Origin of the sequence: Phaeocystidibacter marisrubri (genome assembly GCF_008933165.1) — a bacterium.
Lineage (GTDB): Bacteria > Bacteroidota > Bacteroidia > Flavobacteriales > Schleiferiaceae > Phaeocystidibacter > Phaeocystidibacter marisrubri.
In genome coordinates this window covers 1,264,680-1,495,365 of sequence record NZ_WBVQ01000001.1, presented here as the reverse complement: position 1 = coordinate 1,495,365, position 230,686 = coordinate 1,264,680, and the positions used below count along the sequence as shown (strand labels likewise).

The following is a 230,686-nucleotide window of genomic DNA, read 5'->3' as shown; positions in this document are numbered from 1 at the left end:
CTTTATGCTCTTTTATTGCACTCCAGATAAACAAGATAAGGTGCGTTCTGCGTTACAGAAAGTACGTCCCTTCCATTTCAAGTTTGAAAGAGAAGGCAGCAAATTGATACACTATGGCGACCAATAAGCATATCAGCAGTTACATTGAAACCGTAAAGGCCACTCTCGACAATCTTGATGCGCAAGCATTGGATCAATTGATTGAAGCCTTTGCCACCACTTACGAAGCAGGCGGCAACATCTACACCATGGGCAACGGCGGATCGGGTGCTTCGGCATCTCACGCAGCCGGCGACTTCCTCAAGGGAGCTAGCTACGGCCTAGACAAGCGTTTCAAAATGATCTGCTTGAACGACAACCTGCCCAGCATGATGGCCATTGCTAACGACATTGGTTGGTCCGACATCTTTATTGAGCCCCTCAAGAACTTCTTAGGTCCAAACGACCTCGTTATCGGCATCAGCGGAAGCGGCAACTCTTCCAACGTTGTCAAAGCCCTAGAATACGCCAAAGAACGCGGCGTTACCACCGTAGCTATGACCGGCTTTAAAGGTGGTAAAATTGGCCAAATCGCCGACCTACACGTTCACGCACCAGTCATGGACATGGAAGTTACCGAAGACATTCACATGGTCATCTTCAACATTGTAAAGAAAGCGATGATGGAGCGATACTTGGGCGAGAACCCGAGTATGGGTGGGACGTATGATTCGAGAGTAAGCTAGAATACTGGTAGTCTGGTATACTAGAGTACTAGCGTACTGTTAGCATATAATGGAAAAGCCCTCGATTTTGGTCGGGGGCTTTTTTGTTGTGGGGAACGGTTAGTATATGAAAAGTAGGCGATTACGAAGTACTAAACTTTCGGTTAAGCACAAAGTCTGATACGAGCCAAAAGTCTTCATATTCTTGCTGTTCCGCCTATTTTTTATATACATTGTTATGCCTTCGCCTTTTATTTTAGTGGGTTATAAAAATTTTTTTGTTCTGAGTTTGACTTGAGACCATATAGCGTATTCATGAAGAGTGATAAAGTATGTCAATAAATATTCAATCAAAAGGTAAATTATCAAAGAGACTTTCTTCTATTTCCATAGTTTCTATCATCTCACTTTCGATAAGAAACAAATCATTCAACGCTCTGGTAATGGCCACGTATTTAAGATTTACTTCTTGTGTTTTTTCCCAGTCCTTTTGTTGAATTCTGAAGTAAGGCAGTTCGTCATAGTTAATTATAAAGACTCTTTCATTTTCAAGACCTTTGGCTCTATGAATGGTTGAAAGTTTTATTGGATTTGCACTATCAGAGATGTATTCTTTAATGACTTTCAATATGTCATTCATTGTTTCGCACTGTGACTTCCACTGGATATATTTTTTAGATAGAAATGTTAGCTTGGTGTTTAAATAGTCATGCTCTGTTTCGATATATATTTTTCTTTCCGTGCTGTCCATGATTCGTTGAGCATTCTTCTCAATTATATAGTTCCATCTTCTTGTTACAGATTGTTTCAGCTGTTCAAAACCATTAGGAAGAGTACTAATGACTATGTTCAGTTCTTCTACTTTGAAGATGTTTTTAATTTCATTGATAATCTCAGTGACTTCATCCTGATGGATTTGAACTTTGATGTTTTTGTCAATGAAACTAAAAACCAGAATAATGATTGGAGATCGAAGTCGAGAAATAATTAAATCACCAGGCTTGGCTAATTTTACTACGTCTTCAAAGTGAATGGATGTGACAGTGCCTTCTTCTTGTTTTGATCCAGAAATGTCTGTCCGTATGGTTTTTGCCAATTCGATTACTTTCTTTGGACAACGAAAGCACGTTGTAAGTGGTAGTTGTTTCGCTTTTGTAAAATCTTTTACCCTTTGAAAAGATTCAATATCTGCGCCAGTAAACCCATAAATGGATTGACTTGGATCACCTACAGCTAATATTCTTCCTTCTCTATGGCCGTATTTAGCAGCTACTGCAAATTGTGATTTGGATAGGTCTTGGCATTCGTCGATAAATAGGAACTCAAATTTATTATTCGGCTGTAACTTCCATTCATATGGTAAGTAGAGCATGTCTGTGAAGTCAATTATCATACTCCTTTCTGATAGTGAATTCCCTGCTTGAAGAACAATCCTATGAGCTTCAAAGTAACATTGAATCTCAAGATTAAAGTTTTCCTTCGTGAGTTCTATTTCGTTGAAAATACCAAAGTGAGTAACAAGGCTAATAAATTCAGAAAGATTGTCTTTTGAAAGGGTTGATCGATACTTCTGATTTATTTCTATCAACCTCGTATTAATGCTATAGATTAGGTTGTTAGCTGCAAAATTTTTCTTGTCATCAAATTCGTCAAATTCAATATCATTTATTTCTAAAAGTTTCTTGTAGATTGGTTCAAGCTGATCTATGATTTCGGGCGATTTTAGAATATCACGATACTTTGATTGAATGAGTTTAATAGGTTGACCCGTATTGTTATTGTCTTGTATTATCTGCCTTCCAAGAGCATGAATGGTTTTGACTGTAACCTCATTTAATCCTAAGTTGTGAAATTTTTGAGCGATGTCATTCGAAATGCTATTGTTGAAAGCACAAAAAAGTATTTTCCTCTTGTCCTTCACGAACTTAGCACATTCCATGATTGTCGTTGTTTTCCCCGCTCCAGCAACGGCATCAATTATTCCATGGCCAGATTGATTTTCAACGAAATCAAAAATGTTCTTTTGTTCAGTTGTGAATTGCATTTGACTATTTATTTGAATGTGGTTGGAGTTTTACGATGAAAAATGTGTCTCAAAGAGCATATGAAACATTTATTGTTTAGACACGGTGACTGTTTTTGGACTTTTAAAAGTAGTTTTAGAGAGCGGTTAGTTAGTCCATACTGATTAGGTCTAGAGACAAAAATGTGCAATACGTAAAACCGCGTATAAGGGAACAGTCCTTGAAAATAATTAGAAGTTTATATTATGACGTGTTGGTAAGTGGATTAGGTAGATGTGAGTATTTCTATTTAAAATCGTCCTTATACTTTTTGTAGTTGTCGTTGTCTTTCCAAAACGAATAGCATTCTTTCATGCGTTCCAATTCAAAATCTTTATCTGATTTTAACTCGTCCCATTGCTTTCCGTAGATTTCGCTACAGAGCTTATAAAAACCATCGCCTTGTTCTCTGTCTTTGGATTTATGGATGATCAAGGCGCTCAACAAGGGTCTTCCGTTGTTGTACTCATACATGGAGATTTCGCCTAATATTTCTCCGATATATTTTCTGTGATGTTCGTTTTTGAAGTTCAGCCCTAACATTAGTTGTTCGTTGAGTTGGGAATAACTCCACGGTGTCTTATTTCTGGCCAGCTCAATGAGCTTACTCCGGATATCTTTTTCCATCAGTTACAATTTTTCTAAACCTGTAAGCCAGGTTTGTAGTTCGTCCAGTATGCGTGCGTCTCTATTTTGTCGTCTTGTTGGATCTGATTTATCAATTTCCTCAACATTGATGAAAACATGCAGCCAACCATTAGAGCGACCATACTGAGATGTTAAGTGTCTTCGACCCTTTCCGCGAGTTCTACAGGAACAAATAATAATATCCGGGGATTCTAGTTCTCCGGTAGTAGTCTTGAGGTTGTCGACCTTTTTTACTTGGTATTCATCGTCACCTGATGAGTTTATTCCAATAGTCAGGTTGTTTATGGTCAATACACCGAATGTGTCTTTCTCAAGATTGTTGGGGTCGTAGCCAACCGTGTTAGGACAACCGTAATTAGTAATGATCCAGTCAACTGTTTGATTGATCTTGGTTGTTTTCCCAGTGTTTGATATTCCTTTAAGTATGAATATTTTTTTCATTCGTTGTTGCCTTGGTATTGATGTCTAATATTTAAGAATTGGAAAAGCCACGCGATATCTGAAATAATGTCTAGATATCTTGAGAATCTCTCCCATCCAATAAGTCGTAGTGTTGTCTTCGAGAGCGGTTAGTTAGTCCCTACAAGTTAGGGAACTAGAGAAAGGCGCGCAATACGTATAACTACGTATACACCGTATGGAAGAATTACAGGTTCAGAATTCTGTGGTCGGGGGGGAGGGAAAGTACTAGGAGATTACCACCAATTTTATGAATATCGGGTTTGTTCGCTAGGGGAGTCCGTTTTTACGTCAGGGATGTATCACTCACACATCTGATGTGTTGGCTATTTTCTTATTGGATGAGTCGCCATGTTTGATGATCCTTTGTCTTGTATTGAACAATTCCTCTTTTGGGTGTCCAAATCAATTGAATGACGTCCGTTGGATCTAGTCCTGTGCAATTGTGCTGAATGAGAAAGTGGTCTCCGTGGTTTTCATCCTTTTTTAAGGAATCCATGGGTGGAAGCATTCCATGAGATCCATTAAACTGAATTTCAAATCTAGCGGGTTTATTGACGTCCCACTTTGTTGCAGTTAAGAAGCTTCTGTCTTGGCTATAAACGTCACCTTGTGGTCCACCAAAGCTTACAAGTCTTGGTTTTCCTGGAGGAATGGTTTGGTATTCAATCCAGCAAGACTGAGGGTTTCCTGAGTACCCTTCACTCAGTCCATTATATCTGATGTCTTTGCTTACAATGGTAATAGAGTCATAGTCTCCTACGTCACTTTTAAAGATCAATGTATCACCCACATGGTAAGTATGGATCGTGAGCAAGTCTTGGTCGTCAAAAGCTTTGACGGCAGGACTAAGCCGTGAAAATGCTCGTGATGAAGAATAGGATTATGAGTCTTTTCATTGGATGAAATATCAAACGGTTCGATTGTGAATCATGTAACTGTCGATTGAGCACTACACTCGATATGCCTGTTATGACGCGGATTTGTGTCTGCTTCGCCAATTCAGCTTTCACCTTGTAAGCGGTGACTTTCTAATTTTTCAATCGTACGTATAATACGTTCACCAAACTGCTTTATTTCTCCTGTGGTACCATCAAGTCCATATTCCATTTCATAGATGATTGGCTCTGAGTTTGGTTTGTCAAGTGTGAATTCAAAATACAATCCACATCCATCATTGCAATCTGGACATCCAAAAACGTTTCTTGTGCTGTCCGATTTTAGAATAGATTCTGGAATGCTATTGATCAATTCAAATCCGATTTTTTGTGATTCTCGCGACATTTCAGTCTCACATCTTAATCCTCCATCTTTGAAGTATGAATCGGTTGTATCTGTCCAAAATGTTGTGGCATTTCCAATGAGATAATGGGAGTACATTCTAGTACATTCTTCGATACAATGGCCACAAAAGGAACCATAGGTGACATTAATTATTCTAGGTCGTATGTCGACGGTTCTTGCCGCTGAATCCTTGTATAAAGTATCCGCCATTTCAAGATTTGAAGAGTCATTATCCGTTTTACCAGAATTACAACTTAACGAAATTGTTAGTAAACAAAGAGTCAGTAATGGATTGATCATTTTCATTCCCGCTTGCAGTTTAGTTATGCTTGGTGCTAAAGTTCTAATCAGTAGCGATTTATCTCACGCGGACTGTAGCCATAGCCTAGTGCTCTAATAGTGAAATGTAGGATAAAGTATTGATATGACGGGCTATTTGGTGCTTCAAGTCATTTGTTCGCTGAATCCCTTTTTTACGTGTACTTCTTGTAAGGCGAAGTCATTTGTTTTTAAGAAGTGTTATCGTCAGCTTATTGTACTGCTGTTCGATTTGGACTTGTTGCCCTTCTATGAATCCCAACTCTTCCAACCATCTTCCTTCAAGTCTAATTTGAGGCACAGTTGAATTGTGCAATCTTCTGGGGCGATATTTACTGTGTATTTTCAATTTTCTGTATCGGTTCATTTGTTATATAGTTACATGACGAATCTATAAAAAGAAATCGATCTGTCAAACTTTAGTATGACAAGATTGTCGTATAATAAGATGACATTTATGTTGTGACTAAAGAAGAGCTTAAAAAGAAAATCGGTCAGCGTATTGTCGAGCTAAGAACCAAGAAGGGGTGGAGTCAATCTGACCTTGCTAGGGCTTGCAATAAAGACAGGCAAGCCGTGGAGAAATTAGAGAATGGAAAGGTAAATCCTACTCTTTATTCTCTTTTGGAGGTTTCTGAGGCTTTGGAGGTCTCATTGCCAAGCCTTGTCAAATTTTAAGTTGAGATCCTTTCATTGCCATATCATATAGCTCATGAGCTACATTAATGCTGCCCTGATCACCACGTTCGAACGCCATCTTTTTGTGCTCTCGTGAGTCTGCATTGAAGGAAGAGGTGAGAGGTGTGAGATGAGAACTGAGAAAGGATAGTTTTGGATTTGGCGGTTTGATCGAGTCTAGGCTTTCATTTATCTGTTGGAAGTTTCTGTTTTCATCGACATCGCTCACATAGTACTTCGCTCCAAGCTCTTCTCGCGCATTGTAGTCTAATACTTCATGTAAGATTCGAAATTCTCAATATAATCATCCAAGTTTTCGTTGAGCATTTTTCTGTATTCGTCTACAAAGTACTGCAACGTCTCTTCTTTCGCTGACTTCATTTCCTCCGCATTACTCCATCCGCAAGCGCTAACCCAAGCATTATATCTAGCAACGCTATACATCATTGAAGCACTGACCCTGCCTCGTGTTTCATATTTTAACTGCTCGTTTGATAGATTGATGTGGTCATCCACGCGGTTAAAGAAGTTATCGTCAAGTTCTCCGTTTCGTAATTTCTGACTCATTTTAATGATGTTTTAAAATATCTATAAGTCGGTCATTGTTGGCGTACGTTATTTCTTTCTTTTTCTTCTGTTTCTTCGTCTCGGTTAATTCCATTATTTATCTCAAACACTCTGAAGTGGTCTAAACAGAAATCGGGGTCTTTAAGGTCCTCTTTAGTTGCTATTTGACAGTGTGTGTTGAATCCGCCAATTTCGAGGTATCCGTCATTATCTACATCACCGAAAATCTCTTTTGTCAATGGCTCGGTTTGTCCAACGAGTTCAACCTTCTGTCCGGTTCGTTTTAGAATGTAGAAGTAGTTCGGTTCTGGTCGGTTGTTAGCGGTAATCAAATAGAATGATGCCGAATCTGTTATGAAGACATAATCTGGGGTGAGTTCAAAGTTTTGTCCTTCTAGCTCAAGAGTTCTTGATTGAATCGTCACTTGGCTACTATCTGCTAGCTTTGCTTCAAAACGTTGATAGAGTCCAAGGTCATATGGGTCTGTCAAGTTAGAAAAAATGAATTTCAGGTCATCAATTGAGTACTCAATAGAAGGAGGTGGTTGTTCCATTGATGGATCTCCTTCCCGTATTACATCATCCAATTTGTCCGAAGTTTCCTTGTCGGGTTTTTGTTGCTGTCCGCAATGGGTCAAAGTAAGTAGAAATAGTACTTGGAGGAGTCTTTTCATAGGAATGTGTACCATTGGTTTGAGAAAGGCTATGTAGCGGTTTTGATGCCGTGTTACTGTTGATCCTCCAAGATCACATTGGCAACAGAGTGAAGACCTTGTTGGTAGCCTTTACCCGCCATAAGCTTTATGCTGTATCGTGTTTAGTTTTATTAATTTTTCTTCGTAATAATTCTTGATAATCTGATTTCCTAACTCATTCAGTGGAAGTATTCTAACCATGACACAATTTTTAGAATCCCCCCGACTTTCATTTATCTGTTAGATCAAAAGCGTTCAATTATAATTTGTCCCTTTCCCTGATTGCCTCTCGATTTACTGGAGAGCAGGGTTCAAAATTCACAATGTTCAGTTCATCGTCTATCAACCACACCTTAAATACATTGTGTGGATTGTCCGAGTTGGCAACCTCGATAAAGTAAATGGACTTTCCATCTATTTTCCATTGATAAATTAGCTCGATGATATCATTGTCCTCATTGCTTCTAATGGTATTCTTGGAAAACATATCTGGGTGAAAGATGAATTTGAACTGGTAGTAGGTATTTGCTGAAAGAATGGCATGAATGGAGTCTTGTTGAGCTGTGGTGCGCGGAATCTCACCAGAGATCATCCACTGGATCAAGGCATTTGCTGAGTCATCAGGTAAACGGCTATACTTCTCCAAATAAAAGAGGGAGTCGTTGTTTTTGTAAAAGGTATTTTGAGAAAGCTTGTAAAGAGTGAATATTCCGTTTTGGTTGACATTGCTTATATACAAGTCACCTCCGAGCTCTCCTAGCGCGTTGTACTCTATTATTTTTGAAGTGTCTGCATAAAGCTTATGAGTAGATACTGTATAGAGAATAGTGTCCCCGTGTCTTTCTTTACAAACCAAGGTTGAGTCGCAATTGAATCTCAGATCCTCTAGTCCAGAATTGGATAAGTCGTAGAATTGAATTCCTTTCTTGTGAAGCCAATTCTTGAACGTCTGTTGCTGCTCTCTTTTTTGCGCTTCACGAAAGGCAACTATACTGTCTCGTTTTACGGGATCCCAAAAGTCATGAAAGAATTTAAGTTGCTTCTCGAGATCGATGTCATGATCATTCAGTCTTCTGTGATAACTGGTATTAATGATAGAGGTCATGTCTTCGGGATGGTAGATGCCCAAGTTGTTGAAGTATAAAGATAAACGAGAACCTCCCCATAGCCTCCAGTTGTTCCGCATCCATGTTCCTGTTGAAAGATGCGCTTGGACTCTGAACTCTAATTCTGATAGGCTCTTTACATAAGACTTTATGGAGTCGTTCCAAAAACCATCCATTTGAAGGAAACAATCCTCAAGATCTTCAGGGATGTACACACCATTTAAGGTGTCGGTAATCAACCGTATGTCAACCGAATCGGCATGAATCGGTTTCATTGACTCTTGTCCAAAAGAATTCTGGTAAGCGCCAGTGCTAAATAGTGTAATAAGCAGAAAATGTACAAAGGGCCGCATGTGTGATTTGAAATTGAATCCTATTGGATATACGCAATTTAAGGTGTAGAAGTGAGGGAGGGCGAACACGGGGGGCGGGTAGCGAGATCTATGTTTTAGGTTCATTGCACGTGACTCTATGGAAGATCATTGAGTCATATGTCGCTGTAAGTGAATGAACCATCGCATAGTTGAGATAGATCAGAATAGCTATTAGAACGACCCATTTGAAATTTGCTACCAAACTTTTACTCTTTTTCTACCGCGCGAATCCTTTCGCGTGGTCATGGAAGTATGTTTTGGGTTTTAGATGTTTAAGGGGGGAGATGTTTGAGGTGTTTTAGATGTTTTAGATGTTTATGGGGGATAGCTGGGCGGTAGAAATGATTATTCAATCGCTCATCATCTGCCACCCGTCATCCGAGAACCACGCGAACGGATTCGCGCGGTAGGGGGGGGCTCCGTCTTCAGCCACCCGACATCCATCATCCATCCCCCGTCCTCCGTCACCCGTCACCCGTCATCCGAGAACTATGCGAAAGGATTCCTGCAGTAGAATCAAATGCCGGTAGCCAAGCTCCAGACTCCAAAAGCCATGCGCCTACAGCCTAATCCCTATCTTGCAGCATGACTAAAGCGGAACAGGTTCTCAACTGGTATATGGAGCTGGATATAAATGTTCAGTTGCCGGAGGATATCAAAGTGTTAAATCCCTATCGAGATATGAGCGCAACCACAAAGGATGCGTTGGTGGAGTTTTATGCGCGATTTTATGGGGATGATAAGCCGAGAAAGTTACTGATGGGAATCAATCCCGGGAGATTGGGTGCAGGGTTGACGGGTATTCCATTTACGGATACAGCAGCACTGCGATCTGTGGGAATTGAAATGCCGGAAGTGAATACAACGGAGACTTCAGCTGAGTTTGTCTGGAAACTTGTGGAGGCTTACGGAGGACCAGAACGCTTCTTTGGCGATTGGTTTATCGGTGCGGTTTCACCCTTGGGTTTTATTCGATTGAACGATAAAGGCAATTGGGTGAACTTCAATTATTATGATGATGCTGAGGTTTTCGAAATGCTCAAACCCTTTATCCTTGATCAATTGAAATTGCAAATCGAAATCGCTGGAAATGCAACCGATGCCTATCTCTTAGGAACGGGACAAAATGCCAAAGCCATGAAGACAATCAACGACGAGTACGGCCTGTTCAAATCAATCACCGCGTTGGAACATCCACGGTTCGTGATGCAATACCGTCGTAAGCGCCTTGATGAATACTTGGATAAATTCATTTCTATCCTTCGCTAACCCCCATAAAAAAGGACAACCGAAGTTGTCCCTTGCATTCATAGCGCACTGTGCTTTGTCATAAAGTTTGGTAAGTCAGCCCAATTCTATTTCTCAGTCAGTGTTTACTGAATGTATGGAAAAAAGTGCGAAGAACCAAGTGGTGAGATTGAGGGAGGGAGTTTTGGATGTTTAAGGGGTTTAAGGAGTTTTAGATGTTTGAGGAGTTTAAGATGTTTTAGGGGTTTTAGGGAGACAACAGTCGGTAGAAATGTTCTTCAGTCGCTCATCCTCCGTCTTCAGCCACCCGTCATCCATCATCCATCACCTGCCATCCACCATCTTCAAAGACCACGCGAAAGGATTCGCGCGGTAGAAGCGGGTTTGAGAGGTTTAAGGTGTTTGAGGAGTTTGAGGGGGTTTAGATGTTTAAGGAGTTTTAGATGTTTAAGGAGTTTTAGATGTTTTTGGGGGACAACAGGCGGTAGAAATGTTCTTCAGTCGCTCATCCTCCGTCTTCCGTCTTCAGCCACCCGTCACCCGTCATCCATCACCCGTCATCCGTCATCCATCACCTTCAAAGACCACGCGAAAGGATTCGCGCGGTAGAAGTGGGTTTGAGAGGTTTAAGGTGTTTGAGGTGTTTGAGGAGTTTGAGGAGTTTTAGATGTTTTAGGGGTTTTAGGGAGACAACAGGCGGTAGAAATGTTCTTCAGTCGCTCATCCTCCGTCTTCAGTCACCCGACACCCGTCACCCATCATCCATCACCTACCATCCGCCACCTTCAAAGACCACGCGAAAGGATTCGCGCGGTAGGGCCTGACGTCCAATGCTGAACATCTAAGCCTTCATTTTCTTGATGATTCCCATCAACATAGGTGGTGTGAGTAATGTGGTGAGAATGACAACCATAATAATAACGGCAAAGAGGTGATCGTCGAGGACGCCGGTGGTTTTGCCGATGGAGGCGAAGATCAATCCCACTTCTCCACGAGGTACGAGTCCAACTCCAATGAGCCATTTGTTTTGTCCTTTTTCGGTGAAGAATCCAGCGGCTACTTTACCGATTATGGCCACGGCTGTCATGGCTAAACCGAGGAGAATGACGTCTGTGTTCATGAAGGACATGATGTCTACTTGAAAGCCCATCATCACAAAGAATACGGGAGCAAAGAGTTCTTCGATTGGGCTCACAAGGTCTTCTATGCTTTGATGATCCAGTTTGATGTTATTGAAGTATTTTTCTTGAATGACCATGCCCGCAGCAAAGGCACCAACAATGGTGGCCAAGCCTATGGCATCTGCAGACCAAGCCAGGAAGAAGAGTAGTGATATAGGGAAGAAGAGGAAGGTACGCTCACGTGCAATAATGGCGAATTTGTTAATAACCCATTGAATGGCGTACTTCTCGAAAAGGAAGATGGCAATCAAGAAGCCTACGGCTTTACCCAGAATGATCAATATGTTGGTTACATCTAACCCGCCACTGGAAATGAGACCAGTTACAATCGCCAAGAGTATTAGACCAAGAATATCATCAATGACGGCAGCTCCCAATACGAGTTTGGATTCTTTTAGGTGTAGGGCATTTGCGTCTTTAAAGACCCGAGCTGTAATGCCAATGCTGGTGGCCCCTAATGTGGCTCCAATGAAGATGGCCGTGTTGGTGTCCATGTCGGCAAACAGGAGCTTGGAGACCAGAAACCCAAGGGCGAAGGGCAGGATTACCCCCATGATGGCCAGTATAAAGGCGGGTCTACCCATGCCCACCATTTCGGTGGTTTTTATCTCCAGTCCAACCATGAATAAGAGTAGTATGACTCCCATTGAGGAGAAGAGCAAGGTATATCTCGCGTGCATATCGATGTTTCGATAGTCACTTTGCAGGAGGACTTCGGTGAGTTGAGCCTCCATCTCTGGACGAAGATGAGCTTCCTCCAATCCGATGTGAACGGCCTCTTCCCAAGTTACATCAGCTGTGTGGGCATGAAGTACGTGTTCAATTTCAGAATTGTGCCGAATGGCAATGGCCACAGCATCGCCCATTTGGTACAGAGCGGCACCCACCACCATACCGATAATTAACTCGCCCAAGACAGGTGGTTGGTTGAGTTTTCTTGCCAGGTAGGCCCCTAGTGCAGCGCCAACGAGTAAGAAGAAAATAGCTAAGAAATCTGATGCGTAAGGGTCGCCATGTGAACCGAGCACGGTTAGAGGAGACAGCAGTAGTACGGGGAGTAGTTTGAATCTGTCCATAACAAAGACTTTAGTTGCCTTTTTTAAACCAAATGAAGGTAGGACAGAAGCCTATGCTGACACATGACAGATGTCACGTCAAAGCAAAAAAAATCCCGTCGCACAACGGTGGACGGGATCTCTTTATTCGAGTCGTTCGATTACATGGCAGCGTCAAGCTTGCCAGCAAGAACGTGCTTAGGAGCAACGCCTACTTGCTTGTCCACAATCTCACCATTCTTGAATACAAGAAGAGTAGGGATATTGCGGATACCGAATTGCATAGCGATTGCTTGGTGATCGTCTACGTTGAGTTTTCCGATAACGGCTTTGCCTTCGTATTCGCCAGAAAGTTCTTCAACTACTGGACCTACCATGCGGCAAGGACCACACCATTCAGCCCAAAAGTCTACCAATACAGGCTTGTCTGATTTCAATACAGTTGCTTCGAAGTTTTCGGCAGTGAGTTCTAGAGCCATTTTTTCTTTACTTATGTTGACCTTTCAGTTTATTTCTGTGGGCAAGTTAAGCCTTTTCGGCTTTTTGCTTCACGAGATTGTAGACGAAATTATGAACGATAACTTACACCACCTCATAATCCTTATCAAATCGAGTGATGTGCGTATTCAACGGAATTATAAGTGCTTGATTTATGAGGTTTTCAACATGCCGCTGAGGTCGCTTTGTCCGGTTTCTTCCAGCCATTTGGCGTAAACCTTTTTTCCACTTCTGGAACTCCGGATGGCCCATTGCAATTTGGAGGTGTAAATCTGTTCTTCGGTGAGGGGAGTTACGCGATTGTTCTCTTCCATCTTCCAACGCAAATGTGAAAAGACAATTCCGATGGATACGGTGAGGTTATAACTCTCCACAAACCCATACATAGGGATTTGTACAAAGGCATCTGCTTCTTCTTCCACTACATCGCTGATACCGTCCCATTCATTTCCAAATACAATGGCCAACGGGGTTGCTGTATCTAAGTCTTTGAGATCAACTCCGTCTTTGTGTAAATGGGTGGCAACAATCTTGTAACCTCGCTGCTTTAATCCCCGAAGCGTACTGCGCATGTCGTTCGATTTGCGAAGGTCGAGCCATTTGTCGGACCCTTTAGAGATGGAGGTGTTTAGCGATACATTTCGGTCGTTTTCTACGAGGTGTACTTCGTGAAAGCCCAATGCATCTAGTGTCCGTATGGCGGCCGAAGCATTTTGCTCCTTCACCGTGTCTTCTAAGATGGGGATGGCTCTACACGTCCTTCTATTCAATACTTCGTCAAAGCGTTCCATCCGTGCGTCGGTAAGGAAACGCGACATGTAGACGAAGTGTTTTTTGAGGTTCTCGATCATTGGGGTCCTTTGGTACTAGGCATTCCGTACTCAGCCCGTGAAAATACATGCTTTTTACGAATTGCAGTTTAGAACGGGAATGAAGGATTGGGATAGTTTCACATCCTCTTCTTAGCGCAATACCATCACCTCATTTGTTTCCTCAATGTAAGTGCGTTCTCCGTACAGTTCGTAGGTCATCCGCATGTGGGCGATAAAAACACCTTCGTGAACGCTGGAGCTAGGCATCCATCCCTCGTCTGGGTTGGTCGTTTCAAAGTGCAAATTGCCCAATCGATCATAGATTTCCAATTTGTACTCTATCGCATCACATTCAAAGATGGGCTTCCATTCATCGTTCTTTCCATCGCCATTTGGCGTGAAGGCATTGGCACAATACACGTTGCATTTGGTACAGTTGACCAATTGTACATCTACTGGGTCAATTCGGTAACAAGGTCCGTCTGGATAGCCGTAATAGTATTGCCCAGGTTGGGTAATGGTTCGGGTTGTTTCGGTACTGCCGTCATCCCACATTCCACCCAAACCGCTAGGAACGGACAAGGTGATTTCTCCATCTGGACAAAGTTCTGCAACTGGGTCAAGCACGGCATCATCAACGGCTACTACACTGATATCGTCGATGAGGTAATAACCATTATCCGGCGTAGCCGAAGCAAAGTCTTCTGCATCTATTTCTGCATCGGGACGAAAGGTTCCCAAGGTGAGATAGCGCTCTGTTCCCGTTGCGCGGTAGTACAAACACACCAAAGTCCAGTCGTTCATATTGTCAATGACGTCTTCGGGATAGATGCTGTTGTCGTCTAAGATTGCCCAAGTGGCATCCGAATATTCCAATCCTCGTTTGGTGGAGTGGAAGAGTACACCAGGTCCGTTGATGAAAGCATCTGTATTGATGGTGGTTACAATCACCGGATGGACGTAGTATGAAACTCTGTAGAGTTGTCCTTCGGTGAGTGTGTTTACTAGCTCACCTGTGGCATACTCTCGGTTAAAGCGACCCGAATTAAAGGTTCCATATACATAGAGTCCAATGTTTCCATTTCCGGTTCGCGGCGGAATGTTATTGTTTGTGGTAGGACTTCCGGGTGAGGTGCAAGGACCGTAATGATCGGGAGTCCCGTAAACGTCATCCCATGGTCCCACATTTTGGTACAGCGTGGTTCCCGTAGCTGGACAATCGGACGGTTCAAAGCCCGGATTGCGCACGAGGTTTTGACCTATGAGAATGGAAGAAAAAAAGACAGATAGTAAGGTGAGCGTGTTCCGCATTAATTAATCTCAGTTTTACTTCAAGAGTACAATTTCGGTACTTTTCTCTACACGAGTTCGTTCGCCGTAAAGATCATATATCAATTGAATTCGCGCTACATAAGTCCCAAGTCCGCTATTGCCAATCGGATTCCAACCTTCATTTGGGTCGTTAGACTTAAAAACGACATTGCCCATTCGATCGACTATTAATAGTTGATATTCCAGCGCTTCACAGGCAAATTGCGGCTTCCAAATGTCATTCATACCATCGCCATTAGGACTAAAAGCGTTGGGAAGGTAGATGTGGCACTCTTCACAATTCACGAGATTCACTACCGTGACATCGGTTTGATAGCAGGCTCCATCGTAATATGAAAACGTATACGTGCCAGGCGAGGTTACCGCACGGGTTGAACCTGTAGATCCATCATCCCAAATACCAGGGCGCTTGTCGTAGGTCTCTAGCGTGATCTCATCATCAGGACAAATCTTCGCTGATTCTGGAAGAGCCGGAGGAAGAGGCGTGTGTGGGATAATCACTAAATCATCAATGCTGTAATAGGACCATCTCCAAACGGTTTCTGTAGGAGGAGAGCTGGGGTTGAGGTAACTTGTTTCTGTGTTGGCATTGGATCTAAAGTTACCCAAGATGATAAATTTCTCATTTCCCTTGGCGGTATATTGCATACATACCTGTGTCCAGTTGGTGTAATCGGTTATGGGGTCTGGTGGATAAAGGGCATCGTTAGATTCCAAAACGTTTAATTCATTGGGGGCGATGCTAGAAGTGTCATAAAGGAAAAGTACTCCCGGAGCATTGGTGCCGCGTTCCATGTTGCCTTGTCGGTACACCGCTTTCACCCAATAGGAAATCTGATAGGTGATGCCACGAGTTAATGTTTGGGTGAGGGGAGAGATGGGATAACCTCTCGATTCGTGCGCATCGTCAGTAGATGCGGGCCATCCGTAAACCGGGAACCCCAGGGCGCCATCGCCTGTTCGCGGCTGTAAACCTAAGCTGTTCGTTTCGCTGGAACAAGGGCTAAAGTTGGTGATTAGCATTTCTTGCCAATAGCCGAATTTCTCATTTACATCCCAAGGAGGACTTATGTCGTTCAGGTCCCAAGCAGGTAAATTGCAATCATCCGGTTCAAAACCGCCGTTGGGGACTAAGTTTTGACCGAACACTCCAAGGGGGAGGAAAAAAATGAGTAGGAGCCTTTTCACGATTTGAGTTCTTGTTCTATTCAAAAGTACGCACATGCATACCCCTGCGGTTGCCTCATTGAGTGAGAGTGCTCAATACCAAAAGAGCGGCGGGTTTAATTGTATAAAAGATACTTGGAACGAATCGCTCTGAAGGCATCGAGATCAGGTTGCCAAGAGGCGCGTATTTGTTCTTCTGTCATTCCCGCTTCAATTTGCTTTTGGAGTTCATCCGTTCCTGCTAATTTACTGAAGAATGGCGTAAAGAAGGGCCCTTCACTTTGATCGTAGTTGTTATAGGCTTCAATCAACCAAAAAAGATAGATGCCACCATGACTGCGCAGGTAATTGGAACCGAAAGATTGTACGTTCACACCGTAGCAGACTTCATTCTCAAATTTGGGATGAGGTGCCGCAGGAACAGATTTAGGGGTGAATGATTCACTTTGATCAGGAAACCAAGGTGCTCCAATCCATTGGAATGGCTCGTCGGTTCCTCTTCCAATGCTTACGGGTGTCCCTTCAAACAAACAGAGGCTTGGGTAAAGTGCAATGCTTGCATCGTTTGGCAAGTTTGGAGAAGGGGTAATGGGTAGAGAATAGGTGTCGTCGTGCTCGTAAAACAAACAAGGGGAAACGAGCAGGGAAAGCTTCTCCGCATTTTCAATCCAGCCTTCTCCTTTCACCATTTTAGCGTACTCGCCAACAGTCATTCCATGAGCAATGGGAACAGGGTGTAGACCTACAAAACTGGAAAATTCACTTTTTAGCACAGGGCCGTCAACGAAGTTTCCATTGGGATTGGGGCGGTCGAGAACCAAAAAGGTGACCCCTGCTTCGGCACAGGCTTCCATCACGTAAGTCATGGTAGAAATGTAGGTATAGAAACGAACGCCCACATCTTGAATGTCAAAAATGACAAGGTCTACATCTACCACCTCTTCCAGAGTAGGTTTCTTGTGATTTCCATATAGACTTACGATGGGAATCCCTGTTTTGCTATCCACATCACTACTCACGTGTTCACCCGCAGCATGATCGCCACGAAACCCGTGCTCTGGCGCAAAGACGCGTTTTACGGTAACGCCATTAGCCACCAATCGGTCTACCAAATGCATGTCCTTAGACATAGAAGTAGGGTTAGCAACAACCGCTACCGTTTTATTCCGCACTTGTCCCAACCAAGCCCCGGGGATGTCGGCCGCCGGTGTAGGTTCTTGCTGTGCAAATCCAAGAAAACAGAAGATCGTAGTAAAAACGATGGTAGCTAGGGTTCGCATTTGTATATCTTTAGCGTCGAAATTTAGATTCATGCGCTGGGAGTGGTTTGTTGCCAAAAGATTGGTTCGTTCAGAAAAAGCCGGTAAAGCTGTTACTGGGCCGGTGATCACGGTATCCATAACGGCAATTGCCTTGGGAATGGTATTGATGATTTTGGCCGTTGCAACGGGTATCGGTCTTCAAGAACGAATCAAAGATAAAATTATAGGCTTCTCTGGACATATTCAGATACAACCCTATGATGCGAATTTATCTTACGAAGACAAGCCCATCAACACTCACATCGAATTTTATCCCGATATCACGGAATTATCTGGATTTACTCATATTCAACGAACCGCCCAGAAAGCGGGAATTTTAGTAGCTGATGATGATTTTGAGGGGGTAGCTCTGAAAGGAGTAGGGCCTGAATACAACTGGGATTTCTTTCGGGATGCTCTTGAAGAGGGCGTCATTCCGTCTTATCGCGACTTCCACGAAAGTGATTCTATTTTGATTTCAAGATCTACAGCGAATCGTCTAAAAATTCAAACTGGAGACGAGGTTGAAGTTTACTTCATTCGCGAAGCTCCTAAACCTCCACTTACTCGATATCTTATTGTCTCAGGTATTTACAATACTGGGTTGGAAGAATTCGATCGACTCTATGTTATTTCAGATCTGGATTTAATTCGGGGTTTGAATGATTGGAAAGACGATGAAGCGGGAAGGTTTGAAGTTTTTATAGATGACTTCGACCAACTGGATGAACGAACGGCACAGCTGCATCAAAGCATTCCATTCAATATGGATGCAACCTCGGTAAGGCGTGAAAATTCACAGATGTTCCAGTGGTTGGCATTGTTCGATATCAACATATACTTGATTATCGGAATTATGCTCGTGGTGGCCAGCATCAATATGATTAGTGCTTTACTCATTCTCATTCTAGAGCGAGTTCGCACCATTGGAATTCTCAAATCGATTGGTGGAAACGATAGAGACATCCGCAGAATTTTCTTGTTTCAGAGCATGTACTTGATTTTACGCGGACTCTTTTTGGGAAATGTGATAGGCATCGGCATCTGCCTAGCTCAACAATATTGGGGGTTTGTAGAACTTGATCCGGCGACATACTACGTCAATGTAGCTCCTGTACTCTTGGATTGGGGATACATACTTCTGTTGAATTTAGGAACGTTTGTCGTTTGCCTTTTAGCCATGTTGGCACCGAGTTACATGGTAATGAGAATTCGTCCGGCCAAGGCCCTTCGGTTTGATTAAGAAAATAGAATTGCGACATTTCAGGAATGGCTGAACATGTAGACTTACATAGTATACGCGACTTTGAACGACTCGACTTCTTGGCTCGACAAGTGGTGGAGGGGTTTATCACAGGACTTCATCAGAGTCCCTATCATGGTTTCTCTGTTGAATTTGCCGAGCATCGCCTTTACAATACCGGCGAATCTACCCGTCACATCGATTGGAAACTCTTTGCACGAACGGATAAAATGTTCGTGAAGCGCTACGAGGAAGAAACCAATTTGCGTTGTCAGATTGTACTGGATACTTCCGGATCTATGTTCTTTCCAGAAGAGGGCGCAATGGGGTTCAAAGATCCCAACAAGATGGCCTTTTCGGTATACGGTGCTGCCGCACTGATGAATTTATTAAGACGGCAGAGAGATGCCGTTGGTCTCACCACCATAAATGACGAGATAGAGATTCATACACAAGCCAAGACCAATAGAGCGCATCACCACATGCTGCTCACACAATTGGCGGGAGTGCTGCGAGGTGGAAACGAGAAGAAGAGTACAGCATTGGCACCGCAGCTCCATTTATTGGCAGAGCGACTTCATCGAAGATCGTTAGTGATTATCTTCTCTGACTTTTTAGAGCGCGCAAGCAGTGAAGGCGACGAGCTAATGGAAGCCCTACAACATTTGAGATACAACAAGCACGAAGTGATACTACTTCACGTAGAAGACGGCGTGTTAGAACGTGAATTTAGCTTCGGAAACAAGCCGTACAAGTTCGTCGATTTGGAAACAGGGGAGGAAGTCAAGCTACATCCTGAGTCCATTCGAGAAACCTATGTGGAAAAGCGAAGTGCCCTTATACAGGAAATAAAGACCCAATGTGGGCTCTTTAAAATCGATTGGGTAGAGGCAAATATTCGAGAAGGATACAATGCGGTTTTGCTTCCTTACTTATTGAAGCGCAGAAAGTTGTATTGAAATCGCTGGAAGCCCCTATTGGCGCGGCTTAAAGAAATTTCAATTTTTTATTGTCTGACACTTGACACGAATGAAAACCGTTGTATATTTGCCCCGCATTACAGCAATGTAATCACAGATCCTAATTGGTGCGGTAGTTCAGTTGGTTAGAATATCGGCCTGTCACGCCGGGGGTCGCGGGTTCGAGTCCCGTCCGCACCGCTAAAAGGGAAGCATTTTGCTTCCCTTTTTTCTTTTTCAAAAGAGAGAATCTGGACTAGAGAATGGAAAGGGAAGTAGAAACGCTCTCTTTTTTCACAAATCACTTGGAGAGTTCAAATGCAATCGTATATTTGCCCCCCTCGTTGCGCAAGTAGCGAGTGAATTACAACACTGGTGCGGTAGTTCAGTTGGTTAGAATATCGGCCTGTCACGCCGGGGGTCGCGGGTTCGAGTCCCGTCCGCACCGCAAAAAGGGAAGCAAAATGCTTCCCTTTTTTTGTTTCCACCTATTCCATTCTCGGATCTTCCAAATTGATAAAGTTTCGACATCAGATCGTCCTCAAAAGTGCTCCATGAGGTCGAGTAGTCTTACAGCACAAGTTGTTCAGCTTCTACTACGAGATTCGTTGAAAAAGTTAGTCAAGAACTGCTCTTTAGCAATTTAATATCTTGAACAAATAGTGAATTCATTAAGATGATTCTAGTCTAAGGTTTATTCTTTGTGCGAAGCCTTGTACATCTCCAACTGCTCTTTTAGCGTATTGCGATAATCTGTAAACATCTCTATGTCTACTGCCTTATCATTGCTCAGGGTGATGGGGTTTTCGTCTAAGAATTGATAAAGCTCCGGATACTTTTCTTCGATTTCTAGTGTGATGGAGTTGATCTCTTGGAGTATCTGTGTAATGCGCTTCATGGTTTTCTTTTGAAGGTACAAAAACCGATGCGCATGACATAGTATTTAGATTCTTAATGATTTTATTTTCAGAAAATATTGAAAATTAGAAAAACACTTTTATCTTTGTGTCATGGAATTTCAGCAAGCCAAAGAAAGATTTATTCAGACCTGGGGAACTTTAGGGTCGCAGTGGGGCATTAACCGCACTATGGCGCAAGTTCATGCGCTTTTGTTGATCAGTCCAAGTCCGCTCTCTACCGATGAGGTAATGGAAGAGCTAGGAATTTCAAGAGGGAATGCCAATATGAACCTTCGGGGATTGGTGGACTGGGGCCTCGTGTACAGAGATATCTTGAAAGGAGATAGAAAGGACTATTTCCGAGCAGAGAAAGATTTGTGGATTGTGGCGAAGCGCATCGCCGATGAACGCAAACGAAGAGAATTGGATACGGTGAAAGACCAGTTGATGTTGCTGAAAGGAGTGGAAGGTGATACGCCAGAAGTGACGGAGTTTAAAAAGGTCATTACGGATATCGACAAAGTGACGAGTGAAGCGGTTCAAGTTCTGGGAATGCTAACCTCCGCAGCCGATAATTTCCTAGTCAAGGCCATTCGCAAGTTGAGAGTTTAAGGAGTGCTTCACTCCTCTTTTTTGAGTTCAAAGTTTCAAAAAATATTGAAAGTTATGAATCCTGTGAGTTCAGTCAAACGTAAAAGTGCCCTCATTCTCTTTCAGTACCTACTGATTGCAGGAATGATTGTGAGTGCAGTTGGAAGCAGTATTGGCTACATTTCTTTCTACGTTTTTGTCACCTGTTTATTGGTCTTTGGCTATGTGCAGGTTCTCGATGCTTTGTGGGTAAGAGTAGTATATCAGGTTGATATAGGACAAACGCGAGATCGTTATGAAAATGTTCTGGGAATCATAGGGATGTATTATGTAGTTGGGAGAATTGTGGATCTCTTTGTATCTGATGGGATGAACCGACGAATGGATATGGATGTCATGAATTTCGTCTTCTGGGTCTACATCATCACAATGGTGCTTCCTTTGGCGATTCGTTTGATTCAAAATAGGGGGGAATGGCTCCCATGGGTCGTCTATACTTCCACGCTGTTGGCACTCTTCGTCACTACTTTGTTGGTCAATGAACGTTGGTTGATAGACTTGCTCTTTTATCCCTTCTTTATTTTACCGTTCATCGGATTTTTTGCAGGAATGTTCAGCTTGATTTTACAGAATTCGGAACTATCCATTTTTCGAAGAATGAAGAATCACTCTCCTCTAATTTAAAACCTACTCGTATGAAATGGATTATAGCCGGTGGATCGGGATACATAGGTAAAGCGGTGTCCACTTACTTATCGCACTTGGGCTTTCAAGTGGTTATTCTTTCACGTTCAAATAGCGAGGATTACGAGAACGTTTCCTACCACAAATGGTCAGGTGCAGATCACCAGGAGATTATCTCCGTGCTAGAGGGAGCAGATGTTGTGCTGAACCTTGCGGGTGAGTCGGTGGATGCTCGATATACCCCAAGTGTAAAGGAGCGCCTGTACGATTCGCGCCTTATTCCCACACAAACACTTGGAAAAGCGATGACGCATTGTGTTCAACCTCCTCGTACCTGGCTTCAGATGAGCACAGCTACTATTTACGCAGATTCCATGGGAGAGCCTTGGGATGAGTATGGCGACTTGGGCAGTGGGTTTTCTGTAGACCTCGCTGCCAAATGGGAACGAACCTTTGTCGATCACTTGCCAGCTGAAACAAGAGGCGTTCTCCTCCGAACATCCATAGTACTGGGAAGAGATGGAGGGGCTTATCCTCAATTTAGAACCTTGGCTCGCTTCGGCATTCGTGGATTTGGAAGCAGGAATGTGAAGTTTTCATGGATTCACGAATATGACTTGAAGCGTGTGCTTGTATATCTCGCTAAAACAGAAGACTGTAAAGGGGTGTACAATCTGGCAGCCGAACCTTGCACAATTCGTGAATTCTTGTCGAATTCTGCTTCTCGTCAAGCGTCGTATCCACTTGTCAATCTCCCCGAGTGGATGATTGAAATCGGTGCGTTCTTCCTTCGAACGGAATCTGAGTTATTGCTTAAGAGCAGAAATGTACGCTCCAGCCGACTCGCCGACGAAAAGTTTGAGTTCCGGTACCCCGTGTATGAAGCGGCGTTGAAGGAACTGGAAGAACGTCCAGATAAATCAGGAGAGATGCGAACCAAGTACGATTGGCAATTGTAGCCTTATTCCACAACGTCTACGCCTTTCCAAAAGGCCACATAGTCCTTGATCTCTTTGGCGGCGTCTTTAGGTGAATCGTAATACCACGCAGCATCGGCGTTGGTTTCACCTTCAACCACTACATCGTAGTAGCTGGCTGTGCCTTTCCACGGACAAGTAGAATGGGTGTCGGACGACTTGAAGTGTTCGGACTTAATCGAATTAGGCGGGAAGTAATGGTTGTTCTCAATGATGATGGTATCATCGCTTTCAGCGAGTACCGTACCCTTCCAAATTGCTTTCATAACTCTTGTTTTAGGAGTGATTAGTAGGCTTCCAGAGCGTATCTACAAAGTAGTGTTTACAGTCAAAGAAATGATCGACCACTTCAAATCCGGTCTCATTGGCCAGTTGTTGTAAGTCGTCTAATCCGAACTTTCTGGAAATTTCCGTGTGTACTTCTTCCCAAGCCTTAAAGTGATACACTTCATCTATGGCCTTCATGTGAACGGTTTGCTTCACACGGGAGACCAGATAGCTTCGAGCTTCACCTGTTTCGGGATTGTATGTAGGCCAATGCATCCAGTTCGCTTCGTTGAAATCAGCGTCTAGTTCACGATTAATTCTGCGGAGTAGATTGAAGTTAAACTCTTTGGTGATGCCGTGTGCGTCATTATATGCACTTAGAATAATTGAGGGATCTTTCTTTAAATCAGCCCCCATTAAAAGTTGATCTTCTCCGCGCATTCCCGCTCGCAACTTCTGAAGGAATTCTATGGACTTTTTATAGGAGTAATTTCCAATGGTGCTTCCAAGAAACAAGAAGACATTTCTGCCTTCAAACTTGCCAATTTTGTTGTTGAGGAGTTCGAAATAATCGCCAGCAAGTAACTCAACTTGGATGTTGGGCAGTTCTTCTCTTAGCTTCTCTTCGAGTTCATTGAGGATGTCTGGAGAGATGTCTACCGGACAATAGGTGAAATCTACTCCAGCTTTCTGAAAGTGGTCGAGCAACACCCTGGTTTTACTGCCATCTCCCGCTCCAAGTTCAATCAAATTGAAGGGCCTTTTGTGGGGAGCAATGGCATCTAAAATTGCACTCGCTTGATGGTTGAAAATTTCAAATTCACAATCCGTTAAGTAGTATTCGGGCATGGACATAATAGACTGGAACAGCTTATCGCCGTCGGAATCATAGAAGTACTTAGACGGAAGTGTCTTTGGAGTAGAAGTAAGTCCCTGATGGATATCTTTCGCAAATCCGTTCAGAGCTGTGGTCTTATTCATAATTTTTGCGTTTCATCTTTCACCAATCTCATCCCGCTAAATTGCCATTGAAGATGGGGGTGAAAGAAGTTTCTGTAGGTGTGTCGGCTGTGATTAGGTGATGTTGCTATGGAAGCTCCTCTCAATACCATTTGATTGATCATGAACTTCCCGTTGTATTCTCCAATGGCGCCCTCTGGTTTTTGATATCCGGGATAGGGTAGATAAGCACTATTGGTCCATTCCCAAACGTCTCCCCAACTGAAATGTTCGCTTGCCACTTCCCATTCCGCTTCGGTAGGTAGTCGGCCTCCGCGCCAAGCTGCATAAGCCGCAGCTTCGTAGTAGTTGACGTGTTGGAGTATAGCATTGGGATCTACCGGCTCAAGTCCGCGCAAGGTGAAGTGCATATACGCATCGCCTTGCTTCTCCCAGTAGAGAGGTAGTTGTGCGTTCTCTCTATTCACCCATGCCCAACCTTCATCGTGCCAATGTTGGAACTGGGAATAACCGCCCGATTCAATGAATTCGATGAATTCACCATTAGTGATGGGTGAGCTAGAAATGGAGTATTTGTGAAGGTAGACGGTGTGTCTCTTACATTCATTGTCAAAGGCAAATCCATCTTCGTCATGTCCAATCTGATAGGTTCCTTCGGGGATGGAAATCCACTCTTTCGATTCACTGGGCAGAGCTCGAGCATCTTGGATGAGTGGCTCTGCGCTATACACGGGGTGAAACGGTTGTGAATAGAGGCTGTATTTGATATCGGTTAACAACAACTCTTGGTGCTGTTGTTCGTGATTAAGACCGATTTCCACAAGTCCAGAGATGACATCTGAAGGTGTTTTTAATAACTCCGACATATGTTCATCTACGTACTCGCGGTATGCGTAGATTTTTTCGGTGGTAGGGCGAGTGAGTAAACCTCGTTTGTCCCGCTCTTGTCGTTCCCCCATGCTCTGGTAGTAGCTGTTGAAATAGAAGGGGAACCGCTCGTCAAACACTACATATCCTTCCACATACTTGTTCAGGATGAAGCTTTCGAAGAACCAGGTGGTGTGTGCCAGGTGCCATTTAGGCGGACTCACATCCATTATGGGTTGCATGAGGTGGTCTTCAATGCTTAGGGGTTTGCAAATAGCAAGTGTCCTATCGCGAATAGAAAAATAGCGCTCGCGTAAACTCATAAACTCTCAGACGTATGAGGGTTAAAAAACTTTCTCGTATAGAACTTCAGGATGTTTTTCCCAATGTTCATGAGGTACTTCCATCAAGTTAAACACATTTTCTCGAATGGTGTTTGCGATGGTTCCGGTTGGAAGGTCATTGCAATCCAATCCGAAGGGATCTTCAATCTCTTCACCCATCATCTCTACTCCGATAAAAGCAAAGAAGACGAACATCACTGCGGGAATGGTCCAAAAGCCCAAAGTACTGAGTAGGGCAAAGGGGAGAAGCAAGCCGTATGCGGTGATGAATACTTTAAGGTAAACGTTGTAGCTAAAAGGAATAGGCGTTTTCTTGATTCTTTCACATGCACCGAGAATATCGAGTAAGGCTTTGTGCATTTGATGAATGTTCAGGAGGTCTTCTCCTGTAATTCGACCGTCTTTATACGATTCATGAATGGTGGCATAAATCTCTTTTGAGATCTCGTTGGGAATGTGTTGAACAGATTGATAACGAGCTATTTCAACGTCGTTGAGTCCTTTCAAATCCTCAGTTTTGGTTCCTTCTCGCAAGTGTTCAACAAAGGCCAAACAGAAATTCCCGATGTCGCGGGCAAGGCGCATTTTCGTCGGACGATCATCTGAAGGAAGATGCACATAACAGTAGAGGGCAAGGTTTCTGCAATTGTTCACCAAAGCCCCCCATTGTTTACGTCCTTCCCACCATCGGTCGTAGGCTGAATTGGTTCGGAATACCAGGAGGATGGAAAGGACAATCCCGAGTAGGGAAAACACCCCGCCAACATCGCGCAAATTGAGTTCGTGCACATAGGTATGTACGAGGACTACAACAGTGGTGAATGCTCCAATCATCAAGACGGCTCGCATCACTTTGATCATGGTCCAACTCTTCGCTAGATGCCCTATGTCTTTAAACCAGTGCTTGTTGGTTTTATAAATAATCATATTTCACTTAAATATCGGTGAACAAAACTTACAGCCATGGCTCCTTCGCCAACGGCAGAAGCGACTCGATTCATGGCACCACTTCTCACATCACCAGCGGCAAAGATGCCAGGAATACTGGTTTCTAGGGGATAAGGATCGCGCCTTAAGTCCCAATTCTGAATAAATTCTGGGGCATTGAGTAAATCCACTCCAGTACAGATGAATCCCTTCTCATCACGCAGTATGGGGGCTGTAATCCACTCGGTGTAAGGTTTGGCTCCAATGAAAATGAATAGTGCCTTCGCGTTGTATTCTCTTTGTTCACCTGTATGAATATTCTCAAAAATAAGGGAGCGGAGTTGTTGGTCTCCTTTTGCCTCCACGAGTTGATGAGATCCAATTAATTCGATGTTTTCTATGGAGTTAATTTGATCGATGAGATAGCTACTCATGCTAGAGCTCAAGTCGTTTTTACGGACAACAATGTGGACTTTCTTGGCAAATCGACTGAGGTATACGGCTCCCTGCCCCGCTGAATTTCCTCCACCAATTACAAAGACATCAGCATCCGCACAAGTGGCTGCCTCTGTGGTAGCTGCGCCGTAGTATACTCCTGCACCTGTTAATTTCACCACGCCTGGGGTATCCAACTGACGATAGGAAACACCGGTAGTTATAATGATGGATCTGGCGTAAATGTCATTTCCATTGGCCAATTTCAGCGTTTTCAATGGAGTACCTGGAATGATGTGTTCAACTTCAGCAGGTGATAGGAATTCAACCCCAAATCGCGTGGCCTGAGTGATGGCTCTTCTGGACAAATCTTGACCGGAAAGGCCCTTGGGAAAGCCGAGATAGTTTTCTATTCTGGAGCTCGTTCCGGCTTGTCCACCAGGTGCATGTCGTTCAATTAACAAGGTTTCCAATCCTTCGGATCCACCGTAAACACCTGCGGCCAAACCCGCTGGACCAGCTCCAATAATGGCCAAGTCGTAAATCTCACTCGAGGCACTGGAATGTAGACCGATTTTGTCGGCAATGTGCTGTACTTCAGGATTGGTGATGTAACTACCATCCTCAAAGAATACATGTGGCCCTTGTGGGTCGAGTTTGTTGATTTCCAACAATTCAATGGCCGCATCACTTCGAATATCCATCCACGAATACGGAAAGAGGTTGGAACTCAAGAAGTCTTTAATTGTGTGGGATTTAGGGTGATGATTGGACCCGATAACCCGCAGACCTTGGTGACGTTCAACCCGGGCCGATTGCCAGTCGTCGAGCAAGTCATCTAAAATGGGATACAGTCGCTCTTCAGGTGGGTCCCACGGTTTTAGCAAGTAGTAATCGATCTCTGCTTCATTGATGGATCGAATGGCTGCTTCCGTATCGGAATAGGCGGTGAGTAATACTCTCCTTGCTTTTGGGAAGAACTTTCTGGCTTTTGCGAGAAAATCGACGCCCAACATTTCAGGCATGCGTTGGTCACTGAGGAAGAGTGCAATTTCAACACCGCTGTTCTTCAGTTCCTGAAGGGCTTCCATCGATTCGGAAATGGACGTTGAACTCAATACTTTGTAATCGGATTTATACCGATTTCTCAAGTCTCGATGAATAGCTCGACTCACCTGTGGGTCATCGTCAACGGCAAATATATAAGGTAGTTTGGTGTTCATTCTTTAGTGAAGGTGATACGAAATGTTGTGTTTCCCGGCTGAGATTCTACACGGATTTGGGCGTGGTGACGTTCGATGATTTTACGCGTGATGTCCAGTCCTAGTCCGGTTCCTTTTCCCTGAGGTTTTGTGGTGTAGAAGGGTTCGTAAATATGCTTCATCACATCTTCGGGAATTCCCGGTCCTGTGTCGCTTACGGACACTTTGATGAGATGGTCATCCTGCTGGGTTTGAATGCGTAAATAACCTCCATTTATCTCCATGGCATCCAGTGCATTGTCAATCAAATTGGTCCATACTTGATTGAGTTCCCCTGGTAGGCCTTGGATGGGAGGGAGGTTTTCATCGAGCTTGGCATCTACTGTTACTCGGTTCTTTCTGCATTTATGAGCCATCAGTGTCAGGGTAGATTGAATACCCGCATTGATATCTACGGGCTGTCGATCAAGATCTCTATCCATGTGAGAATACCGCTTGATACTTCCCACAAGATCACCGATTCGCTTGGAAGCGTTTTCGATTTCAGAGACCATTCTTACCACTTGAAGCTGGTCGTTTAACCAGTGCAGCGTGTAACGAATGTTATTTGCTCCAGTCAAGTTATAGAGTTCCTCCATTTCTGAAGTAGTGAACCCAAATTCTACAAGGTGTTCAGCGTATTCGAAACCGTTTTCTTCACCGTGCGCCTCCAGCCAGTCTGCCATGTCTTCTTCCAACTCGTTGCGCTGCATCATGGCTAGTGATGGACTGGGTTGAGCGAGCTTGGATTGCAGGATATCCTGAATGGCGTCAATTTTATCATCGGATAGTTCAACCCGCATGAGCTTCTTGAAAACTTGTGGCGACTTGAGCAGGTGTTTCGATAATTCAGAGGCGCTGCGTGTCATCGCAGATGCGGGATTGTTCAATTCGTGCGCCAATCCTGCACTGAGCTTTCCCAATGCCAGCAACTTTTCGTTTTGCGTTTGGAGCTGCGTGTAGTTTCGGACCCGAGAAGTCATGTGTTGCACAAGGGCTCGTGTGAGTTCGTAATGCTCTTGGATCATCGTTGGGAAATGGTCGATGTGTAAACGGAAAAATCGCGCTTTATCGCTCACTACTTCTCCCGTGGCACCACCTACTTTCATTCGGGAGTAGGGCAATTGGCTTGTGAGCGTGGTAGGTCCCATTTCCGTGAGAAACTGTTTGCCTCTCTCTAGAGCGCGGAAAACATCAACGGTTCCTTCAATAATGATATGCATGTAGTTGGCCGGAGCGTCCTTTTCAAAAAGGTGCTCGCCTTTAGAAAGCTCGTATACTTCGCCTGCTTCATACATCCATGTAAGGGATGATTCAGGGACGTCGATAAAAGGAGAGAGGTTTTGGATAAAGAGGAAATCAGAGTCGCTCATTCAATGTGGGTTGAACCCTTGAATATAGGATTTCCAAGGCCAAAAAAAAAGGTGAGCCATGGCCCACCTTTAGGATTGTATTCGACTTAGAACTCGAATATGAGTCCAATGCTTGGAACCACCGTTCCTTGTGCATTTGGAAGTGCTTTGAGTAAATATTTACTGTTGTCATTTGGATCGATCACTGGATCTCCATTGGCATCTACCTCAGGAGTTAGGTACGGCTGACCATCTATAGAACTGCCTAGAGCATTTTGAATATCGATGTAAACGTCCAAGTTGAATCGTTGTAAATACCACTTCTTGTCCACGCGAATGTTCAAGCGATTAAAGCTGCTGAGACGTAGAGTGTTCAATCGACTATAATCTGGAACGGCTCTACCTAAGTTGTCCCAGTTCTGACGATTGGCAGATGTTGCGATGTCGTAAGGTGTATATGGGGTTCCTCCTAAGAATTGATATTGAATACCCAATTCCCAGTTGTTTGCGAATTTCTTCCCAGCAGTGATGGAAGCTAAGAACCTATTGTCCCAGCTCGCAGGTACCAAAATCTCATTTCGATCTTCAAATTCAGAGCGAACAAAGGTGAAGGCAGCAATACCAAACCATCCTTTGTAGAGTTTTTGTTGCCATGTGATTTCCATACCATAGGCTCTACCGTCGTTTGTACTGGTAGCTGGACGGTTGCCTACTACACCGAAATCTCCACCAAGGTTGGCCAAGGAAATGGAATCAGGATACAAGAAAGGATATTGACTGTATTGTTTGTAGAAACCTTCTACGCTCAATTTTGCGTTGAAAGTGAAGGTTCTGCTCACGCCGAGGACATAGTGTGTTGCGCGAATGTACTTGATATCCGTATTGACCAAGTTGCCTGTGGTGTCTCGGTAGCCGATGGTCGTGTAGGGAGGTAGTTGATAGTAAATACCCCAGTTGGCATCAATGGACCATTCGTCGTTGATCGCATAACTCACCGCAATTCGAGGAGAAAGTTGATCGAGTGGGTTGTTCATGCTCGAAGAGAAGGTATTCGCATCTGTTCTCAATCCGAAGCTAAGCGATAAGCGTTCGTTGAGAAGACGCTTTGCGTAGTTGGCAAAGATGGAATACTTGTATAGTCGGATGTCCGAATCGTACTGAAGTTCGAAGTTTGGAATTTGTCGGTCTAGGGTAGAAGTGTTGTACTTCGCCTCTTCAAAGCCGACACCAAAAGTTCCTTGCCAGGTTGCCTTCTTGTAAATCTGCTCAATGCGGAGTTTGTTTTCAATCTCCTGACTCTGATAATCGAGCAGTTGTCGCTTTGCTTCATCGTTGTCTTCGTACTTGTATGCTGTGTTGTTGAGCATAAATCGACTCAAAACCACATTGGTAAAACCATTTTCTTGAAAGTAAGTATACTTGGCGCCGATGGAGTAATTCCACTGTTCGTTTACTGGAAGTGAGTTGAGTAAGTATCGCTGCTCCTCTGTTTCATTCGCATCCAAGTTTAGTTTGAATCGGTCGATGGCACCTAGACCCAAGATGGTCAACTGTTGATTGTCGGCCAACTGTGACTTGATTTTGAACTGGAAGTCATTGTACGTAGGCAAGAATGGCAATTCCAATACACTAAACAGGAACTGTAAGTACGATTGACGCGCACTCACCAAGAAGGTGGTTTTTTCTGAAATCGGTCCTTCTAGCGTTAGACCTACTTCACTTGCTCCTACTTGGAAAATACCACCCACACGGTCACGTCGTCCGTCTTTTAGGTTGATTTCCATCACGGAACTCAAGGCATTTCCTCTGTCTGAAGGAAAGGCACTGGTGTAAAAATCCACATCTCGAATGAAGTTCACATTGATCATGCCCACTGGACCTCCACTGGATCCTTGTGTGGCGAAGTGATTGATGGCCGGAATTTCAATTCCATCCAAATAGAAGCGGTTTTCATTTGGACCACCCCCTCGGATAATGAGGTCGTTTCGGAAGGCTACGCTAGAAGCTACACCTGGTAAACTTTGAATGACTCTCGAAATATCCTGATTGCCACCCGGATTTCGTTGAATTTCATTAATTCCTAGTTTTTGTAGAGAAACCGGGGCTTCTGCATCCTTTGCGAAGACGTTTTGCGCACTGACGGTCACTTCTTCAAGCTCTTCGTTAGAAGGCGACATCGCGAAGTTGATTTCTGCGGGTTTCGCATTGGTTACTTGAACTTCGTACTCGGTTTGCGTTCGGTATCCCAAAATGCTCACTGTGATGTTGTACAATCCAGGTTGTAGTCCATTCAGTGTGTACAGCCCGTCAAAATCCGTAATGGTAGCCACGTCACTGCCTTCCACTTTAATGGCGGCCGAAGGCAAGGGATCGTTGTTTCCCGCATCGTAAACCCTACCGGTAATAACACCTTGAGCGAAGGATAACGTGGTGATTAAAAAGGCAATAAGTGTTGTTGCTTGTTTCATCTTTGGTAGTATTCGGGCATGAATTCGCGACAAATATATTATAGATTCGCGATAATATTTATAAATTTGCAATGAATTCGTAATAACTACATGGTCGATAAAAAGTTCAAGCTTCTTGAAAAATTACTTCCTCACATCGAAAAGTATGTGGAGAGTGGAGGTGAGGCCGATCCGATTCGCTTTGCGAACTGGGTAAAAGGCGATGAGCTCGACGTGGACATTCCCAAAAGTGAGGAGTCCTCCGTATTTGATCCAGCGAGTTTTATGAAGAAGACACAACCCAAAGCCGCATTCAGTTTCTATCTGACTCGACTAAACAAATACGCCAAGTATTATTTGAAGGAGGCTTTTGCCGGAACACCGATCAAATCAGCTGATGACTTTGCCTATGTAGCCTCATTGGCCTATGCGAAGGAATTGTCGAAGTCGGATTTAATTCGAATGAACGTGGGTGAGACAAGTGGGGGGATGGATATCATCAAGCGTCTTGAAAAGGACGGTATGATTGAGAGTTTCCAGGCGGAGAGCGATAAGCGATCCAAACACGTTCGACTCACTCCTGGTGGTCAGGGAATCTTCTTTTCCGTTCTTCCCAACTTAGCTAGAGTGGGAGAGATCGTTCGCGCTCATTTGGGAGATGAAGATGTGGCCAAGCTCGTTGAAGTCTTAAGTGCTTTGGATTCCTTCCACAAGAACATCTATGATTGTGAAAAGGAATACAACCTCGATGTGATAGAACGGGAATACTTGAAATAAAAAATCCCTTCCGATGAATTCGAAAGGGATTTTTGGGAGATTGAATTCTGTGCTTAGTCTTCCAAACCTTCGATAAAAGCTTGAATCATACCTGCGTAGTTGAATTCAGATTCTTCTTTCTCTGCTTCTTCCAGACCCATTTCCAAAGCTTCTTCTGCCTCGTCTTTAGCATCATCTTTTTCGCCATTCTCAGCGAGGATGGTTGCATAAAGGAAGTGTGAATACCAGTTGTCTTCGTTGAGTTCCAACGATTTCTCCATGTACTTCTGTGCTTGTGGAAGGTCGATTTTGTTGGTCAAGTAATAGTTTGCTGCGTTGCGGTATACTCTCCAGTCTTGAGGGTTTTCCTCTAGAGCTTTGGTAATGTTCGCCATGGCTTGCTCACTTGTTTTTACGCGAATTGGCAAGCTCGCAGAAGTATGAGCCCATGCAAAAACGATGTCGGCTGAGTTGTCTGTGATGTTCTCTACCGTGATGCTGAAATTCTCTTTGGCATCTGTCTTTTGCGTTTCAACGGTAATACGAGCTACGTCATTTGCTTCATCGTATCCGTCAATTCCCCAAAGTTCAGTTTCGCTGTTGAGGATAACCACCCATTCACCTTCATTTGGAATAGTGAAAATGGAATATGTTCCCTTCTCAATGCTGTTATCACCAATGATAACATCTGTGCTGAATGAGATGCTTGTGGCTTTGTTCGCCCCCGTTCTCCATAGTTTTCCGAATGGAACGAGTTCTCCAAAAATCTCTCTACCTCTTACAGCTGGACGTGAGTATTCAACTTTTACATCAGTAAGACCAACGCGCTGTTGGGTGGTTGCCGCTGGTGAGCGCTGAGGAAGATCTTGAGCCAATGCACCTACTCCAATGAATAGCGAAAGGGCTAAAGTGAGTACTTTTTTCATGTGTGTGTATTTTCGAATTTGAGCTGTAAGGTATAAAGAAGGCACCAATCTAAATTGATGTTGAAACAACTTTATGGTTAATACTTCCAGCTCGTTTGATTGTCAATGAGTTGAAAGTTGGTGCATTCTGCTTCCAGTTTCCATAACATCCACTCTTGATCGGGAAGTCCTTCATTCGATTCACTGGGTATGTAGATGTAATGGAAGCACGGCAAAGTATATTCTTCTGCCATTACTTTGAACACGTACATCTGAACCGGACCTAGAGGTGTTTCCATTTCTCTAGGCTGGGAACCTGCTTCGAGTTCAGCATGACCAGAAGAGTATTCTTCTTTGGTATTGATCTCAAAGGCAATGTCGGTTGCTCCAGTACGCATCAAACGCGTGGTTGCTATGCCACCTTCGTCTTTGTAACGAATGGATTTTCCCACTTCAAAACCTTCAAGGAAGCTTACCTCAGAGCCAGTGGATACGTCTATATGTCTAATGGGAACGATGATATCCCCATTTTTCATAATCTCAAATTGCCGCTTAGATTCCGTGTGTCGGCCACCGGGAAAATCGTCGGTTTCAGTCACTTCTACCAAGTTGTCATCTAACCAATTGTGTGTTTCAGAATGGCAAAGCTCACCATCACAATCAGACGATTGGGTAATGGTCATCATATCTACAATATCTCCCTTGTAAAAGGTGACAAGCAATTGGTCCATCGATACATTGGTGTGGTAATCCAGTACGGTGGTGAAAACTTCATCGCGGCAGTACCATGCTCTATTGACATTGAAATCCCCTGTAAGGAAGTATGCTAGTTCACTGTTTTTAGATAAGATGCGCTCTTTCCAGAATTGCGGGAGTTTACCTTCATTATCGGAAAGTGTAATCAAGAAATCCAATGCAGTACTGTCTACTTCTCTTTCTTCGGAAGTGACATCGCCCTGGGTTTTGACTTTCGTTTTGGGGTCGGTAGAAGCTTCTGTTGTACTGCTTTTAGCAGGAGCCGACGAAGTGGTGGCGGGTTCTTCTGGAGAAGAGGAACACGCCACTAGGGTGAGAGCAAGGAAAAAGGATGCGATGTGCTTCATGCTCCAAAAATACGGGGAAAGTGGATGGGCTACAAGAGTGAATTTGAGGGGAAAAGAAAAAGGCCGACAAATCGTCGGCCTTTGCAGTTATATGGAATGTGACAATTAGAGATTGTCTACGCTTCTTTGGATGAAGTTAGTTAGTGCTTCACCATGAAGAAGGTTTTGTTGAAGCATCGCAAGGTCTGTAGCATTGCGAATCAAAGTACCTCTTTCGTCTCCTTCCGTATCTAGAATGCGGCTGGCAAGCGGGTGATTGGTGTTGACAATCAACTCGTAGGTTTCCGGCAAATCGCCCATAAACATTCCGCCTCCACCTGTGGCTTGCATTTCCTTCATTCTTCGCATGAATTCAGGAACGGTGATCGTAAGCGGAAGCTCGGAACTGTCCATGTTTTCTAGACGAACATTGAACTTCGCTTTGTTCACGTTCTCTTCCATGGCTGATTTCAAATCTTCCAACTGCTTCTCGCTAAGAACAGAAACATTGTTCTCTTCCTTTTCGATCAACTTGTCGATGGTATCCGCATCCACACGAGCAAACTTCAATTTTTCGTATGAAGATTCAAGTTTTTGAATGTAGTGCGAAGTGAGCGGGCTATCCAATACCACTACATCATACCCTTTCGCTTGCGCTTTGGCGATGAAGCCGTGTTGAGCTTCTGGGTTAGCTGTGTAAAGAATGACAGTTTCTCCATTCTTGTTCACTTGGTTTTCACCCACTTTTTCGATGTACTCATCAATGGTGAATTTCTCTTCTTTGGTGTTCACCATCAAAGCGAATTTCTTAGCACGGTCGAAGAATTTTTCTTCGCTGAGCATACCGTATTCGATAATCACCTTGATGTCGTTCCACTTCTGAGCAAAATCTTCTCGGTCGGCTTTAAAGAGCTCCTCGAGTTTATCTGCTACTTTTTTGGTGATGTGTGAACTGATCTTGCGAACGTTATGATCATTCTGGAGGTAAGAGCGGCTCACATTCAATGGAATGTCTTTGCTGTCAATAACCCCATGTAACAAAGTCAAGAAATCTGGAACAATTCCCTCCACATGGTCGGTTACGAAAACCTGACTTTGGTACAATTGGATCTTGTTCTTTTGAATTTCCATGTTCGGCTTGATACTAGGGAAGAAGAGCACCCCAGTAAGGTCGAATGGATAGTCCACATTCAAGTGGATGTGGAAGAGCGGCTGCTCAAAAGACATCGGATAGAGTTCGCGGTAGAACTGTGCGTAGTCTTCGTCTTTTAAATCGGCTGGTGATTTGGTCCAAGCGGGCTCCGTATTGTTTACAATGTGTGGAACGGTAACCTTGGTTTCTACAGCGTCATCGCCTTCACCTTCTTTTACCGTTTCCTCACGTGTTCCAAATTGAACCGGAACTTGCATGAACTTCGCGTACTTGTCGAGCAATTCGCCAATGCGAGATTCCTTCAAGAATTCTTCGCTGTCTTCAGCAATATTGAGGATGATTTCTGTTCCTCTCTCCGCCTTTTCAACGGTGTCAAGGGTGAATTCAGGATTTCCTTCACAGGTCCAGTGAACGGCTTCGTTGGCTTCCGCTTTGTAGCTGCGAGTGATGATTTCTACTTTGGAAGAAACCATGAATGCCGAATAGAATCCTAAACCGAAGTGACCGATGATGTCGGCTCCATCTAGTTTTCCCTCATATTTCTTTAGGAAGTCTTCTGCTCCTGAAAAGGCGAGTTGGTTGATGTACTGGTCTACTTCTTCAGCAGTCATACCCACACCTTTATCAATGATGCGCAACTGCTTGTTCTCTTCGTCAATCTCAATCTGAATGGTAAGGTCACCCAATTCTCCTTGGGCTTCTCCCATCCGGCTGAGTTGCTTCAATTTCGTAGTTGCATCTACAGCGTTTGAAATGAGTTCACGAAGAAATATCTCGTGATCGCTGTAGAGGAACTTCTTGATAATCGGGAAGATATTGTCCGCGGTGACGTTGATCTTGCCGGTGCTCATGGTATGTGTATTTAATTGTAAACAATATTTTTCCGACCTTGAATCGGCTGTTCGTCGATGAACAATCGATGTGCCACTACCCTAATACCCTCGGAATGCTGTCAGAATGTCGTCAGAGGCCTGACAGTGTCTGACAAATAGGAAAATGTTTTCTTTGTCCTTAAACCCAGACAATAAATACCATGAGTTATACATCTCGAATCACAGGAATGGGATATTACGTTCCTGAGAATGTGGTCACTAATAATGATCTGTCAAAAATGATGGACACAAGTGACGAATGGATACAGGAAAGAACCGGTATTGTGGAACGCCGATGGGTGGTTCCAGGTGACGGAAATACAACTTCCACCATGGGAGTAAAGGCCGCTAAAATGGCTATCGAAAATGCGGGAATTACAAAAGATGATATTGACTTCATCGTATTCGCAACTTTGAGTCCAGATTACTATTTCCCTGGACCGGGGGTGCAAGTTCAGCGTGACCTAGGTATTAAAGAAGTAGGCGCGCTTGATGTGAGAAATCAGTGTTCGGGTTTTGTATATGCTCTCAGTGTAGCGGATCAGTATGTAAAGTCGGGCATGTATAAGAACGTATTGGTTATTGGATCTGAACTACATAGTGGTGGTTTAGATAAGACCACACGTGGACGAGGTGTTACGGTGATTTTTGGTGATGGAGCAGGTGCTGCTATTGTAAGCCGATCGAATGATGAGAAGAGAGGGATTCTCAGTACCCATCTCCATAGTCAAGGTGAACACGCCGAGGAACTGGCCTTAATTGGTCCTGCTACCACACATTGGGTAGACAAGTTGATTGAGGAAAACGATCCTGAAAATACCTCGTACTATCCATACATGAATGGCAATTTTGTGTTCAAGCACGCGGTAACGCGCTTTGAAGAAGTGATTATGGAAGCGCTTGAGGCCAATTCACTTAAACCGGAAAATATCGATCTATTGGTTCCTCACCAGGCGAATCTTCGCATTAGTCAGTTTATTATGAAGAAGATGCAACTGGATCCATCGCGAGTGTATAACAACATTATGCGTTATGGAAATACAACGGCGGCTTCTATTCCAATAGCCTTTACGGAGGCCATCAACGAAGGAAAGGTAAAAGAGGGTGACCTCGTTTGTTTGGCAGCCTTTGGGTCTGGATTTACTTGGGCCTCTGCTTTGATGCGTTGGTAAGTATAAATAACTATAGAACATTCATCCCCAGCTATTAACGAGTTGGGGATTTTTTGTTAGAAGTGAATGAGCAGAATAAAGTCTCAAATCTAATCGCTTAACTTTGAGTGATTCACCCAAAAGGAACGTAGAAAGAATGACAGACAAATTGAGGTATATCGCGGTGTACTCATTGCCAGCACTTACGGCTTTGTCTTTTACTTCGGAAGGCGTTCTCACTCTCGTTCCCGTTTTGTACATCTTCTTGATGTTACCCATTTTGGAGCTCTTTCTCAAGCCAAATACACGTAACGATTCGAAGGAAGTTGCTGCGATTAAGGCCAAAGATGCTTGGTATGACTTCTTGTTAGTGTTGGCTGTTCCCGTTCAATACGGATTTGGTCTCTGGTTTCTCTTCGTGATGCGTGAACCCGCTTTAGAAACGACTACGCTCATTGGAAGAATTTCTGCTTATGGCTTGATGTGTGGAGTGTTTGGGATTAACGTCGCACATGAATTGGGACACCATCCCAATCGGTTTCATCAGTTTTTGAGCAAGGCACTCTTGCTCACATCACTGTACACACATTTCTACATTGAGCATAATCGTGGACATCATAGGAATGTGGCTACACACAACGATCCAAGTACGGCGCGCTTAAATGAACCTGTGTATTTCTTTTGGTTTCGGTCGAGTTTTCAATCGTGGGTAGGGGCGTGGAAATTGGAATTTAATCGCATGAAACGCAAGAAGCGGGCGCCTTGGTCACTTCACAACGAAATGGTTCGCTTCACACTCCTTCAACTGGGGTTTGTCGGCTTGATCTACTCTATTTTTGGTGGGTCAGCAACGCTCTACTACATCCTTTCTGCCGTGATTGGTTTCCTTTTGTTAGAAACGGTGAATTACATTGAGCATTACGGCTTGGTAAGAGAGAAGGTTTCTGAATTTAGATACGAGAATGCTGGCCCTGAACACAGCTGGAATTCCAGTCACCCATTGGGTAGAGTGATGTTGTTCGAATTGAGCCGTCACAGTGATCATCATTATCAACCTGCAAAAAAGTATCCCACCTTAAACCACTGGGATGGGGCTCCGCAAATGCCAACAGGATATCCCGGTATGATGATTCTCGCCTTGATTTCTCCACTGTGGTTTGCGGTGATGAACAAGCGTGTTGCGCATTATCGATTGCAATCCGACTTGAATAAAACCACAGGTATAGAGTTGAATTGAGCTATTCGAAGTGGTAGTTGAATTGAAGGAAGGAATCGATGACGTAATCGGGACCATTGGGATGTAGAAATCCTTTGGGGATGGAGAAGACCAATTGCATTTTGTTAAAACTTACGCCAACATTAAATCTAATATCTCCATACGAAGTACTTCCATAGCGCTCCATTGCATGGGCTACAAAAGGGACATATTGATAATATCCAACTCCCACATCGAGGAACGCAAGGTGTAGATAACCTCTTACATTGGGAATGAGAGAATGTGCCACGTCATTAGAAAGATAGTCGAGATTCCCTGAAAGGGTCACGCCCAAAATATTCCAGCGACTCTGATTGAAGCTGTAACGATAGTAGTATCCAATGCGGGCTCCAATATGGGTGTTGGAGAAATCCTCTTCTTGTGGGAAGATGTTGAGTCCGGTTACTAATCCGTGCTTGGTTGCCCAGTAATAGGGAAGTTGATTCGATGTAGATTCCGTTTGGGCAGATAGCCCAATAGACAGAATCCACGCTAGGAGAATGGTGATTCTTTTTAGCATGGTTTATTGTGTTTGGTATTTCAAATATAGAAATTCCTAAACACCTCTCTAATTTTGGTAATGAGTTCGAGTTATCTCTTACGTTGCATGACTTGCTCAATGACCCTTTCTTCAATTTCAAAAGGTCTACGGTGATTTAAGCCAAGAACGTGAACGGCATTCATCATGGAAGGCTTATCGCCGGGTTCGGGCACTCCTAGATCACGAGCGCTTTGAACCAGAACTTCCTGCGGAATCAATCCGATGAGTTCAGAGCCCAGAACTTTGATTCCGAGATCTTTGGCCTCTTTTTTAACGGCTGCAAATACTCGGCCTGGACTCGTTTTACGGGTATTCACGATGTTACAGCTCACTTGTGCGTTTCCGTATTCAGGAATGAGCCAACCAATTGCTTTTACCCCCGTGAGCAATCCAGGAACGCGTTCACGACTCCCATCGTTGTGGAAGATCGTTTTGCCCCTTTCACGAATGGTTTCAGCGATGCGTTGTGCAACATCGGTGTCGTCGGTGTCCAAATCGATGTTATAAGCCACGAGGAAATAGCGCGCTCCAATAACGGTTACACCGCTTCGTTTCCACATCGAGGTTGAGAAGGTGCCGAAATCAGGAGCCCAATCGGGATCAATCACTTTTTTGCTCAGGGCTTCGTATTCACCTGCTCTTAGGGTGGCTAGGTTCTTTCTACTCTCGCGTGTGGCGCTAGCTTCGTAGAACCAGCCTGGAATCCCCAATTCTTCACCTATACGATAGCCCAACTGATGGGCATATTCAGAGGTTTCTTCAAGAGAAATATTGCTCAATGGAACAAGGGGACAAACATCCACAGCAGCTTGTCGAGGATGCGTACCGCTTTGGGTCTGCATGTCGATGGTTCGCGCACAGATTTCATACATCCTGAAAGCCGCTTCAATGACGGCTAGAGGAGGTCCCACAAAGGTAAACACCGTGCGATTCGCTCCCTCTCCTGGATCGGTGTGAAGAAGATGCACGTCCTCCACCGATCGAATTGCCGATGCGATCTGTTCAATTACCATCGGGTTTCTGCCTTCGCTTATGTTAGGCACACATTCAATAAGTGGAGTTTTCATCGTGTTAATCTATGTTTCGCTTTGCTTTAATACCATCTGCCACTAGCGACGCAATGGTTTTACTGAGTTCAGGAAGAAGTCGGTCTTCTGCAAGTCCAGCTGAGCCTTCGCAAATGTGCAGGTAAACCGATTCGGGCCTGCTCGCTGCGAGGTGCACATAATGTCTGGCTTGTTCCAACGAGAACCCAGTAGGGGTAGATGCACTTACCGGAATTCTCGGAATGGCGTCAAGGTCGAGTTCAATACCAAAAGGACCTTCTGAAACGAAGTCAAGGGAGTCTACAACGGCTTGTTCAAAGGTTTGAATTCGTCGTACGGCAATGTCTTCAAAAGTGCTGTATCTCAAATCGGGATCGTGACGAAGTTCGTCGACCATAGAGCGAGAGTTGTATCCTTCATGAAGTCCAACAACGGCATAGCGATCCAATCCACCTTCTTCGTGTGCATAGCGGAAACCATTGCCGCTATGTCTACCTTCCATATTGCGGTAGTCCGCATGCGGGTCTAGGTTGATGCAACTCAACACGGAGTCGTGCACATCGCACCAAGACACCAAGTTTGGATAACTGTTATTGTGTCCACCGCCAATGATGATGGGGAAGATATCAGCCTTGTAAATCTGGGCAAGAATGGTTCGGAGACGATCGTCTACTTGCGAGGTAAGCTCGCGAAGTTTTGCAATCCCTTCTGGTGTGGAGGCATCAGCTTTATCCGCTTCATTCATTAGGTCGTCCACATCCAATGCACCGAGCAGAAGCATTTCTGCACCCGATAAGTAATAGTTGTCTTGCAGGTTGCAAATTCCTCGCAGGGCGGGCTCCCAGGTTTTGGAAGCGCCTGGCCGACCAAGATTGGCGCGCACGCCAATATCCTCAGGAACAAAGATCAAGGCAAATTTCACATTGCAATCGCGAAGCGCGTCTACAAGATCTCCTTCGTGGTCGAGTAGTGCAATGGTTTGTCCGATCTTGTGCTCTCCTTCTCGAATAGAGGTGTGGGATTCAACAAATGGACGATCAAATATGTGAAGCAAGTTTTGCATTATACCTGGAATACATCAAAGATGTCGGTAATCTTCTTGTGTTCGTTAGCGTTCATCACCAACACAGGAATACCGTTGTCGTTCGTAATTAAGTTTTGATCAAAGTTCTTTCCGAAGACGTTAAGGAATCCGGTCTCTTTGTGATTCACTACGGCGATCATATCTGCTGAAACGAGATCGGCATACTCCAAAATTTCTTTGTCGAAGCTGTTCTTTCCTTCCGCGTGAATAGTGGTGTAATGAATGTTGTGATCGTCTAAGTAACGATGTGCGAATTTCTCGTTGCGATAGGTGTTATTTCGGCTAAATTCATCGGTGTGGTGTGCCACAAATAGGTGAATCTTCGCATCAAAAAGTCGTGCCGATTGAAGCGCTAAACTCAAGATGTGTTTGTCTTCGCTGGCCAAGTCGACAGGAACAACAATGGTTTCGATTTTTGGTCGCGGTGGTTGCTCTTGCGTAATGAGGAAAGGAGCGCTTGCTGAGGTCACAATGCGAAGGGCATGCGATCCGAAGAGGTATTGAAGTCCTTTCAATCCAGAGGTACCCATCACCACCATATACACTTCAAGGAGTTCGGCAGCTTTTGCGATATCTTCAAAGAGATTCCCAGGAATAACAAAGGTTTTGATGGAAATATCCGTTTCGAACTGAGCGAGGAACTTTTCCATTTCACGCTCTCCTTTCTGCTTGTATTCTTCGTCGTCTACTACATGAAGAAGTACAACGCCACAGTTAAATGCTGGTGCTAAACCCAGTGCATAATTAACGGCATTCACGGAGATTTGAGAGAAGTCAACCGGGACTAATAAGCGATGATCCATTTTTTTCAAGGTTCGAGATGTGTGTATTTATTTCCATTAATTAGAACTCTGCTCAAGCTGTTCCTTCCGAAGTGATATGGAATATGCCCCAAACTATCCATGGGTTCTGAAACGAGCAAGTTCGCAGTTTTCCCCACCGCTATACTACCCAATTCGTCGTTCAACTCCAAGGCGTAGGCTGCATTGTGAGTGAGTGCTGCCAGTGCTTCTGTAGGTGTGAGTTTCATTTGAATACAGGCTAAACTCCAAACAAAGAGGAGGTTACCTGAAGGGGTGCTGCCAGGGTTGTAATCTGTAGCCAAAGCAAGAGGGAGGTTCGAATCTATGATTTTTCTAGCAGGAGTGTATGGTATTCCGAGGAAGAAGCTGCAGGAAGGAAGCGCAACTGGCATGCAATCGGAGTTTGCCAATGCTTTAAAATCACCTTCATCCATCACTTCCAAGTGATCCACAGAAATGGCCTTGTTTTCTACACAGGTTTGGATACCTCCAATGGCGTTAAACTGGTTGACGTGAACTTTGGGACGTAGTCCAGCGGCCATTCCAGCTTTGAGAATTCGATCGGTTTGTTCAACGGTGAAATATCCCTTTTCACAGAATACATCAATGTAGTCGGCCAAGCGTTCTTCCACTACTTTTGGAAGCATTTCATCAATAACCAAGTCTACATATCCATCGGGGTTTTCTTTGTACTCTGGTGGAATAGCATGTGCACCCAAAAAGGTGATTTTAACGGGAATTGGAGCTCTTCGCTTGATACGTTTAGCCACTCGAAGCATCTTCAATTCAGCTTCCGTTGAAAGTCCATAGCCACTCTTGATTTCAATGGCAGTGGTTCCGGTTTGAATCATTTCATGCAAGCGAGCCATGGCGTCATCGTACAATTGCTCCTCTGGCATTTCTGCCAATTTCGCAGCACTGTTTAATATTCCTCCACCTCTCGCTGCAATTTCCTCGTAGGTCAAACCGTGAATTCTATCTTCAAATTCACGTGCTCTCGGCTCTGCAAAGATCAGGTGGGTGTGTGAGTCCACAAGACCAGGCATTACCCATTGTCCTGTGCAATCGAGGTACTCTGTGGTTCCAGAAATGTCAGATCCGTGTAGATCCGTCATCGGCCCAAATCGAACAATTTTGCCGTCTTCAATTTCAAGAAAGGCGTCGTCTATGCTCGTCAAGTCGTTCATTGCCTTTCCCTTGAGGTAGGGAACAGGTTGATTCTCAACGTGGACGAGCTTTTTGATGTTTGTTAGGAGTCGTTTCATGGTACAACGAAGGTACGGAAAAGCGAGATGGAATGGGCAATCTGAAGGCGTCCAAAACAAGCCTGTGCGTCATCTCTTACAAACGGAGATGAGTACAGGTGAACGATTTGCATTTCCCGAGTTTCGCCCTTGTATGCGTGCATTTATCGCCTATTTTTGAGGGATGTCAGGAAATACTTTTGGAAAATTACTTCGACTCACCACCTTTGGTGAATCGCACGGAACTGCAATTGGCGGTATCCTTGAAGGATTCCCAGCTGGCGTTTCCATAGATACAGAGGCGGTTCAAAGGGCCTTGGATAGAAGAAAGCCCGGACAATCAGCCTTAACGACAGAAAGGAAGGAGAGTGACACTCTTCAAATTCTTTCCGGTGTGTTTGAAGGTGTGACCCTCGGAACTCCCATTGGGTTTATCATTCCCAACACCAATCAGAACAGCAAAGACTATTCTGCATTGAAGGATGTTTATCGTCCCTCCCATGCCGATTATACATGGGAAACCAAGTACGGCATGCGCGATCACCGAGGAGGTGGGCGGAGCAGTGCACGCGAGACTGCATCAAGAGTGGCGGGTGGTGCAATGGCTGCCCATTTGATACCCGACATTCGCGTGACCGCATTTGTACGCAGCGTTGGTCCCATCACTTTCCATACTCCTTATTCCGAATTGGATTTAACACAGATTGATTCCAATCCCATTCGTTGTCCCGATCCCAAAGCAGCGGCGGCCATGGAAGAGTATGTCTTAAAGTTGAAGGAGGATGGGGATTCCGCTGGAGGAATCATTGAATGTGTGATTACTGGTGTTCCTGCGGGGTGGGGTGAACCGGTGTTCGACAAGTTGCACGCAGCCTTGGGTTCGGCCATGTTGTCCATAAATGCCGTTAAGGGATTTGAATATGGATCGGGCTTTGCCGGAACAGAGCTGAAGGGCTCTGAACACAACGATTCCTTTATATCGGTTGGAAAAACGGCCACCAATCACTCCGGTGGAATTCAAGGTGGAATCTCCAATGGAGAAGATATCTATTTCCGTGTGGCATTCAAGCCCATCGCTTCCATAAAATCAAAGCAACAAACAGTAGATAAGAAAGGGGAGAAGGTTGAGCTTCAAATTGAAGGACGACACGATCCCACTGTACTACCCCGTGCCATTCCCATTGTTGAAGCTATGGCTCAACTGACTTTGGCCGACTTTATGCTACGCGCTAAAGTGAATCAAATCTAATCTCGATTGATGAAAAAATTACCCCTTCATATTCAGATTGTTATTGCCCTTATTCTAGGGATTGCTTGGGCTGTCGCGTCCAGCTTGTTCGGTTGGACTTCCTTCACTATGGATTGGATTAAGCCCTTTGGAGATATCTTTATAAAGGTGCTTAAAATGATCGCGGTTCCACTGGTTTTATTCAGTGTGATTACCGGAATAAACAGCCTTGGTGGCGGTGCTGCTCTGGGTCGTTTGGGAGCGAAAACGCTGGGCTTTTATTTGGTAACCACAGTGTTTGCCATTACCGTGGGATTGTTTCTCGTGAACACCATTCGCCCAGGAGATTGGGTGGGAAAGGACAACCAGATTGTCAACCGCATGAAGTATGAACTTTGGGCGGAAGAGAACCATGTGGTGATTAAGGACGATCAACACTTTCTAACCGATCCATCCTATGGCGATTACTTAGACAGCGCTCAAGTAGCTTTGCAATCGGAAGTGTCGACTATTTCTACGGATGAGAAACTTCAAAGTGCATTTGAAGCGGCTCAACAGCAAAAGGACAAAGGCCCATTGGATTTTCTGACGAGTATGGTTCCCGACAATCTCTTCGGAGCCTTAGTTGAACCAGAAATGCTGCAGGTTATTTTCTTTGCCATATTGTTTGGATTGGTGATGATTTCACTGCCAAAGGATAAGACAACCACCATGTATGGCTTTGTAGATAGCGCGAATGAGATCTTTATCAAAATGGTGGATTTGGTCATGAAGTTCGCACCGTTCTTCGTTTTCTGCTTGATGGCGGGAGCCATGGCAAAGCTGGCTGGAGATGACCTAGGAGCCATGCTCAATACTTTCAAAGCGCTTGGTATTTATAGCCTTACCGTGGTTGTCGGTTTGATTTTCATGGCATTTGTGATTTATCCATGTGTCATTGCGTATCGAATCCAGAAGGTGAGTAATATGAGTTTTGGCAAGTCGTACACCTACTTCATGAAGGGAATTCGACCAGCACAATTGCTTGCCTTTTCAACCAGTTCATCTGCTGCTACATTACCGGTTACCATTGAATGTGTGAACGACAATATTGGAGTTGAGGAGGAAATATCAAGTTTCGTTCTGCCTATTGGCGCGACCGTAAATATGGATGGAACCAGCTTGTATCAAGCCGTAGCAGTGGTTTTCCTCGCGCAGTTCCACATGATAGATTTGGATTTTGCCCAGCAGATGACTATTGTATTAACAGCCACGCTCGCTTCCATTGGTAGTGCAGCGGTTCCCAGCGCTGGATTGATTATGCTGATTCTCGTTCTCACCTCTGTTGGATTAAATCCAGCTTGGATTGCTATCATCTTCCCAATCGACCGTATTTTAGATATGTGTAGGACGGTGGTGAATGTGACAGGTGATGCAACCGTTTCAACTTTAGTGGCTCAAACAGAAAACAAACTTTCTATCGTTGATAGAGAGGAATAACTTCAAAATACCCATTGTATGAAAAAGATATTGAGATTCTTCTTCATCTTAATCCTCCTCCTCCTAGCGGCAGTTTTCTTGCTTCCTATCATCTTTAAGGATCAAATTTTTGATATGGTGAATGAGGAGAGTAATAATCACATCAAGGGTGAAGTGGTTATTGAAGATATGAGTCTCAGTCTTTTTAGCGATTTCCCGAATTTAACGCTAGGCCTAGATGGTTTAGATGTGATCGGAGAGGGAGATTTTGCGGACATGTCATTGGTGAAGGCCGGGAATATTTCGGTTGAAATCGATCTGTTTTCAGCCATTTCAGGAACACAATTGGAAATAGAAAGCATCGTGATTTCTGATGCTGATTTGTACGTGCTGATTCTACCAGATGGAACGGCGAACTATGATATCGCAAGAGAATCTACTGATTCAACTGCTGTTGAAGAAGAGTCAGGAGAAGCTTCGGCCGCCTATTCTCTTTCCCTTAAAGAATTCCGCCTTGACCATGTGAACTTGGTTTACGATGATCGCCAGGGCGATATGTATGCAAAAATTGACGATTTGAATCACCGCTTGTCAGGCGACTTCTCTGAAGATGTGGTGGACATGACCACACGCACAACCATTGAAAGTTTGGATGTTGCCATGGGTAGTGCATCTTACTTGCGTCAGACAAAAGTTGAAGCCAATGTGAACATGAACTTCGTCACTGAGTCGGGCGTGCTAACATTGGAAGACAATTCTGTTGTATTAAATGGACTTACGCTTAATGCAGAGGGCAGTGTAAAGATGGGAGATCAAATGGATCTCGATTTGAAGTTCAATGCCCCAAGTACTTCGTTCGCCGAGGTTCTCTCACTGATTCCAGAAATCTTCTACCGCGATTTTGAAGACATTCAGACCAGCGGGACTTTTGCGCTTAATGGCTTTGTGAAAGGTACACTCGACGAAAGTGACGTCCTTCCTGCACTTGGTTTAAACTTATCCGTAGCCAATGCTAGCTTTAAGTATCCCGACTTACCAGCGGGTGCAGAAAAACTGAATGTGGAAGTCCACATCTCTAAGCCTGTAGGCACGGCCGATGCCACCGTGATTGACATTCCAAAGATGAGCGGCCTATTGGCGAATCAGCCTGTGGATGCCCGTTTACACTTGGAACACCCGATATCCGATCCTGAAATTGACATGTATGTTTTGGCCGATTTGGATTTGGTGAAAGTGGAGCAAATGGTTCCGCAAGAAGATTTGACCTACCGTGGCCGAGTAGTAACCGATCTGGCTGTTAAAGGCAAGATGTCGGATTTCGAAAAACAGAATTTATCGGCGGTTGAAGTCGGTGGAAATGTGGCGCTTTCGAAGTTTTCAGCTACCACTTCTTCATTCGGCCTACCGGTTGAAATCGATACGGTTTCCATGGCATGGGAGCCTGAATTGGTTCGCATTCCTGTAATGTCTGGTAAGATGGGTAAGAGCGACTTCAACGGTTCGGGTACTTTGGATAACATTATGAGCTATGTTCTCACCGATACCACTTTGCGTGGACGCTTTAGAGTGAATAGCACGTTGTTGGATTTGAACGAACTTGCCGCCGCAGCGCCAGCTTCAGAGGCTCCGGTGGCGGATTCAGCCTCCTCGGAACCGATGGAAGTGGTTCGAATTCCGACCAATATAGATATGGATATTCGCGCTGAGGTTGCAGAGATTCTATACGACGATATGGTGTTACACGAAACACGGGGTCAATTGACCGTGGTTGAGGGTGTTGCTTCCTTGATTGGTTTCAAGATGGAAACACTGGGAGGCGAAATTGCCATGGATGGTACCTACGATTCTCGTCCTCTTCAACCTGAAGTTCTCTTCGGAATGAATTTGAAGGAACTGAACGTAGCTGAAGCAGCAAGCACCATCAGCATGCTGAAAACCTATGCTCCAATTCTCGAGAAAGCCACGGGTAACTTATCTACTTCATTTGATATGAATGCGTTCTTGGGATCGGACATGACACCGGATCTTTCCACGGTTAGCGCGTCTGGTATTCTCAAGACCATTGGCTTAAAGGTTGAGCCGGATGTGATGCAAAAAATCGCATCTAAACTCAACAATGACGAGTATGGAAGAATTTTACTAGGCAACAGCAATATCTCTTTCCAAGTGGAGAACGGTCGGTTGAGCGTACAGCCATTTGATGTCAAGATTGGAGGTCAATCGGCTACCATCTCGGGTTCAAACGGATTAGACCAATCATTGAATTACACCATTGACACGAAGTTGCCGATCAATTCTATCAAAGTTCCTCAAGAAGTAGCGGCTTTGGGAATTACGGGAGATATAGACGTGCAGTTGGAAATTGGAGGAACCGTTACAAGTCCGACCATCTCCACCAATTTTGGCAGCATCACACAAGGCATTCAGAATCAGGTTCAGCAAATCATTCAGAGCTCCATTGATTCCGCAAAAGGTGCGGCCATCGACCGAGTGAATGAAGAAGCTGAAAAGATCATGGCTGCAGCAAGAGAGCAAGCTCAGAAAGTAAAAGATGAAGCTAAGCGTCAAGCCGATAGAATTCGTTCAGAAGCGCGAAATACAGCACAACAGATAAAGGATGAAGCCAAGCGTCAGGGAGATAAACTCATTGAAGAAGCAGGCGGAAACCCACTCAAGAAAGCTGCGGCTGAAACGGCTGCTAGGAGATTAAATAGCGAAGCAGAGACTCGAGCGAATCAATTGATTCAAGAGGCTGATGCTCGTGCGAAGAAATTAGAAGATGAAGCTCAACAGCGCGCAGATCGCATTATTGCGGAAGCTGAAGCCAGAGCGAAAATTGACAATTGATGCCCACTTTGTATAAGTGCTTTGTAGCACTCTTCTTTAGTATTGGAATTTCCACTGCAAGTGTTCAAGCCCAACAATTACCTCCAGTAGAGTTAGGAGAGTGTGAGGGGTATGGCATTGATGGGGACCAACAGATTCAGAAAACACTGCGTGCCATTCGCAATGAGGATCTTGCGTTGGCTGAGATTTACGCCAAGAATATTCTGGAGGCCGATGCAAAGAATCCACACGGACTTTACTTGATGGGGGAGATCGCACTACGCAAGCGAAATCCACGTGCCACCGAGGCCTTCTTTATACAGTGTCTGGATGTTTGTCCAGATTACAAAGCCGAGCTCCAATATATCATTGGTTTGTTTTTGATCAATTCTGACCAAGCCGAAAGAAAGCGTAAAGGTCAGGAATGGTTAGAGCTATATCTCGAGAATCCTATGCGACATGGTGGCTACGATGATGAAGCGGAGGACTTGTTGGAGAAATCGCGAATTGTAGAGCGACTGATTGCCAACCCCGTTCCATTTGACCCACATGTAGTGCGGGGAGTGAGCACTCGAGCCGATGAGTATTTGGCGATCATTTCTCCCGATGGAGAATTGTGCTTTTACACCCGTAGACAAATGAAGAAGCCTCGTTTGGGAGGGCCAGGCGATCGTGCTCAGCTGGTTGAAGAATTCACCCTATCCACCAATACGGGGAATGGATTTGATGCAGGAGAAGTTCTTCCAGAGCCTTTCAACTCCAACGTCAATGAAGGAGCACCAACCATTACGGCCAACAACCGCTTGCTCGTATTCGCATCTTGCAAAATGGAAGGCGATTATCAGAATTGCGACTTGTACTACACCGTGAAGTCGGGCGATTCTTGGAGCCCCATACGCAGTTTGGGCGATAACGTGAATTCACCAACGTCTTGGGAGAGTCAGCCTAGTTTATCCGCCAACGGTGACCGTCTGTATTTCGCTTCCAATCGGGAAGGAGGACAAGGTGGTTTGGATATCTATGTCACCAGACGACGTCCTGATGGCACATGGACCGATCCAAAGAACCTTGGACCAACCATCAATACTGCTGGAAACGAGAAATCACCTTTCATTCATTCCGATTCTCGAACGCTATACTTTGCGAGTGATGGTCATCCGGGTATGGGGGGCTATGATATTTTCTACGCCCATCAAGGCGATGACTTGGAGTACCACGAGCCTGTGAATATCGGTTATCCCATCAATAAGGAATCTGATCAACTAGGACTCTTTGTGAACTTAGCGGGTACAACGGCCTACTTCAACAGCAATGAGTTACGAGGTCCAGGGGGATGGGACTTGTACAGTTTTGAATTGCATCAAGCAGCAAGACCCGAAGAAGTGGTCTTGGTTCGAGGAACTTTGAAGAATGAATACGATGAGCCCGTTACCGATGCGGATATCACGGTTAAAAACTTGGCCACCCAAGAAGAGCAGAGAATTGACGTCGACAACTTGACCGGAGAATATGCTGCTGTAGTAAAGGCCGATGAACCGACCATCGTAAAAGTTGAAATGCAGGGAGCGGCCTTCAGTGCGAGAGTCATCAACAGCGAAACACCTAATGAATCTGGCGTAGTAGAAGCTGATTTAGAAGCTTCTGAGCTTCGTATTGGCCGTGAATACCGATTGAATAACATCAATTTTGCTACGAACTCGTATGAGCTCGACAATGATGCAATGTTAATTATAGAAGAATTCGGTCTTTTCTTGGAAGAGAACCCTGGTGTAAAAGTGGATATTCAGGGACATACTGACAACGTAGGAGAGGGGGGAGACAACCTTCAGCTTTCCAAAGATCGCGCTCGAGTGGTGTATGAATATTTGATTGATTGGGGTATTTCACCAAGTAGAATGACCAACCATGGATTTGGTGAAACCAGGCCGGTGGAATCCAATGCAACTCCTGAAGGAAGAGCCAAGAACCGTAGAACAATCTTTGTGATTACTGGATTGTAAGCGGTTAAATCTCACCTAAGAGCTTGACAACTGATCGATTAAAGAAAAACTTCGCTTCCGTTTCGTCTACAAATTCATAGTTCTTCTTGGAGACTTGTATTCCCCAGAAGTAGAAATGTATTGATACGATATAGCGCTGTCCATTGACAGATGCCAATAGAATCCCTAGTTTGCCATTGAGGCGTTTGTCTAGGATTCGGTAACCACGTGAAGATGTATGTGCCATAAATAAAAAAGCCGCTACAAAGTAGCGGCCTTTTTATTAGGAGGATGTAAATACTACATTCTCTTTTCCTTAATACGTGCAGCCTTACCTGTACGCTCACGCTGATAGAAGATACGTGCACGACGTACTTTACCACGCTTGTTGATTTCGATCTTCTCGATGCTTGGGTTGTTGATTGGGAAGATACGCTCTACACCAATGCTACCCGACATCTTACGGATTGTGAAAGTCTCAGTTGCTCCTTCACCACGACGTTGCAATACAACACCACGGAAGAACTGAGTACGAGTTTTCTCGCCCTCCTTAATTTGATAATAAACCGTGATTGTATCACCGGCGTTAAAATCGGGAAGGTCATTTCTTTCGATGAACTTCTCCTGAACGTAAGAAATTAGATCCATCTTACTGATTGTTAATGGTTTCATCGTGAGTTAACATACACAGCTCTTGCCAGAGGTTAACTCTCCGTAAACGTTCCTTTGGAAATATACCTCTGAAACGGGGTGCAAACTTACGAGGTTTTTTATAAAAATCTACGCTAACTGCCTCATTTTTTGTCGTCCAGCAAGTCAGGTCTACGGTTGAGTGTACGCTGATAAGCTTGCTCATGACGCCAGTCGTCAATCTTTTGAAAATGACCGCTTAACAAAACATCTGGAACTTTCCAGCCTCGAAACTCAGCTGGACGAGTATAAACGGGTGGGGCTAGCAAATTGTCTTGGAAGGAATCCGTCAATGCGGAAGTCTCATCGTTTAGAACGCCCGGAAGGAGTCGGATGATCGCATCGGAGACAACAGCCGCGGCTAGTTCGCCACCACTCAGCACGAAATCTCCAATCGACAATTCCATTGTGATTAAATGATCACGAACGCGTTGATCAACTCCTTTGTAGTGTCCGGCGAGAATGATGAGGTTCTCTTGCAGAGAGAGTTGGTTTGCATGACTTTGGTTAAACGTTTCTCCATCAGGAGTCATGTAAATAACCTGGTCATATTTGCGCTCTGATTGCAATTTTTCGATGCATTCAAAGATGGGCTCAACCATCATTACCATTCCAGCTCCACCGCCGAATTGGTAATCGTCTATCTGATTGTGCTTACCCTGGCCGTATTCCTTTAGGTTGTGTAAATGAACCTCCACGAGACCCTTGTCTTGGGCTCGCTTTAGAATAGAAGCTTCAAACGGACTTCTCAGTAACTCGGGTAGAACCGTGATAATATCTATTCTCATTTATTTCAATCCGATTTCGCGTAGGCGTTCATCCAAGTATTCACCTGCTGTAGTATCCTCAAAACCTTTTGGATTTTCTTCTGTGATACAAGAATCGAGACAAGTAAGATCCATTTCTGCTACTGGGTGAAGGAAGAAAGGAATGCTAAAACGCGATTTTCCCCACTTTTCTTTAGGTGGATTCACAACTCTATGGGTCGTAGAACGAAGAACGTTATTGGTCAATCGCTGAAGCATATCGCCAACATTCACCACAATGGCATCTTCGGCTACATTTACAGCGAGCCATTTTCCCTCTTTGGTCTTCACTTCCAATCCTTCCGCAGAAGCACCCATCAATAGTGTGATGAGGTTGATGTCTTCATGTTCGGCGGCGCGAACAGCATCTTTCGGTTCTTCAGTAATAGGAGGGTAGTGAATTGCGCGTAGGATGCTGTTTCCATCGTGAATCTTGGCGTCGAAGTAGTGTTCGTCTAACTTCAAGTACAAGGCAATGGCCTGCAAGAGTTTTGAACCTGCTGCTTCCAAAGTTTTGTACGCCGTCATTGCCGTTGGATTGAACTGTGGAAGTTCAGATACATTCACATTTAGAGGATAATCATCCCCTTCATGTGGATCACTCTTCATGTTCTGTCCGAATTGGAAGAATTCTTTTAGGTCACCCGCATTGTGGCCTTTGGCGTGTTCTTTTCCGAAAGGAGTGTAGCCACGCTGACCCGCCAATCCGTCTACGTGATACTTCAATTTGATATTTTCGTCGAGCGCGAAGAATTGCTCCACTTGCTCGTATAGATTTTCACGGAGTTCTTGGGTCAAACCGTGATTGGTAACAGTCACAAATCCAATTTCTTCATAGGCCGTTCCCAACTCGCGAATGAAGCGATTTTTACGAACGGAATCACCGGAAGTGAATTCAGATAGATCTACAGTTGGAATACTTGTCAGTGGCATATTCGATGCGGTTTAGAGGCAAAGGTACAAAGGTTATAGGTGGTGTGGGCCACCTGCAAAGTAGTTGTTCTTATGCGAAGATGGGAATTGTTGATAATCTTCACAATTGATTTGGGAATTTGTGTAGATGTGAACGTCTCCTCATTACATTTGGTGTTTCAATCTTACGATGACCCATGAAAAGTGAAGCAGCAGGCTTACCAGAGCAGCCATCGCTAACGAACGAGCAATATATAGATCTCTATAAAGCGATGATCATCCCTCGATTGATCGAGGACAAGATGTTAATTTTACTACGACAAGGACGAATCTCAAAGTGGTTCTCAGGGTACGGACAAGAGGCCGTTTCCGTAGGCACATCCCTCGCCATGAATGAGGATGAGTTCATCTGTACCATGCACAGAAATCTAGGTGTATTTACATCTAGAAAGGTTCCTTTGAACAAGCTCTTTGCCCAATTCCAAGGAAAGTTAGAGGGATTCACAAAGGGAAGAGACCGTTCGTTCCACTTCGGTTCCAAAGAACACAAAATAGTGGGCATGATCAGCCACCTAGGTCCTCAATTAGGCCTTGCAGATGGTTTGGCATTGGGTCACTTGATCGATGGAGATCAGAAAGTGGCCATGGTGTATACCGGCGACGGTGGAGCATCTGAAGGTGACTTCCACGAGGCTTTGAATGTGGCTTCCGTTTGGGGCTTACCTGTCATTTTTGTTATTGAGAACAATCAGTGGGGCTTGAGTACACCAAGTAGAGAGCAATTCAATTTCGATTCATTCACTGTGAAAGGTCCTGCCTATGGCATGGAAGCCTATTCTGTGGATGGAAACGACATTATTGAGGTGTACCGCACCACCAGAGCTCTTACCGATAGTATGCGTTCCAATCCTCGTCCAGTAATTCTTGAATGCAAGACCTTCCGTATTCGCGGTCACGAAGAAGCTTCAGGAACCAAATATTATCCAGAGGGATTGATAGAAGAGTGGACCACTAAAGATCCACTGAAGCGCTTTGAAGCCTTTTTGATCGAGAACAATATCACGAATGAAAAGGAAATGCAGTCCATGCAAGCGGAAGTGAAGAAACACATCGCCGATGAATTGGACGTAGCTGATTCTTATCCGGTTATTCAGTTTGATGAAGAACGGGAGTTCCGTGACTTATTTGCGCCATTTGACAATGAAGAGGTTCATCCATCTTCAGATAAGGTGGAAGAATTGCGAATGATTGATGCTATTCACAGCGGGTTAACCCAAGCGATGGAAGCACATCCAGAATTGGTTTTGATGGGCCAAGACATTGCTGATTATGGTGGTGTATTTAAGGCTACCGATGGATTGATGCAGAAATTTGGAAAAGCTCGAGTTCGAAATACTCCTCTGTGTGAGGCAGCGATCTTAGGAACGGGATTGGGGCTTTCTATCGTCGGTAAGAAATCCATGGTAGAAATGCAGTTCGCCGATTTCGTCACCGAAGGTTTTACGCAGATCGTGAATAACCTCGCTAAGATTCATTGGAGATGGGGGCAAAACGCTGACGTAGTGGTTCGCATGCCTACCGGAGCAGGCGTTGCTGCCGGACCTTTCCATTCGCAGAGCAATGAAGCGTGGTTCACCCATACGCCTGGCTTGAAAGTCGTCTATCCATCGAATCCAGCGGATGCTAAGGGCTTGTTGCTCCAAGCTTTCCGCGATCCTAATCCTGTCATGTTCTTTGAACACAAAGGGTTGTACAGAAGTGAAACAGGAGAAGTTCCAACCGAATACTACACGGTTCCATTTGGACGTGCATCCATTGTTAAAGCTGGATCAGCAGCCACATTGGTGACCTATGGAATGGGAGTGCATAAGTCCATGGACATTGTACGTGAACTCGACGCTGATGTAGAAGTTATCGACCTTCGAACCCTTGTGCCATGGGATTATGAAACCATTGCCACCAGTGTGCGTAAAACAGGTCGATTGATACTCGTTTCAGAAGACGTGCGCAGTGGAGGATTCATCAATGATATCTCTGCTCGAGTGGGAGAGGAGTTATTTACTCATCTGGATGCTCCTATCGTACATGTAACCTCTTTAGATACTCCAATTCCATTTGCCTCTCCATTGGAAGGTGGATTCCTTCCATGGAATCGATTAAAGGAGAAGTTGGAAATGTTACTTGAATACTAGGCCAATTTACGTAAACCAGTGATGTACAATTGGTTTGTATATTTGCAGCGAGAGACAAGTATTATTTAAGAGAGAAAGTATGGCAAAAAAGGATATCACTCCGCTGCAATTAGTGAACAAGATTCGAGAGAATCAGAACAACAACAAATCGTTAAAGTCACTTTTTGCTTCACAATTTCTAGGGAAAATGAGCCCTGACGAATTGAATGGTCTTAAAAAGAGCATCGATAAGATCATGGATAAACAGAAACAGCAAGAGGTAGATACTCATATTGAATATCTTAAGAGCCTCGGCTATAAAGTTTCGAAATAGTATTATTTTCTAGGTGAGAAAATGTCCCGCTCTACAGCGGGACATTTTTTTTGGTCTCTTGTTGCAGGAATAAAAAGGAACTCTATATTTGCACCCGCAATAACGCGAAAGCGTTGTTACATCTCGGGTGATTAGCTCAGTTGGTTCAGAGCATCTGCCTTACAAGCAGAGGGTCGGGGGTTCGAATCCCTCATCACCCACCAAGAGAAAGCCTCGCTACAGCGAGGCTTTTTTTATGCGGTTACGCCGAGCTTGCTCGCAGCGTAACAAGCATGAAAAAAGCCGTAGTGAGCGGAGCGAACAGGCTTTCGAATGGTGGAGGTCTCCACACGGGATCACCGACCGCAGGGAGGTGAATCCCTCCCGAAAGAATCTTTGCCCGCACGTCAAGCTTACTTGTAAGTGTTAGGGAATAAAAAAAGCCTTACCGAGCGGAGCGAGGTGGCTATTATTGTTGTGGCGCCCTCTCATAGGATGCCGCGAGGCACGAGCGGAATCCCTTCTCCAGTTGAATAGTTGATGAATGCATTGCTCATTGCACGATACAGGATGAGCATAGGAAGAGCCGTACTATGCATCATCCCATTCACGCACTATTTTAAAATCACTACACGGTAGAAGGATTGGGAGTAAGAATGTCAGCAGATCATCTTACAGGTTCGGTTGAGCTACTTCTCGGGGCTGGAATCATTATGTGAACGAAGGGGAGAGTTGGGTGAAGTAAAAGATTAGAGGGGCATTGCATCAGTGACAGTAGGGTAAAGGCTAGAATCGAAATTATGGCTGACGGGTTCCCCAGGGGCCGCTCCCGCTAGCCCCGCTTTCAAGTTCTGTATTTTCTCTGAGGGGAGTCGTTATATAAACGTTTACAATCGTCTAAAGAGATAAGGCGGACCGCTTCTTAAGATTCTAGGATCTTTAACTCAATTCTAATTGCTTCATATCCTGTAGATTGCTGCCTTGCGATTCTGACGATGGAAATATTTTCTAAAAAACTCCCTGCAAACCGCGGTATTATTAAGAATAGCGTTCTATATTTGCAGCCCGCAAGCGCAAAACGCAACGCGGATTTTATCGGGTGATTAGCTCAGTTGGTTCAGAGCATCTGCCTTACAAGCAGAGGGTCGGGGGTTCGAATCCCTCATCACCCACCAAGAGAAAGCCTCGCTACAGCGAGGCTTTTTTTATTCCCGCACGTCAAGCTTGCTTGTAAGTGTAGGGAATAAAAAAAGCGGGCCGAACGGAGAGAGGAGGCTTACTATTGGTGAAGATCACTCGCAAGGATGCCGCGAGGCACGAGCGGAATCCCATCTCCAGTTGAATAGCAGATGAAAGCCTTGCTTGTTGCATGAAGCAGCAAGGGCAGAGCCGTATCAAGTCGAGCGAGTAGGCTTTCGAATGGTGGTGAAGGTCACCGCACTAGGAGACCACGAGGTACGAGCGGAATCCCACTCTCGAAGCCCTTGAGATAAAATCCAACCTCTATCATTCACCTCCATATCTATCTCATCTTCAAAGAGGTGGAGTTAATTCTGATATACTGCACGTGCATAATTAATGTGTTGCTTATAAGGTTGAAAATCAAAATAATGCATTTATGTAAAAATTTATATATTGCCACCCAAACCAAATAAACCTAAATTATGAACCTCTCCAAAACGTGGGCGAATCTGCCCAATGCGTTGTCGGTATATCGCATACTGGCATTTCCCGTCTTACTGTATTGCATCTATGCCAAGTTAGAGTCGCCGTTCGTTGGGCTCATTGTTGCCAATCTGATCAGTGACATCTTAGATGGTTTTATCGCGAGACGATTCAACCTCGAAACAGAACTAGGAGCTCGATTGGACTCCATGGCAGATAATGGAACTTATATCGCTGCTATTCTCGGACTCTTCACTTTTAAATGGGAGGCCTTAGAACCTCATTTAGCGAGCTTTCTCTTGTTCATCGGGATGTTTCTTTCCACAGTGGTGTTCGCTCTTATCAAGTTTAAGCGACTTCCAAGTTTGCATTTGTATTCCATGAAAATTGGAGGCTACATTCAGGGTGGATTTTTTTTCGTGACTTTCGTCTTCGATTTCTACGAAAGCTATTACTATTTCATGCTGATATGGGGTTTAATGGCTTTTACTGAACACCTTTTAGTGCAAGCGGTTCTTCCGGAAATGAGATCCAATGCCAAGGGCCTATATTGGGTTCTTAAAAAGTAAGAGTCATGCAAATATTTCTTACGATTCTTGGCGTGCTTTCCGCGGTAGGCGGAGGCATGACGGCTCTCGCTGTGCGGTTAAATCCACTTGAGCGATGGAACAAGTGGTTGAAGTATGCCGTGTATCTCCTCTTCGTTTTTGGATTGTTCTTCTGGCTGGATATGCCTAGAACATCTCGAATGATTGCCTTTGGGGGTGTTTCACTCATCGGACTGATTGAGTTTGTTCGTGCCATTCGACTAAAAGCTAGCGTTCGTGAATACCTATGGCCCATCGCAGCTTATATCTTCTTACTAGTAGGTTTTGTGAGGGCTGCTGGTCTTTCTCATCAAATCCTAGGTCCCGTTCTTATGGCCGTGATTGTATTTGACAGTTTTTCACAACTCACAGGACAACTGGTAGGACGTTCAAAGCTGATTCCTAGTATTAGTCCAGGTAAAACCACGGAAGGGTTTATAGGAGGGTGGATAGCTGTATTGATCGTGGCTATTTTCGAGTACATGAACCACTTGAGCATTGCCACTGGATTGGCTACAGAGCTTGTATTGTCAAGTGTTTTAGCAGTCTTGGCATTTGTGGGAGATATCCTCGCCTCGGTGATAAAGCGCAAGCTTGGCCTAAAAGACTATAGTCATTGGATACCCGGACATGGTGGCGTGAATGATCGCTTTGACAGCTTGATCTTCACCCTTGCAATTGTGGCTTATGCCACTTTACTAACCCAATAATCTTTGCCATATGAAATCCAAGATAAACCTAGATAGAGTTCCGTTCGTTCAGAATATCGAACGGGAGAATTTGTCGCTGTTCACTTCGCTCGATTCGGAATTGAGTTTTATTACCAGAGAGAAGGTGAAAGGAAGATTGTCTGTTTCAGATTCACTCGACTTGAATGTGATTCGCGAACGGATTGCGTTTCTGACGTCCAATACGGCATTCACGGATGGATTTACAACGGGGAGTGAGCAAAACCTCGACCATTCATTGCTGAAGGGAAACATCGAGAATTTTATTGGAATGACACAAGTGCCTACAGGAGTAATGGGACCTGTAAAAGTACGAGGTAGTCACGCAAATGGCGAGTTCTTTGTCCCACTTGCAACAAGTGAAGGTGCTTTAGTGGCCTCTTACCACAGAGGTGCCAAAGCCTGTTATGAAGCGGGTGGAGTACGATCCATCTGCGTTAGTCAAGGTGTTCAGCGAAGTCCGATGTTTCTGTTTGAATCTGTGATCTCGGCCTCCAAATTTGTTCAGTGGGTAGCAGAAAATGAGAATCACTTTGTTGAGATCACCCAAACGAAGAGTCGCTTTGCCCAATTGAAAGGGGTTTCTGTGAATATGGAGGGGAATGCGGTGACTTTGTTGCTGAACTTCTATACGGGAGATGCGGCTGGACAAAATATGGTGACGATATGCACGGATGCCATCTGTACCTTCATCATTCAAAATTCACTACTGACACCTACAAGGTGGTACGTGGAAGGGAATTTATCAGGAGATAAAAAGGCGACTTCTCGTGCGTTGCAAGGAGTGAGGGGGAAGAAGGTCGTTACAGAAATAGACATTCCGAAAGAAGTTGTGTCATCCGTTCTCAAATCTACGCCCGAGAACATTGCCCGATATTGGCATCACAGCACGATGAATGTCATTCAATCTGGAGCCATTGGATCTCAGGGACATTATGCCAATGGATTGGCCGCTATTTTTCTAGCTACGGGACAAGATGTCGCTTGTGTTTCTGAGGCTTCCATAGGGATTACGAGAATGAGCGTAAATGAAGAGGGTGGACTTTACGTCTCTGTCACTTTACCCAACCTGATTGTGGGTACAGTAGGAGGGGGGACTTCACTTCCTACTCAAAAGGAGTGCCTGGAAATGATGGGGTGCTTTGGTCTTGGTAAAGCGGTAAAGTTTGCTGAAATCTGTGGAGCAGTAGTGCTATGTGGTGAAATTTCCATTGCGGCCGCACTAGCTGAAGGGCATTTCACCAGTGCTCATCAAAAATTGGGTCGAAAATGAATGTGCTCGTATTATTGGGAATGTCGGTTGCCTTTTTAAGCTTATTTGCCATTTCTGAATGGCTATATGTTAAGGGAAAAGTGGCTGTCGAAATCACGAGGAAAATTAGCCATATCGGAACGGGAATTCTAACGCTCGTCTTTCCAGTCGTATTGACCAATCATTGGGAGGTGTTGATTTTATGTAGTTCATTTTTGATACTCTTGGTATTGAGTATTCGCTTTGAATTCTTGAAGGGAATCAACAATGTTGAAAGGACCACGTATGGAAGTGTTCTCTATCCCGTAGCGGTTTACCTCGTATATCTGGTGTACGCAGAAACTGGGAATCTTGGACATTTTTATGCACCGATTCTCATTCTCGCTATTTGTGATCCTGTGGCGGCACTGGTGGGAAGAAGGTGGCCTTTAATTCCGTTTTCAGTGGCTGGTGAAACGAAGACGGTTGCGGGTAGTGTTGCCTTCAGCCTGTCGGCCTTTTTTATTACCGGAATCATTTGGATGATGGAAAGTGAACCTCTGTCGGTTCAATCCATTTTCACAGTATTGGCTATTGCATTGATTTCAGCACTTACAGAAGCGGTGTCGCGGAAGGGATGGGACAACTTGTCTATTCCGCTCTCCGTTCTGTTGGTGATTTGGATGGGATCATAAATGAAAACGGCCACTATGTAGTGGCCGTTCTTGTATTCCTATTTTTCTTCAGAGGATGAAGAACTTTCTTCTTCAAAGCCTAAGGAAACGGAGTTTATGCAGTATCGCATTCCGGTTTCTGTTGGACCGTCATCAAAAACATGACCCAAGTGACCTCCACAGTTAGCACAAACAATTTCGGTGCGAACCATACCATGACTACTGTCGGGAATTTCAACGACTGTATTCGAGCTCAAAGCCTTGTCGAAGCTCGGCCAACCACAGTGCGAATCGAATTTGGCTTCGCTTGAGAACAACTCGGCGCCACATCCTGCGCAGGTGTAAATTCCGTTTTCAAAATGAAGATTGTACTCTCCAGTATGTGGTCGCTCTGTGCCTTTCTCTCTTAGAACTCTGTACTGAGCATCCGTTAAACTGGCTCTCCAGGCGCTATCGCTTTTCTCTACGTTATATCCCATTTCATTTGAAGTTGTGGCAGAAGCATGACCTCCATTCGATTTCTGCTCTTGCGCATTGCAGGCAACAAAGAAAGTCATCATTCCCAAAGTCAATATCTGTGTCAGTTTCATATTATTCGTATTAGTTGACGTGTAAGACGGCGAGATTGTTCATTCCTTTCATCTCACAGCATTCCTAATTTATACGAGAATCTTCCGCGATTGGTTTTATAACAGAACACAAATCTCGAAAGGAAGTTTAGGATGACCAGAGTGCTTCTGCAATACAAAGGGTCAATGACGATCGCTTTTCAACGTCCAGATTGCACCATTCTTCGTGGTCCATTTGTCCAAAGCTCCACTCTCCACTAAATCGTCTAGCTCCGCTTCTGCTTCGTTTCGGGGTGTGCCAGTGAGTACTGAAAATTCATTTGCAGTCAAGGATTCATATTTTGAAAAGACAGCATTCCAAGTTGGATCATACTCGGTTTTGGAAGCGTTGGGAAGCAACTTTAGGATTGCGTTTTCAAAGACGGAATAGGGTTTTGATCCATATACCATTTCTACACTTCCAAGAGTGTCCGAAAAGAACATGGTTGGAAAACCTCTAACGCCTAACTCTCTGCCCAATCTCAGATATTCTTCAAAGAGTTCTTTCGCTCTTCCACTGTAGTCTGCCTTGAATCGAGCAATATCAAGACCGACACTTGTCGCAGCTTGCTCTAGAAATTCCCATCGGGTTATGTTCTTTTTTTGGAGGAAAACCATCTCACGTATTTCTCGAAGAAATAAGAGGGCTTTTTCACCGTCTTGCATTTCTGCGGCTTTAAACGCGATGGAAGGTGGGTATGAAGAGGACAAAGGGTCTTCCAGCCAAAGATCACCGTCAATGGGCATATCGTAATAAACACTTACTTCATCCCAATGATGGGCCACATCAGAAGGTTTGCTAATTCCGCCACTGTTGTAACTCCAGTCGGGCAATAGCCCTCCCATTCTGTATTCAATGTCGATATAGTCTCCATACTCCAATTTTAACTTCCTCAATTGGGGTTCGATGCCCCAACAAGAAGAGCAAATGGGATCCGTGTAATAAATGATTTTAATCGGTTTGGTTTGGGCTTGTAGTGAACTGCTTTCGGCGGAGCTATCATTGCTGATTGGCATTTCACAAATTCCACTCTCTGGATCACAGATTAACGGATTGTTTTCATTCATAGTGTTTTGTGTTTGAGCTTGACAACCGGAGTTGATCAATAGGATGAACAGCGAAAGGAGTTGAAGTAATCTCATTTTTTGAACACTTATTTCAGTACAAGAAGCCTTATCAAATTCTGCCTCCTCGGTTGAAATTTGACTCCTTTTTTGAACTGTGATTTCTGTTTGACTTTAGATTAGGAATCGTACAAATCTAGCATTCCGATACTGTGTATATGCTATGGGTTTCCCTTTGGAAAGTGGTTTCCTCTTAGAAACTACAACCTGTTTATTTGTACGTTTGTGGGAAGGAAAGAATCGACTTCTATGAAAAAGAAAGCGAGTATAAACGCAACCCCCATCTGCCGCGTCAGGATGCAGGCCATTAGTGATGCCATGAGTCTTCTATCTGGAAAATGGAAATTCCATATTCTGGGAACCTTGATAGAAGGCAACACGTTGGGCTTTATGGATCTGATGCGTGAAATAGACGGTATCGGAACCAAAATGCTTTCCAAGGAACTTCAGGATTTAGAGATGAATAACCTGGTAAGTAGAACGGTGATGAATACCAAGCCGATAACGGTTCAATACTCCATCACCGAGTACGGGAAGACGCTTTCGCCCTTGATTGATGAACTGGCAAATTGGGGGAGTGTATATCGAAAGTCGGTTTTTGGAACGGAAGAGTAGAGGGGAGACCGTAGTAAAGGTGCGGAATCTGTCCCTTGGTATTAATTTGAAGTAAGGAACTCCACAACCGTATTCAGTACCGTTTCATCACTTAAAATTCTCCTGTGGCCCAATCCTTCAGTGAGTAAGAGCTTAGAGCCGCTCCATGTTTGATGCAGCGCTTCTGCCTGTTCGTATCCCACATCAATGTCTTGTTTGTCGTGAACAATGAGTCCTCGAATTCCTGATATTTCCGCAGCTCTTCTTCGTGGAGATAGCGCCTCTACATCTTCGTAGAAATGGGTTTCCAAGTGGTGCTCAATGTACTTCTTGTATCGATCATCCAATTGAAGTCGGGTGCAGAAATCATCAATAACATCTAGGATAGAAGAGGGAGCTCCTAGAATGACTAAATCTTTTACATCGAGACCTGTTGCCACTGCATTAAAGGCAGCAGCTCCACCGATGCTGTGAGCAAGGAGCGCATCAATTTGTCCAATGTGTTCTCCTGTGGCTTTTAAAGCGTCGGCAAATTGTAACATGTGCGTTCTCTTTCCAGGATTGTCACCGTGGGCAGGGGCGGTTACAGCTACGACCTTGTAACCAGCTTCCACCAAAACAGGGGCAAGAGCATACGCTTGAGACCCGCGTCCCGACCATCCGTGTATGAATACAGCTGTTTTACTTCCACTGCCGTAAGTGTGAAGTGTGGCTTGTCGTTTTCCAACAGGAATAACTTCCACTTTCGATTGCTCGATGAATGGAATTTCTCTCTTTGGAGTTTTAAACGGAATTGGCGTGAAGAATCGGTTGGTGATCTCTGCAGCGGCAAGTTTAAAGCTGAAAAACTCTAAGATCGAAACATACCTCAAATAGGCTTTGGGGATTTGAAAGCTGGGTGTGGCGTTCGAACTTATGTCGGCATTATTATTCATGCCTACAAAGGTGCGAAAAAGATGCTTAGAGTAACCTTTTGATTCCCAGAGTTGGAGCGTAGATGGAAACAAATGATCCCGGATCAAATGGCAATTCTTGTTGGGTGAAGTTAAACCCGAGAATTACAACCCAATTGGTAGACAACGCCTGCTGCCATTCAGCACCAATTTGTGTGGTTTGAAGAATGGAAACACTTTCTCCAGCACCCACTTGAATTCGTCGTGCATCAGGCGAGAAGCCTATGTTCGCCTTCACTGTCAACCAGCTTCTACTGTCATTCTTCAGGTACCGGCGGGCGAGAAAAGCTACGCTGACATCGGTACCATTGTCTTGGGGTGTGAGGAAAGGGCGAATGCTGAAAAAGTACTTGCTGTAGTAGTAGCTAAGTGATGCGGTGTACATGGTAACGGAGGCATCCGGACCAAAATAGAGGTTTCGAATACCAAGTGAGGCTTCAAATCGGTTCCCAACAGCAGAATAGATTTCTGCACCAAAGCGATGTTCAGGGAATACATTTTCGTTGGATGAATATCCGTAATTGAGATATCCGTACACGTTGTCGGTGATTCTTGGGTAGAGATCGATTTCTCCTTGAATGCCTGTTTCTCCAAATCGTGTAGCGCTATTGATGCGAATGATTCCCACTCCGTATTTAGTGCTTTGCCCTGCTTGAAGTGTGGTGTAGTACATGTTGTCGTACACGTCGCTGAAGAATTCTGCAGTACCGGTTAGGTCAACACTGTTATTCACTAATCGAAGGAGTGTACTTTGACGGAGTCGATCTGCTCTAGGGCCATACGCGCCGTCTAGGGCGTCCAAAGTGTGGCGATACTCTCGCAGTTGAAACAAGGCATTGGCCTTTCTGATTTTCATCTCATTTCTCGAGGTGGAATCCGAAACGCTAGTCAGTCCCGTTTCCATATCGGAAAGGGCCGTTTCATAGTTCTTTTGCCAGAGGTCAATATCTCCCAAAGCCACCCATGCAGCTCCAAATGTTGAATCGCGTTGAAGGGTAGCTTCGTAGTAGGCACGGGCGGTTGAATAATCTCCTTCCCAGGCATGAGTTCTACCTATATACACCCGAATGTCGTGATAATCCGGGTAGGCTTCCAGAGCGGGTTTCAAGATCTCGCGAGCCTCGCCGAACTCGCCAATTTCTACATGATGCTTTGCTACTAGGAAAAGGCTGTCGGCATTCACTTGCGCCCAGGCAAGAGGTGAAATTACAAGGAAAAGGACGGTGATGAATAGTCGATTCATGTAGTAAAGTATGGCGTAGCGTGCTGTCGAATATAATCAGGAAAAGCGAGACGGGGAGAAGTCCACGGAAGATTGTTAATAGTAATATTACGAACGATGAGTGTAGAATAAAACTTCGTTGTATTTTCCCCCTTGTGAAAATTGACCTGACCTTCACACTGTTATTAAGTCTCAGTCTATCCTTTAGTACTCACGCGCAAGAGTCATTTGATCAGAGACAATTAGATGTTTATTTCCATCCACAGCAGTGGGTGGCAGATACCTCTATGTCTAATTTTGAGGATGGATATTTGAAGTCTTTGGCGAATTATCTCATCGGAGATTTCGACTTATCAGAGCGGATATTAAAACGTGCAGCGGTAAACGACTCAACAGTTACACCTAGCCTACAAGTTTACCGATACCTATTACTTTGTAAAATCTATCGATCGAAAGGACAATATGTCTTTTCCCTCGATATGCTTTCCGAAGCGCTCTCTATTGCCACAGAAGAAGGCGATCCTCAATTGTTGAGCAAAGTGTATGTAGAATACATGGAGCAACTCCGTGCAACGCATCAATACGATGAAGCTCTCAATTACGTACCGCTCTTGCAGGAATTGGAGCCAGAAATGAATCCAGAAACCCGCATTCGATTTTGGCATCGGTATGCCGCGGTGCTTCTAGAAATGGGCAATCATGAATACGAGAAGTCGGATGAGCTCCTTCAGAAGGCCATTCGCTGGAGTGATAGTTTGAACCTCCCTTGGCACAGTGCGGCAGCGAACTTAGACTATGGATATGTTCATTACAACAACCGAGTAAATGGAAAGTATTACTTGGATCCGATGCAGTATTTCCGCAAGTCTTATCGACTCAATGATCAGCTTGGACATTTGGTAGATCGGACCAGTGCGTTGCACAACATGGCGAGGTACTATTTGTTGGATGAGAAATACGACAGCGCAGATTATTGCTTGTTGAAGATGCTTCGTCCAGCGGTGAGACACAATTGGGTGAGTGTTCAAGCAAATGTTTGGGATTCTCGAGGGGTAGTTTTTGAAGCTCAAGGAGATTACGATTCGGCACTGTTTGCCATCCGAAAGTATCACGACTTAAAGATGCTGGAGTATCGAGATAACAACAGTAATCTCATCGCGGAAATGTCCGCTAAATTAGGTGCAGTTTCCGCTCGAAACGCTTTACTTGAATCAGAAAACCAACGTTTCCAAACGTCACAGCTCTTAACGAAAGAATCCAGGATGAAGAAGATATTCATCGGAATGAATATTCTCTTGATCACCTTGATTGCTATCATTATTTACCTCTTCCTTCAACAAAAGAAGAACCTCAAAAAACTCACGGAGCAAGGGGTACAGATTGAACGAACCAATAACAGGTTAACCAAGACCTTGGAGCAGAAGGATATGATCTATCGCGAACTCCATCATCGCGTGAAGAACAACTTGGCCAATTTGAGTGGTCTTATCTATCTCCAAGAAAGATCGCTTGCATCGGAAGAGGCGAAGAGCGCACTCATGGAGACGAGAAACCGTATTCAGGCTATGTCTGTGATTCACGAAGGGTTGTATCAAACGGATGACATCGTTCAGATTCAACTTCAATCCTACTTTGAAGACCTCTTAATGCGATTATTGTCAGTTTATGAGGATGAGAAACTCAGAATTGATTGGGTGGTTGATTGTGAAGAAATGACACTTAGTATTGAGTCGGCCTTACCTCTGGCCATGATCATCAATGAACTTCTAACCAACTCTCTCAAGTATGCCTTCAAAGAGAACAGAAAGGGTGTGCTTCGAATTGAGGGAAGTATGGATGAAGTTGGAAATTGGTGGGTTTCTGTTACCGATGATGGCCCAGGGATACCTTCAACCTTTGATTTGGCAGCGAATAAAACTCTCGGCATGTCCTTAGTTCAAATTCTTTCAGAAGACATAGGAGCCTCTTTTGAATACGTCTATGAGAACCAGCTCTCTAGATCTATAGTTAGATATAATGGGAATGATGTACGCTAAGAGTCTCAGAATACTCATTGTTGAAGATGAGCGCATTGTTGCAGAATCCATAAAAGGGATGCTGTTAGACTTGGGGCATTTTCCGGTGGGAATTGCCAATTCAACTGCCAAGGCTGAAGAGTGGATTTACACGGGAGGCTTTGACTTGGCTATGCTTGATGTCAATCTCAAGAGTGGAGAAGAGGGAATTCACATTGCTAAATTGCTGTATGAGAAGCAGATTCCATTCTTCTTTTTAACGTCGTATTCCGATTCTTCTACCTTACAAAAAGCAAAAGCAGTACGTCCCGGAGCTTATGTGGTGAAACCATTTACAGAAAAGGATCTGTTTGTGGCCATTGAGATGACCACCATGGATTTGCACGCTGAATCTATGCCTTCTATTGTTGTAAGAAAGGGCAATGCCTATTCCCGAGTGAATGTGGATGAGATTCGCTTTGTGAAGGCTGAGAATATCTACACGGAACTTCACACAGCCGATAAGACTTGGCTGAAGCGCAGTTCACTCAAGGTTTTATTGGAGGAATTAGAGGATTCTAATTTCCTGCAAACTCATCGATCTTATGCCGTCAACTTGAATCATGTTACGGGGTGGTCTTCCAAGAGTTTGAGTGTAGGGGAGGTTGAAATCCCCGTGTCCAGACGTCATTGGGATGATATAAAGCACATTCTTGAAGATCGATTCCCTAAGTAGTTTTACGTAGGAATCTGCTCGATTTTCATTCACTTTTACCGCTAACAACATTTTTGTTACCGCTCACAACAGTTGTGTAGGGGGCGGGCATTCTCTGTCTACTTTTATGAAACCAAATGTCTCATTCTTTGAGATGAGTTGGATGGTCTAAACTAACCTAACCGGTCTCAGTAATCCTTCAGATAGAGTTTCTATCTGAAGGATTTTTCGAAAAAGACTCATCGATGTCTATTGATGTAGCAACCACTCTAACCTATTTTATTATGCGCAATTCTACCCGAATTATTCGAAAGGCACTGACGGTGTTTGTCGGCTTGCTTTTCTTTATGAGCTCGCATTCGTACGCGCAATGCGTAACGCCTCATGAAACGGCGATCAACTTACCCTTAGATGCCAATGGTACAGTCACTGTTACTATTGATGACTTGATGACAACGGACCCTAATAATTGTGGGCCTTTTTCATTTTATTCCGGTGCACTTATTACCGGTCAAACCACTTTTGATTGCTCCGATGTTGGTGGTACCTATTCGTTACAATACACGGTTGTGGATGCAGGAGGTGTTCTAACAAGGCCGTCGTCATCTTTTCGTTTCTCCCGTACTACCTCTATTACTATCACAGATCCCAATAGTGCATGTACCAATAATGTGCTTCCTGTGGCTAACTGTGTGTCGGCAACCGTATCAGCAGATCAGAATTGTCAAGTGAATGTGAGTGCTCAAGCATTCAACAATAGCTCATACGATCCTGATGGTGGTAGTGTTTCTATTAGCATTTCTCCCTCAGGTCCATTTGGTGTTGGAACTCACAACATCACCTTGAATGTTACGGATGACGAAGGGGGGACATCTTCTTGTACAACAACTTTAACGGTTGTAGACGGCAGTGGTCCAGCGATCACCCCACAAGACATTACGGTTTCTCTTGGCGCAAATGGACAAGCAGTGATTGTTCCTGCTGATGTCATGGCTGCATTTGGTGACAATTGTGATCCAAATCCTACCTATTCGCTTTCAAAATCTGTTTTTGATTGCAATGACTTAGCCAGTAATGTGGGCGCTGCAACTCCAGGTACACTTACCGGTACAATGACGGTTGACAATGAATTCACTTGGTACATTTCTACAGATGACAACGTACAAGGAACGGTAGTGACATCCGGTACCAATTGGAATTCATCCTATTCAGGTTCGGTAAATCTTGCTGCAGGTCAGACTTATTATATTCATATTAAAGCAACCGACCAAGGCGGACCAGAGTTTTTCCTGGGCAACTTTGCATTAACAGGAGGCTTCCAATTCGGAAACGGAACTCAAACCCTTCGTACGAATGTCTCAGATTGGAAAGTGAGCTCAACAGGTTGGGGCAACTACGTTAGTCCTTACTTTGTTGGAGACGCAGGAAATCAATCTCCTTGGAACGGTGCTACGGCTGGATATTCTCCGGCTCAGCTTATTTGGGAAGGTACTTGGAATACTACAGGTGGAGAGACCAAGTATTTTACAGCTCCAATCTATCCTGTTATTCCAGGTTCCAATGTAACCATTACTGGAACCGACAATGCAGGCAATGTAACGAATGTTAGTGCGAACGTATTCATAGAAGACAATCTCGCACCAATGGTGGTTACCAAGGATGCATATGTAAATCTAGATGCTTCTGGAAATGCATCCATCTCCGTAGCTGATGTTGATAATGGTAGTTCTGATAACTGTGGAATTGCGAGCATGTCCATTGATCAAACTCATTTTGATTGCAGTCATGTGGGGCAAGCCATTACCGTCACTCTTACTATTGAAGATGTGAATGGAAATATTAACACAGGTACAGCCAATGTATATGTTCTTGATTCTGTTCTTCCATCTGTTTCTGTGAACAACATTAGTGTTCAACTGGATGCCTTTGGACATGCCTCTATTACAGAAGATGACATCGATGCCGGTTCTACGGATGCTTGTGGCATTCTTTCTCGCTCTTTGAGTCAGTATAATTTCTCTTGTCAAGAGGCGGGAACAACGGTTCCTGTTGTATTGACGGTTACAGATGTGAATGGTCAGGTTGGATCAGCCACCGCTCAAGTAACGGTGAATGATGTTCTTCCTATCAATGCTAATGATGATACGTTTACGTTCAATGCAGGGCCAGGACAAACCTTTACGTTCTCTGTGGCTGATCTAGTAGGCAATGATGTTGATCCTTACGGCCAAACTCTTCAAGTTGACGGAGTTTCAGCGGCGAGTTCAGGAACACTCGTTGACAATTACGATGGAACTTTCACTTTCACGCCTTCAGGAACTTCGATTCAAACCGTAACGGCAACTTATGTGGTTAAGCGTGCGGATGGAACCACTGTATTTGCAGATAATGGACACTATTACCAGTTTGTAAGTGATCCAGGTATTACGTGGGACAATGCAAAAGCCGCTGCCGAAGGAATGACTTACAATGGTAAACAGGGTTATTTGGCTACCATCACTTCCATGTCTGAGGATGTATTTGCGAAAGCAAAGCTTCAAGGAGAAGGATGGATTGGTGCAAGTGATGTTGACAGTGAAGGTACTTGGAAATGGATGACTGGTCCAGAAGCGGGTACTGTATTCTGGAACAACGGTACGGTGAGTGGCCAGTTCCACAACTGGTATCCAGGTGAACCCAATAATGTTGGAGGCACCGAGCACTACGCTCATTACTGGGATATTGGTTATTGGAATGATTGGCCGAATAACGTAAGTGCCATCAAAGGATACATTGTAGAATATGGTGGAATGCCTGGTGATTGTCAAAACACGCCATCCACAGGTACGATCACATTCAATGTTATTGATGTAACTCCTCCAACCGTAGCGACACAAAATATCAACGTTTATGTTGATGCAAGTGGTCAAGCTAGCATTGCACCAGCAGATGTAGATAACAACTCTTCAGATGCAAGTGGAATTGCGAGCTTATCTCTAGATGTGACTTCATTTGATTGTAGTGACATAGGAGCAAATACGGTTACATTAACAGTTGTAGATAACAATGGTAACCCTGCAACAGGTACAGCGGTAGTCACCGTAAATGATACGATTTCGCCAATTGCAGTTGCAAGCAATACGACGGTTACACTGGATGTCTATGGTCAAGCTTCCATCACCGTTGCTGATATCGATGGTGGTTCCACCGACAACTGTGGAGTAGTAAGTACTTCACTTGATAAATCAACATTTGATTGTAATGATGGAGGAACTGTTGTTCCCGTGACGTTAACGGTTCTAGATGCGGCTGGAAATTCACATTCAGCGGTTGCTCAAGTGACAGTAGTTGATGTTCTTCCTATCAGTGCTAATGATGATTCGTTCACGTTTAATGCAAGCCCTGGACAATCGTTCACTTTCTCAGCTGCTGATCTAATTGGCAATGATGTAGATCCTTACGGTCAATCCCTTCAAGTAGATGCCGTTACAAATCCAAGTTCTGGTACTATCGTAGATAACTACAACGGAACGTTTACGTTTACACCTGCCAGTGCTGCGGGTCAAACAGTGACGGCTTCTTACGTAGTGAAGAGAGACGACGGAACCATTGTTTACAGTGGTAATGGTCACTTCTACGAGTTTGTTGCTTCGCCGGGTATTAGCTGGACACAAGCAAAAGCGGCGGCAGAGCAAAGAACGTATAACGGTATGCAAGGTTACTTGGTAACCGTAACATCCTCATCAGAGAATGAGTTTGTAAAAGGAAAGCTCAATGGTCAGGGATGGATGGGCGCAAGCGATGCTGCTCAAGAAGGTAACTGGAAATGGGTGACAGGTCCAGAGGCCGGAACTCAGTTCTACCAAGTGACGTACAATTACTTCTTCGGTTACCCAACTTCTATTTCTGGTGGTTATGCGGTGAATGGTATGTTCAACGGATGGACAGGTGCTGAACCTAACGATGCCGGTGGCAATGAAGATTATGCCCATTTCTGGGAAGATGGTAGATGGAATGACTTCCCGAATCAAGTGGGGTCAATTGCAGGGTACGTTGTTGAATACGGTGGAACAGCAGGCGATTGCAACACGGTTTCTACCTCTACTGCGAACATCACTTTCAATATTCAAGACGTTACACCGCCAAGTGTTGATGTGAAGAACATTACAGTGTACTTGGATGCCAATGGTCAGGCTTCTGTAACTCCATCCATGCTAATTAATAGCTCTTACGATGCGAGTGGAATTGCCAGTACTACTTTGAGCAGGTCTCAGTTTGATTGTAATACCGCAGGTCCACAAACTGTGTCTGTAACGGTAACCGATGTTCACGGTAATCAAACTCAAAAGCAATCCGTAGTAACTGTAGTTGATAATGCTGCGCCAACAGCTTCATTTGTAGGAGGTGCATTCTCATTGAATAGCAATCGTACAGTGACCATCAATCCATCCTCAGTGTTGTCGAATTTGAATGATAACTGTGGTATTCAAACGGTAGCCATTGTTGGTAGATCATCGTACAACTGTTCTGATGTTGATCAGACCATTACTATTACTGTTCGCATTACTGACAATTTTGGCAACACTACAGATTTGACCGGTCAGATTTCGATCAACGACCAGTTCAGCTTCTGTAATAACCCTCCAGTAGCTGTTTGCACGCCAGGTGTAGTTCCAGCAAATGCAAATTGTGAAGCACTTGTATTGGCTCAGGCGTTTAACGGCGGATCTTACGATCCAGATGGAGATCCAATTACATTGAGCATTTCTCCGGCTGGTCCGTTTGGACTAGGTACACATGCAGTTACACTCACGGTAACTGATGATGAAGGTGCGAGCAGCTCTTGTACAACTACATTAACGGTGCTCGATCAAACAGGTCCAGTAGTGGTAGCGCAAGGCATTACCGTTGCATTGGACGCTTCGGGTAGTGCGAGCATTACAACTTCAGATGTAGTCGCTTCAGCTACTGATAATTGTAGCGGAGTAACATTGAGCCTAGATCAAACTCAGTTTGATTGTAACTCCGTTCCAGCTGTAAACGGTTCAGGTGGTCCTGGTGTGTTGACATCAACATTGACCGTTGATAACACCTTTAACTTCTACATTTCTACCGATGATAACGTTCAAGGTACGTATGTAGGATCTGGAAGTAACTGGTCTATTCCTTACAACTTCACTTCAAACCTATCTGCAGGTCAGGATTACTACATCCATGTAGAAGCAACGGACGTAGGTGGACCAGAAATGTTCTTGGGTAAATTCCAGCTTTCTGGTGGATTCCAGTTTGCCAATGGAACTCAAACTCTCGTTACAAACGGAGCAGATTGGCAAGTGAGTTCTACGGGTTGGAACAATTACACGAATCCACTTTACCTCGGGAACATCGGGTTTGGTCCTTGGGGCTTCGGATTGTCTTCAATGGCTCCAGCTCAGTTTATCTGGCACGGAACGTACAACACCGGAGGAGGGGAAACCAAGTATTTCTCGGCTCCAATTTATGCGACAAGCACTGGATCAAACGTAACGATTACAGCTACGGATGCTGCGGGTAACGTGACGACCGCTACTGCGATTGTTGACGTAATTGACAACATGGCACCAGTGGTTGCAGTGAATCCTATCACTGTAGCGTTGGATGCAAATGGTCAAGCGAGTATTTCTGCATCTGATATTGATAACAACAGCTCAGATAACTGTGGCATTGTTTCGTACAGCCTCGATGTTTCTACATTCTCTTGTGCAGATGCAGGAACTGTTGTTCCAGTAACGATGACGGTAACCGATGCTTCTGGTAACAGCAGCTCTGCAACTTCTTCAGTAACTGTAATTGATAACACTGCTCCAACAGCGGTTGTAAATTCTGGTCTTGTTGTTCAATTGGATGCAAGCGGAAGTGGTTCAATTTCGGTAGCTGAGGTTGACGGTGGATCATACGACAACTGTGGAATTGTATCTGCAACCATCGACGTGAGTTCATTCGACTGTTCGAATGTGGGAACCCAATCAGTGGTTCTTACTCTAGTGGATGCTGCAGGTAATACATCCACGGCAACTGCTTCTGTTGAGGTGGTGGATGAAATCGCTCCAATTATTATTTGTCAAGATGTTATTGTAGATCTTCCTCAAGCAGGATCAGCATGGATCACTTATGCAGATGTATTCGCATCGGGATCGGATAACTGTGGAATTGCATCCTTGAGTGTTTCTCCTTCAAGCTTTGATTGTGGAGATGAAGGCGACAATGAGGTGACATTGACTGCGGTTGACGTGAATGGCAACATCAGTACTTGTACTGCTATTGTGACGGTTGTTAAGTCACCACTTGTTGTTGCAGAAGTCGTGTCTGATTACAATGGCTACGGAGTGAGCTGTAACGGTTCAGCGGACGGTTCTATCGACTTGACGGTTAGTGGAGCTTGTGAGCCTTACGCTTACGCTTGGAGCAACGGAGCATCTACACAAGATGTTAGTGGCTTGACTGCAGGAACTTACGACGTAGTGGTTACGGATGGCAATGGTGAGACTTACTCTTACAGCTATGTGCTTACCGAACCAACTCCTCTTGCTGCGTCAAAGGCAATGACTCCTTACCAATTGGTTGCTGGTCAGCTTGATAGTACTATCTTCTTAGGGTATGGTCCTCAGTCTGTGACTTTGGATGTTACTCCTACAGGAGGGGTTGCAGGGTACACCTATCAGTGGTTCCCATCAACAGGCCTTAGCGCAACCAACACTGCGTCGGTTACAGCAAGTCCACAAGTTGCTACCACATATACGGTAATTATAACGGATGCCAATGGTTGTTCCGTTCAACGCTCAATTCACGTGAACGTGGTTGATGCTCGTGATCCTAACAATCCAAACAAAGTTGTATTGTGTCACCTTCGCAGAAAGAAGAACGAGTACACTTGGGGTACTATCAGCGTAAGCTCAAATGCAGTTCCTGCACACCTGGGTCACGGCGATTACCTCGGACCATGTACAGACAATGCTAAAGTGGAGGACGATGATCACCTAGATCTTCACATGTTCCACACTGCACTATATCCTAACCCAACAGGAGACCTATCCACCTTGTCGATTCACGCTGGTGAAGATGTGGATGTTGTCATCTCTGTTTGCGATGCGAGAGGTGCAGTTATCGCTAATGTTTACTCTGGAAGTCTAACTTCTGAAATCGAATACGAGTTCAGCTTGAATTCTACTGAACTCCCTGCAGGTATGTACAACGTTATTGTACGTAGCTCTGCTGGAACAGAAACTATCCGCTGGGTAGTTGTTCGTTAAGCAATGTAGTAGTTAGCTTAGGACGAAATCCCCCTTGCGCTTCGTGAGGGGGATTTTTATTGGTTATACCTTTAGATATATACATATTTGCTTATATTTATAATTATTTACGTATTTGAATATAATTATGTACGCCATACTCACAGGAGATATTGTTAAGTCGAGTGCATCCCAACACGATGAATGGCTCAATTATTTAAAGTCGGAATTAAACGACCACGGGGTTGAAGGAAGGGATTGGGAGATCTTTCGTGGAGATTCCTTCCAGCTCATTTGCAAGCCTAGCGAAGCGCTTAAAATGGCATTGAAGATCAGAGCTGCGGTACGCGTTGAAAATGGTCGAGACGCTCGCATATCTATTGGGGTTGGAGACGTTGATAAGAGAAGGGACGTTCTTCACGAATCCAATGGACAAGCATTTATCTTTTCGGGGAGAGGACTTGACAAAAAGAAGACTATAATGTCCTTTCATTGTCCGCATGAATCCATAAACACCCAAATGCGTGTGCTTTTTGGATTGATGAATGTGGTCATAGATCGATGGACTTCAAATCAGTCGGAGGCCGTTTTATTCCGTCTGAAGAACGAAGGGCTTACTCAGGTGGAAGCGGCATCGGCATTGGGAATTTCACAAAGCGCGTGGAGTATCAAAATGTCTAGGACCGGAATGACAGAAATTCTGGATGCGATGAAGTATTTTGAAGACGAAATGGAAAAGCACTTCAGATGATTGTACTGCAACTCGTTTTAGCGCACCTGCTGGGCGACTTTATTCTTCAGCCGACTCAATGGGTAGAAAAGAGAAGAAAGAAGGGGAAAGGGCTCGTATTCCGAGTTTATCACGTTCTGGTACATATGATTTTGGTGGCCTTGCTCACTGGGTTTAGCGTGGATACACTTTGGATGATACCCGTCATCGGCGCATCCCATTTTGGAATAGACTTTCTAAAAGATCGATTCTATTCAAAGAAGAGGGCAGTAGCTCTGTTTCTTCTCGATCAGCTTGCTCACTTGATGGTGATAGCCGCTGTGGTTTATGGAGATGGAGTGAATTTTTCAAACATCGAGTTATCCTTGGAGTCGATTTACGCACTGGCTATTGGATTGCTATTGGCTACCTATGTGAGTTCGGTTTTGATTCGCATGGTGTTGAATTCAGTGTTGAATGAACTCACCGATTCTAAGATGGATGAATCCATGCGCAAAGCAGGACTGATCATTGGCATGTTGGAAAGGGTGTTTGTGTTTGCTTTTGTGGTTTTGAACTATTGGCAGGGCATCGGTTTCCTGCTGGCAGCCAAATCCATTTTCCGCTTCGGCGACCTTTCTCAGAAAGATCACAGAATAAAGACGGAATACGTCTTAATCGGAACCTTACTCAGCTTTGGGCTAGCCATGTTGAGCGGTGGATTGTACAATTGGATTACGTAGAGTAGGGGCAAAAAAAAATCCTGACGATTGTCAGGATATGAGAGTGCCCGGAACTGGATTCGAACCAGCACGACCATAAGGTCACCACCCCCTCAAGATGGCGTGTCTACCAATTTCACCACCCGGGCTAAAATTTGACTTTTAAAGCCAAAAAAACGAAGAAGCATTAGCTGCTCCTTCGTTTTTGTGACCCGACAGGGGCTCGAACCCTGGACCCATACATTAAAAGTGTATTGCTCTACCAACTGAGCTATCGAGTCATTCGCTGGAGATAATGTCTTGCTGTAGTAGCGCGTCATTACCGTTCCAAAGCGGGTGCAAATATAAGGGCTTTATCTTATCCTCCAAACCCTAGGTGAAATAAAATTCGGGAGAATGATTTAAGCCTCTAAAAATCAACTTGAAAAATTTTCAAAATCGCTGTAGACCTTTGCTACCTTTGGGCCATGCAAATATGTTTAGTTGGATATATGACCGCGGGAAAGTCGACCTTAGGTGAGCTTCTCGCACAGAAAATGGAGTTGCCATTTGCCGATTTGGATCAAAGAATCGCAGATGAAGCTCAAATTTCCGTTCATGAGTACATCCGCACAAAGGGAGAATTGTCTTTTAGGAAACTAGAAAGAGAAGTACTCCACCGGGAATTGGGTGCGGAGAATGTCCTTGCTTTAGGAGGAGGTACTCCGTGTTATTATGACAATATGGACGTAGCACTCGAGCAATCGTTCGTCGTATACCTACAATGGTCCATAAGAACTCTCGTGTCTAGAATCGAGAATGAACTCAGTAGCCGTCCGTTATTCGATGGAGTGAACAAATCCGATCTACCCGAGTTTGTAGCTAAACACGTATTTGATCGTCGACCTTACTATGAGAAAGCCCATCACATCGTGTTTTGCGATGGGAAAACAGAAGAACAAATTTGTGCAGAAATACGAACAGCATGCAAGAAACATCAAGTATAGAGCAACTCATTGCGAAAAGACGAACTATCAAACCAGATAAGTACACTGGCAACACGGTAGACGATTCATTCATTGAAAAGCTTCTATCAGCGGCAAATTGGGCTCCTACTCACGGTTACACGGAGCCTTGGAGGTTTGTAGTGTTTACCGGTGCCGGAAAGGAGAAGTTAATCTCCATGATTAATCAATTGGAGGTGGAAGATCACGGCGAGAACGAAGTGCGCTTGGGCAAGTTGCGTGATCGCGTGGAGCAGAGCTCTCATGTCATCGCCATTGGCATGAAGAGGGGAGAGAACCCAAAGATTCCAGCAATTGAGGAAGCGCAAGCCGTTGCAGCCGCCGTTCAGAACATGTGGCTCGTTGCTACAGAACTCGGATTGGGTGCATACTGGAGTACCGGAGCATTGGGCTACGATGAACGCATGACCAAAGCCCTGGGATGGACAGGAGAAGAGGACAGTGCGATGGGCTTCCTTTATATAGGTGAATACGAAGGAGAATGGCCAACGGGTCGACGAATCTCTTCGATTGATTCAAAAGTACGCTGGGAGCGTTAATTATTGAAGATAGGCTGCAGGAGATGTGGAGGTTAAATCAACCTCTACATGCTCTTGAAGCGATGTAGACAGTGAAAGCCCTTTCACGTCTGCCTTAATAGGGAAACGCTTGTGATTTCTATCAATAAGTACTGCGGTTGTACAGCGTTTCACCTCTTGCTCTAGAATGTGCTGAACGCCGTAGATTAAGGTAGATCCGCTGTTGAGTACATCATCCACCACCACCACAGAGCAGTTGGTCAAGTCTTTAGGTTCGCCGAGAAGAGACTTTTCACCCAAGGGATTTCTCTTGTCCATATTCAGCTCTAAAAGCACAGTTTTAGGAGCGTTGATTTGACGTAGAGATGCACCGAGCATTTCTGCAAGTAGGTAACCGGTACCGGTAATGCCTACTAGATAAATCACATCTTCTTCAATGTGACGTTCGTACACTTCCCAAGCAATTCGTTCAATTTTTCTTCGAATCGTTGCTTCGTCCATTACTATCGTACGCTTCGTGCTCATGCTGGTTGAATTTCTGCCGGAAAGATACGTTTTCAAGCGGTTTTTACGACGTGGAAAAAGGCCTCTTTTCCACTGCGAGGTTGTATGCTGTTGTGGGCTTCACTCAAAGTTTTGATCTCGAAGTAAGGAGAGAACCTACGTTTGTATTCTTCCATTGATCCACCAAAGGGTGGGCCACTTTCGGTGAGGGGAAAGGTGAATAGAAGTCCCCCTAAAGCTCCTCCCTCAGCAAGGAGTTCTCTCATTTTGCGCACATACAAATCGCGCAGTTCTGGTTGGAGAGCGCAGTAGAACGTTTGTTCCAGTACCAGTTCGTAGGTTTCGTTATGCTCAAAGAAATCACCGACAAAAAACTGTTCTTCAGGAAAAGATGGAACGCGTTCTAAGAAGCGCTCTTTAGCCGTTGAACTGAAGTCGAGCAGGTGAATGTTGGTGTAACCGTTTTCCCATAGCCACTGACCTTCATAGGCATGGCCGCAACCCGGAATGAGGATTTTCGTGTCTACATTAAATTGAGAGGCAAACTCAATGAGCGCTGGGGAGGGATATCCAATATCCCAACCAAACGTCTTTTCTACATATCTGCTGTCCCAATATTCCGCATTGAGTTCTTCGCGTTCTGAGGCCATGTTATTTGAGTTCTAATACGGCAACGTTTTCAATGTGATGCGTTTGTGGGAACATATCTACAGCTCTCGACTTAACAATGCGGTAAGCCGATTGAAGCAGTCCCAAATCACGCGCTTGTGTTGCTGAATTACACGAGACATAAACAATGCGTTTCGGCTTCATGTTCAACAATTGCTCTACCACTTTTGCGTGCATCCCATCGCGAGGTGGATCAGTTACAACCACATCAGGCATTCCGTGCTCTTCAACAAACGAAGGAGTAAGCGCATCTTTCATGTCGCCAACCACAAAAGTGGTGTTATTCAGTCCATTCATTTCTGCGTTGAACTTTGCGTCTTTGATGGCATCAGGAACCGATTCAATTCCAACCACTTTTCCTGCTTTTTGAGCGAGGAAACACGCAATGGTTCCCGTCCCTGTATACAAGTCGTAAACCAGCTCATCTCCTTTCAATTCAGCAAATTCAAGAGCTTGAACGTAAAGGGAATGCGCTTGTTTTGGATTGGTTTGATAGAAGGATTTTGGACCTACTTTGAATCGCAACTCGGTTGATGGATCGTAATAGGCCGGCATCACTTCAAAAATGTGATCTCTCCCGTGGAATACTTCAACATCACAGTCGTAGATACTGTCGTTGCCCTTTTGATTGATCGTATATAGCAATGAGGTGATCTCTGGGAATTCAGCGATGAGTGCATTCATCAACCCTTCTCTTTCCTCTACTAAATCATCGTAAAATTGAATCAATACCATGTTTTCGCCGCTCAATGCGGTGCGAATCATGACGGTTCTGAGAAGTCCGCTTTGTTCGCGTAAGTCGAAAAATTCTAGGTTGTGATCCAATGCGTATTGGCGAATGAAATTGCGAATGGCATTGCTCGGATCTGGCTGTAGGTGACATTTTGTGACATTCAGGACTTTATCCCACATACCTGGAATGTGGAAACCCAACGCGTTTGTGGTACCCAGTTCGGCACCTGATTGGGCTTCTTCTTCGGTAATCCATCGCTTGTTGGAGAACGAAAACTCCATTTTGTTGCGGTAGAAGTAGTCGGATTCACAGCCTAAGATGGGAAGGTATTCTTCCACTTCAACATGACCCAAACGAACCAAGTTGTTCTGAACTTCAGAGTCTTTGTATTCGAGTTGTTTGGAGTAATCCCAGTTTTGCCATTTGCAACCACCACAGGTGCCAAAGTGCTCACATGCGGGTTGAACTCTGTCTTTGGAGAGCTCGTGGTATTCCACAGCCTTACCTTCCACAAAGCTTCTCTTTCTCTTAAAAACTCTAACCTTTACACGGTCGCCAGGAACTGCATTTTGAATGAATACAACCTGACCATCTTCGGTTTTACCAACCCCTTTGCCTTTCGCGCCAGCTCCAGTAACGGTTACATCGTCAATGAAGAGCGGTCCTTTTTTTCTTCTTGCCATACGCCGCAAAGGTACATTTCAACTTCACAAAACGGTGAAGCGTTCGATGTAAAATCCAGTAGGGGCCACAACGCTGATGACGTAATAGCCTGCCGCCATTTGAGGAAGGTTGTAGATACCCGCACTTAGGTTTTTGTAGTTGATGATGACACGACCATCCACGGTTGAAATGATCAAATCGCTGGCCTCACCTCCCAAATGGAACTTTCCATTCGCATAAGCGGGGTTGGGGTAAACAGATATGTAGCTCTCTGTTTTGATGGGGAATTTACCGCTTAAAGCGTTGTAAACATTGATTAAACCAAATCCATAGTACTGATCCCAACCTCTGCTATCTTCGTTTTCTGGTCCAACTCGATCTACCGCTGAAGCTTGAATGAGGTACTTGATTTCGGCCGCTGTACGCGTTGAATCCTGTGCCAGTAGCAATGTGGCAAGTCCTGCAACCATGGGGCTGGCAAGGCTGGTGCCTGAATTAACGCTAGAATAGTCCAAGTCGTCTTCGTAGTTCAAATGTGGAATCATATCTCCTGGCGCAACCACGGATAGGTGTTTCCCCATGTTGCTACCGCCTCTACCTGTAAGCATGAATGGGCTGCATCGTTCATTGAACCAATTGGTAGCGCCAACGGCAATAACGGTAGGGTAAGCCGCAGGGAATTGAGGCACACTGGTGTTGGAGTTTCCAGAGGCTGCGACAACCGTTACGTTGTTGTCGTAGGCATATTGAATCGAATTTTTTAAGCTGTTGCTTTCGGAAACTCCACCTAGTGACATGTTAATGACATTGGCCCCATTGTCTACGGCGTAGTACACTCCAGCAGCGATTTTCGAATATGAACCTCGGCCATTTTCATCCAAAACGCGAACAGGGAGAATTTTACAGTTCCAATCAACCCCAGCAAATCCAATAATATTATCTCCATTGGCAGCGGCAATTCCTCCTACGGCTGTTCCGTGACCATTCTCATCGCCGGGATGATTGTCGTGATCTACAAAGTCGAAACCGGACACATCATCGATGTAACCGTTGGCATCGTCGTCAATATTATTGATGGGGTCAGCCGTGTTATTGACGATTCTTCCGGCAAACTCCGGATGATCCAGCTTCATACCTGAATCGAGAATCGCTAAGGTGATGTTCGGGCTTCCCCTTTCAATGAACCAACCTTCCGGTAGATCGATGTCGGCATTCTCATTGCCATTTGCCCCTGTATTCTCTCCATACCATTGTTCACCTACATGGAGGTCATTCGCATCGTATGTTTCCATATCCGATGCCCACATGTCTGCGTCAATTTCAGCGGTTAGAATTTTTGGTGAGGCTTCTAAGCGGAGGAGGACAGATGGCAGGTCATCCGTTTCAACTTCCAGAATCCAAATGGATACGGGTGTTTTTTTAAATGTGTAAACCTGTAGTATTTCAAAAGGTGTTTGACCAATCTGAGCTCCAATAACAGTGGGGAAGTGGGGGGAGCTCCCAGATTCTGTGGTGATGAAAATGCGTTCGGTTTGAGCGAGAGCAACTTGTGAAACAAGAACGAAAAGAAGTATGGAAAGTAAATTTTTCATCGAGCGTTTTAAGAGGTTTGAATATAAAAAAAGCAGGAGCAACCTGTGCTCCTGCTTATCATAGATCGCGCCAAAGGGAAGAATTTAATATTTGATTACTCTTGATCTCGCGAGTAAGCTCTTCGCCTCATTCCACGGCATTAAATTCATACTGTCTATCGTCAATACCTGAATTTCGCCAGCGATTTTCTTCGCATTCACCATTGAATTCAGATGTGCACCACTTTTACTAAAAGCTTCCAAATCCTCCTTGGTTCGCCACAGTGACATGGTGTAATGCGTCATTCCCATTCCAGTGAATTTCGCACGAACACAGGGAGAGTTCTTTAATTGCTTTTTCACTTTTAGAGCGTGCAACGAGAGGCTGAAAAAGTGAAAAGGCGTCTTGAGTTTGAGCTTAGTGATAGTGACGTACATGTTGTCAATATACGACTAGAACTCAGAAAGTGTTTTCTCGATGATAGACACACAGTCTAAAAGTTGCTCTTTGGTCATGACCAATGGTGGAGCAAAACGAATAATATTACCATGTGTAGGCTTTGCCAATAGTCCATTTTCCGACAAGCGAACACAGATGTTCCAGGCCGTTTTAGAATCAGGGCTATCGTTGATGACAATGGCATTCAAGAGGCCTTTTCCACGCACTAGGGTTACAAGATCACTTTGGTCGATGATCCGCTGCATTTCTGAGCGGAACAGCTCGCCCAATTCCTTAGCATTCTCTGCTAAATTTTCATTCTTCACTACTTCTAGAGCGGCAATGGCAACTTGAGCAGCAACTGGGTTTCCACCAAAAGTACTACCGTGTTGTCCGGGCTGAATGGTCAACATCACAGGATCGTCTGCCAATACTGCAGAAACTGGGTACATACCTCCCGAAAGAGCTTTACCTAAGATGAGTACATCAGGCTTTAACTGTTCGCCTTCTTCACCTACACCCCAAACGGCTAATAGGCTTCCTGTACGGGCAATACCAGTTTGAACTTCGTCTGCAATGAATAGAGCGTTGTGCTTACGACATAGCTCTGCAGCTTTTGGCAAGTAATCGTTATCTGGAACTACTACACCCGCTTCTCCTTGGATAGGTTCTACCATAAAACCAATCACATCGTCGCTTTGAAGTGCAGCTTCTAATGCAGGGATGTCGTTGTAAGGAATGGTTTCGAACCCAGGAGTGTATGGGCCGTAGCCATCTTTTGCATCTGGATCTGATGAGAAGGAGATGATAGTGGTTGTTCTACCGTGGAAGTTTTGATCACACACAATGATTTTTCCTTCCGTTTCCTTCACACCTTTTACTTCGTGACCCCATTTTCTACAGAGTTTGAGCGCGGTTTCAACGGCCTCGGCACCTGAATTCATGGGCAATACTTTGTCGTAACCAAAGGTTTCCGACATGTATTTATCGAACTTACCGAGTTCTGCGTTGTAAAAAGCACGACTGGTAAGGGTAAGTCTTTGGATCTGCTCGGACATGGTCTTCACGAGATGTGGGTGGCAGTGTCCTTGGTTTACAGCGCTATACGCCGATAGAAAATCGTAGTACTTTTTTCCTTCTACGTCCCAAACAAAAACGCCTTCTCCCTTCTCAAGTACAACCGGTAGCGGATGGTAGTTGTGCGCACCGTAGCGGTCTTCTAGAGCAATGAGTTCTTCTGTTCGTGTTGTTGTTTGCATAGTCTGAGTCTTTAAGCTACAAAGATAGGGGATAGAGAATGGCTGCCCAATTGATTTGCAGGTTGCGTGAACGTAATCTTTGTCACTGTGTTGTAAGATGTACAATGTAATTTCGTCGAATCAAATCGAATTTTAAGATATACCGATATGGATGCAAAGCGATTGTCTGAAGCCTTTAACACAGGTTGGAATTATGCGGAATACAGAAAAATGCTTTCTGATCTTCTAGCTGATGGGAAGACAACGGGTCCTGACCAAAGTGAGGGAATGATAGAATATGCCCAACTGAACAACAAGCGCATGGATAGGGGCGACAAAACTGTCGTAATCCCCGCAGAAACGGTGGAAGCGCTCAATGCTCAATCGATCCGAGAGAAATGGCTTGTGATTACTGAAGGGTGGTGTGGAGATGCTTCGCAAATTGTCCCGGTTTTGTCTAAAATGGAAGAGGCTATAGATGGTATTGAGGTGAAGTTCATCCTGAGAGATGAAAATCTCGATATCATGGATGCGTTCCAGACGAATGGCACGCGAAGTATTCCAAAGGTGATTCGAATGAATGCCGACACCTCTGAAGTTTTGGGGTCTTGGGGACCTCGTCCGGCCGCTATGCAAGCGATTGTAGACGACTGGAAGGAGAAGCAAGATGTTCCGAAATCAGAGATGTATGCCCGAGCACATGGTGCTTATGCGAAGGATAGAGGGAAGGAAACCATACGAGAATTGACAGATGCACTCACAGAAGTGATGGCATAGATAATGGGGAGCTTCGGCTCCCTTTTTTATTGGGCTACCGCGATGAATGGATCGGTGGTGTACTGAAAGAGGGTGTCTGCTTTTGCTGGGATAGAATAGCGCATACTGTCGATTACCACTACATCACCAGGATAGAGTTGAAAGTGAACAAAGGTGCTATCGCTCTTAGATTGTCTTTGATTCATCACTTCTTGTCCTAGTCTATATACTATTGTTTTCCAATCGTGTATTTGAAAACCGCTAGTGAATTCGGAACAATAAGTATCAAAGTAAATGGTCATGTGGCTCAACCCAATTTCCAATGCACGATAGGAGTACGATGCGAAACCTGACCTTCCATAGATAGCGGGAGTGCTTCGAAGGGCAGGGATGTACAACTTCTGTTCAAAACTGGTGTCTTGGTAGGATATCACGGCATTCACGACCCCTGAAAAGCCAAATGGAAATTGATCTCCTATGTTGATTTCACAGAATGCATTGGGCTCGTATTCTTTTTCATTGATGGAAACGGTAACCTCAGAACAGTCGATGTTATAGGCCAGTACCTTTAGCGGTTGAATAAAGGGATAGTGATAGTGGATGTACTTCGAACTGAGTTCAACAGACTGACCCTGTAATAGAATGGGGGTGAATAAAAGGAGAAGTAGGAGTCTCATCATGTTGTAACTGATGTTTCTCTCAAATCGTACGCGGAACTCTGGAGAGAAGGCAAAAAAAGAGACCATTTCAACTGGCGTCGAAATGGCCTCAAAACCTAACCTATAAAAAACTACCCTCACATAGATAGGCGACTATCGATGAGGAAGTCCGCAGGTGATATTTGATTTAAACACTTCTTTAACATTTGACACTTAGAGGGTTTGCTTCCAATCCGCGTACATGCTATTGAAATGATCGTGGACTTTGTCCAGCCATTCCGGAGTAATTGCGGCCTTCACGCTCTCTACATTGGGAAACACCTCTTTGCTGTACCGATAGGATTGTCGCATCGGACCAGCTTCTAGCTCAAGCATAAAGTGTTTGTCGGTTACGTAAATAACCATGCGAAATGTATCGTGAGGAATTTGTTCTGCAATTCTCATATTAGAAGCTAACGTGTAATTTAAGGTTCAACAATCTCGAAGTGAGATAGTTTGGAACGGCGTACTGCCGAGCGGTACTGGCATCTCTTACCCATAGATAAGAAACAGTGTTTCGAGCAGCAAGCATGTTAAATACTTCAAGTCCAATCCACATTTCGTCTATGGATTTGAAGAATTTATTGTGGTATTCTTTTCCGCTTTCTCGAAGCACTTTGATGAACCCCAAATCTAAACGACGATACATCGGACTGCGTAAGGTGTGCGTGTATCTTGGGGTTTGCGGTGCGCCAAATGGAAATCCTCCGGTAACCACCAAATTCACTGTAACTCTGAAAGTAGGATCTTTAGGGAGGTAATCTTGGTAGAACATGGCAAAGCTGAAAAGCTGATCGGTTGGTCTAGGAATATAACCATGCCCATCTCCTTCGATGTTTTCTTCCACTCGGAATAGAGAGAGGGAGGCCCAGCTCTCAACTCCTTTTACAAACTCTCCATTAATGCGGGTGTCAAAACCGTATGCTCGTCCACGTGCTTCGTTTTGTGCAGAATAACGAATGCGGACATTATCCATTTCATACGGAATGAGATTGTACATGTCTTTGTAGTAAATCTCGTTGTTCCAAACGAAGTCGCGATTGAACATCTTGAAGGAATACGATCCGCCCACTACGTAGTGAACAGCAAGTTGAGCTCGGATATCTCGGTTGATCTCACCTTCCAAGTTTCTCATTTCTCGGTAGAATGCCGGCTGATGATAGAAACCACTGGCCGCTTTGAATAACCATCGCTTCCAGTGTGCAGGTCGCCAGCTTATGCTCGCACGTGGACTCACTGTAACTTGGTTGTTTAGCGACCAATGCTGACTTCTCACTCCGGTCGTGAGACGATATTGATGGGAGTCTGCTTCCCACGGAAGTACGTATTCCAAGTAGGCCGTAGATCGGAAACTGGCTACAGCTCCTCGAGTATCGTAGCTCTGGTAAATTTCCAGTTGATCTCTCGGGATGTATACCGTGTCATTCGGGCCAACAATTACCTGAGTGGGGCGGTGAGGAACCGCGTACCCCGCACTGTCGATGTTTTCCCATTCTTTGTAGCGGTCAACAATGTCTTCCCTTTGAATTCGTCCACCCCAATAGAGGCTGCCGTGTTCGAGGTGGTATACGCCTCGGTGACCCAAATTGAAGATTATCGCGTCTAGGGTGTTCCGTGCATATTGATGAAATCCTCCAATTCCTCGAACGGCTGCGATCTCTCCAAAGTCATCACTTCCCAAATTGGTGTTCAGGTCTCCTAGTCGGTATTGACCTATAACGTCAACAAATTCGGTTTCTACCGTTTGATAGGCCGACGTGTAAAAGCTGAGGTTTAAATCTCTGTTGGGTTTGTATTCTGTGCTGATGGCTCCGAATGCGGTGGTGTAATCGTAGTTCTCTTGCCCGTCGAAATAGACGGTAAGCTGCAATGCTTCTTGAAAGGAGCCAAACTGCGTATTACGTGTCCCTGGTTTTACGCGATAATCGTTCACGGCATAGTTTCCCAAGAAGTTAATTCGCCATTCGTCGTTCAGGTCGTAGCCCAAGAGAATTTGCGCATCAAAGAAGTTGGAAGTGAAGTCTCCATCGGTGTCTAATGCACCTAAGAGTAATCGGTTGGTGCGGTATCGAACTCCTCCAATGGCAGAAAGCCGACCATCTTTGGATTGTCCGCCTAATGCGAGTTGTCCTCCCAATAAACTCCCTTGAAATGTACCTTCAAATTCCTTGGGTTGCTTGTAGGTGATGTCGAGTACGGAAGACATTTTGTCGCCATAAATCGCACTAAACCCACCAGCGGAGAAGGAAATTTTATCGACCATCGCACCATTGACGAAGCTCAAGCCTTCCTGTTGTCCGGCTCTTACTAAGAATGGACGATAGACCTCAATTCCATTTACGTACACCAAGTTTTCATCAAAGCTTCCGCCTCTAACATTGTATTGTGAAGAGAGTTCACTTCTACCAACCACACCTGGCAAGGTTCGGATCAATCCTTCCACACCACCTTGTGGTCCTGAAAGCGAAGCGAGGTTTTTAGAGTCGATATCAACATTGGTGGGATCCGTGCGTCCTTCTGTAACGACGTCCACTTGCTGTAGAACGGCTCCAGATTCTATGAGAGTGAGGTTAACGGTGTAGGTGCCGGAAACATCGGGAATGTATACGGTGTCTGTTCTATAGCCCAGCCTACCTACAATGAAATACTCTGGTCGAGGAGAGGGAATATCCATTCCAAAATGGCCGCTTTCATCGGAATAGGCGGTTTGATTTCCCAAGGAAACTAGAGCGCGATCAATGGGTTCACCATCCGAGTTGGCGATGGTTCCTTCAATCCGTTGAGCAAAGCTGGCCAATGGAAGTAGGCAAAGAAGTAGAAGAAACTGCTTCATATTTAGTCGTCGAAGTCTCCTCGTTTGAGCGCTTGGAAGAATTCACCCCAAGCAAAAGGATTGGTGAGTCGACCTAGCAAAGCAGCACCACCATTCTCACCGTAATATCTCCCTTGGTTATAGAGCCCGTAATTCTGGGTTTTAATTACGTAATCTCCAATTTCGGCAGCGTCGTATCCCATTTCTGCAGCTCTGTCTTTGAGGGCTTGAATGGCGAGATTTCTCTGAGCGAGATCCATTTCTGTAGTAGGAAGGCTCATGGCTAAAAGTTCACGAGTGAGATTTTCTGGACGGGGCCAAGGGTATAGTGTGACTTCTGCGAGTTCGTGGGTAGCCCAATTCATCAGTACCACAGACAAATATCCCTCGCCCGTTAAACTGTCAGGTACCCATAGTTTCTGCTTGATGAAACTAAAATGACGGAAGACAATGGTGTCATTCGGACGAGCGGCAACGCTGAAAAATCCATCCATTCCGCTCAAAGTGGTTCCTTCTCTGCCTCGAACCGTAACCATCACATTGGGAATGAATTGGCGGGTAGAGTCGTTCGACATAACAACGCCCGAAACCTGAACCACGGGAATGGTGTCGGTTTGAGCGGCAGATACCAAAGCACTAAGGCTAAGGATGAGCGAGATATAGAGGTGAAGTCTTTTCATGTTGCATCAAAGGTAAACATTATCACTACTACGGCTTAACGCCTGTAAGTGAACGTGTATGTTAAAGTTGTTACATTTCCCCTATCATCCACGGCCTCAAATTTTAAGGTGTGATTGCCTGCAGAAATTCGATCGGTTAACTCTACACGTAGCAGATTGTTCTTGGCATCATAACTCATCAAATACCATTGGTCGTCTATGGTACAGGTGTAAGATTGAATTCCACTTAGATCATCTGAAATCTTCAATTGAATTTCGCTTCCACGAGATAATGTAGCACCATTGCTAACGCCGCGAATTACGCGAAGGCTTGGTGGAACGGAGTCGATCATTAGCGTATACGGTCCCATCGCTCGAACTTTTGCCTTGATTTCACTTCCCACTTTGCCATTCAAAATGTCACCATCCCAAGAATCAGGTCGGGTTAAATCATCATCAAGACTTACAACTACTACTTGATTTCGATACTTTTCGGGTACATCCGAAAGAGGGAGTTGAACATAAAAATGTTTGTGAACGGGGATAGAGCGTGTGCCTAAGCGATAGACGGGGCTATATCCATTGGGAATGCTTTCCAATTCTTCCAATGTGGTGGTTACATCTTCATACAAACACCCCGTTTCCATCTGGTAGGTAAAATTGCCAATAGATCCGAAGTTGGGTTGATCAAAGGCCAAAGTGGTTCCTTCTTGCAAGGGAGCAGGAGAGGAGGTGAGCGCTTCGCCTTGAAGGGTTCCCGTGAGAACCGTGGTATTGCCCGCAACATCTTTAATTTCCCATCTCAATTCGTAAGTAGAATCTGCCTGAACATCCACCACGCCATTGTTGTGGAGTGAGCGATAGGCCCGCAAGTGATTCCCAGGAAGAATCCACATTCTATTCACCTTATCATTACAACAGGAGTACAGGTCGTAATCCATGTGTGCATTGATGTATCGGGTTTCAGCAAAAGAGAGGCGCTCTACGATGAATTCCGCATTCTTCTCATCATTGACATATTGCGAAATGGAATACGGACCATTGGAATTCCAAGCACCGTCCAGCCGGTCGATGGTTTCAATAGAAAACCCAATAGGACCCAACCCACGTTGAGGCCATTTTATCGCATATTCTCCTTCTCTAATGGTTTTGAGAGAAAGAGAGGTGCGTGCATGGCGTTGGTTCAAGTGACCGTTATCGTCGAGTGGATAAGCGTAAATCGCATTAATGGTTGGTGCACGGTGATCGGGGACATCAAAACCAAAAAGGAGTGGATTGATGGGTTCCTCTGTGCGAGAGTCGCGAATTTCAAAGTGAAGATGAGGGCCACCACTTCCGCCCGAATTACCACTCAACGCGATAATATCTCCTTTGCTCACTGGAAATTTACCAGCAGGAGGGAAGAGATTTACATTGAACGATTCGCGATCGTATTGTTCTGATTCAACCCAATCTGCAATGTGTTCAGTAAAGCGCTGTAGGTGCGCATATACGGTTGTGTATCCGTTGGGATGTCGGATGTAAATCGCATTTCCATAGCCATAAGGAGAAACGGCAATTCGAACGATATGTCCGTCGGCTGCGGCACGCACGGCCAGACCTTCAACGCCATTGGTCTTGATATCAATACCCGCATGGAAGTGATTGCTGCGGAGTTCTCCGAAGGTTCCACTCAAGATGAGAGGGATGTCTAAAGGTTTTTGAAAGTAATCCCTAGGATAGTTTTGAGCAACGGTGATTAGGGTTAATAGGCTGAAAATGAAGCTTAAAGTGATTTTTTTATACATAGATGAGACCGTGCGGATTGTCTTTTTAGTTCCTCTTGTTAACGTTCAGTGCGGAAAAATAGTGGAAAACATTGTGTTCAACGTAGTCCTTCGTTACTTTTGCTCAAGACCGGAGCGTTAAAGCACTTCATGAACCAAGCTCTCCAACTATCTGAAAATGTTCGTCGTAAGCTAGAGCAATTGCTAGAGCGCTACGATGCTTTGAAAGCAGAGAATGCCGCGCTGAAATCGGCACTGTCTGAAATCAAAGCAGATAACGAACGCCTGAAAGTTGAGAACGGTGATTTAGAAGAGCAGCTTCGACAGGCGAGAATGGCTGGTGCACTGCGAGGATCTGATGAAGGAGCCGTAGAAGAAACCAAATCCACTCTTGCCGAGTTAGTGCGAGAAATCGATAAGTGCATCGCACTGCTCAACGCTTAGACCAAAAGGTCATGGAACAGACACTCAAGATAAAAGTCAACATAGCACAGCGCGTTTATCCTCTTACCATCCGAAGAGATGAAGAGGAGAGGGTGCGCAAAGCCGTATCCGCCATAAATGAGGCAGTAAAGCGCTTTGAGGAGCGATATGCCGTTTCAGACAAGCAGGATGTGTTGGCCATGTGTACATTGCAGTTCGCCACTCAGTTTCTAGCTCTTAAACGAGGAGAAGAAGGCGTGGTTGCACCATTGGAAGAAGCGTTGAAAGGGCTGGAAGCTCAGCTCGACGCAGTGTTATAGCAGACGTTCTTACCCATTATATGGGGTTTTACGATACCCCCGCACTGATGCATTTATTGTGCTAAACTCAACAGTTACATAATGTTGGGGTGTAACTCGGTATGGCTAGAGCAGGCCGCATGCTGACTTTACGTCGGTATTGTCTTCGGACAGCAGCGGAAGGTCGATCTATACTGGTCATCCCAGATCCTGTCTATTTTGGAGTTTAGACAGCAGCATCAGTGCGGGCTTTTTTTATTTAATACTATACTCACTATGGATAATTTAATAATCATCGGTCCAATTCTCGGCATAGTAGCCGGCTTTGTACTTGGGATGATTTTCTTCAACCTCAAGCTCAAGAAGAAAGGCTCAGCTATCATTGTTGAAGCCGAGAAAGAGGCTGAGTCCATCAAGAAGGATAAAATGCTTCAAGCCAAGGAAAAATTCTTGGAATTGAAGTCGGAACACGAGGCTCAAATTGCACGTCGAGAGGCGAAGATGCAAGAGCGCCACGATAAATTGAAATCGAGAGAGCGCACAGCAAGTCAGACGCTTGAGCAATCAAAGCGCAAGGAGAAAGATCTCGATCGTTTGAAAGAGCAGCTAGAACGCAAGCTCGAAGCAAATGAGCGCAAGGAGAAAGAGATTGAAAGAATGCACCGCCAACAAGTGGAGCAACTTGAAGTGATTTCTGGCTTGAGCGGTGAAGATGCGAAGCAACAATTGATGGAAGCACTCCGCGAGGAGGCGAAGACTGAAGCTGCTGCATCGATTGCGAATACCATTGAAGAAGCGAAACTAACAGCCAATCAAGAGGCGAAGAAGGTGGTGATTCAAACCATCCAAAGAACCGCTACAGAGCAAGCTATTGAAAATGCTGTGTCTGTATTCAATATTGAAAACGACGATGTGAAAGGTCGCATCATCGGTAGAGAAGGTCGAAATATCCGCGCTTTGGAAGCGGCCACAGGGGTGGAAATCATTGTAGATGATACTCCTGAAGCAATTATTCTTTCTTGTTTTGATCCCGTACGTCGTGAGATTGCTCGCTTGTCGATGCACAAGTTGGTAACAGACGGCCGTATTCACCCAGCGCGCATTGAAGAAGTGGTTTCGAAAACGCGCAAGCAGATTGAAGAGGAAATTGTTGAGATCGGTAAGCGTACGAGTATCGACTTGGGTATCCACGGACTTCACCCAGAGCTTATCCGCATGGTAGGCCGTATGAAGTACCGTAGCTCTTACGGACAGAACCTCCTTCAACACAGTAGAGAGGTGGCCAATATGTGTGCGATCATGGCATCGGAGTTGGGATTGAATCCCAAGCTTGCCAAGCGCGCAGGTCTACTTCACGATATCGGCAAAGTTCCGAGCGAAGAAACCGATTTGCCACACGCTATCTTGGGTATGCAATTAGCCGAGAAGTACGGTGAGAAACCCGAAGTGTGTAACGCAATCGGAGCGCACCACGATGAGATTGAAATGACTACCATGATTTCGCCAATCATTCAAGTGTGTGATGCGATTTCAGGTGCTCGCCCAGGTGCTCGTCGTCAGATTGCTGAGAGCTATATGCAGCGTTTGAAAGACCTTGAGAACCTCGCTATGAGTTTCCGAGGGGTTGAAAAGGCGTATGCCATTCACGCGGGTAGAGAGCTTCGAGTAATTGTGGGCAGCGAAAAGGTAGGAGATACCGATGCGGCTCAAATTTCTTTCGATATCACTCAGAAAATTCAGAATGAAATGACCTATCCAGGTCAGGTAAAAGTGACGGTTATTCGCGAGACACGTGCCGTAAACGTCGCCAAATAAAGCTCGAATGCGCATACTAGAATTGCACGACCTACGTGAGTTTTTATCATCTCCCAAAAAGGTGGTAATCACCAATCACATCAATCCAGATGGTGATGCGATGGGAAGTGCATTGGGCTTACAGCATTATTTGGAGAAGTCTGGCCATCAGGTTAGTGTTGTTATTCCGAATGATCCCGCTGATTTTTTAAAGTGGCTACCCGGTGCTGAATCTACAGTTAGTGCAGACTATCACACTGCACAAGCTGAACGCCTCTTCTCTGAAGCCGAAGTTGTATTCTGTTTGGATTACAACGCCATTGGCCGAGCAGGAGAACTGATCGCTCCGATGATTGAATCATCTGAGGCACGTAAAGTATTGATCGATCATCACCGAGAGCCCGAATCTTGGCCAGACGATATGTACTCGGATATTGCCAAAGGCAGTACCTGTGAGATGATTTACGATCTCATCGAGATGTGGGACGGTCAAGCAGATGTGGGTGAGGCTATTGCCACTTGTTTATATGTTGGGATTGTGACGGATTCGGGATCTTTTCGATTCCCGAGTACGAAGCCGAGCACGCACAAGGCTGCGGCATTTCTCCTTGAGCGCGGAGCGCGTCCAGAGCTTATTCACGAGCGTATTTACGATGTGAATACAAAGTCGCGCATGAAACTGCTTGGACACCTTTTAGATACCATGCAGTTCGTTGAAGACCGCGATATCGCCATTCTGCATCTCACTAAAGAGGTGATGAATAAGGTGGGTTATACAAAAGGAGACAGTGAGGGCTTTGTCAATTATGGCTTGAGTATGAAAGGCATGCGTATGTCCGTTTTCTTCAGAGAAGATGGAGATGTTTGCAAGTGTTCTTTCCGAAGCAAAGGCGAGCTCGACGTGAACCATTTTGCGAGAAAGTACTTTAATGGTGGTGGGCATTTGAATGCAGCCGGCGGACTCTTCCACGGAAATGCTGAAGAAGCCATTACCGCCGTGCGTGAAGCCATAGAAAAAGAGAATATATGAAGTATTTGATCCTAGTCCTTGGAGTTGTTTTCCTTCATTCTTGTCAGGGTGGATCAAATGTGGAACCGCCAGAACAAAACTTGACTCCAGCAGAGCATCGCGAAGCGCTCATCCAACAAAATGTAGAGCGCTTGCGCTTTGAACGTGAGATGCTTGAGGCATATTCGGATTCAAGCGGACTGGATTGGACACGAACCGGAACGGGACTTCAATACTACATTTACGAAAACGGGGAAGGAGCAAAAATTGAGGAAGAAGACATTATTGAGATGGATTATACCTTGACGCTCTTAGATGGTTTTCCTGTAAGCTCGAGTGCAGAGAGTGGTCCGTTTATGATGCGGGTTAACAAAGACAACGACGCGGTATTGGGCATGCATGAAGCAACTTTATTGTTGCACAAAGGAGATTCTGCAGCAATTTTGATTCCTTCGCATCTCGCATGGGGAATTGCTGGAGATATGGATAAAATTCCACCGATTACTCCGGTTCTTTATCACGTTCGAATTCACGATTAAACAATTAAAACAAAGGCGATATGAAGTTCATTCAATTGTTGGGATTAGCGGCGATTATGTCGTTCGCAAGTTCTTGCAAGAGTTCATCAAATGAGGTGAGCATCAATGAGAATAAGGTGGTATTGACAGATGGTCTTTACGCGAAGATGTCTACTACCAAAGGAGACATTCTTATTAAATTGTACTATGATGCAACTCCAATGACGGTTGGATCATTCGTCTCTCTTGCCGAAGGAACCAACGAATTGACAACAGTGAAAAAGGGAGAGCCTTACTTCAATGGCCTAACCTTTCACCGTGTGATTGCAGATTTCATGATTCAAGGCGGTGACCCTCAAGGGAACGGCAGTGGTGGGCCAGGTTATCAATTCCCTGATGAATTTGTAGACACACTAAAGCACACCAGCTCTGGGATTCTTTCCATGGCTAATGCAGGTCCTGGTACCAACGGTTCCCAGTTCTTCATCACAGATACAGCTACCAGATTCCTTGATAACAAGCATGCCATCTTTGGTAAAGTTGTAAACGGAATGTCCGTGGTTAGAGCAATTGCACGTGTTGAAAAAAGTCAGGGTGATAAGCCTAAAACGGCGGTTGTTATTGATTCGGTTCGCATTATCCGCATTGGTTCTGATGCGAGAAAGTTTGATGCTTTCGCTGCATTGCAAGCGGGAATGGAGAAGGCAGAAGCAGATAAAGTAGCGGTGAATGAGGCACGTGCTGAAGATGCTCAAGCATTCTTAGATACCTACACTTGGTTGCAAGACGGTGAGTCTTCTGAAGATGTATTCAAAGGACTTTTTGCCGATTGGACGAATCAAATGCAAACAACTCCTAGTGGTTTGGGTTACATCGTTCTAGAAGAGGGAACAGGTCCACAAGTGGAAGCCAACGAATTCGTAATTGTAGATTACACTGGGTACTTAGCAGAGAATGGTAAGTTCTTCGACAGTTCTTACGAATCTATTGCCAAGGCCATTGGTACTTATGATCCTCGTCGTCCTTACGAAGGATTCCAAATCATGTCTGGCCCGTCTGGTCGTGTGATTGAAGGATGGAAAGAGGGCATCATGCTCTTCAAGAAAGGAACCAAGGCTAGATTGATTATTCCACCTAGCTTGGGTTACGGAGCTCAAGGTGCAGGTGGTGTTATTCCACCAAATGCAACTTTGGTATTTGACATTAACATTGCTGAATAAGAAAGATGAACAAACCGGGAATCTACGCTACCATAGAAACGCCTAAGGGTAAGATTGTAGCGGAACTTCATTACGATAAAACTCCACTTACCGTAGCAAACTTCATTGGTTTGGCCACAGGTGAAATAGAGAATACTGCAAAAGGTAAAGGGGAGCCGTACTACGACGGACTCAAGTTTCACCGCGTAATCGCTGATTTCATGGTGCAAGGTGGAGATCCTACGGGAACAGGTGCAGGTGGTCCTGGTTACCAATTTGCCGATGAGTTCCACAAAGACCTCAAGCACAGCGGACCAGGGAAATTGAGTATGGCGAATGCTGGTCCGGGTACGAATGGATCACAATTCTTTATCACCCACGTCGCTACAGATTGGCTAGACAACAAGCACTCTATCTTTGGAGAGGTGATTGAAGGTCAGGATGTAGTGGATGCCATTGAGCAAGGTGATACCATGGATAAAGTGACTATTACTCGTGTTGGTGAAATGGCAGAGTCGTTTGATGCTGCTGCGGTTTTTGCGGGAGTTATGGAAGCCAAGCTCAAAGCGGAAGAAGAAAAGCGCAAGGCAGAAGCGGATGCTTTGAAGGATCTTACCCAAGGCATGAAGCGCACTGAAAGTGGTCTTTACTACAAGATTTTGAAGGAGGGATCAGGAGCAAAACCGACGAAAGGTCAGCTTGTTTCTGTGCATTATACCGGAAAATTGAAGAATGGAAAAGTATTCGATTCTTCACATTATCGCAACGAGCCAATTCAGTTCCCAGTGGGAGTAGGACAAGTCATTCCAGGATGGGATGAAGGCATCATGCTCTTGGAAGAGGGGACTCGTGCAAAATTGGTGATCCCAAGTGAATTGGGGTACGGTGCACGCGGAGCTGGTGGAGTTATTCCACCGAATGCGACCCTTATCTTCGAAGTAGATCTCGTAAAGATTCTTTAAATAGAATTGAAGATAAAATAGAAACCCCGGCAGTTGTCGGGGTTTTTTTGTTGAGAGGTAAGAGTGTTGACGCTTGTGATTACGCAAACGAAGTACCATGCACTACGCCGTTTAGAGCACAAGTCTATCCCATTGATTATTTTAGACTTAAAATTTGTCCATTGAAGCGATTACTATTCATCCTTTTCTTGTTGTCTGCGTTTGTGTCTGTCGGACAGAAAAGTGAAGTTCTGATTGGTGTTGGACTTTCATCTCACGGAGGAAATACGCCTGCGAGTAGTTCCTATCAAATTACATCCAGTAATGGAACCAGTGGCGTGGGGCAGTTGTATAGTGGACTTAAAGGACGAGGTGTACTTTCCGTACTTGCGGGCTATGCGCACAGGCTGTACGATCATAAGCCGTTTTTCATTTATAGCGAAGCTAGGTTCACGTATAATAACGGTACAGTTTCTCCAGGTCCCTATTCCATCAATGGAGAGTTCATCTTCTTTCCAGAAGAGAATTTTCACACCCTCTATTTTGAATTGGGCGTTAGATTCAAGGGCGATTTTGGCGGAGATGAAAATTTGGGCTGGAATATTCAAGCCATGCCTTTCCTAAGTTATTTCGCTTATGATGCCTGGCCAGCGGTATCTTACGATGGTGTGGAAGTGGATATGAATGGCATTATCACCAATGAATATTACAACCGATTTACGTATGGAGTAAACTTACGGTTTGGATACGATTGGGAAGAATTTGGACTTTATGTCAATCTAGATCGTTGTGGGAACCACTATCAATTTGAGGACAATGTTGTCTTTAATGGTTCTCGCGATAATCGCTCTTACATTTCGGCTGCTTACAAGTTCTAACGGACTAGCCAGTCGGTTCATTTGGCGTAGGGTATCACATTTAAAATGTGCTTTATCGATTGCAGTCGGGCATGTGTTTTCTCATCTGCATCGATGCGTATCCAAGGCGCGTGTTCGGAACTCGTGTCGTTGAGCATCACTTCTTTGTACTTGGTGTATTCGTCCCAAAGTTCTTGAGCCTTAGCATCCACCGGCGTCATTTTCCAGCGCTTGAGCGGACTGCTCACGATATCGTCAAATCGTCGCTTTTGCTCCTCTTTACTGATGGAGAAATAGAATTTGATGAGGAAGGTATTTGAATCGATTAGCATGCGCTCAAAGGCGTTTACTTGCGACATAAAGATGTTGTATTCCTCAGGTGTACAGAATCCATTCACAGGTTCAACAACCGCTCGGTTGTACCAGCTTCTATCAAAGAAAACGATTTCTCCCGGTTTTGGGAGATGGTTGATATATCGCTGAAAGAACCACTGGCGACGTTCGTCTTCGGTGGGTTTGTCCAATGCGATAATTCGGAAGTGCCGCGGGTTGATGTGCTTGGTAATCCTGCGAATCGCTCCACCTTTTCCTGCCGCATCTCTACCTTCAAAGATCACCACAACTTTTTGTCCCGTTTCAATCACCCAATTCTGGAGCTTGATCATCTCTTCTTGGTATTCGCGAAGCTTCATTTCATACTTCACTTCACTCAATACCTTATCAATTTGAACCTCTCGCTTTTTGAGCAAGGTATAGAGGCCTACTTTTGTGTTCAGTAGCTCAACTTCCTCGGCAGATAGTTTTGAATTTTTCATGGCTTAGATGTCAATTTGAACGGCACTTCTGTGGTAGCGAATGATGACGTTAGGATCGGGGAGAAGCTCAATTCCCGATTCTCCTTTTCCCTCGTATTCAAACTGAGACAATACATAGCGCAAACTTTCCAATCTCGCTTCTCGCTTGCTGTTGGTTTTGACGATAATCCAAGGCGAAAAGTTCGTATGAGTTCGGTTAAACATTTGCTCTTTGTAATGTGTGTATTCATTCCACAATTCCTGCCCCTTCATGTCAACCGGACTAAATTTCCATCGCTTAAGCGGATTGGCCATTCTGGAATCGAATCGGCGCTGTTGCTCTTTCTTTGAGATGGAGAACCAGAACTTAATCACCTTAACATTGTCTTCGTAAAGGAGGTGTTCAAATTCTGATACCTGAACCATGAACTTCTGGTATTGGTCTTCGGAACAAAATCCCATGACCGGCTCAACAACCGCTCTATTATACCAGCTTCTGTCGAAAAACACAATCTCACCTGGGTTGGGAAGTTCCTTGATGTATCGTCTGAAGTACCACTGCCCCTGTTCTACTTCCGTGGGCTTAGTGAGGGCTACAACCCGAGAAGATCGCGGGTTCAAGTGCTCCTTGAATCGTTTGATGGCTCCACCTTTACCTGCGGCATCTCTGCCTTCAAAGATGATGGCCACTCTCATTTTGTTTAGAGCAATCCACTTTTGTAAACTCACCAATTCCGACTGCAAGAGATTGAGTTCTTTCTCGTATCTGATCTTTTGTAAGGCCTTATCAATAGGGATGTGATTAGCCTTGGCGATATCCATCAGTTCACCTCTGGATTGTGCGTTCTCAAGGTGCTCTGCTGTAAATTTCTTCGTCATTGGGATAGTCCGTATGGAAATGTTCCTACAAGTCTAATGAATCTAATGGTGATATGCGTAGATGGATGTCTAGCAACTCGAAAGGAGACAGTTCCGAAATGAACTAAATTGTTAAAAAGTAAAATAGAGCTTGACTTTTTGTGAAATAAATATTTACATTTGAAGCAACTACTAACCATTTGATTTATCAATTCGAATCATTGGTTTATGTGTAAGTCCAATCTATTTACGGGATTAATCTTCGGCTCTATCATCTCTATCTCTGCTTATGCGCAGATTTATGTGCCGAATAATCAGATTTCGGGTTCTTCCGGAAAGTCAAACGTAGGAATCGGCATTTCCTCTCCAAGTTCAAAATTACAGATCTCTATTAATCAAAGTATTGGCGCGGTTCAATTAAATACGGCAAGGGTAGAAGGGCCGTCATTGGGTGGTAGTCTGTACACCCAGAGTCCATTTGCCCTTGCTGTTGCTTTGAAGACGAAGGCGTTAAATGGTGGTGTTTCTACCTCATAGGTGGGGTGTTGAGAATTGGATATGTCAGCAAAACCAAGGGGCTGGTTGGTATCGTCCATTCTTCAAATCATGCACTGGATGGAATCAACGGTCTTTACATCAAGGTTGCCAATTTTTGTAGCACCTAAATGATGTCTGCCTGTAGACTTCGGCTTTCGATGATCGTAAGATTTCGAAGTGAGTCGTGAATTGGCTGAAGTAGAATGTGATGACCTAAGTACGCGTATCATCATCATCAAACAAATTCCCCAAGAAGGAGATGAAGGGGTAGCGTATAAATGGACCAATGTATTGTAGAATATGAGAGCGACGAGAGGATTAAAAATTGTTGTTTCATTAGTTTTCAGCTTTTTGAGTTGTGCGGGCAATGCTCAAATGGAAGGCGGAAGATTAGGTGTATATTTCAGCTCAGAACTGGGAATCCCCGTCAAATTCAATTCAAATTCGCCTCCTTCTAGTTACATCCAATGGTCAGCGGGCTTCTTGTACGCCAAATCTCCAAGGGCTCATTTTGGCCTCGGATTTTCTGCCATCCAGTCATTTAACGGGTACCGTGGTGAATTGCTGCAAGACAATTTTTTAGGATTGGATGTGAACGGCAATTTTCTTGTAGGACAAAATTGGTTTTTAGGCCTCGGTTTCAAGATGTCCTTCATGCGGATTGATCGGTCCAATGGTTCAAACTCCGGTGCAGGCTTGGGCTTTCGGAACCCCTTGCTGGTTTGTTCAAATATTCAGCGTGTATTCAACTTTGGAAGCTTTGGTATTCAACCTTCCGCTGGTTTAGGTCTTTCTGCATTCAGAGGCGAATCTCCTACAGTGTTTCCGTTTCCAACCGTAGGGGGCAGACTTATTTATTTGTGATGTTAACCTCTTTCTGTGACTTAGTAATCTTTAAATCAATTTATATGAAAGCATCGTTTTTAATCCTTGCAACATCCTTAAGCATGTTTGCTTTTGGACAATCTAATCCATCCAGTGTGGTTCACATTCCGGCGACGGGGAAGTCATATGTTGTGAACAATTTAATTCATGAAACAGATGGGTCTTACACCTTGGAAAATCCTTCTGAGGTTGATCCTCTCATCACGGGCGATGACCCTACCGTCATTCGAGGAACTTTTGATGATGATGAAGTTCGAGCTGGTGGGATCAATATCAGATGTAAACCCACAACAGCCGTTTGTTTCACTATAGGAAGGATGCCTACACAAGAGGAGGTCGATAACAATGGAAAGAAGGCTATTGTGTATGTAAATGATGGGAATCACACTGTTGTAGCAGCAGATCGGTTAGAAGAACATGAGGGGAGTGTGGATATGATGGGACATGGAGTTGTCTTTCAAGATCCGAATATAGGTAAACAGCTAGAAGCTTTAAAGACTTTTGATGAGACCTATGGAATAGACACGGAGACTCGTCTAAAAGTATATCGCGGTATTTTCTATGGACTTGAGGACATGGGTGGTGGAAACTACAGAATCCAATGTGCAGGACAATACTCTATTTGTGCCGTTTTAATTGAACGTGGGGAAGCATAATTATGAAGCACATTTATATCCTATGGGCAAGCATGTTACTGTGCTTGCCCTGTTTTTCGCAAACCTATTACATCGCTCTATCAGGTACCGATTGCTATGCGTGTGAGGTCAATTTAAATGAACTAGCAACGACCTGTTTATCGGATGCGGAATTGACGTATGTTTTTCCTGAAAGTTTCAAAAGTGATAGACATTGGTCGAAAGATCTGAAGGAAGCCTATCAACCCCATATTTTCAACGATTCCCTTATGAATGTCCTCACGGGCGGAAGTCCACTGAGCATGTTGGGATGTGTGAAAGATGGAAGAATCACGGACCGTTTCATTGTTAAACAAATGCGCTGCAGCGATTTGCAGATCGAAATGGACACTCTTGATTTCAATACCTACATGACGGGGATTGATTCTGATATCAGTTACTACAAGGAGAAGTTTATGGTCATTGAAAATGGTCATGCGGTTTATGTGGCCAGTTCCGATGGAGAGGTGGAATGGAGCTTTACGGAAGAGATGTTGCTCAACAACTTGGGAGTTACACTCTCTCAATTGGGACTTACAGAAGAGCAAGTGGCTCACAATCTAGTCGACTCTACATTGCTCAAAACGGAAGCTAAGCCATTTACGTTTTGCGCTGCCATTGGCCATGAGCATCGCATGAGAATTGCTGGTTCTGCACTGGTAGTAGAAAGGGATAAGGACAGTCCTAAAACTCTGTTTTTAGTTCAGAAGCAGTTCATTCTAGATTACGATCGTTCAAATGAGTCTATAAAGATCATATCCTTGCCGAATTCACCTCCCGGTGTAGAGGATGCATACTACTCAATGTACGGGTCGAAGTTTGTTTCCTTTGATTCCCTTCTAGTCAAGAACGCTACCTATGTAAATGATGATGCCTACGGCTTACTACTCATGGATGATGCGATGAATGTGGACTATCGTCGTGCGCCGCCTATCCGTTCTTATCGAATGGTAAATGGGATACGCTACGGTGAACCTATCATGTATCAATACCTTAGCGGTGAGCTATTTGTGCATTCGCCGTATGAATCTAGACTGGTTAGTTATACTGGGGATACATTAAAGATCGATACCCACACTGCACAAGAGGTTTTGGGGGATACTGCGTTGTGGATGGAAGTGGTGATCGCAGATGGTGATCAACTCATCCCATTCTACAACTCAGAAGAGAATGGACTGGTTTATTTTGATAGGATGCATCCCGTGCAAGTGAGTACCTCGAGGTGTGAATACTTGGGAAAGGATGAATCGTATTGGTACTTCCACAAGTACAGTCTTTCGGGAACCGTTATTCGATACAAGCACCATTAATCACCACCAAGGTTTTGAATTTCCATCATTTAAGGTGTTGATAGCTCCTAGCTTCGGAAGCTGATATTGCAGATTTTCAGCATTTGCATGATCTATAAACCTCTCCACGGGTTCAGTCCACGGATGTAAGGCTAGGCGAAATCCACCCCAGTGGTATGGAACGGCTTTGTTGGATTGAGATTCAGTGGCTGCTTGAACGCTTTCCTCTGGAAACATGTGTATTGGGCGCCATTTTTCGTTGTATTGACCACACTCGGTAAAGCAAATGTCAAATGGCCCCAAGCGTTTACCCACTTCCTCAAAATGTCCAGCATACCCTCCGTCACCGGTGAAATACACACTCTCTTTGGATGTTTTCAACACCCAACCACCCCAAAAGGATTTGGCTCTATCGGTAGGTCCTCTTCCCGCGAAGTGTCGGGATGGAGTGAAGGTCAGTTGAATGTCACCTAAAGTTGCATCATCCCACCAGTCCATTTCGGTTATGGAAGATGGAGAAATACCCCAGCGCTCCAAGTGTCGTCCAACTCCTAAAGCCACATACCAGTGTCCCACCTTTTGTTTGAGTTTTTGAATACTCGCATAATCGAGATGGTCGTAATGATCATGTGTATAGAGGACGGCATCTAAGTTTGGCCAATGATCGATAATATCTAGTGTATTCTCGCTAAATCTCTTCGTTCGCATGGGGCCGATAGGAGCAGCATCAGGTCCCATCATGGGGTCGATGGCAAAGGTGATACCGTTCATCTTCATCAGGAAAGCACTGTGGCCATACCAGATGTAGGTGAACTCAGATGTGGATTGAAAGGAGTGGAGGTCGAAGGCGGCAATAGGTAGAGGAGCCTCCGGTTCTCGGTTCGCATCTTTCCTAAATTGCTCGCGAATGAGTTTCGGCATGTCTTTCACGCTGAGGTCCATGCTTGTTGGAACAGCGTTGACAAATTTCTTCCCATTCCAATGGGGGGAATTGGAATACTCCTCAATGTGACTGCTGGTTAGCTTTCCTCCAAATTGACGATTGTACTTGAAATAGGCGAGTATTCCGAGCAGGGGGAGTCCAATAAAAATAAGGGCAATCATACTGTTAGCCTTTCACCGTGCTTCGCTTGGATTCGAGTTCTATCATCACATCGCGAAGACGTGCTGCTTCGATGAAGTCCAAAGATTTGGCAGCCTTTTCCATGCTCTTGCGCGTGTTATTAATGGCTTTTTCCAAACTCTCTTTGGTTTCATAAATAATGCGAGACTCACTCAAATTCACCTGATCCACTTGATCCATTACAGTGCTCTTGGCTGTAGAGCTTCCTGCGAGAACAGAATCTATGCTTTTCTTGAGTGCCTGTGGCGTTATGCCGTGATCGAGATTGTATTGGTGCTGCGTTTCACGACGACGTTCGGTTTCCTCAATGGTGCGTTTCATGCTGTCGGTAATTTTATCCGCATACATGATTGCCAAGCCGTTTACATTTCGCGCCGCTCTACCAATGGTTTGAACCAAACTACGCTCACTGCGAAGGAATCCCTCTTTGTCGGCATCCATAATGGCCACCAACGATACTTCTGGGAAGTCGAGTCCTTCGCGCAGCAAGTTTACACCGATAAGCACATCAAAAATGCCCAAACGCAAATCGCGCATGATCTCTACGCGTTCCAAAGTATCTACATCACTATGGATATATCTACATCGCACTCCATATCGCGTCAAATACTTGGTGAGTTCCTCCGCCATACGCTTGGTGAGTGTGGTTACCAGTACGCGTTCATCGATCTCCGTGCGCTTGTTGATTTCCTCCATTAGGTCGTCAACCTGACCTTCACTTGGGCGAACCTCAATGCGAGGGTCGAGTAGACCAGTAGGACGAATAAGTTGTTCCGTGTAAACCCCACCTGTTTTTTCAAGCTCGTAATCTGCAGGAGTAGCCGATACATACAGAACTTGATTTTGAAGCATTTCAAATTCTTCAAATTTCAATGGGCGGTTGTCCATTGCTGCAGGAAGACGGAAGCCGTATTCTACCAGATTTTCCTTTCTAGATCGGTCGCCACCATACATAGCGCGAACTTGAGGAATGGTCACGTGACTCTCGTCAATCACCATCAAGAAATCATCGGGGAAGTAGTCGAGAAGACAGAAGGGGCGGGTTCCTGGCTTTCTGCCGTCTAAGTATCGGGAATAGTTCTCAATTCCAGAACAGTAGCCCAATTCGCGTATCATTTCTAAGTCGAACTCCGTGCGCTCTTGAAGTCGCTTTGCTTCCAATGGACGTTGTTCATTGCGGAAGAATTGAATCTGATCCATCAGATCGTCTTGGATCATATGAATGGCCGAATTCAATTTATCCTTACCTGTAACAAAGATGTTTGCAGGGAAAATTCTGAGGTTGTCGAACAATTCAATTCTCTGTCCTCCATCGGGTTCCCAACTCTCTATCCTTTCAATCTCATCTCCCCAGAAGTGAATTCTATAGAAGATGTCGGCATAAGCAGGGAAGATGTCAACAGTATCTCCCTTCACACGGAAGTTTCCTCGTTTGAACTCCGCAGTAGTGCGGGAATAGAGACTGGAAACGAGCATGTGGAGGAACTGATTCCGAGGAATGACGGTTCCCACGCCAATTTCAATAATCGAATTATTGAATTCTTCTGGGTTACCAATACCGTATAGACAACTCACGGAAGCCACCACCAGTACATCTCGTCTACCCGAAAGTAGAGAAGAAGTGGTACTCAATCGCAGCTTCTCAATTTCATCATTGATGCTGAGGTCTTTTTCGATGTAGGTTCCAGAAGTAGGGATGTAGGCCTCAGGCTGATAGTAGTCGTAATAACTCACAAAATACTCCACGGCATTGTGAGGGAAGAACTGTTTGAACTCCCCATACAGCTGTGCCGCGAGTGTTTTGTTGTGACTTAATATTAGGGTAGGGCGTTGAACTTCTTGGATGACATTGGCCACCGAGAAAGTCTTACCCGAACCTGTAACCCCTAGTAGGGTTTGAAACTTTTCACCGTTGAGAATCCCTGAAGCGAGTTCTTTAATCGCCTGAGGTTGATCTCCCGTGGGCTTGTACTCGCTTTCAATTCTAAATTCCATTCTTATTCCTCCGTTCCTTCTTCGTCGATTTTATTGAGTAGACGAAGTTTGTCTTTAAGCAGCTCAATCTGTTCTTTGTGGCGGTCAATGTTCTTTTGCGCCTCACGTACTAACGGATTTTTCGGATCGCTGTTCGCAAAGAAGCCCATGTTATTTTCAAGTTGGCGAAGTTCTTTTTCAGCTTCGTCAATCTTTCTTCTCAACTGGTGGTATTCTTTGTCCATGCTTCGCTGATCTCCGTCTTGCGCAATGTGGTGCAAGCGATTTTCAAAGCGAATCATAGCGCTCTCTTTCTTATCGATTTTCAGGGCGCTAAAGTGCTTGTCGAGAATAGCATTGAATTCGCCTTCGATATCTTTTTTAGCTCGAGGGACAGAACCCAGTGATTTCCATTCTTCAATAAAGCCTTTCAAGGCATCTACACCGCGGTCAGCCGCAACAGGATCAAAGGCTTTTACCTTTTCAAGCAGCTCTGTTTTCTTGGTATAGTTGCCTTCGTAAGCGGCATCTTGTTCAGAATTCTTATCCTTTAATCGCTCAAAGAACTGATTACACGCGGCTCTGAATTCGTTCCAGATCTTATCGCTTTCTGCGCGAGGTGCAAAACCAATGGTCTTCCACTTGCGTTGAAGAGCTTTTAGTTCATTGGCAGCTTCCCGCCAATCGGTGCTGTCTTTTAGCTCAATTGCTCGATCTAATAGCGCTTTCTTCTTGTCTAAGTTCTCGCGTTGTTCTCGCTTGAGCTCTTTGTAGAAGTTGTTCTTGGTTTTATTGAAGTTGCGGTTGATGTCCGAGTAGCGCTCCCATAATTCGTCGTTACCTGGAAGGTGAATTCTACCGAGTTTCTTGAAGGCATCTCTCCATTCATTCATTTGTTGAATGGCCTTTTGCCAATCGCGGTGCGACTTAATTTTACTCAAGTCCATGGCCGCCATTTGGTCTACATACTCCGCTTTCTTTGCCAATCGTTCTTCGCGCGAAGTCTTTAATCCTTCGTAGTACTTGTGACGCTTATCGTGAATGAGTTTGGTCGCTTCGCTAAACTTCTCCCACATGGCATCGCGAATATCGCGTTCCACGGGACCAATTTCCTTCCAGCTCTTGTGGAGGCGCTGTAGGCTTGCAAACATTTCAGGATTTACTTCGCTTCCCGCTAATTTCTCAGCTTCGGCAATCAGCGCTTCCTTGGCAGCTTGATTCTTTTTAAAGTCGAGTTCACGAAGTTCATTGCTGATACGCAAGAAATCGTAGAACTGATCTACATGGAAGTGGTAATTGTTGTAGAGGTCGCGAGATTCTGCTCTAGGAACAGGACCGGTATCTCTCCATCTGTCTTGAAGTTCGCGGAATCTCTTGTACTTCTCCTGAGCAGATCCTTCTGCACCCGGAATTTCTTTTACCGCGTCAATAATGCTGCGCTTAACGTTCAAGTTGTTTTGGAGTTGTTCCTCCAATTGCTTGCGTGCATTTCTTCTTCTCTCTTTGTAGGTAGAGTAGAAGGTGCGGAACTTTCTTCGGTCCGCTTGGTCGTATTGAAAGTCGATTTCTACACCACCATTGGCTAGAAACTCTTCCTTTTTCTCGTTGCGCTCTTCATCCAATCGCTTCAAAAGCGCTGTTCGAATCGCTTCAATGTGGTTTTTCGCCGACTTTAAATCGTCGTGCTTTGACCAATGTTCAGCGGCAGCGAGTAGTTTTTCGTTGCTTTCATGATCGTAATCAGGTAGCTCATCATGTTGACCTTCGTATTGGTCATCCTCTTCGTGCTCGTCGGTATGAAGATCTTCTTCGTGATCATCATCTTCGTCCTCCTCCTCGTTCTTCGCATCCTGAGCGACTTCCGCTTTCTCTTCTGGAGCGGTAGCCTCAACCGTTTGATCTTCTGATTCTTCAGATGGTGTCTCTGAAGTTTCAGCCGTTTCACCTAAGGCATCCGCTTTAGCTTCAGCTTGTTCGTTCGCACCTTCAGTAGAAGGAGTTTCAGGAGTTTGTTCAGACGATACCTTTTTGTTCTCGTCGTGTTCCAATTCAGACATGTTGTAATCTTTCGTAGTACGGTGAAAAGATAGGGAAAGTGGGGGAAGTGTGAAAGGGAAATTTAGGACCGATTCGGATGCATGGCTTTCATCCTTCTTGAAGTTCTTGACGTTCATGATAGTGGAGGATGGATATCTCTATCCTGTTATTTCCAAAACTCCCACCACCGTTTGTGTTCAACGATGTGTACATCACCTAGAAGCCCCATATACTGTGCTGTACATTCCATGTTGATGAACGTACCTTTATATTCATTTGGGGCAAAAATCAACTTAATACCATCATATCCATACGAAGTAAACTTCAGTGTAAAACCGTTCTCAACAAGCTCTTCTGAAATTGCGAGTTCGAAGTCGCCATCAAAATTGGAAGCAGTCTTGTATTCGGTGTTCTCCACTGTGATATATACTTGGAACAATTTCTCACCAGTCTCTTTATCGGAAACATTTCCTCGAAGAATTATCTGATTCTTGTTTGTCACCTCCACCACTTTCAAAGTATCGCTGTCGTGAATGGTATCTGTTGGAGTTGGTGTAATGATTTGACTTTCAGCAGACGAGGAAGAGGCGAGCGCTAGGGTTGTGGCGAACACGGATATCCACCTTTTAGAGGATTCATCGTGTCGTTTGTATGTTCGGTTGAGTTGATCGGGACGAAATCGTCCACACACCTTTTCATTTTCAATGGCCGATAAGATTTGAGCGTCTGTGTATGAAGTGAAATCGCGTATGACTTTATCGCATTGATCACAGTGTCGCCCATCCGCTTGTGGCGTCATTTCACTCCACTTCTGACTACATGGATCTGGAATTTGAAGGGTGTAACGTTTGTTCATGAGAGAGGGCTTTGTCATATAACGAATCCGGGGAAGGGAGAGTTGGAGCATAGTCTATAGACAACAGGCTCTAGGCTTCAGGCCCAACGGTATACTGCAGATGTCCTCCCAAACACCAACGACTCTCACCGCTCATCTCTTACCACTCACCTCTCATTCCTATTATACCTCCCCGTTCTTTCTTGAGAGGTTCTTCTCGGATTTTCCTCTTTTCTAGAAGGGGAAAGGCGGTCTTCTTTTTGGGGTTTTTCGATCGCAGGTGAATGGTATTCTTTTTCTGCGGATCTAGGTTTCTGTTCTTCGCTCTTTCTTGACTTTTCCTCTCTGATCGTTGAAGTTGATGCCGAGGCAGCCGGATGAGTGTCTGTCTTTAACAGTTCAACATCGGGCTTCATCGAGGCAGTGGGAGCCGTTTTCGAAGCGGTTGGCTTATTCCCCACTTCATTTAAAAGAAGTAGTTCATGTAACTTGTATCGATCTGCATAGTAGGTTCCTCCAATGGATAGTTTACTTATCGTGAAACCGCTCAAGAAGAAAAAAGCAAATACTCCCGTGAATCCATTAAATCGCGAAGCGAAGAATAGAACGAATATGAGGAATACGGAGTAAAAGAGAAGGGTGAAAGGAGAGGCCTTGTAGTGAAGATCAACGTATGTAATACCATTGTACGAATACACGTTTCCCTTGATTTGTGGATGTGCTTTTTTCTTCTTTTTGTTGACGCTAGGCATCGTAATCTTGAACGAATTGAAAGTATACGTTCCCATAAACATCTTTTCAAGATTGTCTGTGTTTAGGGCGATTTCCAAATCGGTCATTTCTGTGGTGTTGGCCGCAATAAGCTGATGTATATCCTCTACAGATAAGGAGCTTGTGGCCGTATATTTTTTGCTTAATATCATATCTAGTTCGATGAGCGAGATTCGATATGAACAATATCCGAAACATCTTCATTTTCTCAGGTGTCCCGCACGAATTTTCTGAACATTCGCATTCATAGAGTGACGAGCAATGTTTCGAAAGATCCACCCTCTAATCGGGTTGAGTGCTTGTTTGTGGATTTGATAGAACTCGTCGGGTGAGTTAAACAGACCAAAATCTGCATTGATGCCTTTTGCTTGAATATAGGTGTGGTTTTCGGCCCAATCGATCTCTGGATTTGACAAGTTTTCAGTGTATGCACCATAACCACAGAATTCTCCTGGTTGTGCTCCAAAGCACCTTTGCAACTGTGACAAGTAATCACGATCTAAAATGACGCCTTCTAAGTGGTTCCATTTCCCTTTGTATTCTACTTCAACCCAAGTGTGTAGAATGGAGGTAGGTGATAGGAGATACCATATTCCCGTAATGGCTCCTTTTTGCAGAGCTTTGTGAATCGTAAATCCATGCAGTCGGCAAGGAATGCCAACCCCGCGCAACAGAGCCATCAACAGCGTTGATTTGGTGTTGCATTGTCCATATCCATCTTTCAGAATGGTAGAGGCGGGCAGGGCATCGTCTACATTGTACCCGAACACAATCTCATCTCTAACAAAATGATAGATGGATTGGATTTGGTCTTTCACGGAAAGATTTTTCCAACCTCTTTGGTCGATCAATTGTTGTAGAGAGGGATGATTGAAATCGAGTAGCGGCGTGTTCTCAACGAGTGTTTTCATGTTCTTTGTTTGGTACAAAGCTCCACACGTTCGAATTGAAAAACTTGAATAAACGAGCTGAATTATAGTCCTCTTCCCCCGTTGAAAGATTGAATTTGTCGCGGACTAAACCCAAAGGTGTCCGTAAAAGTTCGACTGAGATGAGCGCTGTCAGAGAACCCCACTTCATGAGCAATTTCGGTGAGTGAGAGTTTGCCAAAGAGGGGAGCGGCCGCAACTATTTTCATCCACAGTAAGGCTCTGCGGTAGGTTTGCCACGTTTGCTCGGTAAAGAGGTGTTGGAAACGGCTTGCGGAGAGGTGAACGTGCTGCGCTACCTCGCCAATGGGAACGGATCGATACGATTGTCCTTCTAAATAGTTTAGGGCATCTTCAATTCTAGAATCTCCCCCATGAACGTATCCCTCACATCTGCAATTCCATGATTCAATAATTCTATTGATGGAGGAGATACATTCTTTCTTGTCGATTTCATCGTGATAGTATCTCTCAATCACCGCTTTCAATGTTTTGAGTTCACCTTCAGGAGGAGGTGAGGGACTATCCTTTAAATGGGCTTTCCAGTAATGTCCGTGACTCGTAGTGGGGGAGAGAAGGATGGTCAATTGTGGACCTTCTGAAGTGAGTTTATGAATGGTGGCTGGAGGAATCAGAACAGATTCTGTAAAGACTTCACCTTCCGTCTCTACCGTAAATCGTTTGCCAAAGGGGATGGCAATTTGAATGGCATAATGACTATGCGCTTTGTTTTCATTGAACTCACCCAAGAACCAAGCACCAAAAGGACCGATATGTAGAATGGTAGGTTTCAGAATTGAAAGGGAATTGATTCAAATAGTCGTGTACCTGTATTCTGCTTGGCTTGTAATGTAAATGGGTTTAAACGAGACATGGACGCATTCCAATGGATATTTCTGAAGTGGGCAGCTCGTTCATACTCACGACCAGTTGCAATAATCGAATGCTGTAAACAGGGTACAAGTGCAGAGAATGGGATCATTGCAGGTTGAAGTAGCGTGAAGTCTCTAAAGTAGAGATTTGTATGACGGATATCAGTCGAAGGCACTCAATTTCTTTTGACTTATCATTCCCAAGATAAGTGCGATAGCCGCACATAGAGCCATGACGAGAATCATTTCCAAAAATCCAATGCTCAAGGTTGCACTGACAATTGCTGAGGCCATTGCACCGAGCAACATCTGAACGGCACCCAGCATGGCTGAAGCACTTCCGGCAGTATGTCCCATGGAACCCAGTGAAAGGGCAGAGGCATTTGGGAAGATGAGTCCGAGGCAGAATAAATAGCTGAAAATACACGCCGTAACAGTATTCACTGTGAACAGGTCTAGTTCATAGAGTGTGAACATCACGGCTCCCACGATGGTTTGAGCCATCAAAGCTCCAATCACAATACTTCTACTTTTTACTCTGCGTAATATCAGGTTGTTGATTTGTCCTGCTCCCACCAAACCAATGGCATTCAATGCAAAGATGGTTGCATACGTTGTTTCCGATACTCCATAGGTTTCAATGTATAAGTGGGGAGATCCACTGAGGTAAGCGTAAAGTCCGGCATAAGCAATGGAACCCATAAGGGCATTGAGAATGAAGGCTGGATGTTTCAATATTTCCGCATAGTTCTTTCCAATGGAAGAGAGCTTGAGTGAATAGTTGGGATTTCCAGGTTTGGCCTTCGGCAGGAAGAAGTAAAGGAGAGCCCAAAGCGATATAGACAGTGCTGCCAGAATGATGAAAACAGTTCTCCAACTCGTCCACTCACTGATGTATCCACCTAATGTGGGAGCGATGATGGGACTTACCGCTACGATGATCATCAACATTGAAAAGGCCTTGGCCGCTTCGGTTGTTTTAAAATTGTCTCGCACAATGGCTCGTGATGCCACCATTCCTCCACATGCACCTAAAGCTTGGGTGAATCGGAAGAAAATGAGCATTTCAACCGACTGGCTATATGCACAGCCCAAGGAACTCAGGGCATAAATACCCAATCCGATATATGTGGGTTTTACTCGGCCATAACGTTCTAATAGCGGTCCGTAAAATAACTGCCCTACACCGAGTCCAATGAAGAAACTCGACAGAGATAGTGCAATAGAACTGGTAGTGGTATGAAGACTATCGGCAATGCTTCCGAAAGAAGGAAGATACATGTCAATGGAAAGTGGACCGATGGAAGTGAGAAGCCCTAACATGAAGATTAGGAACCCCTTCGACTTAACATTTGAACTCAAAGCGCTCGATTTATTAGAAAGGCAAAAGAGTAGAACATCTGTGTTTAAACAAAGTTCTACTCTTTTAGATATTATTCTTTCGAAAAGAGGTACGTGCTACTTTTCGGGATAGATCTGCTTCCAGTCTTTCGCCATGTCTACAACAGTCCAGCCTTTTGCCTTGGCTTCATCCCATCCGATGTTAAAACCGTCAATATGCGACTCTCGGTCGTATGCCCATTCGCGTTCGGCATCGGTGTGGTGGATGTAGAGGTTCATGAAGGGGAGTGATTGGGTAGACGTCCATTGCAACATTTGGAGATCTCCATCAGAGTTGCCTGCGGCGAAAATGGGCCTACGTCCAATGAAGCGATCAATGGCTACTGCTTTGGCTTCTTTGTCGTCAAAGAAGTTCAAACTAGGTAACCGTTGGATCTCAAAACTCTGGTCTGTTGCGACAAACTTCGTTTCAAACGAACTGCCAATAATTTGGTGTTTTGGAATGCCGTACACCCCTTCCGCCCAAGGTCGCATGAAATCAACCCCTCCACCAGAAACAATGAATACTTTGAATTCATTCTCTTCGAGGTAGTTTATCAACTCTAGCATGGGCTGAAATACAAGGTCGGTGTAAGGAACTTTCTTAATGGGATGCTGAGCTGTGTCCATCCATGCACTCACTGCGTCATGAAATTCGTCGGTGGTAAGATGGGTGTGACTCACAACTATAACTTCCATAAGCTCTTCTTGGGTAATCTTCGTTACTCCGGGAAGTCCCCAGTTCAAAATGGTAGCAAATGGTTCTCGTTCTTCCCATTCTGGGTGTTGAGGTGCCAAATAAAGAATTCGATCTACAGCAAATAGAAGCTGGAAGTAAACCGGTTGTTCACTCCAGAGTGTGCCATCGTTGTCAAAGGTGGCAATACGATCAGCAACGGGAACAAAATCAGGATGATTTGGATCGGTGATATTGCTGACAAAATCCATGATTTTGGTCTTGCGTTCCGAATCATTCCAAGAAGGTAGAGGGTCTGTTTTTTCTGTGACAGGCTCAGTCTTCGGTTCTTCTGTTGTACAGGAGGTTGCCGCAAAAAGTAGTCCACAGAAAAGTGTGGGCAAAAATCGAAGAGTGCTCATGGTGTAGAAGTTTGAATCGACTTAAAGATAACAGGATTCATCAAGATGGTAGTTTGATTCTGAATGAATTAGTGTCGATTTTTTGGGTGCGACGGGATGGGCGAATTATACTTGCTCATTCCAGATTCTCCACGACTCTTCTGCTTGCTCGTGTAGCATGCTCAATCCGTTCAAGATTCGAGCTCCATTAAGTTTGGCAGCTTTTAGCAGCGCTGTTTCTGTCGGATTGTAAATCAAATCAATGACAAAGTGTTTTTCAGATAGGAGGTGAAAATCGATGGGAGGATGCTCGGTGATGGCGGGGAAGGTACCGAGTGGAGTGGTGTTGATGATCATGTCCACATGAGGAACGATGGACGAAAGTGCTTCATAAGGCAATTCATCGCCTGTCGGTGTGCGACTTACATGCTTGTAAATGATGCCCTTTTGATCGAGTGCGTAAGCGATAGCTTTACTCGCGCCACCTGTTCCGAGTATCAGCGCCTTTTGGTCACTCGGTTCAAGGAAAGGTGCAATGCTTCGCACAAAACCCACGTGATCGGTGTTGTGGCCAATCCAGTCATTGCCCACTTTTGCGAGGGTGTTTACGGCTCCTATTTTCTCCGCTTCGTGTGAGAGGCCGTACAAATAAGGAATAACGGCTTCTTTATATGGAATGGTAACGTTCAATCCGCAAATTTCAGGAGATTGAAGGAGTACATCAATTTCAGATATATCTGCCAATGGGAAGGGGGAGTAGGAAGCATCTGTTATTCCCTCCTTTTCAAACTTAGTGCTGAAATAAGACGGTGAAAAACTGTGTCCCAACGACTTCCCAATCAATCCAAATTTTCTCATTTCTCAGACTGAATGGATACGCGTTCGAGAAGAAGAATGAGGGCAATGCCTGCAACACAAAGCCCGATAGCAGCCATCAAGTGTGGTTCTGCTGGGATTTGGCTGATCACCTCTCCGTTCTCAATGACAGGTGTGGTGAAATCTCCTGGAAACACGGTCTTTTCGATAACGTTTACAATCTCTTCTTTGGGTTCGCCTGCATGTTTGATCAGCACACTATCTACGCGTTTCCAAGGCCAAATCTTATTGAGTGATCCCAAGAGAAACCCAGATAGAACAGCGATGGTAACATTGTGGTGTTTGGCAAACATCAGTTTTAGGAGACGTGCAAACGAGAGAAGACCTACTACAGCGCCGATTCCAAAAACGGCAATAATCTGGAGGTTTCTTTCGTGAATAGCATCCAAAACGAGAGCGTAACTGCCTAGTAATACGAGGATGAACGATCCGGAGATTCCCGGAAGAATCATGGCGCAAATGGCAATGGCACCCGAAAGGAAGATGTACCAAAGTGCATCGTTACTTCCTGAGGCTGGCAGAATGGTAATGGCGTAAGCAATGATACCACCAATGAGGAATGCTACAACTGTACTAGCTTTCCACTGGGTCACTTGTTTCCCAACAAAGAAAATACTGGCGAAAACCAATCCGAAAAAGAAGCTCCAAAGTAGAACAGGTTCATGCTCCAAAAGCCAGGTAATTCCCTTGGCGAGCGAAGCGATGGAAATTCCAATTCCCAAGAAAAGGGCAACGAAGAAGTTTCCATTGATGTGTTTCCACGCCGCTTTTAATCCTTCCGCTTTCAACACGCGTAGGGCTTCCAAATTGACGCGGTTAATACTCTCAATGAGTTCCTCGTAAATGCCGGTAATAAAGGCGATGGTTCCGCCTGAAACGCCCGGTACAACATCGGCAGCACCCATTGCAAGACCTTTTAAGGTGATAATGGCGTACTGAAGCAGTGATCTATTCTTTGTTTCCAAGGAGATTGATTTTTGGCGAAGATAAATGTTTTGTAGACGGATTTTCTATTAGAAATACTCGTTCATGTTCAAGTAGAATCCGCTGAATCCATCCGCACCCCAAGCATAATCGAGCGTTAAATTGGTACGCGCTTCTTTGTCTAGCATGATTCGCAGTCCTATTCCGGCACCGGGTTTCATGTATTCAAAGAGTGCAATGCCATTGTCGTCTGAAGATGCCGAAGTCATGTGTGCAAAAACCGTTGCGCCAAATAAGTGAGGCTTCGACTCCCAAAGGGCTGGTAACGGAAATCTGTATTCAGCTTCCAAATACACCATGTCATCTCCTCGGTAGTGTCCTTGTGCATACCCTCTTCCTGATCGACTCATTTGGTCCCATCCCAGTGAAGGTAAGGCCATGTACGGAAGCGTACCTGAGGTGGTGAAGTTTCCGTAAGTCCAAACGGCCAACACGTGTCTCGGATCTCGCTTGGTAAGTCCAATAAACGCTCGGTATTCCAACCACCATGTACTGGAGTTTTGATCGCTGCCAAGCAACTCTGAATTGTATCGAAACGAAGAGTGAGCAAACTGACCACGATAGGGGTACGATTGATTATCTCGAGAGTCGTAGATGAAATTTAGTGAGAGTCCATTGATGGTGTATTTTTCAGGGTTGAATCCGTGCTTGTCGCTATGCATGTAGTGATTGGTGAGCACAGGAGCCGAGGTGTCGGTGGATAAATGTTGATCTACGATGTTCTGGAATCGATCGAGGTAAACGCCCAATCCCACATAAAGGCCGGGACGAATGCGCTTGTTGAAAGATTCGTAGAACCGGTAGAGGTCAAACTTCATCGGTTCTTCTCTTTTGTTTTCATTGAGTTCGGCATTTTCATACCCCACCCCGAAATCAGAACCCTCTAAATTTTGCGGACCCGTCCCTAGGCCATAGGTAGGTTGAGAGGAGATGAGTATTCTCCAGTCCCCAATGAGATACCATGAATTGTTGGTCGTGTACGCATTGGATTTCAAGGTGAGAAGCAACTGATTCTTGGTCGAGTAATTGGCAGAGAGAAAGGCATTGGAAATGCTCGTGGTTTGTGGATTTCCAAAGTACATGCTCCCAGATGCTGCTGCTCCAAAGAAGAAACCATACGCAGGATTCGATCCAATAACAGGCAACGGAGATAAGTAGAGCTTGTAGGGAGTTGGACCACTTTTTAGGCCACTCGACTCTTGTGCGTTAACCGATGAATGGACACCGAACAGTGCCAACAGTAAAGCAATCGCAAATGGTTTTGCGAAGTTAAATGGGTGGATGAACCACGGAATATTCAAAACAATAGAACGGTATTTGCGGAGGTTCAGAAGGTTGTTACCCGTCTGTGTTCATCATCGTCGTTGAAGGGGGCAAGATATTGCCTGTGATGGAAACAAGCTAAATGACTCAGAAGTACTCGTTCAAATTCAAGTAAAATGCACCTGCACCATTCGCTCCCCAACCGTAATCTATGGTGAGGTTGGTGCGAGCGGCTTCCGACAACATAATGCGCAATCCAACACCACCAGCAGGTTTGATATAATCGAAGAGCTGCACATTGTTATCGCTAGAAGAGGCTGTGGTCATATTGGCAAAAACCGTGGCGCCAAATAGATTGGGTTTCGATTCTAAGATAGGGAGAGGGAAACGGTATTCGGCTTCCAAATAGACCATGTGATCTCCTCTAAAACGGCCTTGGGGGTAGGCCCTTCCTGATCGTCCCATTTGATCCCAACCAATGGAAGGGAGAGCCATATAAGGGAGTCGGCCAGAGGTGGTGAAATTCGCATACGACCAAAATGCGAGAATATTTCTAGGGTTTGATTCACTGAGACTGATGTATTTCCGGTATTCCAACCAAAGCGAACTCGAGTTTTGGTCACTTCCTAGAAACTCTGGATTGTACTTCCACGAGACAAAGGCGAATTCCCCTTGATACGGATAGGAGATGTTGTCTCTAGAGTCATAAATCACATTGGCCGATGCCCCAATAATGGAGTATTGAGAAGGGTCGAATCCATATTTTTTACTGTACAAGAAGTGATTTGTGAGTACGGGATTTGCGGAATCTAGATCGAGACCTCCGTCTTCAATTTCACTAAACACATCTACATGAACCCCAACCCCAACATAGAGATTGGGATAAATGCTCTTGGTAACGGTTTCATAAAAGCGGATCAAGTTGAAATCCAGAGGCTCAGCCTCCACGTTATCATTTAGTGTCGCATTTGCGTACTCTCCATTCAAACCGCTCAAGTTGAGGTTTTGTCCTCCGGTACCCAATCCAAAAGTAGGCTGAGACGAGAAGAAGAGTCGATAATCCCCCATCAAGAACCACCCATTATCGGCTGTATAAATATTCGACTTCAAGGTGAACATTAGTTGTTCTTTGGTGGAGTAGGTTGCAGTTAGCAGCGCATTGGAAATGTTCGTTGTGTGGGTATTTCCCAGGTACATACTTCCTGATGCAGCACCTCCATAGAAAAATCCAAATGCGGGATTAGCACCAATTACCGGGAGAGGAGAGAGGTATAATTTATTCGGGATAGGTCCTTGATCTGCTTCTGTTTGTCCTAGTGAAACTACAGAGAAAAGCGATAAGACGGCGATCACGATTCGGTTCGAACTATTCATAGTGAGGTGTTTGGTATCTAGATGACAAGATACATATCTCTCGAATAGCGTTAAAAAATTGCCAAAAATAAAAGTTTATGGACGGAACTTTTTGATCACTTGGTTCAGCTCGTGATCGTCCATTAAATGTGGGAAATAGTTGATAATCGCTTCGCCAACATCGGGACTCACTTCCATTCCGTCTTGAAGAATTTGGAAGGCTTCTTCGCGCTCATCAACCGAAAATAAGTATCCTGCTAAAACCGCGTAAAGCTCATTACTTTCAGGATTAAAGGATAAACCTTCCTGTAGCATCTTCATCGCTTCTTCCACTTGATCTAGATCGAGTAAGAGTTCCGCGTAATCAATAAAGATATCGGGTTCATGAAAACCGAGTCGGAGGATGGATTTATACGATTCTTCCGCTTCCAACATCATACCTACGCGCTTGTAGATATCAGCGGCTATCACGTAATAATCTGGGTTGTCAGAATCGAGCGTAACTGCCTTTTTGATGTGATGAATACTCTCGTAAAAACGCTCTTGATCCAAATAGATCAGCGCTAATTCCAAGTAGGCTTCATCCAATTCATTGTCGAGCTGTACCGCGTGTTTAAAGGCACGTAAGGCCTCATCTTGCTTGCCAAGTTGACGATAGCAGTTACCGATGCGATAGTAGCTATATCCTGTTGGTTCATCCGATTCAAACGATGCGCGAAGTGTTTCCGCCGCTTCTTCGAAAAGTCCCATGCGTTCTAGGACGCGAGCCTTTTCATAATAGGCAGCTGTAAAACTGTCGTCAATCACCAAAGCGTAATCCAATGCCCAAATTGCCTTTTCAAAAACATTCATCTTTGAATAGGTGATACCCAAATGGTACCAAGCAATTTCGTTGTACGGATTACTGTCGATGAACTGCGAGAAAAATTCCACAGCCTTCTCACCATTGTTCAGCATATCGAAACAAACGGCGATGTTATAAAGGAGGAGTTCGTCGTCTTGGAACTCGTAGATAGCCATTTTGAGAAACTTCACCGCTTCTTCAAATCTGCCCAAGCTTTGGTATTCTGCCGCAATCATCGGGTAGATATCTGCAGGTTCTTCCGCATTTTCCAAAGCACTTTTAAAGAGTCGGATGGCTTGCGAGTGAAGACCTTGTTTCGAGGCGATGGTCCCTCTAGCAATTAGCATCTCAAAATTGGTAGGGTCCAAAGATTCAGCTCGATCCAGTTCACGTTCGGCAAGTTCGATTTTATCCATAGCCACGAGGTATTGCGCCCGTTTCAATGGAAACGACGCAACATGCGGGTGTTGGCTCGAAGCGAGGTCGATGGCATGGAGGGCTTTCTTGTAACGTCCTGTTTCAAGGTAGTACTCCGTGATATGTTCAAACTCTTCTACATCGAAGAATCGAACATTCTCTTCCTTCATCATTCGCTCGAACCGCTGGATGAGATGCTCGGTATCGGGTTGATCTGAATCAAACATGAATGAACTGTATTAGAACCTCACTCAAGGTATCTTTTTCATGTGCGGCAAATGTACTGTTACTCAATCGATTTTCAACAGAGTAATGAACAGGTGTTTTTGGGTTTCTATACTAATAACGTTTTGGAAGAGGAATTGGTTCGGAGTGGTGGGTTCCGAGTTCAGTGGGTGTGTTTTTAGTTCTATATCACGAGCGAGCCAGGTTCATAGGCATCTTAACAATCATGAAGCGTCATACATCTTCTTACATCATGTGGAGAACAAAGTAGATTAAAGTCCGAACGAAGAACTCCCATCTCCCTTCCTATCTTTGAGCCCAAACAACCATTGCAGTGAAGTCGAAGATTGATATAGCCTCGGAAGTGTTGATGCTTCCGAAATCACGAGTTGAGTCTATTGTTTCCTTGATTGAAGGTGGGGCTACGCTTCCCTTTATGGCGCGGTATCGGAAAGAGGTAACCGGAGGAATGGATGAACTTGAACTCGGTAGATTTATTGATGAATGGAAGCGATTGTCAGATGTAGACAAACGAAGAACGGCCATAATAAAGAGTTTGACCGAGCGAGATTTACTCACGGATGAGTTGCTCGAAAATCTGAATGGGACATGGGATATTGCTCGCTTAGAAGATATCTACCTTCCGTTTAAGCCCAAGCGCAAATCGAAAGCCGATGCTGCTATTGAATTGGGACTTTTGCCCGTTGCGAAGCAATTGATGGCTCAAAAGAATCAAGATTTAGAAACCGTGGTCAGACGCGCTATGCCGAATGGAGTGGCCTATGAAGATGCTCTCAGCGGTGCTTCTGATATCATTGCAGAATGGGTAAACGAGCGAATAGCCCTTCGAAATTCTCTCCGTAAATCATTGGAGAGATATGGGCTAATTCAATCGAAAAAGAAGAGAGGTGTTGATGAAAATGATGCAGAAACACAGGTCTTTCGCGATTACTTGAACTTCGATGAGCCCATTAAACGAATTCCATCCCACCGCTTTCTAGCTATAGAACGAGGAGTAAATAAGGGAGTTCTTTCAATGTCTACGCTGTTGGATGCACAATCGGTAGAAAATGCCATGGAGCACTACATCGTCAAAGGGCATGGTGAGGTGTCGGATTTCGTGTTTGCTGCGGCGATGGAAGCATGGAAAAGATTGCTTCATCCCAGCTTGTCGACGGAGGTTCTTGCTCAGTTGAGAGAGAAGTCGCAGGAAGCGGCAATTGATGTCTTCGAGACAAATTTGGAGCCCTTGCTATTACAACCGCCCATTGGAGGCGTTCGCACACTGGCTATTGATCCTGGTTTTAGAACAGGTTGTAAGGTGGTTTGTCTGGATGAACACGGTACGCTTTTGCACAACGAGAACATCTATCCACATCCTCCCCAGAAAGAATGGGGGGCTGCCCAAAAGAAAATCAAATCTTTGGTGGGGGCCTATCAAATTGAAGCCGTGGCTATCGGAAATGGAACTGCGGGCAGGGAGACTGAGCAATTGGTGAAATCCATCCGATTTGATCGCGAGTTGCGTGTATTTGTGGTGAATGAAGATGGAGCTTCTATCTACAGTGCTTCCAAGTTGGCGAGAGAGGAATTTCCAGATAAGGATGTGACAGTAAGGGGGGCCGTGAGTATCGGGCGCCGCTTGCAAGATCCTTTGGCTGAATTGGTGAAAATCGAACCCCAACACATTGGTGTGGGGCAATATCAACACGATTTGGATGCCAAACGACTAGAAGAAAGACTGGGGCGTGTGGTTGAAAAATGTGTAAACTCGGTAGGAATCGAATTGAACTCAGCTAGCCATACCTTGCTTTCTCACATCGCGGGTATTGGTCCCGCTCTTTCCAAATCCATTGTAGAGTATAGAACCGCAACCGGAGGCTTTACCTCTAGAAAAGAGCTTCTTAAAGTTCCGAGATTAGGGGCTTCAGCCTATGAGCAAGCCGCAGGATTTTTAAGAGTTTCAGAATCATCTGAAGTGTTGGATCACACCGGGGTTCACCCTGAGCGATATACATTGGTGAAGCAGATGGCTGCAGATGCCAAAGTTTCTATTGCGGATCTCGTTAAGGATAAATTGCTCATTGATTCTATCGACCTGAAAAAGTATGTGAGCAGTGATGTGGGCTTGCCAACGCTACAAGACATTGTGAGCGAATTGAAGCAGCCGGGGCGTGATCCTCGAGGAGCAGCTAAAGTGCTCGAGTTTGCCAATATTTCTACCATGGCTGATCTCAATGTGGGCATGGAATTGCCGGGTATGGTGACCAACTTAACTGACTTTGGAGCCTTTGTGGATATCGGAATTAAGGAAAATGGTCTGATCCATATTTCTAGATTGAAAGATGGCTATGTAGCCCATCCTAGCGATGTGCTCTCCGTTCAAGATCACGTTCTAGTGCGCGTGGAAGAAGTGGATGAAGCGAGAAAGCGCATCGGATTGCGATTGTTGGCAAAACAATAAGGAGAATACAGCTCTAGTTGCGACCTTTGGTGGTCGATAGAGTCAAAAACCAAACAGACTAATAGCATATATATGACACTCATCAAATCAATTTCTGGAATTAGAGGAACAATTGGCGGAGCTCCCGGTGATGCACTCACACCCTTAGATGCCGTTGCATTTGCAGGCGCTTATGGGACGTGGTTGCGCAACCGGAGAGGGGCAGGTCGACTAAAAGTGGTGATCGGTAGAGACGCTCGTCCTAGCGGTGCCATGGTTTCCAATTTAGTGAGTTCCACTTTACTCGGGTTGGGAATTGATGTGGTAGATTTAGGATTATCGACCACTCCAACCGTTGAGGTAATGGTTCCAGAATTTGGTGCAGATGGAGGTATCATCCTAACCGCTTCTCACAATCCCATCAATTGGAATGCGCTCAAACTGCTCAATGAAAAGGGAGAGTTTGTGAATGCAGAAGATGGCGCAGAAATTCTTCGCATTGCAGAGGCTGGTGAAATGAACTTTGCGGCTGTTGAAGAATTGGGAACCCTCACTACCTATGAGCATGCGATTGCCGATCACATCAATCAGATTCTAGCTTTAGAAGATGTAGATGTTGAAGCGATTACCGCGGCCAACTTTACCGTGGCTATTGACGCTGTGAACAGTACAGGAGGACTCTCTATTCCTCCTTTGTTGAAAGCGCTAGGGGTGAAGAATACAATTGAATTGTATTGTGAGCCAACCGGAATTTTCCCTCACAATCCAGAGCCATTGGAGAAGCATTTGGGGGATATTATGGCCAAAGTGAAAGAGACCAAAGCTGATGTGGGTTTGGTGGTGGATCCAGACGTAGATCGTCTAGCTCTTATTTGTGAAGATGGATCTATGTTCGGTGAAGAGTACACTTTGGTAGCCGTTGCAGATTACCTTCTTGGCAGAAGAAGTGGAGCGGCGGTGAGCAACCTAAGTTCTTCCAGAGCGTTGAGAGATATAGCCGAAAAGCACGGTGGGTCGTATTCCGCTTCAGCCGTGGGCGAAGTGAATGTTGTGACTGAAATGAAAGCCGTGAATGCTGTCATTGGCGGCGAAGGCAATGGCGGTATCATCTATCCAGAATTGCACTATGGTAGAGATTCCCTCGTGGGTATAGCACTCTTCCTTACACATCTGGCCAAAACAGGTATGAAGACTTCAGAATTGAGAGCTTCTTATCCTGATTATTTCATGGCTAAGGAAAAGATTGAACTCACTCCAGATCTAGATGTTGATGCCATCTTGGCTCAGGCCGCTGAAAGCTACTCTAACGAGGACGTAAGCACCATTGATGGCGTTAAGATCAACTTTGAAAAGAGCTGGGTACACTTGAGAAAATCCAATACAGAGCCGATCATCCGCGTGTATACCGAAGCACCTTCACTGGAGGAAGCGTCGGCATTGGCGCAACGCTTCATCAACGAGTTGTCGACTTTTGCGTCGTAAGACACCACCTGCCAAGAGCTTTGTATCTTTGTATTCTTAATCTCCTACAGATATGGAAACTGTGCCTATGACTACTTCTACACTTGAGAAACACTTCGCGAAATTTCGTGAGAATACTCTTGGTAGTGAATTGAGTATTGAAGGTCCACACGGTTCAAAACCGCTTATTTATGCGGATTGGATTGCCAGTGGGCGTATGTACGGTCCCATTGAAGATAAGATGCGAGAGATGGGAGCTTTTGTAGCGAATACCCATACCGAGACTTCCTACACTGGGTCGTCCATGACCTTGGCGTATGCCAAAGCCCGTCAGATTATCAAGAATCACGTGAACGCAAGTAAGGATGATGTTCTTCTTTGTGTGGGCACGGGAATGACGGGAGCCGTTCTCAAATTCCAACGCATTTTAGGTTTGAAGCCAGGCGAGAAGTTCATGAACAGAATTGAACTGACCGAAGATGAGAAGCCTGTGGTTTTCTTGACGCACATGGAACACCATAGCAACCAAGTCTCTTGGTTGGAAACCATTGCTGATGTAGTGGTTGTTCCGTGTACCAATGAAGGGTTGATTTGCATGGATTCGTGGAAGAAGACCCTGGAGGATTACGCGCATCGCTCTTGGAAGATTGCGAGCATCACAGGGGCTTCTAACGTAACGGGGATTGAGACTCCGTATCACGAAATCGCAAAGTTGATGCACCGTCACAATGGATGGTGTTTTGTTGATTTTGCCTGTAGTGCTCCGTACGTTGAGATGGATATGCATCCAGAAGATCCAGAAGCAAGGTTGGATGCGATCTTCTTTTCTCCCCATAAATTCCTGGGCGGTCCAGGCTCGGCTGGTATTGTGGTTTTTCACAACAGTTTGTACAAAAACAAGCAGCCCGATCATCCAGGTGGAGGTACAGTGACTTACACCAATCCATGGGGTGAACACTTGTATATTGAAGATATTGAAGCGCGAGAAGATGGAGGAACTCCAGGTTTCCTTCAAACGATTCGCGCAGCTCTTGCCGTGGAATTGAAGGAGCAGATGGGCATTGAGAATATGATGACTCGCGAGCATGAAATCATTGAATATGCAATGAACCGCTTGGGCAAGCATCCACGTATTCAATTGTTGGCAGGTCAGCATATTGAGCGATTAGGTGCCGTTTCTCTCGTGATTGAGGGCATGCATTACAATCTCGCAGTTCGACTGTTAAATGATCACTTCGGCGTTCAAACGCGTGGAGGTTGCTCCTGTGCAGGAACCTATGGTCATTATTTGTTGAATGTGGACATGGAAACGAGTCATTCAATTAAAGAAGAAATTCTCAGTGGTGACATCAGTCATCGTCCGGGTTGGGTTCGCGTGAGTTTTCATCCGAGCATGACCAATCAAGATGTGGAATACATCTGCACAGCCATTGAAGAAGTAGCGGATAAAGGAGATGAATGGGCAAAGGAATACGAATACCATCCTGCTCATAATGAATACGTTCATAAATCTTATGAGTACGATGTGAACGATAGAGTGAACCAATGGTTTAATCTCTAATGCAAAAGATTTATCTCGATAATGCCGCAACAACACCTCTTGCTCCAGAAGTAAAACAGGCGATGATTGAGGCGATGGATTCTTTTGGAAATCCATCCTCTACCCATTCTTTTGGTCGGCAATCGCGCATCCTAGTGGAGCGATCCAGGAAGTTGATTGCCAAGGAGCTCCATTGTGAGCCCGGTGAAGTTTTCTTCACCAGTGGTGGCACAGAAGCTGATAATTTGGCCATCCTTTCGTCTGTTCGTGATTTAGGCGTAAAGCGAATTATTTCCTTGCCAACGGAACATCATGCGGTTCTTCATACCATTGAACACGCTCGTGATCAGTATGGTATAGAAGTGATCTTGCTCGCGGTAGATGAGCGAGGTGATTTCAGTTTCGAAGAGCTAGAGTCGCACTTGAGTTCAGCCAGTGTTCCAACTCTTGTTTCCATCATGCAAGGGAACAATGAGATTGGAAATACCTTTGATATGATGCGGATTGGCACCTTGTGCAGAGAGCACAGAGCATTGTATCACAGCGATACGGTTCAGTATATCGGTCATTTTCCACTTGACCTATCCACTCTTCCTGTTGATTTTATTACATGTTCAGCCCACAAGTTTAATGGTCCCAAAGGCACAGGGTTTCTATACGCCAGAGGGGGAGTGAAAATTCACCCTCAGATATTTGGAGGTGGACAAGAACGCAATATGCGCAGCGGTACAGAGAACATCATTGGAATAGCCGGACTCGGTGCCGCTTTTCAATTGGTCACTTCAGATTGGGGAGAGGAGAAAAGCCGACTCAATATGCTGAAGCAAAAGTTGATTGCGGGAATACGTGCAGTTCGCCCCGATGTGCTGATCAATGGAAAGAGCGACTCTCCCGAGGAGAGCTTGTATACTGTCACTAGCATCGGTCTTCCCATGGAGAAGGGAGCAAAGAGTATGACCCTCTTCCAATTTGATATGAAGGGGATTGCGATTAGTGGCGGCAGCGCCTGCAATTCGGGCGCTCAGAACGGATCTCATGTCATCGAGGCGCTTCGTCCAGATCTTCCAACCGACAATCTCCGTATTTCCATGGGACGTTATACCGTGGAGAGCGATGTAGATGCATTCTTGCAAGTATTTGAGGAAGTGATGGGGTGAGAGTTGAGAGTTGGAACTCGAGGGTTGACGTATAGCTTCGCACGATCTACTAAGAACTCCGCATGATCCAACTTTCAATGCGTACAACCATCAGTGGATTGATTTTTGAATGGATGAGATTCCCAAAACGAAGTATGTTTGTTTCATCTAACGCTCTACTATGAATCTCAAGACGCTAATCGGAATCGTCCTATCAATTTTTTCTTTTACAATGACTGCTCAACGAGCGGATCATCGAATTGCTGTGGGTGCGGAATATGAGTTTGTTCCCACAAATCAAATCTTAAGTTTTGAAGATTCTGATGCTGGAAATGCTTTTGATGAAGAGTATTCCCTGAATCGAGTATCTGCCCATTTTTATTACTCCAAGGGAAAGAGTCCATGGTTATTTATGGCCTCTCTCGGATATAGTTTTGGACGTACCAATGTGAGCCGAACTTATCAGAGTCCAGTTGGATTTTCAGAGCTGAAAGGTGTTCAGTCATCAACTACATTTGATGTACAGATTGGCGCGGGATACGACATAGCTTTGAGTCGATTCCATTTCACACCGAAGTTAGCTATGCGATACTATGCCTATGCGGAAAACGCTTTCGATGGAGAGTTGGATGAGCGTGGGCAAACCAGTCCAGCTTCTAGCTCAATTACCAGTTCAAGTAATTTGGCTATGGTGGTGGGGAGTAGATTTGCAGTTGATTTTTTGCAGAAGTATCGCAAACCCGTAGCCTCTGTATTTGTGGAACCCGGTTACTTGATGGGGCTTAACGACTATGGGAAGGATGGAGCAGGGCATTCTTGGTATGCAAGTGCTGGCCTCCTTTTTCATCTTTGATTTTCTATCTCCTAAAGCAGTCATCAAGAGCGCGGAGTTGTGAAGTGCCATTTTTGATCAATCTAATGTCTAAATCACCAATGTCGCTGTCTCTTTGGCTAGACCAATCGTAGCAATTGATCCGCTGTTGAATTGGAGATAATCAGATTCCACACCATCGCTAAAAATCACCCCATGGGTTGGCATCAGAGATTCAATGATAAGCTTGTTCTCACCTTTAATCAAACCGGTAACGATACCTGCTTGTGTTTTCACACTTTTAAAAGGCTCTCTCACCGCAAATAACAATTCGTCGTTCTGTAGTTTGGGCAGAATGGGATGAATATTCTTTTCAAACATATTGACTACCCCAAAGGCCATGTTGAAAACAGAAGAAAGCCATCCCGTACATCCCGCTTGAGTAGAAACAATGAGGCCACTGGAGGAGTGTTCCTCAAGTTCACTTTTGTACGAAATGGTATATCGCGCAGAAACGTGAGTGGCACTTCCAATAAACAAATCATTGAAGGCGAGCAGTCGTTGACCGTCATTGAGGTTGGCTTCCGCAAACTGCACTGTTCGAGAGGAAAATTGTCCTTTGAGAACGGATCTTACCGCACCAAGAACATTGTTCGTGTTGAAAGGAAGAAGAATTCCGTCGTATCGATCACGATCTGGGTTAACAGCGATAATGGGACATCCGTTGGCGTATTTGGCTGTATTTGCAACCAATCCATCCTGACCAATCACCACTATGAGGTGCGAATCGGCAAACAAGAAGGATGGAAGGAAGGATCGATCAATCGTCTTGTTCTTTATTTCGGAAGAAAGTGTGGTTTGTAAGTCATTGAGAGCTCGATGAAAATTTTTGTGTTCAAGCTCGTAATCAGCAAAGTTTCCTCCCTGACGTTCAATATAGAATTGTGCTTGTGCCACAGTGTTGAATCGTTCAATCAGAGATTCAAGACGCGTCTTATTCTTTACAATTATCGCGTATTCGTAGCTCATTATTTCCCCTTTCTCTTTTCATTGAGGATTGAATCAAGAAGTTCAGGACTAATGTTCAAGTTGCCTATTTTATCGGCATTTTCCGCCATTTCGCGGAAGGCCAGGGAAATATTAAACTTTGGATCCGTATTGTTGGTCAAAGCGGTTAAGATCTTCCAATCCATTTCTCGATATGGCTTGAGAGTCGTTTCCGTAACATATCCTTGAGTTTCCGCTTCTTTTTTATCGTTCTCTGTACGCTGTTCAATGAGCATCTTTCTCTGATTTTCCACTGATATGTCAGCAGAAATCTTCATTTCGCGCAACTTGCGTTCATTGTCTGCTTTGAGAACTTCAGACTCCATACGCTTCTCAGAAATTTGCTTTTGCTTCTCTTCAACGGCGATTTCGGTATTGAGCTCAGACTCTTTAATCTTTCTCTCTTGTTCAACGGCGAAGTTTCTTCTTTCGTAAATGGCGTGATCTGCTTCTTGTTGAAGTTTTTCGCGAGTTTCTGTCTCTAAAGCTCGGGCCATTTCAGGAGAGGCTTGAATCGCCAAAATATTCGTTCCTAGGATTTCAATCCCCAAGCTTTCAATTGCTTGTGAGGTGAGCCCAGATTGGATTTGTTGTTCTATCTGCTTGGCAGAGCGAATGGCCTCTTTTAGATTAATCTCATGAATAAACGAAGAAGTAGACGTCTGAGCTTCGTTGATGATCCGCTGGTTTAGTTTCTCTATATCGTTCTTCTTGTGAAGTCCATTTTCGCCCACCGTAAAGTCGAGAACATCAGCCAAAACCTTTGGATTTGAAATCTTATAGGTGATTTGCCCTTGAATATTGACCGTCTGGTAATCTTTGGTGGATTCACTAAAAATGAAAGGAAGATCATTGCTTCCAAGCGGAATGGCTACAATGGAGCTATTAGGTTCGAAATAGAAGAATGAAAGTCCGCGTCCTTCCTTCTTGATCTGTCCGTTCACGAAGTGAAGTACATAGGTCATGGAGTCGAACTTAATGTGCTTGAAACCGAGCATGAATTTGGTAATTAGAGGTTAGCGATAGATGCCAAACGCAATGTTAGTGGATGGACGTTTTGGATACAAGTTGGTTGTTGAGAGAACAAATGGCTATATCAGATGCGAATTTAGCGATTTGAATTCACTAGTAATCGGGGAATTACAGTGGATGAATTTGATTTAATCATCAAGTGTTTCAGTCAATTGAATATTATGGAATTTAGAGTTTAGTATCCATTTCATGCACATTCATGGGCAACTGCTCCTTCAAAAAATCCAACTCCTCTTTACTGCATTCTTCTATGGGCTTCTCAAATTCAGAGTAGGCAAGGTCTGAGCGCAATTGAAGATAGACTTCATGAACGAGATCAGTGAGTAATATATACGCCGAGTAGGTTGTTTTTTGATCTGCGATTAGCTGAATCTGGTGATCTCGACGATGGGCTTCAATGAAATTCTTCAACTCAACTTGTAGTGCATACCCTTCCATGTATCTTCCATTTAATGAAATGCGATCTGCCGAATCTATCCGAAGGCGGGCAATTTGATCTTCTCGAAGTGAAGTGAGACGCTTAGGCTTGCGTGGAAGTAGATGATACAATCCTCTATCCATATCTGAAGTTCTGTAAATCGCGATCAATGTGCGCAACTTGTAATACGGATGCTCAAAATCCTTTGTGGATAGAATCTTCAAATGCTTGCTGGCAATTTTGAATACCATGCTATCCATTGTCCAGTCCATGGATTGAAGCGAGTGCTGAAGCTCATAGAATTTGGAAGAATAGAAAGTGGAACTATCGCTCGCTTTACAAGCATAAATACAGCGAACATGACTCGTATGGAGGGTGGCCAATTGATTTGGCGAGATAAACGATTCGGAGGCTTCGTATTCGGGAAACTCACCTGTTTCAGCAAGGGTTGAGAAATAACGGAGATAAGCTTCGCCACTGTTGTTCATCAATACATGAGCCTCTATTAGTGCCGTTTCAAATGCGGTCGTGCTAGAATCAATGTCCAACCCCATATCCATAAATGCATCTTTGTAGCAGGAATAGAGCTTGTCTTCTATGGTGTATAGAGCGTGTGAAGTTTTCCCAAAGAGCAGTGCAACGACTACGAGAGAGAGGGCGTATTTCATCATCTAAGGGTTTTCAGTTTCGAAGAGGACTGGATATCTCATTTTGTAATCCGCTTTCACAAAAGTAAAAATGACTTCAAAGGAATGCGCTTTCACCATCTCATTGATCTCCATTTCATGATAAGGTCTCTCTGCAGCAATGGAATACAGTGGATTGAAACGAATGGATTCTACTATGAGATTCTGTTGGAGTGCCAATTGTTCAATTCGGTTTATTTCGTCATCCACAGTATGAGGATGGAAGACAACGCGTTCCCCATAATGAACCTTTCGGTATGTAATTGTATCAATAAAAAGAATGACGTTTAAGTCATCGGGATCTCGAAGGGTATCATAAATAGGAACGGAATAATCCAATCTCATCTCATACCACAATGGGGGCGAGAAGGAGAGAAAGGTATCTTCTTTAAAGTGCCATGATTCATCAAATAAATCTAAGGTGGTGTCTGGCACATATTCCTGTAACACGATTCCGTAAAAAGTTTCCTCTCCATTGTTGAAAGTGATGACTGTGTCTTGCTGTAAAACCACGGTCAATGAGGAATCCAGCACATAGTAGCTATCGCCCTTATTCACTACTTGCTGGGCTTTGCTGCTCAGACTGATGAAAAGAACAATCACTGATAGGAACGTGCGAGTGGCAAATCGTAAAGTAAAGTTGTTATGGCAGGAATTCATGTTAGTTATCATGGTGGTCTTCAATGATGTCAACAATTCGATTCCAACTGATCTCGGACAAGTTCCAGTTGTATCCATGAAAGTTGGTGGTACTGGTGAATTGAACCACAACAGCATCTATTTCAGGGATGTACTTAGCAATACTTTGAAATCCTGGAACAAGTCCTGTGTGTTCTTTTGGGTAGAGGGATGAATAGAGTGATCGTTCTTCATCATCCTGAAATGCCTTTCCATTGTTGAGCGCACGGATGAACTTACCTACGTCTTCCGCAGTCGCCATCATTCCTGTTCGGTTGTACTTGAGGTCTTCTTTATAGCCCACGTGATAGCCACTCATGACGTCTTCCATGTCCACTTCCTCTAATGAGAAGTAGGTGTGATTTAACTGAAGTGGGGCTAGAATTTCACTCTGAATGAATTTGGAATGAGGATGGCCGAGCACTTTGTCCATGATTTCGCCCAGCAAGAGGTAGTTGGTGTTGCAGTATTCGTAGTCTGAATCCGGTGGGAATTGTGCGGGCAGATCGAGCACTAGCGCTAAATTTTCTTCAGAGGAGGATTTGGGATGCAACCAGTATCCTTCCGTATCGGTATAATTCGGGATTCCACTTCTGTGTTGGATAAGCATCTTCACGGTGATTTCATCGGCAAATTCAATTCGGCCACTGAGTTCGGGGAAGAAATCGGTGAGCTTATCATCCATCGACAAGAGTCCACGGCTTGCCATTTTAGTAAAGGCCAACGCACGATAGAGCTTACTAATACTGGCTAATTTGAAGAGTGCTTCAGGTTTGGCGGGGATAGAATCCTGCCGACTATGCAAGCCGGCGGTATACACATCAGGAGCCTCCCCAGCCACTTCTATATAAACGACAATGCCATCAAATCCCATATCTACCGCATCATCCACCTGCTCTTGAACAGAGGAGGGAAGAGGAGGTAACCACGCCTTTAGAATGGGCCAAGGGACGTAGAAGAGAGAGATGACCGTTCCGATGAAAAGAAGGGCGCGAAAGAGGTTTTTCTTTTTCATGAAAAGTAAAGATAGTTACTCGCAGTGGTATTGTGTAGTTGGCCTTCGTGTAGCAACCTAACCTTCGCTTTGGTCACCTGCTATTTTCACTACCTTCGCATGCCGTTTATCAAACCGACAAAAAGCCCATGTTTTACCACGTTAAGGCATACGTAAAGTATCAAACGAGAACACAAAAGTTGAAGGACATCAAATCTGATTTCATTCGAAATTTTGTATCGACTTGTTTCTACGATAAATCGAAGTATGTTGAATACGAAGAGCTTAAGAAATATCGCAAGTTCCTATTGAATCACAAGGGGACGGTAGATATGGTAGATTTTGGTGCGGGATCTCAAGTGTTTGATTCCAACATTCGAGAGATTAGTAAGGTGGCTAGAACGTCGGGTATATCAGCCAAGAATGCTGAATTGTTGTTTCGAGTTGTTCGTCATCTTCAGCCTTCTAGAATATTGGAAATTGGAACATCCTTGGGTTTGGCAACATCTGCACTTTCTATGGGGAATCCAAAGGCTCAATTGAAAACACTGGAAGGGTGTGCGAATACCCAATCGGTTCCAAGGGGTGCTTTTGAAAGCGATGAATTCTCTTTTGAAAGTGAACGAATCCACTTTGTAAACACAGAGTTTTCAAGCTATTTAAATACAGAGGAGGCCATCCGTGAACCTCTTGATTTCATTTATTTTGATGGGAATCACTCCAAGGAAGCCACTATTGCCTATTTCGATGCACTTCTTCCAACAGTGAATGATAATACGGTTTGGATATTCGACGACATTCATTGGTCGAAGGGGATGGAAGAATCTTGGGAGTACATCAAGGCACATCCCAAAGTGACATCGTCTATTGATGCTTTTCAATGGGGAATAGTATTCTTTATGCCCGATTTAGAAGGGGAGCGCTGCATCATCGATCCTCAACCGATGATGATTTCACGTGTGATGTAAGCTGAGAAAACCTAGAGTTAATCTAGCTTTTGAATCTTCGCAATCAATACGCCGTTTTCAGTAGATCCCTTCGCCAACTCCTTGTTTGTTCTATGATTGCTGTAAATTCTTCTCTTTACGGCATTCTCGAGATGCTTCTCTTCAAGCACATGGAAGTCGGAGAAATGATCTTGCAGAAAGCTCCAATTCAAGCATTGAGGTTCGGTGAAAGTGGGATACTTGTGAATGTCAACCACCAAGAGGAATAGTCCGCCGGGTTTCAATACGCGCTTAATCTCTTTGCAAGACTCTTCGATGTTCTTCACGTGATCTAGGGAGTTGAAAGAGCAGATCACATCAAAGTGATTATCGTCAAAAGGGATGTCTTCAACATACGCCTTCACATAGGTCATCTTGTGCTTGCTGGCTCCCATTTTGAGGTACTTTTCCGCTAGGGGATCTAAGCCGATTCTCTCTGTGGTCATATTTGCCCACTCCAAGGAACCACGAGGCCCGCAGCCAATATCCATGATTGCTTTACCCGTGTAAAACGACTCATCCAAGTCGAAGTAGGACGTATAGAACTCTTTGTAATGATCGTTTCTAAGTTGCTTGTCCGATCGTTGGGCTAACTTCCAGTAAACCAGTTCACAAAACTCTTTAACCTACTCAATACTTAGAGAACTTAAATTCATCGTGGTGTTGGGTAAAATGGGAATGAGAAACGCTTCGTTGTTATGGAGAAGATATTCTCGTCGAAAGTACTCGTTTTATTGAGGCTGGGCAATGGATATGTTCGAAATAGAAGTAAGGTGAGGTAAGACCAGAAGATGACAGTCGAGAAACCATTTAGTTGTCCAAGATCTTATTCTCTACACTTGACGATTCGTTTGAATTCGTGCATTGAGTGAGGAGCTCTTTCGAGGTAGAGTTGTTGAGCGTTGAGGAATTCTGGCTGAGTAATTTTATTGAAAGGATAGTTATTAATCTTCAACGTGTTCTCTTCAAAACGCAGCTCACTCGTGTACTTATGTCCAATGCTCTGTAGCTCTTCGAGGTCTTTTTGTGGAATGTGATAGATGCTATCCACCTTTAAATTTGCCACGATTTTAGTCCCCCTCTTGAGATCGGCTTTTAACTTCGTAATCTTCCATTCATTGTTCAATACGAGGATGATATACAGGCATATTACAGCCGTAACGATCAACGGTAGTGTTGGGCCGATTGAACTTAGCAAAGTTCCGTCGATGTCATCATACCCTAAAAAATCTGCTGGTATTTTCGAAATGAGCAGGAAGAATAGAAAGCCTCCAACAATAACTCCAAAGACAGAAACGGAGAAGATTCTCATGTTGGTTTGATAGATACGCTCCAGTTGACTTCGTTCTTGGAATGACATTTTTACTTCTTCGTTCATTTGTCAAACTCTGAATATCCACAATTTCCTAAGAAAGGGGGAGGTGGAGGAAAATCCACAGAGTAACTCGTGGTATCGTGTGATGCGAGCTGGAAGTAAACCCACTTTACCTTGTGACTCTTATGAAAACGTTCAAATGTGGTTGTCAACATCTCACACATCTCTTCATCAGTTACCCATGGTAATTGCTTCTGCCCTAAGAGAATTTGACTTGTTAGCAAAAGTAATATTACGAGTGGTCTAGTGATACGGAGACAATTTCGCATTTCTGTTCTCAATTTATATTCTGCAGCGACAATACGTATCTCATTTTTTCGAGCTCAATGCTCATCTGTAATGAACGGATCACTTGCATCGCTCGATCCAAAGGAAGATCTAAAAAAAGTTCTGTAGGCTCGATGTCGGCTGTATTGCTTAGAAATTCAAATTTGGATTGGAGTTCTTCTCCAAAGGGACTTTCGGGGTTGAGTTCGGTATAGGATGTGACAAATTTGGCTACCAAATGGAAGAATGTATGAATTCTTTGATTTTGGTTCAGATCGTCTCGGTAGAAATAGTGGTTAACATGAGCAATAGCGGGTAAATGCATATATGAACCTGTCTTTGGGTGAATACCTCCGCAATGTTCAATCAGACTCTGCTGGATATTCATAAGGGAGTCTTCTATCTCTTTAAAAAGCTGTAACACATGGCTGGGCGGCTGATCTAATTTTTCGATCAACTTTGCATTTATCTGCCTTAATTCAAAGAACTGACGATGAGAGAATAGTTCCGTTTTAATGGATATATCTCTCAAGGTATCTTTATTTGTGAGCATCTCACTACAGGAGGTTGGAAGAAGTAAAATCGAAAAGAGAACGAACTGAAAGAGTACGGTTTTCATCTTCGGTAGAGAGCTAATGGTTAATTCCCTTGAAGATACAAAGGATGTTAAAACCAGGAGTAGAAATGCGTTAAGCTCTTATTAGAACCCACTGGGTACATGAAGTTCAATTACTTCGTCTGTAATAGGGTGGACAAACTTTAGGTAGGCCGCATGAAGATGGAGTCGTTTGTCGTGCTTGCCATACAGATCATCGCCCACAATGGGAGTGTTTAATCCTTTCACGTGTGCAGCGTGAACTCGCAATTGATGGGTTCTTCCGGTAATGGGGTAGAAGTGTACCCGCGTTCTACCGTTTTCTTCTCTCACTTTTTCCCATCGGGTCAGTGCGGGTTTGCCATGCTCATAGCACACCAACTGCTGCGGACGATTGTCGAGGTCTACTCGCAATGGAAGTTCAATTTCTCCAGAATCGCGCGAAAGTGTGCCTTCTAACAGGGCCTCATATCGCTTGGAAATGGTTCGCTTAAGGAATTGAGATTGAAGCTTTTTATGTACTTTTTTCGTCTTGGCGACTAGCAGAAGTCCAGATGTAGACATGTCCAGACGGTGTACCAATAACGGTCCCGTCGCTTGTGGGTATCTGGCCTCCATACGGGTATAAACGGAATCGTAAACGCTTTTACCTGGAACGCTCAAGAAATCGGCGGGTTTGTTAACCACCACCAGATATGTGTCTTCGTAGACAATCTCAATATCTAGGATGTTTTCCGGCGTTTTGAGCATTGGGTTTTCCTCCACGTCCAAGCCGCGTAGCATGTGTCCTAATATCGGTTCACATTTGCTTCGGCAGGCAGGGTAGAATTGTTTGTGATTTCGAACCTCTGATTTTGGTGAAGCTCCCCACCAAAATTCACCCATTGCAATGGGAGTGAATCCATTCGCGAATGCGTAGTGCAAGAGTTTTGGAGCCGAACATTCACCTGCGCCCGCCACAGGAACTTGTTCCTTTTCTTCAAAAATCGAGAGCAGGCTTCGGGATTCCAACTTGGCGTTTAGAAAAGTGTAATCACTAAATAGTCGCTGTTGGAGTAGTGCCGACTTTTCTCTGCGTTGCTCCTTGATCGCTTCTATTTCGGCCGTATATTTATTTAGGTTCGCTTGTGCTTCCGTGCGCTTGTATTCCCAGTAGCGTTTGGCATCTTTGAGCGTGTACTGTTCCACCATGCTCTCTTCTGAAAGCTCTTGTACCAGTGTGGTGAATTCATCTTCAGCGAGCGTTTGCTCTGCTTCTTTTCTCCTTTGTTTTCTGCGAGCTTTTCCCTCTTTGATTTCACGCTTTAGACGCTCGATATCCTCCTCCGCTTTCTCCACTTGTGTACGCAAGAATTTTCGAGCTTCTGCGAGTTCAGGAGAGTTTTCCAGCTTTTCGAGCTTCACCGTTAGTTCGTGAATGGACTTTTCGCCTGTTTTGAAGTACCCGCTGGCATCGAGCATATCATAAACGGGAGGCACAAAACCTTTGTGGTGATTGCTATCAGCCATCTTGCCAGAGAATGCAGCCAGAAATCCCAATTCGCCACTCTGTGATTTCACAACAAGAACACCGAACATTTTACCGATGGCGGTTCCTGCGGCGTTTGTGTCTAGTCCGAAGTTGTGATTAAGCTCGCGAGAAGATAGGTCGGCTTGCAGTTGTTCTACAGCTAACTGTACAAGCGGATGTGGCTTGTAATAGAAGGGAAAGGTGAACTGCTCGGGTAGTTCAATGCCTTCCACAGATTTCTCAAACTTTCGAAAGTAGTGGCTCAATTCGTGCGGATTATGGCTGCAAAGTTCCACTTATTGTCTGAATTTGGAAAGTAGAGGAGATGACCTTTCTAAGAGCAAAAAAAAAGGAGAGCTATTGCTCTCCTTCGCTTAGTCGTTATTGTAGACAAACATTTCATCGAGATCTGCGCCACTAGATACGGTACAATCCATATCTCGAATCAAGCCATCAGCTACGTCGTATACCCAACCGTGGATGTACGGGTATTCACCCTCATTCCAACTTTCCTGGATAAATGGAATTCTGGCCATATTTTGGACTTGCTCCATAACGTTCAGTTCAACAAAACGTCTGAACTGATCTGCTTCATTGAGCTTAGCAAGTTCATTTTTGTGAAGACGTTTTACGTCTTTGATGTGGTTCAACCAACCATCAATGAATCCGATACTATCGTTACCCATGGCTGCTTTTACACCGCCACAACCGTAGTGACCACATACAATGATGTGTTTCACTTTTAGCACTTTTACAGCGTAAAATACAACCGACAACATGTTGGCATCTGAATGCACAACCATATTGGCAATATTTCGATGAACGAAGATGGAGCCAGGTGTAGTATCAGTGATTTCTGTAGCAGGAACACGGCTATCGGCACAACCAATCCAAAGAAATTCAGGACTTTGTCCTTCAGCTAATTCTTTGAAAAGTTCAGGGTGTTTCGCGTTTGTTTCCTCAACAAACTTGCGGTTCCCGGCCAATAGATTCTTGATTAAGTCTGCCATATCTATGGGTTCTAAATTTGAGGCAAGATAGTAAGCAAACGGTAATTCCAGCTATGGAAGAACGGTTACATAGCCTACTTTCGTTCCATCTTCGGAGATAAAGACATATGTATACGTGTCTTCCTTGATGTTGCCATCGCTGAAATTTCCCGACCAGAATTCTGCAAAGGGTTGCGTGGTTTCAAAAACCTCTTGACCCCATCTATTAAAGATGGTGAACTTGGTATTTTCCAAACATGTATTTCCCTTTAAGAGAAGTACGTCATTTATTCCGTCTCCATTAGGAGAGAAGGCGTTTGGAATGTAAATTCTATTGTCGATTCTCGTAATATCCAAGGTGAACGAATAGTCGAACTTCTGATTACAGACATCATCAATGATGGTGAGTTTTACGACCTGTACCCCTGAACGCGGCACTTTCCCTTTTGGGAACTTGGCGTATTCAATCGTGCCATCTTCCCATTCCCATTTGTAACGGTAATAGGATGAGTCGTTTTCGTACCAAACATCGAACTTTCCATTGTCGCAGGAGCTCGGTGTGATATGCACGATAGGTGCGGGGATATTGGTGTTGAAATTCACCACAACGGTAGCGGTATCGGCTTTGTCACAAACTGTGTCTTGAGCGATTAAGGTGATGGTATATCTACCTTCAGCCGGATAGGAATATGTAGTAGGAGAGGGGGTAAACTGACGCGTTCCATTGCCAAAATCCCAAATGTAATTGGTGGCCCGGCGACTATTGTTTTGCAGCTGGACGGTTCGCGATTGATCACACACAGTGTAACTTACGTCGAAGTCGGCCAATGGATCAATTCCCTGGGTGTGTGAAATACTCAAGTAGGCTGTATCACTAATGTCACAAATGGTATCTATGGCAATTAGACGGACGTTGTACGTTCCAAAATTGGTGTAGCTCACGTTGGGCTCTCGAGCGGTAGAGGTTTGTCCATTTCCAAAATCCCACTCGTAGACATTGGCATTTCTACTGCCGTTGGTGAATTGAACTTCGAGCGTGTTGCATATGGTATCTACATCGGAATCGTAGTCTACGTCAGCAGCTGCTTCAATGCTTACTTCAAAGTCGAACTTCACATTCCCCAGATTACAGTTGCTACTTCGATTGGTGGTACTGTAGGCTCCTGGGGTGACCGGAAAATCATTACTTCCGTTACAACCTGCACAAACTGCTTGGTAGATCTGTCCGTCTGGAGAAAAGCGACTCGTACCACCATCTACGTGTTCGTTGTTACTTCCCCCAAAGTAGGTGGAATAGCTCAGTGCGGTTGCATTGTAACTGAGTGACATAAAATAGAAATCACTGCCATCTGTGCTCGCTTGTGCGGCATCGGCAGTTATGGGCAAACCACCTGTACTTCCACCCAAGAATCCTGTGCTTCTATTGACTACTCCACCCCAACCACTCAAGAGGATATTCAAACAGTCGTCTACATTAAAGGCCGTTGGCACTAAACTCATTCCACCGTTGGTAGATCCAAAGGCGGTGCTAAAAATGGTAGTTGTGAGGGATGGGTTAAACTTGTGAATAAAGAGTCGGCTGTTGCCAAAGGTCCATGTTCCTTGCGTGATAGGGTAGTTTCCCAGCGTTTGACCAAAGACGTAAATCGCATTGTTCTTATCGATATCTACAAAGAAGCTCTGGTCATAAGAACTTGTCCCGAGGTATGTCGCGCTTTGAATATTTGCCGAGGCATCGAATCGAGCTAAAAAACCATCTGTTCCCCCGTTGTACGTTGGGTTGTATCCGTTTGCAGAACCCGGGAGTCCAGTGCTGGTTGTACCACCAGTAAAGTAAACATCTCCGTTATTCGCTACTTTGATGCCATACCCTTGATCGTCACCAGGGCCTCCATACATGGTGCTCCACAGGAAAGTGTTGGCATTTGGGCTGAGTTTAGTAATCCCCACATCGGCTCCTCCAGCATTTCCTCCAATGGTAGAGTTCACCAAAGGATAGTCGGCGCTCTGAGTAGAGGTGACGATGTAGATATTGTCGTTGGCATCTAATACGACTTCCCCACGACTGGCATCGCCGTAGTTTCGTTGAATTCGGGTGTTGGCTGCATCTCTTCCCGATCCACCGATATAGGAGGATCCCACCAAGTTTTGTCCGTTGGCACTTAAAATTGCAATGTATGCATCGGTTCCAATTGGGAAGCGAAAGTGATAATTGTTCGCGTCCTGTTGTTTGAAGGGATAGGTAACAGGTCCGCCTCCAAAAGTGGATTGGGCCGAATTGGCATTCGTAGGGAAATCGTTAGAGCCTGTAAGTCCGAAAACTACCAACTGGTTAGCACTATTTACAATCATGGAGTGCGGTTGATCACATTCGGCTCCTCCCAGATAGGTGGCATAGACCAGTGTTTTGCCATCTGAAGAGTACTTTGAAATAGTAGCGTCCGTGTAGGAGGCACCGCTGATTGGGCCGTTGTTGAACGACGGGTCAAATGAACCTGTATTGGTTGGATATCCTACTCCAAAGGTGATACCACCACCGTACAAGCTTCCATCAGGGCCGTAAGTTGCGGTGAATCCCCAATTGTCGGCCGAAGAGCCTGAGAACGTGGCAAAAACAATAACGGGGTCAATGACCAATTCATAGGAAGGATCGTATTCGCCTAATGTGAAGGACGCAATTCCGTCTGTCGACAATGAGAACTCGACTTCAACGTTAATGAGGTTTCCGTTGATTTCTTGATAGGCTACAGGTTTCCATTCTTCAATATCTCCAAAAGGAGCCTTGTAATGAAGTTGATCACCCACCAATTCCATGGTTGTACCCTCAACTCTCCATTGGATTTGTGAAGGGTCTCCTCCCGGTTTTACAACAAAGTCGTATTTGAAGTGATCGTCAGAAGAGTAGAGTCGATAGTCGGTATTGGGATAAAAATCCGCATACGTGACTACTCCATATAATGGAACATTAGCAGCCCACTTGTTAGGATCGTTGCCAATGAAATAGTTCGTATAATGATGAAAAGGGTAAGAGCCTTGTTTTACCGCATCTGAGTTGGCGTTGATGTATTGAACTCGATAGGCCACCTCTTGTATCTTCTCGAATGGAACAAGTGGACCATGATGATCTTCTTCACCATGAGAATGGTCCAATATGCGCTCAAGCTGATCTGGGTTTTGAATTCGTGCGCTGTACCCTCCATCTTCAAAAAAGAGAGCACCCGCTTTGAGTTTTAGTTTGAAGTCGAAGTCTTCTTCCCACTGCCCTTTGTTCCATTCAAAAGCAGCATGCGGACTCAAGTTCGAGGCACGGAACTGTGCACTCAAAACGAGCGGGGTCATCAAAACAAATAAGAGTAAATAGAACTTACGCATTATAACTAATGTACGATGGATTTGTCATTTAGCTGCCTGCTATACAATGAGCGTACCATTTGTTTGTGTTTCAGACCACTTTCGTCGCGTAAATGAAAACGGCATTTTTCCGATTTTCTGAGACGGCGAACAAAAAATCATCGTCGCTCTCACCGGCTTTTAGTCGTTTGCGAATCATCTCTGGTTTGTCGAAGTAATTACGCGTTACAATGCTCAATCGTTTGGGTAGGTTCTTTAATTTGAATGGCTTACCCGTTTCAATGATTTCAAATATTCTTCCCGGATACGCTGGCAACAGCTCGGAATGCGTGTAGAGTGGGACGTTATTCATAACGCGACACAATCCGTGTTTATATGCGTAGTGATCCGATAATCCGGCCTTATTCAAGGCAGCAGATGGATCGTATAAATATTTTCCCCAACTCTTAGCTTGTTCTGGTTTTTCTCCGAGGTCACTTCTTTTTGCGGTATATGACCACTCTCTACCATGGGCCAATTCTGCAGCCGTAATGGAAAGGTCGGTGGAATTAGTTTTGGAAGAAGTAGTGACAATCTCTTTGACTTCTCCTTTTTTGGCCAAGACTTCAATTTTATAGACGTAGGGAAGTTCCAATTCTATAACTCGCAAATCGAAGAGAGGGGAGAGTTTCATCTTCACATGCGTTGCAATTTCATGGATTTGCTTCCAAATGCTTGGCACGTCTGGAAGCATTCGGTGTAGAGCGACCGCTTTAGAGCCGCCTTCTGTTTTTCGGGAAGGGTCGAGGTAAATCCAATCGTATTTTTCCGTGCAACTTGCGACAAACTCTTCGGCGGTACAGATGTGAAATTCGTGGGGAATGCCGAGAGTTTGTAGGTTGTACGACGTGCGTTTGGCCAATTCTGAATTGGGGTCAACAGCAGTGAAAGTATCTGCTTTCCCTCCCATTTTCCAACCATCGATCCCCGAACCAGCGGTGAGGTCTAACAGCCTGCCAATGACGTCTTGTGCTTTGTATTCCGCTGTTTCTGTATTGCTGGCCTGAGCCAAGTTTGAAGCAGGAGGAAGAAAGAGGTCAAACCGTTCAGCCCATTCTGGAACTTTGTCGGCCAGGCGTTTTCTGGCATCCATCTGTTCAATGAGCGATTTTGTCTTCTCTCGATCTTCAGCTTTCACTCTTAGAATGATATCCGCAGGACGTGTGTGTTCGTTCTTCTGAATGAAGTCACGGAGTTCATCCGGTGAGAATGGCAGCATTCTAGGCGTTTTTACTTAAGGTCTCAATGAACTTTACATTCACTTTAGATTCCTTAGCAATGATTCTGAGTACGGAGTAAAGAGGCACAGCAATCACCATTCCCGCAATTCCTGCTAATGTTCCTGCAATGGAAATCACAATGAATATTTCGAGTGGGTGTGCGTTGATGCTGTTTGAAAAGATCAGTGGTTGGGATACGATGTTGTCCAACAATTGGATAATGATAAACACCATCAGAATCTTTCCAGAAGTCAGTAGGATATCTATACTAGGATCAATGGCCAACTCTTGTCCTAAGCCAAGCACAAGTCCGAAACCAATTCCAATAATGGGTCCGATGTAAGGAATGACATTCATCGTGGCTGCAAATAGTGCAATGACCACCGCATTTTCGATTCCTATCAAACTTAGACCAAGGTAGACCAATGTGAAGATAACCGACAATTGAATGGTTAAACCGATGAAGTAACGTGTGAGAGTTTTCTTCACCTTTGGGATAACTGATTCTACACTTTTCGTGTATTTCGCGTTCACAAAATTCTCGATGAACGCATCTGCCAAGCGTTCCTCTTTTAAGAAAAAGAAGAGGATGAAAATGATAGAGAAGATTGCAATTCCAACATTGCCTAGTCCGCCAACCAAAGTTCCAAAAGTGGAACGAATGGTGTGTAGGTTGAATATTTCCGCCAGGGATTCTCGCAAATCAGATTCAGAGACTTCTGGCAAAATATTCCAATCCTGCATCAGCGTTTGTACCGAAGTGATGCTTCCCTCAAAATGCTTGAAAACCGAGTTGTAATCGATTTTGGAAAGCATAGTGATTTCACTCACCAATTCTGGTATGAGAAGAGAAGCTCCTCCAACTATAATGCCTGCAAAAATGATGATGGTAAGAATGGAGCAAATCCAAAGGGGCAAACGGAATTTACCAATTTGGAGCTTGTGTAGGTTTCGAACAATGGGCTTACCCATCACGGTTAGAATGGCTCCAACCACAAGGTAGACCAGCATTCCTCTTACGGTATATACCAGCCAAGCGATGGCCGCCCAAAAGAGGAGTTGAAATACCGATTTTACGAGCTCAGTGGTTTTGAACATAGACTGCACCGTTAAAAGCGTAAGATATCAAATTCGCACCCATTTTCAGCGCTTTTTGTCGAAGGGGAGCAGGGTCGTTATGCACTTCAGGATCTTCCCATCCATCGCCCAAATCACTTTCAAAGGAATAGAAGACTGCCAGTCGACCTTCAATGAAAATACCAAAGGCTTGCGGGGATCCACCATCGTGTTCGTGAACTTTAGGCAATCCTTCAGGTAGGTCGAAAGGTTGGTGGAAAATGGGATGATCTGCGGCAATTTCACGCAATTCGTTGTTGGGAAAAAGTTGCTGTAGTTGAATGCGGACGTACTTGTCCATTCCATAATTGTCATCGATGTGGAGAAAGCCACCAGCATTCAGCCAATTTCGCAAGTTTTCTCGCTCTTGATTGTTCCACTCAACGTTGCCGTGACCCGTCATGTGCACGAACGGGTAGTTGAATAGGTCTTGAGATCCGGCCTCTACGGTTTGATAAGATTTATTCAAATCTATCGATAACTCATTTGAACAGAATTCTATCAAGTTGGTAAGGGCTGTTGGATTGGCATACCAATCCCCACCTCCACGGTACTTGAGCACGGCAATTTCATACTGACTAGGTTTGAAAGAGCAGAGAAATAAGGCAGAGAATATGCCTATAGCGGCAACGAAGTGCTTTTTCTTCATAGAGGTAAAGGTAAAAATAGCAACGGATACATGGAGTAATTGGTGTAGGGATTTACTTACCTTATACTCAGTGGGGCAACCTTAGTGTATTGACAGTCCGTATATTAGAACGATCTAAACTACTAGCCTGTGAAAACAATATTACTATCCGTTTTCTTACTCTTTACCGTCGCATTGCATTCTCAATGTATAGAGTCACTCCCATTTACGGAAAGTTTTAGCTCAACAGATTGGGCTATTCCCTCTACCAGTCCGAATGCAGGTTCCATTGATGCCTGCTGGAGTAGAGATGGCATCACCGATCTCTATTGGCGTCCCAATCAAGGGACAACCCCATTGCCAAACACGGGCCCCCTTGGAGATCATACTACGGGAACAGGCAAGTATGTTTTCTTAGAACACAGTGGCGTATTCAATTCAAAAACTCAAGCGAGTTTAATCACCACCTGGGTAGATTTATCGGGAGCCATCAATCCACAGCTGAGATATTGGCGTCACATGTATGGATTTGGAGTGGGTTCTTTAATTGTTCAAGTTCAAGCCTATGGTTCTAGCACGTGGAGTACGCTAGGAAGTACAACTGGGATTACTCATAATAGTTATTCCGATCCATGGACGGAAGGCGTACAATCCCTTACTACTTACTTAAATGATACCGTAAGATTCCGCTTTGTAGGGAGTCGCTTGGGTTCAGTTACACAATGCAATATCGCATTGGATGATATTACAGTGATTGATGCAAACGGATGTAGTACCCCAAACAACCTAAACGTGCAATTGAGAACCCAAACATCGGTTACTCTCAATTGGTTTTCAACGAACACAACTGGTGCATTGATCAAGTATTTTAAGGTGTCTGGCGGATCCGTTACACCCACCGTGGTGAATGCGGGAATATCCGGTCCTTATACCGTAACGGGATTAGACCCAGGAACGGAATATGGATTTTATGTAAGAGATAGCTGTGGGGTAGGCAACGTGGGGCCATGGCATGGCCCTATTTTCACCAATACCCTGTGTGGATTGATCAGCGCACCATGGACGGAAGGATTTGAGGGACCAGCCTTTGTACCATCGTCTTCTACCACACAGGTAGGGTCCATTCATCCATGTTGGATTCGAACTCCAAGTACCCCCTCACCCTATGTATGGGTTCCGGGACCCAATGCCGTTATTTTTACACAATCAGGACCATCAACAGGGCACAATTCGTCCAAGTGGATGATGTGTGATCGGACCAGTTTCTCGAGCACTTCTCTTTCTGCATCCTTTCGTTCACCACATATTGATCTATCAACCTTAACCAACCCAGAGTTGCGCTATTGGTACCACATGTATGGAGCCAACATCGATCGTTTAGAGGTTGAAATCAATACAGGAACAGGGGGCTGGCAGTTGCTTCAAACCATTTCAGGCCAGCAGCAATTCAGCAAAACAGACCCTTGGATTGAAGAGGCTATTTCGTTGAGTGCTTATGCCAATCAAACAGTCTTCCTCCGATTCAAAGGCTATAACAATGGAAATACATTCTTGGCCAACATTGCTATAGACGATGTGAGCATTGATGAAGCTCCTCCATGTCCTCGTCCCAATCCATTCACTTTAACCTCTCAAACTAGCACCACAGCTACTTTCTCTTTCACCTCGGGAGGTACTTCACCATGGCAGGTTGAGTATGGTGCACCTGGCTTTTCTCCAGGATCGGGAACTCTGCAAAATGTGACATCTAATCCATTTACACTTACAGGTTTAACGCCACAAACTACTTATGACGTGTACATGAGAGATACATGTGGTGCAATAGGAGTAAGTTTATGGACTGGCCCTCTGTCGGTTACCACAGAATGTGCCCCTTCCAGTGCTCCATTTTCCGAAGGTTTTGAGGGAAGTTCATTTACACCAGGTTCTTTTGGTGTTCAAGGTGGACTCGACCCATGTTGGAGTGCGAGTAGCGATCAGACCGGATATTATTGGACACCTTCACCTCCTTCTTTTATCAACTTTGCTAGTGGTCCAAATACCGCGCACAGTGGTAGTGACTACATGTACACGGATGGTGGTTTTATTCCGGGGGCAAGTGATACCGCGGTATTGACTTCACCTCTCATCGACTTGACTCCATTGACCAATCCAGAGCTTACATTCTGGTATCACATGTTTGGGCCTCAAATTAATAGTCTAAAAGTTCAAGTTTTCGACGGAACTTCTTGGTTAACAGAGTGGAGTGTTTCAGGCCAGCAACACAATTCTAAGTCGGCTGCGTGGTTAGAGGCAACTGTAGACCTTACTTCTTATGCAGGGTCTACCATTCAAATTCGCTTTGTAGGAAAGCGGAGCAGTGCAACGGGTGATGATTTGCGTATTGCCATTGATGATGTTGATATTCATGAACAGCCACCTTGTCCTAAGGTTACAGGGTTCAGTTTTATCGGTAAATCTCAAACCAGTATCAATTTAGTATGGAATGTAGCATCGGGTACCAATTGGATTATTGAATACGGTTACCAAGGATTTTCTCCGGGATCGGGAACAGTGATTACGGGCGTTACCGGCTCTCCATATAACGTGACCGGACTCAGCCCTTCCACGGCTTACGATTTCTACATTACCCGAGATTGTGGTACCAATGGAACGAGTGATGTGACGGGGCCCCTCACCGTGAGCACTGTGTGTGGACCAGTCGCCGCGCCGTTTGTAGAAACCTTTGAATCGCCAGGATGGGTGAAGGGAACTTTCTTTCCTGATCTTGGCTCGTTGGAGCCTTGTTGGACCCGATCAGACACTACAAGCTTTATTTGGTCGGTAGAGAATTTGAATACTTTCCCCAATAATTCAGGTCCAGATGGCGATCACACCACAGGGAGTGGAAACTACATGTACACCGACTTCCGGAGTACGGCCAATGTCAGTACGTTCTTGCAAATGCCAAATATTGACTTGTCTCCACTAGATACGCCGGAACTTCGCTTTTTCTATCACATGTATGGAGCGGCCATCGACCATCTCAAAGTCCAAGTGAAAACGGCTTCATCGAGTTGGACTGATGTTTGGAGTAGAAATGGGCAACAGCAGACAAGCAGCTCAGCCTCGTTTAATCAGGCCATCTTGAACCTGTCGGCCTACCGTGGGCAAATCGTCATGATCCGTTTTGTTGGTCAGCGTTTGACCTCAGGTTTCACCAATTCTGAAATCGCAATAGATGATATCAGCATAGATGAGAAGCCGCAATGTCCCGCGCCATCGGGGTTGACGACTACACCAGTAGGTGTGAGCGCAATACAGCTCTCGTGGACAGCCGGAGGGGGAGCCTCAACTCAAATTGAATATGGACCTCAGGGATTTTCTCCGGGAAGTGGAACCTTAGTTAACGCTCCCAATAATCCGTTCATTGTTACCGGGTTATCTGCCAATACAGCCTATGATTTCTATGTTCGCGACAGTTGTGGTACAGGGGGTGTAAGCTGGGCAAATGGACCAGTTTCGGGAACAACTTACCCATGTGCTGATGCGTGTTTATACGAGCTTATATTGTCTGATTTGAACAATGACGGATGGAATGCAGGGGGACTTAACGGACTTCACGTTCTAGAAGTGACGGTGGATGGAACCACAACGGATTACACGCTGACATCAGGAAGTCTCAAGTCGTTTTTAGTTCCCATTTGTAACAACCAGCCGTTTAGTCTTAAGTTTACTAACAACGGTTTCTTGAGCAATCAATGTGGAATTATTTTCAAGGATCCGAGTGGAGCTACCCTTTATTCGAGGAATCCAAGCAACGCTGTACTTGGAACGGCAGTTTTGTATTCAGACACGGGGAGTTGTACAACGGTTTGTCCAGATCCCGTAGGTCTTACCGCAAATAACATCACGCCAATTTCAGCAGATATTCTTTGGAGTTCCATTTCAGGAGATGCGCGCATAGCTTATGGCCCAGTAGGATTTACGCCGGGAACGCCCTATCAAACTGGATTAGCTACGAGTTATACGCTTACAGGTTTAACACCAGGAACTACGTATGATGTCTATGTTCAAGATACGTGTACCAATGGGTTAGTAAGTGGTTGGGTTGGACCGTTGAGGTTTACAACCCTGAACTGTAATCCACCATCAGCTGCATTTACAGCAACGGCCAGTGGTCTTGTTGCCACATTCGATGGTTCGTCAAGTAGCTCGAACGTAACAACCCACACTTGGTATTACGGGGATGGCAATTCGGGAGGCGGTATGAGTAATGCGCATACCTATAGTTCGCCAGGAATTTATCAAGTCGTTCTAGTGGTTTCTAATCCATGTGGAATTCTCGATAGTGCGCTTCAAACTCTTGTGGTATGTGGTACTCCAACGGCGGCATTTACTTCTAATAAATCGGGATTGAATATCAGTCTAGATGCTAGTTCGTCCACCGGTATAGGAATGAGCTACGCATGGGATTTTGGAGATGGAAATACTGGAACGGGGTTGACCACCACTCATGTGTATGCAGCAGCAGGTAACTACAGCGTTCGGTTGATTGTTACCGATACGTGTGGTTCAGATGACACCTCCATCGTAGCCTATACCATCTGTGCTCCAACACTGCCTGTGATCACCTATACCACGACGGGGATGACCGTAAACTTCGACGGTTCTGGATCCGTGAATGCACTTACATATGATTGGTATTTTGGAGATGGAAATTCAGGAACTGGAGTGAATCCATCCCATACCTATGCCTTGAATCAGAATTATACCGTAACTCTCACCATAACAAACGCTTGTGGCGATACGTCTTTAACCGATACTGTTATAGCACTGTGTACAGAGCCCATTGCGAAGTGGACTTACAATATCATCAGTTCTGGAGGCAGTGGTATGCTTGTCCAGTTTGATGGAACAGCGAGTATTGGTACTACTTACAATTGGGATTTTGGAGACGGAGGTACTGCTTCAGGCACCAACTTCCCAACGCATACCTATACCACTCCAGGCCTCTTTTATTGGGTAACTTTGATTGTAGGGAATGATTGTTCCGACAGCGATACCATGCGATATAAGCTCAATCAGATAGGCTTAGAGGAAGTGGATAACGATGAGCATTCCATATCACTTTATCCAAACCCTAGTTCAGGTTCATTTACATTGAAGTTCGATAATCCAAGTCAAGGGAGAGTAGTAGTCAATCTTCTCGATGTTGGCGGTAAATCGATGATTCAGGACTTGCCAATGGAAGATCAATCTGAAAGTGAGTTCCGCGTTCAAGTGGTTGTTCCACCAGGAGTGTACATGTTACAGATCGTTATGGCGGATCGAATCCATTATAAACGATTAGTGATTCAGTGATAAATCAAAACGCCTCTGTACAGAGGCGTTTTTTTATGGAATAAGTTACTGTTGAATACTCGGGGTAAAAATGCGCCTTCTTTTTGGCTTCGTTCCCTATATTCGCAAGACATCATTCACAAGTATATGAAGACCATCAAGAAGCTACTCGTAGCGAATAGAGGAGAGATTGCATTGCGCGTGATGCGTACTGCTAAAGAAATGGGAATCAAAACTGTAGCGGTTTATTCTGAAGCAGACCGAAACGCACTTCACGTTCGTTATGCGGATGAAGCCATCCTTTTAGGTCCGCCACCCAGCAATCAATCATACTTGTTAGGAGATAAGATTATTGAAGAATCTCTTCGCTTGGGAGTTGATGCCATTCACCCTGGATATGGATTTTTATCTGAGAATGCTGAATTCTCTCAAAAGGTAAGAGATGCAGGATTGATGTTCCTCGGTCCTAAACCTTACGCCATTGACACCATGGGCGATAAGCTCAAGGCCAAACAAGCAGTGAAGAATTATGATGTCCCTTTGGTGCCGGGTACGGATGAGGCCATTACTGATGTTCCCGCTGCACAAAAGCTCGCTGAGGAGATCGGATATCCCGTATTGATTAAGGCCGCTGCCGGTGGTGGTGGTAAGGGAATGCGTATTGTTCGCGGCTCTGATGAGTTCGTAGAGCAGATGAATCTTGCTGTAAGTGAGGCTACGTCTGCCTTTGGTAATGGTAGTGTATTCATTGAGAAATACGTCGATTCTCCTCGGCATATTGAAATTCAAGTGTTGGCAGATCAACACGGAAATGTGGTTCACCTCTTTGAAAGGGAGTGTAGTGTTCAGCGCCGACATCAAAAAGTAGTAGAAGAAGCTCCATCTTCTATCTTAACTCCAGAAACTCGCGATGCAATGGGGTTGGCAGCGGTTAATGTGGCCAAAGCTTGTGATTACGAAGGAGCAGGTACGGTAGAATTTATCTACGATGCCAGTGGATCGTTCTACTTCTTGGAAATGAATACTCGACTTCAAGTTGAGCACCCCGTTACAGAATTGATTACGGGTGTGGATTTGGTTCGAGAGCAAATACGAATTGCAGAGGGCAGAGAATTGTCGTTTGCACAAGAAGATCTTACCATTCACGGACATGCTGTTGAGGTACGGGTATATGCCGAAGATCCTTCAGAGAACTTTATGCCTGATATCGGAAACCTGAAATTGTACCAGCGCCCACAAGGCCCAGGAATTCGTGTAGATGATGGCTTAGAGCAAGGCATGGACGTTCCCATTTACTACGATCCAATGATTGCCAAATTGATTGTGCATGCAGGAAATCGCGAAATGGCCATGGATAGAATGATCCGAGCCATTGACGAGTATAGAATTGGAGGGGTTAAAACAACCTTGCCTTTCTGTCGTTTTACCATGGAACACGAGGCTTTCCGTTCAGGTGACTTCGACACCCATTTTGTTCAGAAGCATTATGAACCATCTATGTTGAATCGAATAGATGATGAAGGTGCGGAAGTTGCCGCGTTAATGGGGGCATGGATATTGAGTACTCAGAGCGCAAAAGCTGTGGAATCAACATCATCTTCCGCAGGTTCGAATGCATGGAGAAGAAACCGTACACTATAAAGAGATTGATTGCCCTTCTCATTGTTGCTTTCAATGGGATTGGGATTACATTGAGCGCACAAGTGGATAGTGGATCGGTCGATTCACTCCTCCACAAAAGTGCCGTTCAAGAAGATACGGTCATTATTTTCCAGTATGTCAAGGATGGGCAAGTCCTCGATGCCACATTGATTGATGGAGATACCATCCCATGGATTGTTCTAGATGAGGTACTCTTTATTTCAGAACCCACTTTTGATGACGACGAAGCCCGTCGACGTTACTTCTACTTGAAGCGAAAGGTGATGAAAGTCTATCCGTATGCAGTTCTTGCTGGTAATAAACTCGATTCGCTTAATTTACGACTCGACAGCTTGACAAGTCGACGTGAGAAACGACGGTACATCAAGGAATATCAAGAATATCTCGAAGAGCGTTTTGAGCCAGAAATTCGCAAACTTACCCACAGCGAAGGTCAAATTTTGTGCAAGCTTTTGTACCGCGAAACGGATATGTCGGTTTACGATCTAATCACGGAATACAGAAGTGGGTGGACTGCATTTTGGTGGAATGTAACGGCCAATTGGAACGATATCTCCTTGAAAGAACCGTACGATCCCGAAAACAATGAGGAGGATAAATTGGTTGAGAACATTCTTCAGCGAAGCTTCACCCAGGGTTTGCTGGAAGAGAGAGTTCCATTCTACCCACCTCAGGTAGAGGAGTAGATGGACGTTACAACACTGAAAAAGGGTACCTTTGCCATCATGAAGCATCAGCCTGTTCCCATCTTTTCTACACATCGTTTTTCCAAGTTAATGGAAGACTATGTTGCAGAGAAGCCAGAGCTTTCGACATTGTATTCTAGACCGCATAAGCCGGAGAGTTTCTCCCCTCAAATTGCCGAGAGAAGTAAGGTTCAGGTGGATAGATCAACACTCGTTGAAGTGCTTCACGATCAGTATTCTTCATTGGATATTGAAAAGCGTTATCCAAGAGTGTTCGAACACATTGAAGAGCTGAAAGATGCATCTACGTACACGGTGGTTACTGGTCATCAATTGTGTTTGTTTACAGGGCCACTTTACTTTATTTATAAGATTGTCAATACCATACGCCTAGCCGAAGAATTGTCGGATCGCGAAAAGGTGAAAGTGGTTCCGGTATTCTGGATGGCCTCGGAAGATCATGACTTTGAAGAGATCAACCATATGTGGTATGGCGATCTCAAGTATCAGTGGAATAGGACATCTGGGAATGCAGTAGGTAGACTACATACCGATGGAATTGACCATGTCATAGATGAACTTGAACATTCCGTAGGCAAGAGTAAACCTGTTTCAGAGTTTATCGATTTACTCCGACGATGTTATAGGTCGGGTCAAACACTTAGCGATGCCACGCGAGAACTGGCTACCGAGCTTTTCGCAGAGAAAGGTCTCATTGTTCTCGACGCAGATGACGCACGCCTTAAGCGTCAGATGGTGGATATTTTCTCTCGAGAATTAACCGACACGGAATCGGCAGAGATGATGTCCCAAACTTCTAAGATTCTTTCAGAAGAATATTTCACACAAGTCACGCCAAGAGATATCAATCTATTCTACCTCAATAACGAGCAGCGTTATCGCTTGACATTTACAGGTGATGAAGTTTCGACAGTGGATGGTCCTTATTCGTGGTCACGTGATCAAGTGAAACAAGAACTGCGTGATCATCCCGAGAGATTTAGTCCCAATGTGGTACTGCGCCCTGTTTATCAAGAGGTGATTCTCCCTAATCTTGCATACATTGGTGGAGGTGGGGAATTAGCGTATTGGCTTCAGTTAAAAGGAGTATTTGAACATTATCAGGTTCCATTTCCAATATTGCGTTTGAGGAATTCCGCAGGTTTCATTCGCAGAAAGTTTATCCATAAGATGGATAAACTCGATTTGACCGTTTCCGATATTTCAGAAAAAGTCTTCGAACAAAAGCGAGATCACTTCCGAAAAGAGTTGAAGCTGGATGGTGAGATGAAAGTTTTGAAATCTCAATCTGATCTTCTCTTTTCGCAGATGGAGGCATTGGCCAATCGAATAGATCCATCACTGCACGGTACAGCCTCGGCTTATAATGCTCGTCAGAAGCATCTGATCGATAATTTTGAGAAGAAGATATTGCGTGCTCAGCAACGAAGAGAAGGTGAGGTTACAAGGATGTTTGACGAAGTTCACGGTGAGGCCTTTCCAAGTGGTGGTCTTCAAGAACGACGAGATAACTACATTACGTTGTTGGAGCGTTTTGGCGATGGCGTATTGGACTTGTTGTTTGATGAGTTGGATCCATTTGCGCACGATTTCAGCTGGTTTACGGAGTGATTTCAGGGGCCACCCATGCCTCCTCCCACAATCAAGGTACAAAAACACCTGCGATTAGTCGTATGATAAACGTATGTAAACACTTAGTTTTCAATGCGTATCGTTCAAAACTCCCATGGTGAAAAGTAGAGTTGTCATTTGAGAGTTGTGTACATTTAAGCGGGAGGGAGTGTCCATACCCTAATAATATATCCTTTAGATGGAGTTCGTGTTGATCTGTTTTGTGGCATTCGCTGCAAGTTGGCTGACTTTGATATCAGGCTTTGGACTGGGAACCTTACTATTGCCAACTTTCATTCTATTCTTCAGTCCTTTAGAGGCTGTAGCCATGACGGCTATCGTTCATTTTCTAAATAACGTTTTTAAATTTAGCTTGCTTTTCAAGCAGGTGAACCGTTATGTAGCCTTATGGTTTGGCGTTTCTGGAATTGTTGGGGCGGCAGTTGGAGCTTGGGTAAGCACGAATGTGGAGAAGTCTATTGCTTATACTTCTCCGCTGGATGGAATTAGCGAGGTGTCGTGGTTTAGCTTCCTTGTAGGACTCTTGATGATTGTATTCGCACTTCAAGAACTCCTCTTGGGGAAAGTAGGCTTCGCTTTTTCGAAGAAGGCCATGGTTCCAGGCGGTGTTCTGAGTGGTTTCTTTGGGGGACTAACGGGGCATCAAGGAGCATTGAGGTCAATGTTCCTACTGAAGTCAGGATTAACCGCCCAAGCCTACGTGGCCACAGGTACAGCTATTGCGTTAATGGTGGATTTGACGCGAATCCCTATTTACCTTGGTCGAATTTCTAAAGGGGGAATAGATAAGCATACGTTGCTAATCGCATCTGCAACACTTTTCGCTTTCATAGGTGCCTTTATCGGGAAAAGAATGATAGAGAAGATTACCTACACCACTGTACAATGGGTTGTAGGTGTGCTGATGATTGTTGTTGGACTTCTCTTACTACTTGGACTCCTCTAGACTCTCCTCAAACTAGAGAATTTAGCCTTTCAATGGTTGAACTTTAGAATTGGTGAAGCTGAGATCGGATCATTCTTCCGACATAGATATAGCTTCATCTACAAGCTGAACAGTGCGTTCGTAGCACCCCGGACCGACTTTTCCGTGGCCCGGTATGACCCAGGCTTTGCGTTCAAAGTACACTTGGCTCTCTTCCAGGGCTCTCTTCCAACTCGGTAAATCGGCATGACTCAAATTGCCGATATCTTTAGATACATAACTCTTGATGAAGCAACCTCCATAAGTGCCGTGACGACCAATGGTGAGAATGAGGTTTCCAGGAGCATGGCCTGTACCGGGGTCGATTACATTGATTTCAACTCCGCCTAAATCAAAACGATAGGGGTAACTTGAAAAGACATTTTGTGCGGGCTCATATCCATCTTCCTTGGCATTCATCGTTTGGGCATCCTCGTGAATATAGGTCCTGATCCCATTTTTGTGCAAGGTGGCAATACCGCCCATACGGTCAACATGGGCGTGAGTGATAACAGCGATCGAAATGGGAACGTCGAGATGCTTTTTACTCCATGCAATGATCTCTTCTGTTTGCTCATCATTCCATGGAGTATCCATCAAAATACTGGAAGAGTCTCCCTCTACAATCAGGTAATTCGCAGGAATAAGATGACCTTCATAATAGGCCCATGCTGTCACTAACGTGGTTCGTTGATCTAGTCCAACATAGGTCATTTCGGGAACACCGTTATCTTGACTAAAGCCTATGAATGGCAGGGTGAGCGCAATTGCGAGAACAAAACGTTTCATTGAGTTCGAAGGTAAGATGATAACTTAGACTTGAGTTCGTTTGGCTGGAATGGTTTGCTGATAAAGTCATCCATTCCAGCTTCTTTTGCCCGGTCAATGGTGTCAATAATAGCACTTGCAGTCAGTGCGATAATTGGAGATGTGACTCCTTGTTCACGAAGTATTCGCGTCGCCTCATATCCGTCCATTACAGGCATTTGCAGGTCCATCAGGATCAAATCAAATTTGTAATTGGCAACGAGATCCACGGCTTGTTGACCGTTTTCGGCCTGAACAGTATCAAGTCCCCATTTGCCCAAGAAGGTCTTAGCTATGGCCATGTTGATGTGATTATCTTCCACTATCAGCACGGTGCCTTTATCAAATACAATGTCATTGTCTGGATGAGAGATGGCAGAAGATGAGGGTTTAACAATCACGTGGTTTAGTTTGAAAGAGAACGTGGAGCCTCGGCCAACAGAGCTTTTTACTTCCAACTTTGACCCCATGAGGTAGAGTAGCTTCTGACTAATACTCAGTCCCAATCCGGTACCCGAGTGCGAACGGTCATTGCCAGTTGATACTTGGGTGAATTCATCAAAAATAGTTTCGAGGTACTCCGTTTCGATGCCTACTCCAGTATCTGTTATTTCGATTTCTATTCCCTTGGCTTTGTAAGGTGAGACGGTTACACTAATGCTTCCTTTTTCTGTAAACTTAACGGCATTATGGATGATGTTATTGACCACTTGGGTGAGTCGAACTTGGTCAATGGAAATACACGTTCCAGCGTGCAGCACGTTCTTGTAAACGATGGCAATTCCCTTTTCCGCAGCCCAGTCTAAATAGGAATGAACTGTAGTTTTCATCCATTCATCCAGCACTATTTCATTCTGAGAGAGTTCGATGACGCCCGATTCAATCTTGTTGAAATCGAGAATGTCGTTCACTAGATTCTTGAGGTGGTCTGATGAGGCTAGGAGGGAGGCAACTTTATCTTTGATATCATCAGAAACTTCAGATTCCAAGATGTGAGAGATTCCAATGATGGCATTTAACGGTGTTCTAATCTCGTGTGACATCATCGAAAGAAACTCAGTCTTCGCGTTGTTTGCTTTGATGGCTGCTTCTTTGGCTTCAATGGCATCCGTCAATAATCCTTCTCGTGCAACAGCAGCCAAAATGAGGTCGGATTGAAGTCGAAGTACATTGAGCATTTGCTCATCCGGCAGCGTTCCTCTCCAAATATGGGTCCACACGCTTACGAGCTTTTTATCTACAATAAAAGGAAATCCTATGAGTGCAATTTTCTTGTTAGGTTGACTGTAGTTGAGGATTTCTCCGCGTTCCAGTCTTCGCTCTTCTCGAAGGATTAACTGACTAAAATCAATGTCTTCTATCGTTTCTAAAGCGGCCGCCGAATCCGCTAGGGAGTAGGCGGTAGAAACATCGAGAGTTTCAGATTCAACATCCCAGATGAAGGAGTATGCGGTGTGAAAAGTCTCCTTGGTTCTTTGTACAATCCGGCCCATTTTGGAGATCCAATTCCCCTCAGCTAATAGGTCGCGGGCAACTTCATTAACCAATTCCAAATGGAGCGCATTTCTATTGGTGAGTTCTTGACTTCTACGTGCTTCGGAAATGTCGCGGATGGTCAATAGCAAGTAGCCTTCATCGTCGGAAGCCTTAGATTGAATTCCGGTCCCCGATATACTCACCCATCGCCTGCTACCCGCTTCTGTACGAACCATCAGTTCTAAAGTATGCTGTTCTTCCGACCAGTTAGAGCGTATATTCAGTAGGAATTCGTACAGTCTTTCTAGTTCCGAATCTTCAATGCCACGAATGAGTTCGTCAATGGGTCTGCCTCGCCATCCAGAGGTGCTGATTAGAGCTTCAGCCGACTTATTTGAGTCAATTACGCGCAAATCGTGTGACAAGAGGAACGCGGCGTCATTCATGTTCTTGAACAGCGATTCGTATGCAACGGGAATCATCTCAAACAATTTTCCCCTAAAAATGGCTGTAACACAAAGAATTCCAACTCCCATAAATCCAAGAGGAGTTAGGTCAAAACCTGGAATCGGATTATAGCCACTCAAGTAAAGAATATTGCCAATCCAAGGAAGGAAGGAGCTGATGATTAACAGCGTGATCTGCGATTTGAATAAGTCGCTTGAATTGATCGCCGTGCGTATGAGCTGGTAGGTAGATAGAACGAGTAGGATATAGCTACATCCAACCCAAAACCAGAAGATACTTCCATAACTGTAAGAGGGGGCGAAAGACCCCTCGTTGAGTGTGACTTCAATGTAATGTTGGTGGTGTAGGTCGTTTGTGAAAACGCCGAAGAGAACGATGAAACCCAAGACGTATAAGGAGTTTCTCAAAAAGTGCTCCCTCAGTAAATCAACACCACTATATTGAAAAACGAATAAGAAAAAAGAGATTGGAGCGAAGACAATTCCAAAATACGAGAGTTGAGAAAGTGTTGTTTTCGCTTCAACAGAAGTGACAAACGGTCCAATTCCATCAAAGAGCGACCACCATGCAACGCTGAACATCAACAGTGCAAAGTGACGGGCTCCAGGAATGTGAGCCATGCGAGATGTATACGCTCCTAATCCAGTGGTGATTAGGGTAGATGAGAACAGTAAGATCTGCAGTAAGCCGTTTTCCGACATGCCGGGTTAGGTTAGGGGCATGAAATTACGCAATTCGGCGGTGTTTCACATTACATCATTGTCGATCAAATATTCCATCTGCATTGGTGCTGGATGTCGTTCTGTAATCAACGAGGATCATTCCGTATCCGTCAGACATCAGTACATCGTATTCATTCTCGCCTTCGGAGACGTTGTTTGGGTTGCTAATCGTCACGGTTCCCTTTTCACCATCTGTGCGAAAAAGAAGCGTATCAACTACGGAATTTCGGTATCGAATAAGTGATCGATTGGATCGGAAAACGAGTGTGTCGGTGTACGGAGCTCTTTCTACCCAGGTGCCAACGAGGTCTTTAGTGTTGGGGTATCCGTCGGGGTCACACGCTGATAACACAAGAATACTAAGAGCTGTAGATGCGAGAACTTTAATTTTCATGCTTGGAAATGTTGTCGATTCTATGGTTATCTAGTTAAGCGACAAAGGAAGCAAGATTGCGCATTTCATCACATCATTTAGACATCTTCTCCTCGAATTAATTTTCGAACGCGCTCTTCGAGTTCAGCATTTATAGCTTCTTTTTGTAAGATCACAGGTTCGGAGGCTCGAACATCACAGTCGTGAACCGGACATCTTTCGCAGGTGACTCCCACTTTACGACGTTCGGAAACTCGGTCGATGAATTTGATTTTCCGCTTTTGTTTCGGATTGATTTCTATGCCAATGCAAACACTTCTCGAGTTACCTGATTGAAAGGGATCATCGTTGCTGGCCGAAAGAATTAAGTAATTCTGACCATTGGGATATTCACTCAATTGTATGCCAGCACGTACTCCGTTTACGGAAGGAAATCTTTCGGGGTGATTGAGCAACTCCGTGCTCACCCATCGATTGCAGTAGTGTTCGTGCTGGTGATTGGCTTGAGGTTGATGGTTCTTACTGAGGTGAAATTCCTTCGTAATGATTGGTGAACTTTTGCTATTCTCCATGCCAAAGCGCAAGAAGAACATGTCCTTCAATCCAAAGTGATGTGGCAGAATGTTCGTCAATCTTTGAAAAAAGGTCTCTGCGGAGTAGGTGAACTTCAATAGTGTCTCCAATAGTTGTTCCCCTGTAAATTCTGAACTTGACAATACCTCCTGAATCTCTTGAACCATTTGCTTTTCGGGCAAGGTGAGTGCACCGGCAAAGTAGGATGCTTTGAAGTTGTTCAATACCTCATCAAAGTGATCGAACTTAATCCAAGTGAAGGTGTGTGGGCGCTCTGTGATTTCCATGTGTGCATAGCCCAGTTCCTTTGCCAAGATGAACACTCGTTGGGCTTCTGTTACACTAGGGGCGATGATGAGCTTTTTGATTTTTGGAATGAATGCGGAGCGTATCTGTTCAGGGTAGTCGTTCTCTAGTGGGGTGTTGTTGTCAATTTGATACCCGAATTCTTCGGTTAAGATTTCTTCGAGTTCAGCAGAAGAAATGCGACTGGATAAATCGATTTGATATTTTCTAGCACATGCGGCTACCTCTTTCTCAATCTCCTCAAAATAATTGAAATGTTGCTCTTGATAGCTTCTAAGAGCTGTTAGGTAAAATTGATCTCGGTCGATGTGATAATGACGTGCTATCTCGAAGAGAGTACTGACAAATGAAGTGACTTTCTCAGGAGCACTTGAAATGATATCCAACAATTGGTTCTCTTCAATTCCGAAGAGCTCCAGTGGTATTTCTTTAAGAATTCCGCTCATGATGATATCACTCACTGGCGCCATGGGGCCCGACAATTTCATGCTGACCAATTCGTCGTATGGAATCTCCAATGCCTTCGCTAAACTGACAATCTTGTCGGGCTTCGGATACTTCTTGCCCTTTTCGATTTCATTCAGATAGCTCTTGCTCAAACCTGTCAATTTAGCTAATCCGAAAAGCGACAGCCCTTTGTCATTGCGAGTTTGCTTCAGCTTCAGGCCGAATATCAGACGTATTTGTTCTTCAGAAAGCATGGGGAGTCATGATCATTTTTTCAAATATACAATAAGTACGTCCGCCAAAAAGTTTTAAAAAATATTTAGCGAACGTTCGCTGAAATAGAAAAGTTTGCTCATATTTGAAACAACCAAAACAGAGAAAGTCATGTTCCGAGTAGATGTAGACAATGTGGTTAAACCAATGATAGTGAGTGATTACGCTTCAGAGTGTAAGGCAGTTTTCACCGATGAGGCTCTTCAATTTGTTGGCATTCTTCATGAGTTGTTTGAGAAACGTCGACTCGATTTGCTCGAGAAGCGAAAGGTGAGAAACACTCGATATGCGAATGGAGAAACGCCGGGATACAAGCCTGAAACGGCTAGTATTCGAGAAGGAGACTGGCGCGTTAATCCCGTTCCATCTCAGATTCATGATAGACGAGTTGAGATTACTGGACCAACGGATGCCAAGATGATGATCAATGCGCTGAATTCGGGAGCTAAGGTTTTTATGGCTGACCTTGAGGATAGCACATCACCTACATGGAAGAATATAGCGAATGGTCAATTGAATCTCTATAAAGCGGTTCGTGACGAATTGACCTTTACAAATAGTGCAGGCAAGTTTTATTCTGTAGCGGAAAGTCCTGCTGTTCTGATGGTTCGTCCCCGTGGATTGCATTTAGAGGAGACGAACGTCCAAGTAGAAGGCAAGCCGATTTCGGCATCGTTGTTTGATTTCGGTTTGTTCTTCTATCACAACGTACACGCGCTATGGGCGAAAGGAAGTGCGCCTTATTTCTATCTCGCAAAACTGGAGGATTCAGAAGAGGCAGAGTGGTGGAATGAGGTGTTCATTGAAGCACAACGCATCATTGGGATTCCGCGAGGTACGATTAAAGCGACTGTATTGGTGGAAACCTTTCCGTTGGTCTTTCAAATGCATGAGGTGCTTTATGCCCTCCGGGAGCATTCCGCGGGTTTGAATTGTGGTCGATGGGATTACTTGTTCTCCATGATTAAAACGCTGGGACATTCTCCCTCTAATCTTTTTCCCGATCGGGATCAAATGACCATGACGGTAGAATGTATGACGGCCTATAGCCGAATGCTGATTTCCACTTGTCATACACGCGGAGCGCATGCCATGGGTGGTATGGCTGCACAAATCCCAATTAAGAACGATGTAATCGCAAACGAACGCGCGCTAGAAAAAGTAAAAGCGGATAAAGAGAGAGAAGTTCGAGATGGTCATGATGGCTCGTGGGTGGCTCACCCTGCATTGGTGCCTCTGGCTATGGAGATATTCAATGAATACATGCCACAGAAGAATCAAATTGATCTCATTCCCGATTGGAGCTACACTGCAGAAAATTTGTCGACGATTCCCAAGGGATCCATCACGGAAGAAGGAGTTCGAAAGAACATCAGCATAGGCCTCCACTATTTGGCTGCTTGGCTATCTGGACAAGGGGCTGCTGCTATTCATCACTTAATGGAGGATGCAGCCACGGCCGAAATCTCAAGAGTTCAACTCTGGCAATGGTTGCATTTCAAGGCTGAATTGGAGGGGGGAATGGTGTTGGACGAAACGCGCTTCGACCTGATGTTCTATGAAGAATCGGCCAAGTTGGAGCGCGTGATCATCGATCCATGGAAAGGGAAACTTCCTCAAGCAAAAGTGCTCTTTAATCGAATGGTGAAACGAGCAGAACTAGTTCCCTTTCTCACTTCTGAAGCTCAACCTTATTTATCCTAATCCCTATTACAATTACGTCAAACTCAAGACCCGTACTATTATGAATCGTGAAGAACAAAGAATCGCACTGGAAAACGACTGGAAAACTAACCCTCGTTGGGCAAATGTTTATAGGCCCTACGATGCAGAAGATGTACTTCGACTTAGAGGTAGTTTCATTATTGAACACTCTGTGGCTAAAAGAGGCGCAGAGGTACTCTGGAAAAAACTGAATACCCAACCGGTGGTCTCTGCGCTGGGGGCGCTGACAGGTAACCAGGCTATTCAAGAGGTAGCTGCTGGACTGGAAGCCATTTATTTGAGCGGTTGGCAGGTTGCCGCCGATGCAAATTCAGCCGGAGAGATGTACCCCGATCAGAGCTTGTATCCTGTGAATTCTGTTCCGATGGTCGTGGAGAAGATTAATGCTGCACTTCTTAGAGCAGATCAAATAGCGACGGTGAATGGCGATGTAGATAGAGAGTGGATGGTGCCTATTGTGGCTGATGCTGAAGCTGGTTTTGGCGGCAACTTGAATGCTTTTGAACTGATGAAAGCGATGATTAAAGCAGGTGCCGCTGGCGTTCACTTTGAAGATCAATTGAGCAGTGCAAAGAAATGCGGACACCTAGGAGGAAAGGTGCTGGTCCCTACTTCAGAAGCGATCAATAAACTCATTGCCGCGAGATTGGCATCAGATGTTCTGAATGTGCCAACACTTATCGTTGCACGTACGGATGCAGATGCCGCCCAGCTTATTACCTCCGACATTGATATTCGCGACCAAAAGTTTACAACAGGTGAACGTTCAAGCGAGGGATTCTACTATGTGAAGAATGGCATCGAACAGGCAATTGATAGAGGATTGAGCTATGCACCTTATGCTGATTTGCTTTGGATGGAAACTTCACACCCAAGTTTAGCTGAAGCTCGGCAGTTCGCTGAAGCAATTCACAAGGAGTATCCAGGTAAGCTGTTGGCCTATAACTGTTCTCCGAGTTTTAACTGGGCAAGTAAGTTGTCGGTTGAAGAGATGGAGACGTTCCGCGAGGATTTAGCAGCGCTAGGATTCAAATTTCAGTTCATTACACTCGCAGGATTCCACGCTTTGAACACCAGCATGTTTGAATTGAGTAAAGCCTACCACGAACGTGGAATGGCGGGGTATTCAGAGCTGCAAGAGCGTGAGTTTGCATTGGTGAGTAAAGGTTTTTCGGCAGTGAAGCATCAAGCTTTTGTAGGGACTGGTTATTACGACATGGTCCAAAATGTGGTAACAGCAGGTCGAACAAGTACTCAGGCGATGGCGGGTTCAACTGAAGCAGATCAGTTTTAATCCGCAATAAAAAGCTCCTCCACTTTTTTGAGTCTGTGGAGGAGCTTTTACTGCTAAAAAGTATCATTCCCATTGCTTGGCTAACGGGAGCTAGCCACCATATCGGATCTCTTGTAAACGAGCGGACTCATCTTCGGTAAAAACCCGAGATTGAATGATAAAACGCATCCCAAGTGGAATCTCTAGTGAGAAGCTTGAGCCTCTGCCAGGTGTAACATGAAGATTGAGCTGGGTGTGCTTCCAGTATTCAAACTGATCCGCACTCATCCAAAATTCACAACCGACAATTTCTCCGAGACAAACATCAGAGCCTCCTACTTTAAACTCATCCTTTGGAAAGCACATCGGCTGAGAGCCGTCGCAACAACCCCCACTTTGATGAAACATGAGCTCGCCATGACGCTCTTTTAGTTTCTCAATTAATTCCTGTGCCTCTTTAGAATGAGTAACTCTGGGTATGTGAGAAGGGGATTCGCTATGTTGAGTAGCGGAATCCCCGGTTTGGTCATCAAAAGAATCCAAGCTTCTTCTTGTCATAAGAAATGAGCATGTTCTTGGTGTTGCGGTAGTGATTTAACATCATCTTGTGCGTTTCTCTACCGAAACCTGACTTCTTGTATCCTCCAAATGGTGCATGTGCTGGATAGGCGTGGTAACAATTTACCCAAACTCGTCCTGCTTGAATAGCACGTGGAACTTGGTAGAGTTCGTGGGAATCACGTGTCCACACTCCAGCGCCAAGTCCGTAAAGGGTGTCATTCGCAATTTCGATGGCTTCTTCTACCGTTTTGAATGTGGTTACCGAAACCACAGGACCAAAGATTTCTTCTTGGAAGATACGCATCTTATTGTGCCCTTTGAAGATGGTTGGTTGAATGTAATAGCCTGTTTCTAACCCACTGTTCAATCCAGCATTAGCTCCACCACAAAGCAGTTCAGCACCTTCTTCCTGACCAATCTTCATGTAACTCAGAATCTTCTCATATTGATCTTGAGATGCTTGAGCACCCATCATGGTGCTAGGGTCGAGTGGGTTGCCCAATTTGATGGCCTTGGTACGTTCAACAACGCGTGACATGAATTTATCATAGATATCCTCTTGAACGAGAATACGCGAAGGGCAGGTGCAAACTTCACCTTGATTCAAGGCGAACATAACTGCACCTTCTACGGCCTTGTCAAAGAACTCGTCATCAGCATCAGCAACAGAGCTAAAGAAGATGTTTGGAGATTTTCCTCCAAGCTCCATGGTTACAGGAATGAGGTTCTCCGATGCGTATTGCATGATAAGGCGTCCTGTTGTGGTTTCACCTGTAAAAGCAACTTTCGCTACGCGCGAAGACGTGGCGAGTGGTTTACCTGCTTCAATACCGAAACCGGTTACCACGTTCAGAACACCTGCCGGAAGAACATCGCCAATGAGTTCCATGAAACACATGATGGATGTTGGTGTTTGTTCCGCTGGCTTCACTACAATAGTACAGCCTGCAGCAAGGGCAGGAGCGATTTTCCACGCTGCCATCAACAATGGGAAGTTCCAAGGAATGATTTGCCCCACTACGCCAAGTGGCTCCTGAAGGTTAATGCTTACGGTGTTCTCGTCGTGCTCACTAACCGTGCTTTCGTCTGCGCGAATGACGCCGGCAAAGTAGCGGAAGTGATCCACCACCAAAGGGAGGTCGGCAGCCATCGTTTCACGAATAGCCTTGCCATTGTCGATGGTTTCAATAGTCGCCAAGTACTCAAGATTGTCCTCCACAATTTGTGCGATTTTGAGAAGGGCATTCGAGCGAGCGGCGGCACTGGTTTTGCTCCATGTGACAAAGGCTTCATGGGCGGCATCAAGTGCTAAGTCGATGTCTTCGGCTGTTGAACGCGCTGCTTTGGTGAAAGCCTGGCCGTTAATAGGAGATGTGTTCTCGAAATATTCCCCTTTGATCGGTTGAACCCATTTGCCACCAATAAAGTTGTCGTATTGGTGTTTAAATGACACTTCCCTGTTCACGAAAGGGAAGCTCGCTGTTGTTGTTTCCATGTCTTATAGAATTGAGTTTGTGTAAGAATCCGAACTAATAGAGAGGAACCGATGGACAAACTTTTCTATTTGTAGCACAATCTTCCCAAAACGATGTTGCACCTTCATTTAGAAACATGTTTTGGCTATATTCGATGAATTCCTAGTATTAAGTGTAAGAGAGACAGTTGCTTGGAGAGAATCATACCTATAGAGTTAACGCCTGAATCAAAACTTCATTCACTTGTTGAACACAGAAGTAAGTTTAACCTTGACTTCTGTGAGTTGAACGTTTTTGAAACCCATGAAAGGGCAAATGACTTTCACTTAAAATTTGATCACTTCACCATTACTTCGATGTTGAGAGGTAAGAAGGTGATGCACATTGACAATTTGGGGGATTTCGATTACGTACCCGGAGAAACAGTACTTGCACCAGCTTCCACACCAATGAGAATTGACTTTCCGGAGGCGGAGCGTGGGAACCCTACCCAGTGTACCGCATTGGTTATTGATGATTCTTATTTGAAGAAGCAATTGTCGACTTTGAATGAAGACGGTTTGTATACGCCTCAATCTTCAGGTGGTTGGGATTTGAATGTGAAGGAGCTGATTCTCAAGAATAACAGAGAGTTGGCGGAAGTGAGTTCTCGACTCCTTTCCATTTTCACGAGTAATGATCCTTTTAAGGCCTATCGAGCAGATTTGATTTTGCGAGAACTCGTATTGGTGATGCTGAAGGTGCAAAACCTTCAATCGCTGCGAAAGAATGCAGGACCCAATTCGAATGCCTCTCCATTCAATGCAGTGATGAGCTTCATTTCTCGCCAACTTACTAGTGAGATTTCTATTGATGATCTGTGTAGGGTTGCTGGTATGAGTAAGTCAAGTTTTTACCGCTCGTTCACCCAGGAGTATGGTATTTCTCCTATTCAATTGATTTTGGAAGAGAGGATCAAGTACGCCAAACACTTACTTCAACACCATTTGGAGATTAGCATCAAAGAAGTGGCCTATGCTTCTGGCTTTAACGACCCCAATTACTTTAGTCGTGTTTTTCGCAAGATGGAAGGAGTGACGGCTAGCGCTTATAGAGCACTTTATCTAAGCTAATCCATTTCATTTCTGAGTAACTTGCACCGATGGAGGAGAAGCCCATTCGGAAGATTATCCATGTGGATATGGACGCGTTTTACGCCAGCGTAGAACAGCGTGATCGTCCTGAGTTGCGCGGAAAACCCGTTGCCGTGGGTGGGTCAGCTGAAAGAGGAGTGGTGGCCGCCGCCAGTTATGAAGCTCGGAAGTACGGTGTTCGCTCAGCTATGCCTTCATCCATCGCCGCGAGGCGGTGTCCAGAACTCATCTTTGTAAAGCCCGACTTCGATAAGTACAAAGCAGTGAGCCAGCAAATACGGGATATTTTCCTCGATTACACTTCTCGGGTAGAACCATTGAGTCTGGATGAAGCTTTCCTGGATGTAACGACCAATCACAAGGGAATGACTTCGGCAACGCTCATTGCTCAAGAGATTCGTCAGCGCATTTTCGAAACAACTCAACTCCGAGCGAGTGCAGGAATTAGCATCAATAAATTCTTAGCCAAGGTTGCGAGTGATATCAATAAACCCAATGGACAGAAGACGATTCCCCCCAAAGAAGTAGATGCATTTTTGATGCAATTGCCCATTGAGAAGTTTTTTGGCGTTGGAGTAAAAACGGCGGAAAAATTCCACCAAATGAATGTGTATCGCGGAGCGGACCTAATGGAAGTGGATTTGATGATTCTGAAGAGCCGCTTTGGCAAAAGTGGTCAGCATTATTACAATATTGTACGTGGGATTCAACACTCCGAAGTGGTTCCTAACCGTGTGCGAAAAAGCGTGGGAGTGGAGGAAACGTTTAGCACTGATTTGCTCTCCGAAGAATCTATGCTTGCCGCATTGTACAAATTGGGTGAGCGATGTGAACACCGATTGAAACGCGCCCATTCAAAGGGGAAAACCATTACCCTGAAATTGAAGAACTCCAGTTTTGAGGTTCAAACTCGCAGTCATACACTCCCCGAGGTGACCAACGACATTGACGTAATTATGGAAACCGTCGTTGCTTTATTACAGCAATCTGTTCCTGCAGATCCTATACGATTGTTGGGAATAACCGTATCCAACTTTGATGTAGAAGAGAGGGAAGTGCAACTCACATTAGAGTTTTAATGCGAGCTGCATTTAGCTTTATCCGTTAAAAATACTGATCGGTTTTTTGTTCTCATCTATCGCAACAAATGTGAACTCTCCGGTGATGGCTTTTTCGCGGTGATCGGAGTACATCTGTTCAATCACGATGTCTACCCGAACTTTTAAGCTCGTGTTGCCAGTGTACGTTACCCTTCCTATGAATTCAGCAATAGTACCTGCGGGAATGGGTTTTTTGAAATCGATGCGATCACTGCTCACCGTTACCATGCGTTGGCGGCTAAAACGAGTGGCAGCAATAAAGGCAACCTCGTCCATCAGTTGCATAGCGGTTCCTCCAAATAGCGTGTCGTAGTGATTGGTGGTATTCGGGAATACCGCTTTAAAAATTCGCGTTTCAGATTGGTTGATTCTCTCTTGTTTGGTCATGATAATGTAGTGTATTCAAAGACTGGAACAGACAGAGTTTCGCACAAACGAAGCGGTACACCACGTTTCCATACGTAGTGGAAAGTGACAACCTAAAATCATGCTTCAAATCGCGAAAGCAATGTCTGAAATGAAAGGCAGGTAATCTGACTCATAGTAAAGATCGGCTGTTGAGCTCTTCGATCATACTACACACAGTTGCGCGACAGTTTCGGATTTTCACCGAATTCCCCTGTGGTCCCTTCTGTAAAATGGGATAAGAACGATTCAGTTGCAAGATTACGAAGAAGTTTCGGGTTGGACTTCTTTCAAGCACATGCGTATCGTCCCTCTTATCACTATTCCATCGTTGATAATTCATCGCAGACTGCTATTTCTCAACTCAGTTGGAAGACCTACTTTTGCAGCATGACACCTGATACGATTCTTATCTTAGATTTCGGCTCGCAATACACCCAGTTGATTGCTCGCCGCGTACGTGAGTTAAACGTTTACTGTGAAATTCACCCGTACAACAAAATCCCAGAACTAACTCCTGAAATCAAGGGGGTGATATTGAGTGGAAGTCCTCATTCTACATTGGACCACAACGCTCCTGATCCTGATCTTTCGGAGATCAAAGGAAAGTTGCCACTTCTTGGGGTTTGTTACGGTGCTCAATACCTCGCTTTGAAATATGGTGGAGTAGTTGAGAAATCTAAGCATAGAGAATACGGTAGAGCCAATTTGAGTTCTACAGATGCAACATCGCGTTTATTTAAAGACGTTCCTGTTGGATCTCAGGTGTGGATGAGTCATGGCGACACCATCATGGAATTGCCAGAGAACTACAAAGTAGAGGCTTCAACCAAGGATGTTCGCGTTGCTGGATATCGCATTGAAGGCGAAACTACGTATGGAATTCAGTTCCACCCAGAAGTGTATCACAGCACAGATGGAATGACGCTTCTGAAGAATTTCGTGATTGATATTGTAGGTGTTTCAGCAGATTGGACACCAGCAAGCTTCATTGAAGATACGGTTGGTCAACTTCGTGAGAAACTTGGTAACGATCAGGTGGTACTTGGTCTCTCCGGTGGTGTTGACAGTACTGTTACAGCCGTTTTGTTGAGTGAAGCTATTGGAGATCGCCTTCACTGTATCTTCGTTAACAACGGACTTCTTCGCAAGGATGAGTTTGAACAAGTGCTTAAGCAGTATGAAGGAATGGGCCTCAATGTAAAAGGGGTTGATTCTTCAGAGCAATTCTTGTCGCAACTCGCGGGACAAAAAGATCCAGAAGAAAAACGAAAAACCATCGGTAGAGTCTTTATCGAAGTATTTGATGAAGAAGCGATGAATATTGAAGATGTGAAGTGGCTTGCTCAAGGAACCATCTATCCTGATGTTATCGAGAGTGTAAGCGTTAATGGACCATCAGCAACAATTAAAAGTCACCACAATGTAGGTGGTTTGCCTGATTTCATGAAGCTCAAAGTAGTTGAGCCTATGAACACCTTGTTTAAAGATGAGGTGAGAAGAGTGGGTAAGGAATTGGGAATTGCCGACGAACTTTTGGGACGTCACCCTTTCCCTGGTCCAGGTTTGGCAATCCGCATTTTGGGAGATATTACTCCTGAAAAAGTAGCCATCCTACAAGAAGTAGATCACATCTTCGTTCAAGGTTTGAAAGAACACGGATTGTACGACCAAGTTTGGCAAGCAGGTGCAATTTTGTTACCCGTGCAATCTGTAGGTGTAATGGGCGATGAGCGTACTTATGAACAAGTAGTGGCTCTCCGTGCTGTGGAAAGTACCGATGGGATGACCGCAGATTGGGTACATTTACCTTACACTTTCTTGGCTGAAATCAGCAATAAGATTATCAACCGTGTAAAAGGTGTTAACCGCGTGGTTTACGACATCAGCTCTAAGCCGCCTGCAACGATTGAATGGGAATAAGCATGCAGAAATGGATTTTGGGGATCGCGCTCTTATTGAGCGGCGGTCTCATGGCTCAAGAGCGCACTCACCATGTGGAAAGCGGGGAAACGCTGTACGGTATTTCCAAGTCTTACCACGTTAGTATTGAAGCTCTGGTTGAAGCAAATCCAGTTCTAAGAGAAGGTTTGAAGGAAGGTCAGGATTTGATCATTCCATCTGCAGATCTATCTACCCAAAACCGTCCCGTTGAAAAAGTGGATACGCTTCGCTTTGACTATTATGTGGTAGAGCCTAAGCAAACGCTGTATTCCCTTTCTCGCTTATGGGAAATTCCCATTGAACGAATTGTGGAGCTCAACCCGTCATTGGAAAATGGCTTGAAGGTTGGACAACGCCTTGCTCTTCCCAAGGGTACGCTTACGGCCGTTGGTCAAGAAACCGATACCACTCAGGTAAAGGCAGGCTATGAAAGACACTTGGTTCTACCCGGTGAAACGGTCTATTCTTTAACGCATGGAGTGGTTTCGGAAGACTTGTTCTTCGAAGTCAATCCAGAAGTGAAGGAAGAAGGGCTGAAATCGGGGTCATATGTTTGGCTCCCTTCTGAGGAGACCACAGATATGGTTTCGGAAGTAGTGATGCGCGACGTTTTACCGATGACGCTGCCCGATACCATTAAACAGGTTATTCCGGCTATTCGAAATCGTCAGAATGAAATTCAACCCGTGGCAAAAGCAACCCTCAAGGTGGTTCGTGTTCAAGAGGGCGATTCATGGACGGTTCTCGAGAGAAAATACAAAACGACAAAAGAGCGATTGATTGAACTCAATCCGGAAACCATGAACGGTTTGCGCGTAGGACAATACATCATCGTTCCGGTGGCTCCTGCTATTGTGAACTCAGTCACAGACGATGAGTCATCGCAATGGGCTTTGTTGAATCGCAGAAAAGTTCATTTTGCATTGGCATTGCCTCTTTACTTGGAGGAAAATGACAGTTTGGCGAGAAGATTTGCCAGTGGATTGGGAGCAGCCAAAGTTCTTCCTCAGTCGCAGTTTGCCTATGATTTCTACGCTGGTCTCAAGTTGGCCATGGATACTTTACGTCAATTCGGATTGGAGATTGAAGTAGACGTTTATGATACGCGCAATGATCCTATTCGCGTTCGTGAAATTAGTCGACAAATAGATCAGTCGCGTGCGCAGTTTGTTATGGGGCCTATCTATTCCAGAAACGCGGAGGAGATGGCGCGCCAGCTTCCGAATGAATGGATAGTTTCTCCGCTGAGTAGAACGGTTAACACGAATGGTAAGTTTAAGTTGGTTCAAGCAGTTTCTGCTGTGAATCAAGAACATTTGGCCATCGCTACTTGGATCAACGAGGAGGGAAGAGACGCAAACATTGTTTTCGTTCGCAGAAACGGTGAAACTCAAAAGAAGGACGTTCAAGTCTTTCTGCAACACATAGAAGCCAGCGAATACCGCACCATCTCACAAATTGAAATGGGCGAAAACTTGATCACCACACAGCAGATTAGAAATTCTTTGGCTGCTGGTAAAAGAGACATCTTTGTGATTCTAGATGATGATCCGGTTTTGATGACGAGCTTCCTCAACGGAGTGAGTTCAACGAGAGATTCGAGTATCACCGTTATCACTACAGGTAAGCTTCTTGAAATGAAGACTTTGGAGATAGGGAAGTTGAACAACCTAGATCTGTATATATCAGATGTGGAATACGTTGATTACCAAAGTGAGGATGTTATTGAGTTTGTGTTAAAGTTTAGAGAAGTGATGAAGAGTGAACCTTCGCGATTTGCCTTTCACGGCTACGACGCAGGTCTTTATTACCTCACACTTTTCGGATTGACAGATGATCTCGATGAGATGGAATGGCCGAATTACGACGGCGTCATCAAGCGCCAGCGCACGGAAGATCACGTGGGTTATGGCCCGTATAATTCAGGGGTATTCATCCTTCATTTGGAAGACTTCAAGTGGTTGCTAAAAAAGTAGCCGCATCTTACTTGATTCCAATTGGTTTGCTGTAAATTCAGGTGCACTATTCTCCAAGCACATGAATTATCGTACTCTCTATCTCTTCGCGGTGCTCGCCTTTGCGACACTATTCTCTGTTTCATGTTCTAACGAACACAAAGTCCCCGAAAACGATCCTGCGTTTACTCAGTATATCTCAGCACATACGGCCGGAGTCATTTCTGCGTATTCGTCTATTCAGGTTCATCTTCAAACTGAAGTTAATCCCGGGGTTGAGCCAGGAACACTGGTAGAGGCCGAGATCTTTGATTTTAGTCCAGATATTGAAGGCACAACCACATGGTCGGCTTCCAATATTATTACTTTCACTCCAGATGCTCCGCTTCCTCCTAGAACGGCCTATGAGGCTACATTCAATTTAGGAGCTCTTTTAGAAGTCCCTTCTGCCTTGAAGGAATATGAGTTTGTGTTCCAATCTATGGAGCGCGGTTACAGCTTTTTAAATTATCAGATTGCACCGTATTCAAATCGAGATATGATTTGGAACAAGTTGAGCGGTTCTATTCAATCTTATGACGTTTCGAATATCGAAGAGTTAGCGGAAGAGATTTCCTTTCAGAATGCAGGTGATGCACGCGTTTCTTTTATTCAGAATGGAACGGATCAGAGCTTTACATTTAATCTCGATTCGGTTGAGCGAAAGGCTGAAGGCTATGAGATAGAAGCGTATCACGGCGATAAGCAATTGATGTCGATGCGCGTTCCTAGCCTTGGAGAGTTTGAAGTGGTGAATACTTCTGTGGTTCAATCGCCCCGACAAGAAGTGACCATTTCCTTCTCAGATCCTCTTTTGTCTACCCAATCAGTTACTGGTCTTTTTCAGTTAGATGGAGTGGATGTTTCCTCTGTACAGATTGTGGGGTCCGTGGTAAAGCTCTATCCGAGTAGCCGACTCACAGGAGATGTCAAATTGGAAGTGTTTAGCGGATTAAAGAATGTTCTGGGTTACTCATTCCCAACGAATTACACAGAGACAATTAGTTTTCAAGCGAAGAATCCAGAGATTGAGTTTATTGACGATGGAAATATCATTCCGCTAGATGGAAAAGTGAATATTCCATTTAAAGCTGTGAATGTAAAGGCCGTTGATGTCCGTATTTATAAGGTGTTTGCGGATAACGTACACCAGTTTATGCAGGTGAATGACATTCGCGGGAGTAGAGAACTCCGACGAGTTGCGCGTCCTATTCATCAAGAAAGGGTGAACCTGACTGGTGAGGGAATCAACTACAGTGAATGGACGACTTTCTCCATTGATCTGGATAAGATGATCCGAAGAGATCCAGGTGCGCTTTACCGCGTTGAACTCAGCTTGAGAAGAGAGTATAGTTTGTACCCGTGTGATGACGACGAAGATGTATCTACCGAAGTTCAAATGAGTGAAGAGAACTGGGAGTACGACGAGTCAGAATACTTCTATTCGGATTACGACAATCACTATTACACACCGGGATACCGATATTCAGAGCGCAACAATCCGTGTCACGTTTCCTACTACACATCCCGTAGAAGTATCTCCAAAAACGTGTTTGCTACCGATATCGGGATGGTGGTGAAGGGGAACAATGGCGAATTCACAGTTCTGACCAATTCCCTAGGAACTGCAAGTCCTCTTGCCAGCGTAAAGGTGGAGTTCTTTAATTACCAAGGTCAGTTGATGGGATCTTCAACCACTGATCAGAACGGTGTGGCCAAACTGAAAGTAGATGGTGTGGCTTTCCTCGCTCGTGCTAGCAAGGGCAATCAACGTGCTTTCCTCACTTTGGAGCCAGGACGGGCCTTGAATATTTCCAATTTTGAAGTAGGTGGTAGCGATGTGAGCGATGGAATTCAGGCCTACCTGTACGGTGAACGTGGTATTTGGAGACCTGGAGATACCATCTTCCTAGATGCTATCTTGAATGATGTGGAGAATCCTCTGCCCGCTAATCATCCGATTACTGTAACGGTTCGCGATGTAGAGAACAAGGAGATTTATAGAAAAGTGGTTCAGCGAGGAACGCAATCGCTGTATTCTTTCCAAGTAATAACTGATCGTGCAGCGAAAACGGGAACGTATTCAGCAGTACTGGAAGTGGGAGGAAAGCGCTTCTACAAGTCGCTCCCAGTGGAAACCGTTCAACCCAATCGATTTGACATTAAGGTTTCTGCCGAAAACGATATTGTTCCGGTGATCAATGGCAAGGCAGTGGTCAATGTAGATGCGGAATGGTTGACAGGAATACCGGCATCTGGCTCTGCTGTAACTATGCAAGCTAGAGTTTACAGGGCTTATCGTCCTTTTGAGGATTTTGCTGACTACGATTTTTACAACGACATCAAATCGTATCCCAATCCAGGAACCAACAACGTTTACGATGGTCAGCTTGATGATGAAGGACATGTTGAAGCTCAACTGAACCTAGGGTCATTGTCGAACAGTCCGGGCATGCTCAATCTAACACTCAGCAGCAAGGTGTTTGAACCGAGTGGCCGATTTAGTGTAAATAGCAAGCGATTGGCGTTATCCCCCTTCAACCATTACGTTGGGGTGAAAATGCCAGAAACAAACACGCATGGCTACTTGGAAACCAATGTGAAACACACGCTGAATTTGGCCAGAGTGGATGCCACTGGGAAGCCTGTTTCAGGCCGTGTGAAGGTGTCGATTTATCAAGTGAAATGGTCGTGGTGGTGGAGTGCCCAACGAGGTAATGCCACCTATCTCAACCGCGAATACAGCACGCTTATCACGCAGGGTAATGCCGATATTACCAATGGAAAAGGTTCATTCGACTTTACCGTTAAAGACGATCAATGGGGGAGAATCTTCATCCTAGTAGAAGATGCCGATGGGCATTCAACATCAGCTTTGGGTTATGTTGACTGGCCTTGGGGAAGAGATCGCTCAGGACGAAGAACAGAGGGAGAGTCAATCTCTTCTTTGAGTATTCAGCTCGATAAAGAGAAGTATACAGTTGATGAAGCGGCCACAGTGACCATTCCTTCTAGTGTGGGAGGTCGACTACTCGTTACCATTGAAGATGGAACGGAAGTGCTGGAAGAGCATTTCTTTGAAACACAAGAGGGCTCTACCACTTTGAAGCTGAAGATCAAGCCGAATATGGCACCTAATGCCTACATCTATGCTATGCTTCTTCAGCCGCATGCACAAACCGTGAATGATTTACCTATTCGGATGTACGGCATTATGCCTCTGATGGTAGAGAATCCTGCCACGCACTTGAATCCTGTGATAGATGCGCCAGAGAGCATTCGTCCAAATTCCGACTATTCCATTACGGTAAAGGAAGAGAGCGGAGCCGAAATGGAATACACCCTTGCCGTGGTAGATGAAGGCCTTTTGGGTATCTCCAATTTTAGCACCCCAAATCCGTGGACGTATTTCTATGCAAAGCGCGCATTGGGAGTTAGAACGTGGGATATGTACGATTATGTAGCAGGGGCTTTTGGAGGACAAATTGCCCAAATGCTCGCCGTAGGTGGCGATGGTGCGCTGCTGCCAAACAATGAACAAGATGCAGATCGATTCATCCCAATTGTTCGACATATTGGGCCGTTCAAATTAGCTGCTGGAAAATCTCAAACGCACCAATTGCACATGCCAAATTACATTGGAAATGTGCGCGTAATGGTTGTGGCTGCCAATAAGAAAGAAGCCTATGGTTCGGCAAGTGAGAATATCGTAGTGAAGCAGCCACTGATGGTTCAACTCACCATGCCTCGTGTACTGGGGCCGCAAGAATCACCGAAAATACCAGTTACCCTATTCGTAATGGATGAGTCCATTCGCTCCGTAGACGTGAAACTGGAAGTAGATGGTCCGCTTTCTGTGGCGAATAGAACGCAAACGGTTCGTTTTGATGGTAAAGGTCAGAAGACCATTTTCTTTGACGGTTCAGTGGCAGAACAATTGGGATTGGCGCATGTGAAAGTGACCGCAACTTCAGGTAGAGAGAAGAGTAGGGATGAGATTGAAATTGGCGTTCGTAGTCCAATACTACCTCAATCCCGAGAGTTCTTGGCCGTTGTTGAGAATGCGCCCGTTAACCATTCAGAGGAGCCATTTGGCTTGAAAGGCAGCAATGAATTGACCATTGAAGTAAGTTCTTTACCGAGCTTGAACTTGGGCGAACGACTCAATTATTTGATCGGTTATCCACATGGTTGTTTAGAGCAAACCACATCGAAGAGTTTTGCGCAGTTGAACTTAGACAAGTGGGTAACGGTTTCAACGGAACAAAAGGCGGCCATACAAATGAGCGTTCGCGAAGGATTGATGAAGTTGAGAAGAATGCAGGCTCCAAGTGGAGGATTCCGATACTGGCCTTCTAGAACGGCAGCCGACCCTTGGGGTTCGACCTATGCGGGACACTTTTTAATTTCTGCAGAAATGTCGGGCTATACCTTGCCTATTGGATTGAAAGAAGGCTACTTGCGCTATGAAAAGCAAATGGCAAGAACTTGGAATAACATCCAATATTATTCGTACAACAACGACTTCAATCAGGCTTATCGTCTTTATGTTTTGGCATTAGCCGGAGAACCCGAACTTGGTGCAATGAACCGCCTTCGCAATCGTTCAAATCTATCCACAACAGCTGCACATCGATTGGCTGCGGCGTTTGCGATAATGGGCGAGAAGGAAGTTGCAACAGAATTGTACCGTAAGACATGGGCGGAGACGTCCAGCAGATACTATTACTATTCGTATGGTAGTGAGGCTCGTGATTTGGCTTTTGAGATAGAAGCACTATTGGAAGTGGGGCAGAAGGCAGAAGCTCTGCGATTGGCTCGCAAGTTGGCGGAGTCACTTTCAAAAGGTCAACCATCAACCCAAACCATTGCCTATGGCTTGCATGCGCTAAGTAGAGTGTTTAATGGTCAGCCCGATCGATTGAAAGCGACCGTAGTGGCTGGGGGTAAGACGTACGAAATCAACACTACCAATGTGACAGAACAGATCGTTTTGACTGATTTTGATCAAACCACCAATGTGACGGTAACCAATCACGAGACTGGAAGTATCTATGTTCGATATCTCCGCACGGGTATTCCGTATTATGGAGAAGAGCAACCTGCCGAGCGTCGAGTGAACATGAAAGTGACTTACCTCGATCCCGATAACAATCCATTGGATATTTCAAAACTGGTGGTTGGTACACCTATTATCGCCGAAGTTGAAATTTCTAGAACTTCAGGCTCTGAGGAATACAACAACATGGCACTGACACAGATCTTCCCAAGTGGTTGGGAAATTTCGAATAGCCGAGTGGTTGCCATTTCGGGAACAACGTCTTCTCATTATGATTATCAGGATATTAGAGATGACCGGGTAATGACTTACTTCAATATGCAGTACTCGGGAACTCAAGTGGTTCGCATTGAGCTTACCGCATCGTATCCTGGCAGATGGTACATGCCTCCGTGCAAAGTAGAGGCGATGTATGAATCCACAATTGAAGCGACAAACAAAGGACAGTGGGTAGAAGTCATCTCCCGATAAAAGCCGCCCGTAATAGGTTTCTTAAAAAGATGCGCCCCTTCATTTTTGGTGGAGGGGCGTTGCTTACTTTGTGGTGGTACTTCAGTATTCCAGACGTGTTGTTCAACGTTCCCTATTGTACCGTTACCGAGTCGGTTGAAGGTCGTCTATTGGGAGCGCGTATTGCAGATGATGGTCAGTGGCGATTCCCAGAAGGGGATAGTATTCCATATCGTTTCGCGAAGTGTATTGTAGCTTTTGAAGATGAGCGATTCTATCACCACCCTGGTGTAGATGTAGTTGCCATTGGTAGAGCAATACGACAAAATCTCACTTCTGGAGAAATTGTGAGTGGCGCATCTACACTGAGCATGCAGGTCATTCGCCTGAGTAGAAATAACCCAGACCGTTCGTATTGGGAGAAAGTGACCGAAATGTTGCGGGCAACTCGATTGGAAGCAGAGTATTCCAAAGAAGAGATTCTCCAATTTTACGCGGCACATGCGCCATTCGGTGGAAATGTAGTGGGACTGGAAGCCGCGTCTTGGCGTTACTTCAATCGACCTTCTTACCAATTGTCGTGGAGTGAAATGGCCGCACTCGCAGTTTTACCCAATGCACCTTCCGTCATTCGTCCAGGTAGAAATAGAACCTCCTATTTGAATAAGAGAAACCGCTTGCTCGCAAATTTATTGGCAAGAGGAGATATCGATTCCATAACCTATAACTTGGGGATAAAAGAAGATCTACCTCTTGAACCGCATGCGCTTCCAGATTTAGCCCATCACCTCACTGAGCGACAAAACAAGGAGCGAAGAGGAACGCGCTTTGCCTCTAAATTGAATTACGATTGGCAATTGCTCATTCAACATGAGGTGGACTTGCATGCGCGGCGTTGGAAGCGAAATCAAGTGAATAATGCTGCGGCCTTAGTGATGGACGTGGCTACAGGAGATGTGGTGGTGTATGTAGGCAACACGAACAACGACGAAGCAGATTCTCATGAGATCGACATGTTGAATGCACCTCGATCAACGGGAAGCATCCTCAAACCCTTCCTCTACAGTATGGCCATGGAGCGCGGTATGCTCACCAGCGGTTCGCTTATTGCCGATATCCCCACGCGATTTGGAGATTTTACCCCCACCAACTTCGACAAAGAGTTCCGTGGAATTGTAAGTGTTGAAAGAGCGTTACAACTCTCTCTTAATATTCCTGCGGCGCGCGTCCTGCGGGATCTAGATGTTCCCGTTTTCCAGCAACGTCTCTATGAAATTGGCATGCATGATTTGGGCAAGAACAACCTCAATTATGGTCTTAGCTTGATTTTAGGAGGAGCCGAAGTACGTCCCTTGCAGGTGGCGCGATCTTACCGAAGATGGATTCTCTCCATGCAAATGATGCCCGATACCACGTCTAAAGACATGTGGGGAAACCCCTTGTATCGTGAGCCCATTTCGAGAATAGATCCTGCGAGTGTGTACAGCACCTTGAGAATAATGGAAGGATTGGAGCGTCCTTCTGAATGGAAACAGTACGGTGTGGCCGACCGGCATCGAATTGCGTGGAAAACCGGTACAAGCTACGGCTTTAGAGATGCATGGGCGGTAGGAACCGACGGCAGGTGGATCGTGGTGGCATGGACGGGCAATGCCAATGGAGAAGGTCGCCCAGGTGTGATAGGCGTAGAGACATCCGCTCCTTTGCTGTTTAAGATTTTCTCACGCTTACCTCATGGAGTGTTTTTTGAGGAACCGTTGGATGAACAGAAGGAAGTGCTGATTTGTGCTCAAAGCGGATATCGAGCCCAGCAATACTGTGAGTTGGTGGATACCGCTTACCTTGGCACGAACGGGGTAAAAGCCTGTGAGTATTGTGAACTTATTCACCTCAATGATAGAGGAGAAAGAGTAGGTTTCAATTGTACTTCTCAAAGTGTAAGGGACACGGGATGGATGTTCCTTCCTGCAGGAATGACGTGGTTCGGTCTACGTGCAGGGTATGATTATCAACCTCCACCAGATTTCAGTGCAGATTGTTTCACATCAGAAGGTGACGCCCTTGCTTGGGTTTATCCCGAAAAGAATAACGAAAGAGTACGAAGAACGCGTGACGTTGACGGTAGGCTCGGCGCCGTAGTGCTAGAAGCGGGCCACCGTTCTCCAACGGCGACCCTATTCTGGTACGTAGATGAAGTCTATTTGGGAAGCACCCAACACGAGCATCGCTTTGAGGCATTCTTAGACCCGGGCATTCATTACCTCACTATTGTGGATGATAACGGAAACCGAAAGACCACAAGCATCCGAGTTATGGAAGGAGAATGAGATTTTACTTCGCACTAGGTGCTGCATGTGAAATCATCCCTCACTTCTCATTCCTCATCTCTCATTCCCGACAAGTAACTAGCAAAAAGGTCATTAAACTGAATACCTGAAAGCAGACGATCTCTACCGAGTTTAGCGTGTTCTGCTAATCCCCAAAGCACGAGTTCCATGTAGAAGTATCGATCATCGAGGTTCGAATCGCGGTGCTTACTATCCACAAAATCTCCCAGAGGACCAACTCTGTCTAAAGTGGCTCTGAAGCTATCATCTGAGAGGTCGTCGTTGATGTCGAGAGACTTCCCTTCGGCGAACCAATTGATGATACCGAGGTATGGATTGTCTTCGTCGGCTCTTTTCAACTTGGCGATAGGAGGGAAGATCTCAGGAAAGATGGTTTTGACGGCTGCACCGATCAAACTTTCAGCTACTCCAGCCGCACCTTCTTGCTCTCCTTCGTAAACGAGCTCTACTTTTCCAGTGATGCTTGGAATTACCCCATTAAAATCGTGAAGTCGTAGGGAGGTGTTTCCTTCCTTATTGATAGCCATTCTTCTTTCGGCAGACGACATCAAGTTTTCCATCGCGGTGAGCGTCATTCGAGCCGATACGCCACTCTTCGCGTCGATGTATTCATTTTCACGCGCTTCAAAGGCGATTTGTTCCAATAAGTCCGGTACGAGAGAAGGAATGCGAATGTGCTTTTTCTGAGCATCTGAAAGTTTGGCTTCCTGCTGCGTGATGCGCTTCGCGATGTCGCGCGTTTCAGGGTAGTGCGTTAAAATCTGACTACCAATTCGGTCTTTTAACGGTGTTACAATTGAACCTCTATTGGTATAGTCTTCTGGGTTGGCTGTAAAGACAAATTGCAAGTCGAGAGGAAGTCGCAGTTTAAACCCGCGAATTTGGATATCTCCTTCTTGTAATATGTTGAAGAGAGCCACTTGGATTCGCGCTTGTAAGTCCGGAAGTTCATTGATGACAAATATGCAGCGGTTCGCACGCGGGATCATCCCGTAATGGATCACGCGATCATCGGCATAACTCAATTTGAGATTTGCTGCTTTGATCGGGTCAACATCGCCAATGAGATCAGCTACGGTAACATCTGGAGTTGCGAGCTTTTCCGCATACCTCTCGTTGCGATGCATCCACGTGATGGGTGTTTTGTCTCCTTCTTTATCAATGAGTTCCTTCGCATACCTAGAAAGAGGAGCCAGTGGGTCATCGTTGATTTCGGAGCCTTTCACTATGGGAATCCACTCATCGAGCAATCCCGTCATGAGACGAGCCAGTCGCGTCTTCGCTTGTCCGCGCAAGCCTAATAAATTTATGTTGTGACGAGAAAGAATGGCACGCTCCAATTCTGGAATGACGCTGTGCTCATATCCCCAAATCCCTTCAAAGGGCTGTTCGTCGTTGGATAGCGCTGAGAGCAAATTGTCTCTCAATTCATCTTTAATCGACTTTGAACGATACCCTGATTTTTTTAATTCTCCTAAGTTGCTTGCAGTAGGTGCAGCCATTATTTATATGTTTTTTCGTCTGTTCTTTTCGTAATCTTCAAAAATGAAAGAGCCTAAACCGTCAAGTCCTGTGTAGAAGGCCTTCCCATTATTCGCTTCGGTGAATCTTTTTACAAATTGCTGTAGAAAAGGGTCTTGCGCAATCATGAAGGTGGTGATTGGTATTTTCAAAGAGCGCGCTTGGGCGGCCATATTGAGGCACTTCCCAAAGATGTAATCGTCCAATCCCATACTGTTTTTGTAGTATGTGCCGTCTCGTTCTTTCAAGCAACTGGGTTTACCATCGGTGATCATGAAGATTTGCTTGTTCGCATTCCTCTTTCGGCGCAAGATGTCTAAGGCCAATTCTAACCCGGCAACCGTATTGGTATGATAGGGCCCCACTTTCAAATAAGGCAATTCCGCAATGTCGATGGGCCAAGCATCATTACCGAAAACGATCACATCTAAAGTATCCTTTGGATAGCGCGTTTTAATCAACTCACTTAAGGCCATGGCCACTTTTTTAGCCGGTGTAATTCGATCTTCACCGTAAAGGATCATGGAATGTGAGATGTCAATCATTAACACGGTTGACATTTGAGCGCGGTAATGCGTGTCCTCCACTACCAAGTCGTCTTCCGTCAATCCAAAATCGGAATGTGGATGATTGATTTGTGAATTCCTCAAGCTCTCGGTCATCGAAATACTGTCGAGTGCATCTCCAAATTGGTAGGGGCGATAATCACCGGTCTTCTCATCTCCACGACCAGAGAAAGGTGTTTTGTGGTTTCCCTCACCAGACTTCTTGAGCTTTCCAAAGATTTGATCCAGAGCACCTTTTCGAATCAGTTGTTCAGTTTTGGCTGTAATGGAAAGTCGACCACCGTTACCTTGACCATCTCCATCGTTTCCGTAGGCATCGGGATCAATTTCTTCTCGGAGGAATCCCTTCGCTTTCAAGTCTTCAATAAAATCGTCAATCGTATAGTTCTCGTCGGTGAGTTGATATTCGGCATCTAGCTCCCGAAGCCAGTCGAGCGCTACATCCACATCACCAGAGGTGTAGGTGATAAGCTCTCTGAAAATGTCCAATAATCGCTCAAAGGGAGATTTCTCTTTGGGCTCGTATTTCTTGTATCGAGTGGATTGCATAGGTGTATCTAACACTCTAAGATATTCAAAGTTCAAGAGGAGGCAGAATGAGTTCTATCTTTGATGAAAATCTGTAATAAACGAAGAGCGAATGCCAATTTCTAAGATTACCTATACTGGTGGATTGCACTGCGAGGCCGTTCACTTGAAGTCGGGCAAAGGCCTAGAAACTGATGCACCTACGGATAACAATGGCAGGGGAGAAGCGTTTTCTCCCACTGATTTAATGTCTACTTCTCTCGGGCTTTGTATGATTACCATTATGGGCATCAAGGCTAGGTCGATGGACCTGGATTTAGAAGGGACAGAGATTGATGTAGAGAAAGTCATGGAGTCCAATCCTCGAAGAGTGGGCGAAATTGGGCTAACCCTTCGTATTCCGCATAATTTCCCAGAAGAGACACAACGAATTCTCGAAGCCGCGGGTAGAGCTTGTCCGGTTGCTAAAAGTTTGCACCCTGACGTTGTTCAGAGCGTACAATTTGTGTGGGGAAAGTAGGAGGGGTACCTTCGCAAAACCACAATGGAATCATATAAAAGTCGATATAATGAGTCAGATCACATCGCTTGAACCTGCAGAGGTTTGGAAGCAATTTGCTGCATTGAATGCCGTTCCCCGTCCATCTAAAAAAGAAGAGCAAGTCATTGCCTTTATGATGGAGTTTGGGAAATCTCTCGGATTAGAAACAGAGAAGGACGAAGTGGGCAACGTTCTCATCCGCAAGCCTGCATCTGCGGGTATGGAAGATCGTAGAGTTGTTGTTCTTCAATCTCACCTCGATATGGTTTGCCAGCAGAACGCTGGTACCAATCACGATTTCGAAACCGAAGGCATCGACATGTATGTGGATGGAGATTGGGTAAAAGCGAGGGGCACAACTCTAGGGGCAGATAATGGTATGGGTGTAGCCGCCATCATGGCTCTTCTGGAAAGCAAGACCATTCAGCACCCTCCTCTGGAAGCAATTTTCACCATTGATGAGGAAACGGGAATGACGGGAGCACAAGAGCTTCGTCAGAACTGGTTGGAAGGTAAATTGCTCCTCAACTTAGACACTGAGGATGACGATGAATTGTCGATTGGATGTGCAGGCGGTGTTGATATTACGGCCACCTGGAAGTATGCTACAGAGGCTGTTTCCAAGGGTATGGCAGGTCGCGTACTAACGGTTAGAGGATTGAATGGAGGTCACAGTGGAATGGACATCCACAAAGGCTTAGGCAATGCTAATAAGATCTTGAATCGTGTGCTTTTTCGCCTCAATGAAGTAGCAGACGTACGTGTGGTGAGTATTGACGGTGGTTCATTGAGAAATGCCATTCCGCGTGAGGCTTTTGCAAAGGTTGCCATTGTAGGAACCGACGAAGGTGTGATTACCACAGCGTTGAAGAGCGCCATGGACGATATTCTTCCAGAGTATAAAACGACCGATCCCAACTTGTCGATTGAATGGGCAGAAGGGGAAGCATCTGAACGTATGATGACTCGTGAGGATCAAGTGAAGATGATGAATGCGATTTACGCCGTTCCAAATGGAATCCATCGCATGAGTCCAGATATTGAAGATTTGGTTCAAACCTCCAACAACTTGGCTCGAGTAGAGGTGAAAGAGGGTGAGGGTAAAATATTGTGCTTGACCAGAAGCTCTGTAGATACAGAAAAGATGGATCACGCTAATGGCATCAAAGCTGCCCTTCAATTGGTAGGTGCAGACGTAGTTTTTAGCGGAAGCTATCCAGGATGGACTCCAGATCCAAGTTCTCAAATCCTAAAAACCATGCGTGCACTCTACGCCGAATTGTATGGTGAAGAGGCCAATGTATTAGCATGTCACGCTGGATTGGAGTGTGGTTTGTTGGGAGATCGTTACCCGGGAATGGAGATGATCAGTTTTGGACCGAACATACGTGGAGCACATTCTCCAGATGAAAAAGTTCAAATCAGCTCCGTACAGAAATTCTGGGGCTTCCTTCTTGAAACGCTAAAGCGCGTTGAGAAGGCATAATTTTTTTGTTCCATCCGAACAATTAGGTCGGGATTACGTTCGTAGATCAATGAGAAAGCTAATTGCAATCCTTTCAATTCTTATCTCTAGTACAGCTATGGCACAACTTACTGTAGGCGAACGTATTCCCGACTTTTCTTTACTAGATCAGAACGGTGATACGGTAACCACTGCATCACTCTTGGGGAATGGCCCCGTAGTGATTTATTTCTATCCTAAAGACGATACGCCTGGGTGTACCCGAGAGGCTTGTTCATTTAGAGATAGTTATGAGGTTTTTGAGAAGGCGGGAGCTCGCGTGATCGGAATAAGTGCTGATAGTCCAGAGTCTCATACGGCCTTTGCCAAAAAGCACAACTTGCCTTTTACCTTATTGTCTGATACTTCAAATGTGGTCCGTAAATCTTTTGGAGTGAAGGGAGATTTGTTCGGATTGATACCTGGACGGGTTACATTTGTGATGGACGAAAGTGGAATTATACAACACGTTTTTGATTCGCAAACCCGATCTTCTGCTCATGTAGAAGAGAGTTTGGAAGCTATTCGCAAATTAAAGGATTCAGAAGAATGATGACGGCATTGGTTTTTATCGGAACGTTTGTGTTCATGGAGTTTGTAGCTTGGGCCACACACAAGTATGTGATGCACGGCTTTTTGTGGTCGTTGCATAAAGATCACCATGTGAAGGAGCCAGGTTTCTTTGAGAAGAACGATGCTTTCTTCCTCATTTTTGCTGTTCCAAGTATGCTGAGCATTATGTTCGGAACCTTCTACGGTTGGGAATTGTTGAATGCGGCTGGATTCGGAATTCTAGCCTATGGAATTGCGTATTTCTTGGTGCACGAGGTGTTTATTCACCAGCGATTCAAGTGGTTGCGCAACAGCAATATCACTTATTTGAAAGCAGCGAGAAGAGCACATAAAATGCACCATAAACACCTCACCAAACACGATGGTGAAAGTTTTGGCATGCTCCTATTTCCATTTAAATACTTCTTGGAGGAACGCAAGCGAATGAAGCAATCGAAGACTTCATGAGTTTAGAATCTCCATACTTCTATCTCACCTTAATGATCTTGACGCTTCTCGGTCCCTTGACGCGAAGCTTCGAAACTAAGGTTGCGTATTACAAGAGTTTCAAATCACTCTTTACATCCATTGGAATTACCATGTTGGTTTTTATTCCGTGGGATGTAGCCTTTACAGAAATGGGAATTTGGGGATTTAACCCAAAGTACTTAACTGGATTCTACATTTTTGGTCTTCCCATTGAAGAGTGGATGTTCTTCGTTTTCGTGCCTTTTAGTTGCGTGTTCATTTACCGGGTAATGGACTATTTTTTTCCACGAGCGTGGATTACCCAAGGTCAAGCGCAGATGCTTACGCAATACTTTGCATGGCTCTCTATTGCCATCGCCATTTTAAGTTGGGGAGCGTGGTATACAGTAAGCACGTTTAGCCTATTGGGGCTGCTCATGCTTGGCCATGTTCACTTGTGGAAAGTGGAGTGGTTGCCGTCCTTTTATCGCGCATTTGTCATTGTTCTCATCCCTTTCGGAATTGTGAACGGTTTCCTTACTGGAATGGGGTTGGAAGAAGAAGTTGTTTGGTACAATGATGCCCACAATTTGGGCTATCGATTAGGGACCATTCCAGCGGATGACGTTTTCTACGCCATGGCCTTGTTGATGATGAATACCTCCTTGTACGAATACTTCAGAAAACGCTGGGAAACGCGTTAGTTGCTAGCTACCGTTTCGGAGTTGCTCATCACTGGGTAGCGGACGAATCGATGAATGGGCTTCAAGTTCTCATCCAATAAAACACGCTCGAAAACTCTTCCATGCATTTGGTATCCGTGAGTGGACAAATACGCGTCTAACTCAACATCGCCGTAATGTAATTTGCCGAGGTTCTCGAATTGTTCTCTCTCTACAAATAAACCCTGACGTATAACGGAGGACTTAACCTTTCTAGAAGAGCGAGGCAAATCAACGTCTACAATCATGCCCACTTGAAGCATCACATAGTCGTGCTTTTCATCGTATACATCATACATGAGGAACATCGGTTGATTGGTAGCCGCTTCTCCTAAATACTCTTGCACTTCCACGTACGATTCTAGGCATTTGTCCCAAGTTACTTTTCCAAGTGTTGATTCGATTTCTACATAATAGAAAGTAAGCGCTTCCCAAGGTCCTTCTACAATGCTTTGGGTGAGCTCAACGGTGTTCTGAGTTGTTGAATCGAGTGTAGAATCGCGGATGTCTTCTTCCTCTGATTCTCCATCTAGCGGATCTTCCACTTCAATGACACCGCCATTTGCCAAGTGTGCATTCAAGTTTTGACTGGTTGTAATCAAATCCTTCACAACGCGGTTTTCATAACCGGCTTTCATGAAACGTGCATAAAAGGGAAGTTCGCCTTCCACTTCCCAAATGAGTTGGGTTGAATTTTCCTTCGCTTCAAAGGTCAATAGACTTTTCGCTCCCTTGAATCCATCCAGAGTTATCAAGCACTCCGTTTGATTCGAATCAATTTTCATTATTTCCATTCGCCCACCCGGACCTTCAGGGTGCTTCCAAGTAACCCATGCTCGTTCTCCAGCACTCGGAGTGGAATAGGTAATCATCAAAGTGGTGTCTCGGGTCAGGAAGGTAGACCATTGTTCCCAATTTGCGAGGTTGTTAATCTGACCTCTAACATCTTGAAGGGGAGCGTTAATTTGCGTGGATGCACTTACTTTATACGTTCCTGTGAGAGTCAAATTCCAAATGAAGAAGGCTACCATCATCGTAGCCAAAACAATCATGATAATTCGAAGCGTGCGCATAGTTTGTCTTTAAGCCTTTCAAAAGTACAACTTCGAGGTAGACTTAACAGAGGAAGTGGTCAGATTCGATTCGGAGACACATTATTTGCTATATCTTAGGGCATCGTTCAAAATTAAAACCATGAATAATAATTGGATCTATGCTTTTGCAGTATCCGGAGCTCTCGTCGGATGTAACCCTGCTGAGCAGTCACCTTCAAGTACTATGGAAGCGCAACACGACGACTCATTTCAATGGCAATTGGAACAATTTGAAGACTTGCGAATACTTCGCTATCAAGTGCCAGGCTTCGATAAGTTGAGCACTCAGCAGAAGATGCTCGTGTACCATTTGACAGAAGCTGGCTTGGCGGGTAGAGATATCATATACGCTACGAATTATCGTCACAACCTGGAAATTCGCCACATCATTGATGACATCATGGCGAATCACAATTCCGATGAAGCATCATCAGAATGGGAGGCTTTTCAAGTGTATGCCAAGAGAGTATGGTTCTCTAATGGTATTCACCATCACTATAGCAATCAGAAGTTTGAACCGGGCTTTTCAGAAGAGTTCTTCAATTCGCTTTTGGAAGAGAGGGGTTTGAGTATTTCTGCAGAGGCGAGAAGAGCAATCTTCGATCCGACCTACGATGCCAAGAAAGTTTCCAAAGATCCAAACAGTGATCTCCTGCTTGCGTCAGCCGTAAACTTCTATGATCCGGATGTTACCGAAGAAGAAGTGGTAAACTTCTACAAGGAGAAATCAGCGGGTGATCCAGAACGCCCAATTTCATTGGGTTTGAATAGTAAGATCGTTCGCAACGAAGACGGTACTCTTTCAGAAGCGGTCTACAAAGTAGATGGTTTGTACGGCGATGCCATTTCTAAAGTGGTGGGTCATTTGTCTGAAGCCGTTAGATACGCGGAGAATGAATCACAAGCACAAGCGCTTGAACTTCTCATAGAGTACTATCAAACTGGAGATCTCGCCAAATGGGATGAGTACAACATCGCATGGGTAAATGCCACGGAAGGAGATATTGATTACATCAACGGTTTCATCGAAGTGTACAACGACCCATTGGGGTATAGAGGTAGCTACGAGACTATTGTTCAAGTGCGCGACTTTGAAGCGTCTGAGCGCATGGCCGTTGTGAGCAGTGCAGCACAGTGGTTTGAAGATAACTCTCCAATTATGGACGAGCACAAGAAAGCAGAAGTAAAGGGGATTTCTTATCGCATTATCAATGTGGCTGGGGAAGCTGGTGATGCTAGTCCAAGTACTCCTATTGGTGTAAACCTTCCGAATGCGAACTGGATTCGTGCAGAGCACGGTTCTAAGTCGGTGAGTTTGGGCAACATCGAAATGGCGTACGAACAAGCTACGGGTGAAGGTTTCTTAAAGGAGTTTGCCTTCTCTACAGAAGAGCGAGAAATTGCTGAGAAGTATGGTGAAATGGGGTCTAAGCTTCACACTGCACTTCATGAAGTGATTGGTCATGCTTCTGGTCGATTGAACCCTGGCGTAGGCACTCCGAAAGAGACATTGAAGAACTACTCTTCTACGCTGGAGGAAGCAAGAGCTGACCTTGTTGCCCTTTATTACATCATGGATCCACACTTGATTGAGATGGGATTGGTGGAGAACGATGGTCCGGGTAAAGCAGAATACAATAGCTATATCCGCAACGGCATGATGCTTCAATTGCGTCGACTTAAGCCCGGTGAGAACTTGGAAGAGGATCACATGAGAAACCGTCAGCTTGTGGCTTCATGGGCCTATGAGATGGGGAAAGAAGAGAATGTAATTGAGCGCAAAGTAGTAGACGGTAAAACCTACTTTGTGATTAATAACTACGAGCGACTCCGAGAATTGTTTGGTGAATTGCTTCGAGAGATTCAGCGCATTAAATCGGAAGGTGATTATACTGCTGGTAGAGCTTTAGTAGAGAACTACGGAGTGAAAGTAGACCACGAACTACACCGTGAGGTATTGGTGAGAGCAGAAGCGCTTAACATTGCACCTTACAGTGGATTCGTCAATCCGATTCTTACTCCAGTAATGGAGAACGGTGAAGCTGTAGATGTGGAGTTGAGCTATCCATCAAGTTTCACAGAGCAGATGCTTGAATACGCGGCCAAATATGGCGTACTGTAAGTGGATATTCAGTTTCCTAAAAAGAAAAGGCTCTCATTTTCATGAGAGCCTTTTTTTGTGTGATCGTATGTCGTGTTTATTAGGAAGCTTGCGCGAGAACAGATTCTAGTGCACTTAAAATACCAATGGGAGAATCCGTTTTAGAAAGGTACATGGACGCACCTGAATCACCAATGATGTTGGTGTTCTCCGAACCTTGAATGAGCGAGGAAAGGACAATAATTGGAATGGAGTTCTTCACGCCGGTGCGGATGTGTTGAATCAATTCATAACCATTCTTAATGGGCATGTCGATATCGGTAACTACCGCGTCGAAACTTCCTCGTTCAAAAAGATCAATGGCTTGCTGACCGTTTTCGGCCAACTCAAACGTATATCCTTCCTTAGAGAGGAGAATAGAAAGAGCTCTTAACAAGAACACATGATCGTCTGCAATAAGAATATGACCCATCTTGCTCTATTTGATGGGACAAATGTGCTGACAATTGAATCGCTTACACCCCTTCTTTCGACAAACGGACAGAAAACTTCGATGAATGGATAACGGAGAGGGCGAGGACTAAAGTAAATTCAGGCGGTCCATCAAACCTTGGCGGTTTGATCGACTAATTGGAATAACCGTGGTTCCAATTACCAATGAATTATCTTCAATGTCAACCACCTTGCTGAGGTTCACAATGAAGGAGCGGTGAACCTTAAAGAAATCGTAGTCAGATAGCTTCGCATCTACCGCCCTCATGGTGTTGTAGGTGATGTAGTTTCCATTGCTGGTCACCACTTTCACGTAATCTCCCACATTTTCGATAAACAAGATATCTTGAATCATGATGCGCACGAGACGACCATCCGACTTTACAAAGATGTAATTTGGTTTCTCTCTGCGTGTTGGCGCTTCTTCTGCTCGTTTGGCAGCTTTCGAAACGCTCATTTCAAATTTACCAGCAGAGATGGGCTTTTTAAGGAAGTCGGTGGCCTCAAATTGAAACGCGTCGAAGGCGTATTCTTTGTTTGAAGTCGCAAAAATGACTTGAGGAAGCGCTGGAGAATTCTCCAACATGTCCAATCCACTTTCACCAGGTAGTTCTACGTCTAGAAAAATCAGATCCACGTCGTTGGACGTCATGAAGTCGATAGCGTCTTCGCTATTTCCGAAGCACTTCAACAGTTCGAGCCTATCGTCCTTACTGCACAAGTGTTCAAGGTTCTTTTGTGCAATAGGATCATCCTCAATAATAATGGTACGAAGGGTACTCACAGGTTCAAGTGTCGCTTAAGGTTCGTGGATTCCTGCTCTAAAAGTAATAGAGTTTCTTGAATTTCTTCAACAATGCTCAACAATTCATCCTGAACATCGGATATTGTTACACCGCCGCCTGCTATTCTCTTTTCTATCATTGCGATGTGCGCTGAAAGAGGCTCATTGCCGATCATTCCGAAAGTCGGTTTGATCTTATGAAGGATTTTACGGCACCCCTCTGGAGAGTTGTGCTCTATTTCTTCTTTCAACTGAACAACTTCAATGGGCATCTGCTCAATGCAAATTTCAAACATCATCAATGCATAAGACAGATCTCCTTGATAGAAATCGTCTAAAACATTGGAGTCTAGAGGTGTACTAAATTGAAAGCTGGTCCCCATTCATTGAAGTCTCGTACGGCGAATATAATCTATAGACATGATGTAAGAAAGTACTTACGTATGGCGGTGGTGTAATTTTATGCCACACTCACTTATCTTGCAGCGTTTTTGAATGTAATTGATATCTGAACGTATGGATGCACTCCTCACTCTTGATGGCTTGATCGCCTTTTTGACCCTTGCCTTTCTCGAGATCGTGTTGGGAATAGACAACATCATCTTTATTAGTATTCTCTCGAATAAACTGCCAGAGCGCGAGCGTAGTAAGGCCAGAACGATGGGCATTTTACTGGCATTGGTATTTCGGATTATCATGTTGTTGGGTATCACGTGGATTATCCAGTTCACCGATCCAATTTGGGCTGAGGGACCGGGTTTGATCAGTGAAATTACAGGTCGAGATTTAGTGTTGATGATCGGTGGACTCTTCCTCTTGGCCAAGAGTACAAAGGAGATTCACAAGAAGATACAGCCGGAGTCAGAGACGGAAGAACAGAAAGTCAAGAAGCAAGTGAACTTAGGGCTTGTGTCGGCCATTGTTCAAATTGCATTGTTAGACATTGTCTTTTCATTTGACAGCATTCTAACGGCTATCGGTATGACTAACGAGATCTCCATTATGATTGCTGCAGTGATCGTTTCCTTGATTGTGATGCTCATCTTCGCGAAGCGGATTGCCGATTTCATCGAAAAGCACGTCTCTCTTCAGATTCTGGCTTTGAGCTTTTTGATTTTGATTGGAACAGTGTTGATTTCAGAAGGATTGGGAGTTGAAGTTCCGAAGGGATATATCTACTTCGCAGTGGCTTACTCATTGATTGTAGAGCTTTTGAACATGAGAGCTGACAAGAAGAAAGCCCGCAAGAAAGCATTAGAATCTCAGGAATAATGGAATAGTACTAAAAGAGAAAATGCCACCCTGGGGTGGCATTTTTTGGTTAGGTAGGTGGTGAGTTATTAGATCAGTGATTCGGTGAACGGAGTTTCGCGAAGCACCTCTGTGGTGATGTTGCTCGCGGAACGTTGTGGGAGTTCCTCACGAACTTCATTGATGGCAGGAATCGGAGCGGGTGGAGCCTTTTCTAACTCCTTTTCCATCTGTTCGGCTTCATTGATCCACTCTTTTTCCCATTCATCATTCTCCAGATCCTCTCTAGGTTTATCCTTAGAGTAGTCGTCACAGTCCGCACACGCCAGTCCTTTGCTGGTCATCATCCAAACGTGTTCCACCATGTAGGGATCGTAGGTGTCTGTTACGTTGTCTATGTCGTTGATGATTTTACGCACACTGTAGTCGAGATATACACTGTAACCTTCAGGTAGGTAGAGAACAACGTCCACTTCTTGTCCACGGAAACGATCGTCTAGGTCCACACGTAGAAACTCATCCATGAAAATGGTATTGCCCTCTTGCATGATGTCGAATTCAATTCGGCTAGCCAATTCTGATGCGTGGTTTCTACTTCTACCATGACTTTTGCGCGTTACTTCAACGTATGGAGTACTTTCTCTTGTTCGGCGAACATCTAGGTCTACTTCACTAATAATGATGTGTTTATCATTGTCGATGTACACTTCGCTGTCGTAAGGAACGTCATAGACAGCCTCAGAAAGCTTCAGTTGAATGGCGTTTTCCACCGTGGCATTCTGTACCGCGAACTGCGAGGTATCCGTTTCTCTTCCTTCAAACTCTCTTGCACTGGCGAATCCTAAGATGAGGAACATCACAATTCCACTTAGGGACATCAATCCAGCTAAAGTGATCAATGGTTTATTGCTCAGTTTGTAGTTGAATAGAATCTTAGAACTCGCTGTAATCAGTCCGACAATTGGAGCGATCAACAGTAGAACAAAGGCAGTCCATACAAAAGTTTCGGAATAACCCGTAGGCAAGAATGCTGTGATGTAGCTGTAGATTTCTGTTAGTCCAACGTTGGAACCTTGGATGTTTATTCCATGTCCAACTGCTGCACTGAATAGTACTACAAGAACTACAACGGCAATAATCAGAAAGGCAATTCCAATCAGTTTGAAGACAAACTTCAGAATGGCTCCGATGATTTTCAAGAGGGTCTCCACCAATTCTTCAACGGCATTGGCAATGCGGTTGCCACCTTTTTTAATTCGACCATCCTTGCCGAGTTTGTTGAGTGATTCTCCAACGTTTTTCAACTCCTCTCGAACCGATTTCTCAATGTTGGAGATGTTGATTTTTTCACCGCGCATCTGCAACTTTTGAGCTGTGGTCTTCGCTTCAGGAATAACGATCCACAGAATGATGTACAACCAGAATCCGGTTCCTGCACCAATCACGAGAGCCACAAAGGCAAGGCGAATCCAAATAGGGTCGGTGTTCATATACGCTGCTAGGCCAGAACACACACCACCCAAAATGTTGTCATCTGGATCGCGGTACAAGCGACGAGGAGCACGGTACGTGCGGTAATCGCTAGAAGTGGACTGACCAGAGGAAGAACCGTTCATTTCTTCTTCGGCATCTGGATCGGCATAGTCTTCCGGCTGTCCCATTATTTCAATGGTTGCTTCCACATCGGCGAGACTAATCACCTGACGAGTTTCGCCCATTCTCTCTGTGAACAATTCGGCGAGACGCGCTTCAATGTCCATCATGATTTCATCTCCGCCTTCTTGACGGTTGAATTGTGCTTTCAGTTTTCTGAGGTAGTCGGTCAAGACTGCATAGGCTTCCTCATCAACGTGAAAGATGATTCCAGCAAGGTTAATGTTGATTGTCTTATTCATGGCTTATGCTTTCTTTGAGGTAGTAACAGCTACGGCCTTAACTAACTCATCCCAAGTTACTTGTAATTCTTTTAGAAATTTCACCCCATCGCTTGTGATACTGTAGTATTTGCGAGGTGGTCCACTTTTACTCTCTTCCCATCGATAGGCGAGTAGGCCGGCATTTTTGAGACGCGTGAGTAGGGGGTAGAGCGTTCCTTCCACCACAATCATCTTCCCTTCTTTGAGCATGTCGATGATATCGGATGCGTAGGCATCGGTGTTTTGGAGGGCGGATAGGATGCACATTTCAAGTACCCCTTTCCGCATTTGTGCTTTTGTGTTGTCAATATTCATGAGCTCTATTCTTCTACAACGAATTCTCCTAGTAAGGTGGCAATAATCAGTCCTTTAGGATCATCTTTGTCTATGATTATGGCGTGGATTTCAGTGACGATATCGCCATTTCGAACCATCCAAAGGGTCACTTTTTCACCGTCTTCTTCTATACTGATCCTCTCGAGATTTGCTGATCGGAGTGAAGAGGTTACATGGTGATAGATGGATTCTGTATCGGCATCATCTGATATGATGCTTAACTGAATCTTAGAAGCATCTCCTTCAATTTGGAAATCTCTCTCATCAATATCCAATTGACCATCAAAGAAGTCTTCAATGGAAGTATTCAAACTCATGCTGAATACTCCTTCTTGTCTATCGAGGTATTTGTGAAGATCTACACTTGGAGTTTGGGCCATACCGACCCAAGAAAGGACGATAATAAAGACGGCGGTTAGTTTCGTTTTCATGTGTTTTAGTTTGTGTTGATAGGTCAAATATATAAAGAATACAGTACTATGCAATACAAAGTACTGTAAAAAAGATAGTACTGTGACAGTGTAAAGTATTATATGCCAGTATTTACAAGGCTTTCCGCCGATGAAAAATTTTAAAAAGAAATTTCTCCTTCTTCGTCGGAAAGGAGGTTTCGGTAGGAATAGGTGGTAGAAAGAGGAGTACACACTACCTGTGTGATGGCTGTGGTTTGAACACCCGGACGATACATGCAGATGTCGGTTTCACCATTTCCCTCACCGCCTAAGAGATGGAATTCAAGGATATCCTTCGGATGGGGAGTAGGATGGATAATAGACCAATTAAAGAACCAGTCGCTTCGTAGGGATTGCATAGCTGGAGAGTAGAGGGGAGCACTTTGAAAGATGTGGCGATCTGAAGGAGAGAATTCCTCCAAGTAAAGGTCTTGAGCGTCCCAAGTGTAACGCCTTACGTATTTAGAATTAAAGATGAATACCGAGAAGGGCTCAAGTTCTTCGGCATCGGAGAGTTTTAACTCGTGGTCGGGACGGTTGAGGATAAGAAGAGGTAGTAACCCTCTGCTGTGTTTATAGGGTAAATGTCTTTCGTGGGGTTCGAAAGCGCCGTTGAGTACGCATACAACGGTATCCTTGGTGGCCGCCATCCAAGTTCCGTCGCCATCTGGATCTTTGGGATAGTGAGCAAGGGGAGATTCACTTTTATACGGAAAGATGGGCTTACCGCGCAAAGGCGACTCGTCCCTGTTTTGCGTGACTATGAACCCATTATTCGTCGGTAGGTACGTTAGTGTGCACATCTTCTTCTACCTTTTTGGTTGTTCTGTTGAAAGGTCGGACGATTAGGCGAATACCGCGATCGTACGAGAAATAGGACGTAGACCAATTGACTAGGGCTACGAGTCGATTTCTAAATCCAACGAGCTCCATCAAGTGGATAAACATCCAAATTAACCAAGCTGCAAAGCCTCCAATGTGCATTCCTGCAAAATCGACTACAGCTTTGTTCCTGCCGATAGTAGCCATGCTGCCTTTGTTGAAATAGGAGAAAGGTTTGAGCGCTTGTCCCTTTCTTTGACGGATCAGGTTTTTAGTAAGTAATTTTCCCTGTTGAACGGCTACGGGCGCAACCATAGGGTGACCCTTAGGCGTTTTATCGGTTAGCATAACAGCGACGTCACCTACGGCATAAACGTTTTTCATTCCGTTTACACGGTTGAATTCATCCACTTTAATGCGTCCTCTTTCGATAGAAGAGTCAGGAATTCCCTTAAAAATGACACCAGTTACCCCAGCAGCCCAGATCAGGGTACTGGCGGGCAGTTCTTTGTTGACAGTACTTACCTTTTCCCCGTCGTAGTCCTTCACCATGGTATCCGTCCACACTTGAACGTGTAGTTTCTCCAAACCTTTTTTGGCAAGTTCACTAGCTCTATCGCTCATTCCATTGAGTAAGCGAGGTGAAGCTTCCAGTAAGTGAATCGACATTCTTCTGAAGTCGAGATCTGGATAATCTTGCGGTAGTACGTGAAGTTTGAGTTCGCCTAAGGATCCAGCGAGTTCCACACCGGTGGGGCCACCGCCTACAATCACGTAATTCATCAAGCGCTCTCTCTCGTGTAAATTGGAAGTGAGGAGAGATGCTTCAAAGTTCTGAAGAATCAAACTGCGCAAGTCCAAGGCTTCAGGGAGGCTTTTCATCGGCATAGAATGCGATTGAATCTTCACATTGCCAAAGTAGTTCGTCGTACTACCCGTGGCAATAATCAAGTGATCAAATCGAACATTCCCTCTGTCGGTTCTGAGTATTCCACCTTCTTCATCAATCTCTTCTGCACATGCCACGCGGAAGTAAAATTCTTTCTTTTTTTGGAAGATCTTTCGAAGCGGGTAGGCAATGGAATCTGGCTCCAATCCTGCCGTTGCTACTTGATACAGTAAAGGTTGAAAAGTGTGGTAGTTGTGTTTGTCGATCAATACCACTTGAAACTCCTCCGTTGACAATTTCTTAGCGATTGTCAATCCCCCAAATCCTCCACCGATGATTACTACTCGTTCTTTCTTGGACTCGGGAATGTTGAGATTTTGCATGTTTTATTGCATTTGCAGATAGCGTTCCTTTAAAATAGTGGCATGATGCCGCGTATGGCCTGCAATGATATAGCCCAATGCGCGAACGGTAACACGGGCGTGGTTGGCCTCACAAGAAAGATCATAGTCACTGTCCTCTAGATGTTCAAAAAACATCACAGTATTTTGTCGCTGAATGCGAAACCACTGAATCATCGAACTCACAGATAACACTCGATCTCCAAAACTCTCTACCCAGGCGTTGTGGTTGTAGCCAGGAAGAGGTGAATTTTCTTGTCTTGCCGCCCATAGTGCTCGATTGAGAAAGACATTCTCCGCATCAATGAGATGGAGTAATACTTGAGAAACTGTCCATTTGGACGGTTCGTAACGGTGATCAGAAAGGGACAAGTTGGTTTCGTGGTGACCAAACATTCTCACCAATTCGGTGCCGCTATCAATTAAGGCCGAGCGCAAATCTGCTTCAGGCACAAGGTTGATGTATCCTTCGTAGTACTCGTCAAATTCGCCTTTTTGCGGTCTGTCATTCATAAGTGACGACTTTGATTCAGTGCATCTTCTAGCTGTTCTTCAGACCAGTCTTCATCAACAGCTTTTTGTAGGATGTCCGAACGTGATTTTAAGTGGGGAAGTTCACCTTCTTCAATTTCGGTTTCTCCGCTACAGTAAGTACATCTAGAAACCCAAATTGTTCGATAGGGAAGGATGGGAATGAAAAAGACAGTGACCCAATAGCGAACCAAGCTCAGCACACGAAAGTGACTTTCGTTGCAAAAGGGACAAAGTTCTTCGTCGAGTGGTCCATGGTCGTTATGCCGGCGATCTCCAATACTAAAAAAGAAAATCATGCTTACTCGTATTCTTCTTCGATAGGTGAAATAAATGACCAACGGCGACGCACACTGGCTGCCATGGTATCGATGTAGAGGTAGGAACGGTTTCCTTCATCATCTTTAAACACCACTTCAATTTGAACTTCAAAGATATTTGCTGTTCCTCGAACTTCTTTAAATCGAACGGTGTCCATTTCAATGGAAACACCTCTGTTGATTTCGCTGACATAGATCTTTTGAAGTTCCTTGATCGATTGTAAAAATTCCGCTTGTTGATCGGGGTAGAAATCGTTTACCTCCGATTTGTATTGAGAACGTTCTGCGGCATTGAGTGGTTGGCGATCGATCAATCTGTGATACTCTTCGATAGAGATGAAGAGCGAGTCACTCACGTCTACAGCCGAAGTGAGGGTGGTCATCAACCCGTTAGAGATGTCGTATAAATCTCGCAGCTTCTGTGCCTGTGTCAAAGTAGGCAATAGCAGGCAAATGAATAGGAGACGAGTCACAGGTTTAGGCATGTAACGAATATAGGAAACACCCATGAGATAGCGCGAAAAAAAAGAAGGCCTTCGCTAGCATCGAGAAGGCCTCCAGAGGAACAATGAAACACCAATAATCATTAAAAGTAGCGAGAGTATCTCGTCCTGAAGCGGTACAGCACTTCATTGACTACATGCGCTACATTTTTATTGTTCTCGGGACTTTCATATCCCAAATTGAATCGTCTGAGTTTGTGTACACCTTCCAATCTTCCGTACACGTCGCGGATAAATCGGCTGCGATCGGTGGGATTGTCGATTAAGATCATAGAGGAAGAAAGTTCATCTACAATTTGGTTGGCGAGTTTATCTAATGGCTTAGAGGAATGCAAGCCGCCGATAATCGTCTTAAAGACGTCGTTGCGCAGCTTGTTCAGGTTAGGATGAACGGTTAGCATCACAGTTTGGTTTTGGTCTCAAATGCGTAAGAATTCACCTACAAGTATAGTGATTTGTCCCGAAATGCCCAATAGATAAGATCCGGGAATAGAGCAGTTTATTCGCCCCATCCGTTTTCGGCATCTTCTAAAACACTCTGTTGTTTAATACGCTCAACATAATCTTGATAACAGTTTAGTAAACTGACCAGTAATTCGTAGTCGTTAATGGTGCTAATGGTATTGCCTGTGTATTTACAACTCCAGGCGAAGGCCTCCAGTTCTTGAGTGCTTAAACCTGTAATCTCCATCAAAATCTCTCTATTGCTACCGGTTCTGAGTTGTTCGCGGTAGGCATCTTCCTTTTGAAGACGTTGTAACTCTCTCAGTTGACGGGGTCGCGAGCCGAAATACCAGTAGAGTAAATCAACTGGTGCAGAGATGGATGGCTCCAATTGAGTTGGGGTGTTGTAGGTGCCTTCCAATGGAACGTTGGGCTCCTCCAATTTCATGGCGCGAGGTTGATTGGTTGTTAAGTTATACGCGTAAACTTCCACTTCATCAATCAAATAATTGCGTGGCTCCATGACAATGATTTCCACGTGTTTCTTGCCCAAGCTATCTGGAACGACGTAGTAGGTATAATTATAAGAAATCTGACTTAAAACGATGGAATCACCTGCTTCAACTTCAATACTAAAGAATCCTAAGCCGTTGGTAATTACATTTTTAAAGGAGGATTTGTTGACCACGTAGGCACTGGGTACGGGCTCGCCATTGTCTGCGGCTCTCACAAAACCTTCCAGTGTAGTTTGGGCACTTGTGCCGAGGGTAAGTGTGGACAATAAAAAGAGTAAGGCGTATTTCATCATCTCATTTAAGATACAGCAAAAGAACGAAAAAGCATCTGCCTTGGTACATTCTGGCGGAACATCGATATACATTCCCGATATTCGCACTTCCATTTCGAATACAACACAGATATGTCAGACGATAAGAAGATTATCTTTTCAATGTCGGGAGTGAGTAAGATCCTCCCTCATAACAATAAGACCATTATCAAGGATATCTACTTAAGCTTCTTCTACGGAGCCAAGATTGGTATCATTGGTTTGAACGGTTCAGGTAAATCAACCCTACTAAAAATCATTGCTGGAGTAGAGAAAAACTACCGCGGTGATGTTGTGTTTGCGCAGGGGTATTCCGTGGGATACCTCGAACAAGAGCCAGAGCTCGACGAGTCGAAGACAGTGATTGATATCGTTCGTGAGGGTGCTGGTGAAACGATGGAATTGTTGAGTGAATACAACGGCATTAACGATCAATTTGGCCTTCCTGAAGTTTATGAGAATCCCGATAAGATGGAGAAACTCATGGCTCGTCAGGCTGAGCTTCAAGATAGAATTGATGCGACCAATGCTTGGGAGATCGACACTGTTTTGAAGCGTGCAATGGACGCCTTGAATTGTCCGGATGAACAAACTCCGATTTCTGTGCTTTCAGGAGGGGAGAGAAGACGAGTGGCTCTTTGTCGCTTGCTTCTTCAAAATCCAGATGTCTTGCTTTTGGATGAACCGACGAACCACTTGGATGCAGAGTCTATTTTGTGGTTGGAGCATCACTTGCAGCAATATAAAGGAACGGTAATCGCGGTGACGCACGACCGTTACTTCTTGGACAACGTGGCTGGTTGGATTCTTGAACTCGACCGCGGTGAGGGTATTCCATGGAAGGGAAATTACTCTAGCTGGTTGGATCAAAAGACCAAGCGCTTAGCTCAGGAAGAGAAGCAAGAGAGCAAGCGAAGAAAGACACTTGAGCGAGAGTTGGAGTGGGTGAAGATGAACCCGAAAGGTCGTCAAGCTAAGAGCAAAGCTCGTTTGAGTAATTACGAGAAGCTTTTAGGAGAAGAGCAGAAGGAGAAAGAGAACAAGCTCGAAATCTTCATTCCCGCTGGTCCACGTTTAGGTAACAACGTAATTGATGCCGTACACGTGAAGAAGGCCTTTGGTGATAAACTCCTCTACGAAGACTTGAACTTTAGTCTGCCACCGGCAGGTATTGTGGGTATCATTGGTCCGAATGGTGCGGGTAAAACCACCATATTCAAGATGATCATGGATCAGCTTCAACCGGATGAAGGTAAGTTTGAAACGGGCGATACCGTTAAGATCTCCTATGTGGATCAAACACATGAAAAGATCAACCCAGAGAACACCATTTTTGAAACCGTAGCAGACGGTCAGGAGCAATTTGAATTGGGTGGTCAGGTCGTGAATGCTCGTGCCTACTTAAGCCGTTTCAACTTTGCTGGAGGTGACCAAAGTAAGAAAGTTGGCGTATTGTCGGGTGGTGAGCGCAACCGACTTCATTTAGCCATGGCCTTGAAAGAAGGTGGTAACGTATTGTTGCTGGATGAGCCGACCAACGACTTGGACGTGAATACACTCCGTGCGTTGGAAGAAGGTTTGGAAAACTTTGCGGGATGTGCCGTTATTATTTCGCACGACCGTTGGTTCTTAGACCGTGTATGTACGCACATTCTGGCCTTTGAAGGGGATTCGCAAGTGTATTTCTTTGAAGGTTCATTCTCGGATTACGAGGAGAACAAGAAGAAGCGCCTTGGTGGTGGATTGGAACCTAAGAAGTTTAAGTACAAGAAGCTTCTCAAGGATCAATAAGTCGCACTATATAATCTATAAAAAAGGCACACAGGGAAACCAGTGTGCCTTTTCTTTTTGTCCATAAAAAAAGCGATACCTAAGTATCGCTTGAAGGGTTTTTAGTTCACTGCAGACAATCGGTTCGAATGTCTTGACATCATCGCAATCACTTCTCTCCAAGGGATGAAGTTAATGGCGGAGATGCGGTAGGTGTGAACATCAATTTGTTTGATTCGGCTTTCAAAAATCTCCTTAACGTCGGTTCGGGCAAGAAAAGCATCCAGTTGTTCTTCAGATTTCCATAGCGTCATGAAGTAAACTCCATTGACCGACCATTTGGTCTGAAGACCTCTAAATCCTTTTGTTCGCTTTGCGATTTTCAGGAGTTGAGCCTTTTGTTGATTCAATTTGAAACCCAACATTGGATTTCTAAATTCATTCTTACTGATGTAAGCAATCATGTGTAGTAGTAGTTAAGAGAGCTTAGACAAATTTACGGTGTTGGAGCGATTTGAGAGACCAATCCTATACATCTAGCATTACGAGTGAGTTTTCGAAAAAGTTGAACCCTGATAATCAATATATTTAGGAAAGCTTTGTAGGAAACTTCGTTATTTTCCGATGGAGAAAAAGAAGCGAATTACCTCTGTTTCGCCTTACTCATCGTTAAGATGGAGTGTGGATGATCGTCGTTTTAACATTAATTTTGAAGAAGTGGATGAGAATTTGAACATTTCTGTTTTGTGTTTGGAGGAGATATATTCTGTTTTTCGACGTCTTCTTTCGTTCGAATATCATGCCATGTTGTAGAAATAACTTATTTTTGCATGCAATTTCATACCAAAATTGCAGCGTTCTATGTCCATCCCAAACGGAAAAGTAATAGGTGAGTACCTCACTTACGACGACGTTCTACTCGTCCCAGCATACTCTGAAGTGCTACCACGCAATGTGGACATCAGCACTAAGTTCACGCGCAACATTTCATTGAAAACCCCAATTGTATCCGCAGCGATGGATACCGTTACCGAATCTGCCATGGCCATTGCTATCGCGCAGGATGGAGGAATTGGTGTGCTTCATAAGAACATGACCATCGAGCAACAGGCGATGGAAGTACGCAAAGTAAAAAGGGCGGAATCGGGTATGATTCTGGACCCGGTAACCTTGCGTCCTTCGGCTACCGTTGGCAACGCTAAGGAAATGATGGCCGAGTATAAGATCGGTGGGATTCCAGTAGTGGATGACAACCGCAAATTGGTAGGTATCATCACGAATCGTGACTTGCGTTTTGAGCGTGATGACAACCGTTCGATCGGTGAGGTGATGACTTCTTCGAACTTGGTTACTACAACCGAGAATACTTCTATGGAAGAAGCAGAAGAAATTCTACAAGAACATAAAATTGAAAAGCTTCCTGTAATTAAGGATGACGGCACATTGGTGGGGTTGATCACATATCGTGACATCTCTAAAATGAAGATTAAACCGAATGCTTGCAAAGATGAGTTTGGTCGTCTTCGCGTTGCTGCAGCTGTTGGAGTTACGGGAGATGTACTAGAGCGTGTATCTGCATTGGTTGAATCGAATGTAGATGCTGTCATCATTGATACGGCTCATGGTCATACTAAAGGTGTGGTAGACGCCCTTAAGGTGGTAAAAGAGAAATTCCCTGAACTCGACGTCGTTGTAGGAAACGTGGCCACAGCTGAAGCTGCGAAGTATTTGGCTGAAGCAGGAGCGGATGCCGTTAAAGTGGGTATTGGTCCAGGTTCCATCTGTACCACTCGCGTGGTTGCTGGTGTAGGAGTGCCTCAACTTACCGCTGTAATGGAAGTTGCTCAAGCACTTAAAGGAACGGGAGTTCCGGTTATCGCCGACGGGGGTATTCGTTATACCGGTGACATTGTTAAAGCGATAGCAGGTGGTGCTGATTGTGTGATGCTAGGTTCACTTCTTGCCGGAACTAAGGAGTCTCCGGGGGAAACCATTATCTATGAAGGACGTCGATTCAAGTCGTACCGAGGCATGGGTTCTGTTGAAGCAATGCAGCAAGGTTCGAAAGACCGCTACTTCCAAGATGTTGAAGATGATATCAAAAAGCTCGTTCCAGAAGGGATTGTGGGTCGAGTTGCTTACAAGGGCGAGGTAGCTGAGATGATGTATCAGTTCATCGGTGGACTTCGTGCAGGTATGGGGTATTGTGGATCGGCAAACATCGAAATCCTAAAGGATAAAGCACAGTTTGTTCGCATTACTGCGGCAGGTGTAGCTGAAAGCCATCCACACGACGTGACAATCACTAGAGAAGCTCCAAACTATAGTCGCTCGTAAACGCTTGTTTATATTTAGATATAAAGCCCTTGTCACATGTTGGCAAGGGCTTTTTTTTGAAGGTCAATTCACGAGAATTCAGAAACTTGATTAATTTGCGAACCTTAACTAGCTATCAATACATACTCATGCGCTATCTCTCACTCGTTCTCGTTGCATTCGCTTTTGTTTCATGTAAGAAATCCGTTGAGCCAGAAGAATTGGCACCCACGCATATTGGAATGTGGGATGGTGATTATAAGGAGACGTATTTGATCCGTGATTCTCAAATTCTTCAGTCAAATACCTCGTCTTTAGTAGGGTTATCTCTCGATTTCAAGACCGACAATACAGTGGATTACATCAGTAACGCCAACATACTTTCCAATACGCCTTATGTAAGGTCATTTAGACTTCTCGAAACCAATTTCAATTCGAACAATACCACATGGGTACTCGAAGAGATGACCGAAGATGTGATGGTTTGGAAGAGGGAAAAATTGTACGCGGGTGGATATGTAGAGGGTGTGGTGAATCACTTCATTCGGAGAGAATAGGCAAGGGGCGCTTGCGTTTGGTAAAGCGCTTGGTTTCTATCGACGAAGGGCCAAGCGCTCTAGCTCATCTATTTTGCGATGTACACCATGGAAGAATTGATAGCGATACTTTTCTCCTACAGAGCTTACAAGCGTCGCTTTACCTACCATGTTTTTGAACCATTGTTGCGTTTGCTCCGTGTAAACACCGTGTGTGGTTTCAAGCATGTTAAACGTGTGATGTCCTAAGAATACTGCATTTTGGTTCTCCAGTTCAACGAGTGCACAATTTGTAGTGAGCTCAATTTCACTGATGTACAGTTCATAGCTGGCGCTGTTTTCTGAGGATGTCTTTTTACCCAAACTAGCCGACTCTTCAATTTGCTGAATCAACGTGCGCAGGTTTTGAATAACAGAAAAGAAGTCGTCGTCCGTTTCAAATAACCCAGATTCCCAGTAGTACTGAACTTGTCGAAGTGTACTGTTCACGGTAGATTCTGACCATAATTCTACACTAGCAATCTTTTCGTATTCCGAATAGATCTCCGCACACAATTGCATGAGGTGCTCAGGGATGACGTCTTTCGAAAACTTTTGAGATAGAAATTCCTCCACATTGATAATGGAACGCATCCAGTAGAACAGCTTGAATTTGCCGAGCTCTTCCAAGCGAATGTTGTGGAAGATGGGAATATCCTGGCTACAGTAGACCACTTTAGCCGTTGGCTGCTTCGAAATCATCCTCAAATTGTGAAGCAGTCGAGTTAAATAGCCTTCCATGCTCTCCTTTCTGGGATAGAGTGGAGTATATCCAAACTGTACAATTCCAGCCGATTCTTCCGTTAGTCCGTTGAAGGTAATATGCAACGCTTCTGCAAGGATGTATGCCTCGGACAAACTGATGGGCGTTTCGCCGCGAATTCTGCGGTAGGCAGAATCCAAACTGATGCCTAGCTTTTCAGAAAGTGCTTGTGCAAGCGAAGTGTTGGGCGGAAGTATAGACTTCACGCGATCGAGAAATGAATTCTGAATGGAAGATGCATCTATTTTTTGCATGGGGTGATAATTGAGGAAGAGAGTTTGGGAAATCCCGCAAAAATGAGATTGTCATTTGCGTATTTCGCAAATTTGTCAAGGAAAATACAATTTATCCCTCAGATTTTACGGATTCTCACAAATGTTCGACTAGGCACTATGGTATTTCCATTATGCCAGCCTGCGAATTGTACCTAGGTTTGTCATGTACCAAACAAAGAGGCAACCACTTAAAGTCGATATAAACGACTCACACCAAACCAATATGAGTTGCCGACAGAGATCGAGAAACGAATAGGTCTCACACCCAACCAAAACCAGAAAAGCTCGGAGATTCTCCGAGCTTTTTTTATTGAAGAAAATGCGGTTTTATTGGACTTCAAAGAAAGAGGAGTATCCTTCAATCCCATTTGGTTGACTTCATACCAAAGTGCCTCACCTCGTGAGGTTTGATCAAAAGCAGTATCAACAAGAAGTATGGTCATTAATTAGTGACAAATCATTTAAGAGTATTGGGGAGGTGATGCAATTGCTCATCAACCGCGGTAGCCGAAAAGCGGAGAACACAGAGTAGGCTCTCTCTAAACTCTTACTTCATGAAGAAATTAAGATTATTCTCTTTTCTTGTTTTAGTCATCATGCTATTGACATCGAATTTAGTGAATGCTCAAAAGCGACGAGGTTTTGCAGAAGGTCAGTCTGATTTGAACTTAGGTATTGGCTTCGTCACTTTTGGTCTTAAAGGGGACGTTACGGTTCCTCCTGTGAGTATTTCATACGAATACGGCATTTCTGATAACATTGGTGTGGGACTCTTTGCTGCATATACGGCTTCTTCTTTTGATTTTGGGGCTTCCTTTGGGGTTACGGGCGCGCCTGAAATTCAATACACATATGGCATGTTTGCCGCAAGAGGTTCTTACCATTTCAAACTGCTGAAGGGATTGGATACCTACGCGGGTTTGATGGTGGGATATAACAAGGTTACCGTTGATTATGACAAAGATGATTTTAATGGTATGAGTCCCAGCCTCGATTTAAGTGGGATTATGTATGGATTTCACGCAGGAGGTCGATACCACTTCACGAAGAATCTCGGAGCCTTCCTTGAGATTGGCTATGGTGTATCTGCAGTTAATCTCGGATTGACAGCAAAGTTTTAACGCAATTAGTGTTCTTGATTGCAGAAACCGCCTCTTTGGAAACAAGGAGGCGGTTTTATTAGAATATGACCTCCTTCAATCCCATTTATCTGGCCAAAAGTTTGGCGGTGGTATTCACTCCACGCTTCTCCAAATCCTTGAGTAATCGCATGAATAAGATGGCAGTAGCCGCGGCATCTCCCAGAGCGGTATGCCTGTCATCGATGGGAATTCCCAGATCTTCACATATCTTATCTAAGGCTTCAACAGCGGGCTCCATATCAAATAATCTATAGGGCGTGCCCTTTAATCTGCGGAACATATGGCCTGTGTCGTAGGTGGGGTTGAGGAATGGAACACGCAGTTGATGACGAAGAAACGCGTCGAGCATGGCTGCATCAAATCCAATGTGATGGCCCACTACAATCGCTCCATCTGCGGCCATAAGAAATTCCTCTGCAGCTTCTTTTGCAGGGATTCCACTTCGTTGATCGTGAGGCATCACGCCGTGAATTGAAGCTCCACCACCGGAAGGTTGATCGCTTTGAATGATCCACTCCCGCGTATCTTCCGAGTGAATCACATAACCTCGAATGGGTACAATACCTATGCTAACAATGGAATCGGTATTTACATTTAAACCCGTGGTTTCGGTGTCTACCACCAGAAATTTTTGATTTCTGATTGGAGTTGTTGAACGTTTAAGCCCACGGATTGATTCTGCATACTCACGGTATGCCTCTGGAACCTCAGGTTTGGATTTGAACCAACTCATCCACTTATAAAATCAGTGCGAAAGCGTACACGTACCACTTGCTCTAAATCGGAAAGTAGGCTAAAGATCTCTCGCATGGTTTGACGTTCCCTTTTGGAAAGGTGCGAAGGTTTGACAAAACGCCCGTCATTTCCATTCTCCGTTCCTTTTGTCCATCTCAACTTGAGGAGCCAGGCATAGGAGCGAGCTGCTTCTTCAAATAGGGTGGAGTTGGCATCATCTCCCATTGCAAGTGCTGTATATCGATCTATCGTACTGCTCGATTCGTAGTGGGAGCTGTGCAAACAAAGAAGTCGGGCAATATCACAGAAGGGTAGAAGAACTCTTCTCTTTAGATCAAATTCATCCTTGTGCTCGCCGTTCTTCTCCACCACAAATTGTCGGAAGAAGCTCAAAGGTGGAGCCACGTTAAGGGCATCGGCGGCCATTAAGGGGAAGAACAATGAAGTAGGCGTAACCACTTCTTTGAGATAGTGTACTAGATCTTCCACCAAGGTTGGGTCACCTGAAACATGTCGGAAATCAAAAAAAATGGATGAGTTCAAGATGTTCTCTGGCTCAGGGTTTTTCAACCAATCGGTGAACTTGATCTTCCATGCTTTCAAACTCAAAGCATGACTTCTATTGGTCGCGGAAATTCCGGCAATATCAATGGATAGTCCCCACTTTTCTAATCCACGTGTCACTTCATTTGCCATCTTATCAAAGTAGATGGTTTCTTCATCTGATAGTTCCCTACTGAAAATGAGGGCGTGGTCTTGATCTGTTTTTAGTATTTGCTCCATCCTCCCCATACTTCCAAGAGCGATCCAACTGAAATGGCAGGGTGCTTCTCCGTGTTGTTGGGCAAACCATTGGATCAAGCGATTTACGACCGCATCGGTGATGGAGGCAGAAATACGTGCAACATGTTCCACAGAGGTGTCGCGCTGCGCGTATTTTTGGAGGAGGGCATCGAGTTTTAGTCGATAGTTCACGAGTTCGGAAGAACTGCTGGCCTGTCGGATGAACTTGACAATTACTGCTGGATGAAGACCTTGATCGAGCATTAAATCACGCTCGGCGATAACGCCAATGGCCTTAGATAGCGCTTTGCCATCTTCGGTTATGCACAGGTGATGTACTCCATAATTCATCATGTGAATTAGCGCTTCACTGTGAGAGATGGAAGGAGCTACGGTTACCACAGGTTGCGTCATAATATGCTTCACAGGCGCAGCAATGTCCAAAGCCTGACTCACTACTTTCCTCCGCAAATCCGAATCGGTCATGATTCCAATGGGATGCCCCTCTTCGTTTAGTACCACAATTGAGGCGACATTCTCTGTCGTCATGATTTGCGAAGCCTCGTGGATGCTTGTTTGTGGAGAACAACTCACAATTCGCTTGCTACTCGATGCGGGAATTTCATCCGGTACATCGGAAGTGGATTTTAAGTTTTGAACCCCTGTGCGTCGCTGTTCTCTCGACATAGGCATTCCAGAGGCGTAACCTCGAGCGAGGTAGATTCCAACTTCTGGATTGTTCTTGAGTATTTGCAATCCTGTTTCTACAGGAATGGCATAGAGTAGGGTTTCTTCTACCGAACTGGCACTGGCTAAATACGGTTCATTGGCGAGTAAAGGGCGCACGCCAAAAACATCTCCCTCATCACAAAGGTCTACAAGGGTTTCTTCAGTGTCATTGTGATGAATACGAACGGAACCCTTCCGTACAATATAGAAGAAGGAAGTGGTATCACTTCCTTCTTCAAAGATCCGCTCAGTAGGTCCATAGTATTCAACATTTGCATCCAGTGCAACCCGCTCTAACTCGGTTTCCGTCATTCTGTCGAATGGTGGATAGAGTTTGATGAACTCGGCGATCCGGTGTTGAATGCTATTGGCCATTACTCGTACTTATAGCGCTCCATTCTTGATTTCGTCAACCACATCAGGGTCGAGTAGAGTGGAAGTGTCCCCCAAAGAGCTGGTGTCTCCTTCCGCCACTTTCCTCAAGATACGACGCATAATTTTACCAGAGCGTGTTTTAGGTAGGCCACTCACGAATTGAATTTTATCCGGTTTGGCAATCTTACCAATCTCTTCTACCACGGTTTCTACAATCTCGGCTCTCAAGATATCCTCATTCTGAACGGGGTTCTTGGTAATCACATAGGCATAGATACCCTGACCTTTGATGTCGTGAGGATATCCCACAACTGCACTTTCTGCCACTAAATCGTTTGCATTGATGGCATTTTCAATCTCTGCCGTTCCAAAGCGGTGACCTGAAACATTGATTACATCATCTACACGGCCAATAATGCGGTACATGCCGTTTTCGTCACGACGAGCCCCATCACCTGTGAAGTAATATCCCTTGTAGTGACTAAAATAGGTCACTCTACAGCGCTCGTGATCTCCATAGGTAGTGCGAAGAATACTCGGCCAAGGGTGTTTAACACACAGGTAGCCCTCTTCTTCGTTGCCTTCAATCTCGTTTCCTTCTTGGTCTAAGAGTACGGGCTGAATACCTGGGAGAGGATATCCTGCGTGGGCAGGTTTCATCGGACTGTGCTTACCCAATCCAGAAATCATGATACCACCTGTTTCGGTTTGCCACCATGTATCAACCACGGGACACTTCTCTTTGCCCACGTGAATGTAGTACCATTGCCATGCTTCCTCATTGATGGGCTCTCCAACAGTTCCGATAACGCGAAGAGAATCCAAGCTATACGATAACACATGATCTTCACCTTTAGCCATCAATGCACGAATAGCCGTTGGCGCAGTATAGAATTGGTTTACTCCGTACTTATCACAAACTTGCCAGAATCGTCCAGCATCAGGGAAGGTTGGAACACCTTCAAACATAACGGTTGTGGCTCCGTTGATCAGTGGACCGTAGACGATATACGTATGTCCAGTAATCCATCCGATATCGGCTGTACACCAGTAGATATCACTTTCTTCATACTGGAACACATTTTTAAAACTGTAGCCTGCGTAAACCATGTACCCTCCACAGGTGTGTACTACACCTTTAGGTTTACCTGTTGAACCAGATGTGTAGAGGATAAAGAGCATATCTTCACTATTCATAGGTTCTGCCGGGCACTCTTTGTTAACAGTGTCGAGTTCATCGTGAAGCCAAAAGTCTCGGCCTTCCACCATATTCACTGCCCAACGCGTACGTTCTGCTACGAGGACCGTTTTAACCGATGGGCACGTTTGAAGCGCTTCATCTACTACGCGTTTCACCGGGATTTCTTTTGCGCCTCTGTATAGACCATCACTGGTGAGCACCATTTTGGCTTCAGCATCATTGATTCTATCGGCCAAAGAATGCGCTGAGAAACCTGCAAACACCACTGAGTGAATAGCGCCAATTCGGGCACAAGCGAGTACAGAGATGGTAAGTTCAGGGATCATTGGCATGTAGATGGCCACTCGATCTCCCTTCTTAATGCCATGTTTTTTCAACACATTGGCCATTTGACAAACCTTCTCGTAGAGCTCGCGGTAAGTGTATCGAATGAAGCGCTCTTTCGGATCATTCGGTTCCCATATCAGCGCGAGTTTGTTCCCGCGCTCTTCGAGGTGTCGATCGAGACAGTTCTCTGTGATGTTGAGTTGGGCTCCTTTGAACCATTCCACCTTGGGTTCGGAAAAGTTCCAATCGCATACGTTGTCCCATTTCTTCATCCATTTGAAGTTCTCTTCTGCGATATCTCCCCAGAACTTATCAGGGTTCGATACGCTTTCTGCATAAGCTTCGTGATAGTGTTCTAACGAAGTGATTTGATAATGACTCATGATTGCGAAATTGTGTCGATTTTATTTCCGTTTGCTGCCGATGATATAATTCCTTCTTCTTTGAAACGTGCGATAATTTCGTCGATGATGGCAGGGTCATCGATGGTAGAAGGGAGGGTATATTCTGCTCCGTCTGCAATGGCACGGAGGGTTTTGCGCAAGATTTTACCCGACCTCGTTTTAGGGAGTCGGTCTACGATACACACTTTTTTAAGTGAGGCTACTGGCCCAATTTCCACGCGAACTGCATTGATGATGTTGGCTGATAATTCGTGATTCTGGACGTTGGTACCGCTTCGAACTACCACAATAGCTAGTGGAATTTGGCCTTTTAATTCATCGTTTACCCCAATAACCGCACATTCCGCTACATTGAGGGTAGAAGAAACGACTTCTTCCATTTCTGCAGTGGAAAGTCGGTGACCAGCCACGTTGATAACATCATCTACACGACCTGTGATATATACATAGCCGTCTTCATCGATGTATCCACCATCACCGCTGAAGTAAAAACCTGGGAAACGAGTTAGATATCCTTTGATGAAACGCTCGGTATCACCCCATAAATTAGGCAGTGTTCCCGGAGGCAGTGGGCGTTGCACCACTACATAACCCTCTTCATTTGGATCGGCTTCTGTGCCATCTTCACGTAGAATCTTCAAATCGTAACCACAAACGGGTTTAGTGGCTGATCCTGCTTTTACTGGGTGAGGAGCATAGCCCATCATATTGGCGACCATTGGCCAACCACTTTCGGTTTGCCACCAGTGATCGATGACCGGAATTCCGAGCTTCTCTTCTAACCAGTGAAGGGTTGCAGAATCGCAACGCTCGCCAGCTAAGAACTGATAGCGCAAACCCGAAAGGTCAAATTGTTTCATCAGATCTCCATTGGGATCTTCTTTCTTAATGGCCCTAATTGCGGTAGGAGCGGTGAACATCACGCGTACGTTGTGTTCTGAAATCACCCTCCAAAAAGTTGATGCATCTGGAGTTCGGATGGGTTTTCCTTCAAAAATTACGGTGGTGTTTCCGTGAATCAAAGAACCATAAACGATGTAACTGTGTCCAACTACCCAACCTACATCACTAGCGGCCCAAAACACCTCGCCTGGATTTACTCCATATACAGCGCTCATGGAATAGTTAAGCGCTACTGCATGTCCGCCGTTATCCCTAATGATACCCTTTGGTTTGCCGGTAGTTCCCGATGTGTAGAGGATGTACAACGGATCAGTGGCATCTACAGGAACCGGGGCGATGTGTCCACTTGCCTTAACAAGTGTTTTGTAATCAATGTCGTATTCGGCATCGGGACGAACGGCACCCAAGCGGCGATTAAACACAACCACGTGTTCGGGTTTATGGATGGATTTAGAAATCGCATCATCTACCATGGGCTTGTATGGGATGATACGATCTATCTCAATTCCTGAAGTTGCAGTGATAATGGCCTTTGGTTTGGCATCGTCGATACGAAGCGCCAATTCGTGAGGAGCAAAACCACCAAAAACAACAGAATGAATGGCGCCAATTCTAGCACAGGCCAACATGGCAAATACAGCCTCTGGAATCATCGGCATGTAGATGACCACCGTATCACCTTTGGTAACGCCTAAGGTGTCTAGTCCTTTAGCCAGTCTACTCACCTCATCCAACATTTCGTTGTAAGTGTACTTCCGTGTGGTTTGGGTAACTGGACTGTCGTAGATGAGGGCATGTTCTTCTCCTCGACCTTTTGCAATGTGGTGGTCGATGGCCAAGTAACACGTATTCATTTTACCTCCACTGAACCAAAGGTCGAGTCCGTTTTCATCTATTGTGCGGGCTGCTTTGGGTTTCTCAAACCAGTGGATTTTTTCAGCCTGTTCCATCCAAAACTCATCTGGAGATTCGATAGATCGGCGAAAAGCCATGGGGTATTGTAAGGAGCTCATGAGAGTTGTTTGGTGATTTGATCTAATAAATCCTTATTGGAAAATGGTTTAACCATGTACATGTCAGCACCCAGTTCATAGCCTTTTTCGATATCACTCTTCTTGCTCTTCGCGGAGATAAAGATGATTTTGATTTGATGTGTTTCTGGGTCGGCTTTCACTCGCTCACAGATTTCATATCCGTCTACATCAGGCATCATGATGTCCAGCAGAATGAGATCTGGTTTGTGTTCTTCAATGGCGCTCAACGCTTCCGAGCCATTCCGAGCTACAAAAACGTTGTAATTTTTCCGTCTTAATAGGTAGTCCAAACTCATTACGATGTTCGGTTCGTCGTCTACAATTAAGATCTTGTGCATATCCGTTCTAAATTGATTTTTGAATGTAAAGGGGAAGGGTAAAGCTCACTCGTGTTCCTCCAAGTGATGATTCTTCAATCCAAATTTTCCCCTTGTGCATTTGGATGATATTCTTGCAAATAGCCAGACCTAATCCTGTTCCTTTCGGTTTTCTTTTGGTTTGATTTTTAGCCTGATAGAACTTATCGAAGATGAGTTTTCTATCCTCTTGAGGAACGCCAGGGCCATTGTCGGATACGTTGATTTTAATACTGTTATCCAGTACATAGGCCGTGATTTTAATTTGTCCTCCATCGTCGTTTACAAACTTCAGTGCATTGCTCAACAGATTAATCAGCACCTGCTGAATGCGATCGACATCCATGAAGCAGGCAGGGATGGAAGGATTGATATCGGCGGAAAGCTCGATGCGCTTATCTTGTATCAACTGCTTAACAGCTCGAATGGAATTGTCGATTACATCTTGAATGTGACCCTTTACCAAGGTGAGCTTTTGGCTTCCGCTTTCAAATTTCTCGAGATCAAGAACATTCGTGATTAGCGTACTAAGGCGTTCACATTCTTTCACCATGGCCTCCATGAACATCTGTCTATCTTCTAGCGGCATGTCTGAATCTTCGTGCACCAATTCGGCCTGTGACCGGATGGCGGTAAGCGGTGTTCTCAGCTCGTGGGTAACGGTGTAGAGAAATTCATCTTTGATGTCTGAATACTCTTGAAGGCGCGCATTGGCGCGGATGAGTTTCTCGGTAGCTTCTTCCAGTTCTGAAGTCTTTGCTTTCAAATCGCGGTTGAGTTGGAAGATGGCCTTGCTCTCTTGAAGGATGTCGATCACCTCTAAAACACTCAGTTCTTCCCCTTGAGCCACTGATTGAATCACGATTCGAGCAGAAGCGGGACCAATCGCTTCGGTGAGCAACCTTTCGGCGTATGAGATCATTCGAGGATCGGCATTCTTCTCGTATTCAAAATTTATTCTGTTGATTCGAGCGTAACGATCCAGTACCTCTTCCGTTCTTCGGTCTCCCAAGAAGTTGATTAAGAGTGATTTGATATCGGCAAAAGGAACCTCGGCCTTCCACATTTCCGCTTGATCGTACGTTCTTCTAGAGATTCGATTGATTCGTGTAAAGATCTCGGCCTGATTGACTTCTAAGCGATCAGGGGTCGTGAGAACAGAAACGAGAACGAACACTGCTGTATTTAGCGAAAGGCTGATGAAAATTGCAGCAGACAGGGGAGTCATGCCCATGACTTCAGCCAAGCGAGTTGGACTTAGAATGGTGAGGCCATAAGCTCCGTTGGCCAGGAATTCTTCACCCAAATGTTGAGTGGTAAGAAGGGTTGGGACAATCAGCATATAGAACCACACAGCAAAGCCCGATAGGATTCCTGCAAGTGCGCCTTTCCGCGTTGCCTCTTTCCAAAAGAGTCCGCCAAAAATAGCGGGTGCAATTTGAGCAATTCCTGTAAAACTAGTGAGGCCTGTGCTCACCAGTGGTTTGTTGTAGGCGAAGAAATAGTAGTAATAATACGCCAACACGAAGATGAGTATCACACTGATTCTACGTGTGATGGTAATTCGTTTACTCATGTCCACATTGCGTTCTACGCGCAGTAAGGCAGGAAGCAGAACGTTTGTATTCAACATATTTCCAAGTGACAGGGCAGATACGATAATCATGGATGTGGCTGCAGCAAAACCGCCGAAGTAAACCAGCATTCCCATGAATTTTCCACCGAAGTGTGTACCGAGGTGAAGGAGGTAAAAATCGGAATCTACTTTTTCGCCGAATAGCACAATTCCTCCAAATGCAATCGGAAGAACAAAAACGGTGATCAGCAGCATATAGAGGGGGAGAAACCAAAGGGCTGTATTGAGGTGCTTTTCATTTTTATTCTCAAGCACGCCCATTTGAAACTGTCGCGGTAAGAGCGTGAATGCAATTCCCGATACGATGAGCATCCAAAACCAATTGGACTGTTGGTCTTCGTCCATGTTTAGATGGGGTTGCAAGGTACCTATACTCTCCGCTTGATGATAAATATTGGAGATACCTCCGAACCCGTAATAGATGACCAATGCTGCGACAAAAACGAAAGCAAGCAGTTTGATGAGGCTTTCAAAAGCAACCACGGTTATCATTCCAGTTTTGGGTTGATTTCCCGATAGAAAGCGCATGCCATACACCAACGCAAACAAGCAAAGTACAATGGTGGTAAACAATACCGGACTCATCCAAATAGGAAGGTCCGATCCCCCGAGTTGATAAAAGCTATCACCAATGGCCTTAATTTGAAGCGAGATGTATGGCGTTATCGCAATAATGATCATCACAGCCACCCACGTACCAATGGACTGATTCTTCCCATAACGAGAAGCCAATAAGTCCGATAGGGAAGTGATGTGCTGTGTGCGAACAATTCGGATCATGCGCTTTACTAAAACCCACCAGATCGGCATGAAGACGACGGGGCCTAAGTAGATGGCGAGAAAGTCGAGTCCGTTGGTTGATGCTCGCCCAATAGAACCGTAATACGTCCATGCACTGCAATAGACAGCCAAGGATAGGGCATAGGCAAAACCAGCTGATTTCCCTTCAAACAGACGCTTGCTGTTTTCTCCCCATCGAGCAACGATGAAGAGAACAGATAGATAGAGTAAGCTTAGGAAGAAGAGTAATCCGGAGTTCATTCTCAATTTCTCGATTTAGATAATCTGATATAGATAAAAATCAAGATCACCCACGAGCCAAAGAGGTAGAATGTAATGCCAGAGGAAGTTTCCGGATTCGGAAAATTCGCAAAAAGATTGATCAACGGTTTGTTCACCAAAAGGAAGAACAATACCGAAACCGTAATTCCTATGGAAATCGATTTTCTGGTCAAGACTCGGGGGTTGTAGCGTGTAAAAAGGATGTCGGCCGTGTATCAACTCACCGCCGACATCCAAAAGATAATCAATTAATGGTCATGAGCTTCTCCAGCACCGCTTGGAATGCGGATGTCTTCTACAAGCTCTTGCACATCAGCAGGTGGAGGAGGAGTGAATCGAGATACAGTAATAGACACCACGAAGTTGATGATCATACCTACTGTACCAAATCCTTCAGGAGAAATTCCAAACCACCAGTGTTCTGGAGTTGCGGTTTCAGGACTACCAATCCATCCCAATTTGTATTTGGCGATGTAGAATAGGGTGATACCTAAACCTACCACCAAACCTGAGATGGCGCCTTCTTTGTTCATTCTCTTTGAGAAGATACCCATCACAATGGCTGGGAAGAAGGAGGCCGCCGCTAAACCGAAGGCGAGTGCCACTACCGACGCCACGAATCCAGGAGGATTAATGCCAAAGTAACCAGCAACAACTACTGCTACTACCGCAGCAAGACGTGCATAAAGTAGCTCACCTTTTTCACTGATATTTGGCGCAATTTGCTTCTTGATCAGGTCGTGTGAAACAGACGTTGAGATTACGAGCAATAGGCCTGCTGCTGTGGAGAGTGCAGCTGCCAAACCACCGGCTGCAACGAGCGCAATAACCCAGTTAGGTAGGTTGGCAATTTCAGGGTTGGCCAATACCATGATGTCTCTATCCACGGTAAATTCATTGCCCTCCCATCCATTGGCTTCAGCGGTAGCCGCGAATTCAGGGTTGGCGTCGTTATAGTACTGAACTAGACCATCACCGTTTTTGTCTTCCCAAGTAATCAACTTGGTGCGCTCCCAACTCTCTACCCATTGAGGAAGTTCATCATGCGGTTGATTAGAAACCGTTTCGATGAGGTTGGTTCTAGCGAATACAGACACAGCAGGAGCAGCGGTGTAAAGAATCGCGATGAAAAGAAGGGCGTAACCTGCAGAACGGCGCGCATCGCTCACTTTTGGAACGGTGAAGAAGCGCACAATTACGTGAGGGAGTCCGGACGTTCCAATCATCAATGCTGCCGTGATGAAGAACACGTCGATCATGCTCTTGTTGCCACTGGTGTATTCGGCAAAACCCAATTGAGTGGAAAGTCCATTCAGTTTGTCTAGGAGATAAACTCCATTTTGATCGGTTCCGCCAAAACCAAGTTGTGGGATGGGATTGCCCGTCATTTGCAATGAAATGAAGATTGCAGGAACCATAAAGGCGAAGATCAATACACAGTACTGAGCCACTTGCGTATATGTGATTCCTTTCATCCCGCCTAGAACGGCATAGAAGAATACGATCGCCATCCCGATATAAACACCAGTATTGATGTCTACGTCCAAGAAGCGTGAGAATACAATCCCCACGCCGCGCATCTGACCCGCAACATAGGTGAAGCTCACGAATAGTGCGGCGATTACCGCTACGGTACGTGCAACATTCGAATAGTAACGATCACCGATGAAGTCAGGAACGGTGAACTTTCCGAATTTTCGGAGATACGGCGCCAGCAGCAGGGCCAGGAGTACATATCCGCCTGTCCATCCCATCAGGTATACAGATCCATCATAACCCGAGAAGGAAATGATACCTGCCATGGAGATAAACGAAGCCGCACTCATCCAGTCGGCCGCAGTAGCTAAACCGTTTGCAATTGGAGGAACGCCTCCGCCTGCCACGTAGAAATCTTTTGTTGATCCCGCTCTACTCCAGATGGCAATACCGATGTAGAGGGCGAATGATATACCTACAAGGATGTAGGTCCAATCTTGAATATCCATCTTTTTCGTGTTTTAGTATTATTCGTGTACGTCGTATTCTTTGTCGAGCTTGTTCATCATTCGTACATAGACGAAAATGAGAATCACAAAGACATAGATTGAGCCCTGTTGAGCAAACCAGAACCCCAGTGGGAAACCAGCGAGCTGAATGGTATTGAGCGGCTCAACCAAGAGTATCCCAAACACGAAGGATACGATGAACCAGATGGACAGGAGGAGAATCATCTTAGAGATGTTCTTCTTCCAGTATTCCTTCATTTTTTCTTTAGACATAAGGCGAGGGTTTAAGTGTTATAGGAAGACTACAGCCTGTAGAATGAAGCGATTGGTAGAACCGGTGAGGTTACCAACGTTTCGGTATTCTAGAGATAATTTTGCGTTGTGGCCGGTGATCAGACTATTGATACCTATTCCGATATCGGAAAGAGATTCACCGCCATTGGTGATGTTCTTTTGGGCGAAAGTGAAATACGGCTGCCATGCCCATGCGCCACTGTTCGGAAGGACATATCCTGCTTGTGCGTAGAGGACACTTCCGGTGAAGATATCTAGACTTCCACCGCCCATTTGGTAATTGGTGCCGTAATCGTTCGACTGGAAGCTGGCGTAAGCCGTAAGAGATTGGTTGTTATCGCCGATAGGCAATTCCATGAACGCATCTGCTGCAAAGATGAGTACGTCTTCACCTACCACTTGAGTAGGGTCATTAGAATCTAGAAGGACGGAACCGTTCGGGTGAGCATAGAATCCAGCACCTACAGAGAGAACTTTTTTCGCTCCCAAGTAAGAACCCACAAAGTAGGGAAGTTTGTTGCTCTCTTGATCCCAGAATTGATAGTTCACATAGCCTGCGTAAACATTCGAGGCCTCTAGTCCTAGCGTTGCTCTACCTGTGTATACGGCTTGAGTAGTGGTAGGAGTGAGGCCTGCGCCTGCGTCAACCGAATATACCATGGCACCATTCCATGCAAAGCGATAATCGAGTTTACCCACTTTTCCCTTGGCGTAGATGCCGAGATGACGTGCAAATTGGTCGGTCGTTCCGAGAGATGCCCATGCAAAGCGCGGATTGTCTAGGGGGAGGAAGTTCAAAGTACTTTGATTGTTCAATCGAGAAATACCATTCCAGTAATGAAGACCACCACCTACGTATAACTCATCCATCACTTTGTACTCAACCCATGCATCGTGCATGAACAACTGTGTCTGTGAAGATTGTCCGGTAGGATGTAGTCCAGACGGAGTGAGTGAATTCAATCCAAAATGAGTCAAAATCAAAAAACGATCTGTCAACTGTGCATAAAGCAAGAATCTAGATCGTCTTAACATGGGAGTAGCATTGTACTCGGTTTCGTTGTTCGCGTTGGTGGTTTCATTTACATCCAGCCAGAACTGATGCCAAGTAATGAGTCGGAAATACTTTGAGCCCGATTCGTTGAGGTCTACTTTCAATCCTCCACCGTATTCTGCGGGAGGAGTTTGTTGAGAGATTGCCTCAAAGCCCATAAATGCTGAAAGAAACGTGGCTAGGAGTAGCGACTTTTTCATGTGTAGCGGGTGTTAGGTTAACGTTCTTTGTTCAAACCGACTCGGGGAACTCGGCTTACCAAAGCTTCGCAATTGCTACCTCAAATGAAAAAGTGATATAGTTTTTTGCAAATGTATATAGTTACTACTCTCTAAAGCGCTCCCATTTAATCATCATGAATTTGTCACCAAGTTCGGTAATCATTAGTCCCGCACCATGTAGGTTATCTCTTTCAGAGATGTGCTTGGTTAATTCAGAATGCGTCAGAATCTTGTAAGTAGGTCGATAGTGCAATTTTTCTGGTCGCTTGATTTTGTAGGCCTTAATCCAGTTCATAATACTGACATGACTAATGCCCAGAATTCGTTCTATTTCGCGGTATGACACGCCTTCAACGTAAAGCTGTATAGCCTTGGTTACATAGTAATCGTCAATTTTCTTGCCCAGCTTCTGTACGGTGTAGTGGTACCCACATTGCTTACATTTGTAACGTTGTCGATTGTTCACAACTCCGCTTTTTACGTGGGATTCTGATCCACACTTAGGACATACAATTGTCGAATCCATAGCTACTTAGATGAATATATATACATATTTAGCAAAAATATATCAATTTAGCAATGTATAGAGTAGGCATAAAAAAAGAGCCCCCATGTGGGAGCTCTTTCAAATAGAATATATCGAGAATTATACTCGTGCAGACACTTTAGGACCGCCGTTCAAGATCTCTTCATTCGCGTCTGAAGCGAATTTGCTGAAGTTTTTCTCAAACTTAGCAGCGAGTGTCATTGCCGCTTCATCGTATGCTTCTGCATCTGCCCATGTGCTCTTAGGATCGAGGATTTCGTCTGGAACATTCGGGCAAGAGGTTGGCATAAATAGACCAAACACTGGATGTTCGATGTAATCTGAGTTGTCCAATTCTCCTGCTAGGGCTGCAGTAATCATGGCGCGTGTGTACTTCAATTTGATACGTGAACCCGTACCGTAAGCACCGCCCGACCAGCCTGTGTTAATCAACCAAACGTTTACACCAGCTTCCTGCATTTTGTTAGAAAGCATCTCAGCATATACGGTTGGGTGAAGAGGCATGAATGGAGCTCCAAAACACGCACTAAATGCTGCAACAGGTTCAGTGATCCCCGCTTCTGTACCAGCCACTTTAGCTGTGTATCCAGAGATGAAGTGGTAAGCAGCCTGACCTGGTGTCAACTTAGAGATTGGAGGCAAAACTCCCGTTGCATCAGCTGTTAAGAAGAAAATATTCTTCGGATTGTGACCAACAGATGGAGTTTGGATGTTGCGAATGTGCTCGAGCGGGTAGCTCACGCGAGTATTCTCGGTAATCGACTTATCGTGGAAGTCTACCTCATTACCATTCACAAACGTAACATTCTCTAGCAACGCACCTGGCTTGATGGCGTTGAAGATATCTGGTTCTTTCTCTGCACTTAGGTCAATCACCTTGGCATAACATCCTCCTTCAAAATTGAAGATGGCATTGTCAGCAGTCCAGCCGTGCTCGTCGTCACCGATGAGTTTGCGATTTGGATCCGCGGAAAGCGTCGTTTTTCCAGTACCAGAAAGACCGAAGAATACAGCGGTGTCTCCATCTTCACCTACGTTTGCAGAACAGTGCATAGAAAGCGTGTTCTGTTGATGAGGAAGAATAAAGTTCAACGCCGAGAAAATTCCCTTCTTCATTTCACCTGTATAACCTGTACCTCCAATGAGGATAGTCTTTTTGGTGAAGCTGAGGATAGCGAAGTTATGCTGACGCGTACCATCAACTGCTGGATCGGCTTTAAAGCCAGGAGCGTTGATGATGGTCCATTCAGGGTCAAAGTTTGCGAGCTCCTCTGCACTTGGACGGATGAACATGTTGTTCACGAACAAGTTGCTCCAAGGGAGTTCGTTGATAGCGCGGATATTGATTTTGTAGCGCTCGTCGGCACACGCTTGTACGTCACGCGCGTAGATTTCTTTACCAGAAAGGTACGCACATACTTTAGCTTGTAAACGATCAAAAGCTTCGGGATCAAATCCGATGTTGATGTCCCCCCACCATACATGATCTTCAGTGATGCTGTCACGTACGATAAAGCGGTCTTTCGGTGAACGTCCGGTAAACTCACCGGTATTTACTGAAATGGCGCCAGAATCGGCACGTACGGCCATGTTGTTCTCAACACTGATGTTGGCGAGGTTCTCTGGGCTCAGATTCCAATGCACTTGCGCATCCCGTATACCTAATCCGCTGAGATCGGAATGGGTCGGTTTGATGGCTTCATTACTCATGAGACAGAATTCGACTTGTGGGTTATCCTGCAAAATTAGGCACTTATGCTCTAATACAGGTTCATTTTGTTGATTTTTCGCGTAATATGTTGATAACTAATAAGCTCCAACCGATGATTAAAAGCACTCCTCCAACAGGAGTTGTAAATCCAATTGAACTGAAATCCATACCCATAGAACGGTCAAGCACAAGTAGGTAGATGGATCCAGAGAATAGAATAACACCCGAAATCATAAAAGCGTATACTCCTTTTGTAAAGCCTTTTTTGTTGGATAGAATCAAGAAGGCCAATGCGTGATAAACTTGGTATTTTACAGCCGTTTCATAGCTGGCTAATTCCTCTATCGAAAGAACAGCTTTTAGGGCATGTGCGCCCATCGCTCCGAGTACAATGGCCAATACCATCATAATAGAGCCCGTCGTCATTCCAGTTCGTTCCATGTGTTGATTAATGCGTCAAATTGAACTTTATTCGATTCGTGTTGCAAATGATCTCTCAATTGCATGTAGTTTTCTGGATCGCTGCAGTATTCATAGAGCGATTTGAGAATCATCAGCTTTGAAGGGTCGTAGGATGTGAGTTCAAGCAATTCCCCAATCTGACCTGAAGTCGGATGCGCCTCTTCTCCCCATTCAATAATCTTACGCGTCCTCTCAAATTCGAAGGCAATCTCTGCAAATCGGGATTTGACGATTTCAAATTCTCGAATGGGAGGTTCTATCTTGATGGAAGGGCGAAGCGAATCGTTAACTGTGAGGTGGTTGACTACGGAGTCGGGAAGGTGTTGTTGAATGGGAGCGAGTGTACTCTTTACGATTACCATCTCTGTGGTATCTCGTTCCCATGCAGTGAAATTGGAAGTGGCCGCCGTTATCCGTTCATTGGATCGATAGAACAGCTTCCATTGATTTATGGCGTTCTTCTCAATCACATATTGGCGTTGATTTTTGCTCTGGAACACAATCATTCGGTTCAAAACGAGACTATCTCCTGATCGAATGATCAATTTTACACGATTGGTATCTACAATTTGAAAGGAAAATTCACGCTGAGCCTCGGGGGATACGAAGCCATTCACGCTAACCGAGACATCAAACGGTGCTTTTATTTGCAGAGTTTGTCCGTACACTTTACAGACTAACAGCAACATAGCTAATGGCAGAGCAAATCTTCTTCCGAACATGGGCCGAAAGCTAAGAAAAATCGTCGCTTTCTCATGGTAGACGCTGTTCGATTTCTAACTTTACGTCCCCATGATTGTGAACCGTTGAACGTATGACATTACGATGAAAAACATACTATTGATTGGTGCCGGAAGATCGACACAGAGTCTTGTTGATTACTTGAGCTCACATGCTGTAGATTCCGATTGGCACATAACGATTTGTGATAGAGACATAAAGCTCGCCCAGAAGAGAGCGGGATCAAACGAGCGATTGAGTGCCGTTTCTTTAGATATTACCAATGATGCAGAGCGGAGTGAGGCTATCCAGAAAGTAGACCTCGTTATTTCTATGCTACCTGCCCACATGCACGTACCCGTTGCTGAAGATTGTGTTCGATTTAAGAAACACATGGTAACGGCCAGTTATGTGAGTGATCAAATGAATGCACTCCATGACAAAGCTGTAGAAGCAGGAGTGGTTTTGATGAATGAAATAGGCGTTGACCCTGGAATTGATCACTTGTCGGCCATGAAGGTTTTAGATGAGATTCGATCAAAAGGTGGTGAAATGACCATTTTCGAATCGTTTACGGGTGGTCTTGTGGCTCCAGAATCAGATGATAACCCATGGGGATACAAGTTCTCATGGAACCCGAGAAACGTGGTGCTCGCTGGCGCTGGCGGAGCTGTGAAATTCAAGCAAGAGGGACTGTATAAATACATTCCATATCACCAGCTCTTCAGAAGAACGGAGTTTATTGACATCCCTGAATACGGTCGTTTTGAAGGATATGCAAATCGCGATTCCCTTCGCTACCGCAGTGTATATGGCTTGGAGAACATCCCAACGATCTACAGAGGAACACTTCGCCGACCAGGTTTTTGTAGAGCTTGGGACGTGTTTGTGAAACTGGGAATGACAGATGACAGCTATGAATTAGAGGGTGTGAGTGAAATGACTCACCGTTCGTTCTTGAATACGTTCTTGGGATACAACCCCAATGATTCGGTAGAGCTCAAGCTGATGCACTATTTGCAGATTCCACAAGATTCAGAATTGATGGAAAAACTCGAGTGGCTAGATATCTTCAAAGACACACCAATCGGGCTAGACAAAGCGACTCCAGCGCAAGCATTGCAGCAGATTCTTGAGAAGAAGTGGACCATGAAGCCAGATGACAAGGATATGATAGTGATGTGGCACAAGTTCGGATACATTTTGGACGGAGAGCGCAAGATGATTGAGAGTCATATGATAGCCAAAGGAGAGAATGCAGAGGCAACTTCTATGGCCAAAACCGTGGGTTTACCTGTGGGAATTGCCACTCGATTCATTTTGGAAGGAAAGATTAGCACACCGGGAGTTCACTTACCCATTTCGAAAGAGATTTACCTACCAATGCTAGAGGAATTGGCCGCAAACGGTATCGTATTTCACGAAAAAGAAGTGGAGTACCAAGGATATTAGAATAGTTCGTGGATACTTCCTTGCGATTTATCTACGGAATGTAATAGAGAAGCACCGCCATAACAGCGGTGCTTTTTTTGTTTCTGCCCGGGGATGCTACCCGCATCCCCGCTTTCAAAGTAGGAATAGTGAATGTGTGTAGTCGTATGATAAACGCATACAAACGATTCATTTTGAAAGTTTTAATTTTCTAGTTTGAGATTTCCGCCTTTTCAAAAGACTATTCCGAAATTGAACATGGGGAGGGGAGGGACGAAGTCCCCAGCAACATACCCAGCCAGTACTGCCAATTCACAACACTCTTCCTTCTTAATTCTTCTATTCTTAAGCCTAAGTACACGTCATACATGCTATCGTTCAAATATTGATGATATAACATTCTGTACATTACAGATGAATAGGGTATCTAAGACCTCCATTTAATTGCAGACAAGTATGCGTTCTATCACTCTCACCTACGCCGCTTTAATTCCAAGAATCATTCTATTTGCATTCGTTGCCACTGTTCTCTCTTGTTCTCCTGAGTCAGATATGGACAGTCGCGAACTAGCGTATAAGCTGGAAGAGAATACACAACGTGTTTTCAATAATGCAAGGTTGAATGGTATGCTCTTTATCTCTGTTTTTCCTGCATTCGCGGCTATTTGTTGTGGTGTGTTACTGCACTTTGTGAAACGAGGTGTGACCCAGCGCATACCTTCACAACACCACATAGAAATCCCGCAACAATGACTTGTACTCCTCAGTCCATATTTTAATGTCGGCCTCTACCGCTAGTTCGTCCAGATGTGGGGCCTCAATTGGATAGCTTGGAGAAAATTCGAGTAATCTTCGCTTTACAACGCCACCGATTCGACCTCGAACTTTGACACTTCGCACCAAATGCAGTCCTTCACTCTCTGCAATGGCCATAAATTCAGAAGCTCTATCCTCTGGAATGATCAATGAAAAAATGCCGTCCTTGTTCAACAGTCGAACGGCGTGTTTGGCCAAATCGGGAAAGGAGAGGTTATCATCATGGCGAGCGGTATCCCGGTTGCTTTGTCCAGATTGACTGCTGCGATTAAAGAATGGAGGATTGCAAACAATGAGGTCGAATCGTACTGAACTATTGAAGTATTGAACGGGTGTGACCTCAATCGTTATTCGGCTAGAGAAGGGGGAATTTGCAACATTTTCTTTGGCTTGATTTACACAAGTAGATTGAATGTCAATGCCAGTAATCTCAGCATCAGGATATCGTTGTGCACACATCAGTGCGATCAATCCTGTTCCTGTTCCGATATCCAGAATCCGTGAAGGATGAAGTTCTGCTCCCGCCCAAGCGCCGAGCAGTGAACCGTCCATTCCTACTTTCATTGCACATCGGTCGTGATGGACGGTAAATTGCTTGAACTTAAAATAGGGGTTGCCCATTTCTACAGTTGTTCAGAAAAGTTAAAAAGGCGAGGTCGGAGTGTGATATAGAAGAGAATCTGTGCTACGGCCAAGAGGATAAAGTAGTCGTTTTCTTCAACGATGGAAAAGGTGAGAAGCAGGAAAGTCCCCGCTTGAACCATCACCCAAAGAATGATATACGCACCTTGGAGGACATTCACTCTTTCGATGATATCTTGTTCCTCCGTCATGTCTCCAACTTTCTGCTTGAAGGTATTCCATGAGACCCAATCGAGCGCCACAACACCAATGGGCATGGCCCAATGTGCGAGGTTTGTGAAATTGAAGATGAAATGGTTGGGTTCCCGTAAGAACATAAGTACAATCCCCAGAAACGCCAATTGAGCGAACAGGAGCAACATGAAAATATTTTGCAGTACGCGCGGTTCTAATGGAGGTTGTCTCATTCGAGATTTTATCGATAGACGTCAATCAATCCTTCGGGAAGTTGAAGGTACAAACTAGATGATGAACGGTCAATGGAATCGATAAAGTCGTCTACTGCGGGAATGAGAATTTCACTCACACCGTCTTTAATGAGCAATACGGGTTGTCCAGGTCTTTCTATCACTTCGGCCACTTCACCAATTAGTGATTCGCCATCATATGCTTTAAAGCCAATGATTTCGTGATAGTAGAACGATTTCCCGGTTAGTTTTGGAAGCATGTTTAGTGGGAGGAAAAGTTCCTTTCCCATAAAAGCATCTGCCTCCTTAGCGCTTTTAACCCCTTCAAATCTGAGGAGGAGTTGATCTTTCTTCAAGAGCTGAGAATGATCCAAAAAGAAAGGGATCAGTCCCCCTTGGCTTTCCAAGAGAACTGATCCCAACTTGTCATAGTGCTCTGGTCGATCAGTATCGATCTTCGCAACTACATCGCCTTTGTAACCGTGTTGACGTATAATGGTTCCGAGTACGAAACAGTCTTCGGTACGCATGGTACGTCAATTAATTAGATTACTCAGCAGCTTTTTCTTCACCTTCAGCAGCAGGAGCTTCCTCTGTGGTTGCTTCTGGAGCTTCTTCAGTTGCCTCAGCAGTAGCTTCTTCAGCTACTTCTTCTTCAGCCGGAGCTTCAGGGGCATTCTTTGCGGCGATAGCTTCAGCACGCTTCTTGTTCACTTCAGCCTCAGCTTCCAAGCGAGCCTTTTTCTGTGATTCAGTTGCGTTCACCAAGCCTTCACGCTTAGCCTGGATGCGGTTTTCTTTCGCTTCCAACCATGCGTTGAACTTTTCTTCCACTTGATCCTCAGTCAAGGCGCCTTTCTTCACACCTTCAAGAAGGTGCTTCTTCATCATAACGCCCTTGTAAGACAAGATGGCACGTACAGTGTCTGATGGTTGAGCACCACTCATAACCCACTCAACAGCCTTATCGAAGTTAAGATCGATTGTTGCTGGATTGGTGTTAGGATTGTACTGACCAATTTTCTCGATGTAACGACCGTCACGCTTAGCACGTTGATCAGCTACTACGATGGTGAAAATTGCGCGGCGCTTACGACCGTGACGCTGCAAACGAATTCTTGTTGCCATGTTTAATCGGTTAAGGGTCCGAAACCCTGTTGATTAATAAATAATGATTTTAAGGGCGCAAATATCGACATTCTTTTCCAATCTCTTGGCATCCTGAAATAAAATGTTTGAGCATTCACGGAGGTGATTGTCAGTTAATAACCCCATCTACTTGCGCTTGTAAAACCGAAGGAGTAGCCAAGGAAGCACAATTAAATCGGCTAATAGTGCTGAAATGACCACGATGCTCAATACCGCAGCGAAGTATTTTTCTTCCAAGAAGCTGGAAAAGAAGAGTGGAATGAAAGCTGCCAGCATCACCGTAGAGCTCAAAATCATGGCTCGTCCTACTTGGGCAGTGGTATTTTTAACCGCTTCTTCAATACGGTTTGTCTTTTGTATTTCATTTCTAAACTTCATCAAGTAGTGAATGGTGTCGTCTACAGCAATCACAAAGGCAATAGTAAGGACCATCGCAATGCTGGTCCCCATAGGAATGGCCATTCCTCCAATCACCCCAATGGCAATGACCAAAGGAAAAGTGTTGGGAATGAGTGAGAGGATGAGCATGCGAAGTGACTTGAACATGAAGCTCATGAGAACAGCGATGACTAAAAAGGCCAGCAGCAAACTCGTCATCATGTTTTCAACCAATCGATCATTCATGGTATCCATGATGAGACTGTTTCCGGTAAAGATGACTTTGTGTTCGCTAGATAGAGCGTGCAATTCATCTGAAATCCAATCCTGAATGGCACGGGCACTGTCTGTTTTTACATTCTGCAATCGAAGAATGACACGAGCGATATTGCTGTTCTTGCTGATCAGGGCGTAATTCGATTCTGGATCATTTGAAGCCCACCAATCTAAGTCGCTTTCCACTTGACGATCACTTTCACCCATCTTAAACTGTTGAAGCTGACCACCCATGCGCGTCATGTTGAGTAGACTTGGTACGTCGCTTGAGCTGATCACCGCGCCAATGGCCGGATTAGATCGCAACCGCTCGGTGAACTGTGCAACGAGGCGCATATCTTCTGGTGTATCCATTCGAAGTGATGTGTCGGCATGGACAACTCCAATATCTAGATTTCTAAGGCCTCCGTCTTCCTCTTCAAAGAATTGAATATCCTTCCCAAGTGTGGAACTCGGTTCAATTTGCCAGTAGTTCACCACTCCAGACTCAACTTTGCTGGCTTGATAAATGGAGAACATTGCGGCAAGAGTAAAGAGAATGGGAACAGGCCAATTTCTTTTGGAGAGTTGCGTGACCCTATCGGAGAGTTCATTCCAGTTTTTGTTGGTGGCAGGTGCCGGAAGCAAGGCAGGTCGGTTGACTGCCAAACGGAAGAAGAGCGGCATCACGACCAGGCAAGAAATGAACATGATTAATACACTCCAACCGGCTTCTACGCCAAAGTTTCGAATGGGAAGTACATCCGTGGTGAGCAGACTCATGAATCCGATGGCAGTAGTGAGGGAAGTGAGAAAGGTAGCAGCTCCCGTTTCTTTCCAAGCCTCGCGAATTGCTGTCTTCAACTCGTTGCCCTGGGTCAATCGCCATTGAACCTTTGCATAGAGGTGAACCACATCGCTCAAACCTACAATGAGAAGGAGCGGAGGGAAGAGCGTACCGAGTATGTCCATGGGCCATCCCGCCCAACCTTTTAGTCCAAAAAAGGAGAACATTCCTGTTAGGATAGCAAGCGCAGGGAGTAGAATACTTCCGATTCTCTTAAAAAGGATCCAAAGCATCACAATTACAATCAAAACAGCACTGGCCAATCCTTTGAAAGTCTCTGTGGTTAGCATTTGGTTGTATTGATATTCGGCCCAATGGCGTCCCATGAGGTGATGTTCTGAGAATCGATCACTACTCAGGCTATGAACAGACTCGAGAATTTCGTTCATCCGCTCTATGGTGACGCGTTGGTCAATGGTAATCGTTAAAACAGGGTAGCGCGCATTTTTTGTAAATAGCGAATACTCGGCAATGGGGAGATTTCGAATTACTGCCGAATCGGATTCCGAGATTTCACCATGGATTACTTTGTTTTCTGGTACGTAGCCAAAACCCATGTAAATGGGCAGAACGAGATTTTCAAGGGATGAGATCTCTACAATCCCGGGTATGTTTTTTAGAGTGTCACTCAGTGTGCTTAACTCGCGCAGTGTTTCTCTGTGAAAAGCGTGATGTTCGGTTTTGGGGATGAGAAATACGCGTCGTTCGGTAGGGCCGAACTCACTTTCAAAAAGGTGATAGGTTGAAGTGACTTCGAGCTCTTCGCTATTGAAGCGCATTAAGTCGAACTCAAATTGCAAAAAGGGAATTCCACTGAGGAAAAACAGGGATAGGAGTGTGATGGTCACAATCCATTTTGTGGGACTGGTCCAAGTGGAGATGGCAATTTTCTCGAATATGCGCACGTCAGGATAGAGATCGAGTTAATACTTCAAATATAGGATACGGATAGTCAGGTATTCCGCATTACAATTTCAACTCTCTCCTCAGTTGAGCAAAGTAATTGGGTGAGTGATAGAGTCGAGTCCCATACCAACTGAACATTCCTCCATCCACGAGTTTAGCTTGCAAGTGAAGGTTTTGTTCAAATTCTCCCAGGTGCTTTTCGTTAAAAGGATAAGGTTCTGAACTCAAGAACACCCAATCCGGATTATAGTTTGCAATCTCTACTTCGGTTAGGGTAGGGTAGCGTGAATCGGGTTCCGTAATACAGTTTTCAAAGCCTGCTTTTTCGATCATATCGTGAATGAAGGTGTCTCTGCCTACTGCCATCCACGGGTCTTGCCAAATGAGATAGAGAATTCTATCTCCAGTTTTGGGCGTCTTGAAGATTTCAAATTGTTCGCGAATACGATGTACCCAATCTGTGGCAGAGTCGGCTCTAGTTGTGATGAAGCCAATTTGTTCCATCATCTCGTAGGCCTGTTCGAGTGTTTTAACATCACTCATCCAAACGGGATAGAGTTGTTCCAGTTTGGAAATAATGGGCTTGGTGTTCTCCTCGGCATTCCCGATTATCAAATCGGGTTTGAGCGCATTGATACGTTCAATATCCACGTCTTTGGTGCCTCCCACTCGAGCTTTTCGATAGAACCACTCACGGGGGCGCTCACAAAATCGCGTGATTCCTACTACTCGTGAGTCGAGGTGTAAATCAGCAAGTAATTCGGTTTGTGAAGGTACCAAACTGATAATCCTCTGAGGATCCTTTGGTACCTCCACATTTCTTCCGAATTGATCTGTGAGATTCATGGATTAGCTCAATGCAGCAACCAAATCGTGGCGAGAGAGGATGTGGTATTCATCTTCTCCAAATTTCACGAGGGCTGCTCCAGTGTTTTTATCGAGTTTGGCTGCAACGGAACGAATCTCATCTGTCGGTTGTACGATAGGGAATGGAGCATCCATTACAGCACTAATTGGCTTGTCTTTGTTCTCAGGATTGTCCAGAATGGCCTGAAGAACTTTGGTGTCGTTCAAGGATCCAACAAATTGTCCTCCTTCTTTTACTGGAAGTTGAGACACTTGATGTTTTCGCATTAGTTGAATGGCGTGATCCAATGGTTCAAAGGAATTCACGGTAAGTAGGGGAAGGTGGCGGTGCTTATCAACCAAATCCTTCGCCATCTTGTTTTTGTGGTTCAAGAAGCCGCGTTCTTCCATCCAGTCATCGTTGAAAATCTTTCCTACGTAACGCGAACCGTGATCGTGGAAGAGAACCACCACTACACTGTTCTCGTCGAGTTCGTGCTTCATCTGACGAATGGCTTGGAAGGCAGATCCTGCCGACCATCCAAGAAGCAGACCCTCTTTCTTCGCCAATTCGCGGGTGGTCAATGCACCGTCCCGGTCGGTTACTTTCTCAAAGTGATCAATCAAATCGAAATCCACATTCTTGGGAAGGATGTCTTCACCAATACCTTCTGTGATGTACGAGTAGATTTCTTTCTCGTCAAATTCACCCGTTTCGTGGTACTTCTTAAAGACTGAGCCGTAG

199 protein-coding genes, 6 tRNA genes and 1 riboswitch (2 of these 206 only partly in view) are annotated in these 230,686 nt (G+C 44.8%); of the genes, 78 read left to right on the top strand and 127 right to left on the bottom strand.

The features are described 5' to 3' along the window. Both F8C82_RS06700 and F8C82_RS06695 read left to right on the top strand, forming a co-directional pair. Positions 1-127, top strand: the final stretch of a protein-coding gene (locus F8C82_RS06700) for a GHMP family kinase ATP-binding protein (protein ID WP_151692773.1). The gene continues 857 nt to the left of window position 1, outside the view; 127 of the gene's 984 nt are visible here — the last part of the coding sequence; its start codon lies beyond the left edge, outside the window; its stop codon occupies positions 125-127. Next, positions 114-725, top strand: coding sequence for an SIS domain-containing protein (locus F8C82_RS06695; RefSeq protein WP_151692772.1), 612 nt, complete (start codon positions 114-116; stop codon positions 723-725). The genes F8C82_RS06700 and F8C82_RS06695 overlap by 14 nt, the downstream gene beginning before the upstream one ends. A gap of 325 nt (positions 726-1,050) precedes the next feature. On the opposite strand, the gene F8C82_RS06690 is transcribed toward F8C82_RS06695, so the two are convergent. From F8C82_RS06690 to F8C82_RS06665, 6 genes are all read right to left on the bottom strand, one after another. Further along, positions 1,051-2,748 (bottom strand): UvrD-helicase domain-containing protein, encoded by a 1,698-nt coding sequence (locus F8C82_RS06690; RefSeq protein ID WP_151692771.1) that lies wholly within the window; start codon positions 2,746-2,748, stop codon positions 1,051-1,053. A gap of 265 nt (positions 2,749-3,013) precedes the next feature. Next, a complete protein-coding gene (locus F8C82_RS06685) occupies positions 3,014-3,394 on the bottom strand; it encodes a hypothetical protein (protein ID WP_151692770.1) in 381 nt (126 codons plus the stop codon). A gap of 3 nt (positions 3,395-3,397) precedes the next feature. Continuing rightward, a complete protein-coding gene (locus F8C82_RS06680; protein WP_151692769.1) occupies positions 3,398-3,856 on the bottom strand; it encodes a hypothetical protein in 459 nt (152 codons plus the stop codon). A gap of 352 nt (positions 3,857-4,208) precedes the next feature. Continuing rightward, positions 4,209-4,691 carry a hypothetical protein gene (locus F8C82_RS06675; protein ID WP_151692768.1) on the bottom strand — a complete coding sequence of 161 codons (483 nt, stop codon included), beginning with the start codon at positions 4,689-4,691 and terminating at the stop codon, positions 4,209-4,211. Positions 4,692-4,876: 185 nt separating this feature from the next. Beyond that, complete coding sequence (locus F8C82_RS06670; RefSeq protein ID WP_151692767.1) at positions 4,877-5,464, bottom strand: hypothetical protein; 588 nt, start codon at positions 5,462-5,464, stop codon at positions 4,877-4,879. A 193-nt stretch (positions 5,465-5,657) separates the two neighbouring features. Beyond that, positions 5,658-5,843 (bottom strand): SymE family type I addiction module toxin, encoded by a 186-nt coding sequence (locus tag F8C82_RS06665; RefSeq protein WP_151692766.1) that lies wholly within the window; start codon positions 5,841-5,843, stop codon positions 5,658-5,660. 95 nt (positions 5,844-5,938) lie between these two features. Between F8C82_RS06665 and F8C82_RS06660 the strand changes: the two genes are divergently transcribed. Continuing rightward, entirely contained in the window at positions 5,939-6,154 is a 216-nt protein-coding gene (locus tag F8C82_RS06660; protein ID WP_151692765.1) for a helix-turn-helix domain-containing protein, read from the top strand. A gap of 267 nt (positions 6,155-6,421) precedes the next feature. On the opposite strand, the gene F8C82_RS06655 is transcribed toward F8C82_RS06660, so the two are convergent. The 3 genes from F8C82_RS06655 to F8C82_RS06645 form a co-directional block, all read right to left on the bottom strand. Then, positions 6,422-6,721, bottom strand: coding sequence for a DUF3144 domain-containing protein (locus F8C82_RS06655; protein WP_151692764.1), 300 nt, complete (start codon positions 6,719-6,721; stop codon positions 6,422-6,424). Between the two features lie 32 nt (positions 6,722-6,753). Beyond that, on the bottom strand, positions 6,754-7,395 hold the full coding sequence (locus F8C82_RS06650; RefSeq protein ID WP_151692763.1) for a hypothetical protein: 642 nt from the start codon (positions 7,393-7,395) through the stop codon (positions 6,754-6,756). Between the two features lie 280 nt (positions 7,396-7,675). Further along, the gene (locus tag F8C82_RS06645) at positions 7,676-8,797 is read right to left on the bottom strand and encodes a DUF6794 domain-containing protein (RefSeq protein ID WP_151692762.1); all 1,122 of its coding nucleotides are present in this window, start codon (positions 8,795-8,797) and stop codon (positions 7,676-7,678) included. A gap of 684 nt (positions 8,798-9,481) precedes the next feature. Here F8C82_RS06645 and F8C82_RS06640 point away from each other — a divergent pair. Continuing rightward, positions 9,482-10,165, top strand: coding sequence for a uracil-DNA glycosylase family protein (locus tag F8C82_RS06640; protein WP_151692761.1), 684 nt, complete (start codon positions 9,482-9,484; stop codon positions 10,163-10,165). Between the two features lie 820 nt (positions 10,166-10,985). Here the strand turns inward: F8C82_RS06640 and F8C82_RS06635 are convergent. From F8C82_RS06635 to F8C82_RS06610, 6 genes are all read right to left on the bottom strand, one after another. Then, positions 10,986-12,401 carry a cation:proton antiporter gene (locus F8C82_RS06635; RefSeq protein WP_151692760.1) on the bottom strand — a complete coding sequence of 472 codons (1,416 nt, stop codon included), beginning with the start codon at positions 12,399-12,401 and terminating at the stop codon, positions 10,986-10,988. A gap of 140 nt (positions 12,402-12,541) precedes the next feature. Continuing rightward, a complete protein-coding gene (trxA, locus tag F8C82_RS06630) occupies positions 12,542-12,859 on the bottom strand; it encodes a thioredoxin (RefSeq protein WP_151692759.1) in 318 nt (105 codons plus the stop codon). Positions 12,860-13,030: 171 nt separating this feature from the next. Continuing rightward, entirely contained in the window at positions 13,031-13,696 is a 666-nt protein-coding gene (locus F8C82_RS06625) for a TrmH family RNA methyltransferase (protein WP_170266179.1), read from the bottom strand. A 144-nt stretch (positions 13,697-13,840) separates the two neighbouring features. Beyond that, entirely contained in the window at positions 13,841-15,001 is a 1,161-nt protein-coding gene (locus tag F8C82_RS06620) for a T9SS type B sorting domain-containing protein (protein ID WP_151692757.1), read from the bottom strand. Positions 15,002-15,016: 15 nt separating this feature from the next. Continuing rightward, positions 15,017-16,210, bottom strand: a complete 1,194-nt coding sequence (locus F8C82_RS06615; RefSeq protein ID WP_170266178.1) for a T9SS type B sorting domain-containing protein — start codon at positions 16,208-16,210, stop codon at positions 15,017-15,019. A gap of 95 nt (positions 16,211-16,305) precedes the next feature. Beyond that, the gene (locus F8C82_RS06610) at positions 16,306-17,469 is read right to left on the bottom strand and encodes an exo-beta-N-acetylmuramidase NamZ family protein (protein ID WP_170266177.1); all 1,164 of its coding nucleotides are present in this window, start codon (positions 17,467-17,469) and stop codon (positions 16,306-16,308) included. A 31-nt stretch (positions 17,470-17,500) separates the two neighbouring features. On the opposite strand from F8C82_RS06610, the gene F8C82_RS06605 reads away from it, so the two are divergent. The 4 genes from F8C82_RS06605 to F8C82_RS06590 all read left to right on the top strand — a co-directional run bounded on the left by F8C82_RS06605 (position 17,501) and on the right by F8C82_RS06590 (position 20,140). After that, positions 17,501-18,733: an ABC transporter permease gene (locus F8C82_RS06605; RefSeq protein ID WP_170266176.1), complete on the top strand. Its 1,233-nt coding sequence runs from the start codon at positions 17,501-17,503 to the stop codon at positions 18,731-18,733. Between the two features lie 26 nt (positions 18,734-18,759). Further along, the gene (locus F8C82_RS06600) at positions 18,760-19,692 is read left to right on the top strand and encodes a DUF58 domain-containing protein (protein WP_151692753.1); all 933 of its coding nucleotides are present in this window, start codon (positions 18,760-18,762) and stop codon (positions 19,690-19,692) included. 127 nt (positions 19,693-19,819) lie between these two features. Beyond that, positions 19,820-19,893: transfer RNA gene (locus F8C82_RS06595), tRNA-Asp, on the top strand. A 173-nt stretch (positions 19,894-20,066) separates the two neighbouring features. Beyond that, positions 20,067-20,140: transfer RNA gene (locus F8C82_RS06590), tRNA-Asp, on the top strand. Between the two features lie 246 nt (positions 20,141-20,386). On the opposite strand, the gene F8C82_RS06585 is transcribed toward F8C82_RS06590, so the two are convergent. Further along, on the bottom strand, positions 20,387-20,590 hold the full coding sequence (locus F8C82_RS06585; RefSeq protein ID WP_151692752.1) for a hypothetical protein: 204 nt from the start codon (positions 20,588-20,590) through the stop codon (positions 20,387-20,389). 112 nt (positions 20,591-20,702) lie between these two features. On the opposite strand from F8C82_RS06585, the gene F8C82_RS06580 reads away from it, so the two are divergent. The 3 genes from F8C82_RS06580 to F8C82_RS06570 all read left to right on the top strand — a co-directional run bounded on the left by F8C82_RS06580 (position 20,703) and on the right by F8C82_RS06570 (position 22,825). Next, positions 20,703-21,203, top strand: coding sequence for a GbsR/MarR family transcriptional regulator (locus F8C82_RS06580; RefSeq protein WP_151692751.1), 501 nt, complete (start codon positions 20,703-20,705; stop codon positions 21,201-21,203). A gap of 63 nt (positions 21,204-21,266) precedes the next feature. Then, entirely contained in the window at positions 21,267-21,866 is a 600-nt protein-coding gene (locus F8C82_RS06575) for a hypothetical protein (protein WP_151692750.1), read from the top strand. Between the two features lie 11 nt (positions 21,867-21,877). Further along, positions 21,878-22,825: an epimerase gene (locus F8C82_RS06570; protein ID WP_151692749.1), complete on the top strand. Its 948-nt coding sequence runs from the start codon at positions 21,878-21,880 to the stop codon at positions 22,823-22,825. 2 nt (positions 22,826-22,827) lie between these two features. On the opposite strand, the gene F8C82_RS06565 is transcribed toward F8C82_RS06570, so the two are convergent. The 7 genes from F8C82_RS06565 to F8C82_RS06535 form a co-directional block, all read right to left on the bottom strand. After that, a complete protein-coding gene (locus tag F8C82_RS06565) occupies positions 22,828-23,109 on the bottom strand; it encodes a DUF427 domain-containing protein (RefSeq protein WP_151692748.1) in 282 nt (93 codons plus the stop codon). Between the two features lie 10 nt (positions 23,110-23,119). Then, a complete protein-coding gene (gene egtD / locus F8C82_RS06560; RefSeq protein ID WP_151692747.1) occupies positions 23,120-24,091 on the bottom strand; it encodes an L-histidine N(alpha)-methyltransferase in 972 nt (323 codons plus the stop codon). Next, the gene (gene egtB / locus F8C82_RS06555) at positions 24,088-25,260 is read right to left on the bottom strand and encodes an ergothioneine biosynthesis protein EgtB (protein WP_151692746.1); all 1,173 of its coding nucleotides are present in this window, start codon (positions 25,258-25,260) and stop codon (positions 24,088-24,090) included. Before egtB ends, egtD begins: the two co-directional genes overlap by 4 nt. 21 nt (positions 25,261-25,281) lie before the next feature. Beyond that, positions 25,282-26,208, bottom strand: coding sequence for a bestrophin family protein (locus F8C82_RS06550; protein WP_151692745.1), 927 nt, complete (start codon positions 26,206-26,208; stop codon positions 25,282-25,284). Then, the gene (locus F8C82_RS06545) at positions 26,205-27,866 is read right to left on the bottom strand and encodes an FAD-dependent oxidoreductase (protein ID WP_151692744.1); all 1,662 of its coding nucleotides are present in this window, start codon (positions 27,864-27,866) and stop codon (positions 26,205-26,207) included. Before F8C82_RS06545 ends, F8C82_RS06550 begins: the two co-directional genes overlap by 4 nt. Then, positions 27,863-29,257 carry a sensor histidine kinase gene (locus F8C82_RS06540; protein ID WP_151692743.1) on the bottom strand — a complete coding sequence of 465 codons (1,395 nt, stop codon included), beginning with the start codon at positions 29,255-29,257 and terminating at the stop codon, positions 27,863-27,865. The genes F8C82_RS06545 and F8C82_RS06540 overlap by 4 nt, the downstream gene beginning before the upstream one ends. Before the next feature lie 86 nt (positions 29,258-29,343). Continuing rightward, positions 29,344-31,704, bottom strand: a complete 2,361-nt coding sequence (locus F8C82_RS06535; RefSeq protein ID WP_151692742.1) for a TonB-dependent receptor — start codon at positions 31,702-31,704, stop codon at positions 29,344-29,346. A 90-nt stretch (positions 31,705-31,794) separates the two neighbouring features. Between F8C82_RS06535 and F8C82_RS06530 the strand changes: the two genes are divergently transcribed. Then, positions 31,795-32,460, top strand: a complete 666-nt coding sequence (locus F8C82_RS06530) for a MarR family winged helix-turn-helix transcriptional regulator (protein ID WP_151692741.1) — start codon at positions 31,795-31,797, stop codon at positions 32,458-32,460. A 53-nt stretch (positions 32,461-32,513) separates the two neighbouring features. Here F8C82_RS06530 and F8C82_RS06525 read toward each other — a convergent pair whose 3' ends face one another. From F8C82_RS06525 to htpG, 3 genes are all read right to left on the bottom strand, one after another. Beyond that, a complete protein-coding gene (locus tag F8C82_RS06525; protein ID WP_151692740.1) occupies positions 32,514-33,365 on the bottom strand; it encodes a DUF2911 domain-containing protein in 852 nt (283 codons plus the stop codon). Between the two features lie 77 nt (positions 33,366-33,442). Beyond that, positions 33,443-34,447 carry a hypothetical protein gene (locus F8C82_RS06520; protein ID WP_151692739.1) on the bottom strand — a complete coding sequence of 335 codons (1,005 nt, stop codon included), beginning with the start codon at positions 34,445-34,447 and terminating at the stop codon, positions 33,443-33,445. Positions 34,448-34,552: 105 nt separating this feature from the next. Then, positions 34,553-36,430 carry a molecular chaperone HtpG gene (gene htpG, locus F8C82_RS06515; protein WP_151692738.1) on the bottom strand — a complete coding sequence of 626 codons (1,878 nt, stop codon included), beginning with the start codon at positions 36,428-36,430 and terminating at the stop codon, positions 34,553-34,555. A 182-nt stretch (positions 36,431-36,612) separates the two neighbouring features. On the opposite strand from htpG, the gene F8C82_RS06510 reads away from it, so the two are divergent. Together F8C82_RS06510 and F8C82_RS06505 are read left to right on the top strand one after the other, a co-directional pair. Then, entirely contained in the window at positions 36,613-37,623 is a 1,011-nt protein-coding gene (locus tag F8C82_RS06510) for a 3-oxoacyl-ACP synthase III family protein (RefSeq protein WP_151692737.1), read from the top strand. A 136-nt stretch (positions 37,624-37,759) separates the two neighbouring features. Next, on the top strand, positions 37,760-38,839 hold the full coding sequence (locus F8C82_RS06505; protein WP_151692736.1) for an alkane 1-monooxygenase: 1,080 nt from the start codon (positions 37,760-37,762) through the stop codon (positions 38,837-38,839). Position 38,840: 1 nt separating this feature from the next. On the opposite strand, the gene F8C82_RS06500 is transcribed toward F8C82_RS06505, so the two are convergent. From F8C82_RS06500 to hutI, 5 genes are all read right to left on the bottom strand, one after another. Next, entirely contained in the window at positions 38,841-39,377 is a 537-nt protein-coding gene (locus F8C82_RS06500; protein WP_151692735.1) for a hypothetical protein, read from the bottom strand. 71 nt (positions 39,378-39,448) lie between these two features. After that, on the bottom strand, positions 39,449-40,465 hold the full coding sequence (gene ftcD, locus F8C82_RS06495) for a glutamate formimidoyltransferase (protein ID WP_151692734.1): 1,017 nt from the start codon (positions 40,463-40,465) through the stop codon (positions 39,449-39,451). A gap of 4 nt (positions 40,466-40,469) precedes the next feature. Further along, a complete protein-coding gene (locus tag F8C82_RS06490) occupies positions 40,470-41,498 on the bottom strand; it encodes a formimidoylglutamase (RefSeq protein ID WP_170266175.1) in 1,029 nt (342 codons plus the stop codon). An 8-nt stretch (positions 41,499-41,506) separates the two neighbouring features. Then, positions 41,507-42,331: a universal stress protein gene (locus F8C82_RS06485; protein WP_151692732.1), complete on the bottom strand. Its 825-nt coding sequence runs from the start codon at positions 42,329-42,331 to the stop codon at positions 41,507-41,509. A 5-nt stretch (positions 42,332-42,336) separates the two neighbouring features. Beyond that, on the bottom strand, positions 42,337-43,596 hold the full coding sequence (gene hutI / locus F8C82_RS06480; protein ID WP_151692731.1) for an imidazolonepropionase: 1,260 nt from the start codon (positions 43,594-43,596) through the stop codon (positions 42,337-42,339). Positions 43,597-43,759: 163 nt separating this feature from the next. On the opposite strand from hutI, the gene aroC reads away from it, so the two are divergent. The 4 genes from aroC to F8C82_RS06460 are packed head-to-tail and all read left to right on the top strand — an operon-like array spanning position 43,760 to position 51,087. Next, entirely contained in the window at positions 43,760-44,824 is a 1,065-nt protein-coding gene (aroC, locus tag F8C82_RS06475; RefSeq protein ID WP_151692730.1) for a chorismate synthase, read from the top strand. Positions 44,825-44,833: 9 nt separating this feature from the next. Then, positions 44,834-46,282 (top strand): dicarboxylate/amino acid:cation symporter, encoded by a 1,449-nt coding sequence (locus F8C82_RS06470; protein WP_151692729.1) that lies wholly within the window; start codon positions 44,834-44,836, stop codon positions 46,280-46,282. Between the two features lie 18 nt (positions 46,283-46,300). After that, the gene (locus F8C82_RS06465; RefSeq protein WP_151692728.1) at positions 46,301-49,108 is read left to right on the top strand and encodes an AsmA-like C-terminal region-containing protein; all 2,808 of its coding nucleotides are present in this window, start codon (positions 46,301-46,303) and stop codon (positions 49,106-49,108) included. Continuing rightward, entirely contained in the window at positions 49,108-51,087 is a 1,980-nt protein-coding gene (locus F8C82_RS06460) for an OmpA family protein (RefSeq protein ID WP_151692727.1), read from the top strand. Before F8C82_RS06465 ends, F8C82_RS06460 begins: the two co-directional genes overlap by 1 nt. Before the next feature lie 4 nt (positions 51,088-51,091). Here the strand turns inward: F8C82_RS06460 and F8C82_RS06455 are convergent, their stop codons facing one another. The 4 genes from F8C82_RS06455 to F8C82_RS06440 form a co-directional block, all read right to left on the bottom strand. Continuing rightward, on the bottom strand, positions 51,092-51,313 hold the full coding sequence (locus tag F8C82_RS06455; protein ID WP_151692726.1) for a hypothetical protein: 222 nt from the start codon (positions 51,311-51,313) through the stop codon (positions 51,092-51,094). Between the two features lie 53 nt (positions 51,314-51,366). Further along, on the bottom strand, positions 51,367-51,714 hold the full coding sequence (gene rplS, locus F8C82_RS06450) for a 50S ribosomal protein L19 (RefSeq protein ID WP_151692725.1): 348 nt from the start codon (positions 51,712-51,714) through the stop codon (positions 51,367-51,369). A gap of 146 nt (positions 51,715-51,860) precedes the next feature. Beyond that, complete coding sequence (trmD, locus tag F8C82_RS06445) at positions 51,861-52,544, bottom strand: tRNA (guanosine(37)-N1)-methyltransferase TrmD (protein ID WP_151692724.1); 684 nt, start codon at positions 52,542-52,544, stop codon at positions 51,861-51,863. Further along, the gene (locus F8C82_RS06440; protein ID WP_151692723.1) at positions 52,545-53,495 is read right to left on the bottom strand and encodes an isopenicillin N synthase family dioxygenase; all 951 of its coding nucleotides are present in this window, start codon (positions 53,493-53,495) and stop codon (positions 52,545-52,547) included. It lies immediately after the preceding gene. 176 nt (positions 53,496-53,671) lie between these two features. Here F8C82_RS06440 and F8C82_RS06435 point away from each other — a divergent pair, with 176 nt between their 5' ends. From F8C82_RS06435 to F8C82_RS06400, 8 genes are all read left to right on the top strand, one after another. After that, the gene (locus F8C82_RS06435) at positions 53,672-55,666 is read left to right on the top strand and encodes an alpha-ketoacid dehydrogenase subunit alpha/beta (RefSeq protein ID WP_151692722.1); all 1,995 of its coding nucleotides are present in this window, start codon (positions 53,672-53,674) and stop codon (positions 55,664-55,666) included. Positions 55,667-55,745: 79 nt separating this feature from the next. Further along, the gene (locus F8C82_RS06430) at positions 55,746-55,979 is read left to right on the top strand and encodes a hypothetical protein (RefSeq protein ID WP_151692721.1); all 234 of its coding nucleotides are present in this window, start codon (positions 55,746-55,748) and stop codon (positions 55,977-55,979) included. A 125-nt stretch (positions 55,980-56,104) separates the two neighbouring features. Further along, a tRNA-Val gene (locus F8C82_RS06425) sits at positions 56,105-56,182 on the top strand. A gap of 873 nt (positions 56,183-57,055) precedes the next feature. After that, positions 57,056-57,133: transfer RNA gene (locus F8C82_RS06420), tRNA-Val, on the top strand. Between the two features lie 489 nt (positions 57,134-57,622). Next, positions 57,623-58,192, top strand: coding sequence for a CDP-alcohol phosphatidyltransferase family protein (locus F8C82_RS06415; RefSeq protein WP_151692720.1), 570 nt, complete (start codon positions 57,623-57,625; stop codon positions 58,190-58,192). Positions 58,193-58,197: 5 nt separating this feature from the next. After that, the gene (locus tag F8C82_RS06410; RefSeq protein ID WP_151692719.1) at positions 58,198-58,920 is read left to right on the top strand and encodes a phosphatidate cytidylyltransferase; all 723 of its coding nucleotides are present in this window, start codon (positions 58,198-58,200) and stop codon (positions 58,918-58,920) included. Between the two features lie 10 nt (positions 58,921-58,930). Next, positions 58,931-60,211, top strand: coding sequence for a hydroxymethylglutaryl-CoA reductase (locus F8C82_RS06405; protein ID WP_151692718.1), 1,281 nt, complete (start codon positions 58,931-58,933; stop codon positions 60,209-60,211). Beyond that, positions 60,208-60,864, top strand: coding sequence for a diacylglycerol/polyprenol kinase family protein (locus F8C82_RS06400; protein WP_151692717.1), 657 nt, complete (start codon positions 60,208-60,210; stop codon positions 60,862-60,864). The genes F8C82_RS06405 and F8C82_RS06400 overlap by 4 nt, the downstream gene beginning before the upstream one ends. Before the next feature lie 38 nt (positions 60,865-60,902). Here the strand turns inward: F8C82_RS06400 and msrB are convergent, their stop codons facing one another. Together msrB and F8C82_RS06390 are read right to left on the bottom strand one after the other, a co-directional pair. Continuing rightward, a complete protein-coding gene (gene msrB, locus F8C82_RS06395) occupies positions 60,903-61,433 on the bottom strand; it encodes a peptide-methionine (R)-S-oxide reductase MsrB (protein ID WP_151692716.1) in 531 nt (176 codons plus the stop codon). A 162-nt stretch (positions 61,434-61,595) separates the two neighbouring features. Continuing rightward, positions 61,596-62,519 (bottom strand): ClpXP adapter SpxH family protein, encoded by a 924-nt coding sequence (locus tag F8C82_RS06390; protein ID WP_151692932.1) that lies wholly within the window; start codon positions 62,517-62,519, stop codon positions 61,596-61,598. A gap of 306 nt (positions 62,520-62,825) precedes the next feature. Here F8C82_RS06390 and F8C82_RS06385 point away from each other — a divergent pair, with 306 nt between their 5' ends. Further along, positions 62,826-63,191, top strand: a complete 366-nt coding sequence (locus F8C82_RS06385) for a winged helix-turn-helix transcriptional regulator (protein ID WP_151692715.1) — start codon at positions 62,826-62,828, stop codon at positions 63,189-63,191. Positions 63,192-63,232: 41 nt separating this feature from the next. Here F8C82_RS06385 and F8C82_RS06380 read toward each other — a convergent pair whose 3' ends face one another. Further along, positions 63,233-64,105 carry an alpha/beta hydrolase gene (locus F8C82_RS06380; protein ID WP_151692714.1) on the bottom strand — a complete coding sequence of 291 codons (873 nt, stop codon included), beginning with the start codon at positions 64,103-64,105 and terminating at the stop codon, positions 63,233-63,235. Between the two features lie 25 nt (positions 64,106-64,130). Next, positions 64,131-65,366: a YaiO family outer membrane beta-barrel protein gene (locus F8C82_RS06375; protein WP_151692713.1), complete on the bottom strand. Its 1,236-nt coding sequence runs from the start codon at positions 65,364-65,366 to the stop codon at positions 64,131-64,133. Positions 65,367-65,500: 134 nt separating this feature from the next. Here F8C82_RS06375 and F8C82_RS06370 point away from each other — a divergent pair, with 134 nt between their 5' ends. The 5 genes from F8C82_RS06370 (at position 65,501) to F8C82_RS06350 (ending at position 76,753) form a co-directional block, all read left to right on the top strand. Beyond that, positions 65,501-67,381, top strand: a complete 1,881-nt coding sequence (locus F8C82_RS06370; protein ID WP_151692712.1) for a sensor histidine kinase — start codon at positions 65,501-65,503, stop codon at positions 67,379-67,381. Next, positions 67,368-68,075: a LytR/AlgR family response regulator transcription factor gene (locus F8C82_RS06365; protein WP_170266174.1), complete on the top strand. Its 708-nt coding sequence runs from the start codon at positions 67,368-67,370 to the stop codon at positions 68,073-68,075. The genes F8C82_RS06370 and F8C82_RS06365 overlap by 14 nt, the downstream gene beginning before the upstream one ends. A gap of 263 nt (positions 68,076-68,338) precedes the next feature. Further along, positions 68,339-75,322, top strand: a complete 6,984-nt coding sequence (locus tag F8C82_RS06360; protein ID WP_170266173.1) for a cadherin-like domain-containing protein — start codon at positions 68,339-68,341, stop codon at positions 75,320-75,322. A gap of 127 nt (positions 75,323-75,449) precedes the next feature. Further along, complete coding sequence (locus F8C82_RS06355; protein WP_151692709.1) at positions 75,450-76,052, top strand: hypothetical protein; 603 nt, start codon at positions 75,450-75,452, stop codon at positions 76,050-76,052. Next, complete coding sequence (locus tag F8C82_RS06350; protein WP_151692708.1) at positions 76,049-76,753, top strand: DUF3307 domain-containing protein; 705 nt, start codon at positions 76,049-76,051, stop codon at positions 76,751-76,753. The genes F8C82_RS06355 and F8C82_RS06350 overlap by 4 nt, the downstream gene beginning before the upstream one ends. A 44-nt stretch (positions 76,754-76,797) precedes the next feature. Here the strand turns inward: F8C82_RS06350 and F8C82_RS06345 are convergent. Then, positions 76,798-76,881 (bottom strand) — tRNA-Leu (locus tag F8C82_RS06345). A 59-nt stretch (positions 76,882-76,940) separates the two neighbouring features. Continuing rightward, a tRNA-Lys gene (locus F8C82_RS06340) sits at positions 76,941-77,013 on the bottom strand. Positions 77,014-77,199: 186 nt separating this feature from the next. Between F8C82_RS06340 and F8C82_RS06335 the strand changes: the two genes are divergently transcribed. Then, the gene (locus F8C82_RS06335) at positions 77,200-77,718 is read left to right on the top strand and encodes a shikimate kinase (RefSeq protein WP_151692707.1); all 519 of its coding nucleotides are present in this window, start codon (positions 77,200-77,202) and stop codon (positions 77,716-77,718) included. Beyond that, positions 77,697-78,275: a nitroreductase family protein gene (locus F8C82_RS06330; protein ID WP_151692706.1), complete on the top strand. Its 579-nt coding sequence runs from the start codon at positions 77,697-77,699 to the stop codon at positions 78,273-78,275. The genes F8C82_RS06335 and F8C82_RS06330 overlap by 22 nt, the downstream gene beginning before the upstream one ends. Here the strand turns inward: F8C82_RS06330 and F8C82_RS06325 are convergent, their stop codons facing one another. The 6 genes from F8C82_RS06325 to rocD all read right to left on the bottom strand — a co-directional run bounded on the left by F8C82_RS06325 (position 78,276) and on the right by rocD (position 84,092). Next, positions 78,276-78,779 (bottom strand): phosphoribosyltransferase family protein, encoded by a 504-nt coding sequence (locus tag F8C82_RS06325; RefSeq protein ID WP_151692705.1) that lies wholly within the window; start codon positions 78,777-78,779, stop codon positions 78,276-78,278. A gap of 32 nt (positions 78,780-78,811) precedes the next feature. Beyond that, positions 78,812-79,408: a class I SAM-dependent methyltransferase gene (locus F8C82_RS06320; RefSeq protein ID WP_151692704.1), complete on the bottom strand. Its 597-nt coding sequence runs from the start codon at positions 79,406-79,408 to the stop codon at positions 78,812-78,814. 1 nt (position 79,409) lies between these two features. Continuing rightward, a complete protein-coding gene (gene rlmD, locus F8C82_RS06315) occupies positions 79,410-80,843 on the bottom strand; it encodes a 23S rRNA (uracil(1939)-C(5))-methyltransferase RlmD (RefSeq protein ID WP_151692703.1) in 1,434 nt (477 codons plus the stop codon). Positions 80,844-80,867: 24 nt separating this feature from the next. Further along, positions 80,868-82,415: a S8 family peptidase gene (locus tag F8C82_RS06310; RefSeq protein ID WP_151692702.1), complete on the bottom strand. Its 1,548-nt coding sequence runs from the start codon at positions 82,413-82,415 to the stop codon at positions 80,868-80,870. Positions 82,416-82,499: 84 nt separating this feature from the next. Further along, entirely contained in the window at positions 82,500-82,832 is a 333-nt protein-coding gene (locus F8C82_RS06305; RefSeq protein ID WP_170266172.1) for a DUF3291 domain-containing protein, read from the bottom strand. Positions 82,833-82,847: 15 nt separating this feature from the next. Then, positions 82,848-84,092 (bottom strand): ornithine--oxo-acid transaminase, encoded by a 1,245-nt coding sequence (rocD, locus tag F8C82_RS06300; RefSeq protein ID WP_151692700.1) that lies wholly within the window; start codon positions 84,090-84,092, stop codon positions 82,848-82,850. A gap of 147 nt (positions 84,093-84,239) precedes the next feature. On the opposite strand from rocD, the gene F8C82_RS06295 reads away from it, so the two are divergent. Then, positions 84,240-84,848, top strand: a complete 609-nt coding sequence (locus F8C82_RS06295) for a thioredoxin family protein (protein ID WP_151692699.1) — start codon at positions 84,240-84,242, stop codon at positions 84,846-84,848. Between the two features lie 26 nt (positions 84,849-84,874). Here the strand turns inward: F8C82_RS06295 and F8C82_RS06290 are convergent, their stop codons facing one another. The 5 genes from F8C82_RS06290 to F8C82_RS06270 form a co-directional block, all read right to left on the bottom strand. Then, positions 84,875-85,507, bottom strand: coding sequence for a hypothetical protein (locus tag F8C82_RS06290; RefSeq protein ID WP_151692698.1), 633 nt, complete (start codon positions 85,505-85,507; stop codon positions 84,875-84,877). 192 nt (positions 85,508-85,699) lie between these two features. Continuing rightward, positions 85,700-85,930 (bottom strand): hypothetical protein, encoded by a 231-nt coding sequence (locus F8C82_RS06285; RefSeq protein ID WP_151692697.1) that lies wholly within the window; start codon positions 85,928-85,930, stop codon positions 85,700-85,702. Between the two features lies 1 nt (position 85,931). Further along, positions 85,932-88,358, bottom strand: a complete 2,427-nt coding sequence (locus tag F8C82_RS06280) for a TonB-dependent receptor (protein WP_151692696.1) — start codon at positions 88,356-88,358, stop codon at positions 85,932-85,934. Between the two features lie 2 nt (positions 88,359-88,360). Then, a complete protein-coding gene (locus F8C82_RS06275) occupies positions 88,361-89,017 on the bottom strand; it encodes a hypothetical protein (RefSeq protein ID WP_151692695.1) in 657 nt (218 codons plus the stop codon). A 35-nt stretch (positions 89,018-89,052) separates the two neighbouring features. Further along, a complete protein-coding gene (locus F8C82_RS06270) occupies positions 89,053-90,783 on the bottom strand; it encodes a peptidoglycan DD-metalloendopeptidase family protein (protein WP_151692694.1) in 1,731 nt (576 codons plus the stop codon). 129 nt (positions 90,784-90,912) lie between these two features. Between F8C82_RS06270 and F8C82_RS06265 the strand changes: the two genes are divergently transcribed. The 8 genes from F8C82_RS06265 (at position 90,913) to F8C82_RS06230 (ending at position 97,823) form a co-directional block, all read left to right on the top strand. Next, positions 90,913-91,206 (top strand): hypothetical protein, encoded by a 294-nt coding sequence (locus F8C82_RS06265; RefSeq protein ID WP_151692693.1) that lies wholly within the window; start codon positions 90,913-90,915, stop codon positions 91,204-91,206. 11 nt (positions 91,207-91,217) lie between these two features. Beyond that, positions 91,218-91,505, top strand: a complete 288-nt coding sequence (locus tag F8C82_RS06260) for a cell division protein ZapA (protein WP_151692692.1) — start codon at positions 91,218-91,220, stop codon at positions 91,503-91,505. Positions 91,506-91,760: 255 nt separating this feature from the next. Next, positions 91,761-93,299 carry a ribonuclease Y gene (gene rny / locus F8C82_RS06255; RefSeq protein WP_151692691.1) on the top strand — a complete coding sequence of 513 codons (1,539 nt, stop codon included), beginning with the start codon at positions 91,761-91,763 and terminating at the stop codon, positions 93,297-93,299. 7 nt (positions 93,300-93,306) lie between these two features. Next, complete coding sequence (locus F8C82_RS06250; protein WP_151692690.1) at positions 93,307-94,308, top strand: DHH family phosphoesterase; 1,002 nt, start codon at positions 93,307-93,309, stop codon at positions 94,306-94,308. After that, complete coding sequence (locus tag F8C82_RS06245) at positions 94,305-94,826, top strand: FKBP-type peptidyl-prolyl cis-trans isomerase (RefSeq protein ID WP_151692689.1); 522 nt, start codon at positions 94,305-94,307, stop codon at positions 94,824-94,826. The genes F8C82_RS06250 and F8C82_RS06245 overlap by 4 nt, the downstream gene beginning before the upstream one ends. A gap of 20 nt (positions 94,827-94,846) precedes the next feature. Beyond that, positions 94,847-96,025 (top strand): peptidylprolyl isomerase, encoded by a 1,179-nt coding sequence (locus F8C82_RS06240; protein ID WP_151692688.1) that lies wholly within the window; start codon positions 94,847-94,849, stop codon positions 96,023-96,025. A gap of 5 nt (positions 96,026-96,030) precedes the next feature. Further along, positions 96,031-96,966 (top strand): peptidylprolyl isomerase, encoded by a 936-nt coding sequence (locus F8C82_RS06235; protein WP_151692687.1) that lies wholly within the window; start codon positions 96,031-96,033, stop codon positions 96,964-96,966. A 161-nt stretch (positions 96,967-97,127) separates the two neighbouring features. Beyond that, positions 97,128-97,823: a hypothetical protein gene (locus tag F8C82_RS06230; protein WP_151692686.1), complete on the top strand. Its 696-nt coding sequence runs from the start codon at positions 97,128-97,130 to the stop codon at positions 97,821-97,823. 17 nt (positions 97,824-97,840) lie between these two features. On the opposite strand, the gene ppk2 (F8C82_RS06225) is transcribed toward F8C82_RS06230, so the two are convergent. Continuing rightward, entirely contained in the window at positions 97,841-98,617 is a 777-nt protein-coding gene (gene ppk2, locus F8C82_RS06225) for a polyphosphate kinase 2 (protein WP_151692685.1), read from the bottom strand. Positions 98,618-98,620: 3 nt separating this feature from the next. Continuing rightward, complete coding sequence (gene ppk2, locus F8C82_RS06220; RefSeq protein ID WP_151692684.1) at positions 98,621-99,475, bottom strand: polyphosphate kinase 2; 855 nt, start codon at positions 99,473-99,475, stop codon at positions 98,621-98,623. 207 nt (positions 99,476-99,682) lie between these two features. Between ppk2 (F8C82_RS06220) and F8C82_RS06215 the strand changes: the two genes are divergently transcribed. The 4 genes from F8C82_RS06215 to F8C82_RS06200 all read left to right on the top strand — a co-directional run bounded on the left by F8C82_RS06215 (position 99,683) and on the right by F8C82_RS06200 (position 102,860). Then, the gene (locus tag F8C82_RS06215) at positions 99,683-99,991 is read left to right on the top strand and encodes a hypothetical protein (protein WP_151692683.1); all 309 of its coding nucleotides are present in this window, start codon (positions 99,683-99,685) and stop codon (positions 99,989-99,991) included. Positions 99,992-100,291: 300 nt separating this feature from the next. Beyond that, a complete protein-coding gene (locus tag F8C82_RS06210; RefSeq protein WP_151692682.1) occupies positions 100,292-100,855 on the top strand; it encodes a hypothetical protein in 564 nt (187 codons plus the stop codon). A 44-nt stretch (positions 100,856-100,899) separates the two neighbouring features. After that, a complete protein-coding gene (locus F8C82_RS06205; protein ID WP_151692681.1) occupies positions 100,900-101,532 on the top strand; it encodes a hypothetical protein in 633 nt (210 codons plus the stop codon). A gap of 248 nt (positions 101,533-101,780) precedes the next feature. Next, positions 101,781-102,860 (top strand): hypothetical protein, encoded by a 1,080-nt coding sequence (locus tag F8C82_RS06200; RefSeq protein ID WP_151692680.1) that lies wholly within the window; start codon positions 101,781-101,783, stop codon positions 102,858-102,860. Here the strand turns inward: F8C82_RS06200 and F8C82_RS06195 are convergent, their stop codons facing one another. From F8C82_RS06195 to F8C82_RS06130, 14 genes are all read right to left on the bottom strand, one after another. Then, positions 102,861-103,943, bottom strand: a complete 1,083-nt coding sequence (locus F8C82_RS06195; RefSeq protein WP_151692679.1) for an MBL fold metallo-hydrolase — start codon at positions 103,941-103,943, stop codon at positions 102,861-102,863. A gap of 4 nt (positions 103,944-103,947) precedes the next feature. Next, a complete protein-coding gene (gene uvrB, locus F8C82_RS06190) occupies positions 103,948-105,957 on the bottom strand; it encodes an excinuclease ABC subunit UvrB (protein WP_151692678.1) in 2,010 nt (669 codons plus the stop codon). A 2-nt stretch (positions 105,958-105,959) separates the two neighbouring features. Beyond that, positions 105,960-107,993: a DUF349 domain-containing protein gene (locus F8C82_RS06185; protein WP_170266171.1), complete on the bottom strand. Its 2,034-nt coding sequence runs from the start codon at positions 107,991-107,993 to the stop codon at positions 105,960-105,962. A 146-nt stretch (positions 107,994-108,139) separates the two neighbouring features. Then, positions 108,140-108,829 (bottom strand): carboxypeptidase-like regulatory domain-containing protein, encoded by a 690-nt coding sequence (locus F8C82_RS06180; protein WP_170266170.1) that lies wholly within the window; start codon positions 108,827-108,829, stop codon positions 108,140-108,142. A gap of 146 nt (positions 108,830-108,975) precedes the next feature. Then, on the bottom strand, positions 108,976-109,731 hold the full coding sequence (locus F8C82_RS06175; protein WP_151692675.1) for a hypothetical protein: 756 nt from the start codon (positions 109,729-109,731) through the stop codon (positions 108,976-108,978). Between the two features lie 48 nt (positions 109,732-109,779). Next, the gene (locus F8C82_RS06170; RefSeq protein ID WP_151692674.1) at positions 109,780-110,490 is read right to left on the bottom strand and encodes a transglutaminase-like domain-containing protein; all 711 of its coding nucleotides are present in this window, start codon (positions 110,488-110,490) and stop codon (positions 109,780-109,782) included. Between the two features lie 62 nt (positions 110,491-110,552). Further along, positions 110,553-111,257, bottom strand: coding sequence for a helix-turn-helix transcriptional regulator (locus F8C82_RS06165; protein ID WP_170266169.1), 705 nt, complete (start codon positions 111,255-111,257; stop codon positions 110,553-110,555). A 285-nt stretch (positions 111,258-111,542) separates the two neighbouring features. Continuing rightward, the gene (locus F8C82_RS06160) at positions 111,543-112,742 is read right to left on the bottom strand and encodes a multidrug effflux MFS transporter (protein WP_262714043.1); all 1,200 of its coding nucleotides are present in this window, start codon (positions 112,740-112,742) and stop codon (positions 111,543-111,545) included. Between the two features lie 96 nt (positions 112,743-112,838). Continuing rightward, complete coding sequence (locus tag F8C82_RS06155; RefSeq protein ID WP_151692671.1) at positions 112,839-113,858, bottom strand: HAD family hydrolase; 1,020 nt, start codon at positions 113,856-113,858, stop codon at positions 112,839-112,841. 105 nt (positions 113,859-113,963) lie between these two features. Beyond that, positions 113,964-114,695, bottom strand: a complete 732-nt coding sequence (locus F8C82_RS06150; protein WP_151692670.1) for a shikimate dehydrogenase family protein — start codon at positions 114,693-114,695, stop codon at positions 113,964-113,966. Continuing rightward, positions 114,692-115,618, bottom strand: coding sequence for a DUF368 domain-containing protein (locus tag F8C82_RS06145; protein ID WP_151692931.1), 927 nt, complete (start codon positions 115,616-115,618; stop codon positions 114,692-114,694). The genes F8C82_RS06150 and F8C82_RS06145 overlap by 4 nt, the downstream gene beginning before the upstream one ends. Positions 115,619-115,726: 108 nt before the next feature. Beyond that, positions 115,727-116,998, bottom strand: coding sequence for a BamA/TamA family outer membrane protein (locus F8C82_RS06140; RefSeq protein WP_151692669.1), 1,272 nt, complete (start codon positions 116,996-116,998; stop codon positions 115,727-115,729). 109 nt (positions 116,999-117,107) lie between these two features. Beyond that, complete coding sequence (locus F8C82_RS06135; RefSeq protein ID WP_151692668.1) at positions 117,108-118,334, bottom strand: BamA/TamA family outer membrane protein; 1,227 nt, start codon at positions 118,332-118,334, stop codon at positions 117,108-117,110. A gap of 75 nt (positions 118,335-118,409) precedes the next feature. Further along, positions 118,410-119,801: a tetratricopeptide repeat protein gene (locus F8C82_RS06130; RefSeq protein ID WP_151692667.1), complete on the bottom strand. Its 1,392-nt coding sequence runs from the start codon at positions 119,799-119,801 to the stop codon at positions 118,410-118,412. A gap of 332 nt (positions 119,802-120,133) precedes the next feature. On the opposite strand from F8C82_RS06130, the gene F8C82_RS06125 reads away from it, so the two are divergent. The 5 genes from F8C82_RS06125 to F8C82_RS06105 all read left to right on the top strand — a co-directional run bounded on the left by F8C82_RS06125 (position 120,134) and on the right by F8C82_RS06105 (position 127,232). After that, positions 120,134-122,263: a Tex family protein gene (locus F8C82_RS06125; RefSeq protein WP_308419965.1), complete on the top strand. Its 2,130-nt coding sequence runs from the start codon at positions 120,134-120,136 to the stop codon at positions 122,261-122,263. A gap of 72 nt (positions 122,264-122,335) precedes the next feature. After that, the gene (gene glmM, locus F8C82_RS06120; RefSeq protein ID WP_151692666.1) at positions 122,336-123,724 is read left to right on the top strand and encodes a phosphoglucosamine mutase; all 1,389 of its coding nucleotides are present in this window, start codon (positions 122,336-122,338) and stop codon (positions 123,722-123,724) included. 67 nt (positions 123,725-123,791) lie between these two features. Further along, positions 123,792-125,264: an aminotransferase class V-fold PLP-dependent enzyme gene (locus tag F8C82_RS06115; protein WP_223279454.1), complete on the top strand. Its 1,473-nt coding sequence runs from the start codon at positions 123,792-123,794 to the stop codon at positions 125,262-125,264. Further along, a complete protein-coding gene (locus F8C82_RS06110; protein WP_151692664.1) occupies positions 125,264-126,400 on the top strand; it encodes a cysteine desulfurase family protein in 1,137 nt (378 codons plus the stop codon). Before F8C82_RS06115 ends, F8C82_RS06110 begins: the two co-directional genes overlap by 1 nt. A 211-nt stretch (positions 126,401-126,611) precedes the next feature. Further along, positions 126,612-127,232, top strand: a complete 621-nt coding sequence (locus F8C82_RS06105; protein WP_170266168.1) for an autotransporter domain-containing protein — start codon at positions 126,612-126,614, stop codon at positions 127,230-127,232. A 69-nt stretch (positions 127,233-127,301) separates the two neighbouring features. On the opposite strand, the gene F8C82_RS06100 is transcribed toward F8C82_RS06105, so the two are convergent. From F8C82_RS06100 to F8C82_RS06080, 5 genes are all read right to left on the bottom strand, one after another. Continuing rightward, positions 127,302-128,219 carry an NAD(+)/NADH kinase gene (locus tag F8C82_RS06100; RefSeq protein WP_151692662.1) on the bottom strand — a complete coding sequence of 306 codons (918 nt, stop codon included), beginning with the start codon at positions 128,217-128,219 and terminating at the stop codon, positions 127,302-127,304. Then, positions 128,219-129,235 (bottom strand): SPFH domain-containing protein, encoded by a 1,017-nt coding sequence (locus tag F8C82_RS06095; protein ID WP_151692661.1) that lies wholly within the window; start codon positions 129,233-129,235, stop codon positions 128,219-128,221. The genes F8C82_RS06100 and F8C82_RS06095 overlap by 1 nt, the downstream gene beginning before the upstream one ends. Before the next feature lie 202 nt (positions 129,236-129,437). Next, positions 129,438-130,358 carry a hypothetical protein gene (locus tag F8C82_RS06090; RefSeq protein ID WP_151692660.1) on the bottom strand — a complete coding sequence of 307 codons (921 nt, stop codon included), beginning with the start codon at positions 130,356-130,358 and terminating at the stop codon, positions 129,438-129,440. After that, complete coding sequence (locus F8C82_RS06085) at positions 130,359-130,976, bottom strand: hypothetical protein (RefSeq protein ID WP_151692659.1); 618 nt, start codon at positions 130,974-130,976, stop codon at positions 130,359-130,361. 58 nt (positions 130,977-131,034) lie between these two features. Next, positions 131,035-132,066 (bottom strand): serine hydrolase domain-containing protein, encoded by a 1,032-nt coding sequence (locus F8C82_RS06080; protein ID WP_151692658.1) that lies wholly within the window; start codon positions 132,064-132,066, stop codon positions 131,035-131,037. A gap of 128 nt (positions 132,067-132,194) precedes the next feature. Between F8C82_RS06080 and F8C82_RS06075 the strand changes: the two genes are divergently transcribed. Continuing rightward, positions 132,195-133,013, top strand: a complete 819-nt coding sequence (locus tag F8C82_RS06075) for an O-methyltransferase (protein WP_151692657.1) — start codon at positions 132,195-132,197, stop codon at positions 133,011-133,013. Between the two features lie 17 nt (positions 133,014-133,030). Here the strand turns inward: F8C82_RS06075 and F8C82_RS06070 are convergent, their stop codons facing one another. From F8C82_RS06070 to F8C82_RS06030, 9 genes are all read right to left on the bottom strand, one after another. Beyond that, positions 133,031-133,555: a class I SAM-dependent methyltransferase gene (locus F8C82_RS06070; protein ID WP_262714042.1), complete on the bottom strand. Its 525-nt coding sequence runs from the start codon at positions 133,553-133,555 to the stop codon at positions 133,031-133,033. A 302-nt stretch (positions 133,556-133,857) separates the two neighbouring features. Next, positions 133,858-134,409: a hypothetical protein gene (locus F8C82_RS06065; protein ID WP_151692655.1), complete on the bottom strand. Its 552-nt coding sequence runs from the start codon at positions 134,407-134,409 to the stop codon at positions 133,858-133,860. A gap of 274 nt (positions 134,410-134,683) precedes the next feature. Next, positions 134,684-135,292 (bottom strand): hypothetical protein, encoded by a 609-nt coding sequence (locus tag F8C82_RS06060; RefSeq protein ID WP_151692654.1) that lies wholly within the window; start codon positions 135,290-135,292, stop codon positions 134,684-134,686. A gap of 81 nt (positions 135,293-135,373) precedes the next feature. Next, positions 135,374-137,044, bottom strand: a complete 1,671-nt coding sequence (locus tag F8C82_RS06055) for an RluA family pseudouridine synthase (protein WP_151692653.1) — start codon at positions 137,042-137,044, stop codon at positions 135,374-135,376. Between the two features lie 108 nt (positions 137,045-137,152). Next, positions 137,153-137,788, bottom strand: coding sequence for a carbonic anhydrase (locus tag F8C82_RS06050; RefSeq protein ID WP_151692652.1), 636 nt, complete (start codon positions 137,786-137,788; stop codon positions 137,153-137,155). Between the two features lie 51 nt (positions 137,789-137,839). Beyond that, positions 137,840-141,139, bottom strand: a complete 3,300-nt coding sequence (locus tag F8C82_RS06045) for a DUF7948 domain-containing protein (RefSeq protein WP_151692651.1) — start codon at positions 141,137-141,139, stop codon at positions 137,840-137,842. Positions 141,140-141,209: 70 nt separating this feature from the next. Next, a complete protein-coding gene (locus tag F8C82_RS06040; protein ID WP_151692650.1) occupies positions 141,210-142,376 on the bottom strand; it encodes a class I SAM-dependent methyltransferase in 1,167 nt (388 codons plus the stop codon). Position 142,377: 1 nt separating this feature from the next. Further along, complete coding sequence (locus F8C82_RS06035) at positions 142,378-143,475, bottom strand: AI-2E family transporter (RefSeq protein WP_151692649.1); 1,098 nt, start codon at positions 143,473-143,475, stop codon at positions 142,378-142,380. Then, positions 143,459-144,142 (bottom strand): DUF4159 domain-containing protein, encoded by a 684-nt coding sequence (locus tag F8C82_RS06030; RefSeq protein ID WP_151692648.1) that lies wholly within the window; start codon positions 144,140-144,142, stop codon positions 143,459-143,461. The genes F8C82_RS06035 and F8C82_RS06030 overlap by 17 nt, the downstream gene beginning before the upstream one ends. A gap of 129 nt (positions 144,143-144,271) precedes the next feature. Here F8C82_RS06030 and F8C82_RS06025 point away from each other — a divergent pair, with 129 nt between their 5' ends. From F8C82_RS06025 to F8C82_RS06005, 5 genes are all read left to right on the top strand, one after another. Further along, positions 144,272-149,464, top strand: a complete 5,193-nt coding sequence (locus F8C82_RS06025) for a PKD domain-containing protein (RefSeq protein WP_151692647.1) — start codon at positions 144,272-144,274, stop codon at positions 149,462-149,464. A gap of 135 nt (positions 149,465-149,599) precedes the next feature. Continuing rightward, entirely contained in the window at positions 149,600-151,084 is a 1,485-nt protein-coding gene (gene accC, locus F8C82_RS06020; RefSeq protein ID WP_223279493.1) for an acetyl-CoA carboxylase biotin carboxylase subunit, read from the top strand. Further along, positions 151,060-151,791 carry a DUF4294 domain-containing protein gene (locus tag F8C82_RS06015; RefSeq protein ID WP_151692645.1) on the top strand — a complete coding sequence of 244 codons (732 nt, stop codon included), beginning with the start codon at positions 151,060-151,062 and terminating at the stop codon, positions 151,789-151,791. The genes accC and F8C82_RS06015 overlap by 25 nt, the downstream gene beginning before the upstream one ends. Next, complete coding sequence (gene bshC, locus F8C82_RS06010; protein ID WP_151692644.1) at positions 151,792-153,423, top strand: bacillithiol biosynthesis cysteine-adding enzyme BshC; 1,632 nt, start codon at positions 151,792-151,794, stop codon at positions 153,421-153,423. A 199-nt stretch (positions 153,424-153,622) separates the two neighbouring features. Continuing rightward, positions 153,623-154,390: a sulfite exporter TauE/SafE family protein gene (locus F8C82_RS06005; RefSeq protein ID WP_151692643.1), complete on the top strand. Its 768-nt coding sequence runs from the start codon at positions 153,623-153,625 to the stop codon at positions 154,388-154,390. 69 nt (positions 154,391-154,459) lie between these two features. Here F8C82_RS06005 and F8C82_RS06000 read toward each other — a convergent pair whose 3' ends face one another. From F8C82_RS06000 to F8C82_RS05985, 4 genes are all read right to left on the bottom strand, one after another. Next, the gene (locus F8C82_RS06000) at positions 154,460-155,197 is read right to left on the bottom strand and encodes an MBL fold metallo-hydrolase (protein ID WP_151692642.1); all 738 of its coding nucleotides are present in this window, start codon (positions 155,195-155,197) and stop codon (positions 154,460-154,462) included. Continuing rightward, the gene (locus F8C82_RS05995; protein WP_151692641.1) at positions 155,194-157,860 is read right to left on the bottom strand and encodes a histidine kinase N-terminal 7TM domain-containing protein; all 2,667 of its coding nucleotides are present in this window, start codon (positions 157,858-157,860) and stop codon (positions 155,194-155,196) included. The genes F8C82_RS06000 and F8C82_RS05995 overlap by 4 nt, the downstream gene beginning before the upstream one ends. Positions 157,861-157,915: 55 nt before the next feature. Next, on the bottom strand, positions 157,916-158,275 hold the full coding sequence (locus tag F8C82_RS05990) for a hypothetical protein (RefSeq protein ID WP_151692640.1): 360 nt from the start codon (positions 158,273-158,275) through the stop codon (positions 157,916-157,918). A gap of 77 nt (positions 158,276-158,352) precedes the next feature. Then, on the bottom strand, positions 158,353-159,834 hold the full coding sequence (locus F8C82_RS05985) for a helix-turn-helix domain-containing protein (protein ID WP_151692639.1): 1,482 nt from the start codon (positions 159,832-159,834) through the stop codon (positions 158,353-158,355). Positions 159,835-159,964: 130 nt separating this feature from the next. On the opposite strand from F8C82_RS05985, the gene aceB reads away from it, so the two are divergent. Together aceB and aceA are read left to right on the top strand one after the other, a co-directional pair. Further along, positions 159,965-161,557: a malate synthase A gene (aceB, locus tag F8C82_RS05980; protein WP_223279452.1), complete on the top strand. Its 1,593-nt coding sequence runs from the start codon at positions 159,965-159,967 to the stop codon at positions 161,555-161,557. Positions 161,558-161,597: 40 nt separating this feature from the next. After that, positions 161,598-162,872 carry an isocitrate lyase gene (gene aceA / locus F8C82_RS05975; RefSeq protein WP_151692638.1) on the top strand — a complete coding sequence of 425 codons (1,275 nt, stop codon included), beginning with the start codon at positions 161,598-161,600 and terminating at the stop codon, positions 162,870-162,872. Positions 162,873-162,962: 90 nt separating this feature from the next. On the opposite strand, the gene F8C82_RS05970 is transcribed toward aceA, so the two are convergent. Next, a complete protein-coding gene (locus F8C82_RS05970) occupies positions 162,963-163,409 on the bottom strand; it encodes a DUF779 domain-containing protein (protein WP_151692637.1) in 447 nt (148 codons plus the stop codon). Next, a complete protein-coding gene (locus F8C82_RS05965) occupies positions 163,381-164,907 on the bottom strand; it encodes an aldehyde dehydrogenase family protein (RefSeq protein ID WP_151692636.1) in 1,527 nt (508 codons plus the stop codon). The genes F8C82_RS05970 and F8C82_RS05965 overlap by 29 nt, the downstream gene beginning before the upstream one ends. A gap of 171 nt (positions 164,908-165,078) precedes the next feature. Here F8C82_RS05965 and F8C82_RS05960 point away from each other — a divergent pair, with 171 nt between their 5' ends. After that, positions 165,079-165,999: a helix-turn-helix domain-containing protein gene (locus F8C82_RS05960; RefSeq protein ID WP_151692635.1), complete on the top strand. Its 921-nt coding sequence runs from the start codon at positions 165,079-165,081 to the stop codon at positions 165,997-165,999. A gap of 29 nt (positions 166,000-166,028) precedes the next feature. After that, positions 166,029-167,099: a DNA polymerase IV gene (gene dinB, locus F8C82_RS05955; RefSeq protein ID WP_151692634.1), complete on the top strand. Its 1,071-nt coding sequence runs from the start codon at positions 166,029-166,031 to the stop codon at positions 167,097-167,099. 18 nt (positions 167,100-167,117) lie between these two features. Here dinB and F8C82_RS05950 read toward each other — a convergent pair whose 3' ends face one another. Next, on the bottom strand, positions 167,118-167,507 hold the full coding sequence (locus tag F8C82_RS05950; RefSeq protein WP_151692633.1) for an acyl-CoA thioesterase: 390 nt from the start codon (positions 167,505-167,507) through the stop codon (positions 167,118-167,120). A gap of 119 nt (positions 167,508-167,626) precedes the next feature. Next, positions 167,627-167,790, bottom strand: a riboswitch (cobalamin riboswitch). Between the two features lie 125 nt (positions 167,791-167,915). Here F8C82_RS05950 and guaA point away from each other — a divergent pair. The 4 genes from guaA (at position 167,916) to pbpC (ending at position 179,299) form a co-directional block, all read left to right on the top strand. Continuing rightward, entirely contained in the window at positions 167,916-169,448 is a 1,533-nt protein-coding gene (guaA, locus tag F8C82_RS05945; RefSeq protein WP_151692632.1) for a glutamine-hydrolyzing GMP synthase, read from the top strand. A gap of 2 nt (positions 169,449-169,450) precedes the next feature. Continuing rightward, positions 169,451-171,445 (top strand): amino acid ABC transporter substrate-binding protein, encoded by a 1,995-nt coding sequence (locus F8C82_RS05940; RefSeq protein ID WP_170266167.1) that lies wholly within the window; start codon positions 169,451-169,453, stop codon positions 171,443-171,445. A gap of 61 nt (positions 171,446-171,506) precedes the next feature. Continuing rightward, the gene (locus F8C82_RS05935; protein WP_151692630.1) at positions 171,507-176,993 is read left to right on the top strand and encodes an Ig-like domain-containing alpha-2-macroglobulin family protein; all 5,487 of its coding nucleotides are present in this window, start codon (positions 171,507-171,509) and stop codon (positions 176,991-176,993) included. Positions 176,994-177,022: 29 nt separating this feature from the next. After that, positions 177,023-179,299 (top strand): penicillin-binding protein 1C, encoded by a 2,277-nt coding sequence (gene pbpC, locus F8C82_RS05930; protein WP_151692629.1) that lies wholly within the window; start codon positions 177,023-177,025, stop codon positions 179,297-179,299. Positions 179,300-179,346: 47 nt separating this feature from the next. Here the strand turns inward: pbpC and F8C82_RS05925 are convergent, their stop codons facing one another. Together F8C82_RS05925 and F8C82_RS05920 are read right to left on the bottom strand one after the other, a co-directional pair. Further along, entirely contained in the window at positions 179,347-180,822 is a 1,476-nt protein-coding gene (locus F8C82_RS05925) for a magnesium chelatase (protein ID WP_151692628.1), read from the bottom strand. Positions 180,823-180,825: 3 nt separating this feature from the next. Beyond that, entirely contained in the window at positions 180,826-181,956 is a 1,131-nt protein-coding gene (locus F8C82_RS05920) for a vWA domain-containing protein (RefSeq protein ID WP_151692627.1), read from the bottom strand. A 91-nt stretch (positions 181,957-182,047) separates the two neighbouring features. On the opposite strand from F8C82_RS05920, the gene F8C82_RS05915 reads away from it, so the two are divergent. Genes F8C82_RS05915 through F8C82_RS05895 form a run of 5 tightly spaced genes read left to right on the top strand, consistent with a single transcriptional unit; the run spans position 182,048 to position 185,704 of the window. Then, on the top strand, positions 182,048-182,455 hold the full coding sequence (locus tag F8C82_RS05915; RefSeq protein ID WP_151692626.1) for an OsmC family protein: 408 nt from the start codon (positions 182,048-182,050) through the stop codon (positions 182,453-182,455). Between the two features lie 49 nt (positions 182,456-182,504). Next, on the top strand, positions 182,505-183,962 hold the full coding sequence (locus F8C82_RS05910) for an aminoacyl-histidine dipeptidase (RefSeq protein ID WP_151692625.1): 1,458 nt from the start codon (positions 182,505-182,507) through the stop codon (positions 183,960-183,962). A gap of 49 nt (positions 183,963-184,011) precedes the next feature. After that, positions 184,012-184,533, top strand: coding sequence for a peroxiredoxin (locus F8C82_RS05905; protein WP_223279451.1), 522 nt, complete (start codon positions 184,012-184,014; stop codon positions 184,531-184,533). Continuing rightward, positions 184,533-185,000, top strand: coding sequence for a sterol desaturase family protein (locus F8C82_RS05900; protein WP_223279483.1), 468 nt, complete (start codon positions 184,533-184,535; stop codon positions 184,998-185,000). Before F8C82_RS05905 ends, F8C82_RS05900 begins: the two co-directional genes overlap by 1 nt. Then, a complete protein-coding gene (locus F8C82_RS05895; RefSeq protein WP_151692624.1) occupies positions 184,997-185,704 on the top strand; it encodes a lycopene cyclase domain-containing protein in 708 nt (235 codons plus the stop codon). The genes F8C82_RS05900 and F8C82_RS05895 overlap by 4 nt, the downstream gene beginning before the upstream one ends. On the opposite strand, the gene F8C82_RS05890 is transcribed toward F8C82_RS05895, so the two are convergent. Continuing rightward, on the bottom strand, positions 185,701-186,795 hold the full coding sequence (locus F8C82_RS05890) for an SRPBCC family protein (RefSeq protein WP_151692623.1): 1,095 nt from the start codon (positions 186,793-186,795) through the stop codon (positions 185,701-185,703). The genes F8C82_RS05895 and F8C82_RS05890 overlap by 4 nt on opposite strands. A 121-nt stretch (positions 186,796-186,916) precedes the next feature. On the opposite strand from F8C82_RS05890, the gene F8C82_RS05885 reads away from it, so the two are divergent. Beyond that, complete coding sequence (locus tag F8C82_RS05885) at positions 186,917-188,938, top strand: dipeptidyl-peptidase 3 family protein (RefSeq protein ID WP_151692622.1); 2,022 nt, start codon at positions 186,917-186,919, stop codon at positions 188,936-188,938. Positions 188,939-189,017: 79 nt separating this feature from the next. On the opposite strand, the gene F8C82_RS05880 is transcribed toward F8C82_RS05885, so the two are convergent. The 3 genes from F8C82_RS05880 to F8C82_RS05870 all read right to left on the bottom strand — a co-directional run bounded on the left by F8C82_RS05880 (position 189,018) and on the right by F8C82_RS05870 (position 190,576). After that, complete coding sequence (locus F8C82_RS05880) at positions 189,018-189,389, bottom strand: response regulator (protein ID WP_151692621.1); 372 nt, start codon at positions 189,387-189,389, stop codon at positions 189,018-189,020. Between the two features lie 108 nt (positions 189,390-189,497). After that, on the bottom strand, positions 189,498-190,193 hold the full coding sequence (locus F8C82_RS05875) for a LytR/AlgR family response regulator transcription factor (RefSeq protein ID WP_151692620.1): 696 nt from the start codon (positions 190,191-190,193) through the stop codon (positions 189,498-189,500). Beyond that, positions 190,190-190,576: an Hpt domain-containing protein gene (locus tag F8C82_RS05870; protein ID WP_151692619.1), complete on the bottom strand. Its 387-nt coding sequence runs from the start codon at positions 190,574-190,576 to the stop codon at positions 190,190-190,192. Before F8C82_RS05870 ends, F8C82_RS05875 begins: the two co-directional genes overlap by 4 nt. A gap of 133 nt (positions 190,577-190,709) precedes the next feature. On the opposite strand from F8C82_RS05870, the gene F8C82_RS05865 reads away from it, so the two are divergent. Continuing rightward, positions 190,710-191,465: a TerC family protein gene (locus F8C82_RS05865; protein ID WP_151692618.1), complete on the top strand. Its 756-nt coding sequence runs from the start codon at positions 190,710-190,712 to the stop codon at positions 191,463-191,465. A 68-nt stretch (positions 191,466-191,533) separates the two neighbouring features. Here F8C82_RS05865 and F8C82_RS05860 read toward each other — a convergent pair whose 3' ends face one another. From F8C82_RS05860 to F8C82_RS05815, 10 genes are all read right to left on the bottom strand, one after another. Further along, positions 191,534-193,339, bottom strand: coding sequence for a PspC domain-containing protein (locus F8C82_RS05860; protein ID WP_151692617.1), 1,806 nt, complete (start codon positions 193,337-193,339; stop codon positions 191,534-191,536). 3 nt (positions 193,340-193,342) lie between these two features. Continuing rightward, positions 193,343-193,675, bottom strand: coding sequence for a PadR family transcriptional regulator (locus F8C82_RS05855; protein ID WP_151692616.1), 333 nt, complete (start codon positions 193,673-193,675; stop codon positions 193,343-193,345). Positions 193,676-193,680: 5 nt separating this feature from the next. Beyond that, positions 193,681-194,127: a DUF4252 domain-containing protein gene (locus F8C82_RS05850; protein ID WP_151692615.1), complete on the bottom strand. Its 447-nt coding sequence runs from the start codon at positions 194,125-194,127 to the stop codon at positions 193,681-193,683. A 140-nt stretch (positions 194,128-194,267) separates the two neighbouring features. Then, a complete protein-coding gene (locus F8C82_RS05845; protein WP_151692614.1) occupies positions 194,268-194,951 on the bottom strand; it encodes an NRDE family protein in 684 nt (227 codons plus the stop codon). After that, positions 194,920-196,242, bottom strand: a complete 1,323-nt coding sequence (locus tag F8C82_RS05840) for an NAD(P)/FAD-dependent oxidoreductase (protein WP_151692613.1) — start codon at positions 196,240-196,242, stop codon at positions 194,920-194,922. Before F8C82_RS05840 ends, F8C82_RS05845 begins: the two co-directional genes overlap by 32 nt. Before the next feature lie 3 nt (positions 196,243-196,245). Next, positions 196,246-196,773 carry a DinB family protein gene (locus F8C82_RS05835; protein ID WP_151692612.1) on the bottom strand — a complete coding sequence of 176 codons (528 nt, stop codon included), beginning with the start codon at positions 196,771-196,773 and terminating at the stop codon, positions 196,246-196,248. Then, positions 196,770-197,090: a hypothetical protein gene (locus F8C82_RS05830; protein ID WP_151692611.1), complete on the bottom strand. Its 321-nt coding sequence runs from the start codon at positions 197,088-197,090 to the stop codon at positions 196,770-196,772. Before F8C82_RS05830 ends, F8C82_RS05835 begins: the two co-directional genes overlap by 4 nt. A 2-nt stretch (positions 197,091-197,092) precedes the next feature. Then, positions 197,093-197,596, bottom strand: a complete 504-nt coding sequence (locus tag F8C82_RS05825) for a hypothetical protein (RefSeq protein ID WP_151692610.1) — start codon at positions 197,594-197,596, stop codon at positions 197,093-197,095. A 101-nt stretch (positions 197,597-197,697) separates the two neighbouring features. Then, positions 197,698-198,015: a hypothetical protein gene (locus F8C82_RS05820; RefSeq protein ID WP_151692609.1), complete on the bottom strand. Its 318-nt coding sequence runs from the start codon at positions 198,013-198,015 to the stop codon at positions 197,698-197,700. Between the two features lie 98 nt (positions 198,016-198,113). Then, entirely contained in the window at positions 198,114-198,866 is a 753-nt protein-coding gene (locus tag F8C82_RS05815; protein ID WP_151692608.1) for a hypothetical protein, read from the bottom strand. A 111-nt stretch (positions 198,867-198,977) separates the two neighbouring features. Between F8C82_RS05815 and ettA the strand changes: the two genes are divergently transcribed. Then, on the top strand, positions 198,978-200,675 hold the full coding sequence (gene ettA, locus F8C82_RS05810; RefSeq protein ID WP_151692607.1) for an energy-dependent translational throttle protein EttA: 1,698 nt from the start codon (positions 198,978-198,980) through the stop codon (positions 200,673-200,675). Between the two features lie 101 nt (positions 200,676-200,776). Here the strand turns inward: ettA and F8C82_RS05805 are convergent, their stop codons facing one another. Beyond that, entirely contained in the window at positions 200,777-201,118 is a 342-nt protein-coding gene (locus tag F8C82_RS05805; RefSeq protein WP_151692606.1) for a hypothetical protein, read from the bottom strand. A 397-nt stretch (positions 201,119-201,515) separates the two neighbouring features. On the opposite strand from F8C82_RS05805, the gene guaB reads away from it, so the two are divergent. Continuing rightward, positions 201,516-202,991, top strand: coding sequence for an IMP dehydrogenase (gene guaB / locus F8C82_RS05800; protein WP_151692605.1), 1,476 nt, complete (start codon positions 201,516-201,518; stop codon positions 202,989-202,991). Positions 202,992-203,119: 128 nt separating this feature from the next. Next, positions 203,120-203,527, top strand: a complete 408-nt coding sequence (locus F8C82_RS05795; RefSeq protein WP_151692604.1) for a hypothetical protein — start codon at positions 203,120-203,122, stop codon at positions 203,525-203,527. A gap of 36 nt (positions 203,528-203,563) precedes the next feature. Here F8C82_RS05795 and F8C82_RS05790 read toward each other — a convergent pair whose 3' ends face one another. Then, entirely contained in the window at positions 203,564-204,562 is a 999-nt protein-coding gene (locus tag F8C82_RS05790) for a helix-turn-helix domain-containing protein (protein ID WP_151692603.1), read from the bottom strand. A 575-nt stretch (positions 204,563-205,137) separates the two neighbouring features. Here F8C82_RS05790 and F8C82_RS05785 point away from each other — a divergent pair. Continuing rightward, positions 205,138-205,704 carry an outer membrane beta-barrel protein gene (locus tag F8C82_RS05785; RefSeq protein WP_151692602.1) on the top strand — a complete coding sequence of 189 codons (567 nt, stop codon included), beginning with the start codon at positions 205,138-205,140 and terminating at the stop codon, positions 205,702-205,704. A gap of 85 nt (positions 205,705-205,789) precedes the next feature. Here the strand turns inward: F8C82_RS05785 and F8C82_RS05780 are convergent, their stop codons facing one another. From F8C82_RS05780 to F8C82_RS05720, 13 genes are all read right to left on the bottom strand, one after another. Continuing rightward, positions 205,790-206,458 (bottom strand): 3'-5' exonuclease, encoded by a 669-nt coding sequence (locus F8C82_RS05780; protein WP_151692601.1) that lies wholly within the window; start codon positions 206,456-206,458, stop codon positions 205,790-205,792. Then, positions 206,455-208,347, bottom strand: a complete 1,893-nt coding sequence (locus F8C82_RS05775) for a DUF294 nucleotidyltransferase-like domain-containing protein (RefSeq protein WP_151692600.1) — start codon at positions 208,345-208,347, stop codon at positions 206,455-206,457. Before F8C82_RS05775 ends, F8C82_RS05780 begins: the two co-directional genes overlap by 4 nt. A gap of 9 nt (positions 208,348-208,356) precedes the next feature. After that, the gene (gene acs, locus F8C82_RS05770) at positions 208,357-210,258 is read right to left on the bottom strand and encodes an acetate--CoA ligase (RefSeq protein WP_151692599.1); all 1,902 of its coding nucleotides are present in this window, start codon (positions 210,256-210,258) and stop codon (positions 208,357-208,359) included. Then, a complete protein-coding gene (locus F8C82_RS05765) occupies positions 210,255-212,195 on the bottom strand; it encodes an acetate--CoA ligase (protein WP_151692598.1) in 1,941 nt (646 codons plus the stop codon). The genes acs and F8C82_RS05765 overlap by 4 nt, the downstream gene beginning before the upstream one ends. Beyond that, positions 212,192-212,554, bottom strand: a complete 363-nt coding sequence (locus tag F8C82_RS05760) for a response regulator transcription factor (RefSeq protein ID WP_151692597.1) — start codon at positions 212,552-212,554, stop codon at positions 212,192-212,194. Before F8C82_RS05760 ends, F8C82_RS05765 begins: the two co-directional genes overlap by 4 nt. A 7-nt stretch (positions 212,555-212,561) precedes the next feature. Continuing rightward, a complete protein-coding gene (locus F8C82_RS05755) occupies positions 212,562-215,249 on the bottom strand; it encodes a sodium:solute symporter family transporter (protein WP_151692596.1) in 2,688 nt (895 codons plus the stop codon). A 269-nt stretch (positions 215,250-215,518) separates the two neighbouring features. After that, complete coding sequence (locus F8C82_RS05750) at positions 215,519-217,255, bottom strand: sodium:solute symporter family protein (RefSeq protein ID WP_151692595.1); 1,737 nt, start codon at positions 217,253-217,255, stop codon at positions 215,519-215,521. Positions 217,256-217,273: 18 nt separating this feature from the next. Continuing rightward, positions 217,274-217,528: a DUF4212 domain-containing protein gene (locus F8C82_RS05745; protein WP_151692594.1), complete on the bottom strand. Its 255-nt coding sequence runs from the start codon at positions 217,526-217,528 to the stop codon at positions 217,274-217,276. Positions 217,529-217,546: 18 nt separating this feature from the next. Then, positions 217,547-218,803 (bottom strand): hypothetical protein, encoded by a 1,257-nt coding sequence (locus tag F8C82_RS05740; protein ID WP_151692593.1) that lies wholly within the window; start codon positions 218,801-218,803, stop codon positions 217,547-217,549. Between the two features lie 124 nt (positions 218,804-218,927). After that, entirely contained in the window at positions 218,928-219,350 is a 423-nt protein-coding gene (locus F8C82_RS05735; protein WP_151692926.1) for a transposase-like zinc-binding domain-containing protein, read from the bottom strand. 120 nt (positions 219,351-219,470) lie between these two features. Continuing rightward, positions 219,471-221,081: a phosphoenolpyruvate carboxykinase (ATP) gene (gene pckA / locus F8C82_RS05730; RefSeq protein WP_151692592.1), complete on the bottom strand. Its 1,611-nt coding sequence runs from the start codon at positions 221,079-221,081 to the stop codon at positions 219,471-219,473. 61 nt (positions 221,082-221,142) lie between these two features. Then, positions 221,143-221,523, bottom strand: a complete 381-nt coding sequence (locus tag F8C82_RS05725; RefSeq protein WP_151692591.1) for a DUF423 domain-containing protein — start codon at positions 221,521-221,523, stop codon at positions 221,143-221,145. Beyond that, entirely contained in the window at positions 221,505-222,266 is a 762-nt protein-coding gene (locus F8C82_RS05720; RefSeq protein ID WP_151692590.1) for a DUF4476 domain-containing protein, read from the bottom strand. The genes F8C82_RS05725 and F8C82_RS05720 overlap by 19 nt, the downstream gene beginning before the upstream one ends. A gap of 103 nt (positions 222,267-222,369) precedes the next feature. Between F8C82_RS05720 and F8C82_RS05715 the strand changes: the two genes are divergently transcribed. Next, positions 222,370-223,716, top strand: coding sequence for a saccharopine dehydrogenase family protein (locus tag F8C82_RS05715; RefSeq protein ID WP_151692589.1), 1,347 nt, complete (start codon positions 222,370-222,372; stop codon positions 223,714-223,716). 699 nt (positions 223,717-224,415) lie between these two features. Here the strand turns inward: F8C82_RS05715 and F8C82_RS05710 are convergent. From F8C82_RS05710 to F8C82_RS05680, 7 genes are all read right to left on the bottom strand, one after another. Further along, positions 224,416-225,132 carry a tRNA1(Val) (adenine(37)-N6)-methyltransferase gene (locus F8C82_RS05710; protein ID WP_151692588.1) on the bottom strand — a complete coding sequence of 239 codons (717 nt, stop codon included), beginning with the start codon at positions 225,130-225,132 and terminating at the stop codon, positions 224,416-224,418. Between the two features lie 2 nt (positions 225,133-225,134). Continuing rightward, positions 225,135-225,515, bottom strand: a complete 381-nt coding sequence (locus F8C82_RS05705; protein WP_151692587.1) for a hypothetical protein — start codon at positions 225,513-225,515, stop codon at positions 225,135-225,137. Positions 225,516-225,568: 53 nt separating this feature from the next. Then, entirely contained in the window at positions 225,569-226,090 is a 522-nt protein-coding gene (rimM, locus tag F8C82_RS05700; protein ID WP_151692586.1) for a ribosome maturation factor RimM, read from the bottom strand. A 19-nt stretch (positions 226,091-226,109) separates the two neighbouring features. Beyond that, the gene (locus tag F8C82_RS05695; protein WP_151692585.1) at positions 226,110-226,688 is read right to left on the bottom strand and encodes a 30S ribosomal protein S16; all 579 of its coding nucleotides are present in this window, start codon (positions 226,686-226,688) and stop codon (positions 226,110-226,112) included. A gap of 147 nt (positions 226,689-226,835) precedes the next feature. Continuing rightward, on the bottom strand, positions 226,836-229,094 hold the full coding sequence (locus F8C82_RS05690) for an efflux RND transporter permease subunit (protein ID WP_151692584.1): 2,259 nt from the start codon (positions 229,092-229,094) through the stop codon (positions 226,836-226,838). 61 nt (positions 229,095-229,155) lie between these two features. After that, the gene (locus F8C82_RS05685) at positions 229,156-229,941 is read right to left on the bottom strand and encodes a helical backbone metal receptor (RefSeq protein ID WP_151692583.1); all 786 of its coding nucleotides are present in this window, start codon (positions 229,939-229,941) and stop codon (positions 229,156-229,158) included. 3 nt (positions 229,942-229,944) lie between these two features. Then, positions 229,945-230,686: the 3' portion of a pyridoxal-phosphate dependent enzyme gene (locus F8C82_RS05680; protein WP_188477443.1), read on the bottom strand. Its footprint extends 620 nt past the window's final position; the window shows 742 of its 1,362 coding nt (coding positions 621-1,362); the start codon falls outside the window, past its right edge — the gene reads right to left on this strand; it ends in the stop codon at positions 229,945-229,947.

Excerpts from the sequence above, each read along its gene's own strand:
- F8C82_RS06695 (WP_151692772.1), top strand. The coding sequence starts at position 114 with ATGGCGACCAATAAGCATATCAGCAGTTACATTGAAACCGTAAAGGCC.
- F8C82_RS06690 (WP_151692771.1), bottom strand. The coding sequence starts at position 2,748 with ATGCAATTCACAACTGAACAAAAGAACATTTTTGATTTCGTTGAAAAT.
- F8C82_RS06685 (WP_151692770.1), bottom strand. The coding sequence starts at position 3,394 with ATGGAAAAAGATATCCGGAGTAAGCTCATTGAGCTGGCCAGAAATAAG.
- F8C82_RS06680 (WP_151692769.1), bottom strand. The coding sequence starts at position 3,856 with ATGAAAAAAATATTCATACTTAAAGGAATATCAAACACTGGGAAAACA.
- F8C82_RS06670 (WP_151692767.1), bottom strand. The coding sequence starts at position 5,464 with ATGAAAATGATCAATCCATTACTGACTCTTTGTTTACTAACAATTTCG.
- F8C82_RS06665 (WP_151692766.1), bottom strand. The coding sequence starts at position 5,843 with ATGAACCGATACAGAAAATTGAAAATACACAGTAAATATCGCCCCAGA.
- F8C82_RS06655 (WP_151692764.1), bottom strand. The coding sequence starts at position 6,721 with ATGAGTCAGAAATTACGAAACGGAGAACTTGACGATAACTTCTTTAAC.
- F8C82_RS06650 (WP_151692763.1), bottom strand. The coding sequence starts at position 7,395 with ATGAAAAGACTCCTCCAAGTACTATTTCTACTTACTTTGACCCATTGC.
- F8C82_RS06645 (WP_151692762.1), bottom strand. The coding sequence starts at position 8,797 with ATGAAACCGATTCATGCCGATTCGGTTGACATACGGTTGATTACCGAC.
- F8C82_RS06640 (WP_151692761.1), top strand. The coding sequence starts at position 9,482 with ATGACTAAAGCGGAACAGGTTCTCAACTGGTATATGGAGCTGGATATA.
- F8C82_RS06635 (WP_151692760.1), bottom strand. The coding sequence starts at position 12,401 with ATGGACAGATTCAAACTACTCCCCGTACTACTGCTGTCTCCTCTAACC.
- trxA (WP_151692759.1), bottom strand. The coding sequence starts at position 12,859 with ATGGCTCTAGAACTCACTGCCGAAAACTTCGAAGCAACTGTATTGAAA.
- F8C82_RS06625 (WP_170266179.1), bottom strand. The coding sequence starts at position 13,696 with ATGTCGCGTTTCCTTACCGACGCACGGATGGAACGCTTTGACGAAGTA.
- F8C82_RS06620 (WP_151692757.1), bottom strand. The coding sequence starts at position 15,001 with ATGCGGAACACGCTCACCTTACTATCTGTCTTTTTTTCTTCCATTCTC.
- F8C82_RS06610 (WP_170266177.1), bottom strand. The coding sequence starts at position 17,469 with ATGCGAACCCTAGCTACCATCGTTTTTACTACGATCTTCTGTTTTCTT.
- F8C82_RS06605 (WP_170266176.1), top strand. The coding sequence starts at position 17,501 with ATGCGCTGGGAGTGGTTTGTTGCCAAAAGATTGGTTCGTTCAGAAAAA.
- F8C82_RS06600 (WP_151692753.1), top strand. The coding sequence starts at position 18,760 with ATGGCTGAACATGTAGACTTACATAGTATACGCGACTTTGAACGACTC.
- F8C82_RS06585 (WP_151692752.1), bottom strand. The coding sequence starts at position 20,590 with ATGAAGCGCATTACACAGATACTCCAAGAGATCAACTCCATCACACTA.
- F8C82_RS06580 (WP_151692751.1), top strand. The coding sequence starts at position 20,703 with ATGGAATTTCAGCAAGCCAAAGAAAGATTTATTCAGACCTGGGGAACT.
- F8C82_RS06570 (WP_151692749.1), top strand. The coding sequence starts at position 21,878 with ATGAAATGGATTATAGCCGGTGGATCGGGATACATAGGTAAAGCGGTG.
- F8C82_RS06565 (WP_151692748.1), bottom strand. The coding sequence starts at position 23,109 with ATGAAAGCAATTTGGAAGGGTACGGTACTCGCTGAAAGCGATGATACC.
- egtD (WP_151692747.1), bottom strand. The coding sequence starts at position 24,091 with ATGAATAAGACCACAGCTCTGAACGGATTTGCGAAAGATATCCATCAG.
- egtB (WP_151692746.1), bottom strand. The coding sequence starts at position 25,260 with ATGAGTTTACGCGAGCGCTATTTTTCTATTCGCGATAGGACACTTGCT.
- F8C82_RS06550 (WP_151692745.1), bottom strand. The coding sequence starts at position 26,208 with ATGATTATTTATAAAACCAACAAGCACTGGTTTAAAGACATAGGGCAT.
- F8C82_RS06545 (WP_151692744.1), bottom strand. The coding sequence starts at position 27,866 with ATGAACACCAAACTACCTTATATATTTGCCGTTGACGATGACCCACAG.
- F8C82_RS06540 (WP_151692743.1), bottom strand. The coding sequence starts at position 29,257 with ATGAGCGACTCTGATTTCCTCTTTATCCAAAACCTCTCTCCTTTTATC.
- F8C82_RS06535 (WP_151692742.1), bottom strand. The coding sequence starts at position 31,704 with ATGAAACAAGCAACAACACTTATTGCCTTTTTAATCACCACGTTATCC.
- F8C82_RS06530 (WP_151692741.1), top strand. The coding sequence starts at position 31,795 with ATGGTCGATAAAAAGTTCAAGCTTCTTGAAAAATTACTTCCTCACATC.
- F8C82_RS06525 (WP_151692740.1), bottom strand. The coding sequence starts at position 33,365 with ATGAAAAAAGTACTCACTTTAGCCCTTTCGCTATTCATTGGAGTAGGT.
- F8C82_RS06520 (WP_151692739.1), bottom strand. The coding sequence starts at position 34,447 with ATGAAGCACATCGCATCCTTTTTCCTTGCTCTCACCCTAGTGGCGTGT.
- htpG (WP_151692738.1), bottom strand. The coding sequence starts at position 36,430 with ATGAGCACCGGCAAGATCAACGTCACCGCGGACAATATCTTCCCGATT.
- F8C82_RS06510 (WP_151692737.1), top strand. The coding sequence starts at position 36,613 with ATGAGTTATACATCTCGAATCACAGGAATGGGATATTACGTTCCTGAG.
- F8C82_RS06505 (WP_151692736.1), top strand. The coding sequence starts at position 37,760 with ATGACAGACAAATTGAGGTATATCGCGGTGTACTCATTGCCAGCACTT.
- F8C82_RS06500 (WP_151692735.1), bottom strand. The coding sequence starts at position 39,377 with ATGCTAAAAAGAATCACCATTCTCCTAGCGTGGATTCTGTCTATTGGG.
- ftcD (WP_151692734.1), bottom strand. The coding sequence starts at position 40,465 with ATGAAAACTCCACTTATTGAATGTGTGCCTAACATAAGCGAAGGCAGA.
- F8C82_RS06485 (WP_151692732.1), bottom strand. The coding sequence starts at position 42,331 with ATGGATCATCGCTTATTAGTCCCGGTTGACTTCTCTCAAATCTCCGTG.
- hutI (WP_151692731.1), bottom strand. The coding sequence starts at position 43,596 with ATGAAACGACTCCTAACAAACATCAAAAAGCTCGTCCACGTTGAGAAT.
- aroC (WP_151692730.1), top strand. The coding sequence starts at position 43,760 with ATGTCAGGAAATACTTTTGGAAAATTACTTCGACTCACCACCTTTGGT.
- F8C82_RS06470 (WP_151692729.1), top strand. The coding sequence starts at position 44,834 with ATGAAAAAATTACCCCTTCATATTCAGATTGTTATTGCCCTTATTCTA.
- F8C82_RS06465 (WP_151692728.1), top strand. The coding sequence starts at position 46,301 with ATGAAAAAGATATTGAGATTCTTCTTCATCTTAATCCTCCTCCTCCTA.
- F8C82_RS06460 (WP_151692727.1), top strand. The coding sequence starts at position 49,108 with ATGCCCACTTTGTATAAGTGCTTTGTAGCACTCTTCTTTAGTATTGGA.
- F8C82_RS06455 (WP_151692726.1), bottom strand. The coding sequence starts at position 51,313 with ATGGCACATACATCTTCACGTGGTTACCGAATCCTAGACAAACGCCTC.
- rplS (WP_151692725.1), bottom strand. The coding sequence starts at position 51,714 with ATGGATCTAATTTCTTACGTTCAGGAGAAGTTCATCGAAAGAAATGAC.
- trmD (WP_151692724.1), bottom strand. The coding sequence starts at position 52,544 with ATGAGAATAGATATTATCACGGTTCTACCCGAGTTACTGAGAAGTCCG.
- F8C82_RS06440 (WP_151692723.1), bottom strand. The coding sequence starts at position 53,495 with ATGCCACTGACAAGTATTCCAACTGTAGATCTATCTGAATTCACTTCC.
- F8C82_RS06435 (WP_151692722.1), top strand. The coding sequence starts at position 53,672 with ATGAAAAGTGAAGCAGCAGGCTTACCAGAGCAGCCATCGCTAACGAAC.
- F8C82_RS06430 (WP_151692721.1), top strand. The coding sequence starts at position 55,746 with ATGGCAAAAAAGGATATCACTCCGCTGCAATTAGTGAACAAGATTCGA.
- F8C82_RS06415 (WP_151692720.1), top strand. The coding sequence starts at position 57,623 with ATGAACCTCTCCAAAACGTGGGCGAATCTGCCCAATGCGTTGTCGGTA.
- F8C82_RS06410 (WP_151692719.1), top strand. The coding sequence starts at position 58,198 with ATGCAAATATTTCTTACGATTCTTGGCGTGCTTTCCGCGGTAGGCGGA.
- F8C82_RS06405 (WP_151692718.1), top strand. The coding sequence starts at position 58,931 with ATGAAATCCAAGATAAACCTAGATAGAGTTCCGTTCGTTCAGAATATC.
- F8C82_RS06400 (WP_151692717.1), top strand. The coding sequence starts at position 60,208 with ATGAATGTGCTCGTATTATTGGGAATGTCGGTTGCCTTTTTAAGCTTA.
- msrB (WP_151692716.1), bottom strand. The coding sequence starts at position 61,433 with ATGAAACTGACACAGATATTGACTTTGGGAATGATGACTTTCTTTGTT.
- F8C82_RS06390 (WP_151692932.1), bottom strand. The coding sequence starts at position 62,519 with ATGAATGAAAACAATCCGTTAATCTGTGATCCAGAGAGTGGAATTTGT.
- F8C82_RS06385 (WP_151692715.1), top strand. The coding sequence starts at position 62,826 with ATGAAAAAGAAAGCGAGTATAAACGCAACCCCCATCTGCCGCGTCAGG.
- F8C82_RS06380 (WP_151692714.1), bottom strand. The coding sequence starts at position 64,105 with ATGAATAATAATGCCGACATAAGTTCGAACGCCACACCCAGCTTTCAA.
- F8C82_RS06375 (WP_151692713.1), bottom strand. The coding sequence starts at position 65,366 with ATGAATCGACTATTCATCACCGTCCTTTTCCTTGTAATTTCACCTCTT.
- F8C82_RS06365 (WP_170266174.1), top strand. The coding sequence starts at position 67,368 with ATGATGTACGCTAAGAGTCTCAGAATACTCATTGTTGAAGATGAGCGC.
- F8C82_RS06360 (WP_170266173.1), top strand. The coding sequence starts at position 68,339 with ATGCGCAATTCTACCCGAATTATTCGAAAGGCACTGACGGTGTTTGTC.
- F8C82_RS06355 (WP_151692709.1), top strand. The coding sequence starts at position 75,450 with ATGTACGCCATACTCACAGGAGATATTGTTAAGTCGAGTGCATCCCAA.
- F8C82_RS06350 (WP_151692708.1), top strand. The coding sequence starts at position 76,049 with ATGATTGTACTGCAACTCGTTTTAGCGCACCTGCTGGGCGACTTTATT.
- F8C82_RS06335 (WP_151692707.1), top strand. The coding sequence starts at position 77,200 with ATGCAAATATGTTTAGTTGGATATATGACCGCGGGAAAGTCGACCTTA.
- F8C82_RS06330 (WP_151692706.1), top strand. The coding sequence starts at position 77,697 with ATGCAAGAAACATCAAGTATAGAGCAACTCATTGCGAAAAGACGAACT.
- F8C82_RS06325 (WP_151692705.1), bottom strand. The coding sequence starts at position 78,779 with ATGAGCACGAAGCGTACGATAGTAATGGACGAAGCAACGATTCGAAGA.
- F8C82_RS06320 (WP_151692704.1), bottom strand. The coding sequence starts at position 79,408 with ATGGCCTCAGAACGCGAAGAACTCAATGCGGAATATTGGGACAGCAGA.
- rlmD (WP_151692703.1), bottom strand. The coding sequence starts at position 80,843 with ATGGCAAGAAGAAAAAAAGGACCGCTCTTCATTGACGATGTAACCGTT.
- F8C82_RS06310 (WP_151692702.1), bottom strand. The coding sequence starts at position 82,415 with ATGAAAAATTTACTTTCCATACTTCTTTTCGTTCTTGTTTCACAAGTT.
- F8C82_RS06305 (WP_170266172.1), bottom strand. The coding sequence starts at position 82,832 with ATGTACGTCACTATCACTAAGCTCAAACTCAAGACGCCTTTTCACTTT.
- rocD (WP_151692700.1), bottom strand. The coding sequence starts at position 84,092 with ATGCAAACAACAACACGAACAGAAGAACTCATTGCTCTAGAAGACCGC.
- F8C82_RS06295 (WP_151692699.1), top strand. The coding sequence starts at position 84,240 with ATGGATGCAAAGCGATTGTCTGAAGCCTTTAACACAGGTTGGAATTAT.
- F8C82_RS06290 (WP_151692698.1), bottom strand. The coding sequence starts at position 85,507 with ATGATGAGACTCCTACTTCTCCTTTTATTCACCCCCATTCTATTACAG.
- F8C82_RS06285 (WP_151692697.1), bottom strand. The coding sequence starts at position 85,930 with ATGAGAATTGCAGAACAAATTCCTCACGATACATTTCGCATGGTTATT.
- F8C82_RS06280 (WP_151692696.1), bottom strand. The coding sequence starts at position 88,358 with ATGAAGCAGTTTCTTCTACTTCTTTGCCTACTTCCATTGGCCAGCTTT.
- F8C82_RS06275 (WP_151692695.1), bottom strand. The coding sequence starts at position 89,017 with ATGAAAAGACTTCACCTCTATATCTCGCTCATCCTTAGCCTTAGTGCT.
- F8C82_RS06270 (WP_151692694.1), bottom strand. The coding sequence starts at position 90,783 with ATGTATAAAAAAATCACTTTAAGCTTCATTTTCAGCCTATTAACCCTA.
- F8C82_RS06265 (WP_151692693.1), top strand. The coding sequence starts at position 90,913 with ATGAACCAAGCTCTCCAACTATCTGAAAATGTTCGTCGTAAGCTAGAG.
- F8C82_RS06260 (WP_151692692.1), top strand. The coding sequence starts at position 91,218 with ATGGAACAGACACTCAAGATAAAAGTCAACATAGCACAGCGCGTTTAT.
- rny (WP_151692691.1), top strand. The coding sequence starts at position 91,761 with ATGGATAATTTAATAATCATCGGTCCAATTCTCGGCATAGTAGCCGGC.
- F8C82_RS06250 (WP_151692690.1), top strand. The coding sequence starts at position 93,307 with ATGCGCATACTAGAATTGCACGACCTACGTGAGTTTTTATCATCTCCC.
- F8C82_RS06245 (WP_151692689.1), top strand. The coding sequence starts at position 94,305 with ATGAAGTATTTGATCCTAGTCCTTGGAGTTGTTTTCCTTCATTCTTGT.
- F8C82_RS06240 (WP_151692688.1), top strand. The coding sequence starts at position 94,847 with ATGAAGTTCATTCAATTGTTGGGATTAGCGGCGATTATGTCGTTCGCA.
- F8C82_RS06235 (WP_151692687.1), top strand. The coding sequence starts at position 96,031 with ATGAACAAACCGGGAATCTACGCTACCATAGAAACGCCTAAGGGTAAG.
- ppk2 (WP_151692685.1), bottom strand. The coding sequence starts at position 98,617 with ATGAAAAATTCAAAACTATCTGCCGAGGAAGTTGAGCTACTGAACACA.
- ppk2 (WP_151692684.1), bottom strand. The coding sequence starts at position 99,475 with ATGACGAAGAAATTTACAGCAGAGCACCTTGAGAACGCACAATCCAGA.
- F8C82_RS06215 (WP_151692683.1), top strand. The coding sequence starts at position 99,683 with ATGTGTAAGTCCAATCTATTTACGGGATTAATCTTCGGCTCTATCATC.
- F8C82_RS06210 (WP_151692682.1), top strand. The coding sequence starts at position 100,292 with ATGAGAGCGACGAGAGGATTAAAAATTGTTGTTTCATTAGTTTTCAGC.
- F8C82_RS06205 (WP_151692681.1), top strand. The coding sequence starts at position 100,900 with ATGAAAGCATCGTTTTTAATCCTTGCAACATCCTTAAGCATGTTTGCT.
- F8C82_RS06200 (WP_151692680.1), top strand. The coding sequence starts at position 101,781 with ATGAATGTCCTCACGGGCGGAAGTCCACTGAGCATGTTGGGATGTGTG.
- F8C82_RS06195 (WP_151692679.1), bottom strand. The coding sequence starts at position 103,943 with ATGATTGCCCTTATTTTTATTGGACTCCCCCTGCTCGGAATACTCGCC.
- uvrB (WP_151692678.1), bottom strand. The coding sequence starts at position 105,957 with ATGGAATTTAGAATTGAAAGCGAGTACAAGCCCACGGGAGATCAACCT.
- F8C82_RS06185 (WP_170266171.1), bottom strand. The coding sequence starts at position 107,993 with ATGTCTGAATTGGAACACGACGAGAACAAAAAGGTATCGTCTGAACAA.
- F8C82_RS06180 (WP_170266170.1), bottom strand. The coding sequence starts at position 108,829 with ATGAACAAACGTTACACCCTTCAAATTCCAGATCCATGTAGTCAGAAG.
- F8C82_RS06175 (WP_151692675.1), bottom strand. The coding sequence starts at position 109,731 with ATGATATTAAGCAAAAAATATACGGCCACAAGCTCCTTATCTGTAGAG.
- F8C82_RS06170 (WP_151692674.1), bottom strand. The coding sequence starts at position 110,490 with ATGAAAACACTCGTTGAGAACACGCCGCTACTCGATTTCAATCATCCC.
- F8C82_RS06155 (WP_151692671.1), bottom strand. The coding sequence starts at position 113,858 with ATGAGCACTCTTCGATTTTTGCCCACACTTTTCTGTGGACTACTTTTT.
- F8C82_RS06150 (WP_151692670.1), bottom strand. The coding sequence starts at position 114,695 with ATGAGAAAATTTGGATTGATTGGGAAGTCGTTGGGACACAGTTTTTCA.
- F8C82_RS06145 (WP_151692931.1), bottom strand. The coding sequence starts at position 115,618 with ATGGGTGCTGCCGATGTTGTACCGGGCGTTTCAGGCGGAACCATCGCC.
- F8C82_RS06135 (WP_151692668.1), bottom strand. The coding sequence starts at position 118,334 with ATGAATAGTTCGAACCGAATCGTGATCGCCGTCTTATCGCTTTTCTCT.
- F8C82_RS06130 (WP_151692667.1), bottom strand. The coding sequence starts at position 119,801 with ATGTTTGATTCAGATCAACCCGATACCGAGCATCTCATCCAGCGGTTC.
- glmM (WP_151692666.1), top strand. The coding sequence starts at position 122,336 with ATGACACTCATCAAATCAATTTCTGGAATTAGAGGAACAATTGGCGGA.
- F8C82_RS06115 (WP_223279454.1), top strand. The coding sequence starts at position 123,792 with ATGACTACTTCTACACTTGAGAAACACTTCGCGAAATTTCGTGAGAAT.
- F8C82_RS06110 (WP_151692664.1), top strand. The coding sequence starts at position 125,264 with ATGCAAAAGATTTATCTCGATAATGCCGCAACAACACCTCTTGCTCCA.
- F8C82_RS06105 (WP_170266168.1), top strand. The coding sequence starts at position 126,612 with ATGACTGCTCAACGAGCGGATCATCGAATTGCTGTGGGTGCGGAATAT.
- F8C82_RS06100 (WP_151692662.1), bottom strand. The coding sequence starts at position 128,219 with ATGAGCTACGAATACGCGATAATTGTAAAGAATAAGACGCGTCTTGAA.
- F8C82_RS06095 (WP_151692661.1), bottom strand. The coding sequence starts at position 129,235 with ATGCTCGGTTTCAAGCACATTAAGTTCGACTCCATGACCTATGTACTT.
- F8C82_RS06090 (WP_151692660.1), bottom strand. The coding sequence starts at position 130,358 with ATGATGAAATACGCCCTCTCTCTCGTAGTCGTTGCACTGCTCTTTGGG.
- F8C82_RS06080 (WP_151692658.1), bottom strand. The coding sequence starts at position 132,066 with ATGAAAAAGAAAAACCTCTTTCGCGCCCTTCTTTTCATCGGAACGGTC.
- F8C82_RS06075 (WP_151692657.1), top strand. The coding sequence starts at position 132,195 with ATGTTTTACCACGTTAAGGCATACGTAAAGTATCAAACGAGAACACAA.
- F8C82_RS06065 (WP_151692655.1), bottom strand. The coding sequence starts at position 134,409 with ATGAACGAAGAAGTAAAAATGTCATTCCAAGAACGAAGTCAACTGGAG.
- F8C82_RS06060 (WP_151692654.1), bottom strand. The coding sequence starts at position 135,292 with ATGAAAACCGTACTCTTTCAGTTCGTTCTCTTTTCGATTTTACTTCTT.
- F8C82_RS06050 (WP_151692652.1), bottom strand. The coding sequence starts at position 137,788 with ATGGCAGACTTAATCAAGAATCTATTGGCCGGGAACCGCAAGTTTGTT.
- F8C82_RS06045 (WP_151692651.1), bottom strand. The coding sequence starts at position 141,139 with ATGCGTAAGTTCTATTTACTCTTATTTGTTTTGATGACCCCGCTCGTT.
- F8C82_RS06040 (WP_151692650.1), bottom strand. The coding sequence starts at position 142,376 with ATGCTGCCATTCTCACCGGATGAACTCCGTGACTTCATTCAGAAGAAC.
- F8C82_RS06035 (WP_151692649.1), bottom strand. The coding sequence starts at position 143,475 with ATGTTCAAAACCACTGAGCTCGTAAAATCGGTATTTCAACTCCTCTTT.
- F8C82_RS06030 (WP_151692648.1), bottom strand. The coding sequence starts at position 144,142 with ATGAAGAAAAAGCACTTCGTTGCCGCTATAGGCATATTCTCTGCCTTA.
- F8C82_RS06015 (WP_151692645.1), top strand. The coding sequence starts at position 151,060 with ATGGAGAAGAAACCGTACACTATAAAGAGATTGATTGCCCTTCTCATT.
- bshC (WP_151692644.1), top strand. The coding sequence starts at position 151,792 with ATGGACGTTACAACACTGAAAAAGGGTACCTTTGCCATCATGAAGCAT.
- F8C82_RS06005 (WP_151692643.1), top strand. The coding sequence starts at position 153,623 with ATGGAGTTCGTGTTGATCTGTTTTGTGGCATTCGCTGCAAGTTGGCTG.
- F8C82_RS06000 (WP_151692642.1), bottom strand. The coding sequence starts at position 155,197 with ATGAAACGTTTTGTTCTCGCAATTGCGCTCACCCTGCCATTCATAGGC.
- F8C82_RS05995 (WP_151692641.1), bottom strand. The coding sequence starts at position 157,860 with ATGTCGGAAAACGGCTTACTGCAGATCTTACTGTTCTCATCTACCCTA.
- F8C82_RS05990 (WP_151692640.1), bottom strand. The coding sequence starts at position 158,275 with ATGAAAATTAAAGTTCTCGCATCTACAGCTCTTAGTATTCTTGTGTTA.
- F8C82_RS05985 (WP_151692639.1), bottom strand. The coding sequence starts at position 159,834 with ATGCTTTCTGAAGAACAAATACGTCTGATATTCGGCCTGAAGCTGAAG.
- aceB (WP_223279452.1), top strand. The coding sequence starts at position 159,965 with ATGTTCCGAGTAGATGTAGACAATGTGGTTAAACCAATGATAGTGAGT.
- aceA (WP_151692638.1), top strand. The coding sequence starts at position 161,598 with ATGAATCGTGAAGAACAAAGAATCGCACTGGAAAACGACTGGAAAACT.
- F8C82_RS05970 (WP_151692637.1), bottom strand. The coding sequence starts at position 163,409 with ATGACAAGAAGAAGCTTGGATTCTTTTGATGACCAAACCGGGGATTCC.
- F8C82_RS05965 (WP_151692636.1), bottom strand. The coding sequence starts at position 164,907 with ATGGAAACAACAACAGCGAGCTTCCCTTTCGTGAACAGGGAAGTGTCA.
- dinB (WP_151692634.1), top strand. The coding sequence starts at position 166,029 with ATGGAGGAGAAGCCCATTCGGAAGATTATCCATGTGGATATGGACGCG.
- F8C82_RS05950 (WP_151692633.1), bottom strand. The coding sequence starts at position 167,507 with ATGACCAAACAAGAGAGAATCAACCAATCTGAAACGCGAATTTTTAAA.
- guaA (WP_151692632.1), top strand. The coding sequence starts at position 167,916 with ATGACACCTGATACGATTCTTATCTTAGATTTCGGCTCGCAATACACC.
- F8C82_RS05940 (WP_170266167.1), top strand. The coding sequence starts at position 169,451 with ATGCAGAAATGGATTTTGGGGATCGCGCTCTTATTGAGCGGCGGTCTC.
- F8C82_RS05935 (WP_151692630.1), top strand. The coding sequence starts at position 171,507 with ATGAATTATCGTACTCTCTATCTCTTCGCGGTGCTCGCCTTTGCGACA.
- pbpC (WP_151692629.1), top strand. The coding sequence starts at position 177,023 with ATGCGCCCCTTCATTTTTGGTGGAGGGGCGTTGCTTACTTTGTGGTGG.
- F8C82_RS05925 (WP_151692628.1), bottom strand. The coding sequence starts at position 180,822 with ATGGCTGCACCTACTGCAAGCAACTTAGGAGAATTAAAAAAATCAGGG.
- F8C82_RS05920 (WP_151692627.1), bottom strand. The coding sequence starts at position 181,956 with ATGCAATCCACTCGATACAAGAAATACGAGCCCAAAGAGAAATCTCCC.
- F8C82_RS05915 (WP_151692626.1), top strand. The coding sequence starts at position 182,048 with ATGCCAATTTCTAAGATTACCTATACTGGTGGATTGCACTGCGAGGCC.
- F8C82_RS05910 (WP_151692625.1), top strand. The coding sequence starts at position 182,505 with ATGAGTCAGATCACATCGCTTGAACCTGCAGAGGTTTGGAAGCAATTT.
- F8C82_RS05905 (WP_223279451.1), top strand. The coding sequence starts at position 184,012 with ATGAGAAAGCTAATTGCAATCCTTTCAATTCTTATCTCTAGTACAGCT.
- F8C82_RS05900 (WP_223279483.1), top strand. The coding sequence starts at position 184,533 with ATGACGGCATTGGTTTTTATCGGAACGTTTGTGTTCATGGAGTTTGTA.
- F8C82_RS05895 (WP_151692624.1), top strand. The coding sequence starts at position 184,997 with ATGAGTTTAGAATCTCCATACTTCTATCTCACCTTAATGATCTTGACG.
- F8C82_RS05890 (WP_151692623.1), bottom strand. The coding sequence starts at position 186,795 with ATGCGCACGCTTCGAATTATCATGATTGTTTTGGCTACGATGATGGTA.
- F8C82_RS05885 (WP_151692622.1), top strand. The coding sequence starts at position 186,917 with ATGAATAATAATTGGATCTATGCTTTTGCAGTATCCGGAGCTCTCGTC.
- F8C82_RS05880 (WP_151692621.1), bottom strand. The coding sequence starts at position 189,389 with ATGGGTCATATTCTTATTGCAGACGATCATGTGTTCTTGTTAAGAGCT.
- F8C82_RS05870 (WP_151692619.1), bottom strand. The coding sequence starts at position 190,576 with ATGGGGACCAGCTTTCAATTTAGTACACCTCTAGACTCCAATGTTTTA.
- F8C82_RS05865 (WP_151692618.1), top strand. The coding sequence starts at position 190,710 with ATGGATGCACTCCTCACTCTTGATGGCTTGATCGCCTTTTTGACCCTT.
- F8C82_RS05860 (WP_151692617.1), bottom strand. The coding sequence starts at position 193,339 with ATGAATAAGACAATCAACATTAACCTTGCTGGAATCATCTTTCACGTT.
- F8C82_RS05855 (WP_151692616.1), bottom strand. The coding sequence starts at position 193,675 with ATGAATATTGACAACACAAAAGCACAAATGCGGAAAGGGGTACTTGAA.
- F8C82_RS05850 (WP_151692615.1), bottom strand. The coding sequence starts at position 194,127 with ATGAAAACGAAACTAACCGCCGTCTTTATTATCGTCCTTTCTTGGGTC.
- F8C82_RS05845 (WP_151692614.1), bottom strand. The coding sequence starts at position 194,951 with ATGTGCACACTAACGTACCTACCGACGAATAATGGGTTCATAGTCACG.
- F8C82_RS05840 (WP_151692613.1), bottom strand. The coding sequence starts at position 196,242 with ATGCAAAATCTCAACATTCCCGAGTCCAAGAAAGAACGAGTAGTAATC.
- F8C82_RS05835 (WP_151692612.1), bottom strand. The coding sequence starts at position 196,773 with ATGAATGACAGACCGCAAAAAGGCGAATTTGACGAGTACTACGAAGGA.
- F8C82_RS05830 (WP_151692611.1), bottom strand. The coding sequence starts at position 197,090 with ATGATTTTCTTTTTTAGTATTGGAGATCGCCGGCATAACGACCATGGA.
- F8C82_RS05825 (WP_151692610.1), bottom strand. The coding sequence starts at position 197,596 with ATGCCTAAACCTGTGACTCGTCTCCTATTCATTTGCCTGCTATTGCCT.
- F8C82_RS05820 (WP_151692609.1), bottom strand. The coding sequence starts at position 198,015 with ATGCTAACCGTTCATCCTAACCTGAACAAGCTGCGCAACGACGTCTTT.
- F8C82_RS05815 (WP_151692608.1), bottom strand. The coding sequence starts at position 198,866 with ATGATGAAATACGCCTTACTCTTTTTATTGTCCACACTTACCCTCGGC.
- ettA (WP_151692607.1), top strand. The coding sequence starts at position 198,978 with ATGTCAGACGATAAGAAGATTATCTTTTCAATGTCGGGAGTGAGTAAG.
- F8C82_RS05805 (WP_151692606.1), bottom strand. The coding sequence starts at position 201,118 with ATGATTGCTTACATCAGTAAGAATGAATTTAGAAATCCAATGTTGGGT.
- guaB (WP_151692605.1), top strand. The coding sequence starts at position 201,516 with ATGTCCATCCCAAACGGAAAAGTAATAGGTGAGTACCTCACTTACGAC.
- F8C82_RS05795 (WP_151692604.1), top strand. The coding sequence starts at position 203,120 with ATGCGCTATCTCTCACTCGTTCTCGTTGCATTCGCTTTTGTTTCATGT.
- F8C82_RS05790 (WP_151692603.1), bottom strand. The coding sequence starts at position 204,562 with ATGCAAAAAATAGATGCATCTTCCATTCAGAATTCATTTCTCGATCGC.
- F8C82_RS05785 (WP_151692602.1), top strand. The coding sequence starts at position 205,138 with ATGAAGAAATTAAGATTATTCTCTTTTCTTGTTTTAGTCATCATGCTA.
- F8C82_RS05780 (WP_151692601.1), bottom strand. The coding sequence starts at position 206,458 with ATGAGTTGGTTCAAATCCAAACCTGAGGTTCCAGAGGCATACCGTGAG.
- F8C82_RS05775 (WP_151692600.1), bottom strand. The coding sequence starts at position 208,347 with ATGGCCAATAGCATTCAACACCGGATCGCCGAGTTCATCAAACTCTAT.
- acs (WP_151692599.1), bottom strand. The coding sequence starts at position 210,258 with ATGAGTCATTATCAAATCACTTCGTTAGAACACTATCACGAAGCTTAT.
- F8C82_RS05765 (WP_151692598.1), bottom strand. The coding sequence starts at position 212,195 with ATGAGCTCCTTACAATACCCCATGGCTTTTCGCCGATCTATCGAATCT.
- F8C82_RS05760 (WP_151692597.1), bottom strand. The coding sequence starts at position 212,554 with ATGCACAAGATCTTAATTGTAGACGACGAACCGAACATCGTAATGAGT.
- F8C82_RS05755 (WP_151692596.1), bottom strand. The coding sequence starts at position 215,249 with ATGAACTCCGGATTACTCTTCTTCCTAAGCTTACTCTATCTATCTGTT.
- F8C82_RS05750 (WP_151692595.1), bottom strand. The coding sequence starts at position 217,255 with ATGGATATTCAAGATTGGACCTACATCCTTGTAGGTATATCATTCGCC.
- F8C82_RS05745 (WP_151692594.1), bottom strand. The coding sequence starts at position 217,528 with ATGTCTAAAGAAAAAATGAAGGAATACTGGAAGAAGAACATCTCTAAG.
- F8C82_RS05740 (WP_151692593.1), bottom strand. The coding sequence starts at position 218,803 with ATGAAAAAGTCGCTACTCCTAGCCACGTTTCTTTCAGCATTTATGGGC.
- F8C82_RS05735 (WP_151692926.1), bottom strand. The coding sequence starts at position 219,350 with ATGGATTCGACAATTGTATGTCCTAAGTGTGGATCAGAATCCCACGTA.
- pckA (WP_151692592.1), bottom strand. The coding sequence starts at position 221,081 with ATGAGTAATGAAGCCATCAAACCGACCCATTCCGATCTCAGCGGATTA.
- F8C82_RS05725 (WP_151692591.1), bottom strand. The coding sequence starts at position 221,523 with ATGGAACGAACTGGAATGACGACGGGCTCTATTATGATGGTATTGGCC.
- F8C82_RS05720 (WP_151692590.1), bottom strand. The coding sequence starts at position 222,266 with ATGTTCGGAAGAAGATTTGCTCTGCCATTAGCTATGTTGCTGTTAGTC.
- F8C82_RS05715 (WP_151692589.1), top strand. The coding sequence starts at position 222,370 with ATGAAAAACATACTATTGATTGGTGCCGGAAGATCGACACAGAGTCTT.
- F8C82_RS05710 (WP_151692588.1), bottom strand. The coding sequence starts at position 225,132 with ATGGGCAACCCCTATTTTAAGTTCAAGCAATTTACCGTCCATCACGAC.
- F8C82_RS05705 (WP_151692587.1), bottom strand. The coding sequence starts at position 225,515 with ATGTTGCTCCTGTTCGCTCAATTGGCGTTTCTGGGGATTGTACTTATG.
- rimM (WP_151692586.1), bottom strand. The coding sequence starts at position 226,090 with ATGCGTACCGAAGACTGTTTCGTACTCGGAACCATTATACGTCAACAC.
- F8C82_RS05695 (WP_151692585.1), bottom strand. The coding sequence starts at position 226,688 with ATGGCAACAAGAATTCGTTTGCAGCGTCACGGTCGTAAGCGCCGCGCA.
- F8C82_RS05685 (WP_151692583.1), bottom strand. The coding sequence starts at position 229,941 with ATGAATCTCACAGATCAATTCGGAAGAAATGTGGAGGTACCAAAGGAT.